The organism is Streptomyces sp. NBC_00704, from assembly GCF_036226605.1.
Lineage (GTDB): Bacteria > Actinomycetota > Actinomycetes > Streptomycetales > Streptomycetaceae > Streptomyces.
The window spans coordinates 7,529,667-7,755,895 of sequence record NZ_CP109000.1 but is presented as its reverse complement, the minus strand read 5'-3'; the positions used below and the strand labels follow the sequence as shown (position 1 = coordinate 7,755,895).

213 protein-coding genes and 6 pseudogenes (2 of these 219 cut by a window edge) are annotated in these 226,229 nt (G+C 72.2%); 110 read left to right on the top strand and 109 right to left on the bottom strand.

Going from position 1 to position 226,229, the window contains the following annotated elements:
• On the bottom strand, positions 1–819 hold the 5' portion of the coding sequence (locus OG802_RS33670) for an NAD(P)-binding domain-containing protein (protein WP_329416629.1). It extends 603 nt beyond the left edge of the window; only the first 819 of its 1,422 coding nucleotides appear in the window; its start codon is at positions 817–819; its stop codon lies beyond the left edge, outside the window.
• Positions 820–1,104: 285 nt separating this feature from the next.
• On the opposite strand from OG802_RS33670, the gene OG802_RS33665 reads away from it, so the two are divergent.
• Positions 1,105–1,476: an ArsR/SmtB family transcription factor gene (locus tag OG802_RS33665; protein ID WP_329416628.1), complete on the top strand. Its 372-nt coding sequence runs from the start codon at positions 1,105–1,107 to the stop codon at positions 1,474–1,476.
• 44 nt (positions 1,477–1,520) lie between these two features.
• On the opposite strand, the pseudogene OG802_RS33660 reads toward OG802_RS33665, so the two are convergent.
• Positions 1,521–1,799, bottom strand: a pseudogene (locus OG802_RS33660) (pyridine nucleotide-disulfide oxidoreductase); the annotation flags it as partial.
• Between the two features lie 50 nt (positions 1,800–1,849).
• A complete protein-coding gene (locus tag OG802_RS33655; protein ID WP_329417609.1) occupies positions 1,850–3,775 on the bottom strand; it encodes a CASTOR/POLLUX-related putative ion channel in 1,926 nt (641 codons plus the stop codon).
• Positions 3,776–4,061: 286 nt separating this feature from the next.
• Here OG802_RS33655 and OG802_RS33650 point away from each other — a divergent pair, with 286 nt between their 5' ends.
• Positions 4,062–6,092, top strand: coding sequence for a flavin monoamine oxidase family protein (locus OG802_RS33650; RefSeq protein ID WP_329416627.1), 2,031 nt, complete (start codon positions 4,062–4,064; stop codon positions 6,090–6,092).
• Positions 6,093–6,970: 878 nt separating this feature from the next.
• Here the strand turns inward: OG802_RS33650 and OG802_RS33645 are convergent.
• Entirely contained in the window at positions 6,971–7,579 is a 609-nt protein-coding gene (locus OG802_RS33645) for an ABATE domain-containing protein (RefSeq protein WP_329416625.1), read from the bottom strand.
• A 93-nt stretch (positions 7,580–7,672) separates the two neighbouring features.
• On the opposite strand from OG802_RS33645, the gene OG802_RS33640 reads away from it, so the two are divergent.
• The 4 genes and pseudogenes from OG802_RS33640 to OG802_RS33625 all read left to right on the top strand — a co-directional run bounded on the left by OG802_RS33640 (position 7,673) and on the right by OG802_RS33625 (position 9,731).
• A complete protein-coding gene (locus OG802_RS33640) occupies positions 7,673–8,461 on the top strand; it encodes an MBL fold metallo-hydrolase (protein ID WP_329416624.1) in 789 nt (262 codons plus the stop codon).
• A gap of 133 nt (positions 8,462–8,594) precedes the next feature.
• Positions 8,595–8,711, top strand: a complete 117-nt coding sequence (locus OG802_RS36060) for a hypothetical protein (protein WP_443055417.1) — start codon at positions 8,595–8,597, stop codon at positions 8,709–8,711.
• A gap of 4 nt (positions 8,712–8,715) precedes the next feature.
• Positions 8,716–8,977 (top strand): annotated as a pseudogene (locus OG802_RS33630) (helix-turn-helix domain-containing protein); the annotation flags it as partial.
• Positions 8,978–9,299: 322 nt separating this feature from the next.
• Positions 9,300–9,731: a DoxX family protein gene (locus OG802_RS33625; RefSeq protein ID WP_329416620.1), complete on the top strand. Its 432-nt coding sequence runs from the start codon at positions 9,300–9,302 to the stop codon at positions 9,729–9,731.
• A gap of 204 nt (positions 9,732–9,935) precedes the next feature.
• Here the strand turns inward: OG802_RS33625 and OG802_RS33620 are convergent, their stop codons facing one another.
• The 3 genes from OG802_RS33620 to OG802_RS33610 all read right to left on the bottom strand — a co-directional run bounded on the left by OG802_RS33620 (position 9,936) and on the right by OG802_RS33610 (position 13,541).
• Positions 9,936–11,111 (bottom strand): zinc-dependent alcohol dehydrogenase, encoded by a 1,176-nt coding sequence (locus OG802_RS33620; protein WP_329416619.1) that lies wholly within the window; start codon positions 11,109–11,111, stop codon positions 9,936–9,938.
• Positions 11,108–11,581, bottom strand: a complete 474-nt coding sequence (locus OG802_RS33615) for a hypothetical protein (RefSeq protein ID WP_329416618.1) — start codon at positions 11,579–11,581, stop codon at positions 11,108–11,110. Before OG802_RS33615 ends, OG802_RS33620 begins: the two co-directional genes overlap by 4 nt.
• A gap of 277 nt (positions 11,582–11,858) precedes the next feature.
• Positions 11,859–13,541, bottom strand: a complete 1,683-nt coding sequence (locus tag OG802_RS33610) for a RecQ family ATP-dependent DNA helicase (protein ID WP_329416617.1) — start codon at positions 13,539–13,541, stop codon at positions 11,859–11,861.
• Between the two features lie 278 nt (positions 13,542–13,819).
• Between OG802_RS33610 and OG802_RS33605 the strand changes: the two genes are divergently transcribed.
• Both OG802_RS33605 and OG802_RS33600 read left to right on the top strand, forming a co-directional pair.
• Complete coding sequence (locus OG802_RS33605; protein WP_329416616.1) at positions 13,820–14,011, top strand: hypothetical protein; 192 nt, start codon at positions 13,820–13,822, stop codon at positions 14,009–14,011.
• 88 nt (positions 14,012–14,099) lie between these two features.
• Positions 14,100–14,597: pseudogene (locus OG802_RS33600) on the top strand (substrate-binding domain-containing protein); the annotation flags it as partial.
• Between the two features lie 27 nt (positions 14,598–14,624).
• Here the strand turns inward: OG802_RS33600 and OG802_RS33595 are convergent.
• The 3 genes from OG802_RS33595 to OG802_RS33585 form a co-directional block, all read right to left on the bottom strand.
• Positions 14,625–14,975, bottom strand: coding sequence for a MerR family transcriptional regulator (locus tag OG802_RS33595; RefSeq protein WP_329416614.1), 351 nt, complete (start codon positions 14,973–14,975; stop codon positions 14,625–14,627).
• 22 nt (positions 14,976–14,997) lie between these two features.
• On the bottom strand, positions 14,998–15,951 hold the full coding sequence (locus OG802_RS33590; protein ID WP_329416613.1) for an aldo/keto reductase: 954 nt from the start codon (positions 15,949–15,951) through the stop codon (positions 14,998–15,000).
• Positions 15,952–16,226: 275 nt separating this feature from the next.
• The gene (locus OG802_RS33585) at positions 16,227–16,820 is read right to left on the bottom strand and encodes a dihydrofolate reductase family protein (RefSeq protein ID WP_329416612.1); all 594 of its coding nucleotides are present in this window, start codon (positions 16,818–16,820) and stop codon (positions 16,227–16,229) included.
• A gap of 68 nt (positions 16,821–16,888) precedes the next feature.
• Here OG802_RS33585 and OG802_RS33580 point away from each other — a divergent pair, with 68 nt between their 5' ends.
• From OG802_RS33580 to OG802_RS33570, 3 genes are all read left to right on the top strand, one after another.
• A complete protein-coding gene (locus OG802_RS33580; RefSeq protein ID WP_329416610.1) occupies positions 16,889–17,467 on the top strand; it encodes a TetR/AcrR family transcriptional regulator in 579 nt (192 codons plus the stop codon).
• 139 nt (positions 17,468–17,606) lie between these two features.
• Positions 17,607–18,176: an SMI1/KNR4 family protein gene (locus OG802_RS33575; protein WP_329416609.1), complete on the top strand. Its 570-nt coding sequence runs from the start codon at positions 17,607–17,609 to the stop codon at positions 18,174–18,176.
• Positions 18,177–18,568: 392 nt separating this feature from the next.
• Positions 18,569–18,823, top strand: coding sequence for an amphi-Trp domain-containing protein (locus OG802_RS33570; protein WP_329416608.1), 255 nt, complete (start codon positions 18,569–18,571; stop codon positions 18,821–18,823).
• Positions 18,824–19,205: 382 nt separating this feature from the next.
• On the opposite strand, the gene OG802_RS33565 is transcribed toward OG802_RS33570, so the two are convergent.
• The 5 genes from OG802_RS33565 to OG802_RS33545 form a co-directional block, all read right to left on the bottom strand.
• Positions 19,206–19,757, bottom strand: coding sequence for an EF-hand domain-containing protein (locus OG802_RS33565; protein WP_329416607.1), 552 nt, complete (start codon positions 19,755–19,757; stop codon positions 19,206–19,208).
• Between the two features lie 135 nt (positions 19,758–19,892).
• Positions 19,893–22,205 (bottom strand): molybdopterin-dependent oxidoreductase, encoded by a 2,313-nt coding sequence (locus tag OG802_RS33560; protein WP_329416606.1) that lies wholly within the window; start codon positions 22,203–22,205, stop codon positions 19,893–19,895.
• Between the two features lie 218 nt (positions 22,206–22,423).
• Positions 22,424–23,518, bottom strand: coding sequence for an ABC transporter (locus OG802_RS33555; RefSeq protein ID WP_329416605.1), 1,095 nt, complete (start codon positions 23,516–23,518; stop codon positions 22,424–22,426).
• Positions 23,515–24,447 carry an ABC transporter ATP-binding protein gene (locus OG802_RS33550; protein WP_329417607.1) on the bottom strand — a complete coding sequence of 311 codons (933 nt, stop codon included), beginning with the start codon at positions 24,445–24,447 and terminating at the stop codon, positions 23,515–23,517. Before OG802_RS33550 ends, OG802_RS33555 begins: the two co-directional genes overlap by 4 nt.
• A 4-nt stretch (positions 24,448–24,451) precedes the next feature.
• The gene (locus OG802_RS33545) at positions 24,452–24,907 is read right to left on the bottom strand and encodes a GntR family transcriptional regulator (RefSeq protein ID WP_329416603.1); all 456 of its coding nucleotides are present in this window, start codon (positions 24,905–24,907) and stop codon (positions 24,452–24,454) included.
• A 434-nt stretch (positions 24,908–25,341) separates the two neighbouring features.
• Between OG802_RS33545 and OG802_RS33540 the strand changes: the two genes are divergently transcribed.
• From OG802_RS33540 to OG802_RS33530, 3 genes are all read left to right on the top strand, one after another.
• Positions 25,342–26,190, top strand: coding sequence for an alpha/beta hydrolase (locus OG802_RS33540; protein ID WP_329416602.1), 849 nt, complete (start codon positions 25,342–25,344; stop codon positions 26,188–26,190).
• 104 nt (positions 26,191–26,294) lie between these two features.
• A complete protein-coding gene (locus tag OG802_RS33535) occupies positions 26,295–26,813 on the top strand; it encodes a GNAT family N-acetyltransferase (RefSeq protein WP_329417604.1) in 519 nt (172 codons plus the stop codon).
• A gap of 260 nt (positions 26,814–27,073) precedes the next feature.
• Positions 27,074–27,478 carry a type II toxin-antitoxin system PemK/MazF family toxin gene (locus OG802_RS33530; RefSeq protein WP_329416601.1) on the top strand — a complete coding sequence of 135 codons (405 nt, stop codon included), beginning with the start codon at positions 27,074–27,076 and terminating at the stop codon, positions 27,476–27,478.
• Positions 27,479–27,511: 33 nt separating this feature from the next.
• Here OG802_RS33530 and OG802_RS33525 read toward each other — a convergent pair whose 3' ends face one another.
• Complete coding sequence (locus OG802_RS33525; RefSeq protein ID WP_329416600.1) at positions 27,512–28,345, bottom strand: ASCH domain-containing protein; 834 nt, start codon at positions 28,343–28,345, stop codon at positions 27,512–27,514.
• Between the two features lie 499 nt (positions 28,346–28,844).
• On the opposite strand from OG802_RS33525, the gene OG802_RS33520 reads away from it, so the two are divergent.
• The 6 genes from OG802_RS33520 to OG802_RS33495 all read left to right on the top strand — a co-directional run bounded on the left by OG802_RS33520 (position 28,845) and on the right by OG802_RS33495 (position 36,830).
• Positions 28,845–29,456, top strand: coding sequence for a hypothetical protein (locus OG802_RS33520; protein ID WP_329416599.1), 612 nt, complete (start codon positions 28,845–28,847; stop codon positions 29,454–29,456).
• A 430-nt stretch (positions 29,457–29,886) separates the two neighbouring features.
• Positions 29,887–31,119, top strand: a complete 1,233-nt coding sequence (locus OG802_RS33515; protein WP_329416598.1) for a hypothetical protein — start codon at positions 29,887–29,889, stop codon at positions 31,117–31,119.
• Between the two features lie 757 nt (positions 31,120–31,876).
• Positions 31,877–32,737, top strand: coding sequence for a GNAT family N-acetyltransferase (locus OG802_RS33510; protein WP_329416596.1), 861 nt, complete (start codon positions 31,877–31,879; stop codon positions 32,735–32,737).
• Positions 32,738–33,318: 581 nt separating this feature from the next.
• Positions 33,319–34,980, top strand: coding sequence for a PucR family transcriptional regulator (locus OG802_RS33505; protein ID WP_329416595.1), 1,662 nt, complete (start codon positions 33,319–33,321; stop codon positions 34,978–34,980).
• A gap of 225 nt (positions 34,981–35,205) precedes the next feature.
• On the top strand, positions 35,206–36,612 hold the full coding sequence (locus OG802_RS33500) for a diaminopimelate decarboxylase (protein WP_329416594.1): 1,407 nt from the start codon (positions 35,206–35,208) through the stop codon (positions 36,610–36,612).
• 11 nt (positions 36,613–36,623) lie between these two features.
• On the top strand, positions 36,624–36,830 hold the full coding sequence (locus OG802_RS33495) for a hypothetical protein (RefSeq protein ID WP_329416593.1): 207 nt from the start codon (positions 36,624–36,626) through the stop codon (positions 36,828–36,830).
• Positions 36,831–37,112: 282 nt separating this feature from the next.
• Here OG802_RS33495 and OG802_RS33490 read toward each other — a convergent pair whose 3' ends face one another.
• Positions 37,113–37,718, bottom strand: a complete 606-nt coding sequence (locus tag OG802_RS33490) for a hypothetical protein (protein WP_329416592.1) — start codon at positions 37,716–37,718, stop codon at positions 37,113–37,115.
• A gap of 962 nt (positions 37,719–38,680) precedes the next feature.
• On the opposite strand from OG802_RS33490, the gene OG802_RS33485 reads away from it, so the two are divergent.
• A complete protein-coding gene (locus OG802_RS33485; RefSeq protein ID WP_329416591.1) occupies positions 38,681–40,108 on the top strand; it encodes a non-reducing end alpha-L-arabinofuranosidase family hydrolase in 1,428 nt (475 codons plus the stop codon).
• A gap of 175 nt (positions 40,109–40,283) precedes the next feature.
• Here OG802_RS33485 and OG802_RS33480 read toward each other — a convergent pair whose 3' ends face one another.
• Entirely contained in the window at positions 40,284–41,783 is a 1,500-nt protein-coding gene (locus OG802_RS33480) for an MFS transporter (RefSeq protein WP_329416590.1), read from the bottom strand.
• Positions 41,784–42,675: 892 nt separating this feature from the next.
• Here OG802_RS33480 and OG802_RS33475 point away from each other — a divergent pair.
• The 4 genes from OG802_RS33475 (at position 42,676) to OG802_RS33460 (ending at position 47,210) form a co-directional block, all read left to right on the top strand.
• On the top strand, positions 42,676–43,836 hold the full coding sequence (locus tag OG802_RS33475; RefSeq protein ID WP_329416589.1) for an ROK family transcriptional regulator: 1,161 nt from the start codon (positions 42,676–42,678) through the stop codon (positions 43,834–43,836).
• A 418-nt stretch (positions 43,837–44,254) separates the two neighbouring features.
• The gene (locus OG802_RS33470; protein ID WP_329416588.1) at positions 44,255–44,470 is read left to right on the top strand and encodes a lasso RiPP family leader peptide-containing protein; all 216 of its coding nucleotides are present in this window, start codon (positions 44,255–44,257) and stop codon (positions 44,468–44,470) included.
• 17 nt (positions 44,471–44,487) lie between these two features.
• Complete coding sequence (locus OG802_RS33465; RefSeq protein ID WP_329416587.1) at positions 44,488–46,404, top strand: albusnodin/ikarugamycin family macrolactam cyclase; 1,917 nt, start codon at positions 44,488–44,490, stop codon at positions 46,402–46,404.
• Positions 46,401–47,210 carry a lasso peptide biosynthesis B2 protein gene (locus tag OG802_RS33460; protein WP_329416586.1) on the top strand — a complete coding sequence of 270 codons (810 nt, stop codon included), beginning with the start codon at positions 46,401–46,403 and terminating at the stop codon, positions 47,208–47,210. Before OG802_RS33465 ends, OG802_RS33460 begins: the two co-directional genes overlap by 4 nt.
• Before the next feature lie 248 nt (positions 47,211–47,458).
• On the opposite strand, the gene OG802_RS33455 is transcribed toward OG802_RS33460, so the two are convergent.
• A complete protein-coding gene (locus tag OG802_RS33455) occupies positions 47,459–47,617 on the bottom strand; it encodes a hypothetical protein (protein WP_329416585.1) in 159 nt (52 codons plus the stop codon).
• A 550-nt stretch (positions 47,618–48,167) separates the two neighbouring features.
• A complete protein-coding gene (locus OG802_RS33450; protein ID WP_329416583.1) occupies positions 48,168–48,527 on the bottom strand; it encodes a lamin tail domain-containing protein in 360 nt (119 codons plus the stop codon).
• An 871-nt stretch (positions 48,528–49,398) separates the two neighbouring features.
• On the opposite strand from OG802_RS33450, the gene OG802_RS33445 reads away from it, so the two are divergent.
• Positions 49,399–51,159 (top strand): S8 family peptidase, encoded by a 1,761-nt coding sequence (locus tag OG802_RS33445; protein ID WP_329417602.1) that lies wholly within the window; start codon positions 49,399–49,401, stop codon positions 51,157–51,159.
• Positions 51,160–51,416: 257 nt separating this feature from the next.
• On the opposite strand, the gene OG802_RS33440 is transcribed toward OG802_RS33445, so the two are convergent.
• Positions 51,417–51,749 carry a non-heme iron oxygenase ferredoxin subunit gene (locus OG802_RS33440; RefSeq protein ID WP_329416582.1) on the bottom strand — a complete coding sequence of 111 codons (333 nt, stop codon included), beginning with the start codon at positions 51,747–51,749 and terminating at the stop codon, positions 51,417–51,419.
• Between the two features lie 228 nt (positions 51,750–51,977).
• Positions 51,978–52,556: a TetR/AcrR family transcriptional regulator gene (locus tag OG802_RS33435; protein WP_329416580.1), complete on the bottom strand. Its 579-nt coding sequence runs from the start codon at positions 52,554–52,556 to the stop codon at positions 51,978–51,980.
• Positions 52,557–52,647: 91 nt separating this feature from the next.
• Between OG802_RS33435 and OG802_RS33430 the strand changes: the two genes are divergently transcribed.
• Positions 52,648–53,094, top strand: coding sequence for a DUF1772 domain-containing protein (locus tag OG802_RS33430; protein ID WP_329416579.1), 447 nt, complete (start codon positions 52,648–52,650; stop codon positions 53,092–53,094).
• A 100-nt stretch (positions 53,095–53,194) separates the two neighbouring features.
• Here OG802_RS33430 and OG802_RS33425 read toward each other — a convergent pair whose 3' ends face one another.
• From OG802_RS33425 to OG802_RS33415, 3 genes are all read right to left on the bottom strand, one after another.
• Positions 53,195–54,208: an enoyl-CoA hydratase/isomerase family protein gene (locus OG802_RS33425; RefSeq protein ID WP_329416578.1), complete on the bottom strand. Its 1,014-nt coding sequence runs from the start codon at positions 54,206–54,208 to the stop codon at positions 53,195–53,197.
• Between the two features lie 312 nt (positions 54,209–54,520).
• Positions 54,521–54,976 (bottom strand): hypothetical protein, encoded by a 456-nt coding sequence (locus OG802_RS33420; protein WP_443055416.1) that lies wholly within the window; start codon positions 54,974–54,976, stop codon positions 54,521–54,523.
• Positions 54,977–55,143: 167 nt separating this feature from the next.
• Positions 55,144–56,277 (bottom strand): FAD-dependent oxidoreductase, encoded by a 1,134-nt coding sequence (locus OG802_RS33415; RefSeq protein ID WP_329416577.1) that lies wholly within the window; start codon positions 56,275–56,277, stop codon positions 55,144–55,146.
• 108 nt (positions 56,278–56,385) lie between these two features.
• On the opposite strand from OG802_RS33415, the gene OG802_RS33410 reads away from it, so the two are divergent.
• The 3 genes from OG802_RS33410 (at position 56,386) to OG802_RS33400 (ending at position 58,320) form a co-directional block, all read left to right on the top strand.
• Entirely contained in the window at positions 56,386–57,072 is a 687-nt protein-coding gene (locus tag OG802_RS33410; protein WP_329416576.1) for a TetR/AcrR family transcriptional regulator, read from the top strand.
• Positions 57,073–57,328: 256 nt separating this feature from the next.
• Entirely contained in the window at positions 57,329–57,823 is a 495-nt protein-coding gene (locus OG802_RS33405; protein WP_329416575.1) for a MarR family winged helix-turn-helix transcriptional regulator, read from the top strand.
• Positions 57,820–58,320, top strand: coding sequence for a MarR family transcriptional regulator (locus OG802_RS33400; protein WP_329416574.1), 501 nt, complete (start codon positions 57,820–57,822; stop codon positions 58,318–58,320). Before OG802_RS33405 ends, OG802_RS33400 begins: the two co-directional genes overlap by 4 nt.
• Before the next feature lie 125 nt (positions 58,321–58,445).
• Here OG802_RS33400 and OG802_RS33395 read toward each other — a convergent pair whose 3' ends face one another.
• The gene (locus tag OG802_RS33395) at positions 58,446–58,934 is read right to left on the bottom strand and encodes a sensor histidine kinase (protein WP_329416572.1); all 489 of its coding nucleotides are present in this window, start codon (positions 58,932–58,934) and stop codon (positions 58,446–58,448) included.
• Positions 58,935–59,301: 367 nt separating this feature from the next.
• Between OG802_RS33395 and OG802_RS33390 the strand changes: the two genes are divergently transcribed.
• The 5 genes from OG802_RS33390 to OG802_RS33370 all read left to right on the top strand — a co-directional run bounded on the left by OG802_RS33390 (position 59,302) and on the right by OG802_RS33370 (position 64,092).
• Complete coding sequence (locus OG802_RS33390; protein WP_329416570.1) at positions 59,302–60,063, top strand: isocitrate lyase/PEP mutase family protein; 762 nt, start codon at positions 59,302–59,304, stop codon at positions 60,061–60,063.
• Between the two features lie 402 nt (positions 60,064–60,465).
• The gene (locus OG802_RS33385; protein WP_329416569.1) at positions 60,466–60,879 is read left to right on the top strand and encodes a contact-dependent growth inhibition system immunity protein; all 414 of its coding nucleotides are present in this window, start codon (positions 60,466–60,468) and stop codon (positions 60,877–60,879) included.
• Between the two features lie 89 nt (positions 60,880–60,968).
• Complete coding sequence (locus OG802_RS33380) at positions 60,969–61,550, top strand: GNAT family N-acetyltransferase (protein ID WP_329416568.1); 582 nt, start codon at positions 60,969–60,971, stop codon at positions 61,548–61,550.
• 425 nt (positions 61,551–61,975) lie between these two features.
• Positions 61,976–62,506, top strand: a complete 531-nt coding sequence (locus OG802_RS33375; protein ID WP_329416567.1) for a methanogen output domain 1-containing protein — start codon at positions 61,976–61,978, stop codon at positions 62,504–62,506.
• 32 nt (positions 62,507–62,538) lie between these two features.
• Positions 62,539–64,092 carry a PP2C family protein-serine/threonine phosphatase gene (locus OG802_RS33370; protein WP_329416566.1) on the top strand — a complete coding sequence of 518 codons (1,554 nt, stop codon included), beginning with the start codon at positions 62,539–62,541 and terminating at the stop codon, positions 64,090–64,092.
• A 60-nt stretch (positions 64,093–64,152) separates the two neighbouring features.
• Here the strand turns inward: OG802_RS33370 and OG802_RS33365 are convergent, their stop codons facing one another.
• A complete protein-coding gene (locus OG802_RS33365) occupies positions 64,153–64,548 on the bottom strand; it encodes a hypothetical protein (RefSeq protein WP_329416565.1) in 396 nt (131 codons plus the stop codon).
• Between the two features lie 160 nt (positions 64,549–64,708).
• Positions 64,709–65,146, bottom strand: a complete 438-nt coding sequence (locus tag OG802_RS33360) for an STAS domain-containing protein (protein WP_329416564.1) — start codon at positions 65,144–65,146, stop codon at positions 64,709–64,711.
• A 259-nt stretch (positions 65,147–65,405) separates the two neighbouring features.
• Between OG802_RS33360 and OG802_RS33355 the strand changes: the two genes are divergently transcribed.
• Positions 65,406–65,651, top strand: a complete 246-nt coding sequence (locus OG802_RS33355) for a hypothetical protein (protein WP_329416563.1) — start codon at positions 65,406–65,408, stop codon at positions 65,649–65,651.
• Between the two features lie 57 nt (positions 65,652–65,708).
• Here the strand turns inward: OG802_RS33355 and OG802_RS33350 are convergent, their stop codons facing one another.
• Positions 65,709–66,245: a MarR family winged helix-turn-helix transcriptional regulator gene (locus OG802_RS33350; RefSeq protein WP_329416562.1), complete on the bottom strand. Its 537-nt coding sequence runs from the start codon at positions 66,243–66,245 to the stop codon at positions 65,709–65,711.
• Positions 66,246–66,515: 270 nt separating this feature from the next.
• On the opposite strand from OG802_RS33350, the gene OG802_RS33345 reads away from it, so the two are divergent.
• The 3 genes from OG802_RS33345 (at position 66,516) to OG802_RS33335 (ending at position 68,911) form a co-directional block, all read left to right on the top strand.
• Complete coding sequence (locus OG802_RS33345) at positions 66,516–67,037, top strand: nitroreductase family deazaflavin-dependent oxidoreductase (protein WP_329416561.1); 522 nt, start codon at positions 66,516–66,518, stop codon at positions 67,035–67,037.
• Between the two features lie 315 nt (positions 67,038–67,352).
• Positions 67,353–68,294, top strand: a complete 942-nt coding sequence (locus OG802_RS33340; protein ID WP_329416560.1) for an RNA polymerase subunit sigma-70 — start codon at positions 67,353–67,355, stop codon at positions 68,292–68,294.
• A 56-nt stretch (positions 68,295–68,350) separates the two neighbouring features.
• Positions 68,351–68,911: a dihydrofolate reductase family protein gene (locus tag OG802_RS33335; protein ID WP_329416558.1), complete on the top strand. Its 561-nt coding sequence runs from the start codon at positions 68,351–68,353 to the stop codon at positions 68,909–68,911.
• Positions 68,912–68,998: 87 nt separating this feature from the next.
• Here the strand turns inward: OG802_RS33335 and OG802_RS33330 are convergent, their stop codons facing one another.
• Entirely contained in the window at positions 68,999–70,006 is a 1,008-nt protein-coding gene (locus OG802_RS33330; protein ID WP_329416557.1) for a hypothetical protein, read from the bottom strand.
• Between the two features lie 598 nt (positions 70,007–70,604).
• Between OG802_RS33330 and OG802_RS33325 the strand changes: the two genes are divergently transcribed.
• Entirely contained in the window at positions 70,605–71,318 is a 714-nt protein-coding gene (locus OG802_RS33325; protein WP_329416555.1) for a GH12 family glycosyl hydrolase domain-containing protein, read from the top strand.
• Between the two features lie 148 nt (positions 71,319–71,466).
• Here OG802_RS33325 and OG802_RS33320 read toward each other — a convergent pair whose 3' ends face one another.
• A complete protein-coding gene (locus OG802_RS33320) occupies positions 71,467–71,775 on the bottom strand; it encodes a hypothetical protein (protein WP_329416554.1) in 309 nt (102 codons plus the stop codon).
• A 304-nt stretch (positions 71,776–72,079) separates the two neighbouring features.
• Here OG802_RS33320 and OG802_RS33315 point away from each other — a divergent pair, with 304 nt between their 5' ends.
• From OG802_RS33315 to OG802_RS33300, 4 genes are all read left to right on the top strand, one after another.
• On the top strand, positions 72,080–72,697 hold the full coding sequence (locus OG802_RS33315) for a DsbA family protein (RefSeq protein WP_329416553.1): 618 nt from the start codon (positions 72,080–72,082) through the stop codon (positions 72,695–72,697).
• Between the two features lie 48 nt (positions 72,698–72,745).
• The gene (locus tag OG802_RS33310; protein ID WP_329416552.1) at positions 72,746–73,552 is read left to right on the top strand and encodes an MBL fold metallo-hydrolase; all 807 of its coding nucleotides are present in this window, start codon (positions 72,746–72,748) and stop codon (positions 73,550–73,552) included.
• 231 nt (positions 73,553–73,783) lie between these two features.
• Positions 73,784–74,203 carry a nuclear transport factor 2 family protein gene (locus OG802_RS33305; RefSeq protein WP_329416551.1) on the top strand — a complete coding sequence of 140 codons (420 nt, stop codon included), beginning with the start codon at positions 73,784–73,786 and terminating at the stop codon, positions 74,201–74,203.
• Positions 74,204–74,364: 161 nt separating this feature from the next.
• Positions 74,365–74,874, top strand: coding sequence for a MarR family winged helix-turn-helix transcriptional regulator (locus OG802_RS33300; protein ID WP_329416549.1), 510 nt, complete (start codon positions 74,365–74,367; stop codon positions 74,872–74,874).
• Between the two features lie 189 nt (positions 74,875–75,063).
• On the opposite strand, the gene glyA is transcribed toward OG802_RS33300, so the two are convergent.
• The 4 genes from glyA to OG802_RS33280 form a co-directional block, all read right to left on the bottom strand.
• Complete coding sequence (gene glyA, locus OG802_RS33295; protein ID WP_329416548.1) at positions 75,064–76,323, bottom strand: serine hydroxymethyltransferase; 1,260 nt, start codon at positions 76,321–76,323, stop codon at positions 75,064–75,066.
• A 76-nt stretch (positions 76,324–76,399) separates the two neighbouring features.
• Positions 76,400–77,533, bottom strand: coding sequence for an aromatic ring-hydroxylating oxygenase subunit alpha (locus OG802_RS33290; RefSeq protein WP_329416546.1), 1,134 nt, complete (start codon positions 77,531–77,533; stop codon positions 76,400–76,402).
• 41 nt (positions 77,534–77,574) lie between these two features.
• Positions 77,575–78,213, bottom strand: coding sequence for an MBL fold metallo-hydrolase (locus OG802_RS33285; RefSeq protein WP_329416545.1), 639 nt, complete (start codon positions 78,211–78,213; stop codon positions 77,575–77,577).
• Positions 78,210–79,295: an S-(hydroxymethyl)mycothiol dehydrogenase gene (locus OG802_RS33280; protein WP_329416543.1), complete on the bottom strand. Its 1,086-nt coding sequence runs from the start codon at positions 79,293–79,295 to the stop codon at positions 78,210–78,212. Before OG802_RS33280 ends, OG802_RS33285 begins: the two co-directional genes overlap by 4 nt.
• Before the next feature lie 406 nt (positions 79,296–79,701).
• Here OG802_RS33280 and OG802_RS33275 point away from each other — a divergent pair, with 406 nt between their 5' ends.
• The gene (locus tag OG802_RS33275) at positions 79,702–80,505 is read left to right on the top strand and encodes an IclR family transcriptional regulator (RefSeq protein WP_329416541.1); all 804 of its coding nucleotides are present in this window, start codon (positions 79,702–79,704) and stop codon (positions 80,503–80,505) included.
• A gap of 264 nt (positions 80,506–80,769) precedes the next feature.
• Here OG802_RS33275 and OG802_RS33270 read toward each other — a convergent pair whose 3' ends face one another.
• The 9 genes from OG802_RS33270 to OG802_RS33230 form a co-directional block, all read right to left on the bottom strand.
• The gene (locus OG802_RS33270) at positions 80,770–81,372 is read right to left on the bottom strand and encodes a sarcosine oxidase subunit gamma (protein WP_329416540.1); all 603 of its coding nucleotides are present in this window, start codon (positions 81,370–81,372) and stop codon (positions 80,770–80,772) included.
• Positions 81,365–84,598, bottom strand: coding sequence for a sarcosine oxidase subunit alpha family protein (locus OG802_RS33265; RefSeq protein WP_329416539.1), 3,234 nt, complete (start codon positions 84,596–84,598; stop codon positions 81,365–81,367). The genes OG802_RS33270 and OG802_RS33265 overlap by 8 nt, the downstream gene beginning before the upstream one ends.
• Before the next feature lie 11 nt (positions 84,599–84,609).
• On the bottom strand, positions 84,610–85,842 hold the full coding sequence (locus OG802_RS33260) for a sarcosine oxidase subunit beta family protein (RefSeq protein ID WP_329416538.1): 1,233 nt from the start codon (positions 85,840–85,842) through the stop codon (positions 84,610–84,612).
• An 85-nt stretch (positions 85,843–85,927) separates the two neighbouring features.
• Positions 85,928–86,134 (bottom strand): hypothetical protein, encoded by a 207-nt coding sequence (locus tag OG802_RS33255; protein WP_329416537.1) that lies wholly within the window; start codon positions 86,132–86,134, stop codon positions 85,928–85,930.
• A gap of 36 nt (positions 86,135–86,170) precedes the next feature.
• On the bottom strand, positions 86,171–88,609 hold the full coding sequence (locus OG802_RS33250; RefSeq protein ID WP_329416535.1) for a GcvT family protein: 2,439 nt from the start codon (positions 88,607–88,609) through the stop codon (positions 86,171–86,173).
• Positions 88,610–88,889: 280 nt separating this feature from the next.
• Positions 88,890–89,870 (bottom strand): ABC transporter substrate-binding protein, encoded by a 981-nt coding sequence (locus OG802_RS33245; RefSeq protein WP_329416533.1) that lies wholly within the window; start codon positions 89,868–89,870, stop codon positions 88,890–88,892.
• 13 nt (positions 89,871–89,883) lie between these two features.
• Entirely contained in the window at positions 89,884–91,902 is a 2,019-nt protein-coding gene (locus OG802_RS33240; RefSeq protein WP_443055415.1) for an ABC transporter permease, read from the bottom strand.
• Positions 91,899–92,987 carry a quaternary amine ABC transporter ATP-binding protein gene (locus OG802_RS33235; RefSeq protein ID WP_329416532.1) on the bottom strand — a complete coding sequence of 363 codons (1,089 nt, stop codon included), beginning with the start codon at positions 92,985–92,987 and terminating at the stop codon, positions 91,899–91,901. Before OG802_RS33235 ends, OG802_RS33240 begins: the two co-directional genes overlap by 4 nt.
• A 20-nt stretch (positions 92,988–93,007) precedes the next feature.
• Entirely contained in the window at positions 93,008–94,477 is a 1,470-nt protein-coding gene (locus tag OG802_RS33230; protein WP_329416531.1) for an aldehyde dehydrogenase family protein, read from the bottom strand.
• A 218-nt stretch (positions 94,478–94,695) separates the two neighbouring features.
• Between OG802_RS33230 and purU the strand changes: the two genes are divergently transcribed.
• The gene (gene purU, locus OG802_RS33225) at positions 94,696–95,568 is read left to right on the top strand and encodes a formyltetrahydrofolate deformylase (protein WP_329416530.1); all 873 of its coding nucleotides are present in this window, start codon (positions 94,696–94,698) and stop codon (positions 95,566–95,568) included.
• 111 nt (positions 95,569–95,679) lie between these two features.
• Here the strand turns inward: purU and OG802_RS33220 are convergent, their stop codons facing one another.
• Positions 95,680–96,186, bottom strand: a complete 507-nt coding sequence (locus OG802_RS33220; protein WP_329416529.1) for a DinB family protein — start codon at positions 96,184–96,186, stop codon at positions 95,680–95,682.
• A gap of 381 nt (positions 96,187–96,567) precedes the next feature.
• On the opposite strand from OG802_RS33220, the gene OG802_RS33215 reads away from it, so the two are divergent.
• Both OG802_RS33215 and OG802_RS33210 read left to right on the top strand, forming a co-directional pair.
• Positions 96,568–97,257, top strand: a complete 690-nt coding sequence (locus tag OG802_RS33215) for a peptidoglycan-binding protein (RefSeq protein WP_329416528.1) — start codon at positions 96,568–96,570, stop codon at positions 97,255–97,257.
• A gap of 9 nt (positions 97,258–97,266) precedes the next feature.
• Positions 97,267–97,959, top strand: a complete 693-nt coding sequence (locus OG802_RS33210; RefSeq protein ID WP_329416527.1) for a peptidoglycan DD-metalloendopeptidase family protein — start codon at positions 97,267–97,269, stop codon at positions 97,957–97,959.
• Positions 97,960–98,202: 243 nt separating this feature from the next.
• Here the strand turns inward: OG802_RS33210 and OG802_RS33205 are convergent, their stop codons facing one another.
• Positions 98,203–99,339 (bottom strand): FAD-dependent oxidoreductase, encoded by a 1,137-nt coding sequence (locus OG802_RS33205; protein WP_329416526.1) that lies wholly within the window; start codon positions 99,337–99,339, stop codon positions 98,203–98,205.
• Positions 99,340–99,796: 457 nt separating this feature from the next.
• Between OG802_RS33205 and OG802_RS33200 the strand changes: the two genes are divergently transcribed.
• The 4 genes from OG802_RS33200 (at position 99,797) to OG802_RS33185 (ending at position 106,131) form a co-directional block, all read left to right on the top strand.
• Entirely contained in the window at positions 99,797–100,411 is a 615-nt protein-coding gene (locus OG802_RS33200) for a TetR/AcrR family transcriptional regulator (RefSeq protein WP_443055472.1), read from the top strand.
• Positions 100,412–100,586: 175 nt separating this feature from the next.
• Positions 100,587–101,210, top strand: a complete 624-nt coding sequence (locus OG802_RS33195; RefSeq protein ID WP_329416523.1) for a hypothetical protein — start codon at positions 100,587–100,589, stop codon at positions 101,208–101,210.
• Positions 101,211–101,264: 54 nt separating this feature from the next.
• Positions 101,265–101,669 (top strand): CU044_2847 family protein, encoded by a 405-nt coding sequence (locus tag OG802_RS33190; RefSeq protein WP_329416522.1) that lies wholly within the window; start codon positions 101,265–101,267, stop codon positions 101,667–101,669.
• A 34-nt stretch (positions 101,670–101,703) separates the two neighbouring features.
• The gene (locus tag OG802_RS33185; protein WP_329416521.1) at positions 101,704–106,131 is read left to right on the top strand and encodes an nSTAND1 domain-containing NTPase; all 4,428 of its coding nucleotides are present in this window, start codon (positions 101,704–101,706) and stop codon (positions 106,129–106,131) included.
• Positions 106,132–106,205: 74 nt separating this feature from the next.
• Here the strand turns inward: OG802_RS33185 and OG802_RS33180 are convergent, their stop codons facing one another.
• Positions 106,206–107,411 carry a PAS domain S-box protein gene (locus OG802_RS33180; RefSeq protein ID WP_329416519.1) on the bottom strand — a complete coding sequence of 402 codons (1,206 nt, stop codon included), beginning with the start codon at positions 107,409–107,411 and terminating at the stop codon, positions 106,206–106,208.
• Between the two features lie 361 nt (positions 107,412–107,772).
• Here OG802_RS33180 and OG802_RS33175 point away from each other — a divergent pair, with 361 nt between their 5' ends.
• Genes OG802_RS33175 through OG802_RS33165 form a run of 3 tightly spaced genes read left to right on the top strand, consistent with a single transcriptional unit; the run spans position 107,773 to position 112,561 of the window.
• Positions 107,773–109,146, top strand: a complete 1,374-nt coding sequence (locus OG802_RS33175; protein ID WP_329416517.1) for an ATP-grasp domain-containing protein — start codon at positions 107,773–107,775, stop codon at positions 109,144–109,146.
• Entirely contained in the window at positions 109,143–111,158 is a 2,016-nt protein-coding gene (locus tag OG802_RS33170) for a PEP/pyruvate-binding domain-containing protein (RefSeq protein ID WP_329416515.1), read from the top strand. The genes OG802_RS33175 and OG802_RS33170 overlap by 4 nt, the downstream gene beginning before the upstream one ends.
• Entirely contained in the window at positions 111,155–112,561 is a 1,407-nt protein-coding gene (locus OG802_RS33165) for an MFS transporter (RefSeq protein ID WP_329416514.1), read from the top strand. Before OG802_RS33170 ends, OG802_RS33165 begins: the two co-directional genes overlap by 4 nt.
• Before the next feature lie 287 nt (positions 112,562–112,848).
• On the opposite strand, the gene OG802_RS33160 is transcribed toward OG802_RS33165, so the two are convergent.
• The gene (locus OG802_RS33160; protein WP_329417595.1) at positions 112,849–113,511 is read right to left on the bottom strand and encodes a hypothetical protein; all 663 of its coding nucleotides are present in this window, start codon (positions 113,509–113,511) and stop codon (positions 112,849–112,851) included.
• Positions 113,512–113,723: 212 nt separating this feature from the next.
• On the opposite strand from OG802_RS33160, the gene OG802_RS33155 reads away from it, so the two are divergent.
• Positions 113,724–114,050 carry an NIPSNAP family protein gene (locus OG802_RS33155; protein WP_329416513.1) on the top strand — a complete coding sequence of 109 codons (327 nt, stop codon included), beginning with the start codon at positions 113,724–113,726 and terminating at the stop codon, positions 114,048–114,050.
• A 33-nt stretch (positions 114,051–114,083) separates the two neighbouring features.
• On the opposite strand, the gene OG802_RS33150 is transcribed toward OG802_RS33155, so the two are convergent.
• Together OG802_RS33150 and OG802_RS33145 are read right to left on the bottom strand one after the other, a co-directional pair.
• Positions 114,084–114,647, bottom strand: coding sequence for a dihydrofolate reductase family protein (locus OG802_RS33150; protein WP_329416512.1), 564 nt, complete (start codon positions 114,645–114,647; stop codon positions 114,084–114,086).
• A gap of 177 nt (positions 114,648–114,824) precedes the next feature.
• Positions 114,825–115,754, bottom strand: a complete 930-nt coding sequence (locus OG802_RS33145) for a LysR family transcriptional regulator (RefSeq protein ID WP_329416511.1) — start codon at positions 115,752–115,754, stop codon at positions 114,825–114,827.
• Positions 115,755–115,833: 79 nt separating this feature from the next.
• Between OG802_RS33145 and OG802_RS33140 the strand changes: the two genes are divergently transcribed.
• Positions 115,834–116,562, top strand: coding sequence for an SCO6745 family protein (locus tag OG802_RS33140; protein ID WP_329416509.1), 729 nt, complete (start codon positions 115,834–115,836; stop codon positions 116,560–116,562).
• Positions 116,563–117,258: 696 nt separating this feature from the next.
• Here OG802_RS33140 and OG802_RS33135 read toward each other — a convergent pair.
• Positions 117,259–117,723, bottom strand: a complete 465-nt coding sequence (locus OG802_RS33135) for a hypothetical protein (protein ID WP_329416507.1) — start codon at positions 117,721–117,723, stop codon at positions 117,259–117,261.
• Between the two features lie 399 nt (positions 117,724–118,122).
• Between OG802_RS33135 and OG802_RS33130 the strand changes: the two genes are divergently transcribed.
• Entirely contained in the window at positions 118,123–119,631 is a 1,509-nt protein-coding gene (locus OG802_RS33130) for a DUF4246 domain-containing protein (RefSeq protein ID WP_329416506.1), read from the top strand.
• A gap of 7 nt (positions 119,632–119,638) precedes the next feature.
• On the opposite strand, the pseudogene OG802_RS33125 reads toward OG802_RS33130, so the two are convergent.
• The 4 genes and pseudogenes from OG802_RS33125 to OG802_RS33110 all read right to left on the bottom strand — a co-directional run bounded on the left by OG802_RS33125 (position 119,639) and on the right by OG802_RS33110 (position 123,450).
• Positions 119,639–120,443, bottom strand: a pseudogene (locus OG802_RS33125) (IS5 family transposase).
• 118 nt (positions 120,444–120,561) lie between these two features.
• Positions 120,562–121,294: pseudogene (locus OG802_RS33120) on the bottom strand (transposase family protein); the annotation flags it as partial.
• Positions 121,295–121,438: 144 nt separating this feature from the next.
• Positions 121,439–122,653, bottom strand: a complete 1,215-nt coding sequence (locus tag OG802_RS33115) for a glycosyltransferase (protein WP_329416505.1) — start codon at positions 122,651–122,653, stop codon at positions 121,439–121,441.
• Positions 122,650–123,450, bottom strand: a complete 801-nt coding sequence (locus tag OG802_RS33110; RefSeq protein WP_329416504.1) for a MerR family transcriptional regulator — start codon at positions 123,448–123,450, stop codon at positions 122,650–122,652. The genes OG802_RS33115 and OG802_RS33110 overlap by 4 nt, the downstream gene beginning before the upstream one ends.
• A 290-nt stretch (positions 123,451–123,740) precedes the next feature.
• Here OG802_RS33110 and OG802_RS33105 point away from each other — a divergent pair, with 290 nt between their 5' ends.
• Both OG802_RS33105 and OG802_RS33100 read left to right on the top strand, forming a co-directional pair.
• Complete coding sequence (locus OG802_RS33105) at positions 123,741–123,962, top strand: hypothetical protein (protein ID WP_329416502.1); 222 nt, start codon at positions 123,741–123,743, stop codon at positions 123,960–123,962.
• 157 nt (positions 123,963–124,119) lie between these two features.
• Entirely contained in the window at positions 124,120–124,680 is a 561-nt protein-coding gene (locus OG802_RS33100) for a hypothetical protein (RefSeq protein WP_329416500.1), read from the top strand.
• Between the two features lie 113 nt (positions 124,681–124,793).
• Here the strand turns inward: OG802_RS33100 and OG802_RS33095 are convergent, their stop codons facing one another.
• The 4 genes from OG802_RS33095 to OG802_RS33080 all read right to left on the bottom strand — a co-directional run bounded on the left by OG802_RS33095 (position 124,794) and on the right by OG802_RS33080 (position 127,743).
• Complete coding sequence (locus OG802_RS33095) at positions 124,794–125,849, bottom strand: hypothetical protein (protein ID WP_329416499.1); 1,056 nt, start codon at positions 125,847–125,849, stop codon at positions 124,794–124,796.
• Between the two features lie 265 nt (positions 125,850–126,114).
• Complete coding sequence (locus tag OG802_RS33090) at positions 126,115–126,426, bottom strand: putative quinol monooxygenase (RefSeq protein ID WP_329416498.1); 312 nt, start codon at positions 126,424–126,426, stop codon at positions 126,115–126,117.
• Positions 126,427–126,594: 168 nt separating this feature from the next.
• Positions 126,595–127,035, bottom strand: a complete 441-nt coding sequence (locus OG802_RS33085; RefSeq protein WP_329416497.1) for a VOC family protein — start codon at positions 127,033–127,035, stop codon at positions 126,595–126,597.
• Positions 127,036–127,320: 285 nt separating this feature from the next.
• Positions 127,321–127,743, bottom strand: coding sequence for a hypothetical protein (locus OG802_RS33080; RefSeq protein WP_329416496.1), 423 nt, complete (start codon positions 127,741–127,743; stop codon positions 127,321–127,323).
• A gap of 400 nt (positions 127,744–128,143) precedes the next feature.
• Between OG802_RS33080 and OG802_RS33075 the strand changes: the two genes are divergently transcribed.
• Positions 128,144–128,962 (top strand): SAM-dependent methyltransferase, encoded by an 819-nt coding sequence (locus OG802_RS33075; protein ID WP_329416495.1) that lies wholly within the window; start codon positions 128,144–128,146, stop codon positions 128,960–128,962.
• 287 nt (positions 128,963–129,249) lie between these two features.
• On the opposite strand, the gene OG802_RS33070 is transcribed toward OG802_RS33075, so the two are convergent.
• From OG802_RS33070 to OG802_RS33060, 3 genes are all read right to left on the bottom strand, one after another.
• Positions 129,250–129,732: a hypothetical protein gene (locus OG802_RS33070; protein ID WP_329416494.1), complete on the bottom strand. Its 483-nt coding sequence runs from the start codon at positions 129,730–129,732 to the stop codon at positions 129,250–129,252.
• Positions 129,733–129,787: 55 nt separating this feature from the next.
• Positions 129,788–131,380 carry an eCIS core domain-containing protein gene (locus OG802_RS33065; protein ID WP_329416493.1) on the bottom strand — a complete coding sequence of 531 codons (1,593 nt, stop codon included), beginning with the start codon at positions 131,378–131,380 and terminating at the stop codon, positions 129,788–129,790.
• A gap of 137 nt (positions 131,381–131,517) precedes the next feature.
• Positions 131,518–132,168 (bottom strand): DUF7691 family protein, encoded by a 651-nt coding sequence (locus OG802_RS33060; RefSeq protein WP_329416491.1) that lies wholly within the window; start codon positions 132,166–132,168, stop codon positions 131,518–131,520.
• 142 nt (positions 132,169–132,310) lie between these two features.
• On the opposite strand from OG802_RS33060, the gene OG802_RS33055 reads away from it, so the two are divergent.
• Both OG802_RS33055 and OG802_RS33050 read left to right on the top strand, forming a co-directional pair.
• Positions 132,311–133,126 carry a hypothetical protein gene (locus OG802_RS33055; protein WP_329416490.1) on the top strand — a complete coding sequence of 272 codons (816 nt, stop codon included), beginning with the start codon at positions 132,311–132,313 and terminating at the stop codon, positions 133,124–133,126.
• A 206-nt stretch (positions 133,127–133,332) separates the two neighbouring features.
• Positions 133,333–134,169 (top strand): SGNH/GDSL hydrolase family protein, encoded by an 837-nt coding sequence (locus OG802_RS33050; protein ID WP_443055414.1) that lies wholly within the window; start codon positions 133,333–133,335, stop codon positions 134,167–134,169.
• 25 nt (positions 134,170–134,194) lie between these two features.
• Here the strand turns inward: OG802_RS33050 and OG802_RS33045 are convergent, their stop codons facing one another.
• On the bottom strand, positions 134,195–137,203 hold the full coding sequence (locus OG802_RS33045; RefSeq protein WP_329416487.1) for a glycoside hydrolase family 3 protein: 3,009 nt from the start codon (positions 137,201–137,203) through the stop codon (positions 134,195–134,197).
• A 116-nt stretch (positions 137,204–137,319) separates the two neighbouring features.
• Here OG802_RS33045 and OG802_RS33040 point away from each other — a divergent pair, with 116 nt between their 5' ends.
• From OG802_RS33040 to OG802_RS33030, 3 genes are all read left to right on the top strand, one after another.
• A complete protein-coding gene (locus tag OG802_RS33040) occupies positions 137,320–139,185 on the top strand; it encodes a ricin-type beta-trefoil lectin domain protein (RefSeq protein ID WP_329416486.1) in 1,866 nt (621 codons plus the stop codon).
• A gap of 161 nt (positions 139,186–139,346) precedes the next feature.
• Entirely contained in the window at positions 139,347–139,907 is a 561-nt protein-coding gene (locus tag OG802_RS33035) for a PadR family transcriptional regulator (RefSeq protein WP_329416485.1), read from the top strand.
• A 131-nt stretch (positions 139,908–140,038) separates the two neighbouring features.
• On the top strand, positions 140,039–141,763 hold the full coding sequence (locus OG802_RS33030; protein ID WP_329416484.1) for an acyl-CoA dehydrogenase family protein: 1,725 nt from the start codon (positions 140,039–140,041) through the stop codon (positions 141,761–141,763).
• 133 nt (positions 141,764–141,896) lie between these two features.
• Here OG802_RS33030 and leuE read toward each other — a convergent pair whose 3' ends face one another.
• Positions 141,897–142,550 carry a leucine efflux protein LeuE gene (leuE, locus tag OG802_RS33025; protein ID WP_329416483.1) on the bottom strand — a complete coding sequence of 218 codons (654 nt, stop codon included), beginning with the start codon at positions 142,548–142,550 and terminating at the stop codon, positions 141,897–141,899.
• Between the two features lie 67 nt (positions 142,551–142,617).
• Positions 142,618–143,706: a hypothetical protein gene (locus OG802_RS33020; protein ID WP_329416482.1), complete on the bottom strand. Its 1,089-nt coding sequence runs from the start codon at positions 143,704–143,706 to the stop codon at positions 142,618–142,620.
• Positions 143,707–144,290: 584 nt separating this feature from the next.
• On the opposite strand from OG802_RS33020, the gene OG802_RS33015 reads away from it, so the two are divergent.
• From OG802_RS33015 to OG802_RS33005, 3 genes are all read left to right on the top strand, one after another.
• The gene (locus tag OG802_RS33015; RefSeq protein ID WP_329416481.1) at positions 144,291–144,542 is read left to right on the top strand and encodes a hypothetical protein; all 252 of its coding nucleotides are present in this window, start codon (positions 144,291–144,293) and stop codon (positions 144,540–144,542) included.
• An 11-nt stretch (positions 144,543–144,553) separates the two neighbouring features.
• Positions 144,554–145,750 (top strand): SPFH domain-containing protein, encoded by a 1,197-nt coding sequence (locus tag OG802_RS33010; protein ID WP_329416480.1) that lies wholly within the window; start codon positions 144,554–144,556, stop codon positions 145,748–145,750.
• A gap of 263 nt (positions 145,751–146,013) precedes the next feature.
• Positions 146,014–146,856 carry a hypothetical protein gene (locus OG802_RS33005; protein ID WP_329416478.1) on the top strand — a complete coding sequence of 281 codons (843 nt, stop codon included), beginning with the start codon at positions 146,014–146,016 and terminating at the stop codon, positions 146,854–146,856.
• A gap of 47 nt (positions 146,857–146,903) precedes the next feature.
• Here the strand turns inward: OG802_RS33005 and OG802_RS33000 are convergent, their stop codons facing one another.
• Positions 146,904–147,497, bottom strand: coding sequence for a TetR/AcrR family transcriptional regulator (locus OG802_RS33000; protein ID WP_329416476.1), 594 nt, complete (start codon positions 147,495–147,497; stop codon positions 146,904–146,906).
• 248 nt (positions 147,498–147,745) lie between these two features.
• Between OG802_RS33000 and OG802_RS32995 the strand changes: the two genes are divergently transcribed.
• From OG802_RS32995 to OG802_RS32980, 4 genes are read left to right on the top strand one after another with little or no spacing between them, the layout of a single operon-like run.
• Positions 147,746–148,324: a 2Fe-2S iron-sulfur cluster-binding protein gene (locus tag OG802_RS32995; RefSeq protein WP_329416474.1), complete on the top strand. Its 579-nt coding sequence runs from the start codon at positions 147,746–147,748 to the stop codon at positions 148,322–148,324.
• Entirely contained in the window at positions 148,321–149,313 is a 993-nt protein-coding gene (locus OG802_RS32990) for an FAD binding domain-containing protein (protein WP_329416472.1), read from the top strand. The genes OG802_RS32995 and OG802_RS32990 overlap by 4 nt, the downstream gene beginning before the upstream one ends.
• The gene (locus OG802_RS32985) at positions 149,310–151,433 is read left to right on the top strand and encodes a xanthine dehydrogenase family protein molybdopterin-binding subunit (protein ID WP_329416471.1); all 2,124 of its coding nucleotides are present in this window, start codon (positions 149,310–149,312) and stop codon (positions 151,431–151,433) included. The genes OG802_RS32990 and OG802_RS32985 overlap by 4 nt, the downstream gene beginning before the upstream one ends.
• A complete protein-coding gene (locus OG802_RS32980) occupies positions 151,426–152,547 on the top strand; it encodes an XdhC family protein (RefSeq protein ID WP_329416470.1) in 1,122 nt (373 codons plus the stop codon). The genes OG802_RS32985 and OG802_RS32980 overlap by 8 nt, the downstream gene beginning before the upstream one ends.
• 198 nt (positions 152,548–152,745) lie before the next feature.
• Here the strand turns inward: OG802_RS32980 and OG802_RS32975 are convergent, their stop codons facing one another.
• Positions 152,746–153,018: a DUF3253 domain-containing protein gene (locus OG802_RS32975; RefSeq protein ID WP_329416469.1), complete on the bottom strand. Its 273-nt coding sequence runs from the start codon at positions 153,016–153,018 to the stop codon at positions 152,746–152,748.
• Positions 153,019–153,298: 280 nt separating this feature from the next.
• Between OG802_RS32975 and OG802_RS32970 the strand changes: the two genes are divergently transcribed.
• Both OG802_RS32970 and OG802_RS32965 read left to right on the top strand, forming a co-directional pair.
• Entirely contained in the window at positions 153,299–154,066 is a 768-nt protein-coding gene (locus OG802_RS32970) for a class I SAM-dependent methyltransferase (RefSeq protein WP_329417593.1), read from the top strand.
• Positions 154,067–154,412: 346 nt separating this feature from the next.
• A complete protein-coding gene (locus OG802_RS32965) occupies positions 154,413–155,087 on the top strand; it encodes a hypothetical protein (RefSeq protein ID WP_329416468.1) in 675 nt (224 codons plus the stop codon).
• Positions 155,088–155,160: 73 nt separating this feature from the next.
• Here the strand turns inward: OG802_RS32965 and OG802_RS32960 are convergent, their stop codons facing one another.
• Together OG802_RS32960 and OG802_RS32955 are read right to left on the bottom strand one after the other, a co-directional pair.
• Positions 155,161–156,501 carry a glycoside hydrolase family 30 beta sandwich domain-containing protein gene (locus OG802_RS32960; RefSeq protein ID WP_329416467.1) on the bottom strand — a complete coding sequence of 447 codons (1,341 nt, stop codon included), beginning with the start codon at positions 156,499–156,501 and terminating at the stop codon, positions 155,161–155,163.
• A gap of 354 nt (positions 156,502–156,855) precedes the next feature.
• Entirely contained in the window at positions 156,856–157,608 is a 753-nt protein-coding gene (locus tag OG802_RS32955) for an IclR family transcriptional regulator (RefSeq protein WP_329416466.1), read from the bottom strand.
• Between the two features lie 167 nt (positions 157,609–157,775).
• Here OG802_RS32955 and OG802_RS32950 point away from each other — a divergent pair, with 167 nt between their 5' ends.
• The 4 genes from OG802_RS32950 to OG802_RS32935 all read left to right on the top strand — a co-directional run bounded on the left by OG802_RS32950 (position 157,776) and on the right by OG802_RS32935 (position 161,499).
• Entirely contained in the window at positions 157,776–158,249 is a 474-nt protein-coding gene (locus OG802_RS32950; RefSeq protein WP_329416465.1) for a hypothetical protein, read from the top strand.
• Between the two features lie 112 nt (positions 158,250–158,361).
• Complete coding sequence (locus tag OG802_RS32945; RefSeq protein WP_329416464.1) at positions 158,362–159,159, top strand: cyclase family protein; 798 nt, start codon at positions 158,362–158,364, stop codon at positions 159,157–159,159.
• Between the two features lie 199 nt (positions 159,160–159,358).
• Positions 159,359–160,168 (top strand): IclR family transcriptional regulator domain-containing protein, encoded by an 810-nt coding sequence (locus OG802_RS32940; protein ID WP_329416463.1) that lies wholly within the window; start codon positions 159,359–159,361, stop codon positions 160,166–160,168.
• 188 nt (positions 160,169–160,356) lie between these two features.
• Positions 160,357–161,499: a S8 family peptidase gene (locus tag OG802_RS32935; RefSeq protein WP_329416462.1), complete on the top strand. Its 1,143-nt coding sequence runs from the start codon at positions 160,357–160,359 to the stop codon at positions 161,497–161,499.
• Between the two features lie 16 nt (positions 161,500–161,515).
• Here the strand turns inward: OG802_RS32935 and OG802_RS32930 are convergent, their stop codons facing one another.
• Positions 161,516–162,253, bottom strand: coding sequence for a flavodoxin family protein (locus tag OG802_RS32930; RefSeq protein WP_329416461.1), 738 nt, complete (start codon positions 162,251–162,253; stop codon positions 161,516–161,518).
• Positions 162,254–162,504: 251 nt separating this feature from the next.
• On the opposite strand from OG802_RS32930, the pseudogene OG802_RS32925 reads away from it, so the two are divergent.
• Positions 162,505–162,750 (top strand): annotated as a pseudogene (locus OG802_RS32925) (zinc-dependent alcohol dehydrogenase); the annotation flags it as partial.
• 82 nt (positions 162,751–162,832) lie between these two features.
• Here OG802_RS32925 and OG802_RS32920 read toward each other — a convergent pair.
• Positions 162,833–163,231 carry a YybH family protein gene (locus tag OG802_RS32920; protein ID WP_329416460.1) on the bottom strand — a complete coding sequence of 133 codons (399 nt, stop codon included), beginning with the start codon at positions 163,229–163,231 and terminating at the stop codon, positions 162,833–162,835.
• Positions 163,232–163,408: 177 nt separating this feature from the next.
• On the opposite strand from OG802_RS32920, the gene OG802_RS32915 reads away from it, so the two are divergent.
• Entirely contained in the window at positions 163,409–165,082 is a 1,674-nt protein-coding gene (locus OG802_RS32915; RefSeq protein WP_329416458.1) for a serine/threonine-protein kinase, read from the top strand.
• Complete coding sequence (locus OG802_RS32910; protein WP_329416456.1) at positions 165,079–165,909, top strand: hypothetical protein; 831 nt, start codon at positions 165,079–165,081, stop codon at positions 165,907–165,909. The genes OG802_RS32915 and OG802_RS32910 overlap by 4 nt, the downstream gene beginning before the upstream one ends.
• Before the next feature lie 81 nt (positions 165,910–165,990).
• Here the strand turns inward: OG802_RS32910 and OG802_RS32905 are convergent, their stop codons facing one another.
• The 3 genes from OG802_RS32905 to OG802_RS32895 all read right to left on the bottom strand — a co-directional run bounded on the left by OG802_RS32905 (position 165,991) and on the right by OG802_RS32895 (position 166,920).
• Complete coding sequence (locus OG802_RS32905) at positions 165,991–166,284, bottom strand: hypothetical protein (protein ID WP_329416455.1); 294 nt, start codon at positions 166,282–166,284, stop codon at positions 165,991–165,993.
• A gap of 63 nt (positions 166,285–166,347) precedes the next feature.
• Positions 166,348–166,539 (bottom strand): hypothetical protein, encoded by a 192-nt coding sequence (locus OG802_RS32900; protein ID WP_329416454.1) that lies wholly within the window; start codon positions 166,537–166,539, stop codon positions 166,348–166,350.
• Between the two features lie 165 nt (positions 166,540–166,704).
• Positions 166,705–166,920 (bottom strand): hypothetical protein, encoded by a 216-nt coding sequence (locus OG802_RS32895; protein WP_329416453.1) that lies wholly within the window; start codon positions 166,918–166,920, stop codon positions 166,705–166,707.
• On the opposite strand from OG802_RS32895, the gene OG802_RS32890 reads away from it, so the two are divergent.
• Positions 166,919–167,308, top strand: coding sequence for a VOC family protein (locus OG802_RS32890; RefSeq protein WP_329416452.1), 390 nt, complete (start codon positions 166,919–166,921; stop codon positions 167,306–167,308). The two genes, OG802_RS32895 and OG802_RS32890, sit on opposite strands and share 2 nt — an antisense overlap.
• A 117-nt stretch (positions 167,309–167,425) precedes the next feature.
• Here OG802_RS32890 and OG802_RS32885 read toward each other — a convergent pair whose 3' ends face one another.
• Both OG802_RS32885 and OG802_RS32880 read right to left on the bottom strand, forming a co-directional pair.
• Entirely contained in the window at positions 167,426–168,376 is a 951-nt protein-coding gene (locus tag OG802_RS32885; RefSeq protein WP_329416451.1) for an aldo/keto reductase, read from the bottom strand.
• Positions 168,377–168,608: 232 nt separating this feature from the next.
• A complete protein-coding gene (locus tag OG802_RS32880) occupies positions 168,609–169,580 on the bottom strand; it encodes a helix-turn-helix transcriptional regulator (protein WP_329416450.1) in 972 nt (323 codons plus the stop codon).
• Between the two features lie 63 nt (positions 169,581–169,643).
• On the opposite strand from OG802_RS32880, the gene OG802_RS32875 reads away from it, so the two are divergent.
• On the top strand, positions 169,644–170,030 hold the full coding sequence (locus tag OG802_RS32875; protein ID WP_329416449.1) for a VOC family protein: 387 nt from the start codon (positions 169,644–169,646) through the stop codon (positions 170,028–170,030).
• A gap of 79 nt (positions 170,031–170,109) precedes the next feature.
• On the opposite strand, the gene OG802_RS32870 is transcribed toward OG802_RS32875, so the two are convergent.
• Positions 170,110–171,321: a serine hydrolase domain-containing protein gene (locus OG802_RS32870; protein WP_329416448.1), complete on the bottom strand. Its 1,212-nt coding sequence runs from the start codon at positions 171,319–171,321 to the stop codon at positions 170,110–170,112.
• A 170-nt stretch (positions 171,322–171,491) separates the two neighbouring features.
• The gene (locus OG802_RS32865) at positions 171,492–171,884 is read right to left on the bottom strand and encodes a hypothetical protein (protein WP_329416447.1); all 393 of its coding nucleotides are present in this window, start codon (positions 171,882–171,884) and stop codon (positions 171,492–171,494) included.
• 360 nt (positions 171,885–172,244) lie between these two features.
• Here OG802_RS32865 and OG802_RS32860 point away from each other — a divergent pair, with 360 nt between their 5' ends.
• From OG802_RS32860 to OG802_RS32840, 5 genes are all read left to right on the top strand, one after another.
• A complete protein-coding gene (locus OG802_RS32860) occupies positions 172,245–173,603 on the top strand; it encodes a helix-turn-helix domain-containing protein (protein WP_329416446.1) in 1,359 nt (452 codons plus the stop codon).
• A 184-nt stretch (positions 173,604–173,787) separates the two neighbouring features.
• Positions 173,788–174,240 carry a DUF3995 domain-containing protein gene (locus OG802_RS32855; RefSeq protein ID WP_329416444.1) on the top strand — a complete coding sequence of 151 codons (453 nt, stop codon included), beginning with the start codon at positions 173,788–173,790 and terminating at the stop codon, positions 174,238–174,240.
• Entirely contained in the window at positions 174,230–174,742 is a 513-nt protein-coding gene (locus tag OG802_RS32850; RefSeq protein ID WP_329416443.1) for an RNA polymerase sigma factor, read from the top strand. The genes OG802_RS32855 and OG802_RS32850 overlap by 11 nt, the downstream gene beginning before the upstream one ends.
• Complete coding sequence (locus OG802_RS32845) at positions 174,739–175,191, top strand: hypothetical protein (RefSeq protein WP_329416441.1); 453 nt, start codon at positions 174,739–174,741, stop codon at positions 175,189–175,191. The genes OG802_RS32850 and OG802_RS32845 overlap by 4 nt, the downstream gene beginning before the upstream one ends.
• A gap of 90 nt (positions 175,192–175,281) precedes the next feature.
• Positions 175,282–175,884, top strand: a complete 603-nt coding sequence (locus tag OG802_RS32840) for a sugar O-acetyltransferase (protein ID WP_329416440.1) — start codon at positions 175,282–175,284, stop codon at positions 175,882–175,884.
• A gap of 201 nt (positions 175,885–176,085) precedes the next feature.
• On the opposite strand, the gene OG802_RS32835 is transcribed toward OG802_RS32840, so the two are convergent.
• Entirely contained in the window at positions 176,086–176,364 is a 279-nt protein-coding gene (locus OG802_RS32835; protein WP_329416438.1) for a DUF5302 domain-containing protein, read from the bottom strand.
• 228 nt (positions 176,365–176,592) lie between these two features.
• Between OG802_RS32835 and OG802_RS32830 the strand changes: the two genes are divergently transcribed.
• From OG802_RS32830 to OG802_RS32815, 4 genes are all read left to right on the top strand, one after another.
• Positions 176,593–177,093, top strand: coding sequence for a hypothetical protein (locus tag OG802_RS32830; protein WP_329416436.1), 501 nt, complete (start codon positions 176,593–176,595; stop codon positions 177,091–177,093).
• A 165-nt stretch (positions 177,094–177,258) separates the two neighbouring features.
• Complete coding sequence (locus OG802_RS32825; RefSeq protein ID WP_329417591.1) at positions 177,259–179,043, top strand: diacylglycerol kinase family protein; 1,785 nt, start codon at positions 177,259–177,261, stop codon at positions 179,041–179,043.
• Position 179,044: 1 nt separating this feature from the next.
• Positions 179,045–179,998 (top strand): YihY/virulence factor BrkB family protein, encoded by a 954-nt coding sequence (locus tag OG802_RS32820; RefSeq protein ID WP_329416435.1) that lies wholly within the window; start codon positions 179,045–179,047, stop codon positions 179,996–179,998.
• A 1-nt stretch (position 179,999) separates the two neighbouring features.
• A complete protein-coding gene (locus OG802_RS32815; RefSeq protein WP_329416434.1) occupies positions 180,000–180,770 on the top strand; it encodes a phosphatase PAP2 family protein in 771 nt (256 codons plus the stop codon).
• A gap of 117 nt (positions 180,771–180,887) precedes the next feature.
• On the opposite strand, the gene OG802_RS32810 is transcribed toward OG802_RS32815, so the two are convergent.
• From OG802_RS32810 to OG802_RS32790, 5 genes are all read right to left on the bottom strand, one after another.
• Positions 180,888–182,441: an FAD-dependent oxidoreductase gene (locus tag OG802_RS32810; protein WP_329416433.1), complete on the bottom strand. Its 1,554-nt coding sequence runs from the start codon at positions 182,439–182,441 to the stop codon at positions 180,888–180,890.
• Positions 182,438–183,169: a methyltransferase domain-containing protein gene (locus OG802_RS32805; RefSeq protein ID WP_329416432.1), complete on the bottom strand. Its 732-nt coding sequence runs from the start codon at positions 183,167–183,169 to the stop codon at positions 182,438–182,440. Before OG802_RS32805 ends, OG802_RS32810 begins: the two co-directional genes overlap by 4 nt.
• The gene (locus tag OG802_RS32800; RefSeq protein WP_329416431.1) at positions 183,166–184,440 is read right to left on the bottom strand and encodes a lycopene cyclase family protein; all 1,275 of its coding nucleotides are present in this window, start codon (positions 184,438–184,440) and stop codon (positions 183,166–183,168) included. The genes OG802_RS32805 and OG802_RS32800 overlap by 4 nt, the downstream gene beginning before the upstream one ends.
• Before the next feature lie 247 nt (positions 184,441–184,687).
• Positions 184,688–185,110 carry a hypothetical protein gene (locus OG802_RS32795; RefSeq protein ID WP_329416430.1) on the bottom strand — a complete coding sequence of 141 codons (423 nt, stop codon included), beginning with the start codon at positions 185,108–185,110 and terminating at the stop codon, positions 184,688–184,690.
• A gap of 260 nt (positions 185,111–185,370) precedes the next feature.
• Positions 185,371–186,015: a sigma-70 family RNA polymerase sigma factor gene (locus OG802_RS32790; protein WP_329416428.1), complete on the bottom strand. Its 645-nt coding sequence runs from the start codon at positions 186,013–186,015 to the stop codon at positions 185,371–185,373.
• A gap of 340 nt (positions 186,016–186,355) precedes the next feature.
• Between OG802_RS32790 and OG802_RS32785 the strand changes: the two genes are divergently transcribed.
• The 5 genes from OG802_RS32785 (at position 186,356) to OG802_RS32765 (ending at position 192,172) form a co-directional block, all read left to right on the top strand.
• Positions 186,356–187,687, top strand: coding sequence for a polyprenyl synthetase family protein (locus tag OG802_RS32785; RefSeq protein ID WP_329416426.1), 1,332 nt, complete (start codon positions 186,356–186,358; stop codon positions 187,685–187,687).
• Entirely contained in the window at positions 187,684–189,264 is a 1,581-nt protein-coding gene (gene crtI, locus OG802_RS32780; RefSeq protein ID WP_329416425.1) for a phytoene desaturase family protein, read from the top strand. Before OG802_RS32785 ends, crtI begins: the two co-directional genes overlap by 4 nt.
• Positions 189,261–190,358 carry a phytoene/squalene synthase family protein gene (locus OG802_RS32775; protein WP_329416424.1) on the top strand — a complete coding sequence of 366 codons (1,098 nt, stop codon included), beginning with the start codon at positions 189,261–189,263 and terminating at the stop codon, positions 190,356–190,358. The genes crtI and OG802_RS32775 overlap by 4 nt, the downstream gene beginning before the upstream one ends.
• On the top strand, positions 190,355–191,452 hold the full coding sequence (locus tag OG802_RS32770; RefSeq protein ID WP_329416422.1) for a DUF5914 domain-containing protein: 1,098 nt from the start codon (positions 190,355–190,357) through the stop codon (positions 191,450–191,452). Before OG802_RS32775 ends, OG802_RS32770 begins: the two co-directional genes overlap by 4 nt.
• A 180-nt stretch (positions 191,453–191,632) precedes the next feature.
• On the top strand, positions 191,633–192,172 hold the full coding sequence (locus OG802_RS32765) for a DUF488 domain-containing protein (protein WP_329416421.1): 540 nt from the start codon (positions 191,633–191,635) through the stop codon (positions 192,170–192,172).
• 85 nt (positions 192,173–192,257) lie between these two features.
• Here OG802_RS32765 and OG802_RS32760 read toward each other — a convergent pair whose 3' ends face one another.
• Together OG802_RS32760 and OG802_RS32755 are read right to left on the bottom strand one after the other, a co-directional pair.
• On the bottom strand, positions 192,258–192,473 hold the full coding sequence (locus OG802_RS32760) for a hypothetical protein (RefSeq protein WP_329416419.1): 216 nt from the start codon (positions 192,471–192,473) through the stop codon (positions 192,258–192,260).
• Between the two features lie 206 nt (positions 192,474–192,679).
• A complete protein-coding gene (locus OG802_RS32755; RefSeq protein WP_329416418.1) occupies positions 192,680–193,492 on the bottom strand; it encodes a helix-turn-helix transcriptional regulator in 813 nt (270 codons plus the stop codon).
• Positions 193,493–193,607: 115 nt separating this feature from the next.
• Between OG802_RS32755 and OG802_RS32750 the strand changes: the two genes are divergently transcribed.
• The 3 genes from OG802_RS32750 (at position 193,608) to folE (ending at position 195,398) form a co-directional block, all read left to right on the top strand.
• Positions 193,608–194,183, top strand: a complete 576-nt coding sequence (locus OG802_RS32750; protein WP_329416417.1) for a DUF2231 domain-containing protein — start codon at positions 193,608–193,610, stop codon at positions 194,181–194,183.
• A 77-nt stretch (positions 194,184–194,260) separates the two neighbouring features.
• The gene (locus OG802_RS32745) at positions 194,261–194,731 is read left to right on the top strand and encodes a hypothetical protein (protein ID WP_329416416.1); all 471 of its coding nucleotides are present in this window, start codon (positions 194,261–194,263) and stop codon (positions 194,729–194,731) included.
• Between the two features lies 1 nt (position 194,732).
• Positions 194,733–195,398, top strand: a complete 666-nt coding sequence (gene folE, locus OG802_RS32740; RefSeq protein WP_329416414.1) for a GTP cyclohydrolase I FolE — start codon at positions 194,733–194,735, stop codon at positions 195,396–195,398.
• A 99-nt stretch (positions 195,399–195,497) separates the two neighbouring features.
• On the opposite strand, the gene OG802_RS32735 is transcribed toward folE, so the two are convergent.
• Positions 195,498–196,388 carry a YihY/virulence factor BrkB family protein gene (locus OG802_RS32735; RefSeq protein ID WP_329416413.1) on the bottom strand — a complete coding sequence of 297 codons (891 nt, stop codon included), beginning with the start codon at positions 196,386–196,388 and terminating at the stop codon, positions 195,498–195,500.
• Positions 196,389–196,643: 255 nt separating this feature from the next.
• On the opposite strand from OG802_RS32735, the gene OG802_RS32730 reads away from it, so the two are divergent.
• Positions 196,644–197,012, top strand: coding sequence for an STAS domain-containing protein (locus OG802_RS32730; protein ID WP_329416412.1), 369 nt, complete (start codon positions 196,644–196,646; stop codon positions 197,010–197,012).
• A gap of 229 nt (positions 197,013–197,241) precedes the next feature.
• Here OG802_RS32730 and OG802_RS32725 read toward each other — a convergent pair whose 3' ends face one another.
• The 9 genes from OG802_RS32725 to OG802_RS32685 form a co-directional block, all read right to left on the bottom strand.
• Positions 197,242–197,733 carry an ATP-binding protein gene (locus tag OG802_RS32725; RefSeq protein WP_329417589.1) on the bottom strand — a complete coding sequence of 164 codons (492 nt, stop codon included), beginning with the start codon at positions 197,731–197,733 and terminating at the stop codon, positions 197,242–197,244.
• A gap of 157 nt (positions 197,734–197,890) precedes the next feature.
• Positions 197,891–198,229: an STAS domain-containing protein gene (locus OG802_RS32720; RefSeq protein ID WP_329416411.1), complete on the bottom strand. Its 339-nt coding sequence runs from the start codon at positions 198,227–198,229 to the stop codon at positions 197,891–197,893.
• Complete coding sequence (locus OG802_RS32715; RefSeq protein ID WP_329416410.1) at positions 198,226–199,512, bottom strand: PP2C family protein-serine/threonine phosphatase; 1,287 nt, start codon at positions 199,510–199,512, stop codon at positions 198,226–198,228. The genes OG802_RS32720 and OG802_RS32715 overlap by 4 nt, the downstream gene beginning before the upstream one ends.
• Positions 199,512–200,315 (bottom strand): alpha/beta fold hydrolase, encoded by an 804-nt coding sequence (locus OG802_RS32710; RefSeq protein ID WP_329416409.1) that lies wholly within the window; start codon positions 200,313–200,315, stop codon positions 199,512–199,514. The genes OG802_RS32715 and OG802_RS32710 overlap by 1 nt, the downstream gene beginning before the upstream one ends.
• Before the next feature lie 180 nt (positions 200,316–200,495).
• On the bottom strand, positions 200,496–200,666 hold the full coding sequence (locus OG802_RS32705; RefSeq protein WP_329417587.1) for a hydrophobic protein: 171 nt from the start codon (positions 200,664–200,666) through the stop codon (positions 200,496–200,498).
• Positions 200,667–200,775: 109 nt separating this feature from the next.
• Positions 200,776–201,621, bottom strand: coding sequence for an RNA polymerase sigma factor SigF (locus OG802_RS32700; RefSeq protein ID WP_329416408.1), 846 nt, complete (start codon positions 201,619–201,621; stop codon positions 200,776–200,778).
• 163 nt (positions 201,622–201,784) lie between these two features.
• Complete coding sequence (locus tag OG802_RS32695) at positions 201,785–202,945, bottom strand: oxygenase MpaB family protein (RefSeq protein WP_329416407.1); 1,161 nt, start codon at positions 202,943–202,945, stop codon at positions 201,785–201,787.
• Between the two features lie 115 nt (positions 202,946–203,060).
• Positions 203,061–204,113, bottom strand: coding sequence for a polyprenyl synthetase family protein (locus OG802_RS32690; RefSeq protein WP_329416406.1), 1,053 nt, complete (start codon positions 204,111–204,113; stop codon positions 203,061–203,063).
• Positions 204,106–204,384 (bottom strand): polyprenyl synthetase, encoded by a 279-nt coding sequence (locus OG802_RS32685; RefSeq protein ID WP_329416405.1) that lies wholly within the window; start codon positions 204,382–204,384, stop codon positions 204,106–204,108. The genes OG802_RS32690 and OG802_RS32685 overlap by 8 nt, the downstream gene beginning before the upstream one ends.
• Positions 204,385–204,765: 381 nt before the next feature.
• Between OG802_RS32685 and OG802_RS32680 the strand changes: the two genes are divergently transcribed.
• Positions 204,766–205,761, top strand: a complete 996-nt coding sequence (locus tag OG802_RS32680) for a L,D-transpeptidase (protein WP_329416404.1) — start codon at positions 204,766–204,768, stop codon at positions 205,759–205,761.
• A 69-nt stretch (positions 205,762–205,830) separates the two neighbouring features.
• Here the strand turns inward: OG802_RS32680 and OG802_RS32675 are convergent, their stop codons facing one another.
• Positions 205,831–208,947 carry an AfsR/SARP family transcriptional regulator gene (locus OG802_RS32675; RefSeq protein ID WP_329416402.1) on the bottom strand — a complete coding sequence of 1,039 codons (3,117 nt, stop codon included), beginning with the start codon at positions 208,945–208,947 and terminating at the stop codon, positions 205,831–205,833.
• Between the two features lie 317 nt (positions 208,948–209,264).
• On the opposite strand from OG802_RS32675, the gene OG802_RS32670 reads away from it, so the two are divergent.
• Complete coding sequence (locus OG802_RS32670; protein WP_329416400.1) at positions 209,265–209,744, top strand: hypothetical protein; 480 nt, start codon at positions 209,265–209,267, stop codon at positions 209,742–209,744.
• Between the two features lie 186 nt (positions 209,745–209,930).
• Here the strand turns inward: OG802_RS32670 and gdhA are convergent, their stop codons facing one another.
• Positions 209,931–211,277, bottom strand: coding sequence for an NADP-specific glutamate dehydrogenase (gdhA, locus tag OG802_RS32665; RefSeq protein WP_329416399.1), 1,347 nt, complete (start codon positions 211,275–211,277; stop codon positions 209,931–209,933).
• A gap of 408 nt (positions 211,278–211,685) precedes the next feature.
• On the opposite strand from gdhA, the gene OG802_RS32660 reads away from it, so the two are divergent.
• The 3 genes from OG802_RS32660 to OG802_RS32650 all read left to right on the top strand — a co-directional run bounded on the left by OG802_RS32660 (position 211,686) and on the right by OG802_RS32650 (position 212,998).
• Positions 211,686–212,102, top strand: a complete 417-nt coding sequence (locus OG802_RS32660; protein ID WP_329416397.1) for an SRPBCC family protein — start codon at positions 211,686–211,688, stop codon at positions 212,100–212,102.
• Positions 212,102–212,551 carry a MarR family winged helix-turn-helix transcriptional regulator gene (locus tag OG802_RS32655; protein ID WP_329416396.1) on the top strand — a complete coding sequence of 150 codons (450 nt, stop codon included), beginning with the start codon at positions 212,102–212,104 and terminating at the stop codon, positions 212,549–212,551. The genes OG802_RS32660 and OG802_RS32655 overlap by 1 nt, the downstream gene beginning before the upstream one ends.
• A 180-nt stretch (positions 212,552–212,731) precedes the next feature.
• Positions 212,732–212,998: a GlsB/YeaQ/YmgE family stress response membrane protein gene (locus tag OG802_RS32650; RefSeq protein ID WP_256911496.1), complete on the top strand. Its 267-nt coding sequence runs from the start codon at positions 212,732–212,734 to the stop codon at positions 212,996–212,998.
• A gap of 100 nt (positions 212,999–213,098) precedes the next feature.
• Here the strand turns inward: OG802_RS32650 and OG802_RS32645 are convergent, their stop codons facing one another.
• Positions 213,099–214,076 carry an alpha/beta fold hydrolase gene (locus tag OG802_RS32645; protein WP_329416395.1) on the bottom strand — a complete coding sequence of 326 codons (978 nt, stop codon included), beginning with the start codon at positions 214,074–214,076 and terminating at the stop codon, positions 213,099–213,101.
• A 405-nt stretch (positions 214,077–214,481) separates the two neighbouring features.
• On the opposite strand from OG802_RS32645, the gene OG802_RS32640 reads away from it, so the two are divergent.
• Complete coding sequence (locus tag OG802_RS32640; RefSeq protein ID WP_329416394.1) at positions 214,482–214,715, top strand: WhiB family transcriptional regulator; 234 nt, start codon at positions 214,482–214,484, stop codon at positions 214,713–214,715.
• A 123-nt stretch (positions 214,716–214,838) separates the two neighbouring features.
• On the opposite strand, the gene glpK is transcribed toward OG802_RS32640, so the two are convergent.
• The 8 genes from glpK to OG802_RS32600 form a co-directional block, all read right to left on the bottom strand.
• Positions 214,839–216,356, bottom strand: coding sequence for a glycerol kinase GlpK (gene glpK / locus OG802_RS32635; RefSeq protein WP_329416393.1), 1,518 nt, complete (start codon positions 216,354–216,356; stop codon positions 214,839–214,841).
• 24 nt (positions 216,357–216,380) lie between these two features.
• Positions 216,381–217,226 carry an MIP/aquaporin family protein gene (locus OG802_RS32630; protein ID WP_329416392.1) on the bottom strand — a complete coding sequence of 282 codons (846 nt, stop codon included), beginning with the start codon at positions 217,224–217,226 and terminating at the stop codon, positions 216,381–216,383.
• Positions 217,227–217,349: 123 nt separating this feature from the next.
• Positions 217,350–217,787 carry a DUF3592 domain-containing protein gene (locus OG802_RS32625; RefSeq protein WP_329416391.1) on the bottom strand — a complete coding sequence of 146 codons (438 nt, stop codon included), beginning with the start codon at positions 217,785–217,787 and terminating at the stop codon, positions 217,350–217,352.
• Between the two features lie 69 nt (positions 217,788–217,856).
• On the bottom strand, positions 217,857–219,446 hold the full coding sequence (locus tag OG802_RS32620; RefSeq protein ID WP_329416390.1) for a carboxylesterase/lipase family protein: 1,590 nt from the start codon (positions 219,444–219,446) through the stop codon (positions 217,857–217,859).
• A 15-nt stretch (positions 219,447–219,461) separates the two neighbouring features.
• Complete coding sequence (locus tag OG802_RS32615) at positions 219,462–220,100, bottom strand: GOLPH3/VPS74 family protein (protein ID WP_329416389.1); 639 nt, start codon at positions 220,098–220,100, stop codon at positions 219,462–219,464.
• A gap of 116 nt (positions 220,101–220,216) precedes the next feature.
• Positions 220,217–220,876 carry a response regulator transcription factor gene (locus OG802_RS32610; RefSeq protein ID WP_329416388.1) on the bottom strand — a complete coding sequence of 220 codons (660 nt, stop codon included), beginning with the start codon at positions 220,874–220,876 and terminating at the stop codon, positions 220,217–220,219.
• On the bottom strand, positions 220,873–222,042 hold the full coding sequence (locus OG802_RS32605) for a sensor histidine kinase (RefSeq protein WP_329416387.1): 1,170 nt from the start codon (positions 222,040–222,042) through the stop codon (positions 220,873–220,875). The genes OG802_RS32610 and OG802_RS32605 overlap by 4 nt, the downstream gene beginning before the upstream one ends.
• 124 nt (positions 222,043–222,166) lie before the next feature.
• Positions 222,167–223,168 (bottom strand): zinc-binding dehydrogenase, encoded by a 1,002-nt coding sequence (locus tag OG802_RS32600; protein ID WP_329416386.1) that lies wholly within the window; start codon positions 223,166–223,168, stop codon positions 222,167–222,169.
• 332 nt (positions 223,169–223,500) lie between these two features.
• Here OG802_RS32600 and OG802_RS32595 point away from each other — a divergent pair, with 332 nt between their 5' ends.
• Both OG802_RS32595 and OG802_RS32590 read left to right on the top strand, forming a co-directional pair.
• Positions 223,501–224,418, top strand: coding sequence for an NAD-dependent protein deacetylase (locus tag OG802_RS32595; protein WP_329416385.1), 918 nt, complete (start codon positions 223,501–223,503; stop codon positions 224,416–224,418).
• Positions 224,419–224,632: 214 nt separating this feature from the next.
• On the top strand, positions 224,633–225,028 hold the full coding sequence (locus tag OG802_RS32590; RefSeq protein WP_329416384.1) for a hypothetical protein: 396 nt from the start codon (positions 224,633–224,635) through the stop codon (positions 225,026–225,028).
• Positions 225,029–225,130: 102 nt separating this feature from the next.
• Here the strand turns inward: OG802_RS32590 and OG802_RS32585 are convergent, their stop codons facing one another.
• Complete coding sequence (locus tag OG802_RS32585; RefSeq protein ID WP_329416383.1) at positions 225,131–225,796, bottom strand: response regulator transcription factor; 666 nt, start codon at positions 225,794–225,796, stop codon at positions 225,131–225,133.
• Positions 225,793–226,229, bottom strand: partial view of a sensor histidine kinase gene (locus OG802_RS32580; protein WP_329416382.1) — the final stretch only. 616 nt of this gene lie beyond the right edge of the window; 437 of the gene's 1,053 nt are visible here — the last part of the coding sequence; its start codon lies beyond the right edge, outside the window; its stop codon occupies positions 225,793–225,795. The genes OG802_RS32585 and OG802_RS32580 overlap by 4 nt, the downstream gene beginning before the upstream one ends.

The following is a 226,229-nucleotide window of genomic DNA, read 5'->3' as shown; positions in this document are numbered from 1 at the left end:
CGCGTCCGCGTAGCCGTTGTCGACAGCCGCCTTCGCGGCCAGGCCCAGGGCGCCGCGGGCGGGCAGCTGGTCGGCTTCGCCGCCGCCGAACGTGGAGCCGGACAGGCCACGGCGCAGGATCCACACCGCGCGGGTGCCCGGATCGTCCTTGGCGATGTCGGCGAGGGTGGCCAGCGCGGTGAACGCGGAGGCTCCGGAGCCGATGACGGCGGTGCGCTTGCCTGCGTACCGGGCGCGTACGGCCGGGTCCTTGAGGTCGGGGACGCGGTAGGTGATGCGGTCGGCCGCCGCGCGCTCGCCGAGCGCGGGCAGGCCGCTGGCGCCGGCCGGGCTGGGGGTGGTCCAGGTGCCGGAGGCGTCGATCACCGCGCGGGCGAACAGGCGCTCCTCCCGGCCGTCGGCGTAGGTGACGTGGACGACGAAGGGCTGGCTCTCGCGGTCGGCGTCGACGATCCGGTCGCGTCCTGCCCGGGAGACACCGGTGACGGTGGCGCCGAAGCGCACCCGCTCGCGGAGGACGTCGGCCAGCGGCTGGAGGTACTGCTCGGCCCAGTCGCCGCCGGTGGGATACGTGGTCGCGTCCGGCTTGGTCCAGCCGGTGGGGGCGAGCAGCTTCTCGGCCGCCGGGTCGGTGAGCTCGCCCCAGGTCGAGAACAACCTGACGTGCGACCACTCGCGCACCGCGGCGCCGGCGGCTGCTCCGGCCTCCAGGGCCAGGGGCTCGATGCCGCGTTCGGTCAGGTGGGCGGCGGCGGCCAGACCGGCCGGTCCGGCTCCGATCACGACGACGGGCAGCTCGGTGATGGCGGGCGCGTTCACGGCGACTCCTTGCGTGTTTCGACGTCTGTCGATGGCTTCGGCGGCCAGCATTACACCTGATTCGACGGGCGTCAACATAGACATTCATCGAATCCAGGGGGGTCCAGGGGTCTGCGCATGGAGCACGTCGACGTCATGATGATCGGCGGCGGACACTGTTCTCGGCCGGGGCCTGCACCGCTGGCGGGACGCCGTCCGCGCCGCCCGGCGTCCGGCCGCCGCGCTCGCGCGCCGCTGAAGCAGGCGACCCTCGCCCCCTGGTTCGACGTATGTCAACATAGACGCATGTCGAATGCCAAGGTGCTGCCGCTGCTCGAGCCCGCCGACCAGAGCGCGGCGCCGTGCTGCCCGCCGCTCACCGAGCGCCCCTTCACCGCCGAGGAGGCGGAGACGGCCGCTCGGATGTTCAAGGCGCTCGGTGACCCCGTCCGGCTGCGCCTGTTCTCCGCGGTCGCCTCGCACGAGGGCGGCGAGGCATGCGTGTGCGACATCTCCGACGTCGGCGTCTCCCAGCCCACCGTCTCCCACCACCTGAAGAAGCTCAAGGAAGCCGGCCTGCTCACCTCCGAGCGGCGCGGCACCTGGGTCTACTACCGCGTCGAGCCGTCCGTGCTCGCCGCCATGGGCAAGCTGCTGACAACGGCGGCCGCCGCCTGACTTGGACGCGGGGGCGGAGCCGGCCGTCTGACGCGGGGGCCGGCTTACAGCCGTCCGGTGATTCGGCGTGCCGTGTCGGGGGCGGGACGGCCCACCCCGATCGGCGTGGCGGAGGCCGGCCCGGTCCGGTCGCCGTAGCCGAGCAGGTGCAGGCGCGGCTCGTGCACGGCGTGCGTGCCCTCGGTCGAGATGTGGCCCCGTGCCTGGCGAAGGCCCAGCGGGGTCAGGTGGGGCAGGGCCGGGCGGAAGCCGGTGCACCGGATGACGGCGTCCGCGTCAGCGTGTGAGCCGTCGGCCCATTCGATGCCCCTTGCGGTGAGCCGCGCCACCCTGCGGGCGATACGCCTCTTCGCGGGCGCCCCCTTCGACGTGATCATCCCCGGTGAGTACGGCGAGGAAGCGGGAGTCCGCCGCTCCTGACGGCACCGCGCCGTCCCTCCCCGGCGATGACGACCACCTCGTCGCCGTCGGACCAGCGCCGGCGGTCCGCCTTGGGCGGATTGAGGCGCAGCCCGTACCCGGGGGCCCGGCGGGCGTCGGCGCGGCTGCGGTAGCCGACGGCGCACTCGCCCCGGGCGCGTGCCGCCGCGACGACCGTGGCGAAGGACGTCTCGTGGCCGGTCACGACGTAGTCGGCGGCCGACCGCAGGTGGATCTGCGTGCCGTCGGCCGAGAACAGTTCGTCGAACACGTCGGCCAGGTGGGGGTTCTGAGAGATCTGCGCCATCAGCAGCCCGATGAGCTTGCCGCTGATGATCACGTCCGCTCCGGGGCCGAGCGGGGCGAGGGGCCGGTTGGCGTCGTCGGTGAGCTCGGTGACCACCGGCAGCTCCCGGCCGGTGCGCCGTTCGAGGTGGCGCAGGACGAGCAGGGTGACGAGCGTGCGGGTGTCCGGCTCCTCGGGAGGCTCACCGGCCCGTGGCTCCTGGCCGAGCACGATGACGCTGTCGTAGGAGCCGAGGTCCAGGCCGGCCAGGGTCTCCGGGCGGGTGGTGTCGCCCCTGAGGGCCACACAGGTCCAGCCAGGGCCGTCACCCTCACCGTCACCGTCGCCGACGTCCCTGTCGTCGTCGCAGGCGGCCCGCACCACGGCCTCGTCCTCGTCCGCCACCACGTCGGCCACCGAACCCGGGGGTGCGTTGCGGCCCCACTCCCGCAGGACGAGGGGTGCGCGGCGGTTCCAACCGAGCACCAACAGCCGCTCCGGCCGGGTCTCCGACGGCCGGGGGCCCGCCACGGACCGCTCGTCGACCAGCGACGCGCAGTCGGCGAGCTCGGCGGTGTCGTCGTCGGCGGCGATGACGAGGAGCTGGTCGTCGGGTTCGAGCACCGTCCGCGCGGGCGGGTTCAGCCAGGGCACCCCGCCACGGATCAGCCCGACCGCGCTGGCGTTGCCGTAGGAGAGCAGCGCCTCGCCGAACTCCCGGCCGGCCAGGGACGGGTGGGCGGCCGGGTAGAACTCGTCCCCGGCGAAGTCGAGCAGGTCGCGGTGGACCAGGGACAGTCCCGGGCGGCGCGCCGCCTGCGCGATCAGCCGGGCGGTGACGGTGTCGCTCTCCAGGACGACGCCCCGGGACCCGGCGGCCAGGCGGGCCGCGAGCAGGTAGCGGCTGTCGCGGACCGCCGCCACGACGGGCACGGTGGCGTCGCCCCCGCGCGCCGTCGCCCGCAGGGCCAGCAGCGCCTTGACGACGTCCGCGTCGCCGCGGGACGCGTCGGGCGGCAGCACGATCACCGAGTCGGCGGTGGCCGGACTGGTCAGCGCCAGCACGGCCGGGTCGGCCGACGGACCGCTGCGGCAGATCAGCCGGGTCCGGCCGGTCGGGCCGACCTTGCTCTGCAGGGACTCCTCCATGGCCGTCTTGTCCCGGTCGGCCAGGATCGCCACGGCCGACCGCCGCTGGTTGGCGCCCGCCGCGACCAGTTCGCTCACCACCGTGAAGACCTGTTCCGACCAGCCCAGCACCACCACGTGGCCGCGCTCCAGGAGCTTGGAGCGGCCGCGCCGCAGGGCGATGAGCCGCTCGGTGAGCCCGGTCGTGATGAGACCGACGAGGGTCGAGACGTACACCAGGGCGACCAGGGCCAGCAGCACCGACAGCGCCACCCCGGCCGGACTGCCGGTGGCGCCGCCCAGCCGCATCGTCTCCCCGGTCAGGCGCCAGATCGCCGCCACCTTCCCGGAGAGGGTGGCGGGGGCGTGCCCGCTCGTCCACACCAGGGCCGCGCTCGCGGGGACGACGACGGCCAGGCAGACCAGCACCAGCCAGCCCACCAGGGCCGAGGTGCCGCGCGCCATGGTCGTGTCGAACCAGTACCGCGCTCGGGCACCCGCCCCGGGCCGCTGTTCCACTGATTTCCCCTTCCGCGCGCAGGTCTGTAGGGGGCAGTGTCCTGACCGGCCTCGCGCGCCGGGCGGCACGGGGGCGCGATTCATCCCTTTGCCGTAACCGGGGGCAGGCACCCGCCCCCGCGTGCCCCTGCGCACCCGGTCCGCATCGGTTTGAACAGGGGCTTTCCCTCGTCCGTGGCAATTCACCACGACTCGGAGCGAACCGGTCCGGCGGGCCCGTAGAAGTTGAGCCATGACCGAGCCTCACCAGGCTGACGCCGACCACGGCGGCCTGACCAGACGTACGCTCACGACGGCCGCGGGCACGACCGCCGTGGCCGCCGCCTTCCTCAGCACCGGCAGTGCGGCGGCCCTGCCCGCACAGTCGCCCCCGCGCAATCCCGTCCCGGCGGCGGCCCCGTCCGCGGCGCGGGGCGCGGGCTTCGACCGCTGCCTCGCCGTCGCCCGGGCCCTGCTCGTCGTCGACGACGACGGCCGGCCCCTCGTCCCCGGCTACCGGCGTGTGCTCAAGGACGGCCTGCCCCGCACCCGGACGGCCGGGGCCAAGAAGGTCCTCGTCATCGGGGCGGGCCCGGCCGGCCTCGTCGCGGCGTGGCTGCTCCGGCGCGCCGGACACCACGTGACCGTCCTGGAGGCCAACGGCAACCGGGTGGGCGGGCGCATCAAGACGTTCCGCCGCGGCGGCCACGAGAAGTCGGCGCAGCCTTTCGCCGATCCGCGCCAGTACGCCGAGGCCGGCGCGATGCGGCTGCCCGGCAGCCACCCGCTGGTGATGGACCTCATCGGCCAACTTGGCCTGAAGAAGCGGCCGTTCTACTACGTCGACGTGGACGGCCACGGACGGCCCGCCGCGCACACCTGGATCCACGTCAACGGCGTGCGCATGCGCCGCGCCGACTACGCCCGCGCCCCCCGGCGCATCAACCGCTCCTTCGGCGTCCCGCGCGCCCGCTGGGACACGCCGGCCGCGGCCATCCTGCGCTCGGTCCTCGACCCGGTGCGCGACGAGTTCAGCACGCTCGGGCCGGACGGCAAACGCACCGACAAGCCGCTGCCCGAACGCATCCAGGGCTGGGCCAGGGTGGTCCAGCGGTTCGGCGACTGGTCGATGTTCCGCTTCCTGACCGAGCACGCGGGCCTCGACGAGCGGACGGTCGACCTGATCGGCACCGTGGAGAACCTCACCTCTCGGCTGCCGCTGTCCTTCGTGCACAGCTTCATCGGGTCCTCCCTGATCAGCCCGGACACCGCGTTCTGGGAGCTGGAGGGCGGCACGGCCGTCCTGCCCGACGCCCTGCTGGCCAAGGTCCGCGACACCGTGCGGTTCGACCGGCGGGTGACCCGGATCGAGTACTACGACCCCGATCCCGGCCGGGCCGGCAGCGACACCCGGCACGTACGCGCCCGGGGACCCCAGGTGTGGGTGGACACCGTCTCCGAGGGACGGGGCGGCCCGGTCGTGCGCGAGCAGTTCACGGCGGACGCGGCGGTGGTGACCGTGCCCTTCTCCGGCCTGCGGCACGTGCAGGTCAGCCCGCCGATGTCGTACACCAAGCGCCGGGCGGTCACCGAGCTGCACTACGACTGCGCGACCAAGGTGCTGCTGGAGTTCAGCCGCCGCTGGTGGGAGTTCGACGAGGCCGACTGGAAGCGGGAGCTGGGCCGCATCGATCCCGGACTGTACGACGCCTACCGCGCCGGACGGACCCCGGACGACGGCCGCCTGCTCGGCGCCCACCCGTCCGTCCCGTCCGGCCACATCACCGCCGGCCAGCGCACCCACTACGCCGCGAACCGCGCCGTCACCCGCGACCAGCCGGCCGCGGTCGACGTCGTCGGCGGCGGCTCGGTCTCGGACAACGCCAACCGGTTCATGTACCAGCCGTCGCACCCGGTGCCCGGCAGCGCCGGCGGGGTCGTCCTGGCGTCCTACAGCTGGGCGGACGACGCCCTGCGCTGGGACTCCCTGGACGACGAGGCCCGCTACCCGCACGCCCTGTGCGGGCTCCAGGAGGTGTACGGCCAGCGGATCGAGGTCTTCTACACCGGCGCGGGCCGCACCCAGAGCTGGATGCGCGACCCGTACGCCTACGGCGAGGCGTCCGTGCTGCTGCCCGGCCAGCACACGGAGCTGCTCACCTCCATCCCGGCCCCCGAGGGGCCACTGCACTTCGCGGGCGACCACACCTCCGTGAAACCGGCGTGGATCGAGGGAGCGCTGGAGTCCGCCGTGCGCGCCGCCCTGGAGGTCCACTCGGCATGAACCGCGCCGGGCGCCGCTCCCCCGTGCGAGGGGGCGGCGCCCGGCTCACGGCGGCTCACGGCGGCGCACGGGCGCCTGGACCGCCTGTCCATTACCCGAAGCCGCTCAGCACGATCAGGCCGTACAGGGTAAAACGACGCGGCAGTGCGGGGCGTGCGCCTTGACATCCCGCGCCGTCCGCAGCGCCTCCTCGAACTTCGGCCGTCCGCGGACGCGGGTGCTGATCTTCGCGGTGAAGATCTTGTCGCGGGGGATGCCGTGCTTGCTGACGCGTCGAGCTGGGAGTCGAGTTCCTGCCCGAGGGCCGAGCATCTTGCGTAGCCGATACGGATGTCCGCGCTCGGCAGGTCCGGGTGTTGATCGGCGCCGGCGGCGGCGTGCCCGGCCGCCACGGCCGGTCCGGGCCGCGGTCGGCCGGGATGGAGACCCGCAGCCCCTTCTTCAGCCGGGGCACGACAGTGAAGCGGCGGGTGTGGTGGGCGAAGGCGACCGCGCCGCCGCGCGAGCGGCCGGGCGAGCCGGGTTGTGCGTCGCCCTTCGGGCAGGCGTGCTGTCCGACGTCGTTCTCGTCCGACCGATCGGTCGGATGAGGGTGCTGAGGGGCCGTCATGGGCCCGGACTTTCGCACAATGCAAGTCTCAGAACGGACTGGCTCTCGCTCTTCAGTGAGAACGAATTCTGCGAACGAATCCGGGATCAGTGGGGGTCCGGCGGTCCGGGATTGATCTTGCTCGCGCAAAGGAGCGTTTGCGAGAGAGCCCGAGTCAAAGTAGCGATCTTCAGTGATCGAGTGCCGGCTGCCGGTTGGCAACCGGAAGCAGCCTGCTGAAGGTGCTTCGCGTGACCACCGGGCGGTCCGCAGGAGGGCCCTGGGGGCGTCAGCCCGAGGCGCCGCTGCGCCGGGCGTAGGCGCGGGCGGCACGGACGCGGTCGCCGCAGCGTGTGGAGCACCAGTGGCGCCGGCCGTGGGTGCGCAGGAGGAACCGGTCACAGGGGGCTGATCCGCAGGCGGCGAGGATGCCGGCGTCGGGACCGGTGAGCAGGTCGGCGGCGTCGGCGGCGAGGGTCGCCAGTGCGTGGTTGACGGCCTGGTCGGTGGGGTGCGCCTGGACGCGGCGCAGTCCTCGGCCCCCGTCCCAGGCGAGGAGGGGGGCGGTGGGCACGGCAGTGAGGGCCTCGTTCACCGCGCGCAGGGATTCCTGGGGCGGGGTGGTGGTGTCGACGCGGGCGGCGAACAGGACGCGGATGTGGGCGCGCAGGGTACGCATCCGCTGCGCGCACACCTCGTACAGCTGCACGTCCGGGGTGGTCAGGTCGTGGGCGGCGAGCCAGCGCATGGCGGTTTCCGGGGCGGCGAGCAGGTCGTAGCTCTGGCCGGCGGGCAGGGTGGCCGCGGTGTCGGCGAAGTCCAGGGAGCGGTACCGGTCGGCACCCGGTGCCGGGGGCAGAGCGGTCGGCGCCACGTCGGCGGTCAGGGCGTCATCCATGCCTCTCATGGTAGCTCTTGCGTTTTTCCGTGACGCCTGCCTAGCCTGGCGTCACGTTAACCGCAGGTTTTTTTCGTGAGAGACGGAGACGTGATGTCCCAGCTCAACGCCAACCAGTTCCCGGTCCGCACGTTCGGCGGTCCGACCGCCCTGTTCGAGTACGGCGGCCTGCGCTTCCTGACCGACCCGACCTTCGACGGCCCCGGCGACTACGCCTCTCCCGGCCCGACGCTGACCAAGACCGCCCCCTCCACCACTACCCCTGCCGACCTCGGCCCCATTGACGTGGTCCTGCTCTCCCACGACGAGCACGCCGACAACCTCGACACCTCCGGCCGCGCCCTGCTCGCCGACGTCCCCCTCACCCTGACCACACCCGGCGGCGGCGAGCGCCTCGGGCAGAAGGCCAAGGGCCTGGCCGACTGGGAGACGGTCGAGCTGGAGCGTTCGGGCGGCGGCACCATCACGGTGACCGGGGTTCCCGCCATCCACGGCCCCGGCGCGCGTGAGGAGGTCGAGCCGTTCGCCGGCCAGGTCGTCGGCTTCGTCCTGACGGGCGAGGGCCTGCCGACGGTCTACGTCAGCGGCGACAACGCCTCGCTCGACGCGGTCAGGGAGATCGCCGTGCGCTTCGCCCCGATCGACACCGCCCTCCTGTTCGCCGGCGCGCCCCGCTTCCCCATGCTCTTCGACGGTGGGCTGATCGTCCTGGACAGCGCGCAGGCCGCCGAGGCCACCCGGATTCTTGACGCCCGTCGCGTCGTCCCGGTCCACCACGACAGCTGGGCCCACTTCACAGAGGGGCGCGACGAGCTGGAGGCAGCCTTCGACGCCGCGGGCCTGACCGACCGTCTGGACCAGGACTGGGCGCAGCGCGCCTGAGCCCGGACCGCCGTCCAGGAACCGAGACCTGGTGCCCGGGGCGGGGTCCGCCACACGCCGGGCCCCGCCCCGGGCAGCACCCCCTCGCGGCGTCCCTGCGCCGTGCCAGAGCATCCCCCCGCGCGGAGCGCACATGCGCTTTTCCATGTTCAACCTGTTCACGTTCAAGGACGGGAAGATCATCGAGAAGCGGGCCCACTACAACCGGACCGACATCATGGACCAACTCACGGCCGGCTCCGCCGCCTGACGGCACCCTGGAGGACCTGGCCCGCCAGGCCCGCATGAGCTCCCGTCACCTCGGCCGCCGCTTCAGGCACCTCACCGGCACCACGCCTCTGCGATGGCTCCACACCCAGCGCATTCGCCACGCCCAGGAACTGCTGGAGACCACCGACGCCACCGTGGACACCATCGGCGCGGCCACCGGCATGGGCACCGCCCCCACCCTGCGCCGCCACTTCCACCGCAGTGGGCGTCCCACCCGACACCTACCGCCGCGCTTTCCGTCCTTGAGAAGGGGGCACTCCCCCGAAGGGTGCTCCCTGAAGGGGCACCCAGGTCCGGGAGGGCACGGCACTCTGCCGCACATCGACGGCATTGCCGCCGACCGCCCCTACCCGTGTTCGCGGCCCCACACATAGAGGTGAGGTGGAGAGGCTGCTCGGCGTGCGGCTTCGGAGGGGACAGCCGGGGGGCCGTCTGCGGGAGTGTGGGGCTGGTACCCGGGGCACGGACAGTTCGCGCCGTAGGACCGATGAGTTCTGTCGCAACGCCTGGTCTATCCCTGTGACTCAGCACGTACCGCTCATCGACCCGCGCAGCACAGGAGATCCAGATGTCCGAGACCACCGCCCCCGTCGCCTCTGTCGCCCCCGCCGCTCGCGGTCGTCGTGCGCGGATCGCCCTGCGCACCGTGCAGGTGCTCCTCGCCCTCTTCTATGTCATCGCCAGCGCCCTGCCCAAGCTGATCGCGAACTCCTACGCCGTCGACTCCTTCGACCGGATCGGCTGGGGCGCCACCGGCATGTACGTCATCGGCGCGCTCGAACTCGCCGGGGGCATCGCCCTGTTGATCCCGGCGCTGCAGTCGGTGGCCGCGGTCGCGTTGAGTGCGCTGATGGTCGGCGCGTTCGTCGTTCAGATGGTCGTCTTCGACGGCGAGAACGCGGCGACACCGCTGATCCTCATCGTGCCGCTCGCCCTGATCGCCTGGGTACGCCGGAGCTCGATCAAGGAGCTGCTGAACCTGGTACGACGACGGGTGTGAGTCCTCACGGAAGACGGGGCGTCCGGGCTTGCCGGGCGCCCCGTCGCGTCTCCGCGGTCCGCACCGTCGCCGTCGCCGTCGCCGTGACCGTCGGGGGCACCGTCGCCGTCGCCGTCTGCCGGTCGATACTGGGCGCCTCGGCAGCGCGGGTCATGGGCGGCCACCCGCGCTGCTGGTCCCCCGCCGATCGCCGTGCGGTGTGAGTCAGTGGCCTGGCCGGATGACCGCGCGCACGCAGCCGTCCTCCTTCTCCTTGAACATCTCGTAGGCCCGTGGCGCCTCGTCCAGAGGCACCGTGTGGGTGGCCAGGTGAGTCGTGCTGATCTCTCCGGCCGCCAGCCGGTCCAGCAGCATGGGAATGTAGCGCTGGCCGTGCTGCTGGGCGCCCCGCACGGTCAGACCCTTGTTGATCACCGCGCCGAGGGGGAACTTGTCGACGGCGCCGGCGAACACGCCGAGGACGAAGACCGTTCCGGCCTTGCGGCAGGCGTGAATGGCCTGGCGTACGGCGGTGGGGCGGTCGGTCTGGAGTCGGAGCTGCTGTTTGACCTGGTCGTACAGATGCACGGGGCTGTCGCTGTGGGCTTCCATGCCGACGGCCTCGATGCACACGTCGGGTCCGCGCCCGCCCGTGCGCTCGCGCAGTTCCGCGCCGACGTCGGTGCTCGTGTAGTCGATGACCTCGCTGCCGATGTGCCGCTCGGTCATCTCCAGGCGCTCGGGAATCCGGTCGATGGAGAACACGCGTTCCGCGCCCAGCAGGATCGCGGCGCGGGCCGCCATCTGACCGACCGCCCCGCAGCCCCACACGGCGACGACGTCCCCGGGCTTCACCCCTGCCAGGTCGGCGCCCATCCAGCCCGTGGGCACGGAGTCGGACACGAACAGGGCGCTGGTGTCGTCGACGCCCTCCGGGACGGAGAAGGCTCCGTAGTCGGCGAAGGGCACGCGCACGTATTCGGCGTGGCTGCCACGCAACCCGCCCATGGCATGCGAATAGCCGAAGATGCCGCCGGTGTCGGCGCCGAACAGCGCCTGCCCGATGCCCGGATTGGTGTTGGTGTTGTCGCACAGCGACCACAGATCGTTCGCGCAGTACCAGCAGCGCCCGCACCCGACGAACGAGCAGACCACCACCCGGTCCCCCACCTTGTGCCGCCGCACGCCCGCGCCGACCTCGACGACCTCGCCGAGGAACTCGTGACCGATGACGTCCCCGGCACGCATGAACGGGATGTAGCCGCCGATGAGATGCAGATCCGATCCGCAGGTCGTGCCCGCGATCAGCCGTACGATCACGTCCTGTTCGTTGCGCATGACAGGGTCGTCGACCTGCTCCACGGACAGCTTGTTCACGCCTTCCCAGCACAGGGCCTTCACAGCACTCCCTCCCCGTCGGCGCGCCTGCTCAGGAGCCCGACGAGTTTCCCGCCGGGGGTGTCGTGCGTGGTGGGCGGTGTGTCGGGCTGAAGCACTTCTCCCGCCTCCAGCAGCGCTTTCGCGTCGCGCAGGGCGCGGCGCAGATCCTGACGCGGGTCGACGCCGGCGAGCCGCGCCGGCGCCGAGTACGCGACGTCCGGTGCGGCTTGCCTCAGTCGCACCGCCAGCTCCGTGCCCCGGTCACCGGGCGCCGGACGGACACGGGTCTCGACGCGGTCGCCGTACTCGTGCAGGGGCGCCGGCAGCTTGTCGGCCTGCACGTCCTGCGGGGCGCGGTTGATCGTCACCGTCAGCCAGCGGTCGCCGGCGGCTGTACCGGACGGGTGTGCCTTCGCGCGCCGTACGACGACGAAGGCCCCGGCGGCCAGCCCCACGGCGGCCGCTGCCAGCGATTTCCCAGCGACACTCATATGCGGTCACATCCTCGGGTCGGGGGCGGCTGAGCGCGCACCGGGGGTGGGCCACCGCTGTGGCGAGGAACGCCTGAGCACGTGTGCTCGTACGGATGGCCGCCCGGTGAGCGCTTGCGCGTGGCGAGTACCCCCACTGCGCTCGGCAATCAGGGGGATACAAGGTCCGCTCCCCCGCCCCGACGCCACCTGGAGCAGGACGACCCCAGGGGGTTGCAGGCCCCTGACCGAGGACGTGAGAGGACCCCGCGACCCAGGACTCGTCGCCCGGAGCGCCTCACGCATCAGCCAGCAGGTCGCTCTCCTCGACGGCCGGCAGGGACAGCGTCTTGTAGCCGACCTGCTCGAACAGGACGACGAGGCGGTCCTCGTCCACCCGCATGACCGTGCCCTCGCCCCATTCGGCGTGCCGGACCCTGTCATTGGGCCCGTACGGCGCACACGGCCCCGGTGTGGCGGCCGGTTCACTGAGCCCGGGTGCGGCGGCCGGTTCACCGTGGTCCGTGCCGGAGCATCGGTCGCACACGTCGCAGTGACCGCACGGCCCGTCCAGCTGTTCGCCGAAGTACCCCAGGAGGTACTGCCGACGGCAGGACGGGGTCTCCGCGTAGCCCCGCATCATCTCGATACGCGACCGGTCCATGCGTCGCCCCCGCTCGAACACCTCCTGCGCCCGTTCGACGGACTCGCGCGCCGTACGGCCGGGAACAGCCCGCACGGCGCGACGCCCGCCCTCCACGGTCACCGCGCCCGCCTCTTCCAGAAGGCTCAGCAGATCGGTGGTCTTGCGGCGCGACAGCCCGGCCAGCTGCGCCACGCCGCTGCGGCTCTGTGGGACGTCCTGGCCGGCCAGGACGGTCATGATCCGCTGTAGCGCGTCCCTGTCGAGGGAACGGGCGGTGAGGAACTTCTGCAGTCCCAGATCCTCGGGACGGTAGAACAGCATCGCGTGGGCCGGTTCCCCGTCCCGGCCGGCGCGCCCGATCTCCTGGTAGTAGGAGTCCAGGGCCTTCGGGACGGACGCGTGGGCGACGAACCGGACATCGGGTTTGTCGATGCCCATCCCGAAGGCGGAGGTGGCCACGACCACAGCGGGCGCTCCGGCCATGAAGCCGTCGTGGATCCGGCTCCGGTCCGCCGCCTTCATCCCCGCGTGGTAGGCCTCGGCGTCCACGCCGTCCTGCCGCAGTCGCTGCGCGTAGGCTTCGGCGTCCTTGCGGGTCGCCGTGTACAGGATGCCCGGGCCGCCCGCTTCGGCCGTCCACCGCGAGACCGCCTCGCGTTTGGCCGCATCGTCGGTGAAGGTGCGTACGGCGAGGCTGATGTTGGGCCGGTCGGTCCCGGCTGTCACCGTGTGGGCGTCACGCATGTGCAGGTGCTCGACGATGTCGGCCCGGACCGGGGCGGCGGCCGTGGCCGTCAGGGCGAGCACCGGCGGGCGGCCCAGGCGTTCGGCTGCCTCGCCCAGGTTCAGGTAGTCCGGGCGGAAGTCGTGGCCCCACGTGGAGACGCAGTGGGCCTCGTCGACGACGAACAACGAGGGCCTCAGCTCACGCAACCGCGCCACCACGTCGTCCTTGGCGAGCTGCTCCGGCGAGAGGAGCAGGTACTCGGCGTCGCCTTCCCGGACGGCTCGCCAGCCCTTGTCCACGGCCGACTCGGACTGGGCGGAGTTCACCGCCACGGCATTCGGGGCGGCGCTCTCACGCAGTCCCGTGACCTGGTCCCGTTGCAGCGCGATCAGCGGCGACACCACGACGGCAGGTCCGCCGAGCACCACGGTCGGCACCTGGTAGATCGCCGACTTGCCGGACCCGGTGGGCATGACGACCAGCACGTCACGACCTTCGAGCAGGGTCCCCATCGCCTCGATCTGTTCGGGGCCCAGGTCGTCGAAGCCGAAGCGTTCCCGGGCCACCCGGCGCAGCTCCGCGACCCGCTCATGTCTGCCTTCGGGCACGAAGCCTCCTCCCGGCCCCCGAGACTCTCTCGCGAGCCAGCCCCGGGTACCCCTCTGGGCTGCGGGGATGCGGAGATACATGCCCCACATGCCCTACGTGCCCCACGTGCCCCACGTGCCCCACGTGGACGACAGCGACGACAGCGACGACGTCCCGCGATGCGATGCGATGTGGTGTCCGGCTGCGCGTGCGACCTGTCGGCGGACTCCGTGCGTCACCCGGATCACCCTGGGAACTCGGTCACCCGCAGCAAGTACCACCGACAGGAGGTCCGGGCATGCCCAATCCGCAGCAGCCAGAACTCCGGCGCAACGACAAAGGTGCCGCCACCCCCGAGGACAGCCGCCAGTTGAAGGCAGGCCAACCGAGCGGCGGCGAGAGCGGTCACCCGCACGGCGCGGACAAGGGCACCAAGGGTGGAGGAGAGGGCGGCGGAGTGCCTCCGGCGCAGCAACCGGATCACCCCTGAGCCTCATCCAGCACCAGCCGAACGGTCTCGAAAGGGGCCGCTCGGTGTGTTCAGGGCTGATCAGCCAAGAGCACGACGAGGAGTCCACCGCGAGGTGGGGCGCGGCACCGCGGGCGAAGTGGCCGACGGAAAAGCCGACATAGCCATCGCCACACTCGGCGGCTCCGTGCCGCTTCCACCGGGTCTGGTCGCGAGCGGGCTCCTTGAAGAGCCGTATGCCCTGGTACACCCGACGGGTCACACCGCCCCGCGCTCGCTGCCGCTGGTCGACTGGGCCGAGAACTGTGGCTCGTACACCCGCGACTGGTGGGCGGCACAGGACTGGATCCCGGAGGCGACCGTCGAGGCCGACGATGACGGAGCGGTGCTCTCCCTGGTGAGCGGAGGTCATGGAATGGCGATCATGCCGGCGCTCTCCCTGGTCGGAGCAGCGGACTCGGTCACGATCACTGATCTCGGCGTCGAGCGCCCGACACGCCGGGTCGGCTATGTCACCACCTCCGAACTGGCCGGATCCGCCGGCGTGCGCGCCTTGGTGAGGGAGTTGCGGGCGGCGGCCCCGCAACGTAAGGGCCTCCCCCAATAGCCGAGTTGAGCGCGGAGGCCGTGGCGCTCAGCTGTAGTAGGCGATCTTGTCGTCGAGGACCTCCAGGGCCCGGCGCAGCGCCGTCACACGCTGTTCGAGGGCGGCACGGCGCTCGCGGAGGAAGGCGACCCGGTCCTGCGCAGAGTGCTCGGCGCGCAGGATGGCGACGAACTCTCGCAGGTCCGCGATGCCGAGGCCGGCGTCACGAAAGCACGTGACCAGACCGATCCAGAAGAGGTCGTCCTCGGTGTACTCCCTGCGCCCGCCAGGAGAGCGCCGGATCGGTCCGATCAGCCCTTCGCGCTCGTAGTAGCGCAGCGTGTCGAGGGAGACGCCGGTGCGGTTGGCTGCCGCCGCGGGGGTGATGAGGGTGGTCACAAGGCTCCTTGTCCGACCGTTGCTATCGCGCTTCGGCGAAGCGCGCCAGGTGCTCGTCGTCCAGCCGCACATGGCGTGCGTCGAGTGCCTCCTCGATCTGCTCCACCCGGCTCACGCCGACGATGGGGTCGATGCCCTGTCGCATCAGCCATGCGAGGACGACCTGGTTCCTCGTGGCTGCCGACTCGCGGGCCACGTCGGCCAGAACCGACAGCACTCGAGCGGTACCAGGATGATCATAAGTCTGCGGCAGCGGCTTGTCCGTGCGCACGTAGGAACCCCACATCAGCGAGCTGTAGGACCACATGGTGAGCCCTTCCGACTGCGCGAAGTCCAGGTCCTCTTCGGCCATGAGACGGTGCCCGCCCTCAGCGAGCGGGATGAGCGGGCGCGGCTGGACAAGTGAGTGGCGCAGTTGCAGGGCCGTCCACGGTTCCACGCCCTGCTCCCGGGCGAGCGAGCGGGCGCGCTCCACCCGCCAGGCAGCATGATTCGCCGCCCCCACGCGCAGAGCCGTTCCCTTCGTGACCAGCTCGCCGAGAGCACCGACGGTCTCCTCCAGCGGCACAGTGCGATCCTCGGCGTGAGCCCAGAGGAGATCGACGTGTTCGACTCCAAGACGCCCCAGGCTGCCCTCGACACCGATGCGCACGGCGGGGGCGGAGAGTCCTTCTGCGCTCTGTGGCCAGGAGTGCGGAACGAGCGGATTCTGCCGGACCTTCGTCGCGATCCGCACCGCGTTGCGCGCGCCGGGGCGGGATCGAAGCCACGCGCCTATGACGCGCTCGCTGGCACCGCCGACGCCGCTCGGATCGGCCCAGAAGGAGTAGCAGTTCGCGGTGTCGAGCCAGACTCCACCTCCGCCGACGAAGGAGTCGAGGATCGCGAAGGCCTCGTCCTGGCCGACGCGGGTGCCGAAGTCCATCGTCCCGAGGACGATCTGCGAGGCAGTGGGGTTGATGTCCATGCCCCCCATCCTCAGATCTGGAGCGCGCTCCAGATCAAGTGCGCTCGGCAAGAAGATTTCGGCAAGAAGATTCGGGACACCCCGATGAGACCTGTGGCCCGAAGTGGCCGGCTCCTCACGGCGCAGTCCTGGGGTGCGATGGGCGCCGGCCCCGGAAGTGTGCCCGGCGAACCCGCCGGCCAACTGCCGACGCCGCGCGACCGACAGCAGCTCCGGCCCGTCCTCGAGACTCCGCGCCCTCGCGACTGAGAGGCTCGCCGGATGCAGTGGCGCCGTCTCACGGGTCAGCGGCGGGTGAGGCGGGTGAAGGTGACCCCGTTGGGGAAGGCTGTGCGCTCGGCGACGTCGAAGACGGTGGGGTCAAAGGCACCGTCGACCACCGGGATTCCGGCGCCGGCAACGACCGGATAGGTCTTGATCAGCAGCTCGTCGATCTCGGGCAGCAGGGTTCCCGCGAGCCGGCCGCCCCCGCAGAGCCAGATGTCCAGGCCGGCGCCCCCCTCGCCCTTGAGCTCGCGGACAAGGGCGAGGGGGTCGCTCGGCACGACGATGACGGCCGGGTCGGTGTCCGGCTCGAGGGTGCTGGACACGACGTACTGGCGCAGGTGCGCGTAGGGGCTGGTGATCCCGCTGTCGAGGGCGGGGCGGTAGGTACCGAGGCCCATGACCACGGTGTCGAAACGCCGGTTGGGCGCGTCGGCGACACCGACGGCCGCGCGGTAGGCGGTCGGGACGGTCTCCGGGTACAGCGCGTTCATCCAGGTCGAGTAGGCGGCGGCCTCCTGCTCGTCTCCCTGCGGGAAGAAGGTGAATTCGCCGCCGGGGCCGGCTATGCGGCCGTCGAGCGAGACGCCGACGTAGTACACGAGCTTTCGCACAAGGATCCTCACGTGTAGTACTCTGCTTGAAGTGGTCTGAACGTAGTACTACATCCGGAGTGGTGTCAATGGTGAGACGGAACGACCAGCGGCGCGCCGCCCTGGTCGACGCGGCGATCGAGGTATTGGCGCGAGAAGGAGCGCGCGGCCTGACGTTCCGGGCCGTGGATGCGGAGGCCGGCGTTCCCACCGGTACGGCGTCCAACTACTTCGCCAGCCGCGACGACCTGTTCACTCAGACCGGCGCCCGGGTCTACGAGCGGCTCCAGCCCGACGAGGCCACGATCGCCCGCCAGCAGGCGGCCGACCGCGACCCGGAGACCTACGCTGAACTGATGCGTGAGCTCGTCGGCCGCGTCGCCTCCTTCCGCACCGGCTATCTCGCGCTGCTGGAACTTCGCCTTGAGGCCACCCGGCGCCCCGAACTGCGCAAGGTCCTCACCGACCGAGTCCGAGCCGACATCGACGCCAATGTCGCCTATCACGAGGCTTCCGGCCTCCCTGGCGACGCCACGGCCGTCAAGCTGCTCATGCTGACGCTGAACTGGCTGATCGTTGAGCAGCTCACGCTGCCGGACGTCTTCACGGAGGCAGAACGTGAACAGCTCGTGACCGCCGCCGTGGAGCGCATCGTGGCGGCCCAGTAGATGACTTGGGCCCAGAGGTGACGCAAACCGGCGGCAGTTGAAGAGGGCCGGACCGGAGCCGATCTCCCGCGCCAGAGGCTCCGCACCAAGCCGCTTACCCAGCTGCGACAACGCGTCAGGATGCCAGTACCGTGCTGCTGTGACCGATGACGAGGCCGACCACCGCGGGCTCTGGGACGACGCCGCGGTCCACGCCCGTGTCGCCGCCATGGCTCAGGGAGACCCCGGGCGTCAGCGTTTCGGGTCCTCACACCATGGATATCGCCTTCGGCCTCCTCTGACGCAGGACACGATCTGGCTGTTCGAGCAGCAGCATGGTGTCCGGCTCCCCGCTTCCTACCGCCGCTTCGTCGAGGATGTCGCCGACGGAGGAGCGGGACCGGCCTACGGGCTCCTGGGCCTCACCGAGGAAGTGGACGACGAAGAGGCCCTGCACGATCTCCGGGAAGAGGGCAGACGCGCGGGCTTCCTGTCCACGCCGTTTCCGCACACCACCGAGTGGCCGGGGCCGGGCAAGGACGGTGATGCCGACTACTCGGTCGGAGGCAGTCTGGTCATCGGTGAGTGCGGTTGCGGCACCTTTTACCGGCTGGTCGTCACGGGGAGGAACGCCGGCCAGGTCTGGCTCGACGATCCTGACTGGGGTGGCCTGACACCGGGGCCGGACTTCCGAGACTGGTACCTGGCATGGCTGGCGACTTCGACCTGACTGCTACGGCCCGAGGCCCGTCCGGGCGAGCCAGGTCGTCCACTTCGGATCACGTCGACGTGGTCGAGTCCCAGGTCGGCTCCAGCCCGCGGTAGTCGTGCTCGATGCGCCGGCGGGACCCTTCGCCAGCCGGAAGTGATGGCGGGCCGGGATGTCGGTGGGCAGAAGCGAGATCCGGTACTCCAACGGTTCCGCCTGGTCTTCAGGTCGGTGGGCGATCAGATGGACGAGCCCGATGACACCGTCCGCGGCGGGCTTGGTCCGCCGTCCCGCGAGCCGCCGCACTCGCAAGACCACGAGGGTGCCGCCTCGCCAGGCCGACGCCGGGGAGCGGCGTGACAATGAGACCGGAGAGAGGCGTGAGAGACGTCTGCTGGTTCTGGGAGGCTTGCGTGAGTGATCTCGAGTTCGAACAGAAGCGGACGCTGTCGCGTGTCGAGGCTGCCGACCAGCTGGAGGCCCTGGCAGCCGCGCTCCGCCGCGGCGGCCAGGCGGAGCTGGACCTCGGCCCCGGTCGGCTGACGGTGCGGATCCCGGACGAGCTGCGGACGGAGATCGAGGTCGAGCTGGAGGACGGCGAGATCGACCTGGAGATCGAACTGTCCTGGCGGCCGCCGCAAACGAACCGGGCGGCGGACGACGGCTGACGAACGGCGCCCCGGTCCGAACGGCGAGTACATCGGGGCCGTGCGCGTGTGCTCACAGACCGCCTCGGGCCGTTGCCACTACGGGAAGCGTGCTGCATCTCGGAACGCGGGCACGTTTTCCGGCGTCCGGCGTCACGCCACCTGATCACTCGGGCTGTCACCCACGGAACGGCACCGCTCCCCCATGGCCGGGCGTGGACGAGTGGCGGTCGGCGAATGCACCGTGCACTGTCGCGACCGACCGCCACAGTGCGCACGCTGGCGGCCCACCACACCCACCAGGAAAACTCCGAGGTGCTGCGCACCCCACGCCGCCACACGGCCGACGGCCGGGGAGGCAGGCTCTGGCAGAAGCGCGGGGCGGCGGCGTGTCCGGGGACCGTCAGGCGTGGACCTTGCCGAAGATGTGGTTGGCGGGGGCGTCGGGGTCGTTGCCGTAGAAGAACTCCTCGACCGCCTGGTGGAACTCGTCGCGGTCCAGTCCGCCGGAGCCATCGAGGTCCAGAGCGGCGAAGACGGCTGCGCAGTCCTCGCCGGGGACGGCGGCGACCGAGTCGAACATCTGCTGGAACTCGGCCTGGTCGATCTTGCCGTCTCCGTTGAGGTCGACCAGGTCGAAGAAGCAGTCGGTGACCGGCTCGATCTGCTGCGGGTAGAGCGCGCGGTCGGTCAGGACGCTCTTGAAGCCGGCGGTCATCTCCCGCACGTCGACCTTCCCGTCACCGTCCTGATCCATCGGGGCGATGACGTTCGACCAGAACTGGTCCATCCCGTCGGTGAGCCGGCGGACGGTCTCCTGATCCGGGGTGGTCTCGCGGGCGCTGATGTAGCGCTCGCTCATCATGCGGACGTCGCGCTGGGTGATGAACCCGTCGCCGTCGACATCGGCGCCCCGGAACCACTGGCCGTACTTGAGATCTTGAAGTGCGCTCATGGCTGCGCACCGTATTCACGTGATTACGGTGACGCAAACGCCCTCGTCTGAGGCCGGGCACCGGTCGGGCCCGCCGTCCGGGTCTCCGGCGACGGTGAACACGGCAAACTCGCCCGTCGTCGGGGCCGCTTCGTTTCAGCGTTCGAGGTGTGGTGGTGTGAACGCGAGTACCTCCTCGACCGGCCCGTCGTGGACCTCGACGTCGACGAGCGCACTGTGCGCGCTGGGTCCCTGGGACAGACGGGAGCACCCGCGGTCCCCGGTGAGGGTGTTGGGGTTGCCGTGGCGGTCCAGGGTTCCGCTCCGGCCCGGCTGGGCCGGGTCCCACCACGCCCCGGTGGACAGCTGGACGACGCCGGGCATGACGGCGTCCGACAGGACCGCGCCCGCCAGGCAGCCGCCTCGCTCGTTGAAGACGCGCACGATCATGCCGTCCTCGATACCGCGTGATGCCGCGTCCTGCGGGTTGATCGTCACGGGCTCGCGGCCGTGGATCTTCGACTTGAGGCTGTGGCCGCCGTTGTCGTACTGGCTGTGCAGGCGTGAGGCGGGCTGATTCGAGATCAGGTGCAGCGGGAAGCGGTCCGCCAGGTCGGCGCGAAGCCACTCCACGGGCTCGAACCACGTCGGATGGCCGGCGCAGTCGTCGTAGCCGAACGAGTCGATCTCCTCGGAGAAGATCTCGATCCGGCCCGACGGCGTCGTCAGGGGGAAGCCCTGCGGATCGGAGCGCAGTGCTTCGAAGCTGCCGGGAAACGGCCCGCTGAGCGCCGGCAGTTCGACACCGGAGGGGCGTTGCCAGAAGTCGTCGAAGTCCGGCAGGGCCGCGTCGTCGCCGAGGTTCGCACATGTCTGGGCGTAGAGGTGCCGGACCCATTCGATCTCGGTACGGGCTTGGGTGAAGTCGCGCTCGTAGCCGAGCCGTGCGGCCAGAGCGGCGAAGATCTGGTGGTCGGTGCGTGCCTCGCCGGCCGGCTCGCGGACCTTCGGCATCGCGGTGAGGTGAGGGTCGGAGAACCCCGCGGCGAAGTCGTCACGCTCCAGGCTGGTCGCGACGGGAAGCACGATGTCGGCGAACTTCGCCGTGGTGTTCCACCAGGCTTCGTGGACCACCACCGTGTCCGGGCGCTGCCAGGCTCGGGTGAGGCGGTGGAGGTCCTGGTGGTGGTGGAAGGGGTTCCCTCCGCACCAGTAGATCAGGCGCAGGTCCGGCAGGGTCAGGCGCTGACCGTCGTAGTCGATGGTCGTGCCCGGTTCCAGCAGGGTGTCGGCGATCCGGGCGACCGGAATGAAGTCCGCGACAGGGTTCGCCACCCGCGGCATCGACGCCACGGACGGGCGGCCCGGGGCGACACCGGTCGCGTCCATCGTCGCGTAGCCCGCGCCCCAACCGCAGCCGGGGCGTCCCAGCGAACCCGCCATGGCCGCCAGCACGACCGACATCCAGATCGGCTGCTCACCGTGGTCCGCCCGCTGTACGGCGTAGTTGACCATGATGAGGGAACGGTGTGCGGACAGGCGGCGGGCGAGATCGGTGATCGTGTCGCGACCGATGCCCGTGATCCCGCCGGCCCAGTCGGCGTCCTTGACGACGCCGTCCACGTCACCGGTCAGGTAGGAGGCGAAGCGGTCGAACCCCTCGCAGCAGCGGGTGAGGAAGTCCTCGTCGTGCCAATCGTTGACCAGCATCGTGTGTGCGATGCCGAGCATCAGGGCGGTGTCGGTGTTGGGGACGACCGGCAGCCACTCGGCGTCGAGGAAGTCGGCGGTGTCACTGCGGATCGGGCTGGCGTTCACGAACCGCACCCCGGCCTCACGGCACTTGCGCTGTAGGTCGCGCGTCCGGTGGCGGGCCAGCCCGCCGGGGTTGATCTGGCTGTTCTTCAGGGCCAGTCCCCCGAACGCCACCACGAGCTCACAGTTCTCGGCGATCTCGTCCCACATCGGCATCCGGGACTGGTAACTCCAGGGAGCCCCGCCGATCACATGCGGAAGGATGACCTCGAGAGCGGCGGTGCTGTACGTGTTGCGCGAGTCGGTGTAGCCCCCGCCCAGCGCCAGGAACCGCTGGAGCTGGCCCTGGGCGTTGTGGAACCCGCCCGCGCTGGCCCAGCCGTACGAACCGCCGAACACCGCGCTGTTCCCGTGCCGTTCGCGCACTCGGCGCAATTCCTCGCTCACCAGGGTGAGCGCTTCGTCCCAACTGACCTCCACGAAGGCGTCCGCGCCTCGGGCCGTGTCACCGACGCGCGGCGAGCCGTCGAGCCATCCTTTGCGCACGGCGGGACGCCGCACACGCGCACGGTCCTCGGCAGCCGTCACCATGCCCGGGCCGATCGGCGAGGGCGCGGGGTCGTCAGCCCGGGGTTCGATGCGCAGCAGTCGGCCGGAATCGACCACGGCTACGAAACTGCCCCAGTGCGTCGCCACCGGCAAGCGTCGTTCCACCGTGCATCAACTCCATCCCTGAAGTCATTCCGGCACTTGAACAACGGCCGCTGCACCACAGGGGTTTCGCGTCGGTCAGCGGTCCGCAGGACAGGCTCCCCCTGGCGGGAGCCGCCCAACCCTGACGGTGCGCACGACTCCCAGCGCCTCCGCTCAATCGCGGCCTGGGCCCGGACCGCCTCCGCCGACCGCGACCCGGCCTGCGGGTGAACGGCTGCTCAGACGAGCCGCTTACGACACCAGACGAAGAGGAACACCACGACGCAGGCCGTCAGGGCGAAGAGGATCGAGGATCCGAACCACTGCATGCCGCTCATCTGCGACATGGGGATGTAGTCGATCGACGCGCCGACGATGTCCGCCTTCTTCATGCACGCGCTGGTCGCCTCCTCGCCCAGCGCTTCCGTACACGTGGTCACGTCGAGCAGTTTCCCGCTGCCGCTGACATACGAGGTGCCGAGCCAGTGCGCGGTGCGGGGCACCTCCGGGAAAGTGATCAGGCTGCCGGGGCTGACGGGCTTGCTGGTGACCGTGACGATGTCGCCCAGCGACAGCTTGACGGAGCCCCAGACGGCCTGGAGGACGACGGTGAATCCGAGGGTCACGACCATGGCCGCCAGTGTGCGGCGCAGGAGCACGCCGATCGCCGCCCCGCCGACCACGGAGAGGAGGCTGAGGGCGACGGGCACCGGTCCCGTGGTGTTGAAGAACTCCCTGGAGGCCCAACCGAAGTCGACGTAGTCGGACTTGACGGGGCTCCACCACCAGGCGAACGCAGCCGACAGCGCGGCCGTGGTCGGTACGACCACCAGCCCGGTCAACCCCAGCTTCATGGCGAGCCAGCGGTTGCGGCTCACGGACTGGGCGGCGATCAGCTTGGCCGTGCCGTTCTCCAGGTCGCCCGCGAACAGCGGGGCGCCGAGGAGGACGCCGAGGATGACGGGTATCGCCGTGAGACCGGTGGTGACGGACGTGAACGCGCCGGCGTAAGGCTTGAACTCCTCCTCCGCGTCGTCGAGGCTCTTGGCGGGAAAGCCGTAGGCGTCGAGGAAATCCGTCATCTGGCCGCGCTGGTAGGCGATCCAGGCCACGCCGAGGACGGTGGCGGCGATGACGGTCCAGAACGCGGCCCGGTGCTGGCGCCAGACCAGCCAGGTCATCCCGCTCAGCCGGGGGCGCCGGGCGGCCTGTGTGGTGGTCGCGTTCCTGGCCCCGTGCCGGGGTCCGTTCATGGTTGCGTTCATTGTGCCGTTCATCGTCCGGGCCGTCGTCCTGTTCGTGTCGTCGGTCGAGGGGCTGGTGAAGGTGCTCATGCAGCGGTCCTCGCGGTGCTCAACCCCTGGCCCCGAACCTGGGCGGTGGGGGTGATCAGCGGCGGTGCGTCGGGTGAGCGGAGATAGGCGAGCAGGAGTTCCTCCATGCTCGGGGCGGCCGCCTCCCAGGGGCCGGTGATCGGGCCCTCCGGGCGGATGAGCGCGGTGAACTGCCGTCCGCTGGTGCGTGCCTCGACGAGGGTGTGGTAGCGGAGAGCGGCGGGCAGGTCCTCGCCCTCCCTGGCCCCGGTGACCACGGTGTGCACGGTCATCAGGTCGTCCACGTCACCGGCGAGGCGCACTCCCCCGCCGGCGACGACGACGAGGTAGTCGCACACGTTCTCCAGTTCGGCGAGTACGTGGGTGGACATCACCACGGTGGTGCCGCGCTCGCCGGCCTCGGCGAGGAGCGTGCCCATGAGTTCGTGGCGCACGACCGGGTCGAGGTCCGACATCGGCTCGTCGAGCAGCAGCAGGTCGGGGCGCTTGCCGAAGGCGAGGGCGACCGCGACGCGGGTGCGCTGCCCGCCGGAGAGGGTGCCGATCCTCGCGTCGAAGGGCACGTTGCCCGCTCGGACGATGTCCTCCGCGGCGCGCTGGTCCCAGCCGGGGTTCAGCTCGCGGCCCAGCCGCAGGGTCTCCGCCACGGTGAAGCGACGGAACAGCGGCTTCTCCTGCGCGAGGAAGGCTGTCCGCCGACCGGACTCCACCGAGCCCGGCGCATCGCCGAACAGGCTGAGCGTGCCCTGCGTCGGCTTCAGGACGTGGGCCGCGAGGTTCAGCAGCGTGGTCTTGCCCGCGCCGTTGGGGCCCACCAGCCCGCAGATCCTGCCCGCCGGAAGCCGGAAGGTGCAGTCCCGCAGCGCCCAGCCCCGCCGGTAGCGCATCCCCAGCCCGTGCGCCTCGAGCGCCGGCTCCCCCGCGTACATGACGTCACTCACCTGTGCTCCTCGTTGTCGTGACACCCGTGACCCCCGTGACCCCCGTGACCGCCGTGGCCCCGGTGGCGTACTGCTTCTCCAGCGCCGACGCGACCAGCGCGGCCACGTCCTCCTGCTCCAGACCGGCCTCGGCCGCCTTCGCCATCCACGCCACCAGCTCCCCGTACAGGGGCGAGTCGGTTCCCGTCTCGGGGCGGCCCAACGTGCGCCGTACGAAAGTGCCCTGGCCCGGTCGCGGTTCGACCAGGCCCTCGCGCTCCAGTTCGCGGTACGCCTTCAGGGTGGTGTTCGGATTGACCGCGCTCGTCTCGGCGACGTCCTTGGCGGTGGGCAGCCGGTCGCCCGGCACCAGCACGCCCAGCCGGAGGGCCTGCTTGGTCTGCTGCACGATCTGCTGGAAGGCAGGGACCCCGCTCCGCCTGTCGATGCGGTACTCCACGGCCACCACTCCCCTCCATCATCATTCCACTAATTGATTAGTGGAATGATGATGGAGGGGAGCGGCCGCCGTTGTCAACGAAGTCCCGGAACGGCCCTGAAACCGTCAAGGGCGGCGACGGGGGCTGCGCGAGCGGGCACTCCGGCTGCCGCGTCGGCTCCCGCTTCTGCCGCTGCCGGGCTCGCCTCGCGCGTGCCCTGGGGGAAATCGCGTGGCAGTCGACCACGACCGGGAGTGCCTGAGTCGCGTGGCGGAGGGCGGCGCCGGTCGATCACGCCGGCGACCAGTCCAGCCCGTCGCCGACCCCAGCCTCTCCGGCAGCGTCGGGTGCGGCTTCTCCCACACGCCGGTCCCGGCCCTGGCGACAACCTGACGACGAGTCGGAGAGCCGGACGAAAACTCCCTTGCCGCGAAGGGCAGTGATCGCCCTACGGTTGCTCCCCGTGACTATCGAGATCCCCTACCAGCCGCTTCCGATCGACCAGTCGGACGTGCGCTACGTCCACGGACCCGATTCCGCTCGCCGGCCGGGCGTACCCGTCGGCGAGACGATCGAGTTCGAGTGGAGGAAGAGCGACGTCTACCCCGGAACGTCCCGGAAGTTCTGGGTCCACGTACCCGCCCGGTACGACCCGGCGGAACCGGCGTCCTTGATGGTGTTCCAGGACGGATGGTGGTACCTGGACCCCGAAGGGGAGGTGCGCGGAGCGATCGTCCTGGACAACCTCGTTCACCGCGGCGACATCCCCGTCACCATCGGCGTCTTCGTCGATCCCGGCGTCTTCCCCGACGCGGAGAATCCGAAGAACCGCAACAACGAGTACGACGCCCTCGACGACCAGTACGTCACCTTCCTCCTCACCGAGATCATCCCGCAGGTGGCGAAGCGCTATGCCATCGCCCAGTCGCCCGAGAAGTGGGGCATCTGCGGCGGGAGCAGCGGCGGCAACTGCGCCCTCACCGCGGCGTGGCTGCGCCCGGACAGGTTCCGCCGCGCCATCGGATACCTGTCCAGCTTCGCGCAGATGCCGGACGGCAACTCCTATCCAGACCTCATCTCCCGCGTCCCCCGCAAGCCGCTGCGCATCTTCATGCAGGCGGGCCACCGCGACCTGAACTGGAGCGAGCCGCAGGGGAACTGGCTCGCCGAGAACCTGCGCGTAGCGGCCGCTCTCGCTGAAGCGGGCTACGACTTCCGCCTCGTCCTGGGAGACGGTGGACACAGCCCCAATCACGGCGGCGTCTTGTTGCCGGATGCCCTGCGCTGGCTGTGGCGGCCAGCATTAGCCTGATTGCTGATTGCCTGATCGCCTGATCGCCTGATCGCCTGAGCAGCGGTGGCCCGTGAGCCAGAGGTGCGGGCAGAGGAAATGGCTTTGCGTCCTGTGTGATCGGCATGGATGCTGGCTCGCCGGAGGTGCTGAAGATGATCAATGTTGTGTTGAAGCTGTCAGCCCGTGATCTGGTGCATGCGGACCTGGCGTCGTGCGGATGGGCAGGGTCCGACCTCCACCTGGCCGGCGTCGCCAAGCAGTTGGAACGTGTTCGGACCGGCGAGGTCGACTACCTCGCGGTCTGCCCTGCAACGGACATCCCTGTGGCGAAAGGCGGCGTCGACTACCAGGTCAAGAACGGGGTCGGCACTCTGTGGCAGCTGGCAGTCCACCCCGCACTGCAGTCGTGCGGGATCGGCGCCTTCCTCGTTGAAGCCGCAGAACTGCGGATCAGGAGCCGCGGTCTGCGCCAGGCCGAGCTCGGTGTGGAGGAGGGCAACCCCCGGGCACGTGCGCTCTACGAAAGGCTGGGTTATGTCGCGTACGACCGGCAGCCGGACTCGTGGGACGAGCAAGCCCCTGATGGGTCGTTGCGCCGCTACGAGACGATGTGCACGTTGATGCGAAAGGAACTCACGTAGGCTCAGCCGCCTTCGCGGGTCTCTCAGCGGACGCGGCATCCCAGGTCATCGTGTCGTCAGCTCCGGCCGCCACGCTCCGAGGCTGTCAGCCACGGCGGAGGCTTCTTCCTCAGACGCAGCCGAGCTGTGGTCGCGGAGCGGACAGGACTCGAGACGCACCCAGTCGGCCCGGCCCGTGCATGCCGCGGCACGTGCGTCCGCGTTTCCCCAGCCCGTCAGGTCGCGCAGCGTACGCAAGCGGCCCTGTGTCAGGAGGACATGTGCAACGTGGTGAAGTCTGGTGGGCCGAGTTCGACGAGCGGCGGCCGGTCGTACTGCTGTCGGAAGGCGACGCGTCCGGGATCCGGGTGATGCAGGTCGTGGCTCCGGCGGGCGTCGACATCAGCGGTCTGGGCGTGGAAGTGGTAGTTGGCGCCATGGAAGGGCTGCCCTTCGAAGGCGTGTTGCGGGTCGCGTTCCCGTGTCCGGGCTTCACCCCTTGCACGTGGCTGACCACCGTGTCCGGGGACGACCTGATCGAGCGGGCGGGCGCCCTGCCCAGCGCGAAACTCAACGAGATCGAGGATGCCCTCCGACTCGCCGGACAGGCGAGAGAGCGGACCCCGGCGACGACCGAGAAGCTCAGCGAGCTCAGGGACGCCCTCCGTCTCGGTGGAGTCGAGTAGTCGGGTAGGCGGAGAAGGAACGGACACCGGTTATCAGGAGGCACCTGTCTCGTCGTAGATCCGGAACGTGATCACGTCGACTTCGTCGGTGTCCACCAGATCCGGGTAGTGGCCCTTGAGGGTTCCTCGGAGTTCGGTTGCGGTCGTCAGTCCCTCGGCTTGCGCGTCCTGGTCGGTGAGGTCGCTGACCAGGCACTGCCTGCTGTCGGTCACCTCTGCTTGCAGCACGACTTCCGGATCGCTCTCGAACACCAACCGTGCCGCTCCTGGCCGGGCCGGATCCCGGAAGCGGGTGGTCCTGGTCTTCGCGCCGGAGCGGACGTCCTCGAGGTAGCGGGGGTTGAAGCGGATGATCGGGGGGCCGGCCGTCTCGGGGTCTTGGTAGAGCGAGGGGTCGAGACCGTTCATGCCTTCGGGGGTCCATCGCTGCGTCAGCGGCATCAGATCGGCGGCGAGAACGGACCTGGGCCCCGCGGGCGTGGGCACGATGACACGCATGGTGGGGTAGTAGTCCACGAAGACCTGCCGATCGCGTCCGCACGGGCCGATGATCCCGCGCCCGTGGTTTCCCACGGCGACGATGCAGCGCATCTGGCGGGCGCCCTGGGCTCGCGCGGCTCCCAGAGCCACGAGTTCGGCGCAGGGCCCGCCGGTGAAGTGGTAGAGGTTCACGCCGGCGAACATGCGGTGGTCGGCGGCCATGACCGCGGCGCCCATCGTATGGATCCCGTCTTCGTCGGGCCCGGCGTCGGTATGCGCGTCTATGGTGCGGCGTGCCAGCTCCACCAGCTCACGCTCGTCATCATCAAGAGCTCGCGCAGACGACGGTACGTACACGTTTTCATCTTCCCTTCCGTCAGCAGTCACCCACGAGCATTCCACGCCATGTAGAAGGGCTCCACGGGGTTTCGGCATGTCCTGAGCGGACCTCTGTGCGGGTTCCGTGGGCCGGGATACCAGCGCCCCGGATGAGGCTGCTCGTGGTCATGGACATCGATTCCGGGCCGCGGCTCTGCAGCGTCTCCGACGGCACCTCCCGGGTCCGGTGACACCAACCCCCAGGTCATGCCTTCGACAGGGGCAACAGTCACGCCGGACCCGGAGGCCAGCGGCCCCATTGCAGGACCGCGGAAACATAACGGGACGGCCGCCGGACGTGTGGGGACTGGGTCGAGAGCGGCGCACATGGGCCGCGGCCGTGCGCCACGGCGCCGAGGTCGAGGACATCGCCGGTGCGACCAACAGCAAGATTCTGACGGGCACACGTGGCACACCTGGCACGAGGATGAGGGATGTGCCTCCACGGCACCGGTCTCACGGGCACACTGTCAGCACCTCGTGCAGGCCGGAACCAGGGACGGAGACGATGAACCGTTCGGCGCGGCGGACAGGAATGTCGGCCTTGCTGGTGTGCGTAGTCCTTGCCGCGGCCGGCATCGTGGCCTGTCGAATGTTTCCTCGCGACGAGACGCGCACCGATCCGATCGATCTGCGTGCCGTGGACTGGCTGAACGTCGAAATTCCGGGCGGGTTGTGCAGGTCTCGGAAGGGCATCCGCCTGCATGACGGAACGGCTGTCAACGTTCCATCGGAATTTGACGGGCCGGAGCCGAACATGCCCCAAGACGTGTCGGTGAGAACGGATCAGGTCTTCTACGGTGACGTCACAGGTGATGATCGCGACGAGGCCGCGCTGCCCGTGCTGTGCGCAAATCATGATTCCACCGCAGCAGGCCAAAGGGCGATGGGGGTCCTCGTCTTCGACGGGTCTGCTCAACGGCTTTCTCTGCTCGGGATTCTGACGAGCCGTAAGCCGCGGCTCGGTGAGCCCCCGAACTTTCTGAAGGTCGAAAGAATGAAGCCGGACGGGATCAACGTCAAGGACAGCTATTATCGTGTGAACGACTTCAACTGCTGCCCTTCCGGTGAGGCCACAGAGAGCTGGGTCTACCGGAAGGGCCGCCTCGTAGCGCGTTGACCCTAGCTGCGCGTCAGGACAGAATGTATTCTCGCGGCCCATTTCTGTGTGCCCGCACCGAGGATCACAACGACACCGCATGGACTCACTGTCGCCGTGCGGAGGATCGCTCCAATGTGCGGCAAGACGGTAGGGGCTACCAGGGGGCAACGCGGGTGCTCAGTCCCGGGTGGACGAGAGGCACGGCTCGGAAAGCAAAGGCTCGGCGTAGGCATGGGCGTCAGTCCTTCGAGGTCGCGGTGCGGAGTGCTCCACACCGTGCGACAGAAGTCCCGGACACCTCCAGTACAAGATCATGTCAATGGTGTCCACCGGACTTGACGCAGGCAGATGGGCCGAAGTGACCGCAACTGAACCGGATATGCGCCAGGACCTCCGCCGGGCCGGCGGTTCCGGGATACTGCTTCACCACGAAGCAGGGGGGCGCGACATGGCCGAGCAGTCACCGACGTGGCAGGAGCTTCTGGACGACGCCGTCCAAGTGGGAACGGCCTCGGCGTTTCGCGCCGCACTGAACGGTCTGCGGGGCGACGGACTCTCGTACGACCGTCTGGTGATCACGGCCAACGGGATCGTGACACGCGAGGAGGTTCCCGGCTTCGAGGGCATGGACAACGGCCCGTCCAAGGGCACGTGGCTGAACGCCCTGACAACGAAGGGCCGTAAGTCGAACCAACTGCCCGACTGGAAGTACGTGGAGCTCTTGGTCGTGGCGTATTGCAAGCACCACAACCTGGACGAGGAAACACGGGACACCTTGGTGACCCGCTGGGCGAACTGCTACACCGTCTTCGGAGGCCGGCCGCGGCCGAAGTACCGGCGCCCGGAGGCAGCCGAAGCCGTGGCCGCTCCGGCTCGTCCACGCAGACGTGTACCGGTGGCCTTGAGAGCGGCAGCCACGGTGGTGGTGGCCCTGTCGGCGACTACGGCGTACATCTTCTGGGACAAGAATCCGGAACCGCCTCTGTCCGTGGACGACGTGTCATTTCTCGGATTGGGCACCGGGGACTACGTCTTCCCGTCCACCATGAAGTTGTCGCCCTCCCAGGTCGAGGCACTCAAGAATGAGAACTACGGGCAGGGTCTGACATTCGAAGACTGGTTCCACCGGAACGCCGGAGTACCGGCCCATGACAGAACCATCTCGCTCACCATCAGCGGACGCAGCGATAAACAGCTCCGCATCACCGACGTCGATCTGCTCAAGGTGAACTGCACTCCTCCGCTGACAGGAACACTCTTCCTCAATGGCGGCACCAATGGGGGCGGAGCAAAGACGAAGACCTTGTTCTTCAACCTGGACGATCGACTGCCCGAGCCCACAGACGAAAACAATGAACCCTATTTCGCGCGGCAGAGCATCACCCTGAAGAAGGGCGAGAGTGAGACGATTGCGGCTTTCATCAGGGCCAACGCACGCTCTTGCGGTTTCACCTTCCGCTTCACCATCGTCGTCCCGGGCCACGAGCCCGTGAAACAGGAGATCAGCGACGGCGGCAAACCGTTCCGGCTGACCGCTCCCGCGGGCGGCGGGCAAGAACATCCCTACGACCGCTACCGGGCCATGTACGTGGGAGGTGTGGCAGCCCCGGCCGGCGCCGGGATCGTCCGGGCAGACCCTTCCACCTTCAACGGCGACTCCCAGACCCTCGCCGTTCCCTGAGCGCATCACATCCGCGCATGCGTCTGTGTCGGCGCCACCCCTTCAACGGGTCGACGGAGTCTGCCCGAACCGAACCGCCTCGCCGCACAGCCTCATCGAAGGTCTCAGGCAACCGGCGACTCGGCCAAGTGGACGGGATGCCGGGGCCGGGGCTACGGGGCCAACGTGGATGTGCGGCGCCCCGCCACCGGGTATCCGGAAGCGGGGCGCTGAAGCGGCGGCAGGTGGATCTTCAGTTGGCGCAAATGGCGTAGACACTGATGCCGACGCTGCTGTAGGCATTCTGCCTGCCGAGGGCGATCCAGCCGGTTCCGTCGGAGGTGGGGAAGCTGCCGACGAGGATCGCGTCGTTGCCCTGGGCTTCGGCTCCGCCGCCGACGACGTGCTTGCCAGGCGGGCAGAAGACCGTGCGGCGCTGGAAGTTCGGGACGTTGGCGTTGGGCAGCGTGACGATCTGGTAGCCGTCGACGACGCGGGTGTGTGCGGGGATGTGGTCGGGGGCCGCCTGGGCGGCCCATCCGGCTCCGGCGGCGATGGCGAGTGCCAGGGCGCCGGCGGTGATGGCCGTCTTTGCTCACATGGGTGAGGGTGAGATAACGGCTGTTGGGGGTGAAACACACTGATCGTGGGAGGCGGATGCGCGGAGCGCGGGAAGGGCGTGGAGGCTACCGAGTTGGCCGGCCCGTGCGCGGTCGCACGTTCCTGGAGTGCCTCCGCTGGCGCGCCCACTCGCCATTCGAGGCGTAGCGTGCCGGGCATGCGCTTCCGCTGGGACTGGATCGGTCCCGTGATGGCCGTGCCGTACGTGCCCACCCTCGGGCCGGCCCACCCGGGCGAGCCGCTCTCCGACCTGTTCGCCGCTGTGGTGGCGGTCGCCGGAACCGGCCGGTTCCTCCCCCACGACAAGGACCGCCGCTGGTCCGGCCGGAAGACCGAGCGCGTACTGGTCGACGCCATTGAGCACGACCGGCGCCGGACGCTCGTACCGACGCTCCTGGAGCGCGGCGGCGGGACCGTGCGGATCCACGTGTACGGGGACGGACTGCCTGAAGCCGCTGCCCTCGCCCGGCACCTCGCCGACGTCCACGGCACCGTGCGGGCCCAGGTCGTCTCGTTCCACGGACCCGGCGTTGTCCACGAGCACATCGAGAACGGGACCCGGGTTCAGATGAAGGACTTCACCGCCGGGCCGGGTGAGCGGCCGGACACCCTGGTCCAGGAGCACGGACAGGTCCCGGCCGGTTCCGGGTTCGGGGAGTTCGCGGCGAAGTTGGCGGCCGACGGCTTCGCCTTCCTGCACGGGCAGATGCGGGACGGGAAGGTCGGCCCGGTTCTCACCGTGCTGCACGACGGGCGGGTGGCCGGCGCTATCGGGCCCATGGAGACCATGCCCGACGCAGCGGGGGCGATCCGCCTCCTCCCGCAGTACTTCGGCGTTCTGCCCTGTTACCGGGGACGCGGGTACGGGCGGGCCCTGTGGCGAGCCGCGATGCACTGGGGGTACCAGCGGGGCGCCGCGTATCAGCTTCTGCGGACCACGGTCGGCGGAGCGTCGGACCGGCTGTGCGCGACGGAGGGCTTGACGTCGCTCGGGGTCGTCAAGCAAGTGGACGCCTGACCGTTCCGCCTGGTTCGAGGATGCGCCCGCCTCGCCGGTCGGGTGCCGTCTCCTGCTCGGCGTCGCTCTCTCCGGGGCCGGGCTCGACGCGCTCGACGGGCAGCAGTCGGGGAGCCTCGCCACCCACGACATCAGCCTGCCACGGCCCTCCTCCCCGTGCTCGGCGCACCCGCGCGGGGACCGCTGATCACATGGATCGCATCGGTCGACGCCGCCCTCAAAGCCGGCTCGCCCTCGAAGAGCACGGCGAACGCCCCGACGAAGGCGTCGGCCTTCGCATGACACAGCGGATCCTCCAGCGGATCCCGGCCAGCACCTGCCGATCTGACACAACCGCACCATCGGCGCGGCCATCGCCGGACTGCTGATCGCCTACGACCACAGAGCCGCGTCGGAACTACTCGTCTTTCCGTTCGGCTCCCGCAAGGAACGACCGGCGCGGAGGCGGCTCGTTTCGCCCGCATTGGCTGCGGGACGCGAGGGAGATGTCGTACGTTTTCCCGATCGGCCACCGAGCGTGGTGGCGCGTGTACGCACCGGCTCGGCGCGGGATCGGGCGGGAGCGCGAGACGGGGGGCGATATGACGGACCTTGCGGTGGCGGCCGGTTGGGACGCTGCCGACGAGTCACGGGTGACGTTGGAGCGGCTGCTGTCGGTCGTGGGGTCGGGCGCCGTGGAGCTGCACTCGGCGCCCAAGGGCCTGGGGGCCACGGTCACCGGGGTGAACGTGCTCGACCTTCGGGAACTGGTGGTCAGACCGCGGGAACTGCTGCTCGCCGTGGGCGTCGATCCGGGCTCGGCCCTGGCGGTCGACGTCGTGCGCCGGGCGGGTGAGTCGGATGCGGCGGGCGTGGTGTTCGGTCCGGGCGGGCCCGAACCCACCGCGGGAGCGCTCCAGTCGGCCGCCGAAGAGGGCGGTGCGGCGTTGTTGTTCCGTACGGCCTGGTGCACGTGGGCCCAGCTGGTGGGGGTGCTGCGGGCGGGGCTGGCCTCGGCGGGTGTGCCGCCGATGGCCGGGCTCGGCGGGCCGCGCCTGGGGGATCTCAACTCGCTGGCCGACGCGGTGGCGGCCTTGGTCGGCGGCGCGGTGACCATCGAGGACACCGAGTCCCGGGTGCTGGCGTACTCCTCCACCGAGGAGAACGTGGACGAGCAGCGCAGGCTGACGATCCTCGGCCGCCGGGTCCCGCCGTGGCGGGTGGCGGCCATGCGCGAGGCGGGCTTCTTCCAGGCGCTGTGGGCGGGGGACGACGTACTGCACCGGCCGGCGCACGGACAGAACCCGGAGCGCCTGGTGGGCGCCGTGCGGGCGGGCGGGGAGGCACTCGGGTCGATCTGGGTGGCCGCCGTGGCCGGCCGGCCGCTTGCGCCCAACGCCTCCGAGGCCCTGCGCGCGGCGGCCCGGGCAGCCGCCGCTCACCTGCTGCACCATCGCACCCACAGTTCGGACGCCCGTCTCGTCGAGGACGCGGCCCGCGCGCTGTTGGAGGAGCGCGGATCCGTCGAGGTGCTCGCGGAACGGGCCTCGCTGCCGTTGCGGGAGCCCTGTGCCGTCCTGGCCGTGGGCACGGGCGCCGCGGATCAGGGGGACGGCGATCCGTCGGGAGTGTACGGACTGCTGGCCCTGCACTGCGCCGCGTACGGCCACCGTGCGGTGGTCGTCCCGGCGGGCGGCAGGATCCTGGTGCTGGTGGGCGCCCTGGACCGTGATCTCGGCCGGGCCGAGAGTCAGGTAACCCGGTTGGGGGAATCTCTGGCGCACCAGTTGGCGGCCGCCCTGGGCGGGCCGCTGAAGGTCGGGCTCGGCGATGTGGCCCCCGGGCTGGCGCGGGCGCCCGAGTCGCGCCGGGCGGCCGAGCTGGCCCTCAGGGCGCTCACCGAGGCCGCGGGGTCGCGCACCGTCGCCAGGACCGGGGACGTCGCGGACGCGGTCGGCATCCTCCACGTCGTCGGCGCCCTGCGCGGGGTGGACCTGCCGCCGCAGACCTCGGTGGCCCGGCTGCGGGCGTTCGACGCCGAGCACGGCGGCAGTTGCCTGGTGGAGACGCTGCGCGCCTATCTCGACCACTTCGGCGACGTGTCCGCCGCCTCCCGCGCGCTGAGCGTGCACGCCAACAGCCTGCGCTACCGGCTGCGGCGCATCGCCCAGGTGTCGGGACTGGACCTGGCGGACCCCGACGCCCGTCTGCTGGCCCAGCTGCAGTTGCGCCTGAGCGACGAGGGCGGCGACCAACGCGGCTGACCGGCCCCGACCGCCGCTCGTCGGTCCCCACCATCACGAGGCCGCTTCTTCGTCGGAGTGCACAACACCCCTGCCGGGCGGGGCGGTCGGTTGCTCCTGGCCATGGTGAGGCGGGCCCTCGGCTCTCACGACTCGACGAAGACGCCCCTCCCGTGCGGACAGCACGCTGGTGGTCCGGCCCGGGAAAGCCCCGGGTGCTGCGCAGACCACCCCGGAAGGCTCACCATGACCGGACTGACCCCCGCCGCCGAGCGGCGCGAGCGCATCCTGCGGGAAGCGGTACGGCAGGGACTGCTGGACCCCGAACGACACCTGCTGGCCGCTTTCGTCGACCTGGACGGCGTCGCCGAGACGGTGGAGTCCCTGCACCGCGCTTTCGCCTCTGCTCCCTCCGCCGCGCCCGTGCTGCACGCGTTCGCCGCCAAGGCGAACAGTCTCGTCCCGGTGCTGGCGGAGCTGCGAGGTCTCGGCATGGGCTGCGAGGTCGCCACCGCGGGCGAACTGGCCCGCGCCCTGGCCGCCGGCTTCGCGCCGGAGCGGATCGTCTTCGACTCCCCGGCCAAGACGGAGGCCGAACTCCGGCGCGCCCTGGACCTGGGCGTGACGGTCAACGCGGACAACTACCAGGAGCTCGCCAGGATCGACCGCGCACTCGGCGGCCGCGTCCCGACGTCACGGATCGGTGTGCGCGTCAACTCCCAGCTCGGCGGCGGCGCCATCGCCGCGATGAGCACGGCCACCAGCACCTCCAAGTTCGGCGTTCCGCTGGCGGACCCGGGCAGTCGGCAGGAGCTGCTGCGCGCCTACCGCGACCGGCCATGGCTGACCTGGGTGCACACGCACGCCGGTTCGCAGGGCTGCCCGCTCGACCTCATGGCCCGCGGGGTCGCGCAGGCCGTGGAGTTCGCCGAGGAGGTCAACGCGTCCCTGGGGCGGCGTCAGGTGATCGGCGTCGACATCGGCGGCGGGCTGCCCGTCAACTTCGCCGACGACGAGACCACACCGACCTTCGCCACGTACGTGGAACAACTGCGCGCCCATGCACCCGCGTTGTTCGCCGAGCCCGCCCCCTCCGGCGTCTCCGGAGACTCCAAAGGCTCCGGTGGGTACGAGATCGTCACCGAGTTCGGGCGTTCCGTCCTCGCCAAGAACGGGTTCACCGCCGCGTACGTCGAGTACACCAAGAACGTGGGCGGCCGGTCGATCGCGGTCACCCACGCGGGCGTCCAGGTGGCCACCCGGACCGTGTTCAACCCCGACGCCTGGCCCCTGCGGATCGAGGCGTACGACGGCGGCGGCACGGCCAAGCGGGGCGGCCCGGTCCGCCAGGACATCGCGGGTCCCGCCTGCTTCGCCGGTGACCTGCTGGCGCGCGACCGGGCGCTGCCGCTGCTGGAGCCCGGGGACATCGTCGCCGTCCCGGACACGGGCGCCTACTACTTCTCGACGCCGTTCCACTACAACAGCCTGCCCGAACCGGCTGTGTACGGAGTCCGAGTCCGCACGAGCGGTGCCGGCGGCGGTGTGGACGGTAACGGTGACGGTGACGGAGGAGTCGCCTTCGAGCTGCTGCGTCCCGCGCAGGATCCGTGGGACGTACCCGTGCACGAGCCCGTCCTGACGGTCAGGTAAGGAGCATCGAGGTGGCACAGGCCGACCGCCGGCGGTCCGGCCGGGACGGGCCGCTCCTCACCCAGCGCGCCGCCGTCGTCTTCCTGCTGGCAGCGCTGGTCGGCATCGCTGCCACCGCGCTGTCGGTGCTGGCCGGCAACGGGTGGCCCGTCGCGGTGAGCGTCGGCGGCGGGGTTGTGGCACCGGCCGTGCTGTTCTTCAACCAGATCATCGATTAGGCCCAAGCCGGACCCACTGCCCGTAGGCCGGATCCCCACGAACGCTGCATCGCACAGTCGACTGAGTCGACTGAGGCCTACTCAGAACGGTCCAGGTACTCGCGCCCAACCGGAGCACGCCACCCCGACCCCTCACGGGCGCGAGCGGGAGTCGCACTCGGAACGAGCGGCGGTGGAGTGGCAGGAACAGTTACTCCGCAGAAATCAGATCATCCACGCCGACGCACTCCAGGCCGGACCGAACGAGCCGCGAGGATCGAGCGAGGTGCCGTCACGCTCCGGTCAGGGCCGCAGGCCCTCCCGCGCGAGGGCGGCCTCGGACAAGTCGGCGATGACCTGCTGGTCCGCCCGGCGCCAGGCGTCGGCGAGGCCGCCCGGCGGGACGGGGACCGCGGCGAGGTGGCGCTGTGGGCCGGTGAGGGCGCGCAGCGCGAGCAGGTCGGCGCCACCGGGTTCGTCGAGGAGGCGTCGGGTGGTGGCGGCGCGGCGGATCCAGCGCAGGCGCGGGGGCAGCCACAGCGCCAGCACGAAGGCGGTCGCGAGGACGATCAGGGCCACTGCGGTCAGGGTCGCCGCGCGGCCCACCGTGTCCTGCAAGGACTGTCCGGCGTCGGAGAGACTGTTGCCCGCTTCCGCGGCGGACCGGAGCGGCTTCTTCAGGGCGTCGCCGACGAAGGGCACTTTCGAGGCCGCGTCGCCGGCGTCGTCGAGACCGGCGGCGAGGCCGTCGCCGGCGCTCTGCGTCTTCCTTCCCGGCTCGGCCAGCAGGCTGATGGCGTCGTGCACGGCCAGAGCGAACTTCACCGCGAGCGCGATCAAGGCCACGGCGATCAGGTCCGCGAGTACCTGACGGCTGCGGCGGTTCGGGTTCTGGGCGTAAAGACGCATGAGCGTGCTCCTGTTCCGTCGGAAGCATCGAGGAGGGCGTGACTGAAGGCAGTGTGTGCGCTTCAGGCGGCGAGGCCCGAGCGGGCGGTCGACCACACGTCTGACTCGACTCTTCCACTGCTACCCGCAAGAGGACGCCTATGACGCGCGCCCGTCGGCGCGGCGGTCCATCGCCGCCGTCGCGCCCATGATCACGAGAATTGCGAGTCCGACGCTGCCGATGGTGTCGAGACGCCCGAATCGCGCCAACTGACTGGCGTGGCCTCACTCCTGACGCAACGTCGCCTCGCGCTTGACCCCACATCACCTCATGCCGCCTCACTCTCTGTGGGCATCGTTCAACGGAACCGGTTCGCGGCATTTCATCCATATGGTTCCGCGAATGTTTCGAAGTCGTTCGCGAATCATGCGAGAGGTATTGACCCCGACCGTCGGTTCCCTATCATCCAGACTGATCGATGATTCGATCCTTGTTCGACATCACGAACGCATCAGAGCCGCACCCTTCGCACAGCAGAGCACCTCCGAGTCACGCACAGGCAGACGGCCGAAGCCCCAAGGAGCATGCCGCCGATGCAAATGTCATGGCCTCATCAATACAGGTCCGTTGTCGTGCTCCGTCCGGCGCTTTCACCCCATGACGCCCGCCGGCGCCCTTGCCCTCTGCGGGCGGAGCACGACATGCCGGTGAGCCCTTCGGTTCCTCGGGCTCCTCTCGCTCGGGGGATGTCGCGAACGCTTCGCTGCGCGCCGTCCCGTGCGGGCCCGGACGGCGATCAGAGCTCGAAAGTTCGAACGGCCCGCGGACCACACGGGGGCTGCCCAGCGGCACCCGGCAGCCCTCACGGGTCGTCCCGGCGCTCACGTCCGCTGTGCAGCGCACCCCATCGACAGTCCGGACGGCCTCCGACGGAGCCGGCCGGAACCGCGTACTCAAGGATGACGAGGTCCCCATGCGCCCCATGCGCAGACGAAGTTCCAGCCGCAGACGTCTGTCCGCGGTGCTCGCCGCCGCGGTCACGGTCCTGGTCGCATTGGCGGCCGCGCTCGTCGCCAACCCGGCCCAGGCGGCGTCCAGCGGCGCCCTGCGCGGTGTCGGTTCCGGCCGGTGCCTCGACGTGGCGGGCGCCAGTCAGGCAGACGGCGCGAGCCTGCAGATCTACGACTGCTCCGGCGCGGCCAACCAGCAGTGGACGGCGACGGACAGCGGTCAGCTGACCGTGTACGGCAACAAGTGCCTGGACGTTCCCGGCCACGCCACCACGGCCGGTACCCGAGTGCAGATCTGGTCCTGCAGCGGCGGGGCCAACCAGCAGTGGCGGGTGAACTCCGACGGCACGATCGTCGGAGTGGAGTCCGGGCTGTGCCTGGACGTCACGAGCCACGGCACGGCCAACGGCACGGCGGTGGAGATCTGGACGTGCAACGGCGCCAGCAACCAGAAGTGGACCGGGCTTTCCGGGACGACCCCGCCGGACGGCTCGTGCTCGCTGCCCTCGACCTACCGGTGGAATTCGACGGGCGTGCTTGCGCAGCCGGCGAACGGGTGGGCCGCGCTGAAGGACTTCACCACCGTGACGTACAACGGAAAGCACCTGGTCTACGCGTCGAACGTGTCGGGCTCCAAGTACGGTTCGATGGCGTTCAAGCCCTTCACCAACTGGTCGGACATGGCGTCGGCGGGCCAGACCGGCATGAGCCAGTCCACGGTGGCGCCCACGCTCTTCTACTTCGCGCCCAAGAACGTCTGGGTGCTGGCCTACCAGTGGGGCGCCTGGCCCTTCATCTACCGCACGTCCAGTGACCCCACCAACCCCAACGGCTGGTCCGCGCCGCAGCCCCTGTTCACGGGCAGCATCTCCGGCGCCGCCCCGATCGACCAGACCCTGATCGCCGACGGTCAGAACATGTACCTGTTCTTCGCCGGCGACAACGGCAAGATCTACCGGGCGAGCATGCCCATCGGGAACTTCCCCGGCAACTTCGGCTCCTCGTACACGACCGTCATGAGCGACACGGTGAAGAACCTCTTCGAGGCGCCTCAGGTGTACAAGGTCAAGGGCCAGAACCAGTACCTCATGCTCGTCGAGGCGAGAGGGGCGAACGAGGCCCGCTACTTCCGCTCGTTCACGGCCTCCAGCCTGAGCGGTTCATGGACTCCGCAGGCCGCCACCGAGAGCAACCCCTTCGCGGGCAAGGCCAACAGCGGCGCCACCTGGACCAACGACATCAGCCACGGTGACCTGGTCCGCGACAACCCCGACCAGACCATGACCATCGACCCCTGCAACCTGCAACTCCTCTACCAGGGCAAGTCCCCCAACACGCCGCCCAACACCCCCTACGACCAACTGCCCTGGCGGCCGGGCGTCCTCACCCTGCAGCGCTGACCCTGCCCGTCCGCGGGTGATCGCGACCCGGTGCGGCTCCCCGGCGCGCAGGCGAACGGGGCACGGCGCGGGCGGCTTCGCCCGCTGACCGGTACGCACCACCACACAAAGGGACCCCAGCCGTGCGCCGGCTGGGGTCCCTCCATCTGTCCGGCCCGGCCGGCCGAGGCGGCCGTCAGCCCACCGGCTCCGGCATCGCTGATTCCGCCGGGGCACGTCTCGGGGGGCCGGTGGTGACCATCAGGCCCGCCACCAGGCCGGCCAGCAGCATGATCCCGGCGGCCCACCAGATGGCGACGGTGTAGCCGTGTACGGTGCCCTCGGCCGCGACCTGCGCCCGGCGCGCGGGGCCGGTCAGGTGGGCCGAGAGGTAGGCGGCGCTGCTGGTGGTGGCGATCGTGTTGAGCAGGGCCGTGCCGATGGACCCGCCCACCTGCTGTGAGGTGTTGACGGTGGCGGAGGTGACGCCCGCGTCCTGCGGAGCGACTCCCGAGGTGGCCGTGGCGAAGACCGGCATGAAGGTCAGGCCCATGCCGAGGCCCATCATCAGCAGCGCGGGGAGGATCTCGCTGCTGTAGGAGGAGTGCACGGTCATGCGGGTGAGGATCACCATGCCGCCGGCGGCGAGGATCATGCCGGGGACCATCAGCATGCGCGGCGCCACGCGGTTCAACAGCCGGGCGGAGATCTGGGTGGACCCGATGATGATCGCCACGGTGAGCGGGAGGAAGGCGAGGCCCGTCTTCACGGGGGAATAGCCGAGGATGGCCTGGAGGTAGTAGGTCATGAACAGGAACAGGCCGAACATCCCGATGATGGCCAGGCCCATGGTCAGGAAGCAGCCCGCGCGGTTGCGGTCCTTGACGATGTGCAGGGGCAGCAGCGGCACCCGCGCCTTCGTCTGCCACCACACGAAGACCGTGAGCAGGACGATCCCGCCCGCGAAGAGCCCCAGCACCAGGGGGTCGGTCCAGCCGCGCGGCTCGGCCTCGCTGAAGCCGTAGACGATCGCGACCAGGCCGCCGCAGCCCAGCACCGCGCCGGGCACGTCGAGCCGGACGTCCGCGTGACCGGGGCGGTCGTGGAGCAGGACGATGCCGCCCAGAACGGCGACGACGGCGATGGGCACGTTGACGTACAGGCACCAGCGCCAGTCGAGGTACTCGGTGAGCAGACCGCCGACGATGAAGCCGATCGCCGCCCCGCTGCCGGCGAGCGCGCCGTAGATGCCGAAGGCCTTGCCGCGTTCCTTGGGGTCGGTGAACGTCGTGGTCAGCAGGCTGAGCGCGGAGGGGGCGAGGACGGCCGCGAAGACGCCCTGGAGGGCGCGGGCGCCGAACAGCATGCCCGATCCGGTGGCCGCCCCGCCGAGCGCGGAGGCCGCCGCGAAACCGACCAGCCCGACCACGAAGGTGCGCTTGCGGCCCACCAGGTCGGCGATACGGCCGCCGAGCAGCAGCAGCCCGCCGAAGGCCAGGGTGTAGGCGGTGATCACCCACTGGCGGTCGCCGTCGGAGATGCCCAGGTCCTCCTGCGCGGAGGGCAGCGCGATGTTCACGATCGTCGCGTCCAGGACGACCATGAGCTGGGCGAGGGCGATGATCACCAGGCCCCACCAGCGGCGGGGGTCGGGTGCGGTGTCGGCCGAGGATTCACCTGTCCGGGTGACACTCATTCCGCCAGAACACCACGAATCACCCCGTATCGCATCCCTGGACCGGGCGGCCCCAGGGGCCGCGCGCCCCTCGGGCCGTGCGACCCCTGGGGCGCCTGGCCCTCTCCGCGTCCGCCGCCTTCGGCGACCGGCATCGCAGGCCCGGAACGGCAAGGAGGGCGGCCAGAAGTCGCTCACCCGCGGCAGCGTGACGCCGAACCCGCGCGCCGGTCCGGAGCCGCCCCCTCTCATCCTGACCTGTCCCGCCCCGTCCCGCCCCTGCCCCTGCCCCGCTCCTGGGCGGGGTCACGCGCGCGCCGAGCAGAAGCGCGCCGCCCTGGGCACCAGCAGCCTTGACAGCCTCGCTCCGCCCGCGCGGATCACCGACACGGTCGTCGTCATGCTCACCGTCGTGCCGGCCTCGCAACACGAGACCCCCAGAGGCTCGACGCCCAGAGACTCGACGCCCTCCGGCGTGACGCCCTTCCCGCCCGTGGCCGGCCCGCCACCTCCTGGCATCCCCCATGGGCTCACCGACGGACCGCACGCCCCCGCCCAGGATGCTTCGCGCCGTCCTCGGGCGGACTCCCGGGGATGCTCGATTCCGTTCGGGTGTCGACCACTTGCTGCGTGAATGCGTTTCTCCTTGACGTATCGTCGCTATTTTCGGCCAATTCAACGATCCGATATTGATCGAGTTCGTATGGTGGACGCCCCGTCCCCTCCTTCATCGGTGCGTCATTCGAAGCCCGACCGCGTTCGAATCGAAGATCACGCTGGTATTATTTCCCCTTCAGGACCGCGAAGTTGCAGCGCCGACATCGGCTGGGGGGCGTCCGTGGGGAAGCTGCGTGATCTTTTAGGCCGACTCCCGGAGTCCGTCACCCCGACGAGGAGCACCAACCGCAGAAAGGTGCTGCTCGCTGTCGCGATCAAAGCGGGTACCCAGGTCGACATCGCGCGGCGCACGATGCTTTCGCCGGCCACCGTGTCGGTCGCGGTGCGGGAACTGGCCGCCGCCGGGCTCGTGCCCGACGCCAAGACGGAAGGGAAAGGCCGCGGCGGAAAGGTCTCCCTGGTGCCGGTCGACGACGTCGGCGTGGGCGTCCACGTCGGGTTCAACCACACCACGGTGGTCGCCCGCAGGCTCGACAGGGAATTCGACCAGGTGAGCGTCCGGGTCAGCTCGCAAGGCGTCAGCAAGGGCTGGCACCGGGCGCTGCCCGAGGTCAAGGAGATGATCGAGGAAGCCATCGAGGGGACGGGCCGGGCACCGGCCGATGTGCTGTCCCTCGGCATCGCCGTCCCGCGAATGATCGATCCGCGCACCGGCGCGTTCACCCCGCCGGTCCTGCCTCCGTGGCGGCCGGGCGACGACCCGGCCGACGACCTGGGCGCCTGGCTGGGCGTGCGCGCCGTCATCGACAACGACGCCAACCTCGGCGCCCTCGCGGAACAGACGTACGGCACCCGGGAGAACGCCGAGACGGTCGTCTACGTGAAGGCGTCGACCGGGGTCGGCGCCGGCATCATCGTGCACAACAGCGTGCTGCGCGGCCACCGGGGCATGGCCGGGGAGATCGGCCATCTCACCGTGGATCCGGACGGAACGGTGTGCCAGTGCGGCGGGAGAGGCTGCCTGGAGACGGTGATGGGAGCCGACGCCCTGATCGCCCAGGTCCGTGCCGCACACACCCGCAACAGCGCCTCGGGACCCGAGACGCTGGAGCAGGTCATCAAAGCGGCCGACGAGCGGGACGCGGTCTGCATGCGGGTGATCCAGGACGCGGGCCGCCGCCTCGGCCATTCGCTCGCCCAGCTGTGCAACATGCTCAACCCCGACCTCGTCGTCGTCGGCGGAAAGCTCGCCGAGACCCGACTGCTGCTGGACGGCTGCAACGAGTCCCTGCACCGCTTCGCGTTGCCCGGCGCGGTCGCCGACGGCGGTGCCTTCACTCTCGCGCTGAGCGAACTCGGCACCCGGGCCGAATCACAAGGGGCCCTCGTCCTGGGACTGCGCGGCCAGGAGAACGCGGGAAGCGCCCCGGCACAGCACCCGGCGCCTTCGGCGTAGCCGCACACCGCTTCTGCTGTCTGCGGTCTGTTGTCTGCTGTCTTATGGAGCGGGCCAAACACTCGTCGGGCATGTGCGTCCCGACGCGCGATGCTCAAAGCCCGTCAAACCGCCATTGCGCTCTTCAATGTGACGGTAAAGCATGCCGAGGCGCCCAACGTCTCTTCGAATAAGCGACAGCCGCCCGTCGAACGGAATCCGAAGCGCTTGCCCGCCCGCCCCCGAGGCGTTCCAAGCCTGCGGCCGGGACAAGCATCCTGCGTAAATCAGCAGGCCACGGACCAGGCCCTCGCCGTCCAGTTCGGCACGTGGTGCGGCGTGGGGATGGCTACACTCCGACCAACGGTGGAATCACTCAGGCCACTCACGCATTTGTCTTTCCCGGGGCGTTTCCCGCCCTTGACCCTAGGCGGACACCATGACCCACAAACCTGCCGCTGCATCGTGGTGCGCACGGGCGCGCGAGGAATCCGTCAGCGCGGAGCACGCGGTGCGGACCGGTGAAGTGGCGTCACCGTACCGGTTGGCGGAGTACGAATCCCCGGTGCTCGTCGACCTCGGTCACATCCGCGAGGTGACGCTCGGCAGTTCACCCAATGGCAATGCGGACGCCAACGCCCAGTACTACTGGTAGCCCTGCGGATTGCCGTCATGTCCACGCCCGATGCATCCCTCCCCGCGACGGAGAGCCGGGAGCACGTCCCCGCCCCGCGCGCGCCACGCGACCCCGCCATCGCGGGCGTTCTCTCGCCCACCGGTTCCCCCCTGCCACCGCCCGGCACGGCAGCGCTGGGAGCAGTCAGGGTGTGGCCCGGCGAAGGCCCCTTGTGGTCGTGGGGGCCGTGGCACCCGCGCGAGCTGCGTACCGCTGCGTGCGCGCGTGCCCGCCTGGTCGCCGTGGGCCAGTGCCTCGCCGACACGGCGACCATGCGGCGGGACCTGGAGCGCTCAGCGGCGGACGGCCACTGGGAACGGCTGACGCGGTGGCCCGGCGCGTATCTGCTCGTCGTCATGCACGACCAGGGACGGCTCACCGCCTACACCGACCCGGCGGGACAGTTCCCTCTCTACTACGCGCGGCACGGAGACCGCACGGTGCTGTCCACACGTGCCACGACCGCGGCACTCCTGGCGGGAACCGCCGACACCGCCGACCCGACCACCCTCGCCGCACACATCGTGTGCCCCACGGTCCCCGAACTCACCGAAGGCCACACCACGTTGGCCGGCGTCCGGCACCTCGGCGGCGGGCAGGTGCTGCGCATCGACCCCTCGGGCAGCCTCCGCCGCGGCACCTACGCATGCCTGGACTCCGGCCACGGCGGCGCAGGATTCGCGGAGACCGCCGAGCGGCTGAGGTCGGCACTGACCGACTCCGTGTCGCTGCGCGCCGCCGGTTCCACCCGTGTGACCGCCGACTTCAGCGGCGGACTGGACTCGACGTCACTGGCCGTCCTCGCCGCCCGCGCCTCGCACCAGCCACTGGACGCCTTCGTCTACCACCATCCCGAAGCCCCGGCCGGCGACCTCGAACACGCCCTCGCCCACGCCGCGACGACCCCGGACATCCGGCTGCACGTGACCCGCGGCAGCCGGACCTCACTGCCCTACAGCGGAATGGACGCCGAAGGGCCGACGGACCAGCCCGACCCGGCAGCGGTGATCGGCGCACGGCTGCGGCTGCGCCTGGACCACATCGCGGACGGCGGCCGCGCCGTTCACCTGACCGGGGAAGGCGGCGACGCCCTCCTCACCGCACCGCCCTCCTGGCTCGGCGACCTGCCGGCAGCCGACGGCCTGCGCCGACTCGTGCGCGACGGCCGCGCTCTGGCCCGCATGCGCAAGATCTCCCCTGCTCACACGGTCTTACGAGCCCTACGCCTCGCCCGCACGTCGAAGCCTCAAGCCTTCGAAGACCTGGCCCTCCAGCTGGAACAACCGGCGCGGCACGAAGCGAACTGGCTGGACGCGGTCGCCTGGTGGGCCCCGCCCGGCCCGGAGGCGGCCTGGCTCACCACCCGCATGCGCCGCCGACTGGCCGAACTCGCACGCGACTGCGCCCGGTCCGCCGACTCCGACCCGGCCCTCGCGACGACGCCGGCTTCCCGCGCCGTCCTCCACGAGGTGCGCAACTCGGCCGCGGTGCAGCGCCAACTCGTCGACAGAGCACGCCCGCTGGGCATCTGGCCCCATGCGCCCTTTCTCGACGGCGACGTCGTCCGCGCCTGCCTGAGCCTGCCCCTGCCGCACAGGACGGACCCCTTCACCGTCAAGCCGCTGCTGGCGGCCGCATTGGCCGGGCTGGTGCCCGAGGCCGTGCTGCAAAGAAGAACCAAGGGGGACTACTCCGCCGAGAACTACAGAGGCGCCCGCCTGTCCGCGGAGGACATCCGCGCGCGACTCGCCGCTTCACCGCTGGCCGACTTGGGCGTGATCGAGCCGTCACGGGTCATCGCCTCCCTCGAGCGTGCGGTCGCCGGACTCTCGGCCCCCTTCCCCGCGCTCAACCGCCTGCTGGGCGAAGACATATGGCTGGCGTCGCGCGCCGGCGGAAAGGAGCCGACGTGACCCGACTGAACGTGCCCGGCCATGTGCACGAGAGCGTCGCACCGCACGGCGGAAGCGTGCTTCTGGACGTGCGTTCCGGTCACTGCTTCGCGATGAACCCCATCGCGCGCACCCTGTGGCGGGAATGGCGTCGTTGCGAGGACTTCGACGCCGGGGTCGGCGTACTCACGGCCCACTACCCCGCACCGCAGCACGACCGGATCCGCGCGGACGCCCGGCGACTCGCGGACGACCTGATCAGCCGCGGTCTGCTCACCGCGGACAGACCGCAGCTCGCGCCGGACCCCCTTCCCCCGCGAGCGCGATCGTCGGCGCCGAGCGCGTCCACCGAACCCGGTGAGCCCTCACCTCAGGGCTCGCCGAAGGCGGCGGTGCGAATGATGGCAGCCGCCCCGCTCGGACACCGCGACGCACGAGGACGCCGCAACCTGGCGGCGGCAGTCGCCGGTCTGGCCGGGCTCCTGGTCGCCCTCTTCCTGATCCGGCTCCCGTTCCGCGCTCTCGCGCGCGTCCTGGACCGGAGCGTTCGAGGACGGGGCGGGCGAGAAGCCACGCCGCAGGAGGCGGCGGCCGCCTTGGCCGCTGTCCGCACCGCCGCGGCGTACTACCCGGGGCGGGCCGCGTGCCTGGAGGAGTCACTGGCCACTCTCGCCGTGCTGGCGTTCCGCGGACGGCGTGCGGTGTGGTGCATCGGCGCCGCAGACGACCCGTTCCGCTTTCATGCATGGGTGGAGGCGCGAGGGGTTCGCGTCACGCCGGCGGGCGAGTACGACGAGGCGGACTTTCGTCGTGTCCTCTCCTTCTGAGCCGGCCCTCCGGGGGGGATCACACATCGCGGAAAGGAGGAGAAGGGGATCTTCATAAGCGCGCGGCTCGTTCGAATCGAATCCTCCCGACAGTGTGGTGTGCGTTCTACCGGATAGTTGTAAGGCGCGGAACCGGATACGAGCGGCATTCCCCTTCAAGGGGCCGCGTCAGTGCGCTAACCTCTGCATGAGGAAGGGCGGTCGCCGGTATCCGGCAACCGCCCCGGTTCAGAGGGTCGGTGCAGCCCTCAGACGCGCGGCAGAAGCGCGTCGAGCAGTGACGGGTCACCGGGTTCCCGAGTCAGCACACTCAGGATCGCGATGACGACGACGATGATGACCACTCGCACGTGCCGCCAGCCCACGGCGACCGTGCAACGGGTGGTCATTGTCATCTTCATACCCATGTGAATCCACCTCCTTTCCACACCCGGCCGTCGCCCGCCCCGTGAGGAACCAGGATTGGGCAATCGACTCCGTGTGAAGACCAGTGTTGCGCCCAAATGACAGGAAGACAACGCGCATTGACGCTGTCTCAGAAACATCAGGACGCTCATGGGTAACAGGCATCGGAACGTCGAGTTCAATTCGCAGGGACGGCATGCGGAAATGCACGGCCAATGCGGCGAATCGAAAGGGAAGAGCGCTCTCAACATGTGGTGATCGCGAGCCGGGAAGGGTGCGGCAGGGCCTCGCACGGCAGGTGATGGACATGCGGACGGTTCACGACATACGGACCGTCGAGCCGCTGCATCTCGGCGAATCGAAGCCTGACGCCGCTCAGCCCCCCGCCCGGCCCGTCGAACCAATGGAAAGAGGTGGCAAGTTGGGACGCCGCCTTGAAGGAGAGGCCCTCCTCGATTCCAGAACTGTGACGCACATCACCCTCGCGAAGTGCCGTCGATCAGCTGCCTGCCGACTCACCCGCAGGCCCCGGTGCACCAAGCGTTGCGGGCCTCAGTGGCGGCCGTGGCGGTGGCGGGCGTGGCCCCAGGAGGAGGCGTCGACGAGGCGGCCGTGGTCGTCGCGCAGGGTGGCGGTGCCGGAGGCGTTGTCCCAGACGTAGTCACGGCGGTTCTGGTAGAGGTCGTCGCGGGTGTCGCGGCCCTTGCCGGTGTGGACGCGGACCGTGGTGCGGGCGGCCAGGCGGTAGTGGTGGAAGGTGTAGGCGGCGCCGTCCCCGCCGGCGAGGGTCCAGCCGTCGAGGTTGACCGCATGGCGTGTGGGGTTGACCAGTTGCACCCGCTCCTTGTTCAGCGAGCGGTTGGAGTGGTCGTCGCGTCCCGGTGAGTCGTAGACGACGGCTGAGATCTGCACCTTCGGGCGCCCTGGACGGGCGTCGCCGACCGCGGTCGCCGGCAGCGCCGCCGCCGAGACCAGTACACCGGACGCCAGCGCGGCGGCGGCAAGCCGACGGGCGAGGGCTGAAGCAGAAACGGAAGCAGAAGCAGAAGCAGACAAGGGTCCCCCTCGTGGTGTGAGCATTCTCCGCAGCCGGCCTTCGCGCCGCGTGGGATCCCGCGCGGCACATGGATGCCGCCGGGTCGTTCGCACACACTCCGCCGATGTGCGCGAGGAAACGGAGTGAAACGCGCGTGAGGTTACCGGTCGCGCACGTGACCGCGACTCTCGCCTGCATCGCTCATCTACGTTCCCGTGGCGCGGAGTTGACGGCACGGCAGGTCGATCTCCCCTGGTGGGGAGCGGTCGAGGGGCGAAGCGCGCCCACACCGCGCCAGCCCCCGTGCTCCTGAGAGACATCACCCGAAAGTGAATGGCGACGACTCCGCTGACGGCCGCTGACCGCGGGCCGTGGACGGGTTCACTCTTTCTCTGCTGGGAGCTGTTGGCGGGCGGCAGCACTGCCGCGGACGCGGTCGGCGCAGTAGGCGGCGGCAGCGGGCGCGTTCCGCTGACGATCGCCGTCGTCGGGCAGACCGGCCGACCGCTCCGGTCTTCGCGCCGTGCAGCGGTCGCGCTGGCCGGACAGCCTTCGGAGTAGGTCTCTTTTCAGCCATGCTCCTGCAACGTCCCGGCACGAAAAGGTACTTCCGCACAGGAGCACGCGTCTGACATCTTGCGTCCACCACTCGTTTCGTACGGCCCGGCCAGTGCCATAAGCACGGCCGGGCCGTCTTCGGAGGACGCATTGATACCCCACATATCGAGCCGCTCCAGACGCACGCTGCTGCTGGCGGCCACGCTCGGCGCGGCCCTCGCGTTCGGCGCTCCCGGCGCCCTCGCGGGCACGCTCCCCGTCGTCCCCTCCGCCGCGCCGGCCGCCGAGGCCCACGCTCCGGCCACCGTGCCGGCTGCCGCGAGTGCGGCCTGGGTGGCCGGCACGCGCGCCTACCTCGTGATCACCGCCCCCGGCGACAACGCGGCGGTCCGCTCCGCGATCACGGCCAACGGCGGCACCGTCTTCTCGAACTTCGACGCCATCGGCGTGATCGTCGCCCACTCGGCGTCCAGCGGATTCGCCGCCACCATGCGCACCGTCGCGGGCGTGCAGCAGGTCGGCGCCACGCGCACCTCGGACGTCCCGGCCGACGCGTACTCCCCGGCGCTGCCGACCAGCCCGGCCCAGGCCTCGACCCCGGCCGGGGAACCGGTCCGGGCCGACATGAGCCAGATCAAGGCCGACCAGGCCTGGGCCGTGAACCCGGGCTCCGCCTCCGTCAAGGTCGGCATCCTGGACACCGGCGTGGACGACCAACACCAGGACCTGGCACCGAACTTCGACGCGGCCGACTCCGTCTCCTGCGCCTACGGCAAGCCCGACACCCGTACCGGCGCCTGGCGGGACGTCGACACGCACGGCACCCACGTGGCCGGCACCGTCGCCGCGGCCAAGAACGGCAAGGGCGTCGTCGGCGTGGCGCCGGGGGTGAAGATCGCCGCGGTCCGGGTCGCCGAGCCGGGCAACTCCTTCTTCTTCGCCGAGAACACGATCTGCGGCTTCGTCTGGGCCGGTGACCACGGCTTCAAGGTCACCAACAACAGTTATTACACGGACCCTTGGCAGTTCAACTGCCCGGACAACATCGACCAGGCCGCCATCATCGAAGGCGTCAAGCGCGCCCAGGAGTACGCCGAGGGCAAGGGCTCCCTCCAGATCGCCGCCGCGGGCAACGAGAACTACGACCTCGCCCACAAGACGACCGACTCCGCGAGCCCGAACGACTCGACGCCGGTCACCCGCACCATCACCAACGCCTGCCTCGACATCCCGACCGAGCTGCCGGGCGTGGTCACGGTCGCGGCCAACGGCACGGGCGTCACCAAGGCCTCGTTCTCCAACTACGGCCAGGGCGTCATCGACGTCGCGGCGCCGGGCAGCAACGTGTACTCCACCGTCCCCGGCGGCGGCTACGGCAGCAAGAGCGGCACCTCGATGGCCACCCCGCACGTGGTCGGCGTGGCGGCGCTCATCGCCAGCGCCGACCCGGGAATCACCCCGGCGCAGATCCGCGCCAAACTGGCCGCGCAGGCCAACGACATCGCCTGCCCCTCGGACAGCCGCTGCACGGGCACGACGGCAAACAACTCGTTCTTCGGCGAAGGACAGGTCGACGCCCTCAAGGCCGTCGGCACGACCCCGCCGGCCGGCAAGTACTTCGAGAACCTCACGGACTTCGCCGTCAAGGACAACGCGACCGTGGAGAGCCCGATCACCGTCACCGGCGTGACCGGCAACGCCCCGGCCACCCTCAAGGTGGGTGTGGACATCAAGCACACCTACATCGGTGACCTGAAGGTCGACCTGGTGGCGCCGGACGGCACCGTCTACACGCTGCACAACCGCGCCGGCGGCAGCGCCGACAACATCGCCCAGACCTACACCGTGAACGCCTCCTCGGAGGTCGCGAACGGCACCTGGAAGCTGCGGGTCAACGACAACGCCGCCTCCGACACGGGCAAGATCGACGCCTGGAACCTGACCTTCTAGCGCGGGACCAGCCGGGCAGCGCCCCGGTACGGCACATCTCGCCGACGCCGGTGCCTTGCCCGCGACCGCGGGCAAGGCACCGGCGCGTTCCGTTCGGTCACAGGGCCGCGAAACGCTCGGCGACGGGGCGGAGGACGGCGGGCGGACGGGCCTGAGCAGCGGCTCGCGTGGACGCCACGGCCAGGCCATCGTGCGGAAGGCCATACGAAGAAGGCCGTGACGTCCTCACGCTCCCCATCGTCCCGACTTGGCGTCGGTCAGCGTTCGTCGGGCGTGGTGACGTCGACGTAGACGGACCCGTCCTCGACCCGTACGGGATACACCGGGACGGGCCGGGTCGCCGGCGGGTCCAGGGGCTTTCCGCTGCGCAGGTCGAAGCGGGAACCGTGCAGCCAGCACTCGACCGCGCAGCCCTCCACCTCCCCCTCGGACAGCGAGACGGCCGCGTGCGAGCACACGTCGTGGATCGCGAAGACCTCGCCGCCGGTCAGCACCAACGAGACGGCCACGCCTTGCGCCTCGAACCGCCGGGGGACCCCCTCCTCCAGTGCCTCGAAACGACACAGGTACGTGTATGTGCTGGTGGACATCGGACTCCTCGGGTCATTCACGGCGTGGCCGGCCGGCCGCTTGCCCACGGGTCCACGGGTCCACGGGTCCACGGGGCAGGCCGTCCGGCCATGAGCGTCACGCGCGCGATCGTCGCTGGTCACCCACGTTAGGAGCGCGGCCTGGAGGCGGACCCGAGCGCGGCCTGAATCGCGCTCGTCCGCGCACCCGGTGCCCCGGCCGGACGGCCTGCCCGCCGGGCCGGCGCTTCAGAGCACGGCGAGGCGGTCCACCAGCAGGTCCACCCGCTGCGCGGCGAGCTCCGGCGGCAGACGCCCCGCTCGGGTCAGGGTCACGATTCCGTGCAGCGACGCCCAGAACACCTCGGTGAACACCCCTGGGTGGACACCGTCCCCGGCGACCTCGCCGAGGCACTCCAGCAGCGCGGCGAAGGCGTCCTTGAGCGGTTCCGGGGTGTCCTCTTGGGCGTACGCCAGGCCGCCGTCGAGCTGGAAGAGGGCGTCGTAGACCGCCGGGTTGCGCTCGGCGAAGTCGAGGTAACCGCGAGCCAGGGCGGTGACCCGGGCGCGGGGTCCGTTCGCGGCGGAGGTCGCGGCCCGCAGCGCGACGGCGAGCTCGGCGGCGCCCTGGAGAGCGACGGCGCCGATGATCTCGCGCTTGCCGCGGAAGTGGCTGTAGAGGACGGGCTGGCTGTACTCGATGCGCTCGGCGAGCCGTCGCGTGGTGACCGCGTCCCAGCCCTGCTGCTCCGCGAGTTCACGGGCCGTGGCCACGATGAGGCTCTCGCGGGCCGCCCGCTCGCGCTCCTTGCGTTCCTTTACCGACATGATTCGATCCTAGCACCGCTAGACAAAGGAGCGGCAGTAGTACTAGCGTCATCTCCACAGCTAGCAACGCTAGAAACCAAGGGAGACCGTCATGCTCATCGCACTCGAGGTGTTCACCACCGTGGCCGTCGGCGTGATGGTGGGGGTGGAGTTCGCCGTCGCCTTCGTCATGGCCCCGATCTTCAACGCACTCCCCGAGGACGCCGGCCAGCTCGGCAAGGCCCACGGCGGCCGGATGCTGGGCGCCGTCATGCCGGTCTGGTACATCGGCTCGCTCGCCCTCGCGTCGGTCTGGGCCATCGCCGGGCGGCACCACGACGGCGCCGGCCTGGTCGTGGGCTCCGCCGCGCTGCTGCTCCTCAGCGTGGTGATGTCGATACTGCTGCTCGTCCCGATCAACAACCGCAACAAGACATGGACGCCCGAGAACCGGCCCGCGGACTGGAAAGAGCAGCTCAACCGCTGGGAGCGCTGGCACTACGTCCGCGTCGCCGTCCTCATCGGCGCCTTCACCCTTCTGGTCACCGCCCTCACCTGACATCGGTCCTTGCCGGGGGCATCCCGCTGGAGGCGGGGCACCGCCGGGCGCCGGACCCTGGCGCCGGTGGCGCTCGCCGGGAAAGGCGGCGCGAGGCTGCTCAGGACGACGACCGCGTCCGTCCGGCGAGCGCGGCACGTTGCCAGACGGGAGTGCGGTCCTTGTCGACCAGGGCCGCACGGACGCCATCCAGGAAGTCCGGCGTGCGAATGGTCGTCCGCGTGAGGGCGAGTTCGGCGTCGAGGCACTCGCGCAACGTGCGCTGTCTGCCCCGGGCCAGCAGGGCGTGCGTGATCTCCAGGCTCTGCGGCGAGGCGGATTCGAGGGCGGCGAGGGCGGTGGTCGCCCAGGCGGTACCCAGGCGGCGCAGACGTGCATCGATCTCACCGAGGGTCGGCGCGCCGAACGCCCGGTCCAGGTCCCCGCGTACGGCGGCCAGCCTGCTCTCCCCCACCGGGGAACGGCCGGCGAGGCGGTTCAGGACCACATCGACCGGTTGGCCGGGGGCGTCGGCCAGGGCATCCCCGACCGCGTCGAGCCCGTCGGCGGGGACGAAGTGCGTGCCGAGCCCCGTGTAGAGGGCGTCGGCCGCGTCGAGCCGGCTCCCGGTGAGTCCCAGGTACATGCCGATCGCGCCGGGCAGCCGCGGCAGGAAGTAGCTGGCCCCGACGTCCGGGAAGAATCCGATCCCGGTCTCGGGCATCGCCAGCACGGCCCGCTCGGTGACGACGCGGAAGCTGCCGTGGACGGACAGCCCGAGTCCGCCGCCCATGCACAGACCGTCGATGAGCGACACGAACGGCACGGGATATTCGGCGATCCGGGCGTTGAGCCGGTACTCGGAGGCGAAGAACCGCTCGGCGGCCTCGGCATCCCCGGCGAGACTGTGTTCGCGGATCGTGCGGATGTCTCCGCCGGCGCAGAAGGCCTTCGCGCTGGTGCTCGCGAGCACCACGGCGGTCAGCGGGGTGCGTTCCCACTCGGCGAGCACCTGGTCGAGGGCGACGACCATGTCCGTCGTCAGGGCGTTGAGCGCCTTGGGCCGGTTCACAAGGATGCGGCCGACGCCCCGGTGGACGTCCGCGAGGATCTCGACGGCGTCGGAATCGGTCATCGGTCGTCGTCTCCTCGTCCGCAGGCCTGGCTGTCGTCGCCGTCACGTCCGTGGCCGACGTCTCAAGATCATGGCACGGGGCCGGAAGGCACGGCGCGCAGACCCCGGAGCGCGGAGCGCCTTCATGAGCCGGCCGTGGAGGAACCGTGCGGGTTGCCGCGGCTCCGACGCGCCGAGCCGGCGCGCTGAGCCGGCGCGCTCGGCCGTCGGGGCGGAGCACGGCCGATCCGGGCCGGGGCGGGGCTCCGAGAGCGCGGGAGCCGCGCCCCGGAGGGCACGGGAGGGTCAGACGGCCCCCACGGGGAGTCGGCGCTACCGAGCGGTGTGGTCGGGATGCCCTGCCGTGCGCCGGGCCTCCTTCATCTCCGCCTCGTAGAGGTGATCGCGTCCGTCCGCCAGTTCCTCCAACGCCTGGCGTTCCGCCGCCTTGAAGGGCTCGTAGTACGTGCGGTTGTACTCCTCGATGATCTGGAAGGTCCAGTGCCCCGGAATCACGTTTCGTCCGATGATGTCCGCCTCGACGCGGTCCGCCCATTGCGGGTGTCCGGCTTTCCTCAGGAGGGCGGCGGCCCGGTCGAGTTCCAGATCCGCGCTTCCGGTCAGCTGGTGGAACTCGTAGAGATGTCCGCGCGCGCGTTCGGTCATTTCCAGGGCCTTGGAGAAGGCTCCCAGCGCTTCGACCGTCTCGTCGCTGACCCCCTCGGGCCGCCGGTGATCCCGATCGGGCCCGCTGTGATCGATGCCGTTCGTGGCGTTCATGCCGTTCATGGCGGAAGAGTCCCCCGCGACCGGCTGCCCATACCGGGCTCGGTTGCCCGCTCGGCTGTGTGGAGCACATTCACATTCCGAGGAGGTTTTGCTCATGAGGGCGGCCTTGTCGGTCCGGGGCGGGAACCCGCGTCGGACGCTTGTCGCGGGGCGCGTGGAGGTGAGGGTCAGCCGCCGTGTGCGGCACCCGTCATCAGGGCGAGCACGCCGTGCGGTGCATGGTCGTCGATCATGATCGTGTAGAAGCCGTCGTCGTCGGCCTCCACGTCGGCGGCCCGGGCGAACATGGCGCGCTCGTGCTCGGCGAGGGCGGCCTCCACGTCGTCGGGGTGCGCGGCGATGGCCCGGCCGAGGTGTGCGCCGTCCTGCATGGCGAGGTTGGCTCCTTCGCCGTTCGGCTCGCGGAGGTGGGCGGCGTCGCCGAGCAGGGTCACTCCCCGTGTGCGGTCCCAGCGGTGTCCGGCGGGCAGGGTGAAGACGGGCCGCACGACCGGCGTGGTGTCGCTGTCGGCGACGAGGGCGGTGAGCTGGGGGGCCCAGCCGTTGAATTCCGCCGCTATGCGTGCGGTCAGGGCTGCGGCGTCGGTGGCGTCCAGGCCGGTGAACCAGTCCTGGGGCTTCGCGAGCTGCGCGTAGGTGTGCAGGGTTCCACCGCCTTCCCGGTGGGCCAGCAGTCCCTTGCCCGGTGCGAGCGCGAACAGTGAGCCGGCTCCGACCGCCTCCGCGGAGGCGGGGTGGCGGGTCGCCGCGTCGAAGAGGAACGTCTCCACGCTGCACAGGCCGACGTACCGCGGAGCGGCGTCGGAGAGCAGCGGTCGCACGCGCGACCAGGCGCCGTCGGCGCCGATGAGCAGGTCCGTGACGACGGTGGCCTGGTCGGCGAAGCGCACCTGGTGGCGGCCGCCGGCGAGGGTCTGTACGCCGGTGACCTTGCGCCCCCAGCGGACGGTCCGGGCGGGCAGGGAGTCGAGCAGCGTCTGCCGCAGTGCGCCGCGCGGGATCTCCGGGCGTTCGCCGGTTCCGGTATCGGGCAGGTCGAGCAGCACGTTCGCCGCCTGGTCCATGACGCGGTATGCCTCGCGCCCCGGCAGGATCCGCTTGCGGAACTCCTCGGTCAGGCCGGCCGCCTCCAGAGCGGCCTGTCCGCTGTGGGGGTGCAGGTCGAGCAGGCCGCCCTGGCGGCGGGCGTCCGGTGCGGGCTCCGCCTCGTAGACCGTGGCCGGGATGCCGTGCACGTGCAGCACCCGGGCCAGCGTGAGGCCGCCCAGCCCTGCTCCGATGATCGTGACAGGTGTCGTCATGGTTTCCTCCCTGACGCCATAAGGGGATGGCGCGCCGATTGTGGATCGTCACTCCAATGAAGCTAACACGTGATTGGATCGACGCTCCATCCATGGGATGCTGGAGTCATGGCGAAGAGAGCGGCGACAGGGACCGGGCGGGCTCCGCGGCGGACGGACAGCCTGTCGAGAGAGCTGATCATCCGGAGTGCGATCGAGCTCCTGGACAGCGGCGGCGAGAAGGCGTTGACGCTGCGCGCCCTCACCGTGCGGCTGAGCACCGGCTACGGGGCGATCTACCACCATGTCGCGGACAAGAGCGATCTGCTCGCCACGGCCGCCGACGAGGTCATCACCGGCGTGCTGGCCGGCACGGTCGCCGACGCGGACCCTCGCACCGCTCTGCGCCGCCTCGCCCTCGGCCTGTTCGACGCGATCGACGCCCACCCGTGGGTCGGGGCGGAACTCTCCCGCCGGCCCTGGCGACCCGCGCTCCTCGACTTCTACGAGAGCGTCGGCAGGCTGCTGGACGCCCTCGACGTTCCCCACGCGGCGCGCTTCGACGCGGCCGGCGCGCTCGTGAACTACGTCCTGGGCGTCGCCGCGCAGAACGCCGCCAACGCGCGGCTGCGCACGGACGGCGACACGGACCGGGAGGCCTTCCTGGACGACGCCGCCGAGCAATGGGCACAGGTCGATCCCGCCCGGTACCCCTTCGTGCACGCGGCGGCGACCCGACTGGGCGAGCACGACGACCGCGAGCAGTTCCTCGTCGGAGTCGACATCTTCCTCGCCGGGATCTCAGCCCTCCGTTAGCGCTCCGACCGGACAGGTCCGCCGGAGGCTCACGGTGTTCGGCATGGGCTTGTTCAGGGTTCACGTGGATCTGTTCAGGGTTCACAAGGGTTTGTTCAGGTTTCGGACCGCTGGTGCGAGGGGGCGTCCGCCCCAGCGGATGGCTGTCTCGCTGCGGATGCGGGCGCGTCCCCTGCGTTCGGCGAGCAGCCGGATGCGCGACGCACACGGCCCCGAAACAGTAGCCATGGACATAGTAGCCATGTAATCTAAATTCATGAACAACGGCTCACCGGGTCCCACGCCCGGCTTCCTGGTGTGGCGGCTCGCCAACAAGTGGCGTGTCGCGGTCGATCGCGCCGTGGCCCCACTGGGCCTCACCCACGCCCAGTACTCGCTCGTCGCGTCACTGCACGGCATGCAGCGCGCCGGTGAGCGGCCCAGCCAGCGCCGGCTCGCCGAGCACACCGGTCTGGAGGCTCTGTACGTGTCGAAGCTGGCACGCGCCCTGGAATCGGCCGGCCTGGTCGAGCGCGCCCGTGATCCCCGTGACCCGCGCGCCATGCAGCTCGCCCTCACCGAGAAGGGCCAGGACGTCACACGACAGGCCATCGCGGTGGTCCAGGAACTGCATCAGCGGTTGCTGGAACCACTCGGCGGCCCCGACGCCCCACGGACGCGCACGCTCACCGACGAGCTGACGAACCTGCTCGAAGCGCCCCTCGCACCGTCCGTACCGAACGACCCGACACCTCAGGGGACAACACCATGACCACAGCGTCTCCCACGACAATTTCCACCGCGTCGGAGTCCGCCACCGCGGCGGCGACCGCTTCCGCACCCGTCGCCAACGCGCGGGCTCTCGGCCTGGCCCACTACGCCGCCCGCGCGGTCCTGGAACACGTCCTGGCGCGGCACGGCATGACGTTCCAGCGGCAGATCGCCCTGCGCGCAGCGGTCACCGCCGAGACCCCGCAGACACGGGACGAACTCGTCGCCCAGGTCCGGAACTCCCTCAAGGCCGACCCGGCCGCCGTCCACGCCACTGTCGACGAGCTCCTGACCGGACACCTGCTCGTCGAGGACGGTGCGCGCCTTCGCGCAACGGACGCGGGGCGCGAACTGCTGGCGGCCGTCCAAGCCGAGACGGCCCCTGTCTCGGACCACATCTGGGGCGCGATCCCGGCCGGAGATCTGGCCGCGGCCGGCCGCGTCCTCGCCCTGGTCACCGAGCGCGCCGACGCGGAGCTTGCGGCGCTGACCGCCTGACCGTCGCCCGCGCAGTCCGTGCCACAGCCACAGCCACATCACTGCCGCAGCACATTCGGAGCGGTGAGCGTGGCCGTGGCCGTGACCGCGCGCTGACGCTGTCTCCCCGTGAAGGAGCGCGAGGGTTACGGGTCTCCGGCACCATGTCCGGGGCCCGCCGCGTGCGCTGCCGGGAACTCCACCCGTACGGTGAGGCCGCCGGACGGATTGACCCGGATGATCATTTTTCCCTGGTGCGTGGCGGTGACCGCGCGGACCACGGACAGCCCGAGGCCCGCCCCCTTACGGCGTCCACTGCCGCGCTGGAAGGGTTCGCACAGCGTGGGCAGATCGGATTCCCGGACGTCAGGGCCGGTGTTGGCCACCTCGACGAACGCGCCGCCCTCGCCGGCAGTCCTCGTGGCGATGTGCACCGAGCCGTTCGGCCTGTTGTGACGGACGGCGTTGGTCACCAGGTTTCCCACAAGCTGCCCGAGGAGGGATGAGTCACCCCACACCGGGGCGGCGTTCAGTTGCGCGTCTACGGTCACTTCGGCCTCCCGCGCCTCCGTCAGCGCATCGGTGATCGCCGTCCGAGCCTCTTCGGCCAGATCGACCGCCGAGGGAAGGAGCACACCGCTCTCGCCCTTCGCCAGGGCGAGCAGCGCGGCGATCAGCCGTTCACTGCGCTGAATGGCATTCAGGGCACGCGGCCGGCGCGTGCGCTTCGCGGAATTAGGACTCGCGTTGAGCCGTGATGTCGAATTCCTCCATCGAGTCGTCCGATTCCTCCGTCATCGGCTTCTCCCAAGCGCTGGGGCGAGTCTCGTGCGCCCGCGCCCGACGCTCTGAGCGCCCTTCGCCTCCCGCGCGGCGAGTCCGCCGGACGGGTGACACGGGCGGGTGACACGGACGGACGTAGCGGACCCGGCCCGCGATCCACGTCCTGACTCCCGGCCGGTAACGGTTGGTGCCCGGTCCCTCGGGGGTAGCGTCCTCGCCATGGACATTCGGACGACCGTTGAGCGCGCTCAACGAATCAAGCAGCTGCACGCCAAGTACAAGCCGCTCGTACTGCCGACCGTGTGGGACGTCTGGTCCGCTCGGACGGCCGCGGGCGCCGGATTCCCCGCGCTCACCATCGGCAGTCATCCGCTCGCCGACTCCCGTGGAGCCGAGGACCACGAGGGGCAGACCTTCGAGGAGGTCCTCGCCGCCGTCAGGCCCATCATCGCGGCGGTCGACGTTCCCGTCTCCGTCGACCTGGAGTCCGGCTACGGACAGGAACCCGCGGACCTCATCGCCGGACTCACCGAGGTCGGCGGCGTCGGCCTCAACGTCGAGGACACCGTCCACTCGGACGGCGGACGCTTGCGCACCACCAAGGAACACGCGAGCTACATCGCCGGCCTGCGCGCGGCGGCCGACGACGCCGGGATCCCCGTCTGGATCAACGGGCGCACCGACCTCTTCCTGCACGCCGATGACGCCTCGACCGTCCTCGACGAGGCGATCGAGCGGCTGCGGGCCCTGGAGCAGGCGGGCGCCGACAGCGTCTACCCGGTGGGAATCCAGGACAACGACGACCTGCTGACCGCGGTGACCGGCGCCGTCTCCGTTCCCGTGAACTCCACGGCCCACCCCGTCAAGCACGATCTCGAGCGCTTCCGCCGTCTCGGCGTCGGCCGCATCACCTACGGCCCGCTGCTGCAACTCGCCCTGAGCGACACGATGAAGGGCATGCTCGGGCCGTGGGCGCCCTGATCGGTTCGAGGGCGGCCGAGGGCGCCGCAACCGGGTAGCAGGGTCCCGTCCGGCCCGATCCGGCTTCCCCCGCGGCTCGCCGGTATCCGTCCGGAGAGTGGCCGTCTGTCCTGAGAGCGGCCGTCTCCCGTCGCCGCGGAGCGCTGGCGGCTCGGGGGACGTCCGCCGTTCATTGGCGTCGTTCGACTGCGGCTCTCCTCCCGCCCGCACGACCCAACAGGCCGGCGTGTAACTCGGCTTGTTGGGCCGGTACTCCGGACGGAGTGGGCCGAGCCACCCGCAGCAGCACGGCCACGTACGGGCCGGTCATCGCCGGACGGTCTGTGGGTGACAAGCTCGCGAGAAGTGGCGGCCACGCCTATGAGACCGCGGGTGAGAGCTTCGGTGTGGGACGATCGATCGGTGACTCGACTCGTGGACCGCGCACGCTCCTTGGAAGAGCTTGAACGGGACTTCTGGTCGGCCCCGCCCGCCGATGCAAGTCCCCTCGTGGTGAAGGTGCATTCCCTGAGGGGTCACCCGATCGGCGAACTGACCGTTGAGGACATGCGTCTGCTGATCGGGCAGAACGTGGGACTGAGGTTTCTCCTGCCGTGTGCGCTGGAGGTGCTGCGCGACGATCCGATGGCTGCGGGCCACCTGTACGAAGGCGATCTGTTGTCCGCCGTCGTGACCCGGAGGCCAGCCGTCTGGAACGAGTGGCCCGAACTCGGCCGGGATCTGAGCATGATCGTCTCGGAGCTGAGCGACCTGCCACAGTTCCTGACGCGGCAGACCGAGACATTCCTGGCCGGACGGGAGTGCGCGCGGCCGTAGTGGCCACATCCTTTACGAGGGTGGCGGCCGAACGAGGAAGTGCGATGCGGTCCCGGCCGCTTCGCGGCACGAGCCGGAACAATCACCTCATGAACTCATTGCCCACGCTGTCGGCCATGGAGATCAGCACGGCTCGTCTCCGGCTGCGAAAAGCACTCGACGCCGACGTCGACGGCCTCATCGAGCTGCAGATTGATGCGCAGATCCGCGCCCACCTGGGCGGCCCGCGGCCCCGTGCCGTCGTCGAGCAGTACTTCGACACGAACGGCATCGGCGCTGTAGCCGGCAAGCCCGGAACCTACGTCATCGCGGACAAGGAAACCGACCTGCTCATCGGGACACTCGTGCTCGATCGCCGCTCCGCCGCCCTTCCCGGGCACGTCAGCGGAGATGACGAGGAGCTGGAGTTGTCCTACATCCTCCGACGGGAAAGTTGGGGAGCGGGGCTGGCGTTCGAGGCCGCCACGGCTGCGTTGCGGATCGCCGCGGACGAACTGCCGGACCAGCCGGTCCTGGTGGTGACACAGACGGCCAACGAGCGTTCCCTCAAACTCGCCGCCCGTCTCGGCTTCCAGCGCGTGAGTACCTTCGAGTTGTATGCAGCGGAGCAAACCCTCGCTGCGGCCGATCTGCACTCGTTCAGGGCTGGTCCCGCGTCTCCCCACCCGTGAACATCAAGCAGTGCATCGTGCGTTCCAGCAGTCGGCGAACGCAGCGTAGGCGCTACTCGCCGCGCCGCTGCATCGGGGATATCCCGGTCTCCTGACGGAACTTGTGGGCGAGCGTGCGCGCCCTCGCCGCCGCCCGGCATGCCAGGTAGCCAAGGATGATGGTCTCACCGAGGTGTTCGGGACCCGCTCCGTCGCGACGGACCCGGCAGGTCTTCGGGGCGGCCGGCTGGCGGTATGTGTCGCGGCCGTTCGGAGAACCCGTCGCCTCGATCGGAGGGCCGGCGGACCCTGCGCAGTTCGTTCGTCAGATCATTGACCGGGCCGGTGGTGGCGAGCGGGAGAACGCTGGCAGAATCAGATCCCGTCGCAGGAAGTGAGGCCGCTGCGGTCGCGCTGCCGCCGTGGGCGAGGATGAGGGAGTCGGCATGGGACAGGTTGCGGAAGTGGAGATTGCGCTGAACCGTGATGTGTTCCTGCGGACCTTGGTGCGTGAGCTGGCGACGTCGCTGGAATCGGTGATCGGGCTGGAGGAGGCGTCCGGCTACGTCAGCCTGGTCGGGCAGGCCGTCGGCACGCAGATCGACGAGATGTACCTCAAGGCCCTGGCGGTGGACCGGCTCACCGGCGAGCAGGTCGCCGAGGCGCTCGTGGATCTCAAGCGCCGGATCAACGGGGACTTCTACGTGATCGAGCACGACGAGAAGAAGATCGTGCTGGGCAACCGGGTGTGTCCGTTCGCGGAGAAGGTGGTGGGCCGGGAGTCGATGTGCATGATGACGTCCAATGTCTTCGGCACCGTCGCCGCCCGCAACCTGGGCTATGCCCGGGTCGAGTTGGAGGAGACCATCGCGCGCGGCGACGCGGGCTGCCGCGTGGTCGTGCACCTGGTCCCCGACGTGGCCGCGGAGACACTGAGCGGTCGTGAGTACTTCGGCGATCCGGCTGTGGCTCCATGAGTCTTGGCCTCTTCCGGGCCATCACCAGACCGATGCCTCACCCGGTGCTGCTGTGCGGGGCCGACGGCCGCGTGCTGGCCGTCAATCCGGCGGCCGGTCGCTGTGACGACCGGCTGCGTCCGGGCGCCAGCCTGTTCGACCTGCGGCCCGAGGACACGGCGTGGCTGCGTCGGCAGCTGGCTGTGTGGCTGCGCAGCGGCAGCTCGGTGCCCGGCGCGCTCGTCCTCAAGGACGCCGACGGCCGCATGCGGCGTTTCCGCTGCCACGGGGCGCGCGCCACATGGTGGGACGGCCCGGAGCCGGCGGCACAGCTGCATCTGGTCGAGGCCGGGGCGTCCGACCGGTTCGTCGTGCTCAGTGAGCAGGTGGAGGCGCTGAACCGGGAGGTGGCCTTCCGTCGGGTCACCGAAGTGGACCGGGCGCGGTTGCTGGCCGCCGAGCAGGCCGCCCGGGCCCAGTTGCAGCATCTGTACGAGCTGACCGCCGCCCTGGCAGGTGCGGTCACTCTCGCGGAGGTGTCCCGCGTCGTCGGGGAGGTGGCGCCGGCCGCCCTGGGAGCCACCGCGGCCGAGCTCTATCTGCATGCGGCGCGACTGGTACCGCCCCTGCAACCGGAGGACAGCGCTCTCGCCGCTGACGCGGAGGGCTGGACGGACCTGGACCGCCCCGCCGCCTCGCACGGCTCCCTCCCGACGGAGGCCGCCGAGGCGGTGCCGTCCGCGTTGTCGCTGGAGGCGGACGGCGTTCACCTGGGCATGCTGATCGTCTACGGCTCGCACGACTCCACGACTTCCGAGCACGTGACGGCCGTGGCCCAGCAGATCGCCCAGGCCCTGCGCCGGGCCGGACTCCACGAGCACGAGCACCGGGTCGCCGAACGCCTCCAACTCAGCCTGCTGCCACGCCTGCCACACCTGCCCGGTCTGAAGACGGCCACCTGCTACGCCCCCGGGAGCGACCTGCTCTCGGTCGGCGGTGACTGGTACGACGTCTACGACGTGGACGACGATCACATCGGCCTGAGCATCGGCGACGTCGCGGGCCATGGTCTGCACGAAGCGACCGTCATGGCACAGATCACCGCCGCTCTGCGCAACATCGTCCCGCGCCGCGGCACCGACCCGGCCGCGGTGCTCGACGAACTCAACACCTTTCTGGGCCGCTACCACCCGAACCGGATGGCCACCGCCTGCTACCTGGTCTTCGACCGCCGCACCCGGACCCTGACCTACTCCAGAGCCGGCCATCCGCCGCCGCTGCTCATCCACGCCGACGGCGCCAGCGCCTACCTCGACGACACCATCGCGCCTCCGCTCGGACCTGTCCGCGACGTCACCTACCCGCGGGCCGCCACCACCGTGAGCACGGACGACACGCTGTTGCTGTACACCGACGGTCTGATCGAGCGCCGCCGCGAGGACCTCGCCCTGGGAATAGAACGGCTCACTGCGTGCGCCCGCACCACCTCCGGTCTCGATATCGCCGAACTCTGCGACCGCTTCCTGCACCACCAGCCCGAGGCGGCCTTCCCCGACGACCGCGCCCTGCTCGCCGTCCGCTTCCCCTCACCGGCCTCACCGGCCTGACCTGCCCCGGCCCTCTCGGACACCCACTCGTCGCAGTGAGAAGGGGGGGGCGAATACTGATCAGGGCACGCGGGGGCGGAGACTCACCTCGTGGCGGTCGACGAAAAGCTCGACCCACGTGCCGACGGCATCCGCGGGCGGCGGGTCGGCAGGGTTCAACGGGATGTTCGTGCCGTCGAGATCCAGCAGCGCGACACCGTCCTCGGTCAGGCCCAGTCGTCCTCGCAGGACCACGCAGTGGCCGCCGGTTCGCAGCCCAGGACCGACTCCGGCGGCAGGCCTGGCATTGCGCCCCCAGACGATGACCTCGTCGATCGCCCACTCGACGTCGTACTCGCCGGGCTCCGCGGCCCGGTCTCCGCACCAGCGGACCGCGATGTGACCGAACGAGGTCCGGACAGCGGCCAGCAACGGGGTTCCGGGGTACCGCACGACTCGTTGCAACCGGATCAGCACCGCTCGATCATGCAGCATCCACGCGGCCGGCGGAACCCGTGGACGGACCGCTCCCGCCTTGTCCCAGGGCAAGTTCGGCGCGAGTTCGAGGGCGGGATCGAGGGCACGATCGAGGACTGCTTGCCGCTTCCGGCCGGCCGGCGAGGGTCGGGGGCCGTGTTCAGGAAACGTCCCTGAATGCCAGCTGCCCGGTCAGACCGGCGCGGTCGGCAGCGGCCCGGAGCACCGCGCTGGCCTGGGTCAAGGACACGTCGACGCCCGCCACGGGCAGGGTCTGCCGAATGGCCAGCAGGGTGTAGAGCCCCGCGGTGTCGCAGAACGTGATGCCTGACAGATTCAGCACCAGCACGCCTCCGGTGGCGTGCGCCGCGAGTACGGTCAGGTTCTCCCGCAGGGCGAACGCGGTGTCGACGTCGAGATCTCCCGCGAAGTGGAGTACCAGTCGCGGCGGAAGACGCCCTCCGTCCTCCCTGCGGACGGAAAGGCGCGACGGCACGGCCGTCTCGGAGGGCTCGCGCAGCCGGCTCGGGTCATCGCCGCCCACCACTTCGGCATGGGCATTCGCGTCGTCTCGCGGAGTGGGCTGGGACAGTGACATCGGCTTCCCTGGACAGCTCGGAGGCACCGTCATCTTTGCATAGGGCAAAGACTCGCATCAACCGCTCGCGACCTGGAGAAAGCGCGAGACCGGCAGACCGGCAGACCCGCAAGGGAGGGGCGGAAAGGCCGACGAATCGGAGCACCGGCACCGGCACAAACGTCATCGCAGAGCGATTCCGGGCCTGCCGTCCTATCTTGCACTGTGCAAAAATAGATCGGGACGACACAGCGAACCGACCGCTCACCGGGAGGCAGCCATGCCCACGCATCACGTCCGGCGCGCATACTCGTTCGTCTGCCTCGACTGCGGGCACGGCTGGGAAGCCACGTACGACATCGACGTGTCCATGGACGAGCGGGCGGGGCTCACCGCCGCCTACCGGCTCGACGGCGAACACGTGCCGTCCCCGTTGCAGTCACCGCAGTGCCCGTCCTGCGAGAGGCACAAGGTGCGCATCATGCGGCCGGGACGGGTGGCTTCGGCGCACTTGTACGAGAGGTGACCGACAGGCCGGTGCAGACTGGGCCCGCCGCCGACTGGCGCGTCGACCGGCGGAGGCTCAGGCCTCGCGGGCCGCGGGCACGTCGGTCCGCCAGCCGAGCGGATGCGGTTCCGGATCGTCCGCGGCGGGCGCCGGCGGCTCCCCTCCCGCCTCGTTGAAGGCCCCCAGGGCCTCGACGAGCGCCAGCCGCTGCGTCGGCCTGAGCCGTGCGACGATCCCGGCGATCTCCTCGCGCCGCCGGGCGGTGACCTCCGCGACGGTGCGCCGCCCGTCGTCGGTCAGCTGAAGCAGGGTCTCGCGGCGGTTTCCGGGGTTGGTCCGGCGGTCGGCGAGTCCGGCGGCGATGAGCCGGTCCACCATGCGCATGGCCGTCGACGGGGCCACCTGGAGCAGGTCGGCCAGGGCCACCAGTTTGGTCGCGCCGCGACTGGAGAGCACGACGAGCATCCGGAACTGCGCGAGGGTCACCCTCTCCTCGACCTCGGCGAGCGAGCGGGCGGAGACGGCCACCAACAACCGGGACGCGGTCAGCACCGCCCGGGTGACCTCGTCGACATCGTCCATGACCCCCACGGGGCTCTCGTGCTGCGGCATGGATCCTTTGTACCGTGCCGAAGCACCTGCTCACGCCCGCATTGCGAACGGACTTTCCCTTCTCGAGCCACGCCCCCTTCACGTCCTGCGTCTCCACATTTAGGCTATGCAATGTTTTAGGGGTGAAGGAGCGTTCGTGCCTGGGGCTTTCGGCGAGGTGACCACGCACCTGTGCCTGTGCCTCCGACAGTTCCGGCACTCGACACCGTCCGGGACTTCCGGCAGCCCCGGTATCCCGAGCATCCGCGACGAGACTCCTGGAAGGCGACGATGCCCCGCAGAGAGACCCACGGCACCCGAACCCGACTCCCCACCGGCTGGAAGCGGTGGGCCGCACGCGCACCGCTGCTCCTCTTTCGCGCCGGTCTCGGGCCGGTCCTGGGCAAGCGGTTCCTCCTCCTGCACCATGTCGGGCGCAGCACGGGCCTCGACCGCCGCGTGGTCCTCGAAGTCGTCGCCCACGAGACCCAGTCCTCCGGCTGGACCGTCGCCTCCGGCTTCGGTCCCGGCTCGGACTGGTACCGCAATCTGCGCGCGCGACCGAAGACCGTCGTCCAGATCGGCAACCGGTACCACGCCGTCGACGCACGCTTCCTCTCCCCCGACGACGGCGCACGGATCATGGCGGACTACGCCGCCCGGCATCCCCGCACGGCCCGCCGCCTCTGCGCCCTCATGGGCCTGCCCTCGGACGGCAGCGACGCGTCGTTCCGCGAAGCGGGCCGGGCCATCCCCTTCGTCCGACTCGAAGCAACCGGGTCGCACGGCACGCGCGCCCCCGGTCGAGCCTGACCTCCCACCCCACTACGGTGACATCCCGGGCGAGGGTGCCGTCCCGGGCGAGAACCCCCTCGACGCGAACTCCGGCCGAAGCGACGCCGCATGGACTGGCGCTCAGATTTTGCATCGTGCAATGATTGATCGAGGGACCATGCCGACGGCCGGTCGCCGCTTCGGCGTCCGGGAGTGAAGCTGCCACACGACTGATGCGGCACGGACCGGCACACCGGCCGTCGGCAGGCCCCGCCCGCCTCGGAGGGAGCTCGAAGGAGTCCGGCAGGAGACGGGAAGGATCGGGGACGGTGGTCTCTGCGCCATGATGGGCGCGTGGACTACGAGCCGTACCGGGGTGAGCTGGTGGTGTACTGCTACCGGATGCTGGGCTCGTTCCACGAGGCCGAGGATCTGGTGCAGGAGACGATGCTGCGCGCGTGGAAGGCCCGCGACCGGTACGACCCCGCGCGCGCTTCCGTGCGGACCTGGCTGTACCGGATCGCGACCAACGCGTGCCTGACCGCCCTGGAGGGCAGGGCCCGACGGCCGTTGCCGTCCGGGCTGGGCGCGCCGAGCGAGGATCCCGGGGCGGCGCTCACCCCTGCCCTCGACGTCCCGTGGCTGCAACCGTTCCCGGACGCGCGGTGCGAGGCGGAGACGCGGACCGACCTGCGGCTCGCGCTGGTGGCGGCGATGCAGGTCCTGCCACCGCGGCAGCGCGCCGTCCTCGTGCTGCGGGAGGTGCTGGACTTCAGCGCCGCCGAGGTCGCCGGGCAGCTGGAGACCACGGTCGCGGCCGTCAACAGCGCTCTCCAGCGGGCCCGGGCCGCCCTCGCCGGGGCGGGCGACGCCGGCGAGGTCGCCGAGCCGGCCGATCCCGCCGTCCGCGCGGTCGTCGAACGGTATGCCCGCGCCTTCGAAGCCGCCGACGTTCCCGCGCTCGTGCGGCTCCTCACCGCCGATGCGGTGCTGGAGATGCCGCCGGTGCCGTTGTGGTACCGGGGCAGCCGGGACTACGGGCTGTTCATGAACCGCGTGTTCCGCATGCGGGGCACCGGCTGGGGCACGAGGCCGCTGACCGCCAACGGCCAGCCCGCGCTCGCCGCCTACGCGCCGCGGCCCGGCGGGGACGGGCTCGAACTGCACACCTTGCAGGTCTTCACCGTGACCGGCGGCCGGGTCGCCCGCAACGTCGTCTTCGCCGATCCCCGCGTGTTCGACGCCTTCGGCCTTCCCCGGCAGGCTTCCTCCGAAGAAGTCCGCCGGGCGCGATGAGTTCGGGCGGTGCCGCCGGTACGTACGGGTGAGCATCCGAACGAAGGGACAGCCTCATGAGCGTCATCGTCATCGAGTTCATCACCCTGGACGGGATCGTCTCCGACCCGGACGGTTCCGGCGGGACGCCGTCCGGCGGGTGGGCGTTCCGGCACGGTCCGGGAACCGTCGCCGGGGACAAGTTCCGTCTGGGCGACACGCTGGACGACGGGGTCATGCTGCTGGGTCGCACGACGTGGCAGTTGTTCTCGAAGCTCTGGCCCGGACGGGACGATCCCTTCGCCGCGCGCATGAACGCCGTGCCCAAGCTGGTGGTGTCCCGCACCCTCACCGACACCTCGGCCTGGGCGAACTCGCGGGTTCTCGACGCGGACCTCGTCGATGCCGTCAAGCGGAAGGAGCGAGACGTGATCGTCGCCGGCAGCCTGAGCGTCGTCCGCACGCTGATGTCCGAGGGACTGGTCGACGAGTACCGGCTGCTGACCTTTCCCACCGTCGCCGGCACCGGACGAAGGCTCTTCCCCGACGACGGTCCGCAGGCGGACCTCGCTTGCGTGTCGGCCGAGCAGGCCGGTGCGGCCGTCCTCACGGTGTATCGGAGGGCGACGGCACGCTGACGGCGCTTCGCATCGCCGAGGGGTGGACGCCGCCTCGCCGGCGCCGGGCGGCAGTGTCACGCGCTCCTCGTCGCGAGGTCGGGCCACTCATGAGCTCCGGCGCCACCGGAGGCGCCAGCGGGATGCCCCCTGCTTCTTCGGAGGAACGGCGGACGGTGTCAGCCGGGCCAGCAACTGCCGGTAGGCGACGGGGTCTCCGGCGAAGTCCGTCGCGGCCTCGAGGGCGGCGCGGTCGGCGTCCTGGCCCCGCAGCAGGTCCACCGAGGCCTGTGCGAGACGCTCCGGCACCCCGTTGCGCTCCGCCCCCTCCACAATCGGGCGCAGCTCGGCGACCGCCCGTGCGGCGGTCAGCCGGGCTGCCGGCCCGGCCTGCAGCATGCTCCGCAGCCCGGCGGCGGGGGCCGCGTCGTCCAGCGGTCCCTGAAGACGGACCGTGAGTGCGCGGCCGAGAGCCGCCGCCCTCTCTGCCTGCGGACCGGCCTTCCGCAGCACCCAGAGCGCCGTGATCAGCGGGGAGCCGGGGCCGCTGTCGGGGCCGCGGGGAAGGGCGTGCCGGCGTCCCGCCTCCCTTGCCGCCGCGACCGCCCGTTCGTAGTCCTCGGCCGCAGACCTCGCGGCCTCGGACAGGGCGGTCGCGCGGTGGACGAGCCGGGCCTGCACCCCGAAGATCCGGGGCAGGGCTCGGATGTTCCCGCCGAGCAGACCGAGGGCGACGAGCGGCAGCCCGAACAACAGGAGGGTGTCCGACGTACTCGGGTCCTGCTCGGTGGCGAGGTCCTCCAGATTCCCTCGCTCCGGCCCCTCGGTGAGCATGAAGCCGGTCTCCCAGCCATAACGGTGGTCTTCGGAGTACTGCGGCGCCTTGAGGAGGTCGGAACGGTCGGGATCGCACTGGTAGGAGGCTTCCCTCACCCGTTTCCGATAGGGGTCCGGCCAGCTGACCCTGCACGATCCGTCGGCCTTCTCATCGAGCACCGTCAGGTCGATCTGGCGCGTTTCAGGCAGGTCCGGCCCGGCGGCGTACAGCCCCACGGCACAGGCGACGAGCACGAAGCCCAACGTCACCACCCACCGGAAGAAAGGCACATGCCTCATCCCGCTCCCCCTCCCGCGACGAGTCGCCGGCGTCCCGTGAACCCGGCGGGGGCGCGAGAGGCGACTCCGGCAGTCCTGCGGGGTTCGGCGCTGCCGAGACCCGGAAGGACGGGGGGAATCGCGGTCAACTCGGCCTTCCCAGACACCCGTTGGAACCGACGAACCAGATTGCGAGCATAATCCCTGGCCGCGCCCGGCCGGGCGTTCCGACCGCCGAGCGATGGGCCCGCTCGCCGGGCGTGGCGGCTCTCTCCTGCCTGCCGGTTGCCGCGGGGCCCGCAGGGGGGTACGCGTTCCGTCAGCGCGGGTGCGTCAAGCGCTTCGACAATCATGCGGCATGACACCTGCGTGCAAGCGTGTTGCCGGCTGAGCGGCCGGAACGGGCCGGTGGGCTACGGGCTGTCCACCCTCCCGAAATTCCCCTGTAACACGATGTTGCGCTTCGATTATTCGACTGTCATCGTATTCCGCATCCCTCCGAAGACAGCACCAGCAGCTTCTCCCCCCACAGTTGAAGCGCTTCGACGAAAGCGGTCAGCGGTCCCGCCGTGCCGGGTTCGTGATTTCGAGCCGTCGAAGCCGAAGAGACGGAGCCCCCATGTTCTCAGCCCTGCGCACCAAGCCACGTGCAGCCCTCGTCGGCCTCATCGCCGCCGCCACCGCCGCGGTCGGACTGGCGGCGGCGCCCGCCCAGGCCGCCACCTGGTCGTCCAGTGACCAGTGGGGCAGCTGGTCGAACGGCGGTTACACGCTCTACAACGACGTCTGGGGACAGGGGGCCGGCTCTCAGACGATCTGGGCGAACTCGTACAGCAACTGGGGAGTGTGGGCCAACCACCCGAACACCGGCGGCATCAAGTCGTACCCCAACGCCACCCGTTACGTGGGCAAGAAGCTCAGCGCCCTGGGTTCGGTGAAGTCCAGCTTCAACGTGAGCGTCCCGTCGAGCGGCGCGTACGAGACCGCGTACGACGTCTGGGACTCGAACAAGGCCAACGAGATCATGCTCTGGATGAACAAGACGGGACCGGTCGGCCCGCTCGGCACGTCCCAGGGCAACGTCTCCGTCGGCGGCAGCACCTGGACGGTGTACAAGGGCAGCAACGGCAACAACGCGGTGTTCTCCTTCGTCCGCACCTCCAACACCAGTTCCGGGACCGTGGACATCCTGGCGGTGATGAACTGGATCAAGAACACCAAGCGCTGGATCGGTGACGTCACCCTCGGCGACGTGCAGTTCGGCTACGAGATCACGTCCGCGTCCGGCGGTCTGAACTTCACGACGAACTCGTTCTCGGTCTCCAGTTCCTGACCGGTCCGGCCCGATCCGTCCAAGTCGCCTCGCGCGGCCGGCATTTCGACCGGCTCCGGGTCTGCTCCCAGACCCGGAGCCGGTCTGCGCGGGCGGCTTCAGACCGACACAACCGGGGTAGCGGCCGCAGGGGTACTTGCGTGGGCGGTCAGTCGGTGTGCCCCGGATGCCCCTTGGTCAGCAGCGCGCTCCAGCCCAGCGCGAAGACCGGGAATCCGAGGTCGGCCAGACCCAGACGCGCCGGCTTCACCTTCACGCCCCGTGCCCCGGTGGCCTCTTCGACCACATCCACCACGTAGTAGAGATGGGTGCCGACCAGGGCGTACCAGCTCCGGTTGGGGTGAAGATCCGCCGAGTCGGCGGGCGTCAGACGAGCCACGGCGGTGTGGACCATGTCGGCCGTGAGACGGTGGGTCGCGTCACCCACGGTGAAGGCTGTCTGCGATGCGCTGGGCACGTGCCCCTCCAAGAGGACCATGGCAAGCGGGGAAGACCGTGCCGGACGTGCCATGACGAGTCCGGTCCGGTGGCGGCCACGCAACACTGCCAGACCCCGTCGCCCGAATCCGTGAGCAAGGACCGCCTCACTCTTCCGGCCCAGCGCGTGAACGGCGCAGTGCGCCGGCCTGGCATGGGCACGTCTGCTTCGCCAGGCGGCGAGAAATCGCAACCCGAAGCAGGGAAATATCTGACTGGGCAGATACTGTTGTGTCAGGAGTAGCGCTCGCATCCGGCAGGCGCCCTCCCGCAACGAGGTCCCGATGAAGCTCGTCCACGTCTTCGACGCCTACTGCGGCTGGTCGCACGGGTTCTCCGGCACCCTGCGCGAAGTCGTCACCCGCCACCCGGAACTCGAGGTGGAGGTGGTTTCCGGCGGCCTGTTCCTCGGGGAGCGGCGGGTGCCGATCCGCGAGTTCGGCTACGTCCAGGGCTCCAATGCCAAGATCAGCGAACTGACCGGTGCCGAGTTCGGCGAGGCGTACGGGCAGCTGATCGCCGACGGGACGTTCGTCATGGACTCCGAGGACGCCGCCCGCGGCATGGCCGCCCTGCGAGAGGCGGCTCCCGACCGCCTGGCGGAGTTGGCCCCCGCCCTTCAGCGCGCCTTCTACGTGGATGGTCTGAGCCTGTCCGAGCCGGCCACCTACCGGACGGTCGCCGAGGCGGCCGGTCTGGACGCCGACGCGGTCGTCGCCGCCTTCGAGGCCCCCGCATCGCAGGCCGCCGCCGAGGCCGACTTCCGCCGGTCCGCCGAGCTGGGGGTCACCGGCTTCCCCACCCTGCTCGCCGCCGACGGCGACCGCATCACCGTTGTGGCCATCGGCCACGCCACCGCCGACGAGGTCGACGCACGCCTCGCGGCCGCACACAACGCCTGATCCCCCACCCCTCTGATCCTCCAGCCTCTTCCCACCAGGAGTCACCCCATGAGCACCCTGAACTTCACGATCCTCGACCTGGACTTCCCCGCCGGGTCGAAGAACAAGACCGCCACCCTGGTCACCGGCGAGAGCGAGGCCCTCCTGGTCGACGCCGCCTTCACCCGCGCCGACGGCCACCGCCTGGCCGCCGAGGTCCTGGACTCCGGCAAGACCCTGACCACCGTCTTCGTCAGCCATGCCGACCCCGACTTCTACTTCGGCGCCGAAGTCATCGCCGACGCCTTCCCCGCCGCGCGCTTCGTCGCCACCCCGATCGTCATCGAGCACATCAAGGCCACGTACGAAGGCAAGCTCAAGGCGTGGGAGGCGCTCGGCCCGAATCTCCCCACCCGCCTGGTCGACCTGGAGCCGCTCACCGGGGACCTCGTCCTGGAAGGCCACCGCTTCGAGCTCAAGGGCGGACCGGCCACGCTGCCCGACCGCCACTACCTGTGGCAGGACGGGCACCGCGCCCTGCTCGGCGGCGTCCTGCTGTTCCAGCAGGAGCACGTCTGGGTCGCCGACACCGCCACCCCCGAGTCCCGCGCCGCCTGGGTCGCCCTGCTCGACGAGATGGCCGCGCTCGACCCGCGGCTGGTCGTCCCCGGCCACCGTCTGCCCGACACCGCGGCCGACGCCTCCGCCATCACCGCCACCCGCGACTACCTGATCGCCTTCGAGGAGGAGCTCGGCAAGGCGGCCGACGGCGCCGCGCTGACCGAAGCGCTGGTCAAGCGCTACCCGGACCACGGCATGCTGATCGCCGCTCAGCTCGGCGCCAAGGTCGCCAAGGGCGAGATGAAGTGGGGCTGACCGTCCCGGCCACGGACCGGGCACGAGCACCGCGGCCGACGCGCGCCGGCCGGGGTGCTCGTGCCCGGTGAGCACCACCGGCGGCGGTATCCGAGCCGACCACTCCGGGCCCGCCATCCGATCGGCCTGTCCCGCCCGCGGCCCCCGGCTCCACACTGTCTCGCCGCCGCCCCGGCAGCCCCGTGCCCTGACACCACGGATCCCGACCCCGCCTGAGAAAGGCCCTGTCCCATGTGTGAGACCACCGACTTCCAGACCTCCACCGCTCCCGCCGACGTCGTTCGCCGTCAGTACATCGCGTCCGCCAACGGCGACCTGGAGGCCCTGCGCGCCACCCTCGCCGACGACGTCGAATGGACCGAGATGGCCGGCTTCCCGCTGGCCGGCACCTACCGGACCCCCACCGGTGTCACCTCCCACGTCATGGAGAAGCTCGGCGCGGACTGGGAGGGCTGGGCCGCCCACGACGACACCTACGTCGTCGACGGCGAGAGGGTCGTCGTCCTGGCCCGCTACACCGCGACCAACAAGGCCACCGGCAAGGACATCGACGTCCGCGTCGCCCATGCCTTCGTCGTCCGCGGCGGCCGTATCGTCCGCTTCGAGCAGTTCGTCGACACCGCACTCGTCCGCGACGCCATGACGGCCTGAGGGCTTCTCGGGCGAGGACCTGCGCCTCAGGTCCTGCGGGGGCGACCCCTGTGCCCGGTCGTACGGGCGCGGGGGCGTCCTGAGGGGCTGCCCAGGATGCGAGCAGGCTCAGTGCGACCCCCCGCAACCACATCTGGTGCCTGCCGGTGCATGATCGGGGGATGGATGCCAGAAACGGGGCCGAGCGGGCCGGGATCTCAACGGCGAAGGACGCGGCGGACCATGAGCTGGTCGTGGCGTTCGGGCGATTGCAGGGTGCGGCCAATCGGTTGGAGTACGTGCTGGGGCGGGCGATCGAGCAGGAGTGCGGGATCAGCCACTTGATGTTCGAGGTGCTGTTGGTCCTCGGCCGGGCCGGCGCCCCGGGGCTGTCGATGAGGGCGATCAGCCGCGAGCAGGTGCTCACCTCAGGTGGCGTGACCCGCCTGGTCGACCGGATGGCCGACGCAGGACTGGTCGAACGGGGTGACGATCCTGACGACCGGCGAGGCCGGTTGGTGCGCCTGACCAGGCTGGGCGAAGAGAAGGCGGTACAGGCGGCACGGGTGCACGTGACGAACATCGAGCAGTACTTCCTCGGGCCCCTACCCGCCTCCCACCGCCAACGTTTCATGGACGACCTGCGGATCCTGAGCCACGCGGCACGGGACGTGGTGCCCCGCCTCCGCTGACTCGCGTGACCACCGGGGCGCAGGTGCGCGAGCGCTTCGCCGCTACGCGAATCCGGTCCGCCTGGCGAGTTCGTCGCCCGTGCGGAACGGATGGGGCAGCCCGGTGTCGTCGAGCTTGATGCGCACCGTGAGGTCGGCTGGGGCGTGCGCGTCTGGACGGCAGGTCCCCGCTGGGATTGCCGGTGTCCGTCACAGGCCGGGGTAGAGCGGGTGCTTGCCGGCCAGTGCCGTGACCCGGGTCCTGAGGGCTTCGGCGTCGTACGTCGGCTTCAGCGCCTCCGCGATGACGTCGGCGACCTCGGTGAAGTCCTCGGCGGTGAAGCCGCGGGTGGCCAGGGCGGGGGTGCCGATGCGCAGGCCCGAGGTGACCATCGGGGGGCGTGGGTCGTTGGGGACCGCGTTGCGGTTGACGGTGATGCCGACCTCGTGGAGACGGTCCTCGGCCTGCTGCCCGTCGAGCTGCGACTCGCGCAGGTCGACCAGGATCAGGTGCACGTCCGTGCCGCCGGACAGCACGTCGACGCCGGCCTCGCGGGCGTCGGGCGCGGTCAGCCGCTCGGCGAGGATCCTGGCGCCCTCGACGGTGCGCCGCTGGCGCTCCCTGAACTCCTCGCTCGCCGCGACCTTGAAGGAGACCGCTTTCGCCGCGATGACATGCTCCAGCGGTCCGCCCTGGAAGCCGGGGAACACCGACGAGTTGAGCTTCTTCGCGAACTCCTTGCTCCGGGCGAGGATGATGCCGCCGCGGGGGCCGCCGAGGGTCTTGTGGGTGGTGGAGGTGACCACGTCCGCGTACGCGACCGGGTTGGGGTGCAGCCCGGCCGCGACCAGCCCGGCGAAGTGGGCCATGTCGACCCACAGATACGCGCCGGTCTCGTCGGCGATCCGGCGGAACTCGGCGAAGTCCAGCTGCCGCGGGTAGGCGGACCAGCCCGCGATGATCACCTTCGGGCGGTGCTCCTTGGCGAGCCGCTCGACCTCGTCCATGTCGACCAGGCCGGAGTCGTCGACGTGGTAGGGCACGACGGTGAACTGCCTGCCGGAGAAGTTCAGCCGCATCCCGTGGGTCAGATGGCCGCCGTGGGCCAGGTCCAGGCCGAGGACGGTGTCGCCGGGCTGGGCCAGGGCGAACAGGGCGGCCTGGTTGGCGGAGGCGCCGGAATGCGGCTGGACGTTGGCGTACTCGGCGCCGAAGAGGTCCTTGAGGCGGTCGATGGCGATCTGCTCGGTGACGTCGACGTGCTCGCAGCCGCCGTAGTAGCGGCGGCCCGGGTAGCCCTCGGCGTACTTGTTGGTCAGGACCGTGCCCTGGGCCTCCATGACGGCCACCGGGGCGAAGTTCTCCGAGGCGATCATCTCCAGGGTGGACTGCTGGCGGTTCAGCTCGGCGTCGACGGCGGCGGCGATCTCGGGGTCGAGGTCGTGCAGGGACTGGTTGAGCAGGCTCATCAGCGGTCTCCTGTGCGGGTCCGGGACGGAGGGAGGGAGGGAGGGAGGGAGGAGGGGTGCGGCAGCCGGGGCCGGGTCAGTGCGCGGGGCCGGTGCCGAGCTTGTTCAGCAGCCAGGTGTGGAACGCGCCGATGTGGTGCTCGCTGGGCACCAGGACACCGCCCTTGGCATACAGCCGTGAACCCATGCCGGGCTGTGTGCGCTCGCAGGCGTCGAAGTCCTGCCGGTTGACCCGGTCGAAGAGCTCCACGGACCGGCCCACGTCCATGCCGCTCTCCACGACATGCGGCAGGTAGAGCCAGTCGCACTCGACGACCGTACGGTCGGCGGCCACCGGATACATACGGTGGAAGATCACATGATCGGGAACCAGGTTGACGAAGACCTGCGGCCGCACGGTGATCGCGTAATAGCGCCGGTCCTGCTCCTCGGACACCCCCGGAATGCGCTCCAGCCCCTCCGAGCCGTCGACGGTGAACCCCCGCACCTCCTCCCCGAACTGCGCACCGTGCCCCACGTAGTACTGAGCGGCATACCCGTCCGCGAACTCCGGCAGCACCTCCGTGAGTTCGGGATGGATCGTCGCACAGTGATAGCACTCCATGAAGTTCTCGATGATCAGCTTCCAGTTCGCCCGCACGTCGTACCTGATCCGCCGCCCCACCGAAAGCCCCTCGACGCCGTACCGCTCGATCGACCCCACGTCACCGAGCCGCTCGACCACCGCGCCCATGACCTCCTCCTCGAAGGACGGCGGCTCCTGCGCGAGGCACACCCACACATAACCCAGCCACTCCCGCACATGCACCGCCGCCAGACCGTACGCACTCCGGTCCACGTCCGGCATCGACGTCAAATTCGGCGCCGCCACCAGCCCGCCGTCCAGACCGTACGTCCACGCGTGATACGGACACTGGAACGCCCGCCTGACCTCGCCGCTCTCCTGCGTGCACAACCGCGCCCCCCGATGCCGGCAGACATTGAAGAAGGCCTTGACCGAACCGTCCCGCGCCCGGGTGACCAGGACGCTCTCACGGCCCACGTCGACGGTCCGGAACGCGCCCGGTTTCGCCAGCTCGGAGGCGCGCGCGACGCAGAACCACATGGCCTCGAAGATGTGCTCCTGCTCCTGGGCGAAGACTCCGGGGTCCGTGTAGTACTCGCCGGACAGCGTGGGGACGAGGCTGGGCGGCAGATCACTGAGGGTCATCGAGTCACCTTCGGGAACATCGTGATGCGGTGGCGGGCGGTTCAGTGGCCGCGGGCGATCCAGTCGTCGAGGTGGGGCGCCTCGGCCCCGATCGAGGTGGTCTCGCCATGACCGGTGTGCACGGTGGTGGCGGGGGGCAGCGTCAGCAGCCGGTCCCGGACGGAGGCGATGATGGTGCCGAAGTCCGAGAAGGAGCGGCCGGTGGCTCCGGGACCGCCCCGGAAGAGGGTGTCGCCGGAGAAGAGGGCGTTCAGTTCGCGCGCGTGGAGGCAGACCGCTCCGGGCGAGTGGCCGGGGGTGTGGAGCACCGTCAGGCCGGTGCCGGCGACGGTCAGGATCTCGCCCTCGGACAGTTCGCGGAAGCCGGGGGCGCCCGCCCCGTCGCCGTGCGCCGCTTTCCACAACACCGTGTCGGCGGGGTGGAGCAGGACGGGCGCGCCGTGGCGGGCGGCCAGCGCCGGGGCGGCGTTGACGTGGTCGTTGTGGGCGTGCGTGCACACGACGGCGACCAGACGGCGGTCGCCGACGGCGGCGTCGATGGCGTCCGCGTCGTGCGCGGCGTCGACGACGAGGACCTCTTCGTCGTCGCCGATCAGCCAGACGTTGTTGTCGACCTCCCAGGCGCCGCCGTCCAGTTCGAAGGTGCCGGAGGTGACGAGGTGCTCGATGCGGGCGGTCACAGGACCACGACCGACCGCAGGACGTCGCCGTGGTGCATCTTGGCGAACGCGGCCTCGACGTCGTCCAGGCCGATGGTCTCGGTGACGAACCCGCCGAGGTCGAAGCGGCCCTGGAGGTAGAGGTCGATCAGGGCGGGGAAGTCGCGCGAGGGCAGGCAGTCGCCGTACCAGGAGGACTTCAGGGCGCCGCCGCGTCCGAAGACGTCGAGCAGGGGCAGGTCGACGGTCAGCTCGGGGGTGGGGACGCCCACCAGGACGGCCGTGCCGGCCAGGTCGCGGGCGTAGAAGGCCTGTTTGAAGGTCTCGGGGCGGCCCACCGCGTCCACGACGACGTCGGCGCCGAAGCCGCCGGTGAGTTCGCGGATCGCCTCGACGGCGTCGGTCCTGGAGGAGTCGACGGTGTCGGTGGCGCCGAACCGCTCGGCCCACTTCAGTTTCCGTTCGTCGACGTCGACGGCGATGATGCGGCCGGCGCCGGCGACCTTGCCGCCCGCGATCGCGGCCATGCCCACGCCTCCGCAGCCGATCACCGCGAGGGAGTCGCCGCGTCCCACGCCACCGGTGTGGACCGCGGCGCCGAATCCGGCCATCACGCCGCAGCCGAGGAGGCCGGCGGCGGCGGGCGCGGCCGTCGCGTTCACCTTGGTGCACTGTCCGGCGGCGACCAGGGTCTTCTCGGCGAAGGCGCCGATGCCGAGGGCCGGGGAGAGGGGGGTGCCGTCGGCCAGCGTCATCGGCTGGGTGGCGTTGTGCGTGGCGAAGCAGTACCAGGGCCGGCCTCTGCGGCAGGCCCGGCAGGTGCCGCAGACGGCGCGCCAGTTGAGGATGACGAAGTCGCCGGGTGCGACGTCGGTGACGTCCTCGCCGACCGACTCCACCACGCCCGCGGCCTCGTGGCCGAGCAGGAAGGGGAACGCGTCGTTGATCCCGCCCTCCCGGTAGTGCAGGTCGGTGTGGCAGACCCCGCAGGCCTGCACCCGCACCAGCGCCTCTCCGGGGCCGGGGTCCGGCACCAGGACGGTCTCCAGCGAGACCGGGGCGCCCTTTTCGCGGGCGACGACGGCGCGTACCTCGTGTGTCACGGTCGATCTCCTCGTCGGGGGCGGCCGACTGCGCGCTTCGGCCGGGTGTGCGGGTTGGCGGGCGGACGCCGGTCGCCGGTCGCCTCGGAGCTGTCGGCGCGGGGCCGGAGGGCGGGTCGTTCGGGGCGGTGACCGGACGAGGACCGTGGGCGGCTGCCGTTCCGGTCCGCTTCCGCGTTCTGAATAGCGCAACCATCGTCGCCATGAGCAACGTTGACCAAACTGTCTCCTCGGGGGCACCCCCTGTCAAGAGGTCGGCCGCGGCCGACTCACCCCTCCCCCTTCGGCGCCGCCCCCTTCCCCGGACCGGAGCGGCCGTGCGAGCATGCGGGCGACCGGTTCCGGCCAGGGCCGACCCGCTCCGCGAACCTCGGGACCTTTGCACACAACGGCCTATAGTTGCGTCATGAGCAACTACGCGGCAGAGGGCGCAACGGACGCGGCGACCGGGCCGGTGAGCGGCGTGCAGTCCGTCGACCGCGCCGTCAGCGTGCTGGAGATCCTCGCCCGCCGCGGCGAGGCCGGTGTCAGCGAGGTCGCCGCCGAGATCGACGTCCACAAGTCGACCGCCTTCCGGCTGCTCGGGGCGCTGGAGGCCCGCGGGCTGGTCGAGCAAAGCGCCGAACGGGGCAAGTACCGGCTGGGGTTCGGCATCGTGCGGCTCGCCGGCGCCGTCACGGGCCGGCTCGACGTCACCCAGCAGGGCCGGCAGGTCTGCGAGCGGCTCAGCGAGGAGATCGGCGAGACCGTCAACATCGCCGTACTGCAAGAGCATTACGCGGTCAACCTCCACCAGGTGCGCGGACCGGGCGCCGTCGGCACCCACAACTGGGTCGGCCAGCTCACGCCCGTGCACGCCACGTCCAGCGGCAAGATCCTGCTGGCCCATCTGCCGGAGCGGCGGCGGGCCGAGGTGCTGGAGGCGTGCGGGCTGCGGAGGCTGACGCCGCACACCCTGACCGCCAGGACCAAGCTGGAGAAGGACCTCGACGTGGCGCGCGAGCGCGGTTACGCGGTGACGATGGAGGAGCTGGAGATCGGACTGCACGCGATGGCGGCCCCGATCCGCTCCCGCAAGGGCGAGGTCATCGCCGCGCTCAGCGCCTCCGGCCCGGCCTACCGCTTCACCGAGGACCGCATGCGGGAACTCGCGCCCGTGCTGACGCGGGGCGCCGAGGAGATCAGCCGCAGGATGGGTCACCTGGGCTGACCGCCCGCGGAGAGCGCCCGGCGGGGGCGGCGGTCGCGCCGCCACCGCCTCTCGGCGCCCCGGCGCTCCGGCGCTCCGGCGCTCCGGCGGCCGCTCCTCCCCCGGCGTTCGCGCATCCCGGCCGGAGCGGCCGCGCCCGTGCCTCAGCGCGCGACCAACAGACGGCCCGCCGACGTATCGGCCCGTCGGTGTGTCGGTGGGATCGCGCGGGCAGGACACGTGCGCGTCCCCTGCTTGTCGCCGCCCCCGGCCGGGGCGGCTCGCTCAGACGTACTCCGTCGCCGCGTCGAGCAGCCAGTCCGCCAGATACCCGGCGAACGAGGAGCGGACCAGTACCCAGAAGCCGGCGCTGGGCTTCTCACGCGCCACCAGGACGACCTGGGTCCGGCCCAGGGTGGTCTGGGCGCAGCGGCCGGGGCCGAAGGCCCTCGGATGCAGGTCCAGCGAGCAGCCGTGGGCCAGCAGGTCACGGGCGCCCGCACCGGCGACGAGGAGCGTGGTGCGCTGAGCGGAGACGTCGGTGACCGCGACCGGCTCGTCCCCCGCGGCCTCCCGGATCCGGCTCTCGAGTTCGCGTCCGCCGCCCGGCGGCCCGACGAGAAGCCACTCGTCGGGGCCGAGCCGGAGCGCCGTCAGCTGCCCCGCGCGGACGACGGTGTCGGGCTCCAGGGGCAGCGGGAGCCCCAGTGCGAGGCCTACGGCGCCGGCCGCCGCGCCCTTGGCGTCGAGACGGACGTCGAGCTGGGTGAGGAAGGGGAGTTCGGCCAGCCGGATCACGCCCCCGGAGGCGCGGGTGGCGGCGGCCAGCCGGTCGGCGGCCCGGTCCAGGGGGCTGCGGAGCCGGGAGGTCGGGGCGGTGTCAGCCATCGCGGCGGGCTCCCTCGGGGTCGTAGAGGACGGGGCTCGCGACGGTCACGGGGACCAGTCGGTCGCCCACGGGGGCGTACAGCCGCTCGCCGACGCGGTCCCGGCCGCCCTTGACCAGGGCGAGGGCGAAGGTGCGGCCGAGGGCGGCGCTGCGGTAGCTGGAGGTGACGTGGCCGAGCGTCGGGACGGGCGGGGCCGGGAGCACGCTGTCGGCGACCAGGTGGGCGCCCTCGGGGAGGAAGTCGGCCGGGTCCTCGGGGAGCAGGCCGACGAGGTGTTTGCGGTCCGGGCGCACCGTGTCGGCGCGGGCGAAGGAGCGCTTGCCGATGAAGTCGGGCTTCTTCTTGGAGACCGCCCAGCTCATGCCGAGATCCTGCGGGGTGACCGTGCCGTCGGTGTCCTGGCCGATGATCGGGTATCCCTTCTCGGCGCGCAGGACGTGCATGGTCTCGGTGCCGTACGGGGTGATGTCGTACGGGGCGCCGGCCTCGTACAGGGCCTCCCAGAGGGTCAGGGCCTCCCACGGTGACACGTTGATCTCGTAGGCGAGTTCGCCGGAGAAGCTGATCCGGCAGATCCGGGCCCCGACGCCGGCGACGGTGGTCTCGCGCCAGGCCATGAACGGGAAGTCGTCGTTGGCGACGGCGAGTCCCGGCGCGAGGGAGCCGAGCACGTCACGGGAGTTCGGGCCGGCCAGGGCGACCGTGGCCCACTGCTCGGTCACGGACGTGCAGTGCACCCTGAGTCCGGGCCACTCGGTCTGGAGCCACTCCTCCATCCAGTCCAGGACGGCGGCGGCGTTTCCGGTCGTGGTGGTGACCAGGTAGCGGTCCCGGTCGACCCGGATGACGGTGCCGTCGTCGAAGACCATGCCGTCCGGGCGGCACATGACGCCGTAGCGGATCATGCCGACCTTCAGGGTGCTCATCATGTTGGTGTAGAGCAGGTCGAGGAAGGCGCCGGCGTCCGGGCCCTGGACGTCGATCTTGCCGAGGGTGGAGGCGTCCATGAAGCCCACGCCCTCGCGGACCGCCGCGCACTCGCGCAGCACGGCGGCCGCCATGTCCTCTCCGGCCCGCGGGTAGTACCAGGGGCGCTTCCACTGGCCGACGTTCTCGAACAGGGCGCCGTGTCCGGCGTGCCATTCGTGCAGGGCCGTCGTGCGGACCGGGTCGCTCAGCACACCCCGGTGGCGGCCCGCGAGGGCGGCGAAGGAGACCGGTGTGTACGGCGGGCGGAAGGTGGTGGTGCCGAGGGCCGAGACGTCCACGCCGAGCAGTTCGGCGACCACCCCGCTCGCCAGCACGCCCGAGGTCTTGCCCTGGTCGTTGGCGGTGCCCGCCGTGGTGTAGCGCTTGGTGTGCTCGACCGAGCGCAGGCCGGCCCCGGTCGCGCGGGCCAGGTCGGCGACCGTGACGTCGCGCTGGAGGTCCACGAACCGGGGGGCGTCCGACTCGCCCGGGACGACGTACACCCGCATCGCCGGGGTCGGGGCGGGTTGCGGGGTCAGTGCCGGGAGGCGGGGCGCCTCGGCCGTGTATCCCTCGGCCTCGATCGCGCGGGCTCCGGCGGCGGCGCCCTGGGCGAGGACGGCGGCCTGGTCGAGGAGACCGCTCGCGCTGCCCACGACCTCGACGGCCTGGCGGGCGGTGTCGGGCACGAAGGAGCCCAGGGTCTCGTCGTGGCGCAGCCTGCCGCCGCACTGGCTGAACAGGTGCGCCACGGGGTTCCAGCCGCCGGAGACCAGCAGCAGGTCGGCGGCGAACTCCCGCTGCCCGGCGGACTCGCCGTACGGGGCGACGGTCACGGCGGTGAGGCGGGCCCCGCCCCGCGTGCCGGTGACGGCGTGTCCGGCCAGGACCTCGATGCCGGCGGCCCGGGCGCGCTCGGCCCACTCCCCCGGTTCGGGGCGGGTGTCGACGATCGCCGTGACGGCCAGGCCCGCCGAGGCGAGGTCCACGGCGGCCGCGTAGGCGCTGTCGTTGGTGGTGAAGACGACGGCGTGGCGGCCGGGCAGGGCGCCGTGGCGGTTGACGTGGGTGCGGGCCGAGGACGCCAGCATCACGCCGGGGCGGTCGTTGTCGGCGAAGGCGAGCGAGCGTTCGTGGGCGCCGGTCGCGAGGACGACCCGGCGGGCGCGGATGCGCCAGACGCGTTGCCGGGAGACGTTGCCGGGGGCCGCGGCGCCGAGGTGGTCGGTGCGGCGTTCGACGGCGAGGAGGTGGTTGTCGTCGTAGTAGCCGAAGACGGTGGTGCGGCGCAGGACGCGGACCTCGGGGGCGGCGTCGAGCAGGGCGGCGGTCCCGGCCACCCAGTCGAGGTGTTCGGCCGTGCCGAGCAGGCTGCCGCCGGGCTCCGGCTGGTCGTCGGCGAGGATGACGCGGGCGCCGCTGTTCGCCGCCGCGGCGGCCGCCGCCAGGCCGGCCGGGCCCGCGCCCACGACCAGCAGGTCGCAGTGGGCGTGGACGGCGTCGTAGCGGGCGGGGTCGGGTGCGGTCGCGAGGCGGCCCTGGCCGGGGAGGCTGCTGGCGACCAGTCCGTCGTACAGCTCGACGGTGGTCGCGGGGAGCATCGGCTCGGGGAACGGCTCCTCGATCTGGATGACGGCGTTGGGCTCCTCGGCGCCCGCGGAGAAGATGCCCCGGGGGCGGCCGAGCTTGATGCTGGTCCCTGCCTGGATGACGCCGTTGGCGAGGAGTGCGGAGGCGAGGGTGTCGCCCCGGTGTCCCTGGTACCGGACGCCGTCGAAGGTGAAGGTGAGGAGGGTGTCCCGGTCGATGCGGCCTCGGATGGGGTGGCGGAACGGCTGGGTCGTCTCGCCCCCGCCGCTCCGTCCCGTCCCGTCCCCGGGGTCGCTGCCCCCGGTCCCCCGTTCGGCCTGAACGGCAGCGTCCTCAAGCTCCCCCAGAGGGGGGACCGCCTGGCAGGCTGAACGGGCCGGGCTCGGGTCCGGGGTCGCCGGGCGGTCCTCGCCCGTGCGGTACACCGTCAGGATCTCGTTCGTCGACGTGTCGCGGACCGCGTTGAACCAGCGTCGGCAGCCCGCCGCGTGGCTCCAGCGTTCGGCGAACGGCCCCTTGGCGTTGTCGCGGAAGAAGAGGTAGCGGGCCCACTCCTCGTCGGTGAGGTCCGAAGGGGTCTCGGGGTAGGCCACGTGGGCCTGGCCGCCGTAGTGGAACTCGGCCTCGTCACGGGGCCCGCACCACGGGCAGGGGATGAGCAGCATGGTTGGGCTCCCTAGTGGGCCACCGCGGCCGCGCCGTGCTCGTCGACGAGCGCGCCGGTGGTGAAACGGTCGAGCGAGAAGGGGGCGTTGAGGGCGTGCGGGGTGTCGTGGGCGATGGTGTGGGCGTAGACCCAGCCGACGCCCGGCGTGGCCTTGAACCCGCCTGTCCCCCAGCCGCAGTTGAGGTACAGGTTGTCGACGGGGCTGAGCCCGACGATCGGCGAGGCGTCGGGGCTGACGTCGACGATGCCGCCCCAGGTGCGCAGGACGTGGGCGCGGGCGAACACCGGGAACAGCTCCAGGGCCGCGGCCATCTGCTCCTCGATGATGTGGAACGCGCCGCGCTGGGTGTAGGAGTTGTACGCGTCGATGCCCGCGCCCATCACCAGCTCGCCCTTGTGCGCCTGGCTGACGTACACGTGGACGGCGTTGGACATCACCACCGTGGGGTGCACGGGTTCCAGCAGTTCGGAGACAAGGGCCTGCAACGGGTGTGACTGCAAGGGGAGTTGAACGCCCGCCATGGCGGCGAGGACCGAGGTGTGGCCCGCCGAGCACAGCGCGACCTTGCCGGCCGCGATGCGGCCGCGGGTCGTCCGTACGCCGACGACCCGGTTGTCGACCACGTCGAGGCCGGTGACCTCGCAGTTCTGGATGATGTCGATGCCGGCCGCGTCGGCGGAGCGGGCCAGGCCCCAGGCCACGTGGTCGTGCTTGGCGATGCCGGCGCGCGGCTGGTAGGTGGCGCCCAGTACCGGATAGCGCACGTCCTGCGAGACGTTGACGATCGGGCAGACTTCCTTGACGCCGTCGGCGTCGAGCCACTGCGCGTCCACGCCGTTGAGCCGGTTGGCCTCCACGCGGCGCACGCTGTCGCGGACGTCCTGGAGGCTGTGCGCGAGGTTCAGCACGCCGCGCTGGGAGAAGAGGATCGGGTAGTCGAGTTCCTCCTCCAGTCCCTCCCAGAGCTTGAGGGCGTGCTCGTAGATGCCGGCGCTCTCGTCCCACAGGTAGTTGGAGCGGATGATCGTGGTGTTGCGGGCCATGTTGCCGCCGCCGAGCCAGCCCTTCTCCAGGACCGCGACGTCGGTGATGCCGTGGTTCTTCGCCAGATAGTGGGCGGTGGCCAGGCCGTGTCCGCCGCCGCCGACGATCACCACGTCGTAGGACTTCCTGGGCTCGGGGTCGCGCCACAGCCGGTCGGGGTGTTCGGGGAGGTCTGCGCCGGGGGTGCGGGGGCTCATCGGACGGCTCCGTCTTCCGAAGGGCACGGATGCTGCGGGTACGGGTGCGGATGCTGGGAGTGCGGGTGCTCGGGGGCGTGCGCGTTCATACGGCGGTGTCGTTCCTCTCGGCGGCCTCGGCGACGTCGGCCGGCGGCATCGCGCGGGTCATGGGCCCGACCCCGCCGGGCATCGGCGCGACCCGGTCGCCCGGCGGGCGGCCGACGACGGCGGTCGACTCGGCGACGCGCTGCGTGAGTTCGCGGCGGACGGCGGCGGCGGTCGCCCGGCCGTCGAGCGGCGTTGCGTTCACCGGCGGTGCTCCTTCCCTGTGCGGTCGTGGCCGGGCTCAGCCACGCAGGCGGGACATGGTGGGGTCGAACAGGGGCTCCTCGGCGACGACGGCCTCCACGCGCTGGTCGAAGTAGCCGATGTGCAGCACCGTTCCGGGGGCCGTGAGTCCGGTCGGGAGCCAGGCGTAGGCGATGCCCTTGCCGATGGTGTAGCCGTAGGCGGCGCTGGTGACGTAGCCGACGGGCCGGTCGCCGTCGAAGACGGGTTCCTTGCCCAGGACGACCGACCGGGGGTCGTCGATGACGAGGCAGGACAGCTTGCGCCGGACGTTCTCCTTGCGCCGCAGCAGCGCTTCCTTGCCGATGAAGTCGTCCTTGTCGAGTTTGACGGCGAAGCCGACGCCGGCCTCGTAGGGGTCGTGCTCGTAGGTCATGTCGGTGCCGAACGAGCGGTAGCCCTTCTCCAGGCGGAGGCTGTTGAAGGCGCCGCGTCCCGCGATGACGCCGCCGAGGGGCCGGGCGGCCTCCCAGAGGGTGTCCCAGAGCTTCCGGCCCTGGTCGGCGGTGGTGTAGATCTCCCAGCCGAGTTCGCCGACGTAGCTCAGCCGCATGGCGGTGACGGGCACCGGGCCGATGTGGGCGCGCCGGGCGCGGAAGTACTTCAGTGCGTCGTTGCTGAAGTCGGCGTCGGTGAGGGGCTGGAGGACCTTGCGGGCGAGCGGGCCCCACAGGCCGACGCAGCAGGTGCCGGGGGTGATGTCGCGGACCTGGACGGTGCCGTCGGCGGGGAGGTGGCGGGTGATCCAGTCCAGGTCGAGATTGCCGTTGGCGCCGATCTGGAAGGTGTCGCGGGCGAGCCGGGCGACGGTGACGTCGCTGCGGATGCCGCCGTCGTGGTCGAGGAAGAGGGTGTAGGTGACCGAGCCGGTGGATTTGGCGACCTTGCCGGTGCACAGGCGCTCCAGGAGGGCGGCGGCGCCGGGGCCGGTGACCTCCAGGCGTTTGAGGGCCGTCATGTCGTACATCGCGACGGTCTCGCGGGTGGCCTGGGCCTCGGCGCCGACGATGGGCGACCAGTAGCGCGCGGCCCAGTCGCCCGGGGCCGGGATGGAGCGGCCTTCCACGAGGCCGGCGTTGGCCTCGTACCACTGGGGGCGTTCCCAGCCGTTGGCCTCCAGGAAGAAGGCGCCGTGCTCCAGCTGGCGGGTGTGGAAGGGGCTGGTGCGGATGGGGCGCGGGTCCCCGGAGGGCTGGAGCGGGTGGAGGATGTCGTAGACCTCGACGAAGTTCTGGCAGTCGCGGGCCAGGACGTACTCCGGGGCGAGCTGGTGCGGCTCGAAGCGGTTGACGTCGCACTCGTGCAGGTCGAAGGAGGAGCAGTAGCCGTCGACCAGCCATTCGGCCATGGCCCGGCCGACTCCGGCGGAGTGGGTGACCCAGACGGCCTCGGCGACCCAGAAGCCCCTGACGTCCCGTGACTCGCCGAGCAGCGGGAAGTTGTCGGTGGTGAAGGAGAACAGGCCGTTGATGCCCTCCTCGATCTTCGCCTCCTTCGTGGCGGGAAGGAGCGCCTGGGTCTCGGTCCAGGCGTCGGCGAAGTCGTCCTCGGTGAACTTCAGGACCGACGGCATGCCGTCGGCCTCGTCGACGGAGAGGATCTCGTCGGCGGTGAGGGGCATCGGGCGGTGGCCGTAGGAGCCGATGCCGATGCCGTCGAAGCGGTCGCGGTAGTAGAGGTCGGCGTCCTGGTGGCGCAGGATCGGGCGGACCGCCTCCTCGGTCTGGCCGGCGAGGGCCGGGACCGGGCCGGTCCAGGCGAGCTGGTGGGCGAGCGGGGTCAGCGGGAGGTTCATGCCGGCCATGCGGGCGATCTTGGGGCCCCAGATGCCGGCGCAGCACACGACGATGTCCGCGGGGATCTCGCCCTGGTCGGTGAGGACGCCGGTGATCTCGCCGTCGGCCTTCAGGACGTCGAGGACCTCGTGGCGCGGCAGGAAGGTCACGCCGCGTCCGGTGGCGCGGCGGATCTGGGCCTCGACGGCGAGGACGGCCTTGGCGAGGCCGTCGGTGGGCACGAGGAGGCCGCCGAGGACCTTGTCGGGGTTGACGAGCGGGTGCTGTTCGAGGCATTCGTCCGCGGTCAGCAGGCGGGCCTCGACGCCCCAGGCGGTGATCCAGCCGTGGCGGCGGCGCAGTTCGGTGAGGCGCTCGGGCGTGGTGGCCACTTCGAGGCCGCCGACCTGGAGGAAGCAGGGCTTGCCGTCGACGTCGAGGGAGCGGAACTTCTCGACGGTGTAGCGGGCCAGCTCGGTCATCGTCTTGGAGGAGTTCGTCTGGAAGACGAGCCCCGGAGCGTGCGAGGAGGATCCCCCGGTGGCGGGCAGCGGGCCCTGGTCGACGACGGTCACCTCGGTCCAGCCTCGTGCGGACAGCTCGTCGGCGAGGGCCGCTCCCACGACGCCCGCTCCGATGATGACCACTCGGGGTCCCGCCATCGCCGCACCTCCGGTCTGTTGATCAGCCGAGCCGATCGAGTTGCTGTTTACGCAACGCGGTTCAGGTTGCGCAACTCAATGTGCCTGCCGTGCTGGTGGGTGTCAAGGGGCCCGGGACCTCGGAGAACAGAGGGAGGAACAGGGCGGCCGCGGCGCGCCCCGCCACCGGCGAGCGGGCCCGGAAACGGCGATGCCCGGTGGGCGGCGCGCATCCCGCGCGCGCCGCCCACCGGGCATGATCCGACCGGATCCCCGGAACGCCGGAGTCCGGTCCCCGCCGCTACTTGAGCCAGGCGTCCACCTTGGCGCGGTTGGCGTCGACCCACTTCTTCGCCGCCGCCTCGGGGGTCATCTTGTCGACCGCGATGTACTTGGCCACGACGTTCTGGTCGTCGTTCGTCCAGTTGAAGTTCTTCACCAGGCCGTAGGCCGGGCTGCCGGACTTGGCGAACTTCGCGCTGACGATCTTGTCCAGGTCGTAGACGGGGTAGTCGCAGGCGATCTTCTCCGCGTCGGCGTCGCACCCCGCCTTGTACGCGGGCAGGTTCACCTTCACCAGCGGCACCTCGGACAGGAACCACTGCGGCTCGTAGAAGTAGCCGATCACCCATTCCTTGTTCTTCTCGGCCTTGCGGTAGGCCTGGATGAGCGCCGTCTCGCTGCCCGCGTACACCACCTTGAAGTCGAGCTTGAGGTTCTTCACCAGCGCCTCGTCGTTGGTGACGTACGACGGGTCGCCGTCCAGGAGCTGGCCCTTGCCGCCCGACTCGGAGGTCTTGAAGTTCGCCGCGTACTTGTTCAGGCTCTTCCAGTCGGTGATGTCCGGGTGGGCCTTCGCCAGCCACGGCGGCACGTACCAGCCGATGATGCCCTTGTTGCCGGTGGAGCCGGCCGACACGGCCGTCTTCTGCCCGTCGACGTACTTCTTCCGGAGGTCGTCGTGGCCCCAGTTCTCCAGGACGGCGTCCACCTCGCCCGTCCCGAACCCCTGCCAGGCGATCTCCTCCTTGAGGTCCTTCTTGGTGACCTTGCAGCCGAGGTCGTTCTGCGCGACGTACGCGACGACCGCCGCGTCCGCCTCGTAGCCCACCCACGGGTTGACGGCGAGGTTGAAGGCCCCGCACTTGCCCGAGGCGTCCGCGCCGCCGCCGGATCCGGAGGAACTGTCGCCGACCTTCGCACCGCCGCACGCGGTGAGGGTGAGGCCGAGGACCGCCATGCCGGCCGCGCCCGCTCTCCATCGTCTTGCTTGCCTTGCCATCGTCAGTTGCTCCTTACGCGCTGGTACGCCGCGCCGCTGCCTGAGTGATGCGGTCGAACATGACTCCGAGAAGGACGATGGCCAGCCCCGCCGCCAGCCCCTTCCCGAACAGTTGGCCCTGCGAGAAGCCGGCCACGACGTCGTAGCCGAGGGCGCCCGCACCTACCAGGCCGCCCACCACAACCATCGACAGCACATAGATCAGACCCTGGTTCGTGGCGAGAGCCAGGGCGCCGCGCGCCATCGGCAGCTGGACCTTGGTGATGATCTGCCAGGTGTTGCACCCGGCCGCGGTGGCCGCCTCCACGGTGGTCCCGGGCACGGCCCGCACACCATCGGCGATGATCTTCATGGCGACGGGCGCCGCGTAGACGATCGCGGCGACGATCGCCGTGAAGCGGGTCGCGCCGAACAGCGCGAGGAAGGGCACCAGGTAGACGAACGGCGGCATGACCTGCGCCGCGTCCAGGCTCGGCCGCAGCACCCGGTCCACCAGGCGGCTGCGGCCCATCCACACGCCGAAGACGATGCCGAGCAGCATGACGAGGATCGTGGCGACCACCGTCGAGGCCAGTGTCGTCATGCTGTCCGACCACATGCCGGTGGCGACCAGCAGTCCCACGCACACGGCCGTGGTGAGTCCGGCCCGGCGACCGCCCAGGACGGCGCCGAGCGCGACCAGCACGGCCCCGACGAGCCACCACGGCGAGTCCGTGAGCAGCGACTGGAACGGGTTGAGCAGTCCGTTGGTGAGGAGGTCGCGGACGGTGTTGGTGACGCCCGAGAGGTTGTCCTGCACCCAGGTCGTCGTGGTGTCGGCGGCGCTCGCGACGGAGTCGCCGACACTGCCGTCGCCGGGGAACTCGGCCGCCCACACGTAGGTGTGGGACAGGAAGACCAGGACGGCCGTGCAGAGTGCGCCCGCGCCGAGCAGCGGACGCCGCCAGGCGAGGAACCGGTTCTTCGAACGCCGGGCCTCCTCCTCGCGGGTACTGGCGGCGGTCGTCACCCGGTCGAGGACGATCGCCATGACGACGATGGACAGGCCCGCGTTGAAGGCGGTGCCCACGTCGAGCGACTGCAACGCCTGCACGACGGTCTTGCCCAGGCCGGGCGCGTCGATGAGGGCCGCGATGGTCACCATGGCCAGGGCGGCCATGATGGTCTGGTTGACGCCCATCACCACGGTCCGCTTGGACATCGGCAGCAGGACCTTCAGCAGGGCCTGCCGGCGGGTCGCGCCGAGCGAGTCGGCCGCCTCCACCGTCGTCTCGGGCACGGTCCGGATGGCGTGCGCGGTGATGCGGATCGCCGGCGGCGCCGCGTAGATCACGGTGGCGATGGTGGCGGAGGCCCCGCCGATCAGGAAGAACAGGGTCAGCGGTGCGAGGTAGACGAAGGTCGGCATCGTCTGCATGAAGTCGAGGAACGGCGTCATGATGCGGTGGAACCGGTCCGACAGCCCCGCCCAGACCCCGAGCGGGATCGCGAACAGCAGCGCCACCAGGACCGCGGAGACGGTGAGCGCCAGGGTGTCCATGCTCTCCTGCCACAGGCCCTGCAACCCCAGGAAGGCGAAGCCGGCCACAGCCAGCAGGGCGACCCGCCAGTTGCCGAAGGCCCAGGAGGCGTAGCCCGCGATGCCGACGACGCCGAGCCAGCCGATCTGCGGGAGGGGGCGGCCCGCGGAGGGCTGGGAGATCAGGTCCTGGACGAAGGTCACCAGGGTGTCGACGACGAGGCGGATCTCGTTGAAGAAGTACAGGAACAGCGGGTTGGAGTTGCGGTTCGCGCCGATCGAGTCGTTGACGTCGTTGAACCACCGGTGCAGGTCGGTCAGGTCCGCCGCCCCGAGCGCGAGGGTCTGGCCGCCGCGCAGGAGGGCGAACAGCAGCAGCCAGACGAGCAGGATCGCGCCGGTCACCAGGGAGCGGCTGATCCTGCGGGGCGCCGCGGCCGCGGCCGGCTCCTCGGCGGGCCGGATCCTCTCCGGCCGGCCCGGGGGCTCGGTCTTCTCCACGGCGACGGTCACCGGACGCCGCCTTCCTGTCCGGCGACCACGGCGAGGATCTCCTCGTCGCCGACGATGCCGAGCAGTGTGCCGTTCTCGACGACCTTGACGGGCTTGTCGGCCGCCAGCACCGCCCGGGTCGCCTCGCGCACCACGACGTCGGGACCCAGCTCGGGGCCGTCCAGGGCGTCGCCGTCCGCGGGCGGGCGCATGATCCAGCGCAGGGTGAGGACGTCGCCGCGCGGCACGTCCTTGACGAACTCGCGCACGTAGTCGTCGGCCGGGGCGCCGACGAGTTCGTCGCCGGTGCCGCACTGGACCATCTTGCCGTCGCGCATGATCAGGATGCGGTCGCCGAGTTTGAGCGCCTCGGACAGGTCGTGGGTGATGAACACCATGGTCTTGCCAACCTCGTGGTGCAGGCGGATGACCTCGTGCTGCATGTCGCGGCGGATCAGCGGGTCCAGCGCCGAGAAGGGTTCGTCGAAGAAGAGCACGTCGGGGTCGCCGGCCAGCGCGCGGGCCAGGCCGACGCGCTGCTGCATGCCGCCGGAGAGCTGGTCGGGGTAGGAGTTCTCGTAGCCGGCGAGGCCGACGAGTTCGACGACCTCCATGGCCCGCCTGGCGCGGTCGGCCCGGCTCATGCCGCGGATCTCCAGACCGAAGGCCACGTTGTCGACGACGCGGCGGTGCGGCAGCAGCCCGAAGTGCTGGAAGACCATGGAGAACTTGCGGCGGCGCAGGTCGCGCAGGCGCCTGTCGTCGGCCTTGCGGATGTCCTCGCCCTCGAAGACGATCTCGCCGGCGGTGGGCTCGATCAGCCGGGTCAGGCAGCGCACCAGGGTGGACTTGCCGGATCCGGACAGGCCCATGACGACGAAGACCTCGCCGGGCGAGACGTCGAAGTGCACGTCGCGCACGGCGGCGGTGCAGCCGGTGCGGTCCATCAGCTCGCGGCGGGTGAGGCCGCACAGTTCCTCGGACTCCGGCACCCGGTCGGCCTTCGGCCCGAACACCTTCCACAGACTGCGCACGGAGATGACCGGGGTGGGACCCGGGTCCTGGGGGGCGCCGCGCCGCCGCGGCACCTCGGTCTGGGTGGTCATGTTCGACCTTCTTTCGGCGTTCAGCCGCGGAACCAGCGCTGCGGCCGGGGTTGGATGTTCTGCCAGATGTGCTTGGGCTCTCGGTACTCGTTCAGACCGGACGGTCCCAGCTCCCGGCCCACACCCGAATGGCCGAAACCGCCCCATTCCGCCTGCGGCACGTAGGGGTGGTAGTCGTTGATCCACACCGTGCCGTGGCGCAGCCGCCGGGCGACCCGCTGGGCCCTGCCGGCGTCCTGTGTCCACACCGCCCCGGCGAGTCCGTACTCGGTGTCGTTGGCGATGCGGATGGCGTCGTCCTCGTCGGTGAAGCGCTCCACGGTGAGCACCGGGCCGAAGGACTCCTCGTGCACCACGCGCATGTCCTGCCGGCATTCGTCGAGCACGGTCGGCGGGTAGTAGTGGCCGCCCGCCAGGGCCGGGTCGGCGGGGCGTTCGCCGCCGCAGCGCAGCACGGCGCCCTCGGCGACGCCGGCGGCGACGTACGCCTCCACCTTGTCGCGGTGCTGAGCGGAGATCAGCGGCCCGGTCTCGGCGTCGGGGTCGAAGGGGCCGCCGAGGCGGATCCGGCGGGCGCGGCGCACGATCTCGTCGACGAGCCTGTCGTGCAGGGAGTCCTCGACGATCAGACGGGCGCCGGCCGAGCACACCTGCCCCGAGTGCAGGAAGACGGCCGTGAGGGCGAAGTCGACGGCCGTGTCGAGGTCGGCGTCGGCGAAGACCACGTTGGGGTTCTTCCCGCCGAGTTCGAGCGCCACCTTCTTCACGGTCGCGGCGGCGGCCGCCATGACGCGCCTGCCGGTGGCCAGGCCGCCGGTGAAGGAGACCATGTCGACGTCCGGGTGCTCGGAGAGCGGTGCGCCGGTCTCGGGGCCCGCGCCCAGGACGAGGTTGGCCGCGCCGGCCGGGAGGCCGGCCTCCTCCAGCGCTCGCATCAGCAGGACGGAGGTGGAGGGGGTGAGTTCACTGGGCTTCAGCACGACCGTGTTGCCGGCCAGGAGAGCCGGGGCGACCTTCCAACTGGCCTGCAGCAGAGGGTAGTTCCAGGGGGTGATCAGTCCGCACACCCCGACGGGCTCGTAGACGACCCGGCTGACCGCGTCGTCGCGGCCGGTGTCGATGACCCGGCCGGCGTCGACGCCGCCGATCCCGCCGTAGTAGCGCAGGCAGGAGACGACGTCGGCGAGGTCGTACTCGCTCTCCACCATGCGCTTGCCGGTGTCCAGCGATTCCGCGCGGGCGAAGACCTCGGCGTCGCGCTCGATGACGTCGGCGGTGCGCAGCAGGAGGGCGCCGCGCTCCCGCTCGGGGGTGCGGGGCCAGGGGCCCTCGTCGAAGGCCCGGCGGGCCGCGGCGATCGCCGCCTCGGCGTCGGGGCGCGTTCCTTCCGAGACGGTCGCGGCGAGCGTGCCGTCGGCGGGACACCGGATCTCCCGGCTGCCGCCGGCCACGGGGGCCCGCCATTCGCCATTCACATACAGGTCTGCCACGCGCCGAGCCTTCCGACCGAAATTCGTTGCGCATCGTGCACCCGATTGCTTGTGATGGAACACCCTGTCGGCTGGCCAGACGGACGTCAAGATGTTGCGGGATGACGATTTGGCCATGCGGCCACTTCCCCGTCCACCCTTGACCACAGAGGGCACCGAGCCGACCATGTTGCGTATCGCTCACCTTGTTGTGCAATACGCACCGACGGAGGCCGCACATGTCCCCTCGCCCGCAACCTGGTCGTGAGTTCGTCCTGACGCTTTCCTGTCCCGACAGCGCAGGGCTGGTCCATGCCGTGAGCGGCTTCCTCGTCAGGAACTCCGGCAACATCCTGGAGAGCCAGCAGTTCGACGACCGGCTCCAGGGCCGGTTCTTCATGCGGGTCCACTTCGACGTCGGTGACCCCGACGTCGGCCTGGAGGCCCTGCGGTACCGCTTCGGCCCCGTCGCCCAGGCCTACGCCATCTCGTGGTCCCTCAGCGACGCCTCCACCCCGACCCGGACCCTGATCATGGTGTCCAGGTTCGGGCACTGCCTCAACGACCTGCTCTTCCGCCGGCGGGCGGGCGCGCTCAACATCGAGATCCCCGCGATCGTCTCCAACCACCGGGACTTCGAGAAGCTCGCGGAGACGTACGACGTCCCCTTCCACCACATCCCGGTGACCCGCGACACCAAGCCGGAGGCCGAGGCCCGGCTGCTCGAACTCGTCCGCGACCTGGACATCGACCTGGTGGTACTGGCCCGCTACATGCAGATCCTCTCCGACGACCTGTGCAAGGAGCTGGACGGCCGCGCCATCAACATCCACCACTCCTTCCTGCCCAGCTTCAAGGGCGCACGCCCCTACGACCAGGCCTACGACCGCGGCGTGAAGCTCGTCGGCGCGACCGCGCACTATGTGACGTCGGACCTGGACGAGGGCCAGATCATCGAACAGGACGTGGTCCGGGTGGACCACTCGCTGGACCCCGGCGAGCTGGTCACCGTCGGCCGGGACGTGGAGGCCCAGGTGCTCGCGCACGCGGTGAAGTGGCACAGCGAGAACCGGGTGATGGTCGAGGGCAACCGCACGGTCGTCTTCCGCTGAACGGTCACTACGGGTGCTGAACGGGAGACGCTCGCGACGACCGCCGCCCGCCCGGCCGAGAGCCCGGCCGGCCGGCCGTCGGCCGTGTATACGAGCTGCGGCTCCGTACGTCTAGTCCCCGGTCGTGCCGTCGAGCATCTCGCGCAGGATGTCCAGGTGGCCGTTGTGGCGGGCGGTCTCCTCGATGAGGTGGAGGAGGATCCAGCGCAGGTCGACGTGGACGCCGTTGCGGACGGTTCCCCGGGCCCGCTCGTCCAGGTCGTTCCCGGCGACCAGTTCGCGGTAGCGGGCGCTCTGTCCGGCGTACTCGTCGAGCAACTGCGGGAGCGGGAACTCGACGGCGATGCGCATCTCGCGGTCCGGGTCCTCGTCCGTCATGGGGGCGTGGTCCTCCTCGCCGAGGAAGACCACCTGGAACCAGTAGTACTCGACCCAGCGGAGGTGGTTGACCACTCCGCTCATGGTCATCAGCGGTGAGCCCGGCAGGAGCGCCTTGCGGGCGTTCTCCGCGGAGACGCCTTCACACTTGACGCGGGCGGTGTCCCGCGCGTAGTCGAGGAACGTGGTGAGCTGGGTGCGCTCGTCCCACGCGGGCGGTGTGTCGTCGATTCTTGTCATCGCGCGAAGCGTCCCCGATCACCGCGACCGCTGTCGAGGCGTTTACGCGGAACTCCCAACGATCCGGCGACGCGCACCCCGTCCTCATTCTCATTCTCATTCTCGGATGCCCGTTCGTCCGCTGCAACCGGGTCGGGCGTCCCCCGGTGACGGCGGGATGACGGCGTGGTGACGGCATGCTGACGCCGCGTCCGTAACATCGGGCCTGGCGCGGGAGCGGCGAGCGCGGAGGATGCGCGCCCTGGCCCTCACACCCCGAGACGCCGAGCCACCGAGCCCCGAAAACCCGGAGCCCCGAAAACCCGAGCCCGGAAGCCCCGAAGACTCCGTCATCGATCGGAAGGCTTCGTCATGGTCGCTGTGTCCCACGTTCAGTTCGGCATGCGGAACGAGGACGTGCGTATCGTCCAGAAAGCCCTGATCAAGCGCGGCCGCAAGATCCCCGACGGCGCCACCGGCCTGTTCGGCGACCAGACCAAGGCCGCCTACCGTGCCGAACAGCTCGCCCAGGGCTTCACGGGAGCCGACGCCGACGGCATACCGGGCCCGACCTCGCTGGCCACCCTCGGCAGACTCACCGGCCTCTTCCGGCTGGACGGTGCCGGGGCGCCCGCGGCCGGAAACGGAAAGCTCTCCCTGGGCCAGGTCACCTTCCGCGATCCCGGCGACGCATCGGGCGAGGAGGCCATGCGGCGCTACGCCCGCAAGGCGTGCCAACTGACGCACATGGACCCGCAGTTCGGGGTGCCGGCACTCACCACCATCGCCAAGCGGGAGTCCGCCAGCAACAGTCCGAGGTTCCGGATCAACACGACCGACAGGAACGCGAACGGCCCGCGTGTCGCCGACGGCCACCCGCAGAACTGCTCCCGCGGAGCGACGCAGTGCATTCCGGGCACGTTCGCCACGTTCCACCAGGCGGGCACGGCGACCACGCCGTACGACGTGGTCGCCTGCATGTGCGCGACGGTCAACTACGTCCGCCACCGCTACCACGTGAACGAGTCCGGTTCGAACTTCGCCGCCCGTGTGCAGCAGGCGGATCCGCGGCGCTCTCCCCACTGGTACTAGGAGTTCCCCATGGTCGCCACACCGACGGTCACCGTGTCCGACGTCCGGTTCGGCAAGCGCAACGAGGGCGTGCGCATCGTCCAGAAAGCTCTGATCAAGCGCGGCCGCAAGATCCCCGACGGCGCCACCGGCCTGTTCGGCGACCAGACCAAGGCCGCCTACCGTGCCGAACAGCTCGCCCAGGGCTTCAAAGGAGCCGACGCCGACGGTATCCCGGGCCGTACCTCCCTGACCACGCTCGGCCGTCTCTCCGGCCTCTTCCACGTGGCGGGCGGCGCCGCTCCCGCCGCGCCGCACACCGGCCGGGTGGGCTCGCCCGTCCCCGGGCACAAGGTCACGTTCGAGTTCTTCGAGCGCGGCGACTACGCCTGGAAGCCCGACGGCCACGGCCGCCACACCGGGCAGGACTTCGCCGCCGACACCGGAGCTCCCGTGGTCGCCGTGCGCGCCGGCACCATCAGCTGGTCGAGCGGCGACGGCCGGGCCTACGGCCAGTGGATCGGGCTGGCCGCGGACAACGGTCACGTCTACACCTACTGCCACCTCTCGAAGCGTCAGGTCAAGGCCGGCCAGCACGTCACGGCCGGGCAGCGGCTCGGCGCCGTCGGCAGCACGGGCAACGCCACCGGCCCCCACCTGCACTTCGAGATGTCCAAGGGCTCCGCCTGGTCGTACGGCCATGTGGCCAAGCCGAGTTGGTGAACCAAGAAGAAGAGCAGCGCCACCTCGTCGTGCCGATCGCGGTCCACGAAGTAGCGCCACGTGTACGTCGATGGCGCCTCGGGAGCCGGGTCCTCGTCGGCCGGCGGGGGAACGCGCCGCTCGACCGGGGTCCGGGACATCAGCGTCGGCCTCACCCGCTGCCCGCCCCGCTCCGCTCCGCCGTCGATGGCCGGGGCGGGGTCGCGGGGCCGCACCTCGGGGTGTGTGCGGCTTGCGCGGCGGTCAGCGGTAGTTGAGCTCGGCCAGTTCGGTGGCGAGCTTGGCGGGAAACGGCGTGTGCCCCAGGAGGCGCATGCCGGTGTTGCGCAGGGTGCGTGCGGCCGGGTTGCGGGTGGTGGCGATGCGGGTCATCCGGTCGGTGAAGCCGATGACGCGCTCGGCGACCGGGCGGCGGCGGGCCTCGTACTCGTCGAGGCCGCCTGCGGTGAAGGCGGAGCCGAGGGCGTAGCCGTCCTGGATGCCGGTGTTCATGCCCTGTCCGCCGGCGGGGCTGTGCACGTGGGCCGCGTCCCCGGCGAGGAAGAGCCGCCCGGCGCGGTAGTGGTCGGCGACGCGGTGGTGGACGCGGAAGCGCGAGGACCAGGCGATGTCGGTGACGGCGGCCTGGCCGGGCATGCGCTGGTCCAGGAGCCCTTGCACGAAGGCGAGGTCGGGGTGTTCGGGCGCCTGGTCCGTGGTGGCGACGATGCGGTAGTGGCCGCCCGGCAGCGGGGCGACGACGACGAGGCCGGCGGATCCGAAGGTGAGGGAGACCTCGGCCGGGCCCGGGGCCCAGTCCATCACCACGTCGGCGAGGACGAACGACTCGGCGTAGGAGTTTCCGGAGAACCCGATGCCGGAGGCCTCTCGCACCATGCTGTGCATGCCGTCCGCGCCGACCACGTAGGACGCGCGCAGGGTCTGCCCGGTGCTGGTGGTGAGGGTCACCCCGTCCTCGTCCTGGACCACGGAGGCGACGCGGTGGGGCCGGTGGACGTCCCCGCCCAGCGCCCGCAGCCGGGCCAGCAGGACGGCCTCGGTCTCGTACTGCGGGACCATCAGCGTGTAGGGGTGCGGGGTGGGGAGCTGCTCGAAGGGCACGGTGAGCAGACGCCGAGCGCCGTCGCGGACGGCGAAGCGGGTGAGCTTCAGACCTCTGCCGATCAGGTCCCCGGACGCGCCGAGTTCGTCGAGCACTTCGAGGGTGCGAGCGTGCACCACCGCGGCGCGGGAGGTGTTGGCCCCCTCCTCCTGCTGGTCCAGCAGGACGAAGTCGGCGCCGGCGAGCGCCAGCGTCACCGCCAGCGCCAGGCCGGTGGGGCCTGCGCCCACGATCGCCACTTCGGTGCGCTCGGGCAGGGTGTGCGCGGAGCTGGTCAAGGTGGACCTCCGGGGCTCGGACCAAAAGGTTTGCCAACGTGCGTTGGCGAGCGTCTGCTCACAGCATGCCCACGACACCGCCGGTAGTCAACAGGTGTTGGCCTACAGGTGTAGGCATCATAGGCACCGCGTCGGTGATGGCCGCGGTGGCGGGCGTCATGGCCAGCCCCATCCCGGCGCCCAGGCGACGAGGTCGGTCAGGACGAGCCGGTAGGAGCTCGCGATGTCCAGTTCGGCGAGCACGGCCAGGCCGGCGGCGACAGCGACCAGGCCGGCGATTCACGGGACGGCGGGCGTCGACGCGCGCTGCCGGCTTCGGCGCCAGGCGGGCGCCGGGGATCACGGCCGCGGACTTTCCGGCGGACAAGGGGTGCGGTGCGATGGAGGGGCCGGTGACTCGGACCGCCGTGCCCGTGAATGGTAAGTCAACACGCGATGGCCTACAGTTGTTGGCATGATGACGAGCAGCCCCGCGCACGACCCCGGCCCCGTCCCCGTCCCCGACCCCGGATCCGGTCCGGGCCCCCGGCGCTCCGACCGCACCCGGGCGGCGATCCTGGACGCCGCCCGCCGGCGTTTCGCGGCGCACGGCTTCGAACGCACGACGATCCGGGCCGTGGCCGCCGACGCTGACATCGACCCCTCGATGGTCATGCGCTACTACGGCAGCAAGGCCCAGCTCTTCGACGCCGCGCTCGACATCGACCTGCACCTGCCCGACCTCACCGCCACCCCCGCGCACGAGCGGCCCGCGGCTCTCGTACGGCACTTCCTGCACCGCTGGGAACACGACGGCGCCGACGACGCGCTCCTGCTGCTCCTGCGGTCCGCCGTCACCAACGACCAGGCGGCACGGCGCATGCGGGAGATCTTCAGCACCCAGGTCGCCCCCGCCCTCGGCCCCGTCCACCAGGACAGGATGGGACTGGTCTCCTCCCAGCTCCTCGGCCTCGCCCTGACCCGCTACCTGCTGCGCATCCCGGCCGTCACCCAGCTGACCCCGGAGGAGATCGTCACCGCCTACGCGCCCGCCGTCCAGAGCATCCTCGCCCCCCGGACACCCGGCGACTGACGGCCCCGGAAGTCCTCCCGCCGACGCCGTCCTGACGATATCGACGGCAATCCCACCGGAAACGGAGTTTCCCGAAACGGGCGTCGCGCCGCCCCTTTTGTGGCACGCTGGGTGCTCGTTCCGGTGCTTTCGGGGGTGGAGTTAAATGGCTGCACGGGGCAGTTATGCAGGAGGTGTGCGCGTTCGAACTCGCACGACAGGGCAGCGCCGGCGCCGCACGGGTGCATGGTTACTGGGTATCGCCCTACTGGCGTCCTGTTCCGCCCCCGGCAAAGACGGCGGGGACGACCTTTCGGGGAAAACCGGCCCCTCCGCCTCCCTTTCCTCTTCCGGTGCGCAGGATTCCTATCCGGGTGACGACAAGGGCGCACGGGCTCTGGTGCGGAAACTGGGAGAGGACGGCGGCGGAACCGCCCTGGTGCGCTCGCTGCGGCCGACCTCCGACGACTACGGGGCGCTGTTCCAGCCGGACTTCGCCGGTCGGGCCGAGACGTTCTACGAGGGCACCCTCTGGGGCGCCTCACCCCAGCCGGCGAGGCCCTGGGCGAAACGCGGGGAGACCGAAGTGCGGATGGCGAAGGCGACCACCGACGACATCCGGGCCTGGACCCCCACCGCGCGGTCCAATTTCCCCGGGGGATACGAAAAGGTGAAAGACCGGTTCAAGGCCGGGCTCACGGTGTACGTTTGGGATTACACCAAGCCCGGAGCCGAGCGAGGTCTGGCCTACAACGGACTGGTGTACGTGAACGGGCATTGGGCCTTCTTCCCCAAACCATGGTACGCGCTGGGGAAATAGATTCGAGGGAGCAGGGACGAAAGTCCCGGCAGGCCGATTCTGCCTGCCCGCACCATGACCTGTTCGACAGTCCCGCACCATGACCTGTTCGACCGCGAGGAGTGTAATTCTGTGCTGGCTCGTATACCGCTCGACGGCGGCGGCGTCATCCTCGTGGAGAGTCCGCATGCGGACGGGCAGGGTCCGGTCATGGCGGGCCGGGTCGGTGACGCCGTTCAGGACCTGCCCAGAAAGCTGGGCGAGATCATCGAGCCGGTCACCCGGACCGCCCGGATCCTCATCGAGCGGCTGAGCGCCGCGGGCCCCTCGGAGTTCGAGATGGAGTTCGGGCTCGATCTCGCCGCCGAAGCGGGTGCGGTGATCACCAAGAGCACGGTGGGCGCCCACGTGACGGTGCGGATGACGTGGACGCGGCCCGAGGGCGGGACGCCGGGCGCCGCGCCGGCCGCAGTCGAATGACCGTCCGCCACAACTGGGCCCGAAACGACCGAAGATGGTGACCTGGGCCGCTTCCGTCGCCCGGATTCTCGGCCCGGACGGCGTGGTGGCGGGAGCCGGCTTCCTCGTCGCCGACGACCTCCTGGTGACCTGCGCGCACGTGGTCACGGCCGCCGGAGGCGGCGAACAGGCCGTGCTGCGCCTGGACTTCCCCCAGGCGCACGGCGCGCCCGAGGCCCGCGGAACCGTCGTCCGCCACGGACGCAGCGAACCGGCCGCCGAGGACGTCGCCGTCGTCCGCCTCGACGCTCCACCGCCGGGAACCTCCCCGCTGCCGCTGGCCCGCGCCGAGGGGTGCCGCGGCCACCGGGTGCGCTCCTTCGGCTTCCCCGGACACGCGGTCTCCGGCGGCCACTTCGGCGAGGGGCACGCCGGCGAGATCCTCTCCCCCCACTCCGCGACCGACGCCCTGTTGCAGGTGGCCTGCGCCAACGACCTCACCCAGGGATTCAGCGGCGGCCCGGTGTGGGACGACACCGTCGAAGCGGTGATCGGCATGGTCACCCGCGTCACCCGCCCGGACCCGCTGCTGCGCGGAACCGGCATCGCCTACGCCACGCCCGCGGGACGGCTGCGGCAGCTCTGGCCCGACCTGGCCGTCCCACCGGTGCGGCCCTACCGCGGACTCCAGGCGTTCGACACCGAGCACGCCGGCTGGTTCCACGGACGGGCCGGGGCGGTGCGGACGATCATCGATCGCCTGGCCGCCGTCCCGGACGCGCTCGTGCTGCTCGGTCCGTCCGGAGCCGGCAAGTCGTCCCTGGTCCAGGCAGGTCTGATACCCGCGTTAGCCGACTGCCCGCTGCCCGGCAGCGACCGCTGGGAGGTCGCCACCGTCCGCCCCGGCCAAGCCCTGCTGGACGCCCTCGACGACCTCGACGCGTTCGACGAGTTCGACCGGTTCGTGCACGACGCCGGCCGCGACGGCCCCGGCGGCCCGGACCCGTTCGGCAGACCGGATCCCGTCGGCGGGGCGGGCGGGTCCGGTGCACCGCGCCGCGTGCTCGTCGTGGACCAGTTCGAGGAGATCCTCCAGCCCGAGGAACCCACCCGCCCCGAGGAAGCGCACGACACCACGGCGACCGATCCGGCCGCCACGAGCACGCCGGCCGACGACGAACCCGGCGCCCCCTCCCTTGCCGGCGCCGTCCTGCGCGAGGGCATCGACCGGCTCACCTCGGTCGTCGGCACGCCCGGACTCACCGTCCTGCTCGTCATGCGCGACGACTTCTACCCCCGGTTCGCGGCCGAAGCCCCCGAACTGCTGCGGGCGTTGACACCCGGAATCGTCAACCTCCCCGCCACACTCGACGTGCGGGACCTGCACGACATCATCGTCCGCCCGGCCGAGGACGTGGGCGCCCGCTGCCAGGCCGGTCTGCCCGAACGGATCATCGCCGACGTCCAGCGCATCGACCACCTGGGCGGACCCCGCCGGCAGATCCCGACGACCGTGCTGCCCCTCGTCGAAGTCGCGTTGAGCGAACTCTGGGAGCGCGCGCCGGACGGTGTGCTGACCCACGCCGCGTACGAGGCGATCGGCGGGATCACCGGCAGCATCACCTCCTGGTACGAGGGCGCCATGCGCTCCCTGCGCGACACGGACGCCGGACGCGCCACCGCCCGACGGGTCCTCACCTCCCTGGTCAGGCCGCCCGACCCCACCCTGCACATCCCCGCCCTGCGACGGCAGCTGCCACTGTCCGTGCTGCGCGAACTGGCCGCCTCGGGCGGCGCCCCGACCGGCCCGCCCGGCAGACGGCCGGCCGTCCTGTCCGCCGCCCGCGCCCTCCTCGCCAAGCCCGCCGGCGCACTCGTCGACGAACCCTTCGACGATCGCGGCCCGGACAGCCCTCCCGCCCGGCGCGACGCGGCCGCCGTCCCCACCGCCCAGGTCGTGGACCAGGTGCTCGCCGTCCTCGTCCGGCGCCGACTGATCGTCACCCGCAACGTCGCCGCGCACGACGAACCCGTCGCCGAGCTGGTCCACGACGCGCTGGTGCGGGACTGGGGCGTCCTGCGCGACTGGGTGGAGAGCGACCGCCGCTTCTCCGCGTGGCTCGACCGCGCCGCGGACCAGCGACGGCGCTGGGAGAGACGGCACGACAAGGCGGACCTGCTGCGCGGCACCGACCTGGACGAGGGACTCGCGCTGTCCGCGGGATACCGGCTCCCGCACGCCACCGCCGGGTTCCTCCACGTGAGCCTGCGTGCCGCACGGCGCGCGGCACTGGTCCGCCGCGCCTTCGCCCTCGGCCTGGTCGTGCTGACGCTGACGGCGGTGGCCCTGGCCGGCGCCGCCCTCGACTCCGCGGCCGAGGCCAGGCACCAGCGCGCCGTCAGCCTGTCCCGCCAGCTCGCCGCCCAGGCCCAGGCCATGGCGGCGCAGCGGCCGGTGACGGCACGCCGTCTGGCCGTCGCGGCTTGGGCCACGTCGCCCACCGCCGAAGCGGGCGACGCCATGACCAGGCTCCTGACCCAGCAGCAGTCGGTCCTCGTCGGCCATGCGGGGGCGGTCACCTCCGTGGCGTTCAGTCCCGACGGCGCCCGCATCGCGACCACCGGCGACGACGGGACCGTACGCCTGTGGGACGCGGCCACCGGCCGGGCCGAGCACATCCGACGGGCCGCCGCCCGCCCGGCGAAGGGCGTCGCCGTCGCCTTCCGCCCGGACGGGCGGGTGCTCGCCTCCTCCGACGAGGACGGCGCCGTCCGGCTCTGGGACGTGCGCACCGGGGCGCCGCTCGGCGCGCCGCTGACCGGCCACACCGACCGGGTCGGCGCTCTGTCGTTCAGCCCCGACGGGAGACTGCTGGCGTCCGCGAGCTGGGACCGCACCGTACGGCTGTGGGATGCGGCGACCGGGACGCCCGTGGGGGCGCCGCTGACCGGGCACACCGACCAGGTCGACAGCGTGGCGTTCAGCCCCGAGGGCACGCTGCTGGCGTCGGGCGGCCGGGACGGAACGGTGCGGCTGTGGGACGTGGCCGCCCACCGGCAGAAGGGAGCCCCGCTCAAGGACGGCCTCAGCGGTTCGGTGCGGAGCGTGGCGTTCCGCCGCGACGGCGGGCTGCTCGCGGCGGCGTACGGCGAAGGCGCGCACGGCGAAGGGACGATCCGGCTGTGGGATCCGGTGACGGGCCGTACCGTCGGCGGGCCCCTCACCGGGCACACCGGCCCGGTGCTGTCGGTGACGTTCGGCCCCAACGGGCGGGCGCTCGCCTCGGCGGGGCTGGACGGCACCGTGCGCGTGTGGGACGCACGCACGCAGCGGCCGGCGGGATCCCCGATGGCCGGGTCCGGGACCGCCGTGTGGTCCGCCGCGTTCAGCCCCGACGGCCAGGTGCTGGCCGGCGCGGGCGGTGACGGCGCCGTACGGCTGTGGCAGCCGTCGACCGGTATGCCGGCCACCGTGCCGACGCCCCGCCGGGGTGAGGCCCTGATGTCCGTGGCGGTGACCCCGGTGTCGACGCTGGTGGCGACCCGCGACGCCGACGGGTCGGTGCGGCTGCGGGAACCCGTGAGCGGCCGTGCGCTGGGTGTCCCCCTGCGCGGGAGCGCCGACCAGGTCGTGCTCGCGGTGGCGGCCGACCCGAAGGCGCGGATCGTCGCCACCGCCGGGAACGGCGGCACGGTGCGGCTGTGGAACCCGTACACGGGCCGGGAGGTCACGCCCCCGCTCACCGGCAACGGGGACTACGTGAGCGCCCTGACGATCGACCGCGACGGCGCCCGCCTGGTGAGCGCCGGAGCCGACGCGACCGTCCGGGTCTGGGACACCGTGACCGGCCGGCTGGTGCGCGCGGTCCCGACCGGGCACGGGCCGTTCGTGCACGCGGTCGCCTTCGCCCCCGACGGCCGCAGCTTCGCCACCGGCGGCGCCGACGGAGCCGTCCGGCTGTGGGACACGGCGTCGGGCCGGCCGCGCGGGGAGATTCCCTCACACGGCCGGTACACCGTGGACGCGCTGGCGTTCAGCCCCGACGGCGCCCGGCTCGCCCTGGGCGGAGGCAACGACGAGACCGTGGAGGTCTGGGACGTGCCCACCCTGAAGGGGCCGACGTCGCTCTTCGCCGACGGGTCCGGCGAGGCGACGGCGCTGGGTTTCGACGGCGCCGGCGACGTGCTCGCCGTCGCCGAACGCGGCGGCGCCGTGCGGTTCTGGGACCCGGAGTCCGGCAAGCCGCTCGGTGAGCCGTCGCGGGGCGCGACCGCGCTGTCTCGCGTGATGTCGTTCAGCGGCGACGGGAGTCTCGTCACCGCCTCCGACGTCGAGGGCGTCTCACACGTCTGGTTCGTGCCGGTGCCGCGCGTGGCGGCGGCGGAGCTGTGCGCCCGCTTCGGCGGGCCGACCGACGCCGAATGGCGCCGCTACGCCCCGGACCAGCCGCGCCCGTCCGCCTGCCCCGCCGCCGGGCGGTGACCGCGCCGCCCGGCGGGCCGCAGGCGCGTCGCATCCGGGGCTCACGCGGTGCTGAGGCGCGTCGAACCCGGGGCTCACGCGGTGCTGAGGGGATGGGCCGCCGTGGCCGAGCGCGGGGGCCAGGCATGGGGGGCGAGGATGCCGAGGACGTAGGCGCGGGCCACCAGGGCCGGACGGGTCGCGGCGCCCAACAGGCGCCGCAGGCGGCCGAGGTGGTAGTCGAGCGTCTGCCGCGACAGGTTCAGGGAGGCGGCTATGTCGCTGTTGCTGCTGCCCTGCGCCAGCAGCGACAGGATGCGGATCTGCGCGGCGGTGAGCGGCGGGTGCGCCTCGTGGGCGAGGCTCTGGTGGGTGATCACCGCCCAGACGTGCCGGGCCCGGCCCGCACAATGGCCGATAGTCGTCAGGTGCAGCTCCGCCCGCCGCTGGAGGCCGAGGCTGTCGACCAGCACGGCGGTCGTCTCGACGCGTCGGGTGCGGCGGGCGATGAGACTGTTCCAGCGGTGGTGCAACCGGTCCAGCTCGGGCCGCGGTTCGGGCGCCAGCAGCGTGTGGGCGCGGCGGCCCACCAGGTCGGTCAGGCCGAGATGGAAGAGTTCGGCGGCCGCCACGCTCGCCTCGACGACCCGCCCGTTCGCCGACAGCAGGGCGCAGGGCAGCCCGCTGTGGTCCCGCAGGGCGCTGAGGTTCTCCTCGGCCTCCTGGCGCTGCGCCGTGGCCCGCAGGTGGTCGGTGATGTCCACGTAGATGCCGGCGACGCAGGTACGGGACTGTTCCCGCACCGGGAAGCGGTGGCCGACCGCGCGGCCCGTGGTGCCGTCCCGGCGCAGATAGCGCAGAGTGTGGCGGACGGGCGTGCCCCGGGTGAGTATCTGCTGGTCCAGGGCTCGGAACCGGTCGGCCTCGGCCGGGGTGTCGAAGTCCTCGATGTATCTGCCGACCAGTTCCTGCGGCACGGTGCCGTAGAGGTGCGCGTAGGCGTGGTTGGCCCACAGATAGCGCCCGTCGCGGTCCCGGATGAAGGCGGCGGCCGGAGCGAGGTCCACGAGATCCGCGAAGACGGCGGGGCCCGGCGGCGCCGCGAGGCCCGCTCCGCGCTCCCGCCGGTCCGGGGCGCGCTGTGAGCCGCCCGGGCGGGCGAGAGCGCCGGCGTCGACCGGCCCGCCCGCCCGCCAGGGCCCGGCGATGCCGTCGTCCATCCCCGTCCGCCACGGTTCCCCGACGGCCCTCGGGAACACGGGAATGTCCTCGAGCAGTGTCCTGACGCTTGGATCGCCCACAACGGTCTCCGTCCGTACACGACTGGCTGACGCTCAGTCACCTGCCCTGGATATCGCGGCCGTCGGCGCACAAGCCCCATTCCCGGCCGAGTTGCCGGGGGGGTGGGCGCCGGCCCGGCGCGCCGCTCGTCCGCTCAGGTCGGTTTCCGGGGACGAAAACCCGTGGATCGCCGCCGGGACTCAGGCATTTGCCTGAGTCGCGAGCGTCCTCTGCGCCGGTATGGACGGTTACAGCCTGGTCCCCTGGAGTGTGCGGGCGGACACGACGGACGCCGTCGCCCGCACACCATCCCCGGGCCCGCACCACGCCGCCAATGCCGGTGAGGGCCCCTGCCGACCAGGTGAATGGAGACGAATTTCTGTGAGCACGGTGCTGTTGGTGCATGCCAAGGGTGGTCCGCCGCTCGGCCATGTCCTGTCCCGGACGGCTGCGAGGGCGGACGTGCACCTGCTGGCGCTCAGCGCTCTTCCCCCTTCGGTCGCGGGCACCGCGCGGAGACTGTGCGCCTCGGTCACGACGCCGGACGACGCGAGCCGCCGCGATCTGGTGTCCCTGATCGTCTCGCACGCCCAGGAAGCGGGCGCGGACGCCGTGATCACCTTCTCCGAGTACGCGGTCGTCGCGGTCGCCGAGGCCTGCGAGAAGCTCGGGCTGCGGGGCGCGGGTCCCGCCGCCGCGCTCGCGCGCGACAAGCGGCTGATGCGCGGCGCATGGGAGCGGGCGGGGCTGCCGCAGCCCGCGTTCCGTTCCGTCGTCACGGAGGCAGACCTGCGTGCGGCGGTGGACTCCCTGTCGTGTCCGCTGCTGCTCAAGGCGGCCTGGAGCGCGGGGTCCACCGCCCACCAGATCATCGCCTCCCCCGACGAGGCGTCCGCCGCCTGGGCCCGCTCCCGCCAGGTCATGGCGGATTCGGCCCGGTTGGGATACGCGGAGCTGCATGTCGCCGAGGCGGACGCCGACTTCGTGGTCGAGGAGATCGTCACCGGCACGGCGGCGGACTGGTTCGACGAGCCCGGCTGGGGCGACTACCTCAGCGTCGAGGGCGTCGTGGCGGACGGCGTCTTCCACCCCGTCTGCCTCAGCGGCCGGATGCCCACCGTCGAGCCCTTCACCGAGCGCGCCGGCATCACCCCCGCCCCGCTCTCGCCGGACGCGCAGGACCGTGTCGTGGACCTCGCGCGCCGTGCCGTCGACGCGCTGGGGCTGCGCGACTGCGGAACGCACACGGAGATCAAGCTCGGTCCGGACGGCAGCATGTGGCTCATCGAGACCGCCGCCCGGTTCGGCGGCGCGATGACGGTGCCGCAGATCGAGGACGTCTTCGCACTGGACCTGGTGGGCATGCTCGTCGACCGCCTGCTGGGACGTCCGGTCGACTGGCCGGAGCAGGCCCTGGCACCGGAGCGGGCGCGGGGCGCCGCGGGCTCCCTCGTCGTCCTCGCGGTCGACGGCCGCGGCGAGGCCTGGCAGGACCGCAGGATCTGGGACTTCCCCGCGGTCGCGTCGGGCGTCCCGCTCAGCCCGGGCGGCGAGCTGTCGGTGGTGGCGGAGAGCTCCCTGCCCGACGGCAGCGTCGTGCCCGTCTACGATCCCGCCGCCGGCGCCAACACCATGGCGGCCCTGTGCCTGCTCTCCGCCGCCGACCCGCGCACCGTGCTGCGGGACTTCGAGACGCTGGTGGACGCCCTGCCGCGGGTGCTGCCCGCCGCGCGGCCCGAGGAGGTCTCCGCATGACCGCCCACCTGGACACCGGGGCCGCCGCGCCCGCCGCGCCCGCCACGGACCGCACGGTCGTCGGCGAGAACCTCTCCCTGCCGCTCTTCCGGACGCTGTCGGGAGTCCTGGCGGGTCACCCTTACCTCAAGGTCGTCGTCGACCGCGCGGAGAACACCTGGCACCTGCTCGACACCGGTGCGCACCCCTTCCACGTCAACTACGTCGCCACCCGGGTGCTGGGCATGGACCTGGCCGCGCTGGACGCGGAGCTGGACGCGTTCAACGCCTCCGTCTACACCGACCCCGGACGCCGGTTCCTGCTCGGCGTGCTGTCCCTGCACACCGAGCGGGCGACGGGCAGGGAGCGGCCCTTCCTCGTCCTGGAGACGACCGAGGCCGACACGATGAACGGCGAACTGCTCACGTACTTCTACGAGTTCGTGCGCTCCCGCGTCGACAGCGGGCTGCCGCTGCTGCTCAAGCCCGCCAACCACGGGCAGGAGGAGGAACTGTCGGCGATCAGCGAACAGCGCGTGCCGCGCATCCTGAGCCACGAACTGTTCGGTTCCCGGGAGCGCACACCGCTGAACCCCGGCGAGGCCACCGGGCGGCTGCGGTTCTTCCGGACGGCCGACGAGTACAGGGCGGCGGAGACCGGTCTGGGCTGGGCGGACATCGTGGCCATGCCCTGCCTGCCCGACGACGTCCCGCGCGTCGCGGGATTCGTCAACACCGCGCCGATCACGCCGCTTTCGCACACCAACGTCCTCGCCTCCGGCTGGGGCATTCCCAACGCGATCGTCCGCGACCTGGAGCAGCTCGTCGACAAGGACGGCCTCGACGGCGCGTGGGTGCGCTACCGGGTCGGCGAGGACGACATATCCCTGGAGCGCCTCGACCACGAGCCCGACCTGCGCGCTCCGGCCTGGCACCAGCAGCGCATACGCCTCGAACCCCCGCTGCTCGAGGACGCCCCCGTACTGTCCCTGCACCGGCTGCGCGGCGCCGACCGCGACCGCTACGGCACGAAGGCGGCCAACCTCGGCGAGCTGCACCACGTCCTCGACAGCCGCACGGTGGACCTGACCTCCTACTACGGCCGGCCCCGCCCGCCGCGCGAGAACCTCTACGGCCACCTCGCCGCCCGCCTCGGCCTCAGCGACCCCACCCCCGCACAACTGCGAGCCAGGGCAGCCGAGTTCGTCGCCGAGTCCGTCGGCGCCCCGGAAGGAGTCGCCCTCCCCTTCGCACTCCAGCAGCGGTTCCTCGCCTCCTCCCCCGCGATCCAGCAGGGCATCGGCAAGCTGAAGATGGCGCTCGAACTCGACGCCGGCGACGTCCTGGACTCGCTGTGCCTGCACCTTCAGCACCTGATCCGGCACACCCCCGTCCCCGAGTCGGTCACCCGCCGGATCGAGCAGGCCTTCCCCGCCTCGACGACCCCACGCGGACGGCTGGTGGTGCGCTCCTCCTCCAACGCCGAGGACCTCCCCGGGTTCTCCGCGGCGGGCGTCTACGACTCCGTCACCACCGTCCACGGCACGGCCGAACTCCTCGACGCCGTACGCCAGGTGTGGGCCTCCCTCGTGTCACCGCGCAGCGTGCGGCTGCGCCACCAGGTCGGCATATCGCTCGACGACACCTACATGGGCGTGATCATCCAGGAGTACGTGCCCGCCTCCCTGGGAGGCGTCCTCGTGACGTGCGACCCGACCCGCCGGGAGGACTTCCGCAACGTCTACCTCAACTGCTCCCCGGGCTCGCCCGAGCAGGTGGTCGACGGGACGGTGCTGCCTCAGCAGTACCTGTACAACACCGTGGAGGGCGGCGGGCGCACCGTCGCGCTGGGGTCATGGGGCGAGGGGCTGTCCGCCGCCGTCCGCGCCCGGCTCGCCGACCTGTCGCTGACCGGACGGCTCCTTCAGTCCCACTTCAGCGCGGACGACGTCGACCGGCCCCTCGACATCGAGTGGCTGATGACCGGACAGGGCGACTTCCGGCTGGTCCAGATCCGCCCCTACGCGCTGTGAGGGCGCGCCCCGGCCTCCGGCGCCCCGGCGCCGCAGCGGCCACCGGCCTGACCGACACCGCCCGCCGGATCATCCGGCTCAACTACGGCTTCCAGCTGCTGTTCAACCTGCTGTGGTGGATGCCGGTGTTCTACGCCTACCAGAAGGAGGCCGGCCTCTCGGACGGACAGATCTTCGGCATCCAGAGCATCTACTACGTGGCCTTCTGCCTGCTGGAGATCCCGACCGGGCTGATCGCCGACCGGATCGGCACCCGCAACTGCCTGCGGGCCGGCGCCGTGGTGATGACGGCCGCGAACCTGGCCCCGGTCTTCAGCGCCTCCTACACGGGGTTCCTCCTCCACTTCCTGGCCATCGCCGCCGGCCGGTCGCTCACCTCGGGCGCGGCGAGCGCCTACCTGTACGACGGGCTGCGGGCGCAACGGTGCGACGAGCACTACCTGCGGGCGGAGGGCACCGCGCGGGCGCTGGGGCTGGCCGCGAAGGTGGTGTGCTGGCCGCTGGTCGGTCCGCTGATGGCCCTCGCGCACCCGGCGCCGTACGTGCTCAGCGCCGCCAGTGCGGCGGGCTCCCTCGTCTGCGCCGTGCTGCTGCCCCGGCTCGCCGGAACGAAGCCCGGGGCCGAAGCCGCAGACGGGACGGGCGGCCAGTCCGGCGGGGGCCGCCGCGGCGGCGCCTTCCTGCGGGACGCGGGGACCGCGCTGCGCTGCGTCGCCTCCTCGCCGTGGCTGGCCCTGGTGATGGTGCAGGGCGTGGCGGTCTTCACGCTGTCGCGCATCTGCCAGGTCAACCTGTTCCAGCCGATCCTGCTGGACCACGGCATCGGCGAGGCCTCGCACGGCGGGGTGCTGGCCGCGATGACCGTGGCGGAGGCGGTGGCGTCCGCACGGCCCCAATGGCTCAGCCGCAGACTGCCGCCGGTCGCCTGGGTGTCCGTCCTCAGTCTCGCGCTGGCGGGCACCCTCGCGGCCATGACCCTGGGCGGGCCATGGGTCGTCGTCGCCCTGCTGTGCCTGTTCGCCGCCGCCACCGGGTTCGCGTTCCCGATCCAGCGCAAACTGGTCAACGACGCGGTCCCCGCGCACGCACCGCGGGCCACCCTGCTGTCGGTGGAGAGCATCGTGGACCGCGCCGTGTGCGCCCTGGCCGCGATCGCCGCGGGCGCCTATCTGTCCGCCGGACGCCTGGACGCCCTGCTGTGGCACAGCGCCCTGGCCACGGCGGTGCTGCTCGGGGCCTTCCAACTGCTGCTGCGCAGCGGGGCGGTGGCCCGCGAGGACCGGGACGGCGCCGGTGCGTCGGCGACGACGCAGGACGGTGCGCCCGGCCTGACGGACCCGGTCGACGCCGGCCGCAAGGAGACCCTCGAACCGGACGGGGGCTCGCGGCGACCGCGGACGTGACTCAGGAACCGTGGGGGCTGTGGGCCCGTGGGGCGGGCCCGTGGGAGCCGTAGGAGCGCGAGGAGCGGTAAAAGCGGGAGCGGTAGCGGTAGCGGTAGCGGTAGCGGTAGGAACATGGAAGGTCCGGGCGTCCGTCGGCCGCCCGGACCCGTCGGGCCTCCAGGACCCCGGTAGGCAGCCGCTCCGGCAGGGCCGGAGCCGCAGTCGCAGTCGCAGTCGCAGTCGCAGTCGCAGTCGCAGTCGCAGTCGAGGTTCCACTGCTGCTGCCGCCGCTGCCGCTGCCGCTGTCAGCCGAAGCGGCGGCCGAGGAGGTCCACCAGTCCCGCCGGCAGGAACACGGGCCGGTGGGGCCGGCCGACCTGGTACGAGACGAAGCCCAGCGAGGAGGCCACGGACACCTCCTGGGCCGTCTCCGCCTGGTAGACGACCCGGCAGCCGGCCGAGACCTGCTTGGCACGCTGCCACAGGGCCGGGGACGGTTTGCGTTCGGCCTCGGTGCGCGGTGTGAGGATCCTGTCGCCGAAGTCCGCCCAGGCGAAGGCCGCCGTGCCCCGCCATGTCGCGTCGACCTCCGTCCGGAGCCGGGCGGCGCGCTCGGCGTCGGTCGCGCCCCAGGAGGGCGGGACGTTGGTGATGAGGCCGACCCTGATGTGGCGTGCGTGCAGGGTCCGCAGATACGAGGCCGCCCCGGACAGGTAGGCGGTGCTCCCGTCGTCGGCGGTGTGCACGAGGGTCTCCCCCAGGTCGAAGTACACGACAGGGCAAGCCCGTTCGCCTTGCGCGGGCGCGGGCGCGGTGACGGCCGCCCCCGGACCGTCGCCGGCCTCCACCGGGGCGGCCACGACCGCCGGCGTGCAGAGCAGCGTCGACACGAGGGCGGCGCTCACCGCGAGGCCGGCACGGGTCGAGCCGTTGGAGGCGAATCCGTTCATGCGCACCACCGTCATCATCGTCACCTCTTCAATGTCATAGGCATGACACGGTAACGCTCCTGTGCCCCCTCGGCGGCCGGAGCCCACGACTGGCCTGAATCCGACCATGGTCGGGAGTCGCTCCGGGGACCGCGCTGGGTCTGTAGTCCGGTGCGGGCCCCGACTCCCCCGACATCTGTCACTCGGCAGGACACAGGCGTGATGCGGGCACGATCAGGCATGATTCAGGCGTGATCACTGTCCATCTGAAGTACGAGATCGACCCCGACAAGCTCGAGGACTTCGAGGAGTACGGTCGCCGCTGGGTCCGGCTCGTCAACCGCTTCGGCGGGACGCACCACGGCTACTTCCTGCCGAGCGAGGGCGACAGCGACATCGCCTACGCCCTGTTCTCCTTTCCCGGCCTGGCCGCGTACGAGCGCTACCGCACGGACAGCATGTCCGACCCGGAGTGCCAGGAAGCGTTCGAACTGGCCCGTGAGACCCGCTGCATCCGGCGGTACGAGCGCCGCTTCCTGCGACCGCTCGACGACGGCGTGGGGGTGTCACCGGCGTGAGCGAGTCCGGGGCGCCGATCCGACGTCGTGTGCTCAGCGTCTGGTCTCGTACCTGGTCAGGGTCACGCCGCCGGGGAACGTCCGGGTCTCCACCAGGGTCAGGTTCACCCAGTCGTCCAGGGCCGTGAAGAACGGCGTGCCGCCGCCCACCAGTACCGGATGGGTGACGACCGCGTACTCGTCGATCAGCCCGGCCCGCATGGCCGCCGCCGCGAGTGTGGCACCGCCGATGTCCATGGGACCGCCGTCGCCGGCCTTGAGCCTGGTGATCTCGGTGACCGCGTCACCGGTGACCAGACGGGCGTTCCAGTCGACCGCGCCGGTAGTGGAGGAGAACACCACCTTCGGCATGTCCCGCCAGCGGCCGGCGTACTCGATCGCCGCCGGTGTGGCGTCCGGCTGCTTGTCGGCGACCGGCCAGTGGGAGCACATCGTCTCCCACAGCTTGCGCCCGTAGAGCGCCAGGCCCGTCGCGTCCACCCGGTCCGACCACCACTGGAACAGCTCGTCGCTCAGCACGCTCCAGCCGAGGTCGTCGCCCGGCGCGGCGACGTAGCCGTCCAGGCTCGCGTTCATGGCAAAGGCCAGTTTCCGCATGGTGTCAGCCTCCCGTGAGTCGGTGTCCGGCCTACAGACCAGCACAGCGCGGAGGATTCATCGGTCAGGCCACACTGCCGCAGAACACTGGACCGAAACTCGGAACGTCGGAACGCCGGGCCCGTCCCGGAGTCGACGCCGCCGCCCGTCGTTTGCGTCTCGTGACGGCGTTCGTTCTTACCGGCCTCCCCGGACCGGCGGAAGGCGCGGGGCGCGGTCGTCCCGTGTCGCTGCCCGCAGTGCTGCTACGACGGCCGCGGTCGTCGGGTCCGTGCTCTCGGTGCGGCGCGTCGCGGCGTACAGCAGGCGCAGGATCGGGCGGTCCGCGATGGGCGCGGTACGGATTCCGGGCGTGTCCGGGTCGATGGCGGTCCGGGGCACGAGCGCGGTGGCCAGGCCGGTCCGGACGAGGGTGAGCTGGGCGGCGATGTCGGCGGTGACGTAGCGGGCCACTGGAGTGAACCCGGCCTGCCGGCAGGCTTGTTGGACGGCCTGGCCGCACTCGGTGGACGGGGGCGGGACGGCGAGGCTGTGCGTCGCCAGTTCCCTCAAGGGGACGGGCCGCCCGTCCGTCCGGTCGGCGGCCGTGACGACGAGCAGCGGATCGTCGAGCAGCGGGCACAGCTCGATGCCCTGAGGTGTGGCATCGGGCAGGTGATGGTAGCGCTGGCCCAGCACCACGTCGACCGCGCCGAGCGTGAGTTCGCGCAGTTGCGCCTGGTCGGTGACGAGGCAGGTCACGGTGAGCTGCGGGTGCTCCGCTTCCAGCGCGGTCAGGGCGGGGGCCACGATCCGGGCCACGGTAGACGGCAGTGCGGCGAGGGTGGCGGTGGCGCCGACCGTTCCCTTGACCGCCGCGACGGCGCTCTCGGCCTCCTGCACGGCGGCGAGGATCCGGTCGGCGTGCAGGAGGAGCGTCCGGCCGGCTTCCGTCAGGGCCACGGTTCGCCCGTCGGGGCGCAGCAGGTCCACTCCCACCTCCCGGCGCAGCGCGGCCAGTTGCTGGGACACGGCGCCGGCGGACAGCGCCAACGACTGGGCGGCCGCGGCGATGGAGCCCCGGCCGGCGACGGTCCTGAGCATGTGCAGGCGGCGGACGTCCAACATGACTCGATAGGTTACCTAACGGGTTGCGTCAGAAAACACCCCCTTGACCTGCTGATTCGGTGTGGGCGATCTTCGGCCCATGCAAATCCTCGACTGCATCGCCGCCGTCGCCCGGCCCCTGCACGACTTCGGCGACGAGTTCATGTCCGACGAGACGACCGCGGCCGTGGGCCTGCGGGCCGGCTTCCCCGCAGGCCGCGGCTTCTACTGCCGCGGCCGGTTCGGGGTGCTCGGCGAGGCGCCGGTCCCGGTGGTCCAGGCAGTGCAGGGCTTTCTCGGCCCTGACCTGATCACAGCGGGCTGGCTGGCGGGGCGGCCCGTGATGCCGGCGGAGGAGGCCGCCGCCTGCTATGCGGAAGCCGTCCGCGAGTGGGGACGCGCCCACATTCCCCCCGACGCCGACGTGGAGCACTTCAACCGCCTGGCGCAGCAACTGATCGACGCCGCCGACGCCGACGCGCTGCCGCTGTTCGCGGGCTGGAGGGCGCAGCCCTGCCCCGCCGACGACCCGGTCGGTGCGGCCATGCAGCGCGTCCACGTCCTGCGGGAACACCGTGGTTCCTGCCATCTGGCGGCGGTGCGCCTGAGCGGACTGAGCGCCCGTGACGCCATGATCATCAATCTCGGCGCCGAGCAGGCGGGCCGCTACGGCTGGCCGGAGCCGCGCCCCGTCGCCGCACCGCTGGTCCCCCGACGGAGACGAGCTGAGCACCTCACCGACGCGTTGCAGGCCCCGCTCTACGCCTCGCTGACCGGCCGCCAACGCGCCGAATTCGCCAGCCTCGTCGCCGAGTTGACCGACTCATGACGGTGCCTTGACGGCCTCACGACGGCCTCACGACGGCTTCTTCGACGCCGTGACCGGACTGCGCATCCCCAGGAGCGCCACGCCCGTACCTCATGATCGACGATGATGTTCCGGTGCTCGGGCCGGACCGGACTCCTGTCACATCAGGATGCGCCGCGTCCAGGACGGCTGCCGGCGCCGGAGCCGACGCCGGAGCGGGAGCGGCCGGCTCGTCGCAGCGAGCTGCCGAAGGCGTCGTCGCAAAGAGTTGTCACAGAGATCGATCAGGGAGCAGGGCAGTGCGAATGGTCCCCCTCGCTCTCGCCGCCCTCGCCCACCGGACGTCGGGCTGGACGCCGGCCGTCCGCACGGACTACCTCGCGCACGCCCTGATCACCGGCTCTTCACCGCCCTGACCACATGGGCGACCGCCCTGAACTGAATCGACGGCCCGCCGACGACCGCCCGCCCCGCGTTGCCACGGCTGGTGCGGGTGGCCGAGGGGAGGCTGCCGCGTCCGCTCGCCTCGGGCACACCACCATCGCCCGCGATTTGCGCGGTCGGAACTCTCGGCTCGCGGACGGCGGTTGCCCGCTGGGCCGCCGGCATGCCCAGCGCGTCGCCCGTCGCGGGGCGCGTGCTCGACCGGTGTGTCGAGCACGCGCACATGCCCTGCCGGAGTCCGGCGAAGGCGCGTGGACGGCGGGGCACCGGTCGTCAGCCCTTGAGCTTGAACTCGCAGGGACCTGGCGACTTGCCGTCCTGATTGTCGGCGACCTGCTTGCCGTCGACCTTGATCGAGCACGGGGCGAGCTTAAGCAGCCCGTCCGGCCCCTTGACGTAACCCGGTACCACCGACACGAGGAGGCCGACCTTCAGCTCGGCGCCCTCCAGTTGCACCGACTCCGTCTTCGTCCAGGGCAGCGTCACTTGCTCGAAGTGGTTGGTGTTCCCGATCCACATGACCCGGGTCGCACCCTTACCGCCCACTTCGAAGACCACCTCGTGCGTGACGCCCTTCTTCCCCGAGGACGGACCCCCCGCCCCGCCGCTCGCGGAGGCGCTCGGTGACACCTCGCCGGTCTTTGCTGCGGCGCCTGCGTCCTTCTCCTCGCCGCCGCACCCGGTGAGCAGCACTGCCGTTGCGAGCAGGCCGATGGTGGGCTTCGCCGTCTTGAACATGTACGTGATCCCCGTTGCCGAAACTGATCGTTACTGATGTGCGGTAGGAAACCGTAGATCATGGCGACGTCAGGCCGGACACCGCCCTGCGGACGGCCGGCGCAGCGCACGATCTCGGCCGTGCGCCGACCAACGGCTGGACCACCGCGTGTGGTTGGGGGCGGCGAAGGGGTGTGACTGCACGGCGGCTCTTGTGCCCCGGGCGCGGGGCCAGGCCGCGACGGTGGCAGTGACGGGGACGCGGCATAGGCATCGGCATCGGCATCGGCATCGGCATCGGCATCGGCATCGGCATCGGCATCGACGGTATTGGTGACGGTGGCATTGGCCGTGACCGCGATGTCAGTGCGCTGACGTATCCTTCCCGGCACTGCACACCGTCTGGGAGGACGAAGAGAATTGACCGACCTGTCTCCATTCCCGCTGCCCTTTCAATCCTCTCGCTGCACAGCGTTCGCCACGCCCCGAACGCTGCGGGAACTCCACATGATGCAGTGCAGCTCGCTGATTCGGTCGAAGCCGGATTGGTTCAACAAAATGAACGACACCGACATCGTGGCCAGATGGACGCGAGAAGCGCTCTCCCAGGGCCTCAGCGAAGCGCAAGTCCGCTATGTGTTGGACGAACTCCGACACTACGCCTCTCTACGGGATGAACGAACCGGCATCGAGGCCTCCGCCGTCGACGGGGTGTGGCATTCGGACACCCTCGTCGACGACGAGCTGAGGTCCCGGCTCCGCAAGGCGGTCGAGGTTCTGGAGCAGGTTCCCGCGTCGGAACAGGACTGGCACCCGGGGTCTGACGGCCAGGTGCTGGACCTGGTTCATCCCTCGCTGTTCTGCCTGGTGAGAGAAGCGAGCAAGGCGCCCGAGCGGGCTTGGCAGAACCCCACGAACCAGTACTCCCGGTACGAGTTCTCGGAGAGGTTCCAGTGGCTGCCCACGGACGTGGACGTCGACTCGGACGGTGAAGTCGCCTTCCGCTCCTACGTCAACAACGTGCACCCCGAAAATCATGGTGAACTGGCGTCGGTGCTGCCGCAATTGTTCGGGCGCTTGCTCCCGCTTTTCGAGAACGTGCTCACCGATCTGCGTCATCCGCGGCCCCTGCGGATCCAGGCCGACCCCTACGGGTGGTACGACTCGGAGCCGGAGTATCCGGACAAGGCCTCCTACAGTGACGCCGAGGCCTATGCGGAAGCGCTCAGCGCATGGGAAACGGCCCAGGACGACTGGTGGGAGAACCGACGTCCGGTCGTCCCGGACGCCCCGGTCTTCACCTCGCCCGAGGTTCCCGACGGCTCCTCCCGCGTCGACCTGGGCGGCCGCGGCCTCCAGATCATCGTCAAACTCGCCACCATTCACCTCACTCCGGAAAAGCCCGAGTACTCCGGCGGTTCCTGGCATGTCGAGGGGATGTTGAACGAGCGGATCGTCTCCACGGGCATTTACTACTGGGACAGCGAGAACATCACGGAAAGCCGGCTGAGTTTCCGGACGGCGCTCGACGATCCGGAATACGCCCAGAACGACGACAACGGTCTGCGCGAGGTCTACGGGCTCGAGAACGAAGACGCGCTGAATCAGGTTCTGGGCTCGACAGCCACACCAGCGGGCCGTTGCCTTGCCTTCCCGAACGTCTTGCAGCACCGCGTCGGCTCATTCCGCCTCGCCGACCCGACCCGCCCCGGACACCGAAAAATCCTGGCCTTCTTCCTGGTCGACCCGTCGGAGAGAATCGTCTCCACGTCCGACGTGCCGCCCCAACAACCCTGGTCCCCCACATCGACCATGACGCTCGACCAGGCCAAGGCCTATCGCGAAGAACTCATGCAGGAGCGCAAGTACTTCGTCGGCGAACACAACGAGCAGCTCTATGAACGGGAGTTCTCGCTCTGCGAGCACTGAACCTCTTTCATCCTGAATAGTCGCAGGTCAAGAGTGTGTGGATGGCTTGGACGGCGGTGCCAATACGCCGGGTGGAACATCGGGCTCGCCGTAAGAGTCGCCAGGACTTCAGCTGCGCGAAGGCGCGTTCGCCGGGAGCCCGCAGCCGGGCGTGGTCACGGTTGAACTCCTGGTAGTGCTCGGGCTGTTCGTTGTGGTGGTAATAGGGGGTGCGGACAGTGGCGCCGGCACCCTGGTAGGCCCGGTCCGCGAGGACGAGGATCTGTCGGGTCAGGCACGCTTGGATGATGCCGTGGGCGCGGGCCGCGGTGAGGTCATGGGTACGTCCTGGTGTCGCGCGTGAGAACCACAGTGGTGTGCCGTCCGGGGCCGCGATGACCTGTACGTTCATGCCGTGCTTGCGGTGCTTCTGGGAGTAGTAAGGCTCGTCCGCCTTGATGCGGTCGGTCGGGATGAGCGTCCCGTCGACGATGACGAAGTCGCCCTCGCCCAGCCCGACCAGGGCCTCGTGCAGGCCCGGCGCCCAGGCGGCCAGGACCTCAAGCGTCTCGTCGACGTAGCGCCAGGCCGTCGCTTCCGACACCCCGAAACCGGCGCCGATCTGTGCGAACGTCTCGTTCTTCCGCAGGTGGGCCAGTGCCAGCAGGGCCTGCTTGAAGCAGCTCAACTTCCGCCATGGTGAGCGAAGTTCACGCCTTCGGGTGTAGACGAGCCAGGAGACATGCTCGACCAGCTCGTACGGGACGTCGAGCATGGAAGGATACGGAACCAACGAAGCCCCCGGCCGTCGGCGTGTTGAGTGAGATCACCACACCAACGACGAGGGGCTTCGCTACGTCACCACCACGCTGACCAGCCTGTTTCACTCCTCAGACCCCAGGATGAAAGAGGTTCACTGAGGTTCTTCAGCGGTGCCGCTCCAGGGTGAGTAGTGAGTACGGCTTTGGCAATTGACGTCACGCAGTTTGGGTTGCAGTGGGCCTGACGGAAGATCCTCCAGGACTTGAGGCGGGCAACACCGCGCTCGACCGGGGCGCGGGTTCGGGCCAACGCCCGGTTCGCGGTCTGCTGGGTGGGGGTGAGGCCGCAGTGCGGTCGGCGCTTGACGCCGGTCGTGACCCAGGAACCTCCTCCTTGGTAGGCGAAGTCGGCCAGGATGGGGATCCCCTGGCGTTCGCGGATACGGATGATCCGGTGGGTACGGGCGGCCGTCAGGTCATGGGCGCGGCCCGGCAGCGCGCGGGAAAGGCACAGCAGCCGGCCGCCAGGATCGGTGACGACCTGCACGTTCACGCCGTGGCGGCGGTGCTTGGCCGAGTGGTCCGCCCGCCCGTCACCGACGCGGTCGCACTCGGCGAGAGTGCCGTCCAGCAGGACGAAGTCCCGGGTCGGCTTCACGCAGTGTCTTGAGCAGGCCCGGAGCGCGCTCGGCGAGCAGGTCGGTGACCGCGGTGGTGTAGGCGTGGGAGGTGGACTCGCTGATCCCGAAACCCGCGGCGAACTGCGCCAACGTGATGTGCTCACGTAAGTACACGAGCGCCACCATCGCGCGTCCAGACGGTCGCAGCTTGCAGCGCCGGTCTCCCTCGCGGGTGACGATGAGCATGGTGACCCACTCCACGAGCGCATGCGGCACGTCGAGTGCGGGTGGATAGATGACCAACGAGGCCTCCGGGGCTGCTTGGTCGAGACGTCAGACATCTCCATCAACAACCCGGGGGCCTGGCCTGTCACGTGCCCTCAGCCGTCACCCGATCGGTGCCCGGACTGAAGAAGCGCAGCGACGAGGACGAGGAACGGATTGGCGTCAACCATCGGTCAGCTGCTGGATGGACTTGAGGGCCTGGCCAGCTCCGTTCTCGGTCACCAGATGTTGCGCCGCTTTTTCGGCGGCTCGACGGTGTGCCTGCTGCTTCACTACTTGGTGAAGTGAGTCGGCAAGCCGTTCGGCGGTGAGGGATCGGAAGGGGATTGGGTCGGTGGCGGCGCCTATGGCGGCAAGTCGCCCTGCCCAGAACGGCTGGTCCGCTGTCACCGGTACGGTGACCGCGGGCACTCCAGCGCGCAAGGCGGCGGCCGAGGTGCCGGCCCCGCCATGGTGGACCACCGCGACCAGCCGTGGGAACAGCAAGGCGTGCGGTACGTCCCCGATGGTGAGCACGTCGTCCCCGTCGGCGGCGAGCCCGGCGCTGCCGGCTTGGAGGATGCCGCGCAGCCCGGCGCGGCGCAGGGCTTGCACAGCGATCTCACTCAGCCGTTCCCCGTCGCCGGACGCCATGCTGCCGAAGCCGATGAGGACGGGTCGGGGTCCGGCGCGCAGGAAGTCCTCCAGGTCGGTAGGCAGCCGTTCGGCCGCGCCGTGTGGGGGCCACCAGTTGCCCACGACCTCCAGGCCGGAGCGCCAGTCGGAGGGGCGAGGCACCAAGGCCGTGCTGAAGCCGTGCAAGATGGGCCAATTCGCCTGTTCCTGTCGTTGACGCATCTCGGAGGGTGAGGCCGGGGGTAGCTGGAGGCGGTGGCGCAGCTTTGCGACAGCCTGTTCGTAGACGCGGTCGGCCATCCGCAGTGCGAAGCGTCCGGTTGCTCGGTTGGCGAGACGGCCCAGTGAGCGGGAGCCTGTGACGACGGGCGGGAAGTCGCTGGTCGGTGCGGTGGGTTGGAGGTACACGCCGAGACTCGGTGTGCCCGTGGCCTCGGTGAGGTGCCAGCCGAGCGGAGCCGTGGTGGTCGACAGCAGGAGCAGGTCCGTGCCATCGTCCATCACGTCGGCGAAGCCCTGACCGAGTTCGGTAATGAACGCGGCAGCGGTGCGCATAAGTTCACGTTTGCCTGTGACGCCGCCACGCACTCGTGTGTCGGCTGGGAGGCTGCGAAATTTCAGCCCTGCGTCGCGTACGAGGGGTGCGAAGGTGTCTGTGGTGGCGAGGGCAACGTCGTATCCGGCCCGGCACAGTTCGGCGCCCAGACCCGTGTAGGGCGCGACGTCGCCGCGCGATCCGGCCGCGGCGATCAGGATCCTCATTGATTCTCCTCGGAATCGGTACGGCCACCTGCGTGGCGGTCCGCGTTGGCGTGAACCGCCTTGCGCGTGTAGGCGGCCAGGCCCGGGCGTTGCTGCGACGGCGGTATGACCAGAGCGAATGCGCGGGGATCGGCGACGAAGTCGTCCGCGACGCGCCGGTGCATGTCGGGTGGGCAGGAGGTGAACCATCGTGAGATGTGCAAGCGGTGCTCCTCGGCGAGGTCCATGGCCCGCTCGCCGTTGCTCAGCTCCCCCTCGTCGAAGGCCGCGAGTAGCTCCGCGCGCCAGGCGGCGGCCTCGCCCATGAGCTGGCGCCAATCCTCTTTGGTGTGAGCAGCCGCGCGCGCCATCGCCTCGCGCTGTCCCTCCGAGTGCGCCCACTTCAGTTCTGCCTCGGTGGCATAGCTCAGGTCGAAGGTGATTTCACCGAAGACCTCGAAGCGTTCCTGAGGAGTCAGGGACACCCCGGTCTTCTGGACCTCTATCGCCCGTTCCGCCACCTCGGCCAGCCGCTGCAGCCTGGCGATCTCCTCACTCAGCTGCCGCTGCCGGGCCCGGAGCCGTTCCAAAGGGTTTACCTGCGGATCCTTGAAGATCGCGGCGATCTCGTCGAGGGGGAAGCCGAGCTCACGGTAGAAGAGGATCTGCTGGAGACGGACCAGGTCAGCCTCACTGTAGAGCCGGTATCCGGCGTGGCTGCGGTCACTGGGCGAGAGTAGCCCCGCCTTGTCGTAATGATGCAGTGTCCGCACCGTCACCCCGGCGAAGGCCGAGACCTGCCCCACGGAATAGCTCATCCACCTGCCCTTTCGTCGGTACACAGCCTCAAGCCTGACGTAAGGGGAGGGTCAACTCGCGCACGTTGCGCCTCGGGGTTGAAGACGGGGGATGCTCACCGGTCCGCGAGCTACGGCCCATTGAGCTTTCAGGGTGGCCACCGCGCTGCGGCCAACTCACTGACTGCGCTCGTCATAGGGCGGATCGCGGGCGCCGAAGTACACACACGTGGGCGGGCCCTCGATCTTCGCCTGGGGCGTGCCGGCCGGGTGGCAGGGGTAGGGGATGATGCAGGGGAGGAGGAACACCGATGAGCGGACGTCAGGATCGCGAGTGGCCGGCGATGACGCCGGCGGACTTCGATCGTGAGGTTCCGCTGCGTCTGAACGTGGGGACGGGTCCCACTCCGGTGCCCGCCGAACCCGACGAGTACGGCACGCTCCCCCTCTTCGGCCAGGAGCCGCCCGCCCGGCCATCGGCCCGGCGCGCCAGGCATCGTCCCGTTCCCGCCGTGCAGGACGAGCTGTTCTGACCCGGTGCCGGCCCATCGACCGACCCCCACTCGGGCGGTCCCTGTAATTGCTGGTGAAGAGGGTCGCCCCTGCTGCTACTCTTCGGCATCTTGTCGCACACTCGTGCGCACACATCACGCCGCTCATCGCATCAGCAGCCCGTGGGGGGACTCTGTCATGACCCAGCCAACTCAGCCGCCGTCCGAAGGCAACCCGTTCGCCCAGGCGCCCGTCGCCGGCACTCCGCATTCCGCCGACGGCAACCCCTACGCCCAGCAGGCCGGTGCCGCCGCACCTGCCCCCGCGGCCCCGTTCATGCCTCCGACCCCGCCGGCCCGCGGCAACGTCGCCCTGGGCCTGCTCGCCGCCGTCGCGGTCGCGCTGGTCATGGCGGGCGTCTACGGCGGGATCGTCGGTGCGACCGAGTACGAGATCGGCTACGCGGCCGTCGGCGTGGGCTTCGTCATCGGTTTCGCGGCAGGCAGGATCGGCGGCGCCAACCCGGCCCTGCCCGTGCTCAGCGCCGTGCTGTCGCTGGGAGCGGTCTACCTCGGCCAGCTCATCGGCATCGCGGTGATCGGCGCCGACGAACTCAACGTCTCGGCGACGTCGCTGTTCACCGAGCACTTCGACGTGCTGACCGAGGGCTGGAACGAGACCGCCGACCCGATGACCTTCCTGTTCCTCGCCATCGGCGCGTTCGCCGCGTTCTCGGGCGCCAAGAAGGCCGCCGCGTAACCACGCGAGCACCGCGTCACCGGACGCCCGTACACGAACCGGTGCCGCACGAGGGCCCGCCCACCCCACGGTGAGCGGGCCCTCGCACTCGGTACGCCACAGTCGGCGGGCTGTCACGCCACGCGCACCCCGGCCGCTCTCAGCAGCCGGATCGCGGCGACCCGCTGATGGCGGGGGCGGCCGTCGGCCAGGAGTCCGCGCAGCAGTTCTCGCGGCAGGCGATCGGCCGACGGCAGCAGAGCCGCGGTCGCGCTCCGGACCACGGCCGCCGACGCATCGTCCAGGAGCGGTTGTACGTCGTCGACGCGCACCTCCTCCAGCGCCCGCAGCCCTGCCACGGCGCAGGCGCGGACCCCGGGGACGGGATGCGCGAGCAGCGACCGAACCAGATCCGCGTCCTCGCGCACTCCGCACTCCCCGAGGCCCACCACGGCAGCGGGCCGCGCTGTGGGGTCGGCGCAGAGGGCGCGGTACATGGGGGCCGGGTCGGCTCCGCCCTGGCGCAACACCCACCGGGCGCAGGCCCGTACGAGGGCGGAGCGGTCGGCCAGGTACGGCTCGGCGTCGGCATGCCGCCCGATCCGGCGCAGGGCGGTCACCCCCGCCGCCCTGATCCGGGGCTGCCGGGATGCGAGCAACGGCCTCACGACGTCGGAGAACGCGTCGCAGTCACCCTCATCGAGGGCGGCCACGGCCGCGTCGGCGCACAGGTCCTGCACGGCGATGTCGCGGTGGCGGGCGGCGGTCCGGGCGAGCCGCGCGACGGGGAGCAGCCGCCGTTCGACGGCAATGCGGTGCGCCAGGCGGGCTGTGTCCCGGTCGACGCTGTCGAGCAGCGCCTCGGTCAGCGCCGCCGGGCCCTCGCGCAGCGTCAGGGTCAGCAGTTCCTCGGCGAAGCCGCCCCGGGGCCTTCGCGCGACCCGCAACACCAGTGCGGCATGCGTGATCAGCAGGGGTCGGGGCGCCTCGGCCAGGATCGCGCGAGCTCGGTCACGCACGGGACCCGCCCAGTCCGCGCAGCGAATGACGACCAGCGAGAACAGAGCGGGCCGTTTCCGGGACCGGTCCAGCGCGGCCTCGCGGACACGGCCGTCGGGGTGGCAGAGGGCGAGGGCCAGTTCGGGCGTCGCCGGGCACTCGCCGCCAGGTGACGGCGGGCGCCGGCGCATCCGACTCCCGGCTCGTCCGCCGCCCGGACGGCGACGCGTTCGAGTGGAGCAGCTCGGGTCGCCGCCAGGCCAGTTCACGCACCCGGACATCCAGGTCGGTCCAGGCGACCGGGTCCGTCACGTCGAACGCCTGGGCCGGGACGGCTCCGGCAGCCAGTCGAACCACGACCTCGTATGCCCCGTCCTCGCTGATCGCCATGGGCGCAGCCCAGGGTTCCCACGGGCTGGGTGTTCGCGTGCCGTCGTGGCGTCCTTGCCCGGGTCTTCAGGTGTGCAGGCCGATTCCTCCGGCGGGATGGAGGTCGATCCGCTCGGGTGGTCCTGCCAGCAGGGGCAGGGCCTGGCCGATGAGTTCACTGGCTCCGGGCGCGGACAGGGAGGCCGCGTGGGCGGCCGCGTCGGACCAGATTTCGGTGACCCACACGACGTCGTCGGCATCAGGGGTGGTGTTGACGATGTACAGCTCGCAGCCTGCCGCGTCCTGGGCGAGTTCCGCGGCGTGCAGGAGGATCTTCACCAACGCGTCCCGCTGTCCTTCCTGCGTGCGGAACTTCACGTAGTGGCCGATCTTGCCCATGTGTGTCTCCTGTCCTGCCGGGATGTCGTCTGAGGGTTGTTCCTCGCGAGGGCGCGGAGGAGCGGGGCGGGTGGATTCGGCTCCCTCACCTCATGCCCCGCCCCTGCAGTGCGGGATGTCGGCCGTGCTGGTGGTCGTCCGGAAGAGGCCGGTGACACGGCCGTCGGACTAGCGCCGTTGCTCGGCCAGCCCGACGATGATTCCCTCCGGGCCCCGGACGTAGCAGAGAAGGAAGACGTCCTCGAACCGGGCGATCTCGCCCAGGAGTTCGGCGCCGTGGGGACGCAGCCGGGCGACGGTGTCCTCGATGTCGTCGACGGCGAACATCACGCGGTGCGTGCCCACGATGTTGTGCGGCCGGTTGCGCGGTCCGGGGCTGATCGCGGCGGGGCTGCGGTACTTCGCCAGTTCGAGTCGGCTGTGGCCGTCGGGCGTCCGAAGCATCGCGATGTCACAGTGGACGCCTTCGAGTCCGGTGCACTGGTCGGCGAAGCGGCCCTCGACCTCCGCCCTGCTCTCCACTTCCATGCCCAGTTCCACGAAGAACGCGATGGCGTCCTCCATCTCCTCCACGACGATGCCGACGTTGTCCATCCGCTGAACGGCCATGCCTGGTCGCTCCCTTCTTCTTCGTTTCGGCCGGTGATGGCCGCTTGTGCCCCTGGGACGGAGCCGGTGGCGCGGTCTCGACATCCGCCCACCACCGAACTCCGCAAGCATCGCCCTGGATCAGTGGTTCTGGACTGAGCGAAACCCAACCCGTAGTGCGGGAAACTGCTCCACCCTGCCAACGGTCGTGGTCGGAGGCCGGTGCCCTTCTGCCCTTCTGCCCGTCTGCCCGTCTGCCCGGTGGCCGTCGGTGGCCTGCGTGCGGGCGGGCCTCCGTAACCCCCGTCAGCCACTCACCACGTCTCGCACACCGTGTCGGTCGGGCTCCTCCACGAGGGCCGTCTGCTGCCTGCGCTCCTCGGACGGGCGCGGCTGCGGCTGCGGCTGCGGCGGGTGGTCGTCCGTGGTCTGGCGGCGCCTGGCCGCCAAGGCTCTGGCCAGCATCTTCGCCCGGTAGGGGTTCGACGTGTCGAGGGATCTCGCCACCTCCAGGGCCTCGTCCAACAGCGCCGCCCGCTGCTCGGGCAACTCGCGGAGCAGGGGTGACGCGCTTGTCTCCACCAGGACGTACACCAGCTTCGATCCGTATGTCTCCGGCTCGACCTGTGTCAGAAGACGGTAGATCCACAGTCCCTCGGCACCGCGCACCACCCGCCGGTTGGCGCTCAGCAGCCTGACTCTCGCCAGCACGACCATGTCCTGATCCATCGGTCCCCCTTCGTCGGACCACCCCCCGGCCCGTGCACGTCACACGGCGGGACGGCACGGCGAACATGCCGGCAGCCGCGGGAACGGCTGCCGACACGGTGGCCGGGGAGTGGATGACGACGAGTCTGACGCGCGGCACCAGTCGTCACAAGGTCCGACGGACGTGCGCTGTGTCCTACCGAAAGCGTCTCCGAACAGGCATGATGGACCTGACACTCACTCAAGCGCTGCCTCGGCCGACCGTCTTGGGCCGCAGATGAACGTGCGGGTGCAGGGCTCGGGGGCGGGCTCCCCGGGACATGCGGACCTCCCCGGACGCCGGTGGGTCGCCGCCCTGGCGGGACGCTGAAGCATCGCAAAACGAGGGTGCGCCGGCGGCGTTGCGGGAAGAATGGCCGGCATGACGTACGAAGGCTCCTCCATCGACCCGACCAAGCCCAGCATCGCCCGCGTCTACGACTATCTGCTCGGCGGCAAGGACAACTATGCCGTGGACCGTGAGATCGGCGACGTGTTCAAGCGGGATCTGCCCGGCTCGGTGGCCATCGCCTTCGCCAACCGCGCGGCCCTGACCCGGGCGGTCCGGGAGATCGCGAAGACCACGGGCGTCCGGCAGTTCATCGACCTCGGCAGCGGCCTGCCGACCGCGGACAACGTCCACCAGGTCGCGCAGCGGCACGCTCCCGAGTCCAAGGTCGTCTACGTCGACACCGACCTCCAGGTGCTGGTCCACGGACGCGCGCTGCTGGAGAACAACGACCGGACCCGCGTCGTCGCGGTCGACGTGCGCGACCCCGAGGGCGTCCGCACCCACCCGGACACGCGGGAGCTCATAGACTTCGATCAGCCCGTCGCCGTCATCCTCAGCGCCATCCTCCACCACGTCAACGACGACGAGGACCCGGCCGGCATCGTCCGCTACTGGCGCGACCAGGTCCCGTCCGGGAGCTACTTCTTCGTCAGCCACTTCCGCTCGGGCAACAACCCGGAGACCGCGGAGGCCGAGAAGGTCCTCCAGCAGACGTTCGGTCGTGGCCGGTGGCGCACCGACGCGGAGATCGCCGCGCTGCTGGACGGCCTGGAGATCCTCGACCCCGGGATCGTCCCCGCGTCCCTGTGGCGTCCCGACGTGACCGACAACCCGTGGAGCAGCGGAGAGAAGCGGGAGCTGACGGTCTGGGAACACCTCATCGCCGCCGGGCTGGCCCGGAAGGCCTAGGCCCAGAAGCGACGCCGGGGCGGTGATCGACCGGTGGGGATCGCCGGTGGTGATCGTCGCCGGTTCGGTTGCGGGTACCGGCGGGATTCGAACCCGCGGGCGGGTGGGAGCAGGTCCGCTCCGTCTCCGCAGAGCGCCGTGGGAGGGACCTAGCCCACGGCGACGCAACGGGCCGCTCTGCCACGGCACCGCAACCTACGGGAGTGGCCGGTCCCGCTCCGGCTCAGCGTAGGGACGGCGTCCCCGGCCGGCGAACGGTTCCCGTGGCTCCGGGGTTTCCGGGCCTCTCAGCCGTATGCCGCGGTGTCCCACTCCTGCCCGGAGGTGAGGCCCGACAGCCAGGTCCGGTCCGTCAGGCGGATCTCCAGCACCGCGGACGGGACCCGGTCGGGGTCCTGCCACAGTGCGCCCCAGGCCGCCATGAAGGCGGTCTGCCAGGCGTCGGCGTCGGCGGGATCGAGGCCGCCGGCGCGCAGTTCGGCCTCGATGCCCTCTCGGGCCGCGTTCTCGTCGAAGGGCATCCGGCGCCGGGACGTCACGGAGACCTTCGCGATCACCCGGTCCGCGTACGCGGCGAGGGCGACCGGGTCCCAGTAGGCTCCGGGCCCGGCCTCGCGGTCCAGCCGTTCGGGATCGGTGTCGGCGAGCAGCCGCATCGCGAAGGCGGCGGACGCGGAGGGCTCTCCGGCGTCCGGATGGATGGCCGACAGGGTCAGCTCGACGGTGTCGTCGCTCAGGTGCGTGACGCGCACCCGCCACAGACTCGCCAACGAAGGCTCCCTTCCTCGTGATTGCCGCCGCCCCCGGTGTGCGGGCGGCGGTCCGTCAGGTGGTGATTCTGCCGGTGGCGATCAGATTGGCCAGCGTGGCCAGCTGCGTGTCGTTGTCGATGCGCTCGGCGAAGGTGACGGCGCCGCGCTGCTGACCGCGTCCGCCCTGCCGGGCCGGCCGGAACGGCATCTGCGAGAACGTGTGGATCACGGACTCCGTGGCTCCCAGGGCGCCGGCCTGGTCCACCAGGTGCTGGTACTCCCCGCTGCGGGCGCCGCCCGCGCCGATCGACTGGAGGAAGGCGACGTCTTCCGTGTTCCAGTTGCGGTTCGCGGTGAGCTGGACGAGTAGCGGGAGCGTCATGCTCGCGGCGGCCGTCGCCGTGCCGACGTAGGTGGGCTGAGGGTCCGTGAAGGCGAAGGGGGCGCCTGCGGCCAGGATCTGCCAGGCCCCGGTCGTGGGGTCGTACCGCTTGAAGTTGATCGTGAGCGAGCGGACGAAGTACGGCGCGAAGCCCTGTTGGTACGTGTGGGTCTGGGCGTTGGCCGTCGCGTAGTCCACGTCGACGCCGAAGTAGACGTAGTGGCGTGGAGCGTTCGCCGCGAGGACGGCGTTCGCGGCCGCCACGGCGTTCAGTTCCCTCTTCAGCACGCTCTCGACGCCCGCCTCGTAGCGGCTGTTGTCGCGTTTGGACGCGGGCACCAGGTTGTCCGCCGTTCCGGGGCCGCCGGCCTGCATGTTGATGAGGTGGAAACGGATCCAGAAGTTCGTCAGACCGAGCTGGCGGATGTAGGGGTAACCGGTGGGGTCGGCTGCCGGGGGCGAACCGACCAGGGAACCGTCGCTGATCATCTCGATGGACGTCGTCCGGCCCGCCCCGTCCACGACGGGCTGGATGAACGAGCCCTGGGGAACGGTGTTCGTGTTGTAGACGACGCGCTGGACCTGCCGTCGCCGGCCCGCGCCCTCGCCCCCGCGCGCCCGTTCGGACGCGGACGCCGTTCCGCCCTCGGCGCCGGCGCTGCGCTGTACGGGGACGGGCCCCGACATCACCCGGGCGGCGTTGGCCTCGGCGGCCCGTTCGAAGGCGTCCCCGGGGTCGCTCACCCGCAGGCCGTCGCCGGTGTCGGTGCCCGCCACCGGGCCGCTTCGCTGCTGGATGACGTGCGTCAGCTCATGGGCCAGGGTGTGCTTGTCGGCGCCGCCCGCGCCGATGACCACGTGGCTGCCGGAGGTGTAGGCCCGGGCTCCGAGCTGGGCGGCCGAGCGGCGGGCGGCGCTGTCGTCGTGCAGGCGTACGTCGCCGAAGTCGGCGCCGAGGCGGGCCTCCATCTCCTGCCGCAGCGGCGCGTCCATCGGACGGCCCCCGCCGCGCAGCACCGAGTCGACGTCGGGGGCGCGCTGGACCGCCGTGGCGTCCGGGTGTGCGCAGCCCGGTCCGTGTTCATGCCGTTCGTCGGCGACGAGTTGGGCCAGCGCCTCGTTGCCGACCGTGCGCTGGAGGACGGTGAGGGCGGCGGGCGACATGCCGCCGATGCGGCCCAACGCCGCGGCGGTGTGCGCGTGGGCCGGGCGGGCGGCCGCCGGACGCCGCTCCCGCCCCTGTTGCGGACCCTGGGCCTGAGTGTCCTGCTCCCGCGCCCGCATCACTGCTCTCCCTCAACCTCGGCCGTGCACAGTCTGCGCCACGCTTCCGTCCCCGCGCCGCGCGCACCAGGGCCGTGCGGGCAGACTTGGGGGCACCGCGTCGCGGGATCGCGCCGGCCCGCCCGTGGGGCCGGCGGTCAGGTGAGCGCGAAGAACAGCGTGTCCTGGGTGTACCAGCCGATGTTCTCCGTGGCGTACTCCCACTCCTTGTGCTCGTCCTCGAGCTTTTCGATCAGCTCCCGCACGTCGTACCGGAGGTCTTCGTCCATGCGGTCCAGGACGGCGCGATAGGCCTCGGCGGCGGGCTTGGCCTTGGCGAGCGGCAGATGGCCGATGGCGGGGTACCCGTCGGTCGAGTGCGGTATGAACGGGAAGCCGGCGGGGAGTCCGCCGTAGAGGAAGCCGTGGGGCAGCAGGTCGGCGGGGACGCCGAGGCGTCGCATCTCGTCGTCGACCAGGCCGAAGAACGTCGAGGGCTTCGAGTAGGTGCCCAGGTGCATCGGGTCGGACGCGTTGTGGTCGATGATCAGCTGCGCGGCGCGGTGATAGGCGTTGCCCGCGCAGTGCGCGTCGGAGTCGGTGTGCCCGGCGACGAGGTGCTCGAGGGCGTCCGGGACGGGCAATCCCCAGTCGACGCCCTGGCGTTCGAGGTCGTCCTGGGCGGCCCGCGCGGCCCGGCGCATCGACTCCAGGCGGCGCGTCCGGTCTGCGCTCAGCTCGCCGTGGCTGCCGAGGAAGGCCAGGACGTCCGCCTTGTCCGCGGTGGAGTAAGCAATGTCGTGACTCATGATCGTCATTGTGTCCGACGGCACTGACAGTCCGTCACGCCGCAATCCCCGCTCGGCACCCGGGCCGGTCGTGGCCGCGCCTTGACCAGGGGGTTTCGGGTGCCGCAGAGTGTGGCTCCATCAATCGACCGGGGTGGGACGAATGACACGCGAGGGATACGCCGCCCGCTGCGAAGAGCTGTTCGCGGTGGGCGGGTTCACGAAGGTCCGGACGGTGGCCGAGTCCGCTCTGGAGGAACTCGGGCCCGATCCCGTCCTGTACCGGTGGCTCGGCCTCGCGCACGCGGCGGAGGACGAGGACGACCACGACGCGGAGGCCGAGAAGGTTTACCGGGCCGGACTCGCCCGATGGCCCGACGATCTCGGACTGCTCGTGTCCTATCTGGAACTGTGCCTGCGGGCCGACGAATGGACGTACCCGGGGCGCAGCGCGCGGGCGGCCCGGCTCAAGGAGCGGATCGCCGTGCTGGCTCCGGCGGGGTCGCCCGAGGCGGCACGGGTGGAGGCCGCGGTCGGCCGGGCCGGGCGAGGCTACTGGCAGGATTTCCAGGAGAGCACGGCCTCGGCGCTGGCCGAGCGGGCGATGGTGGCGTCCCACAGCGCCGACGTGGCCGAAGCGCTGGAGCGGGGCGGCCAGGCGCCCGCGCATCCGGAGGACCTGCGGGCGGCCGAGGTGGCGGCCGCGCTGGAACTGCTGGCCGGCCCGTGGCGGGCCCCGCTCCGGCTCCTGGTCCGCTACCGGGTGGCGGCGTACGCGGCCACCTTCGTGCTGGTCCTCGCCACCAACAAGGCGCTGGTGCTGAGCGGGACGGTCTCCTTCAGCGTGTGGGGATGGTTCTGGTACGTGCCGCTGCTGCTGGCCGACGCGAGGCTCAAGCGGGCCCGGCTGCTCGCCCGGGAGCGGGTGATCAACGCGATGGAGGCACGGCACGCCGCGACCGCCACCACCGGCGGGTAGTGCGCCGGCAGCGCGGATGGGTCCGCGGGAGAGGGCCGCGGGATGGGTCCGCGGGAGGGGGCCGCGGGAGGGGGCCGCGGGAGAGGAGTGGTCGGGGGCGGCGCGGGTGCTCGTGGCCACTTCGGCTCGAGCTGGCTGGCTTCTATTGCCAGAAGCCAGCACAATGGCTGCCGACAGCGCTACCCATGGGAAGGCAGGGGTGTGTCGTGGACGGTGGCTCCTATCTGCGGTTCGTCGCCCTCGGAGACAGTCAGACCGAGGGCCTGGGCGACGGTGACGACGTCGTGGGCCTACGAGGATGGGCCGACCGCCTCGCCGAGCACCTGGCGGCGCACAGTCCCGGCCTGCGGTACGCGAACCTGGCGGTGCGCGGCAAGCGTGCCGCCCAGGTGCGGGACGATCAGCTCGCGCCGGCGCTCTCCCTGCGTCCGGACGTGGCCACCGTCGTCGCGGGGGTCAACGACGTGCTGCGGCCGCGGTTCGACGCGGACGAGGTGGCCGCCCATCTCGAGGCCATGTTCGCCGCGCTCACGGCGCAGGGGGCCCGCGTCGCGACGCTCACCTTTCCCACCCGGCTGGCGGCGCTCGGCCGTCCCCTGGGCTCCCGTCTGGTCGCCCTCAACCAGCGCATACGCGAGGCCGCAGGGCGGCACGGCGTGGCCGTCGCCGAGTGCGCGGGGCACGCGGTCATCACCGACCCCCGCCTGTGGAGTGCAGACCGGCTCCATGCCAGCCCTCTCGGTCACGAGCGGATCGCCGCCGCCGTCGCTCACGCTCTCGCGCTTCCGGGCAGCGACGACTCCTGGTCCGGTCCGCTGGAGCCGGCCGCCGAGGCGGCCCTGTCGGGCCCGCGCGCGGTCGTGGAGGAACTGCGCTGGGCGGCCACCTTCCTCGGTCCGTGGCTGGCGAGGCGGTTGCGCGGACGGTCGTCCGGTGACGGCCGGACCGCGAAGCGTCCTCACCTGCTGCCGGTCTTCCCGCCGTTGTCCGGCGGCGCGGCCGAACGGCCGGCGGTCGGCGATGCCTCCCCCATCGCCCCGTGACCGCCGCCGTCCGGCCGACGGCTCGTCAGGCCGCCCGGTAGGCCTCGCCGAGTTTGCGCAGGGCCGCCCCGTACCGTCCGGTGAGGGAGAGGTGGTCGGCGTCGGCGAACGGCTTCGAGACCGCCGCCGTGAGATCCGCGCCCGCCTTGTGCTGGACGATCAGCCGGGCCCTGTCCACGAGCGCGCGGCCCGCCCTGTCGGCGCCGGCCCGTTCGGCCGCCGTGGCCGCGACCGCCAGCGCGCGGAGTGTGGCCGCGCCGCCGCCGGGCGACTTGGTCAGGGTCGTCAGGCCCCAGCCGTAGGGGAACTGCGGGTCGTACGCCGTGTCCCCCACGTTGATCGGCAGCTGGGCCTCGGACCTGGGCCAGGTGACGGGGAGCCGCCCGGTGAAGGGCCGCTTCCCGTACAGCACGTCGGCGACGCCGTCGCCCTCGGTGCCCGGCAGCCATGACGCCACCAGGGCGTCGATCGCGCCGAGGCGGTCGCCGATCAGCTGCGGGCGTCCGGAGACGATCAGCACCGCGCACTTCATGGCCGCGCACACCGTGTCCACGGCGGCCCGATCGGCGGCGGACAGCTGGAGGGAGTGGCCGTTGCCGACGTCCCCGACGCCTTCCGCGTACGGGGTCTCGCCGACGACGACCACGCCGACGTCGTAGCCCGCCGTGGGCGCGGAGGCGTCCGCGGAATAGGTGACGTCGCCGTCCTTGCGCATCGCGTCGAGGATGGTCGTGCCCCGGGTGTGCGTGCCGGACGAGCCCTGCCAGGTGACGGTCCAGCCGCCGGTCTGGTTGCCGAGGTCGTCGGCGTCGGATCCCGCGACGTAGACCTTCTGCGTCTTCCTCAGCGGGAGCACTCCGCCGCTGTTCTTCAGCAGCACCTGTGAGGCGGCGGCCGCCCGGCGGGCGACGGCGCGGTGGGCGGCGCCGCCGATCTTCGAGGCGTTGCGGGTCTGCGCGTACGGGTGCTCGAAGAGGCCCAGGCGGAACTTCTGGGTGAGGATCCGCGACACGGCGTCGTCGACGCGTTTCGTGCTGATCCGGCCGGCGTTCACCTCGTCGATCAGGGTGGCGGTGAAGTCCTTGTAGCCGTACGGCGTCATCATCATGTCGACGCCCGCGCCGACCGCCGTGCGGACGCGGGCGGGGTAGTCGCCGGGGAGTTGGTCGATGGCGTTCCAGTCGCTGATGACGAACCCGTCGAAGCCCATACGCCCCTTGAGCACGCCGTTGATCATGTCGGCGCGGGCGTGCATCTTCACCGGGCCCTGTCCGTCGCCGAGGACGTCGAGCGAGGAGTAGGACGGCATGACGGTGCCGACGCCGCGGTCGACGGCGGTCCGGAACGGCGCCAGGTGGACGGCTTCCAGCTCCCGGCGGGTGACCTTGGTGACGCCCTGGTCGATGGTGTAGGCGCCGGTCGTGGACGAGCCGTACGCGGTGCCGCCGTCGCCGACGAAGTGCTTGGCGGTGGCGAGGACCTTGTCGTCGTCCTTGAGGTCCCGTCCGTCGGCGCGGCCCTGGAGGCCCTGCACGACGGTCTCCATGGACTGGACGAGGGCCGGGTCCTCGCCGAAGGACTCGTAGGCGCGTCCCCAGCGTTCGTCGCGGGAGACGCACAGGCAGGGGGCGAAGTCCCAGGGGACGCCGGTGGCGCGGACCTCACTGGCCGTCACGGACCCTGCCTGCTCGGCGAGTTGGGGGTCGCGGGTGGCCCCGATGCCGATGTTGTGCGGCATGATCGTGGCGCCGACCAGGTTGTTGTGGCCGTGCACGGCGTCGACGCCGTAGATCAGCGGGATCTGCAACCTCGTCGCCTGCGTGCGCAGTTGGAAGCCGTCGATCATCTTCGCCCAGGCCTCGGGGGTGTTGGGCGTGGGCGTCGATCCGCCGCCGGAGAGCAGGGAGCCAAGCCCTTGGGCGGTGACGTCGGCCCCCTCCCCCACCGCTGCGCGCTCGGCCTGGGTCATCTGCCCGGCCTTCTCCTTCAGGGACATGCGGGAGAGCAGGTCGGCCACCCGCTTGCGCACGGGCAGGGCGGCGTTCAGGTACGGCAGTCCGTTGGCGTCGACGACGATCTCGGGCGTCTCCGCCGGGGCCCTGGCGCCGGTGACCGTGAGGGTGAGGGGAACCGTCTCGGCGGGTTCGGCGGACTTGTCGCGCAGGGTGCGCACCGTGACGGTCCGCGTCGTGCCCGAGGGCGTGCCGGCCGGGAAGGTGAGCGTGCCGCTGACCGGCGTGTAGTCACCGCCCGGCCGGGCGGTGCCGCCGGCGGTCGCGTACGCGACGGTCACCGGCTCGCCGAGCGGGGCGGAGGCGGTGGTGGCGACGGTGACCGAGACGGTGGCCGTGCCGCCCTCCCGTACCGGGTAGACGGCGGCGTCGGTCGTGACGGTCGCGCGCAGCGCCTGGTCGGCCCGGCCGTACAGCTCGACATCGTCCATGGCGAAGGTGCCCGCGTCGCCGGCGGGCAGCGTGAGGGCGTACCCCCACATGTGGGTGAGCCCGAGGACGTGGTCGATGCCGCCGACGGGCTGGTAGTCCGTGCGGTAGACGAAGTCGCCGAAGGGGAGTTCGATCTGCTTCCAGCCGGTGAAGTCGTCGGTGAAGGCCGTGGTCCACAGTTCGGAGGCCTCGCCGTTCGCGCCGCCGTCCTTGATCTCGAAGGGCACCTTCTTGCCCGTGCCCCGGCCCTCCCACCAGAAGCGGACGCCCCGGTGGGCGGACCAGTCGTGGGCGGGCAGGCCGGCGGCGAAGTCGTGGGTGAAGCCGCCGTAGGCGCTGATGTCGTAGGCGCCCGTGAGCACCTTCTCGCCCTCCGGGGCGTCGGCGCGGGCGGTGAGTCGCAGAGCGGGCGGATCGTCGCCGTCGCCGCCCCAGGTGAAGATGCCCTCGGCCGGCTGGGAGGCGAAGGGCACCTCGCCCTCGAAGCGGTCGACGGACACCGGGAGGGGGTCGTCGGCGGCACGGGAGGCCGTCGGCGACACCACGGCGAGGAGCAGGACGGCGGAGAGGAGCAGAGCGGTTCTCGGCATGGACCTTCCCTGGGCTCTCATGGTTCACTCAACACTTAGATCATGCCGTGAGTTAACTAACGGCCCGCACACCCGTCAAGACGTCACGTCAGACATCTCGGGAAGGGCGACATCACATGAGGAGAACCCCCCGCACGGTCCGGCTCCTGCTGGCCGGACTCCTCGCCACGGCCGGCCTCACCGCCGCCGCGCCGTCCGCGCACGCGGCCGGCGAGCAGGTCACCGCCTGGCTCACCACCACCGACGACTCCGCCGGACGCCATGTGGTCCGCGGCCTGCAACAGCAGGCGCCGTTCGCGTTCCAGTCCGGGGCCGGAGGCGCCGGCGAGAACATCACCGTCGACGAGAACACCCGGTACCAGACCTTCACCGGCGGCGGCGCGTCCTTCACGGACACCGCGGCCTGGCTGATGAACAGCAGCGGCGCCCTCTCGGCGGCGACCCGCGACGCGACGATGCGGAAGCTGTTCTCGCCGACGGACGGGATCGGGCTGTCGTTCCTGCGCAACCCGATGGGCGCCACCGACCTGGCCCGCTACGGCTACACCTACGACGACGTCCCCGCCGGGCAGAGCGATCCGAACCTCGACCGCTTCTCGATCGCGCACGACCTGGCGGACGTGGTGCCGCTGACGAAGCAGGCCCGTCAGCTGAACCCGTCCCTGACGGTCATGGCCTCACCCTGGACGGCCCCGGCCTGGATGAAGGACAGCGGCTCGCTCAACGGCGGCTGGCTGAAGGCGGAGGACTACGGTGCCTACGCCTCGTACTTCGTGAAGTACCTCCAGGCATACCGGAGCCAGGGCGTCGACGTCTCGTACGTGACCGCGCAGAACGAGCCGACGTGCTGCGCGGGCTATCCCTCGATGAGCTGGAACGCGAGCGGGCTGGCGTACTTCCTGAAGAGCGAACTGCTGCCCAAGTTCCAGGCGGCGGGCCTGCCGGCCAAGGTCCTCGCGCACGACTGGAACTGGGACGTCTACGACTCCTACGCGGCGCAGAGCGTCGACGACCCGGCGATCCGCGACCACCCCAACTTCGGCGGCATCGCCTGGCACGGGTACGGCGGTGACGTCGGCAAGCAGACCTCCGTGCACGACCGGTACCCGGGCCTGGACGCGTTCGGCACCGAGCACTCCGGCGGGACGTGGATCGCCGACCAGCAGCGCGAGGACATGCACGACATCGTCGACTACACCCGCAACTGGGCGAAGTCGGTGACCAAGTGGTCGCTTGCGGTGGACCAGAACATGGGCCCGCACAACGGCGGGTGCGGCACCTGCACCGGCCTGATCACCGTGCACAACGGCGACGGGGCGGGCGACGGCGTGGACTACACCGTCGAGTACTACACGATGGGCCACCTCACCAAGTTCGTCCGGCCGGGCGCCCGGCGCATCGCTTCGACGGCCTCGGCCGCCGTGCCCAACGTGGCGTGGCGCAACCCCGACGGGTCGAAAGCGCTGATCGCCTACAACGACGCCGCGACGGCGAAGACGGTGACGATCGGCTGGGGCGGGCAGCACGCGACGTACTCCCTGCCGGGCAGGACGTCCGCCACGTTCACCTGGTCGGGCACGCAGTCCGGCGGCGGCGCGGCCTCGGGGGCCTTCGTCGGGCTCGCGGGCAAGTGCCTCGACGTGGCGGGCGGTTCGAGCGCGAACGGCACGGCGGTGCAGCTCTACGACTGCAACGGGTCCCCGGCCCAGCAGTGGACGGCCGCCACCGACGGCACGGTCCGCGCGCTCGGCAAGTGCCTCGACGTGACCTCGGGCGCGACCGCGGACGGCACGAAGACCCAGCTGTACGACTGCAACGGCACGGGCGCCCAGCAGTGGGCGTACAACGCCTCGACCGGCGACGTCGTGAACCCGGCCGCGAACAAGTGCCTGGACGTCACGGACAACTCCTCGGCGAACGGGGCACGGGCGCAGATCTGGTCGTGCACCGGCGCCGCCAACCAGAAGTGGCGGTCGGGGTAGCGGTGCGGGGCGTGCCCCCGCCGGTGAGGCGTGCCCCTGCCCGCCCGCGAGGGGGCGGGGGCGCGCGCGTCCGGCGATGAACCGCGTCACGGTCACCGGGTGAGCCGTGTCTCATGACGACGGCGTTGCTATGCAACGAGGTGCATAGCAAAATCGTGTACATGGCGCTCGAGCACGCGATCCTCGTCTCCCTGCTGGAGAAGCCGGGCTCCGGCTACGAGCTGGCCCGGCGCTTCGAGCGGTCCATCGGGTATTTCTGGACCGCGACCCACCAGCAGATCTACCGCGTGCTCAAGCGCATGGAGAGCGACGGCTGGGTCGACGTCCGGGACGTCCCGCAGTACGGGCGCCCCGACAAGAAGGAGTACTCCGTCGCCGGGCCGGGGCGCGACGCGCTCTCCGCCTGGCTCCGGGAGGCGACCGAGCCCGAGAGCGTGCGGCACGATCTGGCGGTGAAGGTGCGCGGCGCCGCCTTCGACGATCCGGCCGCCCTGATCGGCGAGGTCGAGCGGCACCGGCAGGCCCACGCCGACCGCCTGGCCCACTACCTCGCGGGCGAGGACCGGGATTTCGGGGAGCCCGCGTCCGGCGGCGGCCGGCTCGACGCCGAGCGGGAGCTCCAGCACGTCGTGCTGCGGGGCGGCATCGCCTACGAGCGGATGATGATCGCCTGGCTCGACGACGTCCGCGCCACGCTCTCCGGCTTCGAAGCCGACCGCTGACCGGTCACAGCCCCCGTGCCCGCACTCGCACCCGCGCCCCGACCCGCGGTTCCGCGGCAGCCGTGGCCGCCGTGGCAGCTCCGCGCCGACACCTTGACCATCACCCCTTCCTCAGCCGAAAGGCGGCACTCATGGCCGACTCGCTGCTCTTCAACCCGCGGACGTACGACCCCGCGCACTTCGACCCGGAGACCCGCAGGTTGCTGCGCGCCACCGTCGACTGGTTCGAGGAGCGGGGCAAGCGGCAACTGATCGAGGACTACCGGTCCCGCGCCTGGCTCGGCGACTTCCTCGCCTTCACCGCCAAGGAAGGCCTCTTCGCGACCTTCCTCACTCCGTCGTCCGCCGCCGGCGAGGGCGAGGGCGACAAGCGGTGGGACACCGCGCGCATAGCCGCCCTCAACGAGATCCTCGGCTTCTACGGCCTGGACTACTGGTACGCCTGGCAGGTCACCATCCTCGGCCTCGGCCCCGTCTGGCAGAGCGACAACGCGACCGCCCGTGCCCGCGCGGCGGAACTGCTCGCCCGGGGTGAGGTGTTCGCCTTCGGACTGTCCGAGAAGGCCCACGGCGCGGACATCTACTCCACCGACATGCTCCTGGAGCCCGACGGCACGGGCGGCTTCCGGGCCACCGGTTCCAAGTACTACATCGGCAACGGCAACGCCGCCGGACTCGTGTCGGTCTTCGGCCGCCGCACCGACGTCGAGGGCCCCGACGGCTACGTCTTCTTCGCCGCCGACAGCCGCCGCCCCGAGTACCACCTGGTCAAGAACGTCGTCGACTCGTCGAAGTACGTCAGCGAGTTCCGCCTGGAGGACTACCCGGTGACGCCGGAGGACGTCCTGCACACCGGCCGCGCCGCGTTCGACGCCGCGCTCAACACGGTCAACGTGGGCAAGTTCAACCTGTGCACCGCCTCGATCGGCATCTGCGAGCACGCGATGTACGAGGCCGTCACCCACGCCCGGAACCGCATCCTCTACGGCCGGCCCGTCACCGCTTTCCCGCATGTGCGGCGGGAGCTGACCGACGCCTATGTGCGACTCGTCGGCATGAAGCTGTTCAGCGACCGCGCCGTCGACTACTTCCGCACCGCGGGCCCCGACGACCGCCGCTACCTCCTCTTCAACCCCATGACGAAGATGAAGGTGACCACCGAGGGCGAGAAGGTCGTCGACCTGATGTGGGACGTCGTCGCCGCCAAGGGCTTCGAGAAGGACAACTACTTCGCCCAGGCAGCCGTCGAGATCCGCGGCTTGCCGAAGCTGGAGGGCACCGTCCACGTCAACCTGGCCCTGATCCTCAAGTTCCTGCGCAACCACCTCCTCGACCCGGTCGCCCACGAGCCCGTGCCGACCCGTCTCGAAGCGGCCGACGACGCCTTCCTCTTCCGCCAGGGCCCGGCCCGCGGCCTCGGCTCGGTCCGCTTCCACGACTGGCGGCCCGCGTTCGACGCGTACGCGCGCCTGGCCAACGTGGCCCGGTTCCGGGAGCAGGCCGACGCGCTCTGCGAGTTCGTGCTCACGGCCGCTCCCGACAAGGAGCAGTCCCAGGACCTCGACCTGCTCCTCGCCGTGGGGCAGCTCTTCGCGCTCGTCGTCCACGCGCAGCTGGTCCTGGAGCAGGCCGCCCTGGCGGGCCTCGACGAGGACGTGCTCGACGAGCTGTTCGCCGTCCTCGTGCGCGACTTCTCCGCGCACGCCGTCGAGCTGCACGGCAAGGACTCCGCCAGCGCGGAGCAGCAGCGGTGGGCGCTCGGCGCGGTACGGCGTCCCGTCGTCGACGCGGCTCGCTCGGAGCGCGTCTGGCAGCGCGTCGAGGCCCTCTCCGGGGCTTACGAGATGATGCCCTGACCCGGCAGACCCCCTGTCGCCGCCTCCGCGACGACCTCACCGTCCCGACAATCTCACCGTCCCGGCGGCCGGCAGCTTCCGTGCGTGCGCGGGGGCTGCCGGCCGGGACCGGCGCCCGGCCCGCTCGGCGCGCTCAGGCGCTCGCGAGCGTGAGCTTGACGGCGAAGCCGAGGAAGAGGGCGCCGGCGGCGGTCGTGGCGCCCGCGCTGAGGCGCTTGCGGCGGCGGAAGGCCTCCGCGAGCCGGGTCCCGCTGAAGATCAGAGCCGTCAGATAGAGGAAGCTCGCGAGCTGGGCGAACGCGCCCAGCACCACGAAGGAGACGGCCGGGTAGGCGTACCCCGGGTCGACGAACTGCACGAAGAACGCGACGAAGAACAGGATCGCCTTCGGGTTGAACAGGCTGATCACCAGGGCACGCCGGAACGGCCGCTCCCCGGCCACCGCCGCCTCGGGCTCGGCGTCGCGCGCGGCCGGCTCGCGCCGGGACCGCCACATCGCGTGCGCGGCCCTCAGCATCCCGACGGCCAGCCAGGTCAGATATCCGGCGCCGGCGTACTTAACGATCCCGAAGAGCACGGCGTTGGCCTGGAGCAGGGACGCCACTCCGGCGGCCGACAGCGTCATCAGCACCGCGTCCCCGCACCACACGCCGGCCGCGGCCGCGTAACCGGTGCGGACGCCCCGCCGGGCGGCGACGGACAGTACGTAGAGCGAGTTCGGACCGGGCAGCAGGACGATCAGGACGAGGCCTGCGAGATACGTGGGGAGGTCGATGACGCCAAACATGGCAGCGAGTGTCGCACGAGGGCGCGACGCGGCATCCCCGGGCGCGCTCTCGTGCGGCGGCGTGGCCCTACCGCGCCGTCACCGTCAGGTACGCGGTCTTCTTCACGCGGCCGTGGTGGGAGACGACCGTCACGGGGTAGCGGCCGGGCATGAGGCCGGAGCGCACGGTGGCCGTGCCGAAGAAGCGCGGGTCGTCGCCGTCGGCGCCCTTGCTGTCGTCGCGGCGCAGGCGGAGCACCCCGGTGAACGCCGGTGAGGTGGCGGTCAGCCGCGTCTCCTCGCCCGGGTCCGGATACCGGTCGTGCCACATGACGGCGACCCGGCGCCCGACGCCGGCCCGGAACGTGTGCCCGGTGGCCGCGTAGCCCCGGCCCGGGTCGTAGAAGCCGAGGTCGTGCGCCTTCCCCCGGTAGTCGCCGTCGCCGGGCCGGGACGCCCGGACCGTCAGCCGCTGTGCGGCGATGCGGCGGCCGTGCGGGCCGTACAGCACGAAGGCGTACGTGCCGTCCGCGAGGCCGGGCTTGAGCCCCGGCCGCGCGGAGAAGAGCCGGGGGTTGTAGAAGTCCCGGTACGCGTCGTGGACGAGGCGCACGGGGGCGGGCAGGGCGGCGGAGCGCACGGTGAAGCCGGCTCCCCGCTCACCGGGGTACAGGTCGTCGAACTCCAGCCACACCGCTTCGCCGGGGCGGGTCACGTCGTTCCGCGACGCGGGCAGGGTGAAGGAGGGGCGCCGGGAGGGGACGACCTGGATGCGGTCGCTGGACACGGTGCGGCCGTGGACGGTGACCGTGAGCGGATACCAGCCGGGTCCGGCCGTCGTCCTGCGGGTGCCCACGGCCCCGTAGTGGCCGTCCTCCCAGCGCAGCCGCACGGGCGCGGTCAACGCGGGGGACCGGGCGCTCACCGCGTCGCCGCCCTGCGCCCGGCTGACGTTGTAGAGCATCATGTGGACGAGTTCCCCGGGGCGGGCGTCGGTCTGCCCGTTGAGGATGAGGAAGGGCTTGGTGTCGGCCGTGCCCGGGCTGTCCGACGTGACGGACGCCGGGTGCGCGGAGGCGCCCGTGCTCGGCGTCGCCCCTCCCGTGCCCGTCGTCGTGGCGCATCCGCACAGCACGAGCCCGGCCGCCGCGACGGCCACCGTCCTGGACCAGTTCATCGTTCCCCCCGTAGGTCGGTCCCCTACTGAAGAGGGCGGAACGGCCCCGCTGGTCACCGCCGGCGGCGCGAATGGCGGAAATGCCGCCCGTTCACCGGATCTGCCGGCCGTTCACGAGGAGGGCTCGAGGGCTCGACACACGCCCGGTGTGCGGTCGGGGGATGGAGGCGGCTACTGCGGGGCATGTACTCGGTAGCCGACGCAGAACATCAGGAGGACGCCATGAATCGTCAGTCCAGGATTCATGTCCGTGTGACGCGTCGGCCCTCCGCGCCCTCGAAGGACGACATCGACCGCAGGACGCCGTCGGGGCGTCTCCTGCCGTACTGATGGAGGGCGCTTCTCACTCTCGCGAGTGAGGCGGGCGGGCTCGCCGGCCGGGACACCGGACGGCGTGCGAAGCCCCCGGACCGCCGACGCGCCGGTGGCGTCGGCCGTGGTGACGGCCACGGCTCGCGCCCCTTGCCGGTGCTCCCCCTCGCCCCGCGCACGCGCCGGTGAAACCGGGGTGTTCCCGCCCTTTGGTCCCCGGCGCACGGGGACTATCGTCGGACACGGGAGCCAGGGCGAGGAGGACGGCCGTGATGCCGCAGGACGAGGCCGTGATCGGCCGCACGGGAGACCTGCTCGTCGCCACCCGCGGATCCGCGGGTCCCGGCGAGGTCCTGGTGCGGGTCAGGGGCGGCACGGAGACCTTCCTCGCGTGGTCGGAGGAGCCCCTGCCGATCGGCTCGGCGGTGCTTGTGATCGAATCGCGTGGATGCCGCGAGGTCGGCGTCATCGAATGGGTGGATCCACTGGACGCGCTCGGCGAGGACACCGCCGGCGCAGGCTGAGGAGTACAGGCATGTTCGGATACCGCGTCCCCGCCCCCGACGAGGCGATGCTGATCTCGGGAGGCAGGCGCGGACTGGGCGGCGCGCCGTTCCGTGTGGTGACCGGGCACGGCAAGTTCGTGCTCCCCGTCTTCCGCAAGGTCCGGTTCCTCACCCTGTCCATGTGCGAGTCCGAGGTCACCGAGACCTGTGTGACCCGGCAGGGCATCGCGCTGCACGTGCGCGCGGTCATCGCCTTCAAGGTCGGCAACGACCACGAGAGCATCATCAACGCGGGCCAGCGCTTCCTCTCCGACCAGGATCAGATGTCCGTGCTCACCGGCCGGATCTTCGCCGGTCATCTGCGGGCCATCATCGGCTCGATGACCGTCGAGGAGATCGTCACCGAACGGCAGAAGCTCGCCGCGGAGGTCCTGGACACCTCGAAGACGGAGATGGCGAAGATCGGCCTCATCGTCGACTCGCTGCAGATCCAGTCGATCGACGACGGCGACACCGGCTACATCGACGCGATGTCCGCGCCGCACAAGGCGGCCATCCAGCGGCAGGCGCAGATCGCGCAGGCGCAGGCCACCCAGACCGCGGCCGAGGCGCAGCAGGAGGCGGCCCGCAAGCAGGCGGAGTACGCGCGGCAGACCGCCGTCGTCAAGGCCGAGTACTCGGCCGAGGTCGACCGCGCCCAGGCGCAGGCCGCCCAGGCGGGACCGCTGGCCCAGGCCCACGCCCAGCAGGAGGTGCTCGCGGCGCAGACCGAACTCGCCCTGCGCCAGGCCAAGCTGCGTCAGCAGCAGCTGGTGGCCGAGGTCGTGAAGCCCGCCGAGGCCGAGGCCGAGCGGGTCAGGATCCTCGCCGCCGCCGAGGCGCAGCGCATGAAGATCCAGGCCGAGGCGGCCGCCTCGTACGACCGGGTCGCGCTCGACCGGATGCTGATCGACCAGCTCCCGCAGATCGTCAAGGAGGCCGCCGGCGGGCTCGCCGGGGCCAACGTCAACGTCCTGAACGGCGCGGACGGTCTCGGGGAGATCGCCGCCGGTCTCGTGTCCCAGGGCCTGACGATCCTCGACTCGGTGCGCCAGAACCTGGGCAGCCAGGAGCCCGACGGCGCCCGCTCCTCCGGCGCCCGGTCCGAGAACAAGGGCGACGGGCTGCTCCAGCTGCGCAGCGGCAAGCAGAAGAAGTCGGACGACGGCCCCGTGGACGTCGACTGACGTCCGTCGTCGCGGGCCGACCGCCATGGGCGCCCGCACTCCGGCCTGCCTGCCGAGCGCCGGCGGCCGTCGTTCGCCGGCCGTCGTTCCCCGGCCGCAAGCCCTGCGTCCGTCGCCGGCCGTCCGTCGCCGGTCGTCGGTCACGTCTCGACGGACGGCGAGGAACGGGCGGCCGTGAAGGTCCTGCGCGGCCGCGGCCGCGGCGGTGGCCGGGGCGGCGTTTTGTCCCGGTTCCGGCCCTGCCGGGGTTCTAGGCTCGGCCCGTGGGGCAACCTGAGCAGCGCGCCGAGGGCGCGGGACCGTTCGTCACCCGGCTCACCTGGCGCCTTCCCGACGGCGGCACCGCCGTGTGGGAGTCGCGCCTCGCGCGCCGGCGCGGGGTGCTCTCCGTGCGCCCCTCCGGTGCGGGGCCCGCTCACCACGTCCGGGCGGACGCCGTTTCCCTCGCCCGGCTGCGGCGGTTCAACGCCGTCGCCGCGGTCGCCTTCGTCGTCGGCGGGGCTCTCTTCGCGGCCGGCGCCGCCGTCGCCCAGTTCGGTTCGGGCGACGCCACCGAGTGCGCCTCGATCTACTTCGTGGGAGGTCTGTTCTTCACCCTCGGCGGGTACGTCTCGCTGCTCCAGGCGGTCAACGCGCCCCGGCACGTGGCCGGCGGAGCGGGACGGCTGGTCACCCCGCGCCGGCGGTGGTGGAGTTACGAGCCGGGGCGGGTGGACTGGCTGAGCGCCTTCGTGCTCTTCGCGGGCACGCTCGTCTTCGCCGTCGACCTGCTGGACTCCTTTCTGCAGGGCCTGACGGTGCAGCAGGTCAACCGGCTCGTCTGGGCGCCCGACGTGATCGGCTGCGTCCTCTTCCTGATCTCCGGTCACCTCGCCGTCGCCGAGATCCTGCACGGCCGGCTGCGCCTGCGGCTCCACGGCCTCGGGGAGTGGATCGTGGCCGTCAACCAGCTCGGGTCCGTGCTCTTCATGGTCTCGGCGCTCGCCGCCTACACCCGCCCCGCCACCGGCAGCCTCGTCAACGCCGACATCGCCAATTGGGGCACCCTGACCGGCGCGCTGTGCTTCTCCCTCGGAGGCGTTCTCCAGCTCGGCGAACACTCGTAAAACGGAAGGCGGGCGGTCCTCGCGGCGGGCCGCCGCGGAGGGGCCTGTCAGGCGGCCGGGCCGCCGGGTCCGGGCGCCCCGGCGCGCAGCCCGTCCATGACGAGGTCGAGGAGCCGGGCGGCCCGTGGACGCCAGTCGTCCGCGGGGCCCAGCTGCCACAGGCCTCCGATGGCGAGGATCAGGTCGTCGGCGGTCATGCCCGGCCGGATGGAGCCCACGGCGTCGTTGGCGCGCAGGAGGGCATCGGCCGCGTCGGTGACGGGGGTGTGCGCCGGTTTCGCCAGGCCGCCCCGCCGGCCGGCGGCGAGGCGCATCGCGTCGGCGAGCCCGGCCTTGGTCATGGCGAACTCGGCCAGCCGGTCCATCCAGGCGCGCAGGGCCCGGTCCGGCGGCAGCTCGTCGAGCAGCTGGGCCGCGCTGTCGGCGACCTGCCGCATCTCGTGGCGGTAGATCTCCAGGACGAGCGCCTCGCGGTGGGGGAAGTTGCGGTAGAAGGTCCCCTGTCCCACGCCCGCCTTCCTGGCGATCGCGCTGAGCGGCGCGTCGGGGCACACCGTCAGCTCGGCCAGGGCGACTTCGAGGATGCGCTCGCGGTTGCGTTGTGCGTCCGAGCGCAGCTTCGCGTTGTCCTCGTGCTGCACTCGGCTCTCCTCGGGGCGTGCGGGATGTACACCCTTGATAAGCGGACAGCTGTCCGTTACGTTTGTCGGCAGCGGACGATTGTCCGGTTCGAGGACAACGATAGCCCCGGCCGGACCACGAGCGGCGGTCCGCGCGACCTCAGTGCCGACCCGCGCGTCCACCCCGTCACCCACTCCTCGGCGCAGTCGGCGTCCGCCGGGCGCCGGCGGGCGCCGCCCGGCTTCCCGAAAGCGCGAAAGAAGCTCTCATGGCCTTACCGACGTCCAGCGTCATCACCCTGCACATCAACGGCGAGCAGCACACGCTGCCCGTCGACCACCGCACCACCCTGCTCGACGCCCTGCGCGAACGACTCGACCTCACCGGCACGAAGAAGGGCTGCGACCAGGGGCAGTGCGGAGCCTGCACGGTTCTGGTCGACGGCCGCAGGACCGTGGCCTGTCTGCAGTTCGCCGTCGCGGCCGAAGGGCGCGAGATCACCACCATCGAGGGCGTCGCGGACGGCGACCGGCTGCACCCGGTGCAGCAGGCGTTCCTCGAACTCGACGGCTATCAGTGCGGCTACTGCACGCCCGGGCAGATCTGTTCGGCGATCGGCGTGCTCGCCGAGCACGCCGCCGGCTGGCCGAGCGCCGTCACGGCGGACGTACGGCCCGCGGCCGGGCCGCCGCCTCTGACCGCGGACGAGATCCGTGAACGCATGAGCGGCAACCTGTGCCGCTGCGCCGCCTACACGTCGATCGTCGAGGCCGTCGCCGGCGCCGCGCAAGCCGGTCCCCCGGCGGGCACGGACGCCGGACCGCAGACCAAGGAGCCTGCCGCATGAAGGAGTTCGACTACCGCAAGGCTCCCGACGTCGCGGGCGCCGTCGCCCTGCTCGACTCCGACCCGGACGCCCGCTACCTCGGCGGCGGCACCAACCTCGTCGACCTGATGAAGAACGGCGTCGAACGTCCCGGGCGACTGGTCGACGTACGCGACCTGCCGCTGGACCGCGTGGAGGCGACAGCGGACGGCGGAGTGCGCATCGGAGCCACCGTCACCAACAGCGACCTCGCCGCCCATCCCCTGATCCGCACCCGCTACCCCGCTCTGGCGCAGGCGGTGCTCGCCGGCGCCTCCGGCCAGCTGCGCAACATGGCCACCGTCGGCGGCAACCTGCTCCAGCGCACCCGCTGCGCCTACTTCACCGACGTCACCTCCCCCTGCAACAAGCGGGCCCCCGGCAGCGGCTGTCCCGCCGTCAGGGGCGAGAACCGCAACCACGCCGTTCTCGGCGCTTCCGCGCACTGCGTGGCCGTGCACCCGTCGGACATGGCCGTCGCGCTCGCCGCCCTCGACGGCGTGGTGCACTACGAGAGCGCCCAGGGCCCGGGCGAACTGCCCCTCGGCTGGTTCTACCTCCCGGTCTCCGACACCCCGCACCGCGAGACGGCCCTGCCGGCGGGCGCGCTGATCACCGGCGTCACCCTGCCGGCGGCACCGGTCGCCGCTCGTTCCCGCTACCGGAAGGTGCGCGAGCGCGCCTCCTACGCCTTCGCCGTCGGCTCGGTCGCCGCCGCGCTCGACGTCCACGACGGCGTCGTCCGGGACGTACGCCTGGCCTTCGGCGCGGTGGCGTCCCGGCCCTGGCGGGCCCGCGCGGCCGAGCGGATCCTCACCGGGGCGTCCGCGGACGCGGAGTCGTTCGCGGCCGCCGCGGACGCCGAACTGGCGGCGGCCCGGCCGCTGTCGCAGAACGGATTCAAGGTGACCCTGATGCGCAACCTGACCGTGGCCGTGCTGAGCGAACTCGCCGAGGAGGCCGCCCGATGACGGCCGAGGCCCCCCTCGCCCCCGCCCGCGCCGTCGGCACCGGTCACGTCCGCGTCGAAGGCCGGGACAAGGTCACCGGCGCGGCCCGCTACGCGGGCGAGGTGCCCTTCGACGGACTGGCCCACGGCTGGCTGGCGTCGTCCACCGTGGCGCGCGGCCGGATCCGTGACATCGAGGCGGACGCCGTCCTCGCGATGCCCGGCGTCCTGTGCGTGCTTGACCATCGCAACGCCCCGCCGCTGAAGACCGACTACGTGGGCATGCTGGGCACCGGCCCGGACCCGACGTGCGCGGTCTTCCAGAACGACCGGGTGCCCCATCTCGGCTGGCCGGTGGCGCTGGTGGTCGCCGAGACGTCCGAACAGGCCCGCGAGGCCGCCGAGTCGCTGGTCGTCCACTACGAACAGGACCCGCACGACGTCGCGTTCACCGAGGACCACCCCGGCGCCCACCCGTCGGACGGCCATATGCCCGCCCTGACGGACAAGGGCGACCTCGCGGCCGAACTCGCCGCGTCCGCCGTCGTCGTGGACGCCACGTACACCACTCCGGAGGAACACCACCACCCCATGGAGCCCCATGCGGCCACCGCCCGCTGGGAGGGCGACCGGCTGGAGGTGGTCGACTCCAACCAGGGCGCCACCTGGGTCGTCTCGGAACTCTCGAACCTCTTCGGGCTCGATCCCGCGGCGGTGCGGGTGCGTTCGGAGCACGTCGGGGGCGGTTTCGGCAGCAAGGGCGTGCGCGCCCACCAGGTGGCCGCCGTGATGGCGTCCAAGGTCACCGGGCGACCGGTCCGCGTGGTGATGACGCGCCGTCAGATGTTCACGCTGGCCGGGCACCGCAGCCCCACCATCCAGCGGGTCAGGCTCGGCGCGGACGCCGACGGACGGCTGCGCGCCCTGGACCACCGCTCGCTCAGCCGCACCTCCACCGTGTTCGAGTTCGTCGAGGCGAGCGCCGGCGTGGCCCGGGTGATGTACGACGCCGCCGCGCACCGCACGGAGAACCGGGTCGTGCCCCTCGACGTGCCCACCCCCACCTGGATGCGCGCGCCGGGCGAGGCGCCGGGCTCCTTCGCGCTGGAGGCCGCGCTCGACGAACTCGCCCACGCGTGCGGTGTCGACCCGGTCGAGCTGCGGCTGCGCAACGATCCGGAGCTCGGTCCGGTCTCCGGCCTGCCCTTCGCCGGACGCAATCTGCGCGCCTGCTTCGAGGAGGGCGCCCGCCGCTTCGGCTGGGACCGGCGCGACCCGCGGCCCGGAGTGCGGCGCGAGGGACGCTGGCTCCTCGGCACCGGCACCGCGGCGGCCTCCTTCGGCGCGGGCGCCGCGCCGTCCACCGCCGCGATCACCGCCGAGCCGGACGGCCGCTTCACCGTGCGGATCTCGGCGGCCGACATCGGCACCGGGGCACGGACCGCCCTCACGCTGGTGGCCGCGGACGCCCTGGACGTCCCGGTGGAACGCGTGCACGTGCGCCTGGGAGACAGCGCGTTCGGGCCCGCGATGATCGCGGGCGGCTCCATGGGCACCCGGTCGTGGGCGTGGGCCGTCATGGCCGCCGCGGGCGAACTGCGTGAGCGGCTCGTGCCGGGCGCCGTGATCCCGGCCGAGGGCGTCACCGCACGCTCCGACACCACCGCGGCGATCGCCGCACTCGCCCAGAAGGAACGGCACTCCTTCGGCGCGCAGTTCGCCGAGGTCGCCGTCGACACCGGCACCGGCGAGGTCCGGGTACGGCGCATGCTCGGCGTGTTCGCGGCGGGGCGCATCGTCAACCCCCTCACGGCGCGCGGCCAGTTGACCGGCGGGATGATCTGGGGCATCTCCATGGCCCTGCACGAGGAGGCCGCCCGCGACGCGGCCTCCGGCGGGCCCGTCGGAGCGGATCTCGCCGGCTACCACGTGGCCACGCACGCCGACGTTCCGCGCGTCGAGGCGCACTGGGTGGCGGACGACGACCCGGAGGACCCCGTCGGCATCAAGGGGATCGGCGAGATCGGCGTCGTCGGCGCGGCGGCCGCCGTCGCGAACGCCGTGTGGCACGCGACCGGTGTCCGCCACCGCAGTCTGCCCATCCGACCCGACCGCGTCCTGGCGGGCGGTCCGGATGCTTGACCTCGCGACCCAGCTGGGCGACTGGCTGGCCGAGGGCCGGGGGGCCGCCGTCGCGACCGTCGTGTCGGTCGGCGGCAGCGCGCCCCGCGGCCCCGGCGCCGCCCTCGCCGTCGACGAGCGGGGAACCGTCATCGGGTCGGTGTCCGGCGGCTGCGTCGAGGCCGCCGTCTACGACCTGTGCGCGCAGGCGCTGGAGACCGGCGACAGCCTGCTCGAACGCTTCGGCTACAGCGACGAGGACGCCTTCGCCGTGGGGCTCACCTGCGGCGGGGTCCTCGACGTCCTGGTCACCCCGGTCACGTCGGACGGTCCGGTCGGCACGCTGCTGCGGTCCGCCCTGGAGAGCACGGCACGAGGCGAACCGGTGGCGCTCGTCAGGGTCGTCCGCGGTCCCGCGGCCCTGCTCGGCGCCGCGCTGCTCGTGCACGCCGACGGCGTCCGCGAGGGCGCGCTCGGCGGACACGAGGACCTCGACCGCGCCGCCGCCGCACACGGCCTGGCCGCGCTGGACACGGGCCGCACCGGCACGGTCGAGCTGTCGCCGGACGGTTCGCACTGCCCCGGCGGCCTCACCCTGCTCGTCGAGCCGAGCGTGCCGCCGCCCCGGATGATCGTGTTCGGGGCCGTCGACTTCGCGGCCGCCCTGGTCCGCGCCGGCAAGTTCCTCGGCTATCACGTCACCGTGTGCGACGCCCGGCCCGTCTTCACCACCCCGGAGCGTTTCCCCGAGGCCGACGAGGTCGTCGTCGACTGGCCGCACCGCTACCTGCGGAGCACCCGCACGGACCCGCGCACCGTGGTGTGCGTGCTCACCCACGACGCCAAGTTCGACGTCCCGCTGCTGGAGGTCGCGCTGCGGCTGCCGGTGGCGTTCGTCGGCGCCATGGGCTCCCGGCGCACCCACGCCGACCGGCAGCGGCGGCTGCGCGACATCGGGCTGCGGGAGCACGAGCTGGCGCGGCTGCGGTCGCCCATCGGGCTGGACCTCGGCGGGCGCACCCCGGAGGAGACCGCGCTGTCGATCACCGCGGAGATCGTCGCCGCCCGCCGGGGCGGCACCGGCCTGCCGCTGACCGGCTCGGACAAGCCGATCCACCACCGCCACTCCGCCTGAGCCACCGGCGGCCCGGTCCTCTCGCGCAGGCCGCGGCCGCGGCCTGCGCGGGAGGTCTACCGGGGCCGCCAGGGACGGGGACGGGATCGGGGGCGGGGGCGGGCCGTCCGCAACCGGGGTCGTGTGGTCCGACAGCGCGGACTCGGCGCACTTCAGCGGGCTCGGGCCCCGGGGCTCGGTGGACCCGCGGCGGCGGCCTCAGCGGGCCCGGCGGATCCTGATCGGGCCGCGTACCGCGTCGGGCTCGACCGGGCGCCCGGCCCGGGTGATCTCGACCTCGCCGGCCGTGACCAGTCGGCGAGCCGCGAGGCGGGCGGGTTCCATCAGGTCCCGCCAGCCGTCGTCGTCCCCCTCGTACACCGCCCGCGCCGCGTCGGAGGGACAGATCGTCTTGGCGGGACCGCGACGTTCGAGCAGTTCGAGGATCGCTCGCTCCAGACGCCGGCCGGTCTGCCGTTCGCTTCCGCCCACGACGCCAGTATCGCGCCGGCCCGGCAGCGGGGCGAGGGTGAGCAGACACAGGCCGAGCCCGGGCTGCGCCGTCGCCCACTGCCGCCGTCTGCCGTGCGCCGCTGCCGTGTACCGAATGCCGGGCTGCCCCGTCCCCATCCCGTCTGCCGAACGCCGTCCTCCCTCTGCCGTCCTCCGTCTGCCGTCCCCGTCTGCCGTCCCCGTCTGCCGTCGCGGGCTCTCCAGGACTAATGTCCGAGGCGTGAACGCAGACGACGCGAGCCGACGGTGGACCCGGTCCATGCCCGAGGCGTACGAGCGCCACCTCGTGCCGGCTCTCTTCCGCCCCTTCGCCGCCGACCTGGCCGCCAGGGCGGCGGTCCTGCGGCCCAGAACGGTCCTGGAGCTCGCCGCGGGTACCGGAGCGCTGACCTCCGCCCTGCTCACCGCGGTACCGACGGCATCGGTCGTCGCCAGTGACCTCAACGAAGCGATGGTCGCCGCCGGCTCGGCACGCGAGCCGCGCGCCGCGTGGCGGCAGGCGGACGCGCAGAGGCTGCCGTTCGCGGACGGAAGCTTCGATCTCGTGGTGTGCCAGTTCGGGGTGATGTTCTTCCCCGACCGGCCCGCGGCCTACGGCGAAGTGCGCAGGGTTCTGGCCCCGCAGGGACGCTTCCTGTTCAACAGCTGGGGCCCACTGGCCGCGCACGGGTTCGGAGCCGCCTTCCAGGACGCCCTGGAGCAGGCCGTGCCCGGTGCCGCGCCGGCGTTCCTCAGGGACGTGCCGCACGGATACACGGACCGGGCACAGGTCGCCTCCGATCTCGCGGCCGCGGGGCTGGACCTGGCCGCCGTCGAGGACGTCACCCTCTGCGGCGTCGGGGAGTCGGCCGCCTCCGTCGCCACCGGATTCCTCACCGGCACACCGGTCAGCGCCGCCCTGGAGGCGCACCAGGACGCACCGGCCGTCAGGTCTGCCGTCGTCCGGAGCATGACGGAGAGCCTGGGACCCGGCGCCGTGACGGCGGCGATGACCGCGACCGTCTACACGGCACAGCACCGGACGTGACCCTTTCCTCGTCCGGATATCTGAACCGGCCGCTGCTCTCGGCGGACGACTGGCATGCGCCCTCCGCGGATGATCACGCGACACCGCGACGGGGCTGATCCACGCCTGCGTGCTCGACTCCGCGGCGTCGCGAGCACCGCAGCCGAACTCGCGCCCGTCCGCGCCCCCTTGACGGAAGCACCGTGGCGCCGCGCGCCGAACGGATCGGATGGCCCGCGGATTACGTAGTTCCCCCGATGTCCGACGGTCCCCGGTTGCGGGACCGTGGCCGTGCGTCTTCGCTCGCGCCTCCCGACCGCTCGGCACGGGGGAGCGTGCGTGCGCCTGGGCAGTGAAGGAGACACGTATGACGATGCGGCCGTCGGGCGAACCCCTGTCCACCGAACCGGCGGACGAGGAGGACCTCCCCTGGGTGGCGGTCAGGCCCGACAACGGGCCCAGCCGGTCGCTGCTGATCAAGGGGTCGCCCCTCATCGCCATCGGTGCGCTGCGGATGGGTCTGATGATGGCCAGGGGACGCGGCACGTCGGCGGGATCGGGACCGACGGGGCTGGTGGTCGGGCTCCTGGCGGTCCTGTTCCCGCTGCTCTGCATGGTGTTGCTGAACGGGCTGCGCTGGGCCAACGCCGGGATCCGCCTGGAGGACGGGGTCCTCACGGTGAGGGACCGGTGGAACCGCAGGGTGCTCCACGCGCCGGTGTCCTCCGTGACGGGGGTGCACACGATCAAGGCGCCCTTCGACGGTTCGCACAACAGCCGGATCGTCATCACGTCGCGGTCTCACAAGCCCGTGCTCGTCGATCCCCGGCTCTGGGACGCGGACGGGCTCCACCGGCTGTGGCAGGGCCTGGGACTTTCCTTCCAGGACCACGGCTTCCTCACCTGGCCCCTGCTGAGGAAGCGGTTCCCCGGAATAGCCCTGCCGTGGCGTCACGTCCACATCGCCGTGTCCACCCTCCTCATCGTCCTCGGCTGCATCGCGTACATCGCGCTGATCGTGAATCTGCCCTTCCTCCTGTGACGCCCCTCGTCCTGTGACGCCCCGACGGGGCTCGCGCCGGTCCGCGGGAGCCGGTGTGCGGTCGGACCCCGGGTCAGTTGGTCACGAACGTCGTCATGCTGCGCGCGGGGAGGGTTGCGGTGAACGTGTTGTTCGCGATGCTTCTGGCGCCCTGTGAGGCGACGCTCCTGCTCGCGTCGGTGAGCCACGAGGACACGCCGGCGGCACCGGCGTTCGCCAGGGTGAACGGCTGACTCACCGCGGAGGCGCCCTTGTTGACGGCGACCACGACCGTCGCGTTGCCGTTCCGGTACGCCGACACATAGACGTCCGACGCCGGCTTCGCCGTCGCCTCGACGCGGACGGATCCCGGTCGGACGAACCTGGCGAAATGGGCCATGCAGGCGCCGCGCTTGCTGATACGGCCGTCCTCGCGCAGCGGACCGTAACTGCGCCGGATGTACCACCAGATGTACGCCTGGAACTCGGCGTCCACCATCGCGCGGTGCATGTGCTCCCCCACGTCGAGCGCCTGCGGCCACAGGTCGGCCGAATCCGTGCTGTTCGGGTAGTACACCTCGGTCATCCAGAGTTCCTTGCCCGCACCCTTCTGCTTGAAGAGCGGGTAGGGGAAGTTCCCGAACGGGGTGCCGTAGAGGTGGGCGCCGATGACGTCCACGTTGGCGAGGGCCACCGGGTCGTTGAGGATCGGGTCCGACATGTTCTTCAGGTACTGGAAGGACTCGGGCGCGATGACCCTGGTGCTGATCGAGCCGGCGTTCTCACGCAGGAACCGGACCATCTCCGCGGGGGTCCACCATGTCCAGTCCTGTGCGAAGTCGGGCTCGTTCTGCACCGAAATGCCGTACAGATTGACGCCGTTGCCGCGCAGGAACGCGGTGAAATCGTTGAGGTGCTGGGCGTAGGCGCCGTACATGGAGTACCGCAGCCGGCGCGCGTTGGTCTGGCTGCCGCGGACGAACGTCTCGACCATCGACGAGGGCGGGTTCCACGGTGACGCGATGACCGTCGCGCCGAGTTCGACGGCGCGTTTCGCCGTCGCGAGGTCCCGGCTCCAGGCGGACCGGTCCTCGGGGACGGGGATCCTCAGCAGCGACAACCCGAGACGGCCGTCGCCCACGCCGAACGCCGTGTCCCGCTGGGCCGCCGTGAGATCGCCGATCCAGGCCGAGTGGCTCATGCCGCCGAAACCCCGGATCGTCTGCCGCCGCGCCGCCGCGTCGACGACCACGGTGGCGGCGGCCGTCGCCGGACCGGCCGCCGTCGCGGAGGCCGCCGTGGCGGAGGCGGTCGACGTCCCGGCTACGGATGTCGCCGCCGTGAGGACCGGCAGGGCTCCCATCGTCGCCAGGACGGTTCTGCGGCTCGGCGGTCGCTGATCCTCGTTCACGGACTCGTTCCGACGGTACGTCATGATCCGTCCTCCTCAAGGCTGTTGATCGCCATGCGCCCCCGCCGAGCCGCCTGGGAGCGCTCCCACCAAGGCGGAGTGCTCCATACGTGCCGGATTCGCTTCGGGAGGGCCGCCGATGTCGCGCGCAGTGTGCGCCGACGGGCCGGAGAGCACCGTCGGATGTTCGACATGCTGAACAGTGTCCAAGATTGCGGATATCACGAAAGTTAACGACGGCCCTCGACACCGTCAAGCCTCTCGACGCCACTGGACGCCTCCGGCACCTCCGATACCTCCGGCACCTCCGAGATCAGTGTCCAGAGGCTTCCGGAGACTTCGGACGTCCACGGCAACTTCGGTACTCCAGGCGGCTGTTCAGGTGCCGCGAAGGGCCGCTTCCAGGCGGGCGCCCCAGCGGAGGGCGGCCGCCGCGCACTCCGCCGTCCGGGGTTCCAGGCGACGCCTCGGTCCGACGACCTGGACCGCCGCCACGACCTCACCGGTGAAGTCCCGGACCGGCACGGCGACGGAGTACAGCCCGGGCTCGGCCTCCTCGTCGACGATCGAGTAGCCGCGCCGGCGGGTCACCTCCAGGCGGCGCAGGAAGTCGGGCACGTCGGTCGGCGTGTTGGGGCCGTGCCGCCGGAACTCCGTCCGCGCGAAGACGGCGGCCACTTCGTCGTCGTCGGCGTCGCTGAGCAGGGCCTGGCCGCAGTCGCTGCAGTAGGCCGGGTACGGACGGCCGATCCACGAGCCCAGCTGCCGGCTGCCGGAGGGCAGGCGTTCGGCGATCGTCACGGTGGTGTCGCCGGCCAGGACTCCGAGGTAGCAGCTCTCGCCGGTCTCGGCCACCATGCCCTCCAGGGCGGTGAGCCCGTCCGTGCGGAGCCTGTGCCCGGTGAGGTCGCGGGCGGCCGCGTACAGCCGCCAGTGCGGGGCGACGTCGCCGGAGACGTCGTCACGGGCGACGAATTCCTCTTCCGCCATGGCCTTGAGCGTGCGGGACAGCTGACTGCGGTCGCGTCCGAGCCGGCGGGCCAGCTCCGCGACGGACGCGGCGGTGGGCCCAGGCCGGCCGTCGGCGGTGCCGTGAGCGAGCGCCGAGAGGGCGTCCAGTCCCTTCGTCACGCTTGAGTCCATGCGCGCCTCCGCCGTGCCGGGGGTGGGTCGGGGCCAGGGTCGGGTGCAAGACCGCGCTCAGCCCCATCGTGCGGTATTTGCATCTTGCCGTGCATTTGATGCACGCCTAGCATACTGGGACGCACCAGCCGCCGACCGCCGAGGGATGACCGCGCATGGCCACGACGACGATCAAGCCGACAGCCGCCGGTGAGGGCCGCGCGCCCGCCGGAGCGGCCGTCCGGCGCCGGGCCGTCCGGACGATCAAGGTGTACTGGCCGGTCGCGGAGACGACCCTCGCCTCCTGCGCGAGCGGCGACCTCGACGCGCTGCGCGCGGACCCGTCCTTCGCGGCACTCCTGCGGGTCCTCGAGACCTCGCCCGGACTGGGCGACTTCGGCCTCTACGACGACGTCTTCGAGGTGTCCCTCGGCGCGGAGGGGTTCACCGTCCGGCCGGGCGCCCGGCCCTCGCTCGGCTCGGTGGGGAGCCGAGTCCTCTCGCCGACGCTCGCCGTCACCACATACGTCGACGCCGCAGTGGACGACGACGCCCTCACGCAGGTCCTCGCCCGTCTCGCCGACGCGCACCCGTGGGAGATTCCGGTGATCGAACTCTCCGCACCGCTGGAACTCGTCTCCCGGGTCTGATCAGCCGCCCGCGGCCTTCGCGCCCCCAAGCGCCGAGCACCGAGCACCGAGCACCGAGCACATCCGAACCGACGAATCTGAAAAACTCCACCCACGAAGAGGACGAGCGCGCATGACGCCGAACACCGCCTCCACGGCCTCCGCCACCGGCACCGGCACCGCCGAGCCGCCGCTGTGGGCCCTGCACCGGGAGCTGACGGGTCGCACGGTGCGCACCGACCTCACCCATGCCTTCCATCCCGGGCAGCCGCACTTTCCCGCCTTTCCCGACGAGCGGCGCGAGACGCCCTTCGACATGTCCCGCGGCGACGGCTTCACCGTGCACCGGTACACGATCGTCGGCCAGTGGGGGACGCATGTCGATCCGCCCGTCCACTTCGTCGCCGGCGCCCGCACGCTGGACGAGATACCCGTCGACGAGATGATCCTTCCGCTCGTCGTCCTCGACATCGCCGAGCGCGTCGCCACGGACCCGGACGCCGTGCCCACCCTGGAGGACGTGGCGGCCTGGGAGGACCGGAACGGCCGGATCCCGGCGGGGGCGTTCGTCGCACTGCGCACCGGCTGGAGCCGGCGCTGGCCGGATCCGGCCGCCATGGCGAACAGGGACGAGGCGGGCGTGAGCCACTGTCCGGGCTGGTCGGCCGAGGTCCTGCGGTACCTCTTCGAAGAGGCCGGCGTCACCGCCATCGGTCATGAGCAGACCGACACCGATCCCGGACTGGCCACCTCTGCGGGCGACTTCGGGCTGGAGGACTACGTCCTGCGGCGGGACCGCTGGCAGATCGAGCTGATGACCAACCTCGACAAGGTGCCGGAGGCGGGTGCGCTGATCGTCGCCACCTGGCCCAAGCCGCAGGGCGGTTCGGGATTTCCCGCCCGCGTCTTCGCCCTGCACCCCGGCGGCTGAACGAAGCCGGGGACCCGGCACGGGCCGTGCGGTGTCGCGGAGACCGTCCGGGCCTCCCGTACCGCCCAGGCCTCCCATGCCGCCGTGGCGCCGATGGCGTCGGCGCCGTCGGTGCCGTCGGTGCCGTCGGTGCCGTCGTGTTGTCGTGTTGTCGAAGCCGTGCCGGGCCGGTGAGGAGCGGCTCGCCTATAGTGCGGACGTGACGACGGACGGCCCCTCTCCCGGACCGGCGCCCCGGGGAACGGCGTCCTCGCTGCGCATAGCCCTGCGCATGGTCGACGCCGTGCTGGACCGGGAGGCCTCCGGCCGCACCGGCTTCAATGTCAGCAGGCTCGCCGACGAGGTCGGCGTCGAACGCAGCAAGGCGTCCCGCACCACGCAGGACCTGTGCGACAGAGGGTTCCTCGAACGCGGCGACGACTCCACGCTGCGGGCCGGCGGCGCGTTCTTCGCCACGGCCGCTTCCCTGCACCCCGGCCTGCTGAGCGGCAGCCGCCCGCTCCTGCGCCGTATGGCCGTCGCGTACGGCGCGGGGGCCCGGCTCTCGGTACGCGACGGCGTCCAGGTCCGGCTTCTGCGCGCCGAGTCGGCCGCGGGTCTCGGCCAGGAGTGGCAGGGGCGGGCGAGCCTCGTCACGCCGTGCTGGTGCACAGGGGCCGGACGCGCCCTGCTTCTGGACCACACCGCCGAGGAGATCGCCGTCCTCCTCGACGGCTACGAGCTGATCGGCGTCGGCGGGCCCGACGCGGCCCGCAGCGCGGAGGAACTCGTCGCCGCCAACGACCGCGACCGCCCGGGCGGCGTCGTGGTGGCGCGCGCGGAGTTCGAGCACGGTGTCACCGAGTACGCCGTGCCGGTTCGCGACGGCGACGGGCGTATCAGGGCCGCGCTGTCGGTCGTCGGCAGGGAGCGGGACCTGCCGGCGCACGAGGAGAGGGTCCGCGCCGATCTCACGGCGGCCGCCGCCGCGCTGGCCGGGGCGTTCGCCGGCCACGCCGCGCAGCGGTAGTCGTCCCGCACGGGCCGGGCCCGACGGCCGAACCCGACGGACGGGCCCGACGGACGGCGCCCCTCCCCTGCTCCGCCGAGCGGCGCGGATTCCGCGCCGGAGCCACGGCGCACAGTGGCCGGAACCGTTCGTCCGCCGTGGCCGTCTTGTGCACTGACTGTGTGCGAAGCAGGGACATGGGGGACATCGTGACGCGTAACGCGACGAAGGCCGGTCTCATGGTGATGACCGTGATGACGGTGCTCGGGGCCTCGGCCTGCGGCGGGAAGGCCGGCCCGGCGGCCGGAGACGGCGGGACTCCGCCCGCGCACGGGAAGAAGCCGGCCGTGCACGGCGAGGGGTCGTCCGCGACGCCCGCCGGGGACGGGCTGTCGTCCGACACGGCGCCCGGCTCCTCCACCGTCCTGGGGCGGCCGTCCGGGGTGACGCGGATCGCCGCCCTCCCCCTCACCCGCCACGTGCCGTGGAACCTGGACATCCTGGATCAGCGGTCGCGGCCGCTGAACGGGAAGCTCACCACCACGGCCACGGGCAAGGGCGTGCACGTCTATGTGATCGACACCGGGATGGACGTCGGCCACAAGGAGTTCGGCGGACGCGCCCGGCTCGGCGCCGACTTCGTGGGCGCGAAGGACTCCGGCGACTGCTTCAGCGAGGACGGCATCGGCCACGGCACGTTCGTCGCGGGCGTCATCGGCGGAGCGAAGTACGGGGTGGCGCCCAAGGCCGAACTCGTCCGCGTCCAGGGCGTCCTGTGCGAAAGTGACGGCGGCGGCACCCCCGCCGCGGCCGAGGCCGCCGTGGTGAAGTCGGTCAAGTGGGTCACGGCGCACGCGCAGAAGCCGGCCGTGGTGAACATGTCGCTCAACCTGGACCACCGGTCGGCGGCCCTGGAGTCCGCCGTGAAGAAGATGGTCGACGCGGGGATCACGACGGTGGTCTCGGCGGGCAACTTCCACGACGACGCCTGCAAGCACTCCCCCGCCGGGGTCCCCGGCACCATCGTCGTGGCGGCCTCCACGCCGAACGACCGGCCGTGGAACGACAGTGGCTCCTACGGGTCGGGGTACGGGCGGTGCGTGGACCTGTACGCCCCCGGCCAGAAGGTGACCGCCGCTCTCGCCGGCGGGGGCACCGCCACGGAGGACGGCGGCGCGACGTCCTGGGCCGCGCCGCACGCGACCGGTGTGGTCGCGCTGTACCTGTCTGCCCACCCGCACGCCACGGTGCAGCAGGTGCACGTCTGGCTCGACCACACGGCCACCCGCGGCGTCCTGCACGGCGTGCGCGCCGACACCCCGAACCGGTTGCTCGACACGGGCGGGATCTGACCGGGCCGCCGACGGACTACCGGTGCTCGGGGTTGGCGTGATCGTGGCGGCAGCCCGCGTCCCAGGCGGTGCGCTGGTTGCCGTACGCCGGAATGCCGCCCAGGTCCTTCAGCGCCCGCGCCATGTGCAGCAGGTTCCAGGTCATGAACGTGGTGTTGCGGTTGGTGAACTCGTTCTCCGGGCCGCCCGAACCGGGGTCGAGGTAGGAGGGGCCGGGCCCCGCCTCGCCGATCCAGCCGGCGTCCGCCTGGGGAGGGATGGTGTACCCCAGGTGCTGCAGGCTGTAGAGGACGTTCATGGCGCAGTGCTTGACGCCGTCCTCGTTCCCGGTGATCAGACAGCCGCCGACACGGCCGTAGTAGGCGTACTGGCCGGCGTCGTTGAGCAGGCTGGAGCAGGCGTAGAGGCGTTCGATCACCCGCTTCATCACGGAACTGTTGTCGCCCAGCCAGATCGGGCCGGCCAGTACGAGGATGTCGGCCGCCATGACCTGCCGGTACAGGTCCGGCCAGGCGTCCGTCTCCCAGCCGTGCTCCCTCATGTCGGGCCACACGCCGGTCGCGATGTCGTGGTCGACCGCCCTCACCACGTCCACGCGCACCCCTTCACCGCCCATGACGGCGGCGCTGCGGTCGATCAGTCCCTGGGTGTTGCTCGTCTCGGGCGAGCGCTTCAGCGTGCAGTTGATCACCAGGGCCCGCAGGTCGTCGTACCGGGCCGGGGGCTTGTCGTTCGAGGGCGACGATGCGGTCACACGGTCCTCCGAAATCGGCGGCCGCCCCGGACTCGGCGGCGCGAGCATGTCCGGGCACCAGCCTGCGGGCCGCTCCCCGCACCCGCCATCACAACGACTCCGAACGGGCTCCGGCGCGCTCTTTACGGGCTCCGGCCGGGCTCCGGATGCGCTCTGGCGAGGCGTCCGGCGGGCTCTGAACGGGCTCCGCTCAACGAGCTCAGCTACCCGGGCGGCTCGGCCGTCCAGGTGTCCGCCTCCGGCTCCACGCGGAGCAGGGCGACGGCCACTTCCGGCCCGGCGAGCTGCCGCTGGTCGACCTGTACCTCACCGGCGTCACCCTGCGCATCGCCCGTGACAACGTCCGCGCCCACATCCCCGACGCCCTCCCCCTCGCCGACCCGGGCGCCGTCGACCCCGCCCGGGTCGTCTCGCACCCGGACTGGGAGGACCTCCCCACCACACTGCCCGAGAAGCACCTCAAGCCCGTCTTCGTCCGCGACCTCACCACCCGTTGATCCCGCACCCCGGCATGCCGCACCCCGCACCTCGGACCGCGCCCAGCGCGTGCAAGTACCCAGGACGCGGGCGGCCGCGGCCTCACCCCGTCACGGTGTCGGCATGCCGGTGGACCACCCGCCATGCGCCGTCCTCACGGCGGTACACCTGGGTGGTCCGCAGGGTGTACGAGCGCGGTGCTCCGTCGACGAGGACGGAGGTGTGCTCCAGGCCGGCGGTGTAGGCCATGTCTCCGCGGACGTCGCAGGCCTCCAGGTCGAAGACGAACGACGAACAGTCGGAGAAGCTCTTCGCGAGGCCGGTGAAGAGGGCGTCGAGTTCCCGTCGGCCCCAGGCGCTGCGCCACGCGCCCAGGACGCTCACCGGCTCCTCGCGCGACCAGAGTGCCCGGCGCGGGCCCGCGTCGCCGTTGTGCAGCGCCAGCTCCGCCTCGTGCAGGTCGGTCCTGATCCACGCCAGGAAGTCGTCGCGGTCGGTCATGCCTTCATCATGCACGTCACGGCAGCGCCGGACCCGCATGCGCCGCCGGTCGCCGCGGGGGCGGCGGGGAACGGGGCGCCCGTCCCGCAACCGCGGTGGCCGAAAATGTGTCTCTGCTCGCGTGACCCGATGCCCGGAGGGAGAAACCGGGGCCGCCGGGCCGCCTTGGGGGACGCGATGGACACATGGGCAGTGCCCGGCTACACGGAGTCGGTGGAACTCGGGGCCGGGGCGAGCGGGCGGGTCGTCATGGCCGTGCACCGGGACACCGGCGTCCCGGTCGCGGTCAAGTACCTCAGCGAGTCCCTGCGCACCCGGCCGGGCTTCGTGCGCGGGTTCCGGGCGGAGGCGCGGCTGCTCGGCGGGCTGGAGAGCGCGCACGTCGCCGCGTTGTACGAGTACGTCGAGAGCCCGGACGGCGCCGCCATCGTGATGGAGCTGGTGGAAGGCGTCTCGCTGCGCACCCTGCTGACCAGGTCGGCTCCGCTCGATCCCGAGGCCGCCCTCGTCGTCCTCAAGGGATCGCTCCTCGGACTCGCCGACGCGCACCGCGTGGGCGTCGTCCACCGGGACTACAAGCCGGAGAACGTCCTCGTCGAGCCGGACGGATCGTCCAGGCTCGTCGACTTCGGGATCGCGGTGGACGCCGGCGCCGGCGGCGGTGCGGCGGGAACCCCGTCCTACATGGCTCCGGAGCAGTGGACCGGCGCGCCCGCCTCTCCCGCCGCCGACGTGTACGCGGCCACGGCCACCTTCTTCGAGTGTCTGACCAGCCACCGGCCCTACTCGGGCGACAACCTCGCCGAACTCGCCCTCCAGCACGTCGACGCGCCGATCCCCGCCGACCGGGCCCCCGAGCCGGTGCGGGACCTGGTGCTGCGCGGCCTCGCCAAGGACCCGGCGCGACGGCCCGCGCACGCCGAGGCCTTCGTCGCGGAACTGGAGGCCGTCGCCGGCGCCGCGTACGGGTCCGACTGGGAGGAACGCGGCCGCGGCCGGCTCGCCGCGCTGGTGGCGCTGGCGCCGCTGCTGCTGCCGTCGGCCCGCGGCGCCCCGCGGACCACCACGGACACCGCGCGAACGGTGCTGCGCCAGGCGCCGGCCCGCGGCCCGGCGCGGTCGTGGCTGCCGGGGCGGACGGGGATGCTCGTGTCCGGCGCGGCCGTGCTCCTGGGCGTCCTGCTGTCCTACAACCTGCGGCACGCACCGCAGGCCGACCCGCAGCAGGCGGCCCAGGCCCTGGCCACCACGCGTGCCCAGCCGGTCGCCGGACCGGGTGGCCCCGCCGCCCCCACTCCGTCGGCCCTTTCCTCCGCTTCCCCGACGTCCACCGCGTCACCGTCCCCGTCGCCGGCCTCGTCGTCGAGCGCGTCCCCCGGCATGACCGCCTCCGGCACGGCGTCCGCCGGAGCGGACGAGCCCTCCGCGTCCGCCTCAGGTTCTCCCTCCGCGGACACGACGGCGTCCGGCGGGACCACCGCCGAGCCGACGCCGACGACGGCCGCCCCGAGCCCGCCGGCCGCGCCCGCCGTCAAGGACGTCGCGATCACCGACTTCCGGCAGACCGGATCGACGACCGCCACGACGACCGTCACCGTCACGGCGGACGGCACCGGCCCGCTCTCCCTCACCCTCTCGTGGTTCACCGGCGACACCGGCAGGGGGTCCGGCGCCCCGGACGGTGCGTCCCAGACCTTCCGGCGGAGCGGCGCCACCCAGTACACCCTCACCGTCGACCACACCTTCCGGGGCACCGGCTGCTACTGGACGGTCCGCGCCGCCACCAGCCCCGCCTCCGCCGACGGCGGCGCCTCGCAGCAGCTTCTGACCAGACGGTGTGAGATCCGATGAGCGCGCCCGACGACCACTTCCCCGCCCCGGCCGGGAACCACGAGCCCACCCGCCCGTCCGCTCCCGCCGACGTACAGACGGCCCGCCACGCCGAACCCGGCCCCGACAACGCCGAGTACAGCGCCACCGTGCTGGCCAGTCACTGGATCCAGCGGCCCTGCGAACCGGACGCCACCCTCGTGGAACCGCCCGCCACTCAACCTCCGGGACCGACGACACCGACACAGACGCAGACGCACACGCAGACACAGGAGCTGGAACAGGTACCGGCGAGTACGCGGGCGACGGGCGCCATGACCGCCGCGCCGGCCGACGCACCGGATCGGGCCGACGGCACCGTACTGCGGTTCGGACCGGGCGTGACCGCGGCCGTCGCCCGGCGGACCGACAGAACCCTGCACGCGCCGCCGCCGGCTCCCGCACCCCCGCATCGGACGCGGCGTCTGCGCAGACACGCCCTGCCCGCCGTCGTCCTGGTCTGCGTCATCGCGCTGCTCGCCTGGCAGCGCCTCGGACCGCCGCTCACCGTGGGCACGGTACGGGTCACCGCCCGCCCCGCGGCTCTGCCATGCGACGGCACCGCGGACATCGTCGGACTCGTCACGACGAACGGCCGTCCGGGAACGCTGTCGTACCGCTGGACCCGCAGCGACGGCACGGCCTCGGGCGTCCTGCGGGAAGTGCTGGTCCGCGGCCGGAAGCAAGCGCGCCTGCACCTGCTGTGGACCTTCCAGGGCAGGGGCCGTTACGCGGCCCGTGCCGAACTGCACCTGATGTCCCCCGTCAACCGCACGGTGGTCACCAGCGTGACTTACGACTGCCTCTGACGGACGGCCGAGCCCACGCCCCGCCCCTCGGCCTCGGGACGGGGCTCGAACTCGGGCTCGGGCTCGGACTCGGACTCGGGCTCAGGCGTTGGCGTGACGCGGGGCGACCGCGTGCCGCCGCGCGCCGCGGTGCGCCGGCCTGTCCGCCACGGCGGCCCGGAGACGCTGCAGCCACACGGAGGCCGTCGCCAGCAGGCCCGCGAAGACCGCGACGAGGAGCACGGAGACCCACATCTGCCGGCTGGCGGGATGAGTCCGGCTCGTCCAGATCGCTACGACCGTCCACAAGAGGACGCCCGCGGCGTAGAAGGCGCGGATCCGGCGCAGCTGCCGCACGGCCCGCAGGGAAACCGGGTGATCAGTCTTCGGTGCCATGGCGACCGTGTACCCCCGCGCACGCGGTTAAGCCGAGGAGTTCCGTCCGGCGTTTACGCACCACTACCGCCGCTGATCCGTACGGCCTTCGAAGTCGCGCCGTACCGCTGCCCCCTCGTCCTCGACGAGACCCGCCTCCTCGGGGAGTTCGAGGACGGCGCCGCAGTGGCTGCACAGCCTCCCGTCCTCGGCCGGCGTTCCGCACGCCTTGCAGAAGCGGTTGCCCTGGTCGGTCTCGCTCGGTCGTGTCGTCATGGCTCTCCCCGACGCGTGGAATGTGATGGACGGTGATGGACAGTGGTGGACGGTATCGATGCGCGGTCGGAGTACCCGTGGCGCACGCGTTGATGCTCCGAGGGCTCGGGCTCGGCGTTCCGGACGCCTCCTGGGAAGACCGAGCCGTTCGAAGGAACGCCGTTGTCAAGCCGACACCGGCTCGGCGATGATCACGACGGGGGCACGGCCACGCAGGCCGCAGACCAGCCGCTGGCCGACGGCCGACCAGCCGCAGGCCGGCGGTCGACCGACCGCCGACCGGCCGTTGTGCGGGCGGCGCCCGCAGGCGCCGTCGCCCGCCCCTCGCACCACCACCGGCGCCCCGGCGTTCCGGCGCCCCGACCCCTGGGAGACATCCATGCGCGTGATCGACTTCGACCATCTCGTCCTCAGCGTCGCCGACATCGAGCGTTCGCTGGCCTTCTACACCGGCCCGCTGGGTCTGCAACCTGTGCGGGTCGAGGAATGGCGGGCGGGCAAGGCGCCCTTTCCGTCCGTGCGGGTGAGCGCCACCACCATCATCGACCTCGTGCAGGGTCCCGCCGAGCGGCCGCGGCACTCCAATGTCGACCACATCTGCCTGGTGGTCGAGCCGCTCGACTGGCAACAGGTCGTCGACACCGGGGACTTCACGGTGCTGGACGGTCCCGGCGAGCGTTTCGGCGCGCGGGGCACCGCGGTCTCCCTCTACGTGGCGGACCCGGACGGCAACACCGTGGAGCTGCGCTGGTATCCGCAGGACGCATGAGGAACGCGGCTTACTGGGCCGAGAGTTCCCTCTGCCCCAGGCGGACTCCCCGACCCCGTCACTCACCTACGGCCATCACTGTGACCCCGCGGCCACCACTCTCGCCGTGAGGGATCGTCAGTCCGCTCGTTGGCCCGGGGAGTTACCCATGCCCCCTCGAACTTCTCCACCCGCCGAGGTGAGACGTGCCGACTCCTCCTCCGAGAGCCGTATCGCGCCGGCGGCGATGTTCTGCTCGAGGTGACCTGGATCGCCGGTTCCGGGGATCGCCAGTACGTGCGGTCCCTGCCGCAGGGTCCATGCCAGCCGGACCTGTGCGACGGAGACGCCGTGTGCGCGGGCGACGTCGCGCACGGCGTCGCCGTCCTCGGCGGCCGGGCCCGCCTCACGACCGGGACCGGCGATCGCGAAGAACGGGACGAAGGCGATGCCCAGTTCGCCGCAGCGCCGCAGGAGCGCCTGGTCCTCGCTCGGTGCGCCGATCCCGTAGGGGTTCTGCACACAGACGACCGGGGCGATGGTCCGGGCCTCGGTCAGTTGCTCCGACGTCACGTTGGAGACGCCGAGGTGGCGGATCAGTCCGGCGTCGCGCAGCTCGGCCAGCGCGCCGAAGTGCTCGGCGATCGAACCGTCCCGCAGGCTCGGGGGTACCCGCAGGTTCACCACGTCCAGGTGATCGCGTCCGAGTTGGCGGAGGTTCTCCTCGACCTGGCCGCGCAACTGCTCCGGCGTCGCCCACCACCACGCGCCCGACGGGTCGCGGCTCGGCCACACCTTGGTGGCGATGACGAGGTCATCCGGGTACGGGGCCAGAGCCCGGTTGATCAGCTCGTTGGCGGAGCGGGTCGAGGAGAAGTAGTACGCGGCGGTGTCGATGTGGTCGACGCCGAGTTCGACCGCCCGGCGGAGCAGGGCGATCGACTGCTGGCGGTCACGCTGCACGCCACGACTGAAGGGCTCGGTGCCGGTCAGACGCATCGCGCCGAGTCCGACCCGGTTGACGGTCAGATCACCCAGTCGCCAAGTACCGGCTGCTGATGCGGCGTTGACAGGTGGACGCAGGGACATGGATCTCCTCCGGGTGGCTGGGAACGCGAGACCGACGGGGCGCGCCGCCGTCCGGTGACGCGACGGGTCGAGGACCCCGAAACGGGCCGACGGCATACCGGGCGACGCAGTCTCCGGGCATGAAAAAAGCCTCCTCGAGCGGATCGCAACCCGCCCCGAGAAGGCTCACGTGACAGCCAGGATTCTAGCAGGGCACGGCAGGCCCGCTTTGGCTCGGCCGGGCGTTCCGGTGTCACTCGCGCGCGGGGCGGCCGTCCTCGTTGGTTTCGAGTAGGTGGCGGGTGCGGCGTAGCAGGGCGTGTCTCACTTCGTCGGGGGACAGTACCTGTAGGGGTGTGGCCAGGCTGAGCAGGTAGGCGGCGAGGCCGTCCGCGTCGGGGCCGCCGACCTCCACGACGGTGGCGTCGGGGCCGTCCGGGCGGTGGGTGCCGACGGTGGGCGGTACGAGCTTCAGCGCCCGGCTCATGGGGACGGCAAGACGGGCCGTCACGTACAGCGGGTACGCGCCGGTGGCGATGCCCCGTGAGACGAGGAGCGCCGGGTCGGGCGGGTCGTGGAGTTCCGCGGGACGTCCGGTCGACCGTATCTGCGTGACCCGGTCGGCGCGGAACGTGCGCCACTCGCCGCGCGTGACGTCCCGGGCCACGAAGTACCAGCGGCGCCCGGTGTGCACGAGGCGATGCGGGTCGACGTCCCTGACGCTGGCCTTGCCTTCGCGGTCGCGGTACGAGAGGCGGGCGCGTTCTCCCTGGCGGCAGGCTGTGGCCAGGTCCAGCAGCATGCCGGACGTGATCTGCGGCGCGTCGGACCTCGGGGTGTGGACGAACGCGGCGTCCATGCCGGCGAGCCGGTCCGCGACCCGGGGCGGAAGGGACTGCCGGAGTTTCAGCAGCGCCGACAGGGCGGCCTGGTCGCTGCCGAGGACGCCGCTGAGCGCGGCCTCGCGCAGGGCGACGGCCACGGCGAGCGCCTCCTCCTCGTCGAGGATGAGCGGTGGCACCCGGGTGCCGCCCCGGAGCCGGTAGCCGCCCCAGGGGCCGGGATCGGACTCGACGCCGTAGCCGAGTTCGCGCAGCCTCGCGATGTCCCGGCGGACGGTGCGGTCGGTGACGTCCATCCGGTCGGCCAGTTCGCCGCAGGTCCAGGACGGCCGGGAGGACAGCAGCGAGACCAGGCGCAGCAGGCGGGCGGATGTGCTGATCACGTCCCGAAGTCTGCCTCACGACCAGGACCGGAACTGTCCGGGTCCCGTCATAGCGTCTCCCCCATGAGCACCCCGACCGCATCCACGTCCACGATCCGCTACGCGGCCGTCACGTTCGACTGCCCGGAGCCGGCAGAGCTGGCCCGTTTCTACGGCGAGGCCCTCGGCCTGCCCGTCGTCTATTCCAGCGACGACTTCGTCATGCTCGGGCAGGAGGGCTCGGCCGGACTGGGCTTCAGCCGGCTGGCCGACTACCGGCGGCCCACCTGGCCGGACCCGTCCCAGGAGAAGCGGGCGCACCTCGATTTCGGCGTCGACGACCTCGACGCCGCCCAGGCCCGGCTGCTGGCCCTGGGCGCGGTCGAGCCCGCGTCCCAGCCGCAGCCCGATCGCTGGCGGGTGCTGCTGGACCCGGCCGGTCATCCGTTCTGCATCTCCACCCTGGTCTGAGGGAGCCGGGCGAGAGAGCAGGGCGGGACCGCTCGGCTCCCCCTGCCGGCGACCGGGAGGGGGGAGCCGGGCGCGGTTCCTACAGTGCGTGCGGGTCGTCCGCCCGTCCGTCGCGGAGCAGGGCGCAGACGAAGTTCTCCTCGATGGTGCGCAGTTGCTTCAGCAGGGCGGGGTCGCTGGTCGCGCTGATCTGGGTCGTGATCGAGAACGTCAGCGAGCGCCGCCCGTCGGGGGTGGCGGCCATCAGCTGGGTGTATCCGGGGAAGTTTCCGGTGTGGCCCAGCACGACGCCGCACCGGGTCTCGTAGCGGTAGATGGCCAGGCCGGCGCTGTTGCGTCCCGGTCCGGCGGGCTCGGACGCGCCCGGGATCCAGCGGCGCTGCTCCCGCACGACGTCCTTGCCGTAGAGCGCGCCGGAGGCGTAGCCGCGGATGAAGCGGGTCAGGTCGGCCGGGGTGGAGACGATGCCGCCGGAGGCCCAGGCGCCGGAGGCGCTGAGGAGTTCGCTGACGTCCTGCGGTGACGCGGGGTCGCTCACGTCGTACCCGTGCAGATAGGGCTCGGGCAGGCGGTAGCCCTGCGGGAGGCTGGTGTCGCGCAGCCGCAGCGGCCGGTAGACCAGTCGCCGCAGCAGTTGTTCGTAGGGGGCGCCGGTCACCGCTTCGGCCATCAGGGCGACGGCGATGTTGTCGGAGTTGGAGTACGCGTAACGGCTCCCCGGGCGGAACAGCAGCGGCTCGTCGGCCACGTAGTCGAGGAGGTGACGGGAGTCGAAGTGGTGGCGCGGGTCGGCGCTGACCGTCGCGGCGAACTCGGGATCCTGCGAGTAGTCCGGCAGACCGCTGGTGTGCTGGAGCAGTTGCCGCAGCGTCACCTGGCCCCAGGCGGCGGGAAGCTGCGGGAGGCGCTGCCGCAGGGTGTCGTCGAGGCCCAGTGCGCCGCGGTCGACGAGGGACAGGGCCACCGCCCCGCTGAAGGCCTTGGCCGTGCTCGCGATCCGCATGTGGTCCGTCGGCTGCGGCCGACGGCCCGTCGCGAGGTCCGCGACGCCTGCCCGGAGCACGCGGGTCCCGCGGCCGTCGCGCAGCAGCGCGATGACTCCGGGCGGACCGCCCGGCTCGCTCACGAACCGGTCGATCTGTTCTTGCAGCGTGCGGTCCTGCGCCGGCCCGGTGGCGGCGCCCGCGGTCGCCGGCGCCAGGACCGCCGACGAGGCGACCGCGAGGACGAGCACGGATCCGAGACGTGATCGCAGCGCGCCACGGAGTGAGCGCGCGAGGCACTGGGGCATTCAGGCTCCTGAGGATGGACGGCGGGCGGTTGCAGCTCAAGCGTCACCGGCCGTGAAGGCCGGCGCGCTTCCCGTTGCTGCAAACAGCCCAGTCGCCCCCGTGTCTCGCCTCCGCCGCGACCTCGGTCCGCGCTTGATCGCGCAGCTCAGACGTTCACACTGTCAGCCGTTCAGCAGGTGGAACTGCTGGAGATCCTTATGCCGGTGACGCTGTAGGCGTTCGTGAACTGGGTCTCGGTGTTCGGCGGGAGACAGATGGAGCTTCCGTTCTGGAGCCGCAGATACGCCACGTCGTCGTTGCGGGTGTTGAGGACGTAGTAGTGCGGGCGTGACCTGACCGTCTGGTAAGAACTGGTGACGTCGCGGTACTTGGTGATCGGCGTGCCCGCGTTCCAGGCGTGCTCGTCCACGTAGAAGCAGACGTAGGGATACGGGCAGCCGTTGGTGGAGCCTTCCGCGTGGGCTGCCGAGGCATTGGCCACGGACACGGTGGCGATGGCCAGGCTCGCGCCCGCGAGAGCGGCCGCCTTCCGGACGAGGGACTTTCGGACGAGGGACTTCATCGGACCTCCAGGAGGTGAGGGGATCGGTACGGTGTGCCTCACGCCACGCGTCACGCTCACGGCGCACATGACGTGATCGCTTGGCCACATGACCGCTTGGCCTCGGGAGTGGGCCGGGAGTGGGTCGACCGACAGGACGGTTGTTCGGTCCGGCCGGTTGCTCCCGCCGTCGCGGCTGCTGTCACGGTCGCCGACGCAGCCGGCCGGCGAGGTCGGCGCGACGCCAGAAGCATCGGCGGTCACCGCCGTTCGGGTCAACTCCCGTTGTGCTTCTGGGACAATGGAACCATCCCAGCCCACCTGACGTGCACTTACATGGGTGCCTGGGATGCGGGATCACGGGCGGACGACGGAGGAACGGTGTCGGGTCGGGACGAAGTGGAGGAGTTCGCCGCACTGTTGCGCCGGCTGAAGGACCGCACGGACCGGAGTTACGGCTCCCTGGCCCGCCGGGTCACCATGAACACCTCCACGCTGCACCGGTACTGCGCGGGCGAGGCGGTGCCGCAGGACTTCGCGCCGGTGGAGCGGCTCGCGGCCTTCTGCGAGGCGACACCGCAAGAACGATTGGAGCTGCATCGGCTGTGGCTGGCGGCGGTGGCGGCCCGGCAGCGGGCCCGCAGCCCTTCGTCCGGCGAACCGGCGGCGGCTCCGGCATCGCCCTCGCCGCTGCCCCCGTCCTCACTCGCGCAGCCGTCTTCACCCTCGGCGTCGGCTGCGTCGCCCGCGTATTCGACGTCGGCTGCGTCGCCCGCGTCCTCGGCACCTGGGGCACTGCCGGACGGCTCCTCTGGCCCTCGCCCCCGGCCCTGGTACCGGCGACGGCGGGTCTGGGCGGCGACTGCCGTGGTCTGCGCGGTGCTCGCCACTCTGCGCGGCACGAACGATCTGCCGGACGACCGTTCCCCGCAGGCGAGTGCCGTCCGGCCCGGGGGGCCGCGAACCGCTGTCGCCAGCGCACCCCACCGGTCGGTGAAGCCGTCGGCGAGCGCTTCTCCCGCGCCTTCCCGTGGTGCCGCGTCACCCGGTCCCCGGCACACGGATCCCGTCGCGAAGGCGGCGGGCGGCGGCCCGTCCGCGCGTCCGCCCGCCGGGCTTCCCCTGGCCTGGAGCACCTCCCTGATCTGGGACATGGGCTGCGGCCAGGACTACGTCGTCGACAAGCCGACCGCGCAGGTGCCCCCGCCGCCGGTGGAGCAGGACGCCGGGGCCTGGGCGGTGTCGCAGGGCGCGGTGCACGGGCGGGAGACGAGGGTGCGGATCTCGGTGCAGGGACGGTCGTCCACCGCCGTGGTCCTGGAGGCCCTGCACGTCCGCATCGTGAGCCGCGACAGTCCGTCGACCGGGATCGCCTACTCCATGGGGCAGGGCTGCGGCGGCGACCTCACGCCCCGCAACTTCACCGTGAATCTCGACGCCGACCGTCCCGTCACCCGTCCGCGGGACGGCTCGGACAAGGGAGAGAGCATCCCCGCCGTGCGCTTCCCCTACCGCGTCTCGGCCGAGGACCCGGAGGTGCTGCTCGTGGACGCGACGACACAGACCTACGACGCCCGCTGGTACCTCGAACTCGACTGGTCGTCGCAGGGCCGCACCGGCACGATCCGCATCGACGACCACGGCCGCCCCTTCCGCACCAGCAGCATCAAGGGGCTGCCGCACTACTGGTTCGGCACCGACGACGCCGGCGCGCGGGCATGGGTGCCCTTGGACGACTAGGACCTGTCCGGACGGCGACCGTCGCACGCCCACCGCTGCCGGCCCACGTCTTCCGGGCGGACGCGAACCGGCCGGGCCGGGTGAACTCGCGCGCCTCGGAAAAAAGTGCTCACCGCGACGGAACGTTTCGCGTGGACGGCTCCTCTGGAGGGGGACGGATTCCGAAGTCACCGCAGGAGGAGCCATGTCGTATCGGACCATCGCCCCCGCCCCCACCCGGGCAGCCGCGCTCGTCACCTCGGTGCTCACGGTGGACGCCCTGCTGCACCTGTACTGGACGACGGGCGCCACCTGGCCCGCGGCCGACGACGAGAGCCTGTCCCGAGCGGTTCTCGGTACCGACGTGCCGTTCACACCGCCGGTCCTGCTCCCTCTCGTCGCCCTCCTCCTCACCGCCTCCGGTCTCGTCCTCGCCCACTCCCGACGCCCTCGCCACCCGGTCCTCCGCCTCGGCACCCTGGCGGTGGCCGCGGGCCTCTCGCTGCGCGCCCTCGCGGGGATCTACTGGATGTTCGCCGAGGAGCCCGGTACCGCCTTCTACTGGCTCAACCTCGCGCTCTACACCCCGCTGTGCGCCGTCCTGGCCGTCGCCACCCTGCGCGTGGCGCGGTGGAAGGACGAGGCCCGTGCCCGATGAGCGACGCGACGACCGGACGGTCCGGCTCGTGCGAGCCGCCCAGCGCGGCGACACCCTCGCCATGGCCGAACTCCTGGACCTCCTCGCTCCGTACGTGGGCCGCGTCTGCGCGCCCATCGCGCTGGACCAGGCTGCGGACGCGGCGCAGGACGCCCTGGTGGCGGTCTTCAAGTCGCTGCGCACCCTGAAGGACCCGGCCGCCCTGCACGGCTGGGCCCGTGCGATCGCCGTGCGCGAGGCGGTCCGCACCGCGCACCGCGCCGCCCGCGCTCTTCCGGCCGATCTCAACGCGCTGCCGGCCCGGGGTGACCCTCAACTCTCCGCCGACATCAGGGATGTACTGGACCGGCTCTCCCCCGAACACCGCGCGGTGCTGATGCTGCGTGACGTGGAGGGCCTGGACGAGCGCACTGCCGCGTCCTTGCTCGGTGTGCGCACGGGCACCGTCAAGTCGCGGCTGCACCGGGCCCGCGACACCTTCCGGAAGGCGTGGACGTCATGAACGAGCGCTGGCCCACCACCGACCTCGACCCCGTACGCCGGCTGCACGCCCTGGCCGCCGGCATCCGCGGCGCCCAGGTGACCGAGGCGCACGTCGACGCGCCCTTCGAACGGGTCTGGTCCCTGCTGGGCGACCTGGAGGGCGGGTTCGGACAGGTGGTGACCGACATGGAGCGGCTGCGCGTCGTCCGCCGGCAGGGCGAACGCGTCGAGGCGCTGGCCCGCAGCAGGTACGGAATGCGGGCCCGGCTGCGCGGGGTGCAGCGGCCGGGCTGGTGCTGGCTGCAGAGCCGGTTCCTCCTGATCGGGGTGGCGGCGACGCCTGAAGGCCGGGGCACGCGGGTGGCGTTCACCGGGGGCGTGCGGCTGCCGTCCCGCGCCGCCCTGATCCCCCTGGGCGTACGTCGTGAGAGCAGCCGCAGCGTGCACAACCTGAGGGCCCTGCTGTGAGCCGGGCGTGCACGTAGGCTTTCGGCGCGCGGCCGGACCGGGGCGCGCCGGGCCGGCGCCCGGGAAATCCGACCGAGGGAGCATGCGGCTGTGACGGACGCGCACGAGGAAGAAGTCCTGGCCCGGATCGCCGCGGGGCTCGTCTACACCGAGTCGGAAGCCGCCTTCCAGGCTCCCCGCCGCCGCACGGACGAGATCTTCGAGTACAACCGGACCCCGCCGGGCGACGAGGACAAGCGCCGTGCGCTGCTCGTCGCGATCTTCGGCTCGGTCGGTGAACGCACGGTGCTGCTGCCGCCGTTCCACGCCGGGTTCGGCAGCAACGTCCACATCGGCGACGACTTCTTCGGCAACGTGAACCTGACGTTCGTCGACGACGTGGACATCCGCATAGGCGACGGCGTCATGATCGCCCCCAGCGTCACGCTGACCACCACGGGCCACCCCGTCCACCCCTCGCGCCGCGAGGACTTCGGGCGGTTCTCGGAACCGATCGTGATCGAGGACAAGGTGTGGATCGGCGGCAACGCGGTGGTCCTGCCCGGCGTCCGGATCGGCTACGGGTCGGTCATCGGCGCGGGCAGCGTCGTCAGCCGGAGCATTCCCCCGATGAGCGTCGCCCTGGGAGCACCGTGCCGGGTGATCCGCGCGATCACGGACCAGGACCTCTCGACGCGTACGGCCGGTTCCTGAAGGATTCGTCGTGACGCCTGGCCTCTTGGCGCATGGCCACCTGGCGTGTGTGCTCCTGTGTGTGGCGCGTGACCTCGTACGCGGGCGCGGGCTCGGGCGGGGCGTCGGCGGGGCATGGCCGCGTCCCGCCGCCGGGCCGCCCGTCGCCGGGCCGCCCGGCAGGGGAGGCAGCCCGGACGGGGACGGCGGGGCCTTCGGGGCTCAGCCGCCGCTCTTGCGACGGAAGGACCGCTGACTCGACGCCGGACCGTGCGCTCCGTGGATCTTCGACGTGGAGGCGTTCGCGGCGGAGTCGCCCGCCTCCGCCTGGGCGCCGCGCTTGCGCGCCAGAGCCTCGCGGAACTTGCGCTTCAGATCGTTCGGGTCGCCCGGATCGTTCGTGTCGCTCTGATCGTTCTGGCCGTCGACGTCGGACGAGAGGGGAGCGCTCTCGCCGTCGACCGGCTCCGTGCCTTCGGGTGATGCGGACTCTGCGGCCATGGTGACCTCCTGGCACTGGGCAGTGGAGAGCACAGCTTGTCATGCCGGGCGCCGCGCGAGCGCCGACGTCCGCCGTCACCGGCGGGCGGAGGCGGCGCGCGCGTGCGACGGCCGGCCGGGGAGGCCCGCGGGCGGACCGCGCCACGAATGACGTACGCGATTCGGGGGCAGCCGCCAGGGATGCAGGGAAACCAGACGTATGCCACGAGCACCGCACACGGTCGGCCTGTGGGCGAAGGATCCGCGCAGCCACGATCCGAGGGAAGGCACCGGCGCACCGGACGACGAGGGGGCCGGTGGCATCGCAGGGTTCTGGCCTACCGGGAGGTCGAGCTGCTGCCCTCGTCGGCTCCGGTGGGGGCCGGCGAGGAGTGTCTGCTGCTGGTTCACATCCGCAAGGTGGTCGGGCAGGTGACCTACCGAGCCTGCGACGAGTGCGCCCAGGGCGTGATCACGGACGTCGTCCTCGACGAGCCGTTCCGCGACTGCGGGCTCGGCACCCGCGCGCTGTCGCATCTGCGGTCCCGGCATCCCGGTGTCACCTGGCGCACCACGATGGAAACCAGGCTCACCCGCGGTCTGCTGCGCCGCATGCGCATCCCGCGCGTCCCGCACAGCCCCGGTGCCGCGGCGGAGGGCACCTGCTCGCACCTGCGAACCGTCCCGCCCGCCTCGTCCGCCCGTGCCGCGGCTCCCGGCTCCGACGCCCGCACCGCTGCCCCCTCCTGACGGGCGGCCGCGGCGATCGGGTGCGCTGCGGTGCGGTCGGGTGCGGTGCGCTGCTCGGCGTCCCGAAGCGGCAGGTCTGCACGGGGACATCAGGGGCAGACGGTGGATCGGCCGCAACGCCTGCGGCCCACACCGCCGTACCGGCGCCGACCCGTGGGAGACATGATGCCGACCGCCGCACCGGAGAGACGGGCCGAACTGCCCGGCGACAGACCGGGATCCGTCCGCACGAGCCGTTCGTTCGCGCTGCCCCGGGGCGTGGGCCGGACCGCCGCCCGCATCGGGGCGCTGACGGTCTGCCAGGGCGCGCTGATGGTGGGCCTCGGACTGCTGATCACCGGGCCAGCCCGCGGGTGGTGGCCGATGACGGTCGAGGACGACGTCGACGAGGGCTTCGAGCGGGCCCGGACCGGCACGCTCACGAGCCTGTCGTACGTCGGGTCGGAGTTCGGTGACACGCTCACGGTGATCACCGTCACCGTTCTGGTGTGCGCGGGCCTGATCCTGATGCCCCGTCTGCCGATGTGGCGTCAGGCCTCCTTCCTCGCCGTCGCCGTGTCGCTCCAGTCGCTGGTGTTCCTGGTCATCACCGAGGCGGTGGACCGTCATCGCCCCGAGGTGGACCGCCTCGACGCCTCTCCGCCCACCTCCAGCTACACGTCCGGTCACACCGGGGCGGCCACCGCGCTCTACGGCGGGCTCGCGGTGCTCGCGCTGACGCGGCTGCGCGGGCCGTGGCGGCGGATCGTGGGCGGGCTGCTGCTCCTCGTGCCGCTGATGGTGGCCGTCGCCCGCCTCTACCGGGGCATGCACCATCCCACGGACGTCATGGGCGGACTGGCCAACGGCAGCCTGTCCCTGCTGATCGTGGGCCGTGCGCTGTTCGCCGACGGCACCGTGACCGCTCCGGTCGAGGCGGGCGCGGCGTCCGCCGACCGTGCGGGGGCGGCCGCGGGCGTGCCGGACCGGGGCCGCACCGCGGTGGTCTTCAACCCCACGGTGACCGGTGAGGCCGACCGTGAGGCGCTGCGGGAGGTCCTGGAACGCCACGGTCACCGCGCGCCGGAGTTCGTCGGGACCACGGCGGAGGATCCGGGCACGGGTCAGACGGCGGCCGCGGTGCGCGACGGCGCGCGGCTGGTCGTGGTCTGCGGAGGCGACGGCACGCTGCGGGCGGCCGCCGACGCGCTGGCCGGCAGCGATGTGCCGCTGGCCCTGGTGCCCTGCGGCACCGGCAACCTGCTGGCCCGCAACCTCGGCCTGCCCCTCTCCCCCACGGCCGCGCTCGACGCCGCCCTGCGCGGGTCCCCGCGCCGCATCGACCTCGGCCGCATCTCGGGCGACGGTCTCGCCGCCACCCACTTCGCCGCCATGTCCGGCGCCGGACTGGACGCCGCGATCATGGAGCGGACCGACGACCGCGCCAAGTCCGTCCTGGGCTGGCCCGCCTATGTGCTGGCCGGCGTGGGCGCCCTGCGCACACCGCGGATGCGGCTGACCGTCCGGCTCGACGACGCGCCCGCCCTGCACCGCACGGCCCGCATGGTGCTCATCGGCAACGTCGGCACCGTGCAGGGCGGGACGACGCTGCTGCCCGCCGCCCGCCCCGACGACGGCCTGCTCGACCTGCTGATCCTCGATCCGCGCGGCGTCGGAGGCTGGATGCGTGCGCTGGCGACGCTGCTGCGCGGCGGCGCGAAGCCGCCCCGGCCGTCGGCGGTGGACACGGTCACGGCACGAAGCGGCGACGGCGACGGCGACGGCGACGGCGACGGCGACGGGGTGAGCGTGCCCGTGGAGTTCTTCACGTTCCGGCGGGCCGAACTGGCCTTCGGCGACGCCCCGCAGTCCCGCGAGCTCGACGGCGATCCGGTGACGCCCGGCCGCCTGCTGACGGCCGAGGTCAGGCCGGGTGCGCTGACCGTGCTGCTGCCGTCCGGGGGTGCGTGACATGGGCACCGCGACCAAGGTCCCGGAGACGCGGGACATGACCGGCGACGAGCTGTCCGCCGACGAGGCGCTGGTGTCGCTGCGCCGGTACGGCGGCTGGGCCCTGCTGCGCGACTCCTTCGTCCGTTTCCGGTACGCCGACGGCTTCACCCACTCCCGGGCGCTCGCCCTTCAGACGGTGCTGTCGGTGATACCGCTGGCCATCGCCTTCGTCGGACTGTCCACCACGCTGCACACCGAGAACATCGGCCGGATCGCCGAACTGACGATCCACCGGATGGCCGAGGGGCCCAGCGCCGACGTGGTCGACGACGCCCTCGACCGCAGCCGGCGCACCGCGGGCGACGGCGCGCAGGTCGCCCTCTGGTTCGGTCTGCTCTTCTCCCTGGTCAACACCACCACGGCGATGTGCCAGGTGGAACGCGGCGCCAACCGGATCTACGGCAACGAGCGCGACCGCCCCTTCGGGCAGAAGTACCTGCGCGGCCTGGTGATGTCCGTGACCGCGGGACTCCCGCTGGGACTCGGGTTCATCGTCATGGTGGCCGGCGGCGACCTGGCCTCCGCGACGGTGAGCGTCTATCAGCTCGGCGACGGGGCCCGCACGGCCTGGGAGATACTGCGCTGGCCCTCCGGGCTGCTGCTCGCGCTCATCTCCGCCAGCGTGATCTTCCGCCGCTCGCCGCGCCGCAAACAGCCCGGCTACACCTGGCTGGCCTTCGGCGCCGCCGTGTACCTGGTGCTGTGGACGGCGCTGACCTGGCTGCTGAGTCTCTACCTCGGGATCAGCGGCTCCTTCGACACGGTCTACGGGCCGCTCAGCGCGTTCATGTCGCTGCTGCTGTGGGCCTATCTGACCTCCATCGCCCTCTTCCTCGGGCTGGCGTTCGCCGCCCAGCTGGAGGCCGCTCGGGCCCAGCGTGCCGAGCCGATCGAACCCGATCCTGGAGTCTGACATGGTGGTGCGAGCCGCGGTGCGGCGTCTTCGAGATCATCGTCGCCGGACGGCCGACCGCAGGTTCGGCGCCCGGCTGCTGGGCGCCGCCGTGGTGGCCGCCGTCGCCGCCGTGCCCTTCGCGCTGCTGCTCGTCCTCGTCGAGGGCCGGTGGCGGCCGCTGCGCCGGCTGGACTCGGGCGCGGCCGAGCGCCTGCACCACACGGCCGTGACCCATCCGGCGTGGACCCGCGCCCTGCGCTTCCTCTCGGACTGGGTCTGGGACCCGGCCGTCCTGCGTACGGTCGTGGCGCTGCTCACGCTCTGGCTGCTGTACCGCCGGGCGTGGCGGCTGGCCGCCTGGTCGGCGGTGACGGCGGTCGCGGGCGGGCTGACCGGACTCCTGGTCAAGACGGTGGTCGAGCGGGCCCGTCCCTCCCTGGAGGACCCGGTGGCGCATGCGCCGGGCTTCTCCTTCCCCTCGGGTCACGCGATGACGGCGACGACGTCGTTCGCGATTCTGCTGCTGGTGCTGCTGCCGTTGGCGCCCCGCGCCTGGCGGCCCGCGTGCTGGGGCGTCGCGGTGGTGTCGGTGCTCGGGGTCGGCTTCACGCGGGTCGCGCTCGGCGTGCACTGGTTCAGCGACGTGGTGGGCGGCTGGCTGCTCGGCCTGGCCGTCGTCACCCTGACCGCCTGGGCCTTCGAGGCTTGGCGCGCCGAGGCCGGCCGGGGCCGCGCCGAGGTGAGCGAGGGGCTGGAGCCCGAACTCGTCGACGCCCGCCCCGAACCCTGACCGACGCCCGCCCCGAACCGAGACGGACGGCCGCCCCGAACCGTGACCGGTAGGTCTCCGGCCTCCGGTCACCAGTCACCAGTCGCCGGTCGCCGGTCGCCGGTCACATGTCACCGGTCAGCCGAATCGGGCGAGGCCGCGCAGGGCCGGGGTGCGGCCGCGGTCGGGGACGGTCCACAAGGTCTGGCCCCTGACGCCCCAGCGCTCCAGGAGCGCGTTGGCCGCGAGGAAGCCGCTCGTGGCCGCGCGTTCCATCAGGGCCACCGGCAACTCCGTGCGCACCAGGTCGCCGGCCACCACCAGTCCGGGGTGGGACGTGCGCACGGTCGGCCGGTCGCGGTAGCCGCCGACCGGGAACAGCGGGCAGTCGGCCCGCCACTCGTGCCGTTCGTCCACGACCGTCGCCGCCCTCGTCTCGGGGTACACCCGGTGCAGTTGCTCCCTCAGGCGTTTCTGCTCGACGTCGTGGACCGCGTCCTCGGGCAGCGCGTAGGCGTGCAGTTCGACGACGGACCCTGCGGTGCGCGCGGCCCAGCGTGCCGCCTCGCCCTCCCACCGCTCGAGCACGCTGACGTTGTCGAGGGTGCCGTAGCCGCTGGTGCCCAGGAAGCCGGGCCGGTCGGCGGCGACCGGGCGGTCCAGCCACAGGCGGGAGACGAGGAACGGCGGGGCGGTGCGCAGCCGGGAGATCCGCTCCCGCCAGGCGGGGTCCGCCAGGCGCGGGGAGCGGGCGACGAGGGAGCCGAGGCCTTCGGTGTCGAGGGCGAGGACGACGGTGTCGTGGCGCCGCTCGGCCGTGTCGGTCGCGACGACGAAGCCGCCGTCCGCCGCGGGCTCGACGGTCTCGACGCGGACGCCGGTGCGCACGTCGGCGCCGTGGCCGTCCAGGTAGTCGGCGAGGGGGTTCCACAGGGCGGTCGGGAAGGGCTCGTCGGGCACGTCGAAGAGCAGGCCCTCCGCGGAGCCGAGGAAGTAGATGTGGAACATGAGCACCATCTCGGCCGCGGACAGGCGGCGCGGGTCGGCGAAGAAGCTCCGGGAGAACACCTCGAACGCGAGATGGTGCGCGGCCTGCGGGAAGCGGATCGCGTGGAGGAAGTCGTGCGCGCTGACGTCGTCGAGCCGCTCGTAGACCTCGGGGACGCGGACGTCCAGCAGGGGCAGGGCGGCGACCGGGTTCATGCGCAGGAGGTCGCGCGCGGTGAAGGTGGGGCTCAGGGCCACGAAGCCGAGGGCGCTCCAGGGCGGGGTGCGCGGGACGTGCCGGAAGCTGTCGTCGAGGCCGCTGCCGTGCCGCAGCGGGTAGTCGGGGAGCGCACGCAGGCGGTCGAGTCCCGGATCGGTGCGCCGCAGCAGTCCGCGCAGGTTGTAGTACTGGCGGAAGAAGGCGTGGAAGCCGCGGCTCATGGTGACGGGGCTGCCGTCGGCGAGGACGGTCGGTCGGCCGGACAGGCGTCCGCCCAGGGTGGGTTCGCGTTCGTAGAGCGTGACCCGCACGCCCCTCTCGGCCAGGCCCGTGGCGGCGGCGAGCCCGGCGATGCCGCCGCCCACGACCGCCGCCGTCGGGGGGCGGTCGCCGTCGACGCGCGGTGCGCCCGGGGCGGGCAGGAGGGTGCGGGCGCGCCGGTCGCGGCCGCGGCGGGCGGGGTCCGGCCGCCGGGTGCGGGTCATCGGGCGTCCCGCGCGCTCGCGCCGGGGCGGCGGGCGACGACGGTGTGGGTGATGCCCGTCTGCCATCCGGGCAGGGGCAGTGCCCTGACGTCCCGGAACCCGGCGGCCGTCAGCCGGGCGGCGAAGCGGTCGGCCGTGTCGAAGTCGACGACGCTGCGCCACAGGTGGCGGTACAGGCCGCCGTCGCCGAGGAGGGTGGCGACGGGCAGGACGAGTCCGCGGCACACCCCCGTCCACACGGCGCGGTGGACGCCCCGGCCGCTGAGGGTGTACTCGTGCACCGCGAGCCGTCCGTGCGGGGCGAGGACGTCGCGCACCGCGCGGAGCACGGCGTCGGGATCGGTGACGTTGCGGAAGAGGTAGGCGGCGAAGACCGCGTCGAACGGGCCGCGCACGCCCGCCTCGTCGAGCCCTTCGGCGGGGGCCCGGACGAAGGTCACGCCGTCCCGCCAGGGTTTGCGCGCGGCGCGCTCCAGCATGCCGGCCGAGGCGTCGACGGCGGTGATCTCGGCGTGGGGCAGGACCGCGGCGAGGGCGGCCGTCGAGGCGCCGGTGCCGCATCCGAGGTCCAGCACCCGCAGTCCGGCGCCGCCGTCGGGCAGGCCGAGGCGGCGCGCGGAGCGGCGGAGCTGGCCGTGGTAGCCGGGGTTGGCGGCGACCAGGGTGTCGTAGCTGCGAGAAGCGTGGTCGAACGCGGCGGCCAGGTCCTCGTCGCGCAGCAGGGTCATACGGTCTCCTCGGGTGGGCGTGCGGTCGGCGGGGGTGCGGCCGGGCTGCCGGGGCGGGGCGTGGGCGACGGAGGGTTCCGCCGCGCGGTCGGGCGGTCGCGGGCGAGCCAGGGCAGTTCCGCCGCGCTGCGCAGCATCGGCAGGACGGGGGTGCGCAGCCCGACGGAGAGGTCCTCGTGCAGGCGGGTCCCGCCGTCGAGGAAGCGCAGCAGCCGTTCCGCCGGCACCTGCGCGAAGAGGCGCTCGAAGAAGGCGGCGCCGTCGACGCGGCCGGTGTCCAGGGCTCGCAGCATGACCGCGTCCATGGCGAGCGAGCGCGCCGAGTGGGCGGGCGGGGGCTGGGGGCGGCGGCCCGCGTGGAGGGCGTCGGCGACGGCACGGGTCTGGCGCTGGACGGCGGAGAAGGTGTAGCCCGTGGACGGCCGGGTGGCGCCTCCCGCGGCGCCGATGCGGAAGACGGAGGGGGCCGGGCGGGTGACGAACCGGGCGTCGGTCATGGGGATCACGCCGGTCTCGGTCGCGGTGACCTCGAAGGGGCCGAGGCGCAGCACGTCGCGGGTGTAGCGGCGCAGTTCGTCCTCGTACGCCTCGCGGGACAGGACGGCGCCGGAGAACCGGGTGTACTCGACGAGCGCCTCGTGCGGTCCGGTGGGCAGGACGTAGCCGAAGGCGAGGCCGTGGGACGGCTGCGGCACCCTGAAGTCCATGAGGTCCACCGTGCCGGGCTCGAAGACCGGCCACGCGGTGCGGACGAACCAGCCGCGGAAGTGCTGCAACAGGGTGGTGCGGGCCGCGGGCGGACGGGCCGCGGGCCGGGAGTCGAAGACCCAGCGGGCGCGGACCGTCACCGGCCTGCCGTCGGCGGCGCGGGCGTGGACGTCGGCTCCGTGGGCGTCGCCGTCCACCGTCTCGACGGTCGCCTCCAGCCGTGTCACGCCGTCGCTTCGGGCCAGGTCGCGGGCGACGAAGCGCTCGAAGTCGTCGGAGCGCAGCATCTTGTAGCGCAGCGGGTCGATGTCGTCCTCGGTGCGCCGTCCGGTGGGGCCGTGCACGCGGAGCCTGCGCCATTCGGCGGTCAGCGCGGCGTCGTACGGGCCCGCGCCCCGCTCCCAGAAGCACCAGGTCCGGCTCGGCGGGCGGAGCGGACCGGGCGGCGCGTCCACCAGGACGGCGGACACGGGCCGGCACCCGGGGGCGGCCCGGGTGAGCCGGTGGACGAGGGAGAGTCCCGCCGCTCCCGCGCCCAGGACGGCCACCTCGGTGTGCAGCACGGGCCGCTCCCTCCTCGTACGCGTCCCACCGGCGGTGCGGGGAGCCGGTGGCCTGTGGGAAGCATTCACCCTGGAAGCCCTCCGCGGATGCAGGCTCCGCCGGTGCGGTCGGCCGTCCGGGGGGCCCGGCCGCAAGGGGAGCCGGCGCGAAGGGGGAAGCGCGCGGAGAACGGCGTGGGAGTGTCAGCGGCCGGAGGCAATGGGCGGAAGGGCTGGGAGGACTGACGGCGGGCGGCGGGCGGCGGCCTCAGCGGTCCGTCCCGCGGGGCCGGCCGGGCCGCAGGCGGGCCCGTACGCGGGCGAGAGGGCGGGCGAGACGGCGGACGACGGCCCGGACCGCCTCGCTCCGGCGGTGCTGCGGGCGGACGCCCGTGCGGCGAGCGGGCTGGGGGGTCGGATCGGGTGCGGGCGGTGTCCGGGAACCGTCGTCGGCGAGGCGGGAACGGATCGCGGCCCACACGCGCGCGGGAGGCGCGTGCAGGATCTCACCCGGCCGGGTGAGGCGGCCCGCGGCGACGGCGCGTTCGTAGCCGGCCAGCCGTTCTCGGCAGGTGCGGCACCGGCGGAGATGGCGGGCGGCCTCGTCGTCCCACAGCGCCCGGCCGCCGTCGAGGGCGCGGGCGGCCAGCTCCGCGTGGGGGATGTGGGGCAGTGCCGGGTCCTCGGCCACGCCGTCCTCCTGACGTCCGCACGGTCCGTGGCGCGAGCCCCGCCCTCGACGGGCGCGACCCCGCAGCGGGCGGAGCCCCTTGCGACGGCTCCACGGGCACCACTACGGGCCCGGAGGCCGCACCGGATGCACCGGATGCACCGGATGCACCGGTGACACGGTCCGTGCCCGCCGACGGCCCGTCCGCGGGGTCGGATCACGATCACGCACCCAGTTGCGTTGTTTCTGCGTCGCCTCACGATCCGCTCACTCCGCGAGGCTCACTCCGCGCGGCCGTCGACGCCCTCACCCCGGAGGCAGCGGCCGAGGCGGTGCAGCCCGCGCCGGGCGTGGCTCTTGACCGTGCCCAGGGGCCAGCCGGTGAGGTCGGCTATCTGCGGCTGCGTCAGATCGTGGTAGAAGGCGAGCGTGAGGACGCGGCGCTGTGCCGCGGGCAGCCGGGCGAGTTCGCGGCCGATCAGGACGCGGTCGAGGACGGCGTCCGCCTGCGCGTCGGCGTCGGTCTGCCCGAGGGACATCCGCGCGCCGGCCGCGGCCACGAGGTCGGCCCGCCGGGTGCGTGCCGCCAGCGCGTCGGCGATCTTCCGGCGGGTGATGCCGACCAGCCACGCGCTCAGCGTGCCGCGTTCGGGAGCGAACCCCGCTCGCCCCCGCCACGCGGCCAGGAACACCGTCTGGGTGACGTCCTCCGCCTCGCGCGCGTCTCCCAGCGAGCGCCGCCCGAGGGTGTACACCAGCGCGCCCCACCGGTGGTAGGCGGCGGCGAGAAAGGCTTCGTCGCCGGCGGCGAACCCGGCGGCGAGTTCCTCGTCGGCGAGGCAGTCCTCCGCCGGGACCCACAGCGGGACCCCGCCGACGCTGTCGACGTTGTCGACGCTCTGCTCGGTGAGGGGGCGTGCGGTCATGATGCTGCTCCTCGTGCGGCGGCGGTGACCGTGCGGTCTTCGGGACGCACGGGCGGGCCGGGACTTCCGGGAGCGGCCCCCCGCGTGCCGTGCTCGGGGTCGCCGACGGCGACCGCGACTCCCTCACCATGCGAAGCGGGCCAGAGGCCGGACAACTTGCGTCGTTCCTGCGTCGTTTGCCTCGCGGTGCGGGTCGGCAGGCCGTGCGGGTGCCCGCGCCGCGATCGGCCAACCGGCCGAGCCCGGTCGCACGTTCTCCCCCGATGGCGCATCCGGGGACGGCCCCCTCGCGGAATGAATGACGTCAGACACCCAGGCGAGCGCGGCGAGAGGAACCGGGATGCGTCCCACCGAGGCGAAGGATCTTCCTGTGGCACAGAAGGCGCCGGACCCTCACTCCGTGCGGCCCCCCGGCGGGTTTCCCCTGCTCGGAGACGGCCTGCCCGTCCCGGGCGCACCGGCACAGGCGTCCCGGCCGGTGCGGCTGCGCCTGGACGACGACGGCATGGCGGACGTCGACGCCGATGTGCCCGCGGCCGTGGGCCGTCTCCTGGCGGACCTCCTGGACGAACGGGTGGAGCGGGCCGCCGCCCTCGACCCGGTGTTCGGGCACGACCTCGCCGAGCGCGTCGCCGCCTTCACCCTGGAGGGAGGCAAACGCATGCGCTCGCGGTTCGTGTGGTGGGCCCTGCGGGCCTGCGGCGGCGGCCCGGCCGAAGCGGAGGCCGCCCTGCGGGTCGGGGCCGCCCTCGAACTGATCCAGACCTGCGCCCTCGTCCACGACGACGTCATGGACGGCTCCCCGCTGCGCCGCGGACGGCCCGTCCTGCACGCGGACGTCGCCGCCCAGTACGCCGGCGCCGTCCCCCGTGACCGCGGCCGGCGCTTCGGCGAGGCCGCGGCGATCCTCGCCGGGGATCTCGCGCTGGCCTGGGCCGACGACACGGTCGCCGCCCTGGAGGTGGACGCGGACACCGCACGCCGGGTGCGCGACCTGTGGAGCACGATGCGCACCGAGATGGTGGCCGGGCAGTACCTGGACCTCCAGGGCCAGGTCACCTCCTCGGTGTCCCTGGCCCGTGCCGTGCGCGCCGCCTGCCTCAAGAGCGCGCTGTACTCGGTGGAACGTCCGCTGGCCCTCGGAGCCGCCCTCGCCGGGGCGGACGCCGCGCGCGCCGCCGCCCTGTGCTCGGCCGGCCGCTGCGTCGGCATCGCGTTCCAGCTCCGCGACGACCTCGCGGACGTGTTCGGCGACCCCGCGCACACCGGAAAACCCGCGGGCGGCGACATCCGGGCGGGCAAGCCCACCTATCTGGCGGCGGTGGCCCGGGCCCGCGCGGAGGCCACGGGCGACCGGCGCGCCCTGGCCGTGCTGCGGCGCTCGCCGGGCCGCGCCGACCTCCCCGACAGCCGTCTCGGCGAGGTCCGCGACGTGCTGGTGACCACCGGCGCGCGGGACGTCGTCGAGGCGAAGATCGAGCGGCTGGTCGCCCAGGGGATGCGCCATCTGGACTCGGCGCCGCTGGAGCCGCGGGCCCGCGGGCGACTGCGGGAGCTGCTGCGCGCGGCGGCCGGCACCGCTCCCGTCCCCGCGCCCGGTCCCGGCGGCGCGGACCAGGGCGTGCCCGTGTCCGCCCTGCTGACCGTCGGCTCCGAAGGGGGCGTCCGATGACCCGGACCGTCACCGGCCCCACCGATCACGTGGTCGTGGTCGGCGCGGGGCTCTCCGGCCTCGCGGCCGCACTGCACCTGCTGGGCGCGGGCCGCCGGGTCACCCTGGTGGAGCGCGACGAGCTGCCCGGCGGCCGGGCCGGAAGGCTGGAGCGCGGCGGCTACCGCATCGACACCGGGCCCACGGTGCTGACCATGCCCGACCTCGCCGACGAGGCGTTCGCCGCGGTCGGCGAGCGCCTGCGCGACCATGTCGACCTCGTCGCGCTGCACCCCGCCTACCAGGCGCGGTTCGCGGACGGCAGCAGCCTCGACGTGCACACCGACGCGGCGGCGATGGAGGCGGAGGTCGAGCGGTTCGCCGGCGCCGGGGAGGCCGCGGGCTACCGGCGGCTGCGCCGATGGCTGGAACAGCTGTACCGCGCCCAGATGCGGCGCTTCATCGACGCCAACTTCGACTCGCCCCTGCAACTGCTGACCCCGGACCTGGCACGGCTGGCCGCCCTCGGCGGGTTCGGGCGGCTGGACGCGGGAATCGGCCGCCATCTGCGCGACGAACGGCTGCGCCGCGTCTTCTCCTTCCAGGCGCTGTACGCCGGGGTCGCCCCGGCGCGGGCGCTCGCCGCCTACGCCGTGATCGCCTACATGGACACCGTGGCCGGGGTGTACTTCCCGCGCGGCGGCATGCACGCCCTGCCGCGAGCCATGGCGGACGCCGCCGCACGGGCGGGCGCCGACCTGCGGTTCGGGCAGACCGTCACCCGGCTGGAACGTTCCGCCGGACGGGTCACCGCCGTCGTCACCGACCAGGACCGCATCCCGTGCGACGCCGTGGTCCTGACCCCGGACCTTCCGGTCGCCTACGGCCTGCTCGGCCGGACGCCGCGTCGTCCGCTGCGCGTCGCCCACGCTCCCTCGGCGGTCGTCCTGCACGTCGGCACCGACCGGACCTGGCCGGGGCTCGGCCACCACACGCTCTCCTTCGGCGGCGAGTGGCGCCGCACCTTCGAGGAACTCACCCGTGACGGCCGCCTGATGAGCGACCCGTCACTGCTGATCACCCGCCCCACCGCCACCGACCCGTCCCTCGCGCCGCCCGGACGCCACCTGCACTACGTCCTCGCCCCCTGCCCGAACACCGACATCGGGCCGGACGCCGCCGCCTGGGGCGACCTCGGCCCGCGCTACCGCGACAGCGTCCTGCGGGAACTCGACCGGCGCGGCTTCGAGGGCATCGCGGCCTCCGTCGAGGAGCAGGCCCTCGTCACCCCCGCCGACTGGACGGCCCAGGGACACGCGGCCGGCACCCCCTTCTCCGCCGCCCACACGTTCACGCAGACCGGGCCGTTCCGCCCGCGCAACCTCGTGCGCGGCACCGACAACGCGGTCCTCGCCGGTTGCGGCACCACACCGGGCGTCGGCGTCCCCACCGTCCTGCTGTCCGGGAAGCTCGCCGCGGCCCGCATCACCGGGCGGCACACGGCCGCCGCACCCCGACGCCCGCGCGCCGTGCCGCGCGTGCCGGACCCGCCCGTCCTGCCCGAGGGGCCGGCCGTGCCGGAAGGAGCCTCTTCATGACGGTCCGTGAACTGGACGCCGCGGGCATCACCGACCCCGCGCTGCGCGACGCCTACACGCGGTGCCGGCGGCTCAACGCCCGGCACGGCAAGACGTACTTCCTGGCCACCCGGCTGCTGCCGGTGGAGCGGCGGCCGGCCGTCCACGCCCTGTACGGCTTCGCCCGCTGGGCCGACGACATCGTCGACTCGCTGGACGCCGGCCTGCCCGCCCACCGCCGCGCGGCGGACCTGGCCCGGCTGCACGAGCGGCTCCGGCGGGGGCTGCGGGACGGGCAGAGCGCGGAGCCGGTGGTCCTCGCGCTGGCCGACACGGCCCGGCGCTACGCCATCGACCACGCCCACTTCGGCGACTTCATGGCGTCCATGCGCAGCGACCTGGAGGTCACCGACTATCCGACCTACGACGACCTGCGTGCCTACATGCACGGTTCCGCCGCGGTGATCGGGCTGCAGATGCTGCCCGTGCTGGGCTGCGTGGTCCCGCGTGAGGAGGCCGCCCCGCACGCGGCAGCGCTCGGCGTGGCGTTCCAGCTGACCAACTTCCTGCGCGACGTGGGCGAGGACCTCGACCGCGGGCGCGTCTACCTGCCCGCCGATCTGCTGGCCGCCCACGGCGTCGACCGGGAGCTGCTGGAGTGGAGCCGCCGCACCGGCCGCCGCGACCCGCGCGTCACCGCGGCCCTGCGGGCCTTCGAGGACCTCACCCGCGGCGTCTACCGGGAGGCCGCGCCCGGCGTCGCCATGCTCGAACCCGTGTCACGTCCCTGCATCCGCACGGCTTTCCTGCTCTACGGCGGCATCCTCGACGCGATCGCGGACGACGGGTACGCCGTGCTGCACCGGCGGGCCGTGGTGCCCCGGCGGCGGCGCGCCGCGGTGGCCGCCGACGGCCTGGTGCGGCTGACGGCGGCCCGGATGCGGGCGGGCACCGCGCGCCGGACGGCGCCGTCACCCGCCTCCGCCTCCCGCTCCGCTGCCCCGTCCCTCGCCCCCGGACGGTCCCCCGCCCCCACACGGAGCGCGTCGGCGCACCCGGCGCACCGGGCCACCACCGAGCAGCCGGTGCAGCCCCTGCACAAGGAGGTCATGTGAACGCCCGTCGTCCCGTCCGCCGCGGACGCCTCCCCCTGTCCCTGCGCCGGGACCCGGTCGCCTGGGAGCGGCAGCGTCCGACCTGGCGCGAGGCCCGCCCGGCGGTCATCGCCCAGGCGCTGAAACGCGCCCAGGCACGCCCCTCGGGCAACTGGTTCGTCGTCGGCGCGACCCGCGACGTCCGCGCCGACCGGCCCCTCGCCCGGACGGTCGCCGGACGCGAGATCGTCGTCTGGCGCGACGCCACGGGCCGGCTCGTCGCCGGGCCCGGCGTCTGCCCGCACCTGGGCGCGCCGCTGCGCGACAGCCAGGTCCGGTGCGGCACTCTCGTCTGCCACTGGCACGGACTCGCGCTGCGAGGCGGACCGTTCGCGGGCTGGGAGCCGCTGCCCGCGCACGACGACGGCGTGCTGGTGTGGGTGCGCCTGGACGACGTGGGCGGCGAGCCGCCGCTCGACGCGCCGGTGGTGCCGGTCAGGCCCGCCCCGGACCGTGCGGTGACGGCCGTCTACGTGGGCGTGGGCGCGTGCGAGCCGGAGGACGTCGTGGCCAACCGGCTGGACCCCTGGCACGGGGCCTGGTTCCACCCGTACTCCTTCGTCGACCTGACCGTCGTCGGCGCTCCCCCGGCCACGGCGTCCGGGCAGGCGCGAGCGCGGACGGAGGCGGACGGAGCGGACGGCGGGGAAACGGACGGCGGGGAAGCGGACGGCGGGGCGGCGGCGCAGGAGGACGGTTTCGTCGTCGACGTCTCCTTCCGGGTCGCCGGACGGCTGGTCGTGCCGGTCCGCGCGGTGTTCACGGCGCCGGAGCCGCGCACGGTCGTCATGCGCATCACGGAGGGCGAGGGCCGCACCTCGGTCGTCGAGACCCACGCGACCCCGCTCGGCGCCGACGAGCGCGGGCGGCCCCGCACGGCGGTGGTGGAGGCCGTCGTCGCCGCGTCGGACCGCCGCGGCTTCGCCGTGGCGCGCCGGATGTCGCCGCTGCTGCGCCCGCTCGTGCGGGCCGCGGCGGGACGCCTGTGGCGCGACGACCTGGCCTACGCGGAACGGCGCTGGCAACTGCGCTCGACGGGCCGCTTCCCCGGCTGAAGGGCGGGGGTCCGACTGCCCACGAGCGGCATCCGACGTCGCCGTCAGCCGTCTGCCGTCGCCTTCCGCCGCCTCCGTCAGCGGCCGTCGCCGTCCGGCACCCGTCGCTCGACCGTGAGGAGTCGGGGCGGTGCGGGGCCCGGCGGTGCCGTCGGGCCGGGTGTCTGCTGCACTCGGGATATGGACCTGCTGACCTTCGGCCACAGCACCGCGGACCGGGAGACGCTGGCGAGGCTGCTGCGGCAGGCGCGCGTCGCCGCCGTCGTGGACATCCGGACGGCTCCCGGCAGCCGCCGTGACCCCGACCTGTCACGGCAGCGGCTGGGCGAATGGCTGCCCGAGGAGGGCATCGCCTACCGGTGGGAGAAGCGCCTCGGCGGCTTCCGCAAGCCCGCGCCGGACTCGCCCGACACGGTCTGGCGCAACGAGTCCTTCCGCGGCTACGCCGCTCACACCCGCAGCCCGGATTTCGTGGCCGCCTTGGACGAGGTCATCCGTCAGGCGGCCGGGCCGCGCACCGCGGTGATGTGCAGCGAGGCGGTGTGGTGGCGATGCCACCGCCGCCTCGTCGCCGACTTCGCCGTCGTGGCGCGCGGCGTGGTCGTCCACCACCTGATGCACGACGGGCGCCTCACGCCCCACACGCCGACACCCGGGGTGCGCCTGCGCGACGACGGCCTCCTGGTGTACGACGACGGCGGCGACAGCGCACCGGGCTGACCGCGGAGGCCTCGGGACCGCGAGGACCGGGGTGCGACGGCAGCCCATGTGCCCGGTGCGGCGGGGGGCCTCGGGCGGCCTCGGCTCAGCGGGGGACGTCGACGCGGAGGCGGATGGTGGTGGCGTGGTCGCGGCCGGAGCGGATCGCGACGAGGTCGCAGAGCTGTGGGGCGAGCCACAGCCCGCCCCCGCCGTGCCGGACGCTGTTCGTGGCGATCTCCGTGACGGCGACGGCCGGCCTGCGCCGCTGTTCCTCCGCGACGCCCGCTTCCGAGGCGCACCGGTCGGTCTCGGAGCGCACGGCGGCCAGGTCGCTGCGGGCGTAGGCCAGCTCTTCTGGAAGGGGTCGCGGGCGGGGATCAGGGCCTCGAAGGGGTACCCCGGACGTTCAGCGCGTTTGCCCCTCTCGTGCGGGTGCGCACCTGCCGGCTGGTCCACGTAGGCCCGTCCCATCGCCGACGGCCGGGAAGCGCGGGCCGCGGTCCGGGAGAGCACCGGGCCGGGGCGTCAGTCCTCCGGGGCCGGACGGTCCTCGGCCTCGGGGGCGGGGTCCGGATCGGCGTCAGGGTCGCTCGGGCCCAGTCGGACACAGCATTCTCCGGGCTCCGGGGCCAGGACGGCGTGGATGCCGTTGACCTGGAGGCCGTCCAGACAACCGCTGAGGAAGGCCTGGTTCATGCCGCACACCAGGTCGGGGGCCTTGGCGGCGAGCGGGTGGAAGGGGCAGTTGCGCAGCCTGAGGCGGGTGGGGGTCTCGCGGACGGGCTCGTACCCGAAGCTCTCCAGCATGCGCTCGCAGGCGGTCAGTCCACGCTCGGGGCCCAGGCGGCCCGGGCGCGTCTCCTCGCGGGCCGCCTCGCCGGTCCGCCGGCCGCGCCGCTCGGCGCTGCGCACGGCCGCCTGCGCGGCGCTCTCGTCGGCGCCCTCGCCGAGCACGGCGTCCAGGAGCAGGTCGGCCAGGAGTTCGTGGCGCCGGTCGGGGATGTTCACGGTGATCTGGGCGTCGGTGGGTTCGTACACCTTGGGCTGCCGGCCCACCTTGCGGACCCCGCCGGGCGTGCCGTAGCGGGCGCGGAGCAGGCCCGCGTCGACGAGTTTGTCGAGGTGGAAGGCGGCGAGTTTGCGGGATATGCCCACGCTCGCGGCGGCCTCGTCGCGGGTGACGGCACGGCGGGCGCGCCGGATGAAGGCGAACATGCGCCGGCGCGAGTCCTCGTTCAGGACGCTGACGGATTCGATGGCGGCGTCGGCCGCTTCGGCCTGCGGAGTCGGGGCGGCCTGCGGAGTCGGGGCGGCCTGCGAAGCCGGGTCGGGAGCCACTCCCCCACGGTAACTCCTACCGGCGTGGTTCCCCAGCGCCTTTCGGCCCTCTGTACTGCGGTCTTGACGCGGCTTCCGAATAAGACCAAGCTTTATTGGTGAAAAGGAGGCCGCGATGCCCACGGAGTCCCACCTCACCGATGCACAGCTCTCCACGTCACGGATGCAGGCGAAGCGGCCGGTGAGCGCCGCGCTCGCCGGCCCGTACGGGCACCCGTTCCATCCGATCCTGGTGACGGTGCCGATCGGCGCCTGGGTGACCGGCCTGGTGTTCGACGTCGCCTCGCAGGTCGTGGACCGTCCGGGGTTCCTGACCGAGGGATCCGAGTGGCTGATCGGCGTGGGCGTGATCGGCGCCCTGCTGGCGGCCACGGTCGGTTTCCTGGACCTGTTCGCGATCCCCGCCCGGACGCCGGCCTTCCGCACGGCCGTGGTCCACATGTCGCTGAACCTGCTGGTGACCGCCGCCTACGCGATCAACTTCCGGTGGCGGCACGGTTCGTACACCGACGGCGGCAGCGTGGGCGCCGGCCCGCTGGCGCTGTCCGCCGTCAGCGTGGCGGTCCTCGGCGTCTCGGGCTACCTGGGCGGCAAGCTCGCCTACCGCTACGGCGTACGCGTCGCCGACGAGAGCACCCAGGCCGAGGGCTACACGCCCGGCCGCGGCGACCGGAGCCCCGGTTCCCCCTGATCCGGCCGCCGCACCGGCTTCCCGGCGGCCGGAACCCTCCGCCCGCCTTCCGCACGTCGTCCCCCGGGAGTTTCCCCATGGCCATCGCCGCACTGATCACCTGGGTGGTCACCGCCCTCGGCGGCTTCTACCTGCTCGGCACCTGGATCCGACGCGGTGGAGTACGGCAGCAGCAGAGCGGGACCAGCCGCCTGCCCGCCCTCGTCCTCTTCGGCCACTTCGCGCTGGCCGCGATCGGGCTGGTGATCTGGATCGTCTACGTCGTGACCGACCAGGACGCCCTGGCCTGGACCGCCTTCGGCCTGCTGCTGCCCGTCGCCCTGCTCGGATTCGTGATGCTGGCGCGCTGGATCCCCGTCCACCGCGAGCGCGCCGCCGCCACCACGGCCCCGTCCGCCGCCCCGGCGGCCGCCGCGACCGGGGCGGCCGACGACGCCGTCCCCGCGGAACGGCACTTCCCGCTCGCGGTGGTCCTGGCCCACGGCCTGTTCGCCGTGCTGACACTCGTCCTGGTGCTGCTCACCGCACTCGGCGTCGGAGGCAGCTGACATGACCGAGAACACGCACCGCACCCCTGCCCGAAGCGAGCGCCCCGCGCCGGACGACCTGGCCCCGGCCCGGCCCGTACGGCCCGCACTGCGCGTCGTCCACCAGCCCGGCGGCGTCGACCTGGCCGCCGCGGAGGCCGCGGCCGGCCGGTTCCTCGACGCCCTGGGCGTCTCCACCGACTCCGAAAGCCTGCGCGGGACGCCGGGCCGGATGGCCCGCGCCTACGCGGAACTGTTCAGCCCGCGCCCCTTCGAGCTGACCACGTTCCCGAACGACGAGGGCTACGACGAACTGGTCCTGGCCCGGCGGATCCCGGTGCGCAGCGTGTGCGAGCACCATCTGCTGCCCTTCGTCGGCACCGCCCACGTCGGCTATCTGCCCGGCGCCCGCATCCTCGGCCTGTCCAAACTCGCGCGCGTGGTCGAGCACTTCTCCTGCCGTCCTCAGGTCCAGGAACGGCTGACCAAGCAGATCGCCGACTGGCTGCAACTCCAGCTGGAACCCAAGGGCGTCGGCGTGGTGATCGAGGCCGAGCACTCCTGCATGACCCTGCGCGGCGTGCAGGCCGCCGGTTCCAGCACCCTGACCTCCACCCTGCTCGGGCTGCTGCGCTCCGACGCCCGCTCCCGCAGCGAGTTCCTCGCCCTCACCGGCGCGGCGGCGTGACACCGCGCGGCTCGTGGTCGCTCCCGGTCACGGCGAGCGGCCACCTGCCGGTCACCGCCTCGCTCGGCCGGTGACCGCCATGCCCTGGCGGCCGGCACGTCACTCCTCGTCGGCCGGTCCGGTCAGCTCGGCGTTGAACTGGGCTCCGACCAGCAGGGACAGGTTGGACAGCCACAGCCAGACCAGGAACACCACCACGCCGGCCAGCGAACCGTACAGCCGGTCGTAGGTACTGACGTGGGAGGTGTAGAGGGCGAAGCCCAGCGACACCGTGAGCAGGAGCACCACGGCCAGCGTCCCGCCGGGGGCCATCCTCCCGACGGGACGCGAGCGCGCCGGCCCCGACCGGTACAGGACGAGCACCAGGCCGACGGCGACGGCCGCCACCACCGGCCACCGCAGGGCGTCCCATGTGGCCTGCGGCGCGGTCCCCAGGTCCAGCACGTGCCCGAGCCGCCGGGCCAGGCCGCCGCTGAGCAGCAGGGCGAGCGTGGACGTGAGCAGCAGGGCGCTCAGGACCAGGGCCGTCAGGACGATGCGCGGCGCCGTGCGCCAGACCGGCCGGTCCGCGCTGGTGCGGTGCATCGCGTACAGCGCCCGGCGGAAGACGCTGAGGTAGCTGCATCCCGACCACAGGGCTCCCGTCCCGCCGACGAAGATCAGCGTCCACGCCGTGGAGGACTGCTCGGACATCTGCCGCAGCGTGCTGCGCAGCAGGGCGCGGGACTCGGCCGGGGCCGCCTGCACCATCCGGTCGATGACCTCGGGCTTGGCCGTGGGCACGGTCAGCCCCAGGATCGACAGGATGACCAGCAGCAGCGGGAACAGGGCCAGGACCGCGTAGTAGGTCAGGGCGGCCGCCCAGTCCGTGACGTCGTCGTTCCACACCGTCACCGGCGTGCGGCGCAGCGCCGCCCACCAACGGCCCGCGCGACCGTCCGCGGCGTCCGCTTCCCCGATGACGGGGATGCTCTCACCCTGCGTTGTCAACCCGTCCCCCAGTCATGCGACGCGACGCCCTCCGGTACGTGTCCCGGCTACCCCGCAGCGTGACCGATAGCCGGATCGCCGTCGGGCCGATCCGCGGGGGCGGGCGAGGGGGCGAGGGCGTGGCGGCGTCCGACGGCGGTGCGGGCTGTCGTCGCCGTGCAGGGCATGGTCTCACGGGTGCATGCCGCCGCGCGGGTGGGGCAGAATCGTCCGAGCACGCCGTGAGCGGGCAAGCCCAGGCGCAGCCGAGGAGACGTGAACGACATCCCCAGGGAAGACCGGCCGAATCATCTTTCCGTCGAGCCCCGCGTGGTCGACGGCGTTCTCGTCGTGGCCGTCGAGGGCGAGATCGACCACGACGTCAAGGACGTCCTCAGTCAGGCGCTGCTGTTCGACGACCGCGCGCCGGCGCCGCCACGGATCGTGGCGGACCTCAGCGGCGTGAGCTTCATGGACTCCAGCGGCGTCAACGTGTTCGTCACCGCGCACCGGCGGGTGAGCGGCGCGCAGGGGTGGCTGCGCATCGCCGGGGCCCAGGAGTCCGTCGTACGTCTGCTGCGCCTGGTGGGCATCGACGAGATCATCTCCTGCCACGCCACCGTCCAGGAGGCGCTGAACGCCTGAGGCGCCGCAGGCCGGTCGCCGCAGGCGTGCGCCCGTCGCGGCCCACGGTCGGCCCCCGGACTCACTCCCGGCGCACCGTGAACCGCGGGTGCAGCGCCCGTTCGCCCTGGATCATGTGCGAGTCCTCCGCCGGCCGGCGTGGGCCGTGGGCTCGGTGTGGGCGCGCGGGACGCCGACGTCGCGGAGGCGGCCGAGGCGGTGGTCCGGCCGCTCGGGCGGGCCGTGGTGGTCAGCCGGGGAAGAGGCCCGCGACGGCGGGTGCGGCGAAGCCGGCGGCCTTCCGGTTCGAGGCCAGGGAGAGATGGGCGGTGACGAGCTTTCCCGTGGCGCGAAGGGCGACGACGACCTTGTCGCTGACGGTGTGCACGAGGTGCATCCCGTGGCCGCCGATGCGCCGGGGGTCGACCTTCTTCGGCGCCGGCTTCTCGGTGGAGCTGTCCCAGACCGTGATGGTCAGTTCGTCGTCGGTCAGCTCGAGGGTCATCCCGCAGGGGCCCGGGGCGTGGACGATGGCGTTGGTGACCATCTCGCTGGTGGCGAGTTCGGCGTCGACGGCCAGCGTGCTCGACACCACCGTGCGGCCGGTACGCCCGGCGTTGCCGAGGAACGCGCGCAGGGCGTGGCGGGCGTCCGCGGCGCGGGCCGCGCCGTCCCCCCAGATCGCGCCGTAGCGCAGCGGGGCACCGTCGTCCCCGCACTGTCCGTGTGCAGTCTGCTTCACCAACGGGGTGACCATAGAAGGGATCTCTTTCGTTGCGTTCACCGCTCTTCGGCGCTTCGGTCCGCTCTGCTCCCTCCGTCTACCCGGGCGCCGGTCGCCCACACCGCGGGATGCCCCGGCGCGGCTCGTACCGCTCGTGCGCCGGGGTTCCGCCCGGTCAGGGCCGGGTCGCGGCGTCGCTGTCGGGGTACAGGGGGAAGATCTGGTCGAGTCCGACGACGTGCAGGACGCGCTGGGTGTGAGCGGGGACGGCGGCCAGCGCGACGTCGGCTCCGGCGGCGTGCGCGAGGTTGCGGGCCGCGATCAGGGCGCTGATGCCGCTGGAGTCGCAGAACTCCATGCGGGCCAGGTCCAGGACGAGACGCCCGCCCGGTCGCAGGGAGACCGTGGGGAGCAGGTCGGTCAGTTCGGTGGCGTGCGGATAGGCGAGCGCGCCGGCGATCTCCAGGACGGGACCTGTCTCGGCGTCTCGGGCGGTGATCTTCAGCTGGTTCATGCGCGCGTCGTGGTCCTGGGGTCGGGGGCGGGAACGCCGAGGGCGAGCAGGGCGGTGTCGTCGTCGAGTCCGTCGCCGAAGTCGTCCAGCAGGCCGGTGAGGGCCTCGATCACGGCGTGCGGGGGCTTGCCGGCGTGGCCGGCCGTGAAGTCGCGCAGGGCCTCGTCCCCGTAGAGGCCGGCGCGGTCCTCGCCGGTGCGGGCCTCGGTCAGGCCGTCGGTGTAGAGCAGCAGGGTGTCACCGGGGGCGAGGACCGTGGTCGTGGTCGCGAAGCGCGCGTCGGGCAGCGCGCCGACGAGGAAGCCGCCCGGCGTGGGCAGGAAGCCGGAGGTGCCGTCGGCGCGCAGGACGAGCGCCGAGGGGTGGCCGCCCGAGGCGATGCGGACGCCGGCCTCTCCGGTCGCGGCGTCGGGTTCGACGATGCCGAATATGGCGGTGCAGTAGCGGGGGTCGCCGCCGGTGTAGCGCTCGTGCAGCACCTTGTTGAGGGTGGAGAGCGCGGAGACGGGGTCGGGGTCGTGCAGGGCGGCGGCCCGCAGGGTGTAGCGGGTCAGCGAGGTGACCGCGGCGGCCTGGGGGCCCTTGCCGCACACGTCCCCGAGGAAGAAGGCGAAACGCTCGCCGTCGACGGGGAAGAGGTCGTAGAAGTCGCCGCCGAGCCGGTCGGGGGACGCCGTGCGGTAGTGGACGGCCGTCTCGACTCCGGGCACCGGCGGCAGCGAGTCGGGCAGCAGCGACTGCTGGAGCGCGGCCAGGGCGTCCTGGAGCCGGGTGCGTTCGGCCTCCGCCCGTCTGCGCGCCTCCTCGGCCTCCTTGCGGGCCCGCAGGAGTTCGGCCTCGTAGGCGCGGCGGTCCCGGGCGTCGAACAGGGTGGTGCGGATCAGGAGGGGGTCGCCGTTGCCGCCCTGCTTGATCACGGAGGAGACCAGTACCGGGATGCGCGCGCCGTCGGCCTTCCTGACCTCCAGGGCGATGCCGCCGATCTCGCCCTGCATGCGCAGCAGCGGGGCGAAGTGCGTCTCGTGGTAGAGCTTGCCGCCGACGCTCAGCAGGTCGGTGAAGCGCATCCGGCCGACCACCGCGCCGCGGTCCAGGCCGAGCCAGCCGAGCAGGGTGTCGTTGATCTTGGCGATGGTGCCGTCCATCAGCGTGGAGAGATAGCCGCACGGCGCGTTCTCGTACAGTTCCTCGGCGCTGTCCTCCAGCAGTGCGGCGAAGGCGGCGTCGGCGGTCCGCTCGCCGCCCGTGCCCTGCCGTTCGGGCTGCTGCCCGGTGCGGCACATCACCGTAGGCCGGCCAGGAACGCGGTGATCGCCTCGTTGGTGGCCTCCGGCGCGGACAGGTGGGGGCAGTGTCCGGTCGCGTCGAGCGTGACCAGCGTCGAGCCGGGGATCGCGGCGTGGACGAAGGCCCCGACCTCGCGGGGGGCGATGACGTCCTGGGTGCATTCCAGGATCAGGGTCGGCACCCGGACGGTCTTCAGGTCGTCCCTGGCGTCCGAGAGGAACGTGGTCCGGGCGAAGACGCGGGCCATGTCGGGGTCGGTGGCGCAGAAGCTGTTGGTCAGCTCCTCGCCGAGTTCCGGCCGGTCCGCGTTGCCCATGATCACCGGTGCCATCGCCGCCGACCAGCCGAGGTAGTTCGACTCCAGGGACGCCAGGAGCTCGTCGATGTCCTCGGCGGTGAACCCGCCCCGGTAGCCCTCGTCGTCGATGTAGCGGGGGGAGGGGGCGACCATCACCAGCGCTCCGACGCGCCGCGGCGCCAGGTCTGCGGCCAGCACCCCGATCATCGCGCTGACCGAGTGCCCGACGAAGACCGCGTCGTGCAGGTCCAGCGCGTCGCACACCTCGACCACGTCCCGGGCGTAGCCGTCGAGGGTGGCGTAGCGGTCCTCGGAGAAGGCCGACGGATCCGAGCGGCCGGACCCCACGTAGTCGAACGTCACCACCCGGTACTCGTCGGCCAGGGCCGGTACGGTCAGCCGCCACATGTTCTGGTCGCAGCCGAACCCGTGCGCCAGGACCACCGTCCGCCCCTGCGGGTTGCCGGTGACGGTGACGTTGTTCCTGCGCTCGATGTCCATGTGCCCCACCCTCTCAGACGCGGCGCCCTGCTCCCGCCCGGCCGCGTTCCGCACTCCCCACACCCGTCTTCTCCACATGCCGCACTCCAGGGCCCGTGCCGGAGCCGGTGCGCGGGCGCGCGCAGGGACCGGCCGTCGTGACGGCCGGTCCCTGCGCGCCGGCGGGTGCGCCGGATCAGGTCACCATCGGTACCAGCGGCCGCGGCTGCCGCCGGCGGAGGTGGAACGCATGACGAACCCGAGCAGCCACAGCACCAGAACGGCCAGGGCCACCCACCACAGAACCTTGACGGCGAAACCGACGCCGAAAAGGACGACGGCGAGAAGCAGCACGAGAAGCAGGGGAACCATACTCATCGACCTCCTTTTCCTCCGTCTTCCCGGTCTTCTCCCCGATACGCACGACCGGCTTCTCCCCGATACGCAGCGACCGGGCCGCGGCGGATGCCGGGCGGCGCGCTCAGTTCTGGGTGAGCATGCCTTCCCGCAGCCGGGCGAGCGTGCGCGACAGCAGCCGCGAGACGTGCATCTGCGAGACGCCCAGCCGTTCGCCGATCTGGGCCTGGGTGAGTTCCTCGACGAAGCGCATGTGGATGATCTGCCGGTCCCGGTCGTCGAGTTCGCCGAGCAGGGGGGCCAGGGCGTGGAAGTCCTCCACCAGCCCCAGCGCGGTGTCCTCGGCGCCGATGAAGTCCTGGAGCGCCGACTCGCCGTCCTCGCTGCCGCCGATCGTGGCGTCCAGGGAGGAGGAGTTGTAGCCGTTCGCGGCCAGCCGCGCCTCGCGCACCTCGTCCTCGGGAAGACTCATCAGCTCCGACAGCTCCTTGACCGTCGGGGTGCGCCCGAGACGGCCGCGCAGCTCCTCCGTGGCGCGCGCGAGATGAACGCGGGCTTCCTGGAGGCGTCGCGGCACGTGCACGGCCCAGGTGGTGTCCCGGAAGAAGCGCTTGATCTCCCCCACGATGTAGGGGATGGCGAAGGAGGTGAACTCCGCCTCCCGGGACAGGTCGAACCGGTCTATCGCCTTGATCAGGCCGATCATGCCGACCTGGACGATGTCCTCCATCTCCTCCGGCCCCCGGCCGCGGAACCGGCCGGCCGCGAAGCGGACGAGGGACATGTTCATCTCGATCAGCGTGTTGCGTGCGTAGCTGTACTCCGGGGTGCCTTCCTCCAGCACCGCCAACTGGTCGAAGAACAGCTTGGACAGCGCGCGGGCGTCCTTCGGGGCCACCCGGGAGGGATCGGCGACCTCCGGCAACTCGTGCACCCGCGCGTCCGTTGCCGTCGTGCTCATCAGCGCCATGACATACCCCTCCCACCGTAGAAAGCCCGCTTCAGGCCGCCGGTCGCCTGCTCCCGGCACAGCGGCGCGACTACCCCGGCCGCACGCCTGTATGCAGTCGCGGGTGCACTCGTCCGCGCCCGGCCGCGGCGGGGCGGCCGGGCGGGGTGGGCGCGGCGGGCGTTCAGGCGAGGGTCGCCGGCGGCGGGGTCCACCGGTGGGTGCGGGGCGTCGCGCCGGGGAGGCCGTAGTCCGGCCTGAGCTGTTCGGGGACGGCGTAGTGCATGACGCGGCCGCGGGTGAGGGACGACAGCTCCAGCACGGTGGTGAGGTGGCCGAGCCGGTCCAGGGCCCAGGCGCCGAGCGGGGAGCGGTCCTCCACCGTCTCCAGCACGCCGAGGAGCCGGGGCACGGCCTTGACGAGGGTGTCCCACCGGGTGTGCGGGACGTCGAGCCAGTCGGCGCAGGTGTCACCGACCAGGTAGCGGATCAGGGCCGAGACGACCGGGTCGAAGAAGGTGCCGGGCACGACGTCCTCGTAGAGGTCGATGAGCTGCCGGGTCAGGTGGGCGCCCTCGGCGGAGGGGCCCATGTGCCGGATCATGTAGAGGTCGAGGAACCGGCGCGCCTCCTCCAGGGTTTCGGGGACGGCGCTCTGGTCGACGCCCAGCATCGCGCCGACGACCCGCCAGGCGTAGTAGTAGGCCTCCGCGCCCTCCTGCGACATGTGGACGCCGAGGCGGTGCAGGCTGTCCAGTACGAGCAGGGAGAAGAACATCTGCCCGCCGATCATGTCCTCCTGGCAGATCGGCGTGCCCAGCGCGTCGACGTCCCACCGGTTCTCGCGGCGCAGGTGGTGGCGGATGGAGGCGTGCAGGAGGCGGACCTTCTGCGCGGCGGGCAGGAAGCGGCCGCCGGCCTCGAAGGCGTCGGGCTGCATCAGGTGGACGGTGAACTGGCCCGTCTCCGCCATCCGTTTGGAGGGGTACTTCAGCCCGTGGGTGGCCGACAGCAGTCTCGCCACGTGCGGGACGACGTAGCAGGCGGGCATGGAGGCGAAGGAGAGCGCGGTGGAGATGTGCACGTTGTTGTCGATGAAGAACAGGCGTGCCTTCTCCATCTCCGACCAGTCCACCCAGGACGGCGGGGCGCCGGTGGCCTCCAGGTACTCCCGTGCGACGTCGGGCAGGCCCGGCGGCAGGGGTGCGCCGGCGGTGGAGACGTAGCGCATCAGGGTGTTGAACCGGCCGACGTCGCCGCGTTCGAAGAGGGCGGCGACGGTCGCGTCGGCGAGTTCGTCGCCGGCGTGTCGAAGGGCGTTCATCGACGCCTCGGTGCAGGTCATGCGGGGCTCCTTGCTGCTGGTGCGGGACCTGTCGGGACCGGACGTGCGCAACGGCCGGCGGACGGGTGCGGGTCGGCGGCGTGCCGGAGTGCGTGCCGGTCGGCGGGACGGCGGGTCAGGACAGCCGGTCCGCCGCGGACCGGGCCAGGTGGGTGAGGGCGCGGGTGGCGTGCGACGGCGCACCCCATGCGCGCAGCGCGTCGAGCGCCTCCTCCACGCGTGCGTCGACCATGGCCTCGACGCGGTCGGGGGCCTTCAGCCGGCGCATCACCTCGCGCACCGCGTCCAGCGCCCGCGCGTCCGCGCCGCGGCGGCCGAGCAGGTCGCGCAGCCGGGTGCGGTCCGCCTCGCCGGCGAGGCGCCAGGTCTCGGCCAGCAGCGCGGTGGGCCGGTTGCCGCGTACGTCGTCGGCGTTGGCCTTGCCGGTGCGGCGCGGATCGCCGAACAGCCCCAGCAGGTCGTCCCGGAGCTGGAACGCCTCGCCCAGCGGCAGGCCGTAGGCGGAGTAGCCCTCCCGCAGCCGGGCGCCCGCGCCGGCCAGCGCGCCGCCGATCAACAGTGGCTGCTCGACGGTGTACTTGGCGGTCTTGTAGCGGATCACCTTGAGCGACGCGGCCGTGTCCGGACCGGTCCCGGTGCGCAGGATCTCCAGGCACTCGCCGGCGATCAGCTCACGGGCCATCACCGCCCACAGGGGGCGGGCCCGCGCGAGGTAGGCGGCGGGCAGACCGCTGGCGGCGAACAGCTGCCCGGCGAGCGCCATGAGCAGGTCGCCCACCAGCATCGCCAGCGATCTCCCGGTGGCGTCGGCCCCCGGACGCCCGGCCACGGCGGCGCGCAGGGCGACATGGGCCGTGGGGCGTCCGTGCCGCAGGGGGCTGTCGTCGATGAGGTCGTCGTGCACCACCGCGGCGGCGTGCACGAGCTCCATGGAGGCCGCGGCCCGCACGAGCGCGTCGCTGTCCGGCTGTCCGGCCGCCCGCCAGCCCCAGTAGCAGAAGGCCGCCCGCAGCCGTTTGCCCTCCCCGACCGCCGCCTCCAACTGCCCGGCCACCGGCGCCAGGAGGGGATCGACGCGGGCGAACTCGTGGGCCTCCTCCGCGACGAAGCGGCGCAGCACGTCGTCGACGCGGGCCTTGAACGCTGCCTGCTCCCACCCGTCAGACATCGCCTGCGGACCTGAGGGTCTCGGCACGGCGGGCGAGGATCTCCAGGTACGCGGGCGGCACGGCCGCGTACCTGTCGAGGACCAGTCGTCCACGGGCCGTCAGATCGTGCTCGGCCTGCGCCGCGAGTTCCGCGGCGTCCGAGCGGCGCAGCAGCCCGCGGACCGCGCCCAGGGCGGAGCCCAGCGTGCTCACCGCCAGGTCCGCCAGTCCGGCCGCCAGCAGCACCGCCTGCTGGTCGAGCCCGCCGTGCTGTCCCGTTTCTCGTGTCATCGTCTTCCCCACCCGTAGGACGTCCGGGCGGCGCCGGTCACGCGCCGCTCCCGCGAGCATGGCGTCCGGGCGGGCGCGGCGGAGCGGGAACTCACGGTCGGGTGATCGACTAGCTCGCCTGTGCGGACGGCACGGCTGCGCGGCGGTGGGCGGGAGCGGGCGGCCGGCGTCGCCGGGGGCGGTCGCGCACGGGGCCGGCGGCCGGGTTTGGCGGCGGTGCGCACGGGCACCCGCCCTGCTCACGCGGCGGGGGGACGGGCGTCCGGGCGGGGAGCCTTGGGACACCTTTTACGCGGTACGTGCAACTGAGGGTCGTCCCGCCGCCGTCTGAGAGTGAGTCGGGCCCGTGGGGGCCGAAGGGCGAGAGAGCGGGGACAGGTCGTGGGACGGCGCAAGGGCGGCATAGGGATCGCACTCGTCACGGGTGTGATGCTGGTGGGCGCGACGGCCTGCGGCGGGTCCGGAGGCGCCGGCGACAAGGCCGGTGGCGGCGGCGACGCGAAGGGCTCGGGCACACCGCGTGCGAGCGCCTCGCCCTCGCCGACCAAGCCGGCCGGCCCGCCGATGCTGCTGGAGACGATCACTCCGCAGACGGGAACCACGGTCGGCGTCGCCATGCCGATCTCGGTGGTCTTCACCGACCCGGTGGCGGCCAGGGCGCGGGCCACGGTCGAGAAGCACCTGAAGGTGAGCGCCTCGCGGCCGGTGCCCGGCGCCTGGCACTGGTTCGGCGACAAGCGCGCCGACTGGCGGCCCAAGGACTACTGGCCTTCCGGCACCACGGTGAAGATCGACGCGGACCTGAACGGCGTCGCCAACGGCAACGGGCGCTTCGGCGTGCGGGCCTACACCCACACCTTCAAGATCGGCGACGACGTGCGCGCCGACGTGTCGGTGACCGGCCACACCATGAAGGTGACCCGCGACGGCAGCGCCGTGCGCACGCTGTCGATCAACGCGGGCAGCGCCGAGTACCCGACGTGGAACGGCACGATGGCCGTCATCGACAAGGAGAAGGAGGTCCACATGACCTCCTGCAGCGTGGGCATCAGCTGCGACAAGGGCAGCCCGAACTTCTACGACCTGACGCTGCCCTGGGACGTCCACCTGACCCAGTCCGGCACCTATGTGCACTACTCGACCGGCGACCCGAACCCGGGCAGCGGCAGCGCGCGCGGATCGCACGGCTGCGTCCACCTGTCCCTCTCGGACGCCAAGTGGTTCTACGACCAGGTCAAGCAGGGCGATCCCGTCACCATCACCGGTTCGCCCCGGGCCAAGGCCCCGGCCGACAACGGTTACGCCGCCTTCAACCTGGGCTGGGGCGAGTGGCTCGCGGGCAGCGCCTCCGGCGAGCAGACGACCGCCACGCTCTGACGCCCGGCGGCGGCGTCCTCAGCGGCGGCGCCGCCGCCCGACGCGGCCGGGGCGGTGCGTGGCCGTCCGTCAGTCGGCCGTCATGGACAGGAGCGTCTTGCGCGTCTCCTCCGCGCGGGGAGAGCCCAGCGCGGTGTAGAGGGCGAGCGCCTCGCGCAGGTGACCGACGGCGCTCGTGTGCTCCCCCAGTTCCCGGCGGACGAGGGCCGAGCCGATGTGCGCGCGGGCCTGTTCCTCCTGCTCGCCGATGCCACGGGCCAGTTCCAGCGCCGCCGCGTGCGCCTTCAGGGCCTCGGCGTGCCGCCCCGCGCCGTGCAGCGCCTCGCCCAGGCCGTTGAGCGCGCCCGTCTCGCCGTACCGTTCCCCGGTCCGCCGGAAGAGGGCCAGGGCCTGCCGCTGACGTTCCGCGGCCTCCTCGTGTCCGCCCCGGCGGCACAGCGCGTCTCCCAGGCCGGACAGCGCGTGGGCCTCTCCCCCGGTGTGTCCGAGCCGCCTGAACAGGGCGAGGGCCTGCTCGAAGCGCGTGGCCGCCGCCGCGTGGTCGCCCAGCCGCGCCAGGAGAATGCCCAGGTTGCCGAGGGCGCTGGCCTCGCCGAACGCGTGGCCCGTCCGCCGGTACAGGGCCAGCGCCTGCTGGTACCGCTCGATCGACGCCTGGTAGTCCTCCAGCAGTTCCTGCACGATGCCGAGGTTGTTCAGCACGTCGGCCTCGCCGTGGACGTCCCCCACCGCGCGGAACAGGTCGACGGCCCTCTCGTGGTGTTCGGCGGCCTCCCGGTACCCGCCCTGAAGTTCGTGCAGCACGCCCATGTTGGTGAGATGGCGTGCCTCGCCGGCCCGGTAGCCGATGCGACGGCACAGGGCCAGCGCGTCCGCGTGCCGGCGCCGGGCGCTCTCGTAGTCCCCGAGCCGCCGGTGGACCGCGCCGACGCAGGCGAGGACGTCGACCTCGCCGCGGACGTCCCCGACCGCGCGGGCGGCGCGCACGGCGTGCGTGTGGACGGTCAGCGCGTCGGCGAAGTGCCCCGAGCGCTCGTAGTGGCGGTGCAGGGTGGTCGCGATCCGCACGGTGTGCCGGGACGGGCCCGGTTCCTCGGTCCTGGAGCACAGTGCCACCAGGGTGGGCTGCGCGGCGCGCAGCCACGCGCGGCACTCGTCGGCGGTGCGCAGCGGCGGCAGCCCCGTGCGGGGCTGCTCGACGGCGGGACGCAGATGCCGTTCGGCGGGGTACAGCACGTCCATCGCCGCCGCGGACGCCGCGAGGCAGTGGTCCAGCAGACGGTTCATGGCGGCGTCGCGGGCGGCCCTCTCCTCGTGCCGGCCCGCGAGTTCCGCGGCGTAGGCGCGCAGCAGGTCGTGCATGCCGTGACGGCCGGGACCTGTGCGGTGCAGCAGGTGCGCGCGGGCCAGCGCGTCCAGGGAGCGTCGCGTCCGTGCCACGCTCTCGCCGGTCAGGGCGGCGGCGCCGTGCACGTCCGTGTCGGGGCCCGGGTGCAGGCCCAGCAGCCGGAACAGGCGCGCCTCCTGGTCGGGGAGGCGGTCGTAGGACCAGGAGAAGACGGCCCGGACGGCGGCCCGGGGATCGCCGTCGCCGCTGTCCAGCAGGTCCAGGCGCCGCCGGTGGTCGCGCAGTTCGTCCACCAGCGGGGCCAGGCTCTCCCGGCGGCGCGCCAGCACCAGTTCGGCCGCCACGCGCAGGGCCAGCGGCAGCCGCCCGCACTGTTCGGCGAGGGCGGCGGCGGCCGCGGGGTCGGCGTCGACGCGCGGCCCGACGAGCGCGCGCAGCAGGGTGAGCGCCTCCTGCGGGGTGAGGACGTCGAGGATCACGCGGTGCGCGCCGTGGACCGAGACCAGCGACGACAGCGAGTCGCGGCTCGTGATCACGACCTTGCAGGTGGGGCTGCCGGGCAGCAGCGGGCGCACCTGCGCGGCGGAGGCGGCGTTGTCGAGGAGGACGAGCAGCCGGCGTCCGTCGACCGCCGTGCGGTAGCGCGCCGCCCGCTCGTCGAGCCGCAGCGGTATCTCCTGGCCGGGGACGCCCAGCGCGGTGAGGAAGCCGGCCAACGCCTGCGCGGCGGAGACCGGTTCGTCCGGATCGTAGCCGCGCAGGTCGACGTAGAGCTGTCCGTCGGGGAAGGCCTCCCGCATGCGGTGCGCCCAGCGCACGGCCAGCGCGGTCTTGCCGACGCCCGCGGTGCCGGAGACGGCGGAGACGACCACGGCCGGTCCCGCGGCGCCGACGTCCGGGCGGCCGTCCGGGATCAGGTGCCGGGTGAGTTCGGCCAGTTGCTCCTCCCGTCCGCTGAATTGGCCCACGGCCATGGGGAGTTGGGCGGGTACAGCGACGGCGGCCGGGGCGGGCGCACCCGTGGCGGTGGGCGCCGGTGCCCCGCCCGCCGCCTCGTCGCGGCCGGCGGCGCGCAGCGTCTCCTCGTGGATCTCACGGAGTTCGCGGCCGGGAGGCACGCCCAGTTCGTCCGCGAGCCTGCGCCGGACGGCGGCGTACGTGTCCAGGGCCTCGGCGGTCCGGCCGGCGTCGGCCAGGCCGCGGACGACCGCCGCGGCGAGCGGCTCGCACAGCGGGTGCTCCGCCAGTAACGGCTGGAGCACCGTGGGCACATCCTGCGGCTTGTCCTGTCTGAGCAGGACACGGGCCCAGGCGAGCGCGGCCTCCACCCGCTCCTGCGTCCAGGCGGCCCGCGTGCGCTCCGCCCAGGACCCCGGCAGCCCGGCCAGCGGCACGCCACGCCACAACCGCAGCGCCTCCTCCAGGAGTTGGGCCCGTCGCTCGTCGTCCAGTCGGGGCTCGCGCGCCTGGACGACTAGGGAGCGGAACCGGAGCAGGTCGACGGCGCGTTCGTCCGCCTCCAGTACGTAGCCCCCGGCGGTCCGGGCGATGCGCGGCGGCGCCGGGGGTTCCTGCCCGTCGGCGGCCTCCGTCGCGGCCGCGCCGGCCGCCGTGTCGTCGAGGAGCCGGCGCAGTCGGCTGATGTGCGCGTAGAGCACGGAGCGGGCCCCGTCGGGGGCGTCGGCGTCCCACACGCGTTCCACCAACGTGCTCACCGGGACCGGACGTCCGGCGTCGGCCGCCAGCGCCGCGAGGACCGCTCGCCGACGCGGCTGCCCGGCGTCGACGACACGTCCCGCGACGCGCAGTTCCAAGGGTCCGAGCAGGTACAGGTTCATCGTGCCTCACGTGGGGACGGACGGGGGGAACGGCGGACCGGCGGCGGGAGACCCCGCTCCCCGGGCGGGCCGGGGTCGCCGTCGGCCCTCCGCCCTGCGCTCCGGGGCCGTCACCGGACGGCCGTCACAAGGTTTTCGCAAGGTTCACCGTAGATCCTCAACTCACGTGCCGTCAGGCGGATCGCGGCAGACGCCGTGCCCCGCCGGGAACGCCGGCGACGGCCCGCCGGAGCCTCCGGGGAGCGCACCCGCCAACCGCACCGCGGCGGTCGCGCGAGGCGTGGGCCGAGCTGACGCAACGAGAGATGGGAAGTGCCATGCGCAAGATGATGTCCCGGGCGAACCGGACGGCCGTCGCCGCCGTCGCCACCGCCCTGCTGGCCTCCGGAGCCGTCGTGGCCGGGGCGACGAACGCCTCCGCGGACGGCTGTGTGGGTTCCCTGTGCGGCGCGGTGAAGAACAGGACCGGCCAGACGATGCACTACACCATGAGCCTCGGCTCGGGCCCCCACTACTGCGACGTGTGGAACTGGGGCGGGGGCACCGGCAGCGAGTTCAATCACGCCAAGTGCAAGCAGGAGTCGTTCGGCAACGGCACGCGCGGCGGCAACGGCACCGGCAAGGACGTCGACGCGTTCACGTTCGCGAACCACGGCTACCACGAGCGGTTCTCGCGGGTGGGCACCTGGCACTGGCGCGCCAAGGGCGTCTGGACGAAGATCCGCACCGGGGAGATCGCCGACTGCGGCATCGGCGACAACAACGAGACCTGGTGCACCGTCCTCGTGCAGGCCTGACACCCCGCCTGACGGCGCACCCGCGCCGGAGGCGACGCGACGTACGGCGCCCGGCCACCGGGCCGACCGTGCGTCGGCCTCGCGTGGACCGGCGCGCACAGGGGAGGCGCCGGTCCACGCGGGCGTCCGCGCCGCCCGGGTCGTGGACCCTCAGCGGCCGCGCATGACGCCCTGGTGCGTCATGCGTCAGACCACGCCCTGAGCCGTCATCGCCTGGGCCACGCGCAGGAAGCCCGCGATGTTCGCGCCCAGGACGTAGTCGTCAGGGGCCCCGCCGTAGGCGTCGGCGGTGGCGCGGCACTGGTCGTGCACACGCTGCATGACGGCCGCCAGCCGCTGCTCCGTCTGCTCGAAGGTCCACACGTCGCGAGAGGCGTTCTGCTGCATCTCCAGGGCCGAGGTGGCCACACCGCCCGCGTTGGCGGCCTTGCCCGGCCCGAACAGGATGCCCGCCTCCCGGAAGATCTCGACGGCCTCCGGGGTGCACGGCATGTTGGCGCCCTCGGCGACGGCCCGCACCCCGTTCTTCACCAGCGCCGCCGCGTCGGGCGCGTGCAGTTCGTTCTGCGTGGCGCACGGCAGCGCGACGTCGCAGGGCACGTCGAAGACCGAGCCCCGCTCGGAGAACCGTGCCGTGGGCCTGGCCTCCGCGTACGCCGACAGCCGCGCCCGCCGGGCCTCCTTGACCGTCTTCAGCAGCTCCAGGTCGATGCCGTCCTCGTCGACCACGTACCCGGACGAGTCCGAGCAGGCCACCACCGAGCCGCCCAGCGCGTGCACCTTCTCGATCGCGTACACGGCCACGTTCCCGGAGCCGGACACCACGACCTTGCGGCCGTCGAAGCCGTCCGCGCGGGTGGCCAGCATCTCCTGGGCGAAGTAGACCGCGCCGTAGCCGGTGGCCTCGGTGCGGGCGTGGGAGCCGCCCCACGAAACGCCCTTGCCGGTCAGCACCCCCGCCTCGAAGCGGTTGGTGATGCGCTTGTACTGGCCGAAGAGATAGCCGATCTCGCGCCCTCCGACGCCGATGTCGCCCGCGGGGACGTCCGTGTGCTCGCCCAGGTGCCGGTACAGCTCGGTCATGAACGCCTGGCAGAAGCGCATGACCTCGCCGTCGCTGCGGCCCTTGGGATCGAAGTCCGAGCCGCCCTTGCCGCCGCCGATCGCGAGCCCGGTCAGGGCGTTCTTGAAGATCTGCTCGAAGCCCAGGAACTTCACGATGCCGAGGTCGACGCTCGGGTGGAACCGCAGTCCGCCCTTGTACGGGCCGAGCGCGCTGCTGAACTCCACGCGGAAACCACGGTTGACCTGCACCCGGCCCGCGTCGTCCACCCACGGCACCCGGAAGATCAGCTGCCGCTCCGGCTCGCACAGCCGGTCGGCGATGAACGATTCCACGTACTCGGGATGCGCCTGCAGGGCCGGCGCCAGCGTGTGCAGCACCTCGCCCACCGCCTGGTGGAACTCGTTCTCCCCGGGGTTGCGCCGGCAGACTGCCGCGTAGACGGCCTCGATGTGAGCACTGGGATTCATACGCGTCTGCTCTCCTGTTCGTCCGCCAGGCGCTCTCGCCTCGTCCGGCACGCCCGGCCGCTGTTCCGTCCATGAATACGCACGACAGGTGTCAGCGTGTCAGGCGGGACGCGGCGAGGACGGGACATGAGGCCGCCGCCGGGCCTTCCCCGGCCCGGATTCACCTGCTTCGCCCCCGAATTCCCCCGGCTCGCCCGAACGCGCGCGCTTCCCTCGATGTGACGACCCCTCGATCCGCCGACGCGTTGATCGCCGCCCCGCGCCGCTTCCTCACCCGCCGTACGCGAGCCGCTGCCCGCCCGGTAGCGCGGGTACCGGCCTTCGCCGGCGAGCCGTCTCCGTCCCCTCGACAGATAGTCTGTGCAGAGATAGTCTTCGAGCAGAACATCGACACGAGGAGACCGCACCATGTGGAACTACGAGCACGCCGTCGAGGCCGCCGCCGCCCCCGAGGCGATCTGGCGGCTCTGGGCGGACGTCGAGAACTGGGGCGCCTGGAACGCGGAGATCGAGAAGACGGAGATCGACGGCCCGTTCGCGACCGGCGCCCGCATCACGATGACGCCCCCCGGGGAGGAGCCGATCGCCCTGCGGATCGCGGAGGTGACCGAGGGCGAACTGTTCGTCGACGAGGCCCGGTTCGGGGATCTGCTGCTGCGGACCGTGCACCGGATCGACCGGCTCGGCGAGGGCCGCGTCCGGGTGGTGTACCGGATGGAGATCACCGGTCCGGGCGCCGACGAGGCCGGGGCGCGGATCGGTCCGGGCATCACCGCCGACTGGCCCGACACGATGGCCGCGCTGGTCGAACGGGCGGCGCGCTGATGCCGCTCAGCCCCGGCGACAGCCCCGGTCTGCTGCTCTGGCACGCCACGCTGCGCTGGCAGCGCGAGCTCACCGCGGTCCTGGCGCCCCTCGGCCTCACGCACGTCCAGTTCGTCCTGCTGGCCTGCGCCTGGTGGCTCAACTCCCGGGGCGAGCACCCCAACCAGCTCACCCTGGCCCGCCAGGCGGGCACCGACGTCAAGATGACCTCGCAGGTCCTGCGCACCCTGGAACAGAAGGGACTCGTCGAGCGGGAGGTGGACCCGGCCGACACCCGCGCCAAGCGACTGCGGGTCACCGACGCCGGCGCGGACCTGGCCCCCCGCGCGATCGCCGCCGTGGAACGCGCCGACGCGCGCTTCTTCCGGCCCGTGCCCCTCGACGAGGCCCTGCCCCTGCTGCGCCGCCTGGCCCACCCCGAACCGGAGACGCCGCCGGCCTCACCGTGACCTGCGGCGCCCGTCACGGGACCGGGACCGGGGCCCTGACCGGGAGCACGGTCCGGGGCCGGGCGTCCCGTGGCGCGCCGAGCGCAACCGCCCGGGCCCCGCACGGCGTCTCCACCTGCGCGAACCGGAGTCACACCAGGGCAGCCGGCACGCACCGACCGACTCTGGAGGACGTACGACGTGGGCATCATCGGCTGGATCATCCTCGGCCTGCTCGCCGGGGCCATCGCCAAGATCCTGCTTCCCGGGCGCGACCCGGGCGGCTTCATCGGCACCACCCTCATCGGCATCGCCGGGGCCTTCGTGGGCGGCTGGATCTCCGCCCGGTTCCTCGACCGGCCGGTGGAGAAGCACTTCTTCGACCTGTACACCTGGGGTGCGGCCGTCGGCGGCGCACTGGTGCTGCTCGTCGCCTACCGCCTGCTGTTCGGCAACTCCCGGGACTGACCGGCGCGTTCACCGCCGCCGTCGGCGTCGCGGCCGCCGACCGCGGCGGTGACGCCGACCGCGGCGAGGGCTTCGACGGGCGGACGGAGGGCCTCAGTCCTCAGTCCCGGAGTTCGCCGCGCAGTTCGGTGAGGAAGTCCACGAGCGCGGCGTTCACCTCCGCCGGGCGCTCCTGCTGCGTCCAGTGTCCGCACCCCTCCAGCCGCACCGGCTCACGCCGCAGGCTGGGCATCAGGTCAGGCAGTGCCGCGATGAGTTCCGGCGTGCCCGGGAACGCGGGCACCAGGTCGCGGTCCCCGTACACGTACAGCGCGGGCACGTCGACGACGGCCTGGTGCCAGGCCGCCGTCAGCTCCCAGTTGCGGTCGATGTTGCGGTACCAGTTGAGCGCGCCGGTGAAGCCCCCGGAGAAGCTGTCGGTGAGGACGTCCAGGTCCGCCTCGGTGAACCACTCGGGCAGGACCTCCGGATCGGGCATCGTCTCCAGCCAGCCCCGGCCGTGCTCGACCAGGGGCTGCCTTCCCTCCGCCGCGGCGGGAGCCTCGCCGGACGCCATGTGGAAGAACTTCCGCAGCGTCGTGCGCGGGTCCTTCGCGAACTCCGCGTCCGCGACGCCGGGCCGGTTGAAGTAGTTCCAGTAGAACCGGCCGCCGAACATGCGGTCCATGACCCCGAGCGGCGGCTGCGTACCGCGGAACGGCGGCGGCACGCTGAGCCCGGCCACCCCCAGCACGATGTCCGGCCGGAGCAGCGCGGTGTGCCAGGCGACCGGCGCGCCCCAGTCGTGTCCGACGACGTACGCCTTCTCCTCGCCGAGCGCGTGGATCAGACCGACGACGTCGCCGACCAGGTGCAGGATGCTGTAGGCCGCCACGTCCTCGGGGTGGTCGCTGCGGCCGTATCCCCGCTGGTCGGGTGCGACCACGTGGAAGCCGGCGGCGGCCAGCGGGCCGAACTGGTGCTGCCAGGAATGCCACGACTCGGGGAAGCCGTGCAGGAGCACGACGAGGGGGCCTTCGCCCTCCTCCGCGATGTGCAGCCGGATCCCGTTCACGTCGATCATTCGATGGGCAGCCATGTGCGGAAGCATAGGCCTTCTGGCTTCTGTTCTTCGAACCGAGGATGGATCCGCCGGCCGCGGCGACGGTCCGCCGGGCCCGCCGTGCGGCTGCGTCCCGAGCAGCCGGCGGGTCGGTCGACGTTCCGTTTTCCGGCATCCGGAATCTGTACCGAACGCGTGAAAAGTCCTATATTTCTACCTACCTCTGCCGGGTCGTGCGGTGCACCGAGCGCCGCTTCGACGGGTTGCCCGCACGAGGGTGACCGAAGAACCACGCGGAGGTGGTGGTGATGTTCTCTCGTTCTGCCGGTCGCTCCTTCCCGCATCCGGACCCGTGCCCCCGTTCGCGACCGCACCCGTACGCGCACGCCGAGGCCGGCGTCGTCGGACAGGCGACGGGCTTCCCGGGAGGGGAGGCGGCGCGTGAACTGGCGTGATCTGGCGGAATGCCGTTTCGAAGATCCCGAGCTCTTCTTCCCGATCGGGGAGGACGGCCCCTCGCGACTCCAGATCGACCGGGCACGGGCCGTCTGCAACCGGTGCCCCGTCGTGACGGCCTGCGGCGACTGGGCGCTGCGCAGCGGTGAGTACGACGGCATCTGGGGCGCGATGACGGCAGGAGAGCGCCGGGCTCTGCGCCTGTGGCGCGGGAACTGAGCCGGTGCGGGCGGCCGTCGGGCGGATCCGGCTCCCGGCCGCCCGGTGCCCCGGCCGTCCGCCGGGCCTCGGGACACGGACGGGCGCCGCCCGACGCTCGCGGGCGGCGCCTGCCGTGGCCGGCTACTCGACCTCGGCCCAGTCGAGGGTGCGTTCCACCGCCTTCTTCCAGCCCGCGTATCCCTGCGCGCGCTGGTCGTCGGACCACTGGGGCTCCCAGCGCTTCGACTCCTGCCAGTGGGTGCGCAGTTCGTCGGTGTCGCGCCAGAACCCGGTGGCCAGGCCCGCCGCGTAGGCGGCGCCGAGCGCGGTGGTCTCGGCGACCACCGGACGGCTGACCGGCACGCCGAGGACGTCGGCCTGGATCTGCATGCACAGGTCGTTGGCCGTGACGCCGCCGTCGACCTTGAGCACGTCGAGGTGGACCCCGGAGTCCTGCTCCATGGCCTCGACGACGTCGCGGCTCTGGTAGCAGATGGACTCGAGGGTCGCCCGGGCCAGGTGGCCGTTGTCGTTGTACCGGGCCAGCCCGACGATCGCGCCGCGGGCGTCGGAGCGCCAGTACGGGGCGAACAGGCCCGAGAAGGCGGGCACGAAGTACATCCCGCCGTTGTCCTCGACGGTGCGGGCGAGTGCCTCGCTCTCCGCCGCGTCCTTGATGACCTTCATCTGGTCGCGCAGCCACTGCACCGCCGAGCCGGTGACGGCGATGGAGCCCTCCAGGGCGTAGATCGCCGGGCTGTCGCCGAACTGGTACGCCACGGTGGTGAGCAGTCCGTGCTGCGAACGCACCAGCTCGGTACCGGTGTTGAGGACGAGGAAGTTGCCCGTGCCGTAGGTGTTCTTGGCCTCGCCCGGCGCGTAGCAGACCTGTCCGACCGTGGCCGCCTGCTGGTCGCCGAGCACCCCGGTGATGGGAATGGCGGCACGCAGCGGCCGGGAGGTGCGGGTCACGCCGAACGCCTCGCGGTGGGAGGACGGGTGGATGGCGGGCAGCATCTGCCGGGGGATGTCGAAGAAGCCCAGCAGCTCGTCGTCCCAGTCGAGGGTCTCCAGGTCCATCAGCATGGTGCGGCTGGCGTTGGTCACGTCGGTGGCGTGGATGCCGCCGTCGGGACCTCCGGTCAGGTTCCACAGCACCCAGGCGTCGGTGTTGCCGAAGAGGGCGTGCCCCTGCTCTGCCGCCTCGCGGACGCCGTCGACGTTCTCCAGGATCCACTGGATCTTGCCGCCGGAGAAGTAGGTCGCCGGCGGCAGTCCCGCCTTGCGGCGGATCACGTCGCCCTTGCCGGAGCGTTCCAGGGCGGCCGCGATGGAGTCGGTGCGGGTGTCCTGCCACACGATGGCGTTGTAGTACGGGCGTCCGTTGCGCGGGTCCCACACCACGGTGGTCTCGCGCTGGTTGGTGATGCCGATCGCGGCCAGGTCCTCGGGGGTGAGGTTGCCGTGCCGCAGCGCGTTCTGCATCACGGAGTTGGTGCGCTCCCAGATCTCCACCGGATCGTGCTCGACCCATCCCGAGCGCGGGAGGATCTGGGCGTGCTCCAGCTGGTGCTTCGCCACCTCGTTGCCGGCGTGGTCGAAGATCATGAATCGGGTGCTGGTGGTGCCTTGGTCCACCGCGCCCACGAAGTCAGCCATGGGTTGCCGCCTCTGCTCTGGGGGTCATTCCTCGGGGGACGGAACGCGGCCGGGGGGCTCCGGTTCCGCCGCGGGCAGGAACCGGCCGATGAAGGCCTTGTAGAGTCCGGCGCCGAGCAGGCCGCCGATCAGGGGCCCGACGATCGGCACCCAGAAGTAGAGGTTCCCGTACTGATCTCGCCATGCTGTGCCGTAGCCCGTGAAGTAGCTGGCCAGCCGGGGACCGAAGTCACGCGCGGGGTTGATCGCGTATCCCGCGTTGGTCCCCCAGGCCATGCCGATGGCCACGACGATCAGACCGACGATGAACGGGGCCAGATTGGCGCCGGGCGGGTTGTTGAGCAGGTCCGTGACGGCGAGGATCAGCAGCAGCAGGATGGCGGTGCCGATGACCTGGTCACGGAACGCGCCCCACTCGTGGACCGGCAGGTTGGGATTGCCGTTGGCGGGGAGCGTGGAGAACACGAACTGCGTCTTGATGGTGTGTCCGGGGTCGACCTTCGCCAGCGCCTCGGTGTAGTTCCACCGCACGATGAGGGCTGCGACGAAGGCGCCCGCGGTCTGGGCCAGCGCGTACGGTGCGACCTTGCTCCAGGGGAAGCCCTTGAACGCGGCCAGCGCGACCGTCACCGCCGGATTGAGGTGGGCGCCGCTCAGCCGCGCGGCGACGTAGACGCCCAGGGTGACGCCCAGGCCCCAGGCCCAGGCGATGCTGTCGTGGTTTCCGAGTCCTCCCGGCGGCGTCGTGAGCGCTCCACCGGCGACCACCTGGGCCACCACGCCACAGCCGAAGAGGATGAGAATCATGGTGCCGGCGAACTCGGCCGACAGTTCGCCGACCAGTCCGGACCTTTTGAACCGCTCAGCCATGGAAGCCCGCTTCCCGCCGGCGCGGAGCCGGCACGTCGACTGCTCGAGGTCTCCCGTAGAACAGCATAGGGCGATCATGGAGCAAGCGCACAAACGGGAAGATCCGGGCCCGGAGGGCGACGGTCAGCGGGCGAGCAGCCCCGTCAGCAGCCGGACGAGCAGCGCCAGCAGCGTGCCGGCGGTGAGCAGCGATCCGACGGCGGCGAACACCCGGTCGACGGTCTTCGTGTCCCAGCCCTGGATCTCGAACCGGCCGGGATCGGTCGCGTCGTACCGGACCGTCACGGCGGCGCCCACCGCCCAACGGCCCTCGACGGATCCGCGTCCCAGCCTGGACGGGTACGCGCACGCGGTGCCGTCCTGGGCCGTCCAGGCCGCGACCGGGTGGTGGTAGCGGGCTCCGTCGTCGTCGCGCCTGACGTCGTGCCGGACGATCCGTCCCGCCGCGGTCACCCCCGTGCGGCGCAGCGCCTCGGCGCGGCGCAGTCCGCAGGCGCCGACGGCGAGGAAGACGACGCCGATCGTGAGCGGGACGAGGGAGAAGAGCCATGCGCGTTCCATAGGGGGTGCGACGCGTGGACGGGGGCGGCGGTTGCGGGTGAGGCGATGATCACCGTGCGCGTGGAGCGGTCACCGTCGAGCCGGTCCGAGGGCGTCCCAGAACGCGCAGTGGTGACGGCTGCGCGTGGTGCGGGTGGGGACGATGCGGTCCGGCGCCAGGGACAGCGCCGTGCGGCGGGGCCAGTGCGGCGCGGACGGGCCGTCGGGGTCGCCGGTGCGGGCGAAGCGCGTCCAGTAGCCGATCATCGCGTCGGCCAGCCGGTGCTGTGCGGCGGTCAGGGCGCGCGGGCGTCCGCCCAGGTCGAACAGGTAGGGCAGTTCGCTCGCGTGCGGTGCGCCGAGCGGGAAGGGCGGCGGGCCCGGGATGAGCGGCGGGGCGTGCTCGTCGGCGAACTCGTAGCGCCGGACCGGTACCCGTGCGGCGAGCAGGCGGGCGGTGGCCGCCGTCGGGCAGGCGAAGTCGGCGTCGCCGATGACGGCTCCGAACACGGGGCCCCCGTCGGTGCGGTGCACGGGGTACTCGCGGACGATCGCCGGGGCCTGCCCCGGTGCGGGGAAGAAGGCGGCCACGACGTCGGGCCAGGTGTCGGGGTCGACGGGATTGCCGGCCCGGACGATCCCGGCGGCCCAGGCGTTGCCCTCGTCGTGGTTGCTTCCGATGAGCACGGGGACGCGGTGGAAGCGGCCCGAGGCGATCGCCGCCCCGGGGGCGACGGGCAGCAACGGGGTCCCGTACGCGGGCTGTTGGTCGGCGCCCTGGGCGGCGAGCAGACGCGCGACGTCCACGCGGCGCAGGCAGGCCAGGGCGTCCCGGGCGGCGCGGCAGCCCACCTTCGCCGCGAGGTCCCTGCCCGCCGCGTTCGCCGTGGGCAGGGCGGCGGACGACGGGGCGAAGGGCCGGTCGGGGCGGCCCGTGCACGGCCCGCTCTGGATGATCGCCCGGTCGAAGAGCCGCGCGGCGGCGGGCGAGGCGAGCTGGGCGCAGACGCTGTAGCCGCCCGCCGACTCGCCGGCCAGCGTCACGTTGCGCGCGTCCCCGCCGAAGGCGCCGATGCCGGCGCGTACCCAGCGCAGCGCCGCCTGCTGGTCGGCGAGACCGAAGGTGCCCGAGCCGGGCAGCCCGGCGTGCGCGAGGAAGCCGAGCGCCCCGAGCCGGTAGTCGACGGTGACGACCACGACGTCGCCGCGGGTGGCGAGGCGGCGGGCGTCGTACGAACCGGCCGCGCCGGTGGTGAGACCGCCGCCGTGCAGCCACACGATCACCGGCCGGGGATGCGTGGGGCGTGCGCCGTCGGGCGTCGTGACGTCGAGCCGCAGGCAGTCCTCGTCGGTGCTGCCGCCGGGCACCTCCCCGGCGGGCTGCGGACAGGCGCTCGCGGGGCGGGTGGCGTCCAGGACCCCGGTCCAGGGGGACACGGGTCGGGGCGCGGCCCAGCGCAGCCTGCCCACCGGGGGCGCGGCGTACGGGATTCCCAGGAAGGTGCGGTAGCCGTCGTGGGCGGCGCCCCGCACCGGCCCGTCCTGCGTGCGCACGGTCGTGGCCGCGGCGCGGGCCGGGGCGGGTCCGGGAGTCGGCTGGGAGCGGGCGGGGGCCCCGGCCGTCGTGAGCACGACGGTCAGGGCACAGCCCAGGGCGGTCAGGACGCGGTGCGGACTCATCGTCTCCCCCTCGGGTCAGCTGCCGCCCATGCCGCCCTGCGCGGCGATCATGGTGGTGGGCAGCGTGCGTACGGCTTTCTCCAGGCCGGGCGCGAGCACGCCGAGACTCCGTGTGCAGGCGTCGATGCGGGCCCGGAAGGTCTTGCGGTCCTGCCGTGACACGACGGGGCGGACCCTGCCGGCCGCGGCCAGCGCCAGCAGCGCGGCGTCGGCAGCGGGGACCTCGCCCACCGGGCCGGTCCCGTGCAGTGCCGCGTGGACGCGGGCGCGCAGTGCGGCGGGAACGGCGGGGTCCGTCACGGTCAGCCGCCGGGCGCCGAGCCGGGTGCGGGGTTCCCGCACGGCGAGGAGTCCCGCGGCGGCGAGCCGGTCCTCCACCAGCGTCACGGTGCGCTTGCGACGGCGGTGCACCAGGTGCTTCCAGCCGTGTCCGCCGGCGGCGTCGCGCAGCACCGTGTCCAGGACGGGGTCGCCGGTCGGCTGTGCGCCGGACACGGTGACCGTGCCGTCGTCCTCCCGCAGCCGGCCGCGCAGCGCGAGGTCGGTCAGGGCGGCCGCGCGCACCAGCAACTCCGTCCGGCGACGGTCGTACAGGCCCTCGGCCGCGTCGTCGTGGGCGAGCAGATACATGAGGCAGGCCAGGTCGTCGATCACCCCTCGACGCTATGTCCGGCCGCCCGGCAGCGGATCGCCCGCGGGGAGGGACTGCCACTGGGAGCACGGGAGGAGCGGCGTGCCGTCTCCTCCTCAAGGAGGAGACGGCGGCGTCCTCAGGGGCGGCGCGGTCGCACCAGGCCGTGATCGTAGGCGGCGACCACGGCCTGGACGCGGTCGCGCAGGCCCAGTTTGCGCAGCACCGCGGTGACGTGGTTCTTGACGGTGGCCTCCGACAGGCCCAGCCGCTCGGCGATCTCGGCGTTGGACAGCGCCTGCCCGATCAGGGTGAGCACCTCCCGCTCGCGGCCGGAGAGCTCCCGCAGCGAGGGCGGCGGCGCCGGGGCGGACGCGGTGCGCAGAAAGCGGTCGAGGACGCGGCGCAGCACCGCCGGGGCGAGCAGGGCGTCGCCGCGCGCGGTGAGCCGGATCGCGTCGACGAGTTCGGCGGGGCGGATGTCCTTCAGCAGGAAGCCGACGGCCCCGGCCCGCAGGGCGTCGACCACGTGCGCGTCCACGTCCCAGGTGGTCAGCACGAGCACCCGGGCCGTGCTGCCGCACCGGGCGAGCTGCCGGGTCGCCTCGATGCCGTCCACGACCGGCATGCGGACGTCCATCAGCACCACGTCCGGCGACAGTTCCCGCGTCAGGCGGACCGCTTCGCGGCCGTCGGACGCCTCGCCGACCACCTCCAGGTCGTCCCGGGCGTCGATGATCATGCGGAAGCCGGTCCGCACCAGGGCCTGGTCGTCGGCCACCACCACGCGCAGCGTCATGACGCCTCCTCCAGCGGCAGCTCCGCCGCCACCTCGAACCCGCCGCCGGGCAGCGGGCCCGCGCGCAGCCGCCCGCCCACCAGCCGGGCGCGCTCCCTCATCCCCACCAGACCGCGCCCCGCCCCGGCCGCCGGCGACGGGCCCTGCGGCGCGCGCCCGTCGTCGGCCACCGTGAGCCTCACCCACTCCCCCTCCACGGCCACGCGCACCCTCACCTCGTCCGCGCCGGCCGCGTGGCGCAGTGCGTTGGTGAGGGCCTCCTGGACGATCCGGTACGCCGCCAGGTCCACCGCCGCCGGCAGCCCGTCGGTGACGCCCTCGCGGTGCACGTGCACGGTCAGCCCGGTCGCGCGCACGGCTTCGGCCAGCTCGTCCAGACGCGCGAGCGAAGGGCCCGCCTCCCACCGCTCGGGGGCCCCGCTCTCCTGCGCGTCGGGGCCGAACGCGCGCAGCAGCAGCCGCAGTTCGCCGAGCGCGGAACGGGCGCTCGTCTCGATGGCCCGCAGCGCCTGACGGGCCTGCTCGGGCTGCCGGGTGAACACGTCGTCCGCCGCGCCCGCCTGGACGACCAGCACGGACAGGGTGTGCGCCACGACGTCGTGCACCTCCCGGGCGATCCGCGCCCGCTCCTCCACCACGGCCCGGCGCGTCTCCGCCCGCGCCCGCGCCCGCTGCGCACCGCGCCACTGCCCCGCGGTCCACGCCAGGACGACCGTCAGCAGGTAGACCGCCAGTCCCGCCGGGCCGCCCGCCCGGAAAGCCACCGCCCCCGGCAGGCACATCGCCGCCAGCGCGCACACCGACGCCCGCCGCGGCCTGGTCGCGGACAGCACGCACAGGGCGATCTGCGCCGCGAGCAGCGCGCCCGTCAGGGACACCGCGGGCAGCAGCGCCCACACGGCGAGGCCCGCCGCCGCGGTCCCGGCCAGGACGGCGACCGGAGCGCGCAGCTGCCACCTCAGGGCGCAGGCCTGCGCGAGGACCAGGACGAGGGCCGCGGCCGGCCGAGGGCCGGTCCCGGAGCCGGCGACGAGCACCGAGACGCCCGGCACCGCCAGCACCAGCCCGGCCGACCACCCCCACAGCCTCCGGGCCGACCGGCGCGACGGCTCGTCCCGCGCGTCCCCGGCGCATTCGTCGTCGGACTGTCTGCTGCTGCGGTCCACGCCCCGACCCTACCCAGCGACCGGCCGCGGGCCGCCGGTTCGCCGGGCGCGGGCGCGGAGCCGGGAAGCGATCGGCGTCGTGCGCCTCCGGGACCGTACGCGAACGACAGGTCGTCATGCAGTCCTAATGCCGGACGCGGACGACGAGCTTGCCGGTGGCCCGGTCGTGTTCCATGTCGTCGTGAGCCTGCGCTACCTGCTCCAGACCGTCGTAGACGCGGTCCACGGGGAAGGACAGCCTGCCGGCCGCGACGGCGTCGAGGATGTCCTGGAAGTCCTTCCGGGGGAGGTCGCAGGCATCGCCGAAGTAGCCGGCCAGCCGCACTCCCCTGGGCAGGTACTCGTTCGGTGAGAAGTCCCGGACCGTCCACTGGTTGGAGAGGCTGCCGCCGAAGCAGGCCGTGCCGTGCACCCGCACCGCGCGCAGCGTGTCGGGCAGGGTCGGCGTGCCGACGAGGTCGAGGGCGGCGTCGACGCCGTCCGGGTACAGCTCGCGCACGGCGGGCGCGACCTCCCCGGTGTCGAGCAGCGGGTGGTCCACGCCGCGCTCCCCGAGCAGGGCGAGGCGGTCGGCCCGGCGCGTGGTGGCGAGGACCACGGCTCCGCGCCAGGCGGCCAGGGCCGCGGCCGCCAGTCCCACGGACGAGGTCCCGCCGCGGATCAGCAGCGACTGACCGGGCCGCAGGTCCAGGCCGACGGTGAGCGAGCCGTGGGCGGTCTGCACCATCTCCGGCAGAGCGCCCAGCACCTCCCACGGCAGCTCGGTCTCGACCGGGATGACCTGCGACAACGGCACCGAGGTGTACTCGGCGTAGCCGCCGTCGTAGGTGCGCCCCATGTCGCCCATCATGGCGACGACCTTCTGTCCCGGGGTCAGTCCGCTCCCCGCCGGGGCGGCGTCCACGGTGCCCGCGGCCTCGATGCCCGGCACCCGCGGGAAGGTGACGCCCTGACTCAGCCCGAGGCGCAGTTTCAGCTCCGACCGGTTGAGGCCGAACGCCTCGACGCGGATGCGCACCCAGCCGTCCCGCTCCGGCGGCAGCGGGAGCGTGGCCGGCCTGAGGCCGTCCACGGGACCGGGGGCGGAGAGTCGGACGGCGCGCATCGTGGCCGGCGAGGACGTCATGGGCCCTGCTTTCTTCCGAACGGGGAGAGTTTGTCGGCGGTGCTCAACGCGCGGGCGCCGCGTCCGCATTCCCGGAAGACCCGAGTCCCGGATTCCGGACTACCGACTCCCGACTCCCGAGGAGAGCGGGCCGGTTGGCACCGGAGTCCGTGAACGCGTCGTTCCCGCGGGTCCCGATTCCTCCCCATTTCCCCCTCCCCCGCTCCCGTGGGTGGCGGGCGGGTCGCGGTCCGCGCGCGCGGCGAAGGCACGGCCGAGCACGGTGCGCGGCCCGTGCTCGTGCCCTCTGGGCGCGGCCTCCCCCTGGGCGGCCGGTTCCGTACCCTGGCGGCATGCGGATGCGTCCCACCCTGAGCTGGACCCCTGCCGGTGACGTGCTGCCGGGCACCACGGACGTGCGGCCGGTCGCCGACGCGCTGAGCGGCGGCGGTGTGCTGGTGCTCAGCGGGGCCGGCATCTCCACGGAGTCCGGCATCCCCGACTACCGGGGCGAGGGCGGCAGCCTGAGCCGGCACACCCCGATGACCTACCTGGACTTCACGGCCGGCGCGCAGGCCCGCCGCCGGTACTGGGCGCGAAGCCACCTCGGCTGGCGCGCCTTCGGACGGGCCCTCCCGAATGCCGGGCACCTGGCCGTGGCCGCGTTCGGACGCCACGGCCTGGTGTCGGGCGTCATCACCCAGAACGTCGACGGGCTGCACCAGGCCGCCGGCAGCCGGGACGTCGTGGAACTGCACGGCAGCCTGGCGCGGGTCGTCTGCCTCTCCTGCGGGGCGACCGTCCCGCGAGGCGACCTCGCCCTGCGGCTGGAGCGGGCGAACGCGGGCTTCGCCCCGGTGGCGGCGGGACTGAACCCGGACGGCGACGCCGACCTCACCGACGACCAGGTCCGGGACTTCGTCGTGGCGCCCTGCGAGGCCTGCGGAGGCATCCTCAAACCGGACGTGGTGTTCTTCGGCGAGAACGTCCCGCCGGCCCGCGTCGAGGCATGCCGCGCGCTCGTCCAGGAGGCGACGGCCCTGCTGGTCCTGGGGTCCTCGCTGACGGTGATGTCCGGGCTGCGGTTCGTGCGTCAGGCCGACGGCGCCGGGAAACCGGTCCTGATCGTCAACCGGGACCCGACCCGCGGCGACCGGCACGCCCTCACCCGGGTCGCCCTCCCGCTGGGAGCGGCCCTCGGCGCCGTCGCCGACCTGCTCGGCGTCCCCCTCGGCACGCCGCTCGGCGAACACCCCCGGCCGCCCCGGTGACCGACTGCGCGGGCGACCGGGAGCAGCCCGCGCCACCGGGCCGGTGGGTCGGGGGGCCGGTGGTTCGGTGGGTCGGTGGTTCGGTGGTTCGGTGGGTCGGTGGTTCGGTGGGTCGGTGGTTCGGTGGGGCCTTCCGGTCGGCCGGTCAAAACCGCTGGAGACCCCGCGCGGGCCCGTGGCACGATGTGCCCCATGACGACCATACGAAAGGCCCGTGCCGCGTAACCGGCCGCGCCGCGCTGCGGCCGGAGCCTCCCACCACCGCGCGTCGTCCGCCCAGCCGGTCATCGACGGCCTGTCCTCGCGCGCACTGTCCGAAGTCCACCGCCTCGAACGCACCCGCAACTACCTGTCACCGGGCGACGTCGCCATGGCCCTGCGGCAGTGGAAGGACTACGTCCGCCGCCCCGAGCGCGAGCTGTGGCAGGACTTCGAAGCCGACGGCGGCCTTTACTGGGACTGCTGCGGCGACCCTCTCGAGGCCCGCGCCCTCCTCGACACCGTGACCCAGGCCCTCTCCCCCCGAACCGCCCGTGAACTGCGCCGGCTCATCGCCCGCTCGGACGCCCTCTGGAACCGGCCCTCCCCGTCGTACCTGGCGGACGACTGAGGTGGGCGAGCACCCTGAGCACGGCGACGGAAGGCGACGGACGGCAGCGAACGGCGCCGGACCCCGGCAGGAGCCGCGTGCGGGCGGACGAGGGCGCCGGTGTCAGCGGGGCAGGGTGACGAGTCCCGACTCGTAGGCGGTGATGACGAGTTGGACGCGATCGCGGGCGCCGAGTTTGGTGAGCAGCCGTGACACGTGCGACTTGGCGGTCGCCACCGTGATGAAGAGATCCTCGGCGATCTCCGTGTTGGACCGGCCGCGTCCGACGAGCGTCAGCACTTCCCGCTCCCGCTCGGTGATGCCCTCGACCGGCCGCGCGGAGCGCTCCGGGGCGGCCGCGGGACGCGCGACGAAGTCGGCGATCAGACGGCGCGTCACACCGGGCGCGATCAGGGCGTCTCCGGCGGCGACCACCCGGACCGCCGCGAGGATGTCGTCCAGCGCCATGTCCTTCACGACGAAGCCGCTGGCGCCGGCCCGCAGCGCGCCGTGGACGTGGTCGTCCTCGTCGAACGTGGTCAGGACGAGCACGCGGGTGGTGGTCGCGTCGTCGGCGGTGATCAGACGGGTGGCCTCGATGCCGTCCATGCCGGGCATCCGGATGTCCATCACCACGACGTCGGGGCGCAGCGCCCGCGCCAGCCGGACGGCTTCGGCGCCGGTGGCCGCCTCGCCGACGACCTCCAGGTCGCCGTGATCGGCCATGATCACCCGCAGCCCGGACCGGACGAGCGGTTGATCGTCGGCGAGAAGCACCCGGACGGTCATCGGCCCTCCCCGCCCGCTCCGGCGGGCAGGGGCAGCGGAAGCCGCGCGGCCACCCGGAAGCCGCCCTCGGGCCGCGGCCCGGTGCTGAGCCGGCCGCCCAGCAGACCGACCCGCTCCCGCATGCCGAGGATGCCGAAGCCGTGGCCGGCGTCGCTCGTGCTCGCGCCCCGCCCGTCGTCGACGATCTCCACCGACAGTTCCTCGTCCCCGTGGTCGATGACCACCCTGCAATGCTCGGCGCCCGCGTGACGGGCCACGTTGGTCAGCGCCTCCTGCACGATGCGGTAGGCGGACAACTCGACGTCGGCCGGCACGGGACGGCCCCCACCGGTCCGGCACACCTCGACGCGCACGCCCGCGGCCGCCGTCGCCGCCGTCAACTGCTCGACGTCCGCCAGCCCCGGCGAGGGCGCGAGGTGCGACCGCTCCGAAG

Bases quoted from the DNA above. Each gene is read 5' to 3' on its own strand.
- OG802_RS33665 (WP_329416628.1), top strand. From the start codon at position 1,105: ATGTCGAATGCCAAGGTGCTGCCGCTGCTCGAGCCCGCCGACCAGAGC.
- OG802_RS33655 (WP_329417609.1), bottom strand. From the start codon at position 3,775: ATGGCGCGCGGCACCTCGGCCCTGGTGGGCTGGCTGGTGCTGGTCTGC.
- OG802_RS33650 (WP_329416627.1), top strand. From the start codon at position 4,062: ATGACCGAGCCTCACCAGGCTGACGCCGACCACGGCGGCCTGACCAGA.
- OG802_RS33645 (WP_329416625.1), bottom strand. From the start codon at position 7,579: ATGGATGACGCCCTGACCGCCGACGTGGCGCCGACCGCTCTGCCCCCG.
- OG802_RS33640 (WP_329416624.1), top strand. From the start codon at position 7,673: ATGTCCCAGCTCAACGCCAACCAGTTCCCGGTCCGCACGTTCGGCGGT.
- OG802_RS36060 (WP_443055417.1), top strand. From the start codon at position 8,595: ATGCGCTTTTCCATGTTCAACCTGTTCACGTTCAAGGACGGGAAGATC.
- OG802_RS33625 (WP_329416620.1), top strand. From the start codon at position 9,300: ATGTCCGAGACCACCGCCCCCGTCGCCTCTGTCGCCCCCGCCGCTCGC.
- OG802_RS33615 (WP_329416618.1), bottom strand. From the start codon at position 11,581: ATGAGTGTCGCTGGGAAATCGCTGGCAGCGGCCGCCGTGGGGCTGGCC.
- OG802_RS33605 (WP_329416616.1), top strand. From the start codon at position 13,820: ATGCCCAATCCGCAGCAGCCAGAACTCCGGCGCAACGACAAAGGTGCC.
- OG802_RS33590 (WP_329416613.1), bottom strand. From the start codon at position 15,951: ATGGGGGGCATGGACATCAACCCCACTGCCTCGCAGATCGTCCTCGGG.
- OG802_RS33580 (WP_329416610.1), top strand. From the start codon at position 16,889: ATGGTGAGACGGAACGACCAGCGGCGCGCCGCCCTGGTCGACGCGGCG.
- OG802_RS33565 (WP_329416607.1), bottom strand. From the start codon at position 19,757: ATGAGCGCACTTCAAGATCTCAAGTACGGCCAGTGGTTCCGGGGCGCC.
- OG802_RS33555 (WP_329416605.1), bottom strand. From the start codon at position 23,518: ATGAGCACCTTCACCAGCCCCTCGACCGACGACACGAACAGGACGACG.
- OG802_RS33550 (WP_329417607.1), bottom strand. From the start codon at position 24,447: ATGTACGCGGGGGAGCCGGCGCTCGAGGCGCACGGGCTGGGGATGCGC.
- OG802_RS33535 (WP_329417604.1), top strand. From the start codon at position 26,295: ATGGATGCTGGCTCGCCGGAGGTGCTGAAGATGATCAATGTTGTGTTG.
- OG802_RS33520 (WP_329416599.1), top strand. From the start codon at position 28,845: ATGAACCGTTCGGCGCGGCGGACAGGAATGTCGGCCTTGCTGGTGTGC.
- OG802_RS33515 (WP_329416598.1), top strand. From the start codon at position 29,887: ATGGCCGAGCAGTCACCGACGTGGCAGGAGCTTCTGGACGACGCCGTC.
- OG802_RS33510 (WP_329416596.1), top strand. From the start codon at position 31,877: ATGCGCTTCCGCTGGGACTGGATCGGTCCCGTGATGGCCGTGCCGTAC.
- OG802_RS33505 (WP_329416595.1), top strand. From the start codon at position 33,319: ATGACGGACCTTGCGGTGGCGGCCGGTTGGGACGCTGCCGACGAGTCA.
- OG802_RS33500 (WP_329416594.1), top strand. From the start codon at position 35,206: ATGACCGGACTGACCCCCGCCGCCGAGCGGCGCGAGCGCATCCTGCGG.
- OG802_RS33490 (WP_329416592.1), bottom strand. From the start codon at position 37,718: ATGCGTCTTTACGCCCAGAACCCGAACCGCCGCAGCCGTCAGGTACTC.
- OG802_RS33485 (WP_329416591.1), top strand. From the start codon at position 38,681: ATGCGCAGACGAAGTTCCAGCCGCAGACGTCTGTCCGCGGTGCTCGCC.
- OG802_RS33480 (WP_329416590.1), bottom strand. From the start codon at position 41,783: ATGAGTGTCACCCGGACAGGTGAATCCTCGGCCGACACCGCACCCGAC.
- OG802_RS33470 (WP_329416588.1), top strand. From the start codon at position 44,255: ATGACCCACAAACCTGCCGCTGCATCGTGGTGCGCACGGGCGCGCGAG.
- OG802_RS33465 (WP_329416587.1), top strand. From the start codon at position 44,488: ATGTCCACGCCCGATGCATCCCTCCCCGCGACGGAGAGCCGGGAGCAC.
- OG802_RS33455 (WP_329416585.1), bottom strand. From the start codon at position 47,617: ATGGGTATGAAGATGACAATGACCACCCGTTGCACGGTCGCCGTGGGC.
- OG802_RS33440 (WP_329416582.1), bottom strand. From the start codon at position 51,749: ATGTCCACCAGCACATACACGTACCTGTGTCGTTTCGAGGCACTGGAG.
- OG802_RS33435 (WP_329416580.1), bottom strand. From the start codon at position 52,556: ATGTCGGTAAAGGAACGCAAGGAGCGCGAGCGGGCGGCCCGCGAGAGC.
- OG802_RS33430 (WP_329416579.1), top strand. From the start codon at position 52,648: ATGCTCATCGCACTCGAGGTGTTCACCACCGTGGCCGTCGGCGTGATG.
- OG802_RS33425 (WP_329416578.1), bottom strand. From the start codon at position 54,208: ATGACCGATTCCGACGCCGTCGAGATCCTCGCGGACGTCCACCGGGGC.
- OG802_RS33420 (WP_443055416.1), bottom strand. From the start codon at position 54,976: ATGAACGGCATGAACGCCACGAACGGCATCGATCACAGCGGGCCCGAT.
- OG802_RS33415 (WP_329416577.1), bottom strand. From the start codon at position 56,277: ATGACGACACCTGTCACGATCATCGGAGCAGGGCTGGGCGGCCTCACG.
- OG802_RS33410 (WP_329416576.1), top strand. From the start codon at position 56,386: ATGGCGAAGAGAGCGGCGACAGGGACCGGGCGGGCTCCGCGGCGGACG.
- OG802_RS33405 (WP_329416575.1), top strand. From the start codon at position 57,329: ATGAACAACGGCTCACCGGGTCCCACGCCCGGCTTCCTGGTGTGGCGG.
- OG802_RS33400 (WP_329416574.1), top strand. From the start codon at position 57,820: ATGACCACAGCGTCTCCCACGACAATTTCCACCGCGTCGGAGTCCGCC.
- OG802_RS33390 (WP_329416570.1), top strand. From the start codon at position 59,302: ATGGACATTCGGACGACCGTTGAGCGCGCTCAACGAATCAAGCAGCTG.
- OG802_RS33380 (WP_329416568.1), top strand. From the start codon at position 60,969: ATGAACTCATTGCCCACGCTGTCGGCCATGGAGATCAGCACGGCTCGT.
- OG802_RS33375 (WP_329416567.1), top strand. From the start codon at position 61,976: ATGGGACAGGTTGCGGAAGTGGAGATTGCGCTGAACCGTGATGTGTTC.
- OG802_RS33370 (WP_329416566.1), top strand. From the start codon at position 62,539: ATGCCTCACCCGGTGCTGCTGTGCGGGGCCGACGGCCGCGTGCTGGCC.
- OG802_RS33360 (WP_329416564.1), bottom strand. From the start codon at position 65,146: ATGTCACTGTCCCAGCCCACTCCGCGAGACGACGCGAATGCCCATGCC.
- OG802_RS33355 (WP_329416563.1), top strand. From the start codon at position 65,406: ATGCCCACGCATCACGTCCGGCGCGCATACTCGTTCGTCTGCCTCGAC.
- OG802_RS33350 (WP_329416562.1), bottom strand. From the start codon at position 66,245: ATGCCGCAGCACGAGAGCCCCGTGGGGGTCATGGACGATGTCGACGAG.
- OG802_RS33345 (WP_329416561.1), top strand. From the start codon at position 66,516: ATGCCCCGCAGAGAGACCCACGGCACCCGAACCCGACTCCCCACCGGC.
- OG802_RS33335 (WP_329416558.1), top strand. From the start codon at position 68,351: ATGAGCGTCATCGTCATCGAGTTCATCACCCTGGACGGGATCGTCTCC.
- OG802_RS33330 (WP_329416557.1), bottom strand. From the start codon at position 70,006: ATGAGGCATGTGCCTTTCTTCCGGTGGGTGGTGACGTTGGGCTTCGTG.
- OG802_RS33325 (WP_329416555.1), top strand. From the start codon at position 70,605: ATGTTCTCAGCCCTGCGCACCAAGCCACGTGCAGCCCTCGTCGGCCTC.
- OG802_RS33315 (WP_329416553.1), top strand. From the start codon at position 72,080: ATGAAGCTCGTCCACGTCTTCGACGCCTACTGCGGCTGGTCGCACGGG.
- OG802_RS33310 (WP_329416552.1), top strand. From the start codon at position 72,746: ATGAGCACCCTGAACTTCACGATCCTCGACCTGGACTTCCCCGCCGGG.
- OG802_RS33305 (WP_329416551.1), top strand. From the start codon at position 73,784: ATGTGTGAGACCACCGACTTCCAGACCTCCACCGCTCCCGCCGACGTC.
- OG802_RS33300 (WP_329416549.1), top strand. From the start codon at position 74,365: ATGGATGCCAGAAACGGGGCCGAGCGGGCCGGGATCTCAACGGCGAAG.
- glyA (WP_329416548.1), bottom strand. From the start codon at position 76,323: ATGAGCCTGCTCAACCAGTCCCTGCACGACCTCGACCCCGAGATCGCC.
- OG802_RS33290 (WP_329416546.1), bottom strand. From the start codon at position 77,533: ATGACCCTCAGTGATCTGCCGCCCAGCCTCGTCCCCACGCTGTCCGGC.
- OG802_RS33275 (WP_329416541.1), top strand. From the start codon at position 79,702: ATGAGCAACTACGCGGCAGAGGGCGCAACGGACGCGGCGACCGGGCCG.
- OG802_RS33270 (WP_329416540.1), bottom strand. From the start codon at position 81,372: ATGGCTGACACCGCCCCGACCTCCCGGCTCCGCAGCCCCCTGGACCGG.
- OG802_RS33265 (WP_329416539.1), bottom strand. From the start codon at position 84,598: ATGCTGCTCATCCCCTGCCCGTGGTGCGGGCCCCGTGACGAGGCCGAG.
- OG802_RS33260 (WP_329416538.1), bottom strand. From the start codon at position 85,842: ATGAGCCCCCGCACCCCCGGCGCAGACCTCCCCGAACACCCCGACCGG.
- OG802_RS33250 (WP_329416535.1), bottom strand. From the start codon at position 88,609: ATGGCGGGACCCCGAGTGGTCATCATCGGAGCGGGCGTCGTGGGAGCG.
- OG802_RS33245 (WP_329416533.1), bottom strand. From the start codon at position 89,870: ATGGCAAGGCAAGCAAGACGATGGAGAGCGGGCGCGGCCGGCATGGCG.
- OG802_RS33235 (WP_329416532.1), bottom strand. From the start codon at position 92,987: ATGACCACCCAGACCGAGGTGCCGCGGCGGCGCGGCGCCCCCCAGGAC.
- purU (WP_329416530.1), top strand. From the start codon at position 94,696: ATGTCCCCTCGCCCGCAACCTGGTCGTGAGTTCGTCCTGACGCTTTCC.
- OG802_RS33220 (WP_329416529.1), bottom strand. From the start codon at position 96,186: ATGACAAGAATCGACGACACACCGCCCGCGTGGGACGAGCGCACCCAG.
- OG802_RS33215 (WP_329416528.1), top strand. From the start codon at position 96,568: ATGCGGAACGAGGACGTGCGTATCGTCCAGAAAGCCCTGATCAAGCGC.
- OG802_RS33210 (WP_329416527.1), top strand. From the start codon at position 97,267: ATGGTCGCCACACCGACGGTCACCGTGTCCGACGTCCGGTTCGGCAAG.
- OG802_RS33200 (WP_443055472.1), top strand. From the start codon at position 99,797: ATGACGAGCAGCCCCGCGCACGACCCCGGCCCCGTCCCCGTCCCCGAC.
- OG802_RS33190 (WP_329416522.1), top strand. From the start codon at position 101,265: ATGACCTGTTCGACAGTCCCGCACCATGACCTGTTCGACCGCGAGGAG.
- OG802_RS33185 (WP_329416521.1), top strand. From the start codon at position 101,704: ATGGTGACCTGGGCCGCTTCCGTCGCCCGGATTCTCGGCCCGGACGGC.
- OG802_RS33170 (WP_329416515.1), top strand. From the start codon at position 109,143: ATGACCGCCCACCTGGACACCGGGGCCGCCGCGCCCGCCGCGCCCGCC.
- OG802_RS33160 (WP_329417595.1), bottom strand. From the start codon at position 113,511: ATGATGACGGTGGTGCGCATGAACGGATTCGCCTCCAACGGCTCGACC.
- OG802_RS33150 (WP_329416512.1), bottom strand. From the start codon at position 114,647: ATGCGGAAACTGGCCTTTGCCATGAACGCGAGCCTGGACGGCTACGTC.
- OG802_RS33145 (WP_329416511.1), bottom strand. From the start codon at position 115,754: ATGTTGGACGTCCGCCGCCTGCACATGCTCAGGACCGTCGCCGGCCGG.
- OG802_RS33140 (WP_329416509.1), top strand. From the start codon at position 115,834: ATGCAAATCCTCGACTGCATCGCCGCCGTCGCCCGGCCCCTGCACGAC.
- OG802_RS33135 (WP_329416507.1), bottom strand. From the start codon at position 117,723: ATGTTCAAGACGGCGAAGCCCACCATCGGCCTGCTCGCAACGGCAGTG.
- OG802_RS33115 (WP_329416505.1), bottom strand. From the start codon at position 122,653: ATGAGGATCCTGATCGCCGCGGCCGGATCGCGCGGCGACGTCGCGCCC.
- OG802_RS33110 (WP_329416504.1), bottom strand. From the start codon at position 123,450: ATGAGCTATTCCGTGGGGCAGGTCTCGGCCTTCGCCGGGGTGACGGTG.
- OG802_RS33105 (WP_329416502.1), top strand. From the start codon at position 123,741: ATGAGCGGACGTCAGGATCGCGAGTGGCCGGCGATGACGCCGGCGGAC.
- OG802_RS33100 (WP_329416500.1), top strand. From the start codon at position 124,120: ATGACCCAGCCAACTCAGCCGCCGTCCGAAGGCAACCCGTTCGCCCAG.
- OG802_RS33095 (WP_329416499.1), bottom strand. From the start codon at position 125,849: ATGCGCCGGCGCCCGCCGTCACCTGGCGGCGAGTGCCCGGCGACGCCC.
- OG802_RS33090 (WP_329416498.1), bottom strand. From the start codon at position 126,426: ATGGGCAAGATCGGCCACTACGTGAAGTTCCGCACGCAGGAAGGACAG.
- OG802_RS33085 (WP_329416497.1), bottom strand. From the start codon at position 127,035: ATGGCCGTTCAGCGGATGGACAACGTCGGCATCGTCGTGGAGGAGATG.
- OG802_RS33080 (WP_329416496.1), bottom strand. From the start codon at position 127,743: ATGGATCAGGACATGGTCGTGCTGGCGAGAGTCAGGCTGCTGAGCGCC.
- OG802_RS33075 (WP_329416495.1), top strand. From the start codon at position 128,144: ATGACGTACGAAGGCTCCTCCATCGACCCGACCAAGCCCAGCATCGCC.
- OG802_RS33065 (WP_329416493.1), bottom strand. From the start codon at position 131,380: ATGCGGGCGCGGGAGCAGGACACTCAGGCCCAGGGTCCGCAACAGGGG.
- OG802_RS33060 (WP_329416491.1), bottom strand. From the start codon at position 132,168: ATGAGTCACGACATTGCTTACTCCACCGCGGACAAGGCGGACGTCCTG.
- OG802_RS33055 (WP_329416490.1), top strand. From the start codon at position 132,311: ATGACACGCGAGGGATACGCCGCCCGCTGCGAAGAGCTGTTCGCGGTG.
- OG802_RS33045 (WP_329416487.1), bottom strand. From the start codon at position 137,203: ATGCCGAGAACCGCTCTGCTCCTCTCCGCCGTCCTGCTCCTCGCCGTG.
- OG802_RS33040 (WP_329416486.1), top strand. From the start codon at position 137,320: ATGAGGAGAACCCCCCGCACGGTCCGGCTCCTGCTGGCCGGACTCCTC.
- OG802_RS33035 (WP_329416485.1), top strand. From the start codon at position 139,347: ATGGCGCTCGAGCACGCGATCCTCGTCTCCCTGCTGGAGAAGCCGGGC.
- OG802_RS33030 (WP_329416484.1), top strand. From the start codon at position 140,039: ATGGCCGACTCGCTGCTCTTCAACCCGCGGACGTACGACCCCGCGCAC.
- leuE (WP_329416483.1), bottom strand. From the start codon at position 142,550: ATGTTTGGCGTCATCGACCTCCCCACGTATCTCGCAGGCCTCGTCCTG.
- OG802_RS33020 (WP_329416482.1), bottom strand. From the start codon at position 143,706: ATGAACTGGTCCAGGACGGTGGCCGTCGCGGCGGCCGGGCTCGTGCTG.
- OG802_RS33015 (WP_329416481.1), top strand. From the start codon at position 144,291: ATGCCGCAGGACGAGGCCGTGATCGGCCGCACGGGAGACCTGCTCGTC.
- OG802_RS33010 (WP_329416480.1), top strand. From the start codon at position 144,554: ATGTTCGGATACCGCGTCCCCGCCCCCGACGAGGCGATGCTGATCTCG.
- OG802_RS32995 (WP_329416474.1), top strand. From the start codon at position 147,746: ATGGCCTTACCGACGTCCAGCGTCATCACCCTGCACATCAACGGCGAG.
- OG802_RS32990 (WP_329416472.1), top strand. From the start codon at position 148,321: ATGAAGGAGTTCGACTACCGCAAGGCTCCCGACGTCGCGGGCGCCGTC.
- OG802_RS32985 (WP_329416471.1), top strand. From the start codon at position 149,310: ATGACGGCCGAGGCCCCCCTCGCCCCCGCCCGCGCCGTCGGCACCGGT.
- OG802_RS32980 (WP_329416470.1), top strand. From the start codon at position 151,426: ATGCTTGACCTCGCGACCCAGCTGGGCGACTGGCTGGCCGAGGGCCGG.
- OG802_RS32970 (WP_329417593.1), top strand. From the start codon at position 153,299: ATGCCCGAGGCGTACGAGCGCCACCTCGTGCCGGCTCTCTTCCGCCCC.
- OG802_RS32965 (WP_329416468.1), top strand. From the start codon at position 154,413: ATGACGATGCGGCCGTCGGGCGAACCCCTGTCCACCGAACCGGCGGAC.
- OG802_RS32960 (WP_329416467.1), bottom strand. From the start codon at position 156,501: ATGACGTACCGTCGGAACGAGTCCGTGAACGAGGATCAGCGACCGCCG.
- OG802_RS32950 (WP_329416465.1), top strand. From the start codon at position 157,776: ATGGCCACGACGACGATCAAGCCGACAGCCGCCGGTGAGGGCCGCGCG.
- OG802_RS32945 (WP_329416464.1), top strand. From the start codon at position 158,362: ATGACGCCGAACACCGCCTCCACGGCCTCCGCCACCGGCACCGGCACC.
- OG802_RS32920 (WP_329416460.1), bottom strand. From the start codon at position 163,231: ATGACCGACCGCGACGACTTCCTGGCGTGGATCAGGACCGACCTGCAC.
- OG802_RS32915 (WP_329416458.1), top strand. From the start codon at position 163,409: ATGGACACATGGGCAGTGCCCGGCTACACGGAGTCGGTGGAACTCGGG.
- OG802_RS32910 (WP_329416456.1), top strand. From the start codon at position 165,079: ATGAGCGCGCCCGACGACCACTTCCCCGCCCCGGCCGGGAACCACGAG.
- OG802_RS32905 (WP_329416455.1), bottom strand. From the start codon at position 166,284: ATGGCACCGAAGACTGATCACCCGGTTTCCCTGCGGGCCGTGCGGCAG.
- OG802_RS32900 (WP_329416454.1), bottom strand. From the start codon at position 166,539: ATGACGACACGACCGAGCGAGACCGACCAGGGCAACCGCTTCTGCAAG.
- OG802_RS32890 (WP_329416452.1), top strand. From the start codon at position 166,919: ATGCGCGTGATCGACTTCGACCATCTCGTCCTCAGCGTCGCCGACATC.
- OG802_RS32895 (WP_329416453.1), bottom strand. From the start codon at position 166,920: ATGGATGTCTCCCAGGGGTCGGGGCGCCGGAACGCCGGGGCGCCGGTG.
- OG802_RS32885 (WP_329416451.1), bottom strand. From the start codon at position 168,376: ATGTCCCTGCGTCCACCTGTCAACGCCGCATCAGCAGCCGGTACTTGG.
- OG802_RS32875 (WP_329416449.1), top strand. From the start codon at position 169,644: ATGAGCACCCCGACCGCATCCACGTCCACGATCCGCTACGCGGCCGTC.
- OG802_RS32870 (WP_329416448.1), bottom strand. From the start codon at position 171,321: ATGCCCCAGTGCCTCGCGCGCTCACTCCGTGGCGCGCTGCGATCACGT.
- OG802_RS32865 (WP_329416447.1), bottom strand. From the start codon at position 171,884: ATGAAGTCCCTCGTCCGAAAGTCCCTCGTCCGGAAGGCGGCCGCTCTC.
- OG802_RS32855 (WP_329416444.1), top strand. From the start codon at position 173,788: ATGTCGTATCGGACCATCGCCCCCGCCCCCACCCGGGCAGCCGCGCTC.
- OG802_RS32845 (WP_329416441.1), top strand. From the start codon at position 174,739: ATGAACGAGCGCTGGCCCACCACCGACCTCGACCCCGTACGCCGGCTG.
- OG802_RS32835 (WP_329416438.1), bottom strand. From the start codon at position 176,364: ATGGCCGCAGAGTCCGCATCACCCGAAGGCACGGAGCCGGTCGACGGC.
- OG802_RS32825 (WP_329417591.1), top strand. From the start codon at position 177,259: ATGCCGACCGCCGCACCGGAGAGACGGGCCGAACTGCCCGGCGACAGA.
- OG802_RS32820 (WP_329416435.1), top strand. From the start codon at position 179,045: ATGGGCACCGCGACCAAGGTCCCGGAGACGCGGGACATGACCGGCGAC.
- OG802_RS32815 (WP_329416434.1), top strand. From the start codon at position 180,000: ATGGTGGTGCGAGCCGCGGTGCGGCGTCTTCGAGATCATCGTCGCCGG.
- OG802_RS32810 (WP_329416433.1), bottom strand. From the start codon at position 182,441: ATGACCCGCACCCGGCGGCCGGACCCCGCCCGCCGCGGCCGCGACCGG.
- OG802_RS32805 (WP_329416432.1), bottom strand. From the start codon at position 183,169: ATGACCCTGCTGCGCGACGAGGACCTGGCCGCCGCGTTCGACCACGCT.
- OG802_RS32790 (WP_329416428.1), bottom strand. From the start codon at position 186,015: ATGACCGCACGCCCCCTCACCGAGCAGAGCGTCGACAACGTCGACAGC.
- OG802_RS32785 (WP_329416426.1), top strand. From the start codon at position 186,356: ATGCGTCCCACCGAGGCGAAGGATCTTCCTGTGGCACAGAAGGCGCCG.
- crtI (WP_329416425.1), top strand. From the start codon at position 187,684: ATGACCCGGACCGTCACCGGCCCCACCGATCACGTGGTCGTGGTCGGC.
- OG802_RS32775 (WP_329416424.1), top strand. From the start codon at position 189,261: ATGACGGTCCGTGAACTGGACGCCGCGGGCATCACCGACCCCGCGCTG.
- OG802_RS32765 (WP_329416421.1), top strand. From the start codon at position 191,633: ATGGACCTGCTGACCTTCGGCCACAGCACCGCGGACCGGGAGACGCTG.
- OG802_RS32750 (WP_329416417.1), top strand. From the start codon at position 193,608: ATGCCCACGGAGTCCCACCTCACCGATGCACAGCTCTCCACGTCACGG.
- OG802_RS32745 (WP_329416416.1), top strand. From the start codon at position 194,261: ATGGCCATCGCCGCACTGATCACCTGGGTGGTCACCGCCCTCGGCGGC.
- folE (WP_329416414.1), top strand. From the start codon at position 194,733: ATGACCGAGAACACGCACCGCACCCCTGCCCGAAGCGAGCGCCCCGCG.
- OG802_RS32720 (WP_329416411.1), bottom strand. From the start codon at position 198,229: ATGAACCAGCTGAAGATCACCGCCCGAGACGCCGAGACAGGTCCCGTC.
- OG802_RS32715 (WP_329416410.1), bottom strand. From the start codon at position 199,512: ATGTGCCGCACCGGGCAGCAGCCCGAACGGCAGGGCACGGGCGGCGAG.
- OG802_RS32710 (WP_329416409.1), bottom strand. From the start codon at position 200,315: ATGGACATCGAGCGCAGGAACAACGTCACCGTCACCGGCAACCCGCAG.
- OG802_RS32705 (WP_329417587.1), bottom strand. From the start codon at position 200,666: ATGGTTCCCCTGCTTCTCGTGCTGCTTCTCGCCGTCGTCCTTTTCGGC.
- OG802_RS32700 (WP_329416408.1), bottom strand. From the start codon at position 201,621: ATGGCGCTGATGAGCACGACGGCAACGGACGCGCGGGTGCACGAGTTG.
- OG802_RS32695 (WP_329416407.1), bottom strand. From the start codon at position 202,945: ATGACCTGCACCGAGGCGTCGATGAACGCCCTTCGACACGCCGGCGAC.
- OG802_RS32690 (WP_329416406.1), bottom strand. From the start codon at position 204,113: ATGTCTGACGGGTGGGAGCAGGCAGCGTTCAAGGCCCGCGTCGACGAC.
- OG802_RS32685 (WP_329416405.1), bottom strand. From the start codon at position 204,384: ATGACACGAGAAACGGGACAGCACGGCGGGCTCGACCAGCAGGCGGTG.
- OG802_RS32675 (WP_329416402.1), bottom strand. From the start codon at position 208,947: ATGAACCTGTACCTGCTCGGACCCTTGGAACTGCGCGTCGCGGGACGT.
- OG802_RS32670 (WP_329416400.1), top strand. From the start codon at position 209,265: ATGCGCAAGATGATGTCCCGGGCGAACCGGACGGCCGTCGCCGCCGTC.
- gdhA (WP_329416399.1), bottom strand. From the start codon at position 211,277: ATGAATCCCAGTGCTCACATCGAGGCCGTCTACGCGGCAGTCTGCCGG.
- OG802_RS32660 (WP_329416397.1), top strand. From the start codon at position 211,686: ATGTGGAACTACGAGCACGCCGTCGAGGCCGCCGCCGCCCCCGAGGCG.
- OG802_RS32655 (WP_329416396.1), top strand. From the start codon at position 212,102: ATGCCGCTCAGCCCCGGCGACAGCCCCGGTCTGCTGCTCTGGCACGCC.
- OG802_RS32645 (WP_329416395.1), bottom strand. From the start codon at position 214,076: ATGGCTGCCCATCGAATGATCGACGTGAACGGGATCCGGCTGCACATC.
- glpK (WP_329416393.1), bottom strand. From the start codon at position 216,356: ATGGCTGACTTCGTGGGCGCGGTGGACCAAGGCACCACCAGCACCCGA.
- OG802_RS32630 (WP_329416392.1), bottom strand. From the start codon at position 217,226: ATGGCTGAGCGGTTCAAAAGGTCCGGACTGGTCGGCGAACTGTCGGCC.
- OG802_RS32625 (WP_329416391.1), bottom strand. From the start codon at position 217,787: ATGGAACGCGCATGGCTCTTCTCCCTCGTCCCGCTCACGATCGGCGTC.
- OG802_RS32620 (WP_329416390.1), bottom strand. From the start codon at position 219,446: ATGAGTCCGCACCGCGTCCTGACCGCCCTGGGCTGTGCCCTGACCGTC.
- OG802_RS32610 (WP_329416388.1), bottom strand. From the start codon at position 220,876: ATGACGCTGCGCGTGGTGGTGGCCGACGACCAGGCCCTGGTGCGGACC.
- OG802_RS32600 (WP_329416386.1), bottom strand. From the start codon at position 223,168: ATGACGTCCTCGCCGGCCACGATGCGCGCCGTCCGACTCTCCGCCCCC.
- OG802_RS32595 (WP_329416385.1), top strand. From the start codon at position 223,501: ATGCGGATGCGTCCCACCCTGAGCTGGACCCCTGCCGGTGACGTGCTG.
- OG802_RS32585 (WP_329416383.1), bottom strand. From the start codon at position 225,796: ATGACCGTCCGGGTGCTTCTCGCCGACGATCAACCGCTCGTCCGGTCC.